Raw genomic sequence first — 222264 nt, 5'->3', positions numbered from 1 at the left:
GCGCAGCGGCACATCGCGGTGGTGCCGGAGATCGACGTGCCGGGGCACAGCCAGGCGGCCATCGCGGCGTACCCGGAGCTCGGCGCGTCCGGCGGCGGCGTGTGGACGGACTGGGGGATCAACCCGAACGTGCTGCGGGGCGACGAGTCCACAGTGGACTTCTACCGGCAGGTGTTCGACGAGCTGCTGGACGTGTTCCCGTCCGAGGTCGTCGGGCTGGGCGGTGACGAGGCCGAGGGCGGTGACGGCCGGTTCGTCCGGCGCATCGCCCAGCACCTGCACCAGCGCGGGCGGCGGCCGTTCGGGTGGGACGAGGTGCTCGGCGTCGGGCCCCTGCCGACCCGCACGATCGTGGCGTCGTGGCGCGGCGAGGACCCCGGACTGACCGCGCTGGACCGCGGCCACGACGTGGTGATGTGCCCGGAGGAGCACGTCTACCTGGACTACCGGCAGTCCGACCACCCCGACGAGCCGATCCCCGTCGGCACCGTCACCACGGTCGAGGACGTCTACCGGTACGAGCCGGCGGCGGCGGACCGGGTGCTCGGGGCGCAGGCGAACCTGTGGACCGAACACCTCGACTCGCCGCGGCGCCTCGACTACGCCGCGTTCCCCCGGTTGAGCGCGTTCGCCGAGGTCGTGTGGAGCCCCGCCGAGCGCGACGTGGCGGAGTTCCTGACCCGGCTGGCCGAGCACCACCTGCCGCGGCTCGACGCGCTCGGCGTCGAGTACCGCCCCCTCGACGGCCCCCGGCCGTGGCAGGTGCTGCCGGGCGTGCCCGGCTACCCGCGGTGATCAGTCCTCTTCGGGCATGAGGATCCAGCAGGCGAGGTAGAGGACGGCGCCCGCGCCGAACCCGAAGAGGGTGGCGGCGACCAGCAGGATGCGGACCAGCGCCGCGTCCACGCCGAGCAGCTTGGCGACGCCGCCGCACACGCCCGCGACCATCTTGTCGGTCCGGCTGCGGCGGAGCTTCTTGACCTTGTCGGTGGCTTGGTTGAGCACGTCGTTCGTCATGGCTCAAGAGTGCGCCGGGGAGGCCGTCCGGGGCATCGGGGACGCACCCTGACTTCACCCGGACCCCTGTTCTCAGGGTGTCACGAGGACCTTGCCCCTGAGGTCGCCCGCTTCGGCGCGGCGGTGCAGTTCGGGCAGGTAGGCGAGGCCGTGACGTTCGGACACGTCGACCACGACCACCCCCCGGTCGACCAAGGCGACCAACGCGGTCAGCTGCGCCGGGTCGAAGCGGGTGACGAAGTGGGAGCCGGGCGCGTCGCACGTGGTCGCGGAGACGACGACGCCGCCCAGCCGCGCGACTTCGGCGTCGGCGACGAGGTTGAGCACGACGTCGAACCGTCCCGTCGGCCCGTAGCCGGCGACCTCGTCCGCACCCAGCTCCCGCACGGTGCCCGCGCTGCGCGGAGAGGCGGTGGCGGTGACGTGCGCGCCCGCGTGCTTGGCCAACTGCACCGCGAACCCGCCGATGCCGCCGCCCGCGCCGTTGACCAGGACCCGGTGGCCCGGCTGGACGTTCCCGTGCTCGACCACCATCTGCCACGCGCTGAGGCCGGCCAGGGGCAGGGCGGCGGCGTCGGCCAACGGGATGGCGCGCGGCGCGGTGACGAGCCGGTCGGCGGTGGTGACGGCGTACTCGGCCGCCGCGCCGTCGATCCAGCCGACCACCGGTTCGCCGTCGACCGTGCCGGCCACGTCCCAGCCCAGCGCGTGCGGGAGGGCGAGGTCGAACACGCCCGCCCGCACCGCGACCTCGGTCGGGTTGAACGAGGTCGCGGCCACCCGCACCAGCACCTCGCCGGGACCGGGTTCGGGGATCGGGATGTCGTCGACCACGATCACGTCCGGGCCGCCGTGGGTGTGGATGCGTGCGCTCTTCACGGTGTCGAACGTAGGCCCGGCGTGGAAGACGACCCATGTCTGGAGGTCCTGCATTCATGTTTAATCGTCTTCGTGGACGTGCTCAGCGACGTGATCGCGGTGATGCGCACCGGACGGCCCGTCGCCGCGCGGGTGGCGTGGGAGGAGCCGTGGGGGCAGCGGTTCGCGCCGGTGCCGGGCGCGTCCGGGTTCCAGGTCGTGCTGGAGGGCACGTGCTGGCTCCTGCGCGATCGCGCCGACCCGGTCGAGCTGCGCGCGGGTGACGTCGTGTTCCTGCCCGACGGTCGGGGTCACGCGCTCGCGGACCGTCCCACGACCCCGGTGACCAGCGTGCCGTGCGACCCGAACGACCCGGACTTCGCCGCCGACCACCCCGTGCCCGCGAACCCGACCACCGTCACGTTGTGCGGCGCGTACGAGCTGGACCACGTCCACCCGCTGCTGCGGGACCTGCCGGACACCGTGCTCGTCTCCGGCCCTGAACTGCACGCCGCCGTCACCCTCCTCGCCGGCGAGCTCGAACGCCCGCGCCTGGGCTCCGACGCCCTCGTCCCGGCACTGCTCGACACGCTCCTGCTCTACCTGCTGCGCACCTGGTTCACCGGGAACCCGCAGACCACCGGCTGGGCGGCGGCGCTCAACGACCCCGTCATCGCCACCGCGCTGCACCAAGTCCACCGCGATCCCGCGCACCCGTGGACGGTGGCGGGCCTCGCCGCGACCGCCGGCCTGTCCCGCGCGCCGTTCGCCAAGCGCTTCACCGCGCTGGTCGGCCAACCACCGCTGACCTACCTGACGTGGTGGCGCATGACCACCGCCGCCCGCCTGCTACGCGACACGGACGCGCCGCTGGCGACCATCGCCGGCCAGGTCGGCTACACGTCGGAGTTCGCCTTCGCCGCCGCGTTCAAGCGGGCTCACGGCACAGCACCGGGCCGCTACCGCCGCTTACCCTCGACCCCGTGACGCCAGACGAGCTCGCCGCCGAACTGGACCGCGTCGGCTACCTGCCCGGCCAGGGCATCGCGACCGCCGCCTACCTGGCGTTGCGCATGCACCGGCCGCTGTTCTGCGAGGGCGAGCCGGGCACCGGCAAGACCTCCCTGGCCGTGGCGCTCGCCCAAGCGCTCGCCCTGCCCCTGATCCGGCTCCAGTGCCACGAGGGCATCGACGCCACCCAGGCCCTCTACGACTGGGACTTCCCCCGCCAGCTCCTGCACCTGCGCGCCCTCGAAGCCGCCGGACCCGTCGACGCCGAGCGGGCCGAAGCCTCCCTCTACACCCGCCGCTTCCTCCTCGCCCGACCGCTCCTGCAAGCGCTCGAAGACGCGCCGTGCGTCCTGCTCGTGGACGAGGTGGACCGGGCCGACGACGAGTTCGAGGCGTTCCTCCTCGAAGTGCTCGGCGAGAACTCGGTGACGATCCCCGAACTGGGCCGCATCACCGCGAAGACCCCACCACTGGTCGTCCTCACGTCCAACCGCACGCGCGAGGTGCACGACGCCCTCAAGCGCCGCTGCCTCTACCACTGGCTGGAACACCCCGACCTGGCCCGGGAGATCGCCATCCTCCGCCGCCGGCTGCCGGGCGTCACCGAACGCCTCGCGCACCAGGTGGCGTCAGCCGTGCGGCGGTTGCGCGAACTGGATCTTCTCAAGCCGCCGGGCGTCGCCGAGTCCCTCGACTGGGCGGAAGCCCTGCTCACCCTGGGTCGGACCGAACTGGACGCGGAATCGGCGGCGACCACGCTGGGTGCCGTCCTCAAGTACCGGGAGGACGCCCAGCGCGCCCTTTCAGCCGGTGTGCTGGGCGGCGTGACCGGGAGCACAATCGGGGGATGACGGGAGCCGGGGCGTCGGTCGGGCTCGTGGGGTTCGCCCGCGCGCTCCGGCACGGTGGCGTCGCGTGCGGGCCCGAGCGGGTGCAGGCGTTCGTCGCGGCGGTCGACCTGCTCGACGTGGCACGGCGCGAGGACGTCTACTGGGCGGGTCGGGTGACGTTGTGCGGCGAGCCCGACGACCTGCCCCGGTACGACGCGGCGTTCGCGGCCTGGTTCGGGGGGATGCCGCCCGCTCCGCCGGGCAGGCGCGCCCGGCAGACCAGTCACCTGGCCGCCCTCGGCAACGGCACGGCGAGGCACAGCCGGGCGGCGCCCGCGGTCAAGGTGGCCGCCAGTGACGTGGAAGTGCTGCGGCGCAAGGACATCGCCACGCTCAGCCCCGCCGAGAAACGACACCTGGACGAACTGCTGGCCGTCCTCGAACCCGTCCCGCCGAGGAGGCGCGCGCTGCGCCGGACACCGGCACGGCGAGGCGCGATCGACCCACGCCGCACCCTCAAGGACATGCTCGCCACCGGCGAGACGGCCCGGCCGCGACACCGCCGCCGCGCCACCCGGCCCCGCAAGGTCGTGCTGCTGATCGACGTCTCCGGCTCGATGAAGCCCTACGCCGACGCCCTCCTCCGCTTCGCGCACGTCGTCGCCCGCCGCATGCCCGTCGAGGTCTGCACGCTGGGCACCCGCCTGACCCGCGTCACCCGCCACCTGCGCCACCGCGACCCGGAGCAGGCGCTCGGAGCCGCCGCGCGCGCCGTGCCCGACTACGAGGGCGGCACCCGGCTCGGCGAGACGCTCAAGGCCTTCCTCGACCGCTGGGGCCAGCGCGGAGCCGCACGGCGCGCCGTCGTGGTCATCTGCTCGGACGGCTGGGAACGCGGCGACGCGGCCCTGCTCGCCGACCAGGTCCGACGGCTCAGCCGGCTCGCGCACAAGGTCGTCTGGGTCAACCCGCACGCCGGCCACGACGGGTACCGGCCGGTGCAGTCCGGCATCGTCGCCGCCCTCCCGCACCTGGACCGGCTGCTCGCCGGGCACAGCCTCGACACCCTGCACGCCCTGCTGGAGGAGGTTCGACTTGCGTGATGTCCTCGCCGAACTGGCCGAGCGCGTCGACCGGGGCGAGACGGTCGGCGTCGGCACGGTGGTCGCCACGTTCAGCTCCGCGCCCCGCCCACCCGGCGCGGCGATGCTGGTCGGCGCGGACGGCGCCGTCGTCGGCAGCGTCTCCGGCGGCTGCGTCGAAGGCGCGGTCTACGAACTGGCCCAAGAGGTGGTGCGCGAGGACCGGCCGGTCCTCCAGCGGTACGGCGTGAGCGACGACGACGCGTTCGCGGTGGGCCTGACCTGCGGCGGGATCATCGACGTCTACGTCGAGCCGGTCAACCGGCGGAGCTTCCCCGAACTGCCCGAGGTCCTGGAGGCGGTCCGGGCGCAGGAACCGGTGGCCATCGCCACGATCGTGGAACACCCGGAGTGGGTCGGCCGGCGGGTGGTCGTCTGGCCCGACCGCGCCACCGGCGACATCCCCTCGGCCCGAGCCCGCGACGCCATCACCGACGACGCCCGCGGCCTGCTCGCCACCGGCCGCAGCGGCACCCTGCACTACGGGCCCGACGGGCAGCGGCGCGGCGAGGGCATGGCGGTGTTCGTGAACTCGTTCGAGCCGCCGCCCCGGATGCTGGTGTTCGGCGCGATCGACTTCGCCGCCGCCGTGGCCAGGCTGGGCGCGTTCCTCGGCTACCGCGTCACGGTGTGCGACGCGCGCCCGGTGTTCGCCACGAAGAGCCGGTTCCCCGAAGCCGACGAGGTCGTCGTCGACTGGCCGCACCGCTACCTCGCCGGGCAGGCCGACGCCGGGAAGGTCGACGAGCGCACGGTGGTCGCCGTCCTGACCCACGACCCGAAGTTCGACGTGCCGCTGCTGGAGGTCGCGCTCCGCCTCAAGCTCGGCTACGTCGGCGCGATGGGCTCCCGCCGCACGCACGACGACCGGCTGCGCCGGCTGCGCGAGGCGGGCCTGGCCGAGGGCGAACTGGCCAAGCTCGCGTCCCCGATCGGCCTCGACCTCGGCGCGCGCACGCCCGAGGAGACGGCGGTGTCGATCGCCGCGGAGATCATCGCGCTGCGCTGGGGCGGGGGAGGTGAGCGACTGGCCAGGACGGACGGCTCCATCCACAAGTGAGGGGGTTGTTTGACGAGGCAACAAAGAGCAGGCTCGGCTGTGACCCCCATCACCACCACTCTTGGAGGGTTCATGCGGATAACGGTCACCGTCGACGGCGTCGATTACCGCGACGACGTCGAACCGCGCACGCTGCTGGTCCACTACCTGCGCGAACGACTCGGCAAGACCGGCACGGTCGTGGGCTGTGACACCAGCAACTGCGGCGCGTGCACGGTCCACCTCGACGGCCACAGCGTGAAGTCGTGCGCCGTGCTCGCGGTGCAGGCGAACGGCCGCGAGGTCACCACCGTCGAGGGACTCGCCCGCGACGGGCAGCTGCACCCCGTCCAGCAGGCGTTCCACCGCAACCACGCGTTGCAGTGCGGGTTCTGCACCCCCGGGATGATCATGCAGGCCATCGACCTGCTCGCGGACAACCCCGACCCCGACGAGGACGAGGTGCGGCACGGCCTGGAGGGCAACCTCTGCCGCTGCACCGGCTACCAGAACATCGTGCGCGCCGTCCGCGACGCCGCGCGGACGATGAGCCCCGGCTCCGGCCCCGAAGCGGAGCGCGTGGACGAGACGGCGCTGGTCGACCGCGCCCCGATGCACGCCGGCGGTGGTGAATGACCGCCACCGCCGAACCGGAAGCCGGAGCACGGGAGGTCGGCCGGGCCCGACGCCGCAAGGAGGACGCCCGGCTGATCACCGGCGCGACCCGGTGGACCGACAACATCCAGCTCGCCGGGATGCTGCACATGGCCGTGCTGCGCAGCCCCGTGGCGCACGCCCGGATCACCTCGGTCGACGTCACCGAGGCCGTGCGGATGCCCGGCGTGCTGGTCGCGCTCACCGGCCAGGACCTGGCCGCCGAGCAGGGCAGCCTGCCGTGCGCGTGGCCGATCACCGAGGACATGCTGGCGCCGCCCGCCCCGTCGCTGGCCGTCGACCGGGTGAACTTCGCGGGCGAGGCCGTCGCCCTGGTCGTGGCCCGGAGCGCCGCCGAGGCGCACGACGCGCTGTCCCTGATCGACGTCGACTACGAGGACCTGCCGGTCGTGCTGGACATGGAACGCGCGATCGCGGACGACGCCGACCTCGTCCACCCCGACCTGGGCTCGAACAAGAGCGCGACCTGGGTGTTCGACTCGGCCGAGGCGGGCACCGGGTCCGACGTCGACCAGGCCATCGCCGACGCGGAGGTGGTCGTCGAGCGCACGTTCCGCCAGCAGCGGCTGATCCCGGCGTTCATGGAACCCCGCTCGGTCGTGGTCGACCCGTCGCCGGACTCGGTGACGATGTGGTCGGCCACCCAGGTGCCGCACATCCTGCGCTGGATGCTGGCGGCCGTGCTCGGCATCCCCGAGCAGCAGATCCGGGTCATCGCGCCCGACGTCGGCGGCGGTTTCGGCGGCAAGCTCCAGGTCACGCCGGAGGAGGTGCTGACCCTGCTGGTCGCGCGCCGCCTCGGCAAGCCCGTCAAGTGGACCGAGTCGCGCACCGAGTCGATGCTGTCCGCCCACCACGGCCGCGACCAGCTGCAGCGCATCACGATCTCGGCCCGCCGCGACGGCACGGTCACCGGCCTGAAGGTGGACCTGCTCGCCGACATGGGCGCCTACCTGCGGCTGGTCTCGCCCGGGGTGCCGATCCTGGGCGCGTTCATGTTCAACGCCATCTACAAGTTCCCGGCCTACCGGTTCACCTGCACGAACGTGTTCACGAACAAGGTGCCGACCGACGCGTACCGCGGCGCGGGACGGCCCGAGGCCACGTTCGCCATCGAGCGGATCATGGACGAGTTGGCCGCCGAGCTGGGCGTCGACCCGCTGGAGCTGCGCGAGCGGAACTGGATCAAGCACGAGGAGTTCCCGTTCACCACGGTCGCGGGCCTCACCTACGACTCGGGCGACTACGAGGCCGCCACCGCCCGCGCGAAGGAGCTGTTCGGGTACGACGCGCTGCGCGCCGAGCAGGCCGAACGCCGCGCCGACGGCGACCCGGTGCAGCTGGGCATCGGCATCTCCACCTACACCGAGATGTGCGGGCTCGCGCCGTCACGCGTGCTCGGCGCGCTGCGGTACGCGGCGGGCGGCTGGGAGCACGCGGCGATCCGGATGCTGCCCACCGGCAAGGTCGAGCTGATCACCGGCACCTCGCCGCACGGCCAGGGCCACGTGACGGCGTGGAGCCAGATCGTGGCCGACCGGCTCGGCGTGCCGTTCGAGGACGTCGAGGTGCTCCACGGCGACACGCGCGTCTCGCACCGCGGCATGGACAGCTACGGCTCGCGGTCGCTGGCCGTCGGCGGCGTGGCCGTGGTGCTGGCCGCGGACAAGGTGCTGGCCAAGGCGCGCACGGTCGCCGCGCACCTGATGGAGGTCGCCGAGGACGACGTCGACTTCACGGCCGGCACGTTCTCCGTGCGCGGCACGTCCACGACCATGGCCCTCGGCGACGTGGCGGTGGCCGCGCACGTCGCGCACAACCTGCCCGACGGCGTGGAGCCCGGCCTGGACGCCGAGGCCACGTTCGACCCGGAGAACTTCTCCTACCCGCACGGCACGCACCTGTGCGCCACCGAGGTCGACACGCAGACCGGCGCGGTGAAGATCCGCTCCTACGTGTGCGTGGACGACGTCGGCAAGGTGGTCAACCCGATGATCGTGGAGGGCCAGGTGCACGGCGGCCTGGCGCAGGGCATCGCGCAGGCCCTGTACGAGGAGGCGGTGCACGACGAGAGCGGCACGCTCACCACGGCCACCTTCGCCGACTACCTGCTGCCGTCCGCGGTCGACCTGCCGCACTTCACCACCGACCGCACCGAGACGCCCGCGACCAGCAACCCGCTGGGCGTGAAGGGCGTCGGCGAGGCGGGCACCATCGCGTCCACGCCCGCCGTGGTCAACTCGATCGTCGACGCCGTGCGGCACATGGGCGTCACCGAGGTGGAGATGCCGTGCACCCCGATGCGGGTGTGGAAGGCGATCCACGGCCGCGGTGACGGCGTGCCGACCACACCCGGCGCGGGTGGCGGCCTCGGCTCCATCGACTCGCGCGCCGCCGACGAGCGGGGAGGCGCGGAATGATCCCGGCCGAGTTCGACTACGTCGCGCCCGCCACGGTGGACGAGGCGGTGCGCGCGCTGGCCGCCGGCGGCGAGGACGCCAAGGTGATGGCCGGCGGGCAGAGCCTCATCCCGGTGCTGCGGATGCGGCTGGCCGTGCCGACCGTGGTGGTCGACCTGTCCGGGCTGACCGAGCTGACCGGCGTGCACGACGACGGCGACTCGCTGCGCATCGGCGCCATGACCACGCACTACGAGGTGCAGCGCGACCCGTTGGTGCGCGAGCACGCGGAGCTGCTGCGGCTGGCCACGGACACCGTCGCCGACCCGCAGGTGCGGCACCGGGGCACGTTCGGCGGCTCGCTCGCCCACGCCGACCCGGCGGGCGACCTGCTCGCGCCCGCGTTGGCGCTGGACGCCGTGATGGTGTGCGCCGGGCCCGGCGGCACGCGCGAGGTGCCCGCGGCGGAGTTCTTCGTCGACTACTTCACCACCGCGCTGGCGCCCGACGAGCTGCTCACCCACGTCAAGGTGCCCAAGCTGACCGGCTGGGGCGCGCACTACGAGAAGTTCAACCGCGTCGCGCAGGCGTGGTCGATCGTGGGCGTGGCCGCCGCGGTGCGGGTGTCCGAAGGCCGGATCGCCGCCGCGCGCGTCGGCCTGACCAACATGGGTCCGACCCCGGTGCGGGCCCGCGGCGTGGAGGAAGCGCTGGTCGGGCAGCCCGCGACGGCCGAGGCGATCACGGCGGCGGCCACCCGCGCCGCCGAGGGGGCCGACCCGCCGAACGACGGCAACGCCGACGCCGAGTACCGGTCGCACCTGGCCCGCGTGCTCACCGAGCGGGCGGTGACGGCCGCGGTGAGCGCATGAAGCTCGAGCACCGGTTCGCCGTCCCCGCGCCCGTGCCGGACGTGTGGGCGGCGCTGCTCGACCCGGAGAAGGTGGCGCCGTGCATGCCGGGCGCCACCCTCACCGGGGTCGAGGGGCGGAAGTTCACCGGCACGGTCAAGGTCAAGCTCGGGCCCGTCACGCTGGTGTACAAGGGGACCGGCGAGTTCACCTCCGTGGACGAGCGGGTGCACGCGGCCGTGCTGAAGGCGTCCGGCAAGGACACCAGGGGCAACGGCACCGCGTCCGCCTCGGTGTCCGTGGCGCTGGTGTCGGCCTCGGACGGCACCGAGGTGTCCGTGGTCACGGACCTGAACGTCACCGGCCGTCCCGCCCAGCTCGGCCGGGGTCTGATCAGCGAGGTCAGCGGCAGGATCATCGGCGAGTTCGCGGAATGCCTGGCGACGCGGCTCGCGCCGGCGGAAGCTGAGGAGGTGACTGGAACCGAGACCGCCGCCAAGCCGCACCTGCGCGCCGTGCCCGACGAGCCGATCGACCTGGTCGACACGGCGGGTGCGCCCGTGCTCAAGCGGGTGCTGCCGGTCGTGGCCGGGCTGCTGGTGGTGGCGCTGCTGGTGCGCAGGCTCCGCGGGCGGCACCGCTGAACGCGCGCGGCGGGCGATCGGTCCTCGGGCTGGTCGCCTGCCTCTGCCTGCTCGCGGCGTGCACCGGGTCGCCGGTGGTGATCACGACCGCGCGGCCCGCGCCCGCGACGTCGTCGGTCGCGCCCGAGCCGCCGTCGTTCACCCTGGCCGCGGGCGGCGACATCCTGATCCACCCGGCGCTGACGGAGCAGGCCGACGCCGACGGGGCGCGCAACTTCGTGCCGCTGCTGGAGGGGCTGCGCGAGGCGATCGACGCCGACGTGTCGATCTGCCACCTCGAGACGCCGCTGTCCGCGCCCGGCGCGCCGACCTACGGCTACCCGGCGTTCAGCGCGCCGCCGGAGGTCGCGTCGGCGTTGAAGGAGATCGGCTACGACAGTTGCTCCACCTCGTCCAACCACACCCTCGACCGGGGCGCGCCGGCGATCAGGACGACGCTGGACGTGATGGACGCGGCGGGGCTGAAGCACACCGGCTCGTTCCGCTCGCCGGAGGAGTCCGCGACCCCGTTGCTGCTGGACGTGGGCGGGGTGAAGGTCGGGCACATCGCGTTCACGTACGGGTTCAACGGCATCCCGCTGCCGCAGCCGTGGATGGCGAACCAGCTGTCCACGGAGGGCGTGCTGGCGGCGGCGCGCGCGGCGAAGGCGGCCGGCGCGGAGGTCGTGGTGGCGAGCCTGCACTGGGGCAACGAGTACCAGCACGAGGCCACGCCGCAGCAGCGGGAGATGGCGCGGGCCGTCCTCGCCGACCCGGCGGTGGACCTGATCATCGGCACGCACGTGCACGCCGTGCAGCCGATCGAGCAGATCGGCGGCAAGTGGGTCGTCTACGGCATGGGCAACGAGGTGGCCCGCCACTCCGAGCCGCGCGGCATCACGGAGGAGGGCATCGTCACCCGCTTCAAGTTCGTGAAGGGCCCGTCCGGCTGGGCGGTCCAGGAGGCGTCCTACATCCCGACCCTGGTCGAGTTCGGCCCGCCGATCCGCGTGGTCGACCTGACCCGGGTCCCCGCCACCCCCCGCCGCACCGAAGCGCTGAACCGCACCGACGGCATCGTGCGCAGCCTGGGCTCCGCCATCGCCCGCCCGTGACCGGACCCGGCGAGTCGTAACGCTCCGAAACCGTTGGGGCGAAACGGAAAACCACTTGTCACCCACTCGGTTATTACCGGTCGGGATCGGCAGACGGGCACAGACGGACGCGCCCGTCTGTGCTCCACTCGGTGGGCGAACATTCACGGGCAGCCACTGCGACGAACGTCGTGACGCCCACTGTGGAGGGAGGCTCCAATGTCTGTTCACACCTTGACCCTGCCGGTCGCCGCGCCCGGCGACCTGGCGCGGCTGAGCACGCTGGTGGCGGAGCCGGAGTCCGCGTTGGCCGACCCGCCGCTGCCCGTTCCGAACGCGGCCGGCGTGCTCCTGCTCGGCCTGCTGCTGGCGCTCTCGCCCGGCACGCCGAAGGAACCGTCGAAGTAGGCGCCGACCGTCCGAGCCCGAACGAAGTGTGACGGGAGTGCTGTGGACGCGTCGTCGTGTGCGCGTGACGCTGCGGACCTGGCCGGTCGGGTGCTCGGCGCACTGCGGGGCAGCGGTGGGGTGAACCTGGCCGCCTTCCTCGAGTCGTGCGCCGACCCGACCGCCGGGCTCGGCGCGGTCCGGCTGGTCGGTGCGGACGTCTTCCTGCCTCACGTGGTGCTCAACCGCCCGCTGGACGCCCAGGACGTCGAGGTCGTCACCGCGTCACTCGCGGTCTTCCCGCCGGTGACGGAGCCGGCCGCGCCGGAGCAGCGGGTGATGGCCTGGCACGACTGGTCCACCGCCCGCCTGCTCGCCCGCGTCACGGGCGACACGGCCCTCGCGACGCCCGACGACCCGGCCGGCGTGCTGGGTCCGCCGGGGGAGTGGGCGCGGTGGTCGGTCGCGGTGGCCCAGCTGTCGTCGTTGGCCCACCCCGGCGCGACCGGTCCCGTGGTGGACGCGGTCGTGGCGCAGCCGTTGGCCCTGTGCCGGGGCGTGCTGCGAACCGTGCTGCGGCGCGACTTCGCCACCGCCGGCCGCCTGACCCGCTGGGTCGCGTTCGTGCACGCCGCGGGCGTCCGACTGCCGTTCAGCCCGCCGATGCTGGTCGAGCACGTCGCGATGCGGGTCGGCTCGGAGCCCCGGCGGCTGCTCGACCTGGCGGTCGCCCGCCACCTGGTGGGTGAGCCATGACCACCGTGGTCCACATCGCCCACGACGTCACGGCGGGAGCCCTCGGCTGGTTGCACGCCCACCGCGAGCTGGGCGCGTTCGAGGACGACGCCACCGCGGACCTCAACGACCCGAACGGGGTCTACAAGTCGTTGTGCGAGCTGGCGCTGGTGTCGTCGCTCGTGCTGCGCGAGGGCGTGGCCGGCACGGCGGAGCAGGCGGCGGCGCGCGAGCTGCTGGAGTTCTCCTGGGGGCAGTTGCGCGACGGCGACCTGCTCTACGAACGCCAACTGCGGCACGCCCTGCTCACCGACCCGGTGGAGACCTACGTCCACCACGCCCGCAGCGGCTTCCGCCACGAGCCGCTGGAGCAGGTGCTCAGGGAGGGCTCGGCCGCGGACTCCCTGACCGAGGTGCTGCCCAACCGGAGGCTGGGCGTGGCCAACGCCCACCGCGTGGTGGGCATCCACCGCGACGACGACCTCCTGGCGATGCTCCGGCAGACGTGGCTGGGTCGCACGCCGCAGCCCTGGGCGCTGGACTGGTACACCGCCTACCACCTGACGCACGCCGTCTTCCACTTCACCGACTGGGGCGGGATGCCGGACGCCCTGCCGCCCGACGTGGTCGAGTACCTGGAGAACTGGCTCCCGGTGTGGGTCGACGTGTGGGCGGAAGCGGGGCAGTGGGACCTGCTCGGCGAGCTGCTGATCGTGAGCGCGTGCCTGCCCGAGCCGCGCTGCGACCTGGCCGAGTGGCGGCTGTTCGCGAAGGCCCAGCACCCCGACGGGTTCGTGCCGCGCGACACCGACCCGGTCGTCGACGACCCGCGCAAGCGGTTCCACGACCACCAGCACACCGCCGTGGTGGCCGCCGTCGCGGGCACGCTGGCCATGTCCCGGCTGCTCGGCAGCCGCACGTGAGGGACCTGGTCGAGCACCTGCCGGCCGCCGCGCCCGACGCCACGGGCGTGGCGGTCGCGCTGCGCCAGGGCGATCAGGAGCTGGTGCTGGTCGGCGGCACGACCGGTCGGCAGGCGTGCTCGCCCGTCACCGCCCACACCCGCTTCGAGCTGGGCTCGCTGACCAAGACGTTCACCGGCCTGCTGCTCGCCGAGATGGCCGACCGGGGCGAGGTGGACCTCGTCGACCCCGTCCGACGTCACCTGCCGCCCGGCTCGGCGCCCTTCCTGCGCCCCGACGTCACCCTGGAGCGCCTGGCCACCCACACGTCCGGCCTGCCCCGCCTCCCGCCCGGCCTGCTGCGGCGGGCGGCGCCGCGCTGGCGCACCAACCCCTACCGCGACTTCGACGCCGCCGACTTCGCCGCCGCGCTGCGCCGCACCCGCTCCCGGGCGCCCGGCCGTTACCGCTACTCGAACTTCGGCGGCGCGCTGCTCGGTGAGGCCCTGTCCCGCGCGGCGGGCCGGCCCTACGCCGAACTGCTGGCCGAACGCGTGCTGCGCCCGCTGCGCCTGACCGACACGGACTGCTCCACGTCCGCGCAGGTCACCGGGTACCTGCGCGGACGTCCCAGGCCACCGTGGGAGATACCCGGCATGCCCGCCGCCGGGGCCCTGCGCTCGTCGGCGCTCGACCTGCTGCGCTACCTGACCGCCCACCTGCCGCCGTTCACCGGGCCGCTGGGCCACGCCGTCGCCGAAGCCGGCAGGCCGCGGGCATCGGCCGGTGACCACGACGTGTGCCTGGTGTGGAACCTGCGCCGCCGATCGGGCCGCGAACTGCTGTTCCACTCCGGCGCCACGCGCGGCTGCACGGCGTTCGCCGCCTTCAGCCCCACCACGTCGACCGCTCTCGCCGCCGTGGCCAACGCCGGCCCGACCACGGGCGGCACGTTCGTGCAACGCGCCTACGAGGCAGCCTGGTCACTGGTCGAGCGCGCCGCGTGTCGAACCTCCAGGCCCCTCGTGTCGAACACCCAGGACCCCTGAACCCACCACTCAGGACAAAGCCCGGACCCGGTCGAGCCGGGCCAGCCACCGGGCGGCGGTCTCGTCGTCGGCGGCGAACTCGCCGAAGCGGTCCGGTTCCGGGGCGTTCGCGGGCACGGGCAGGAAGCCGTTCACCGGCCGCGAGGAGTCTCCGGTCACGTCACCGTCCATCAGCGACAACGTGGCCAGGCCGCACGCGAAGTCCAACTCCGGCAACGCGCCCGCCAACGCCAACCCGGCCGCCATCCCGACGGACGTCTCCACCGCCGACGACACCACGCACGGCAGCCCGCACGCCTCCGCCACGGCCAACGCCCGCCGCACACCGCCCAGCGGCGCGACCTTGATCACCGCGACGTCCGCCGCACCGGCCACCGCCACCTTCAACGGGTCCTCCGCCCGCCGGATCGACTCGTCCGCCGCGATCCGCACGTCGACCCGCCGCCGCACCGCCGCCAACTCCTCGATCGACGGGCACGGCTGCTCGACGTACTCCAAGCCCCGGGCCGCCCGTTCCAGCTCGCGGATCGCGCGCACGGCCGTCTCCACGTCCCACGCCATGTTCGCGTCCACCCGGACGGCTCCGGACGGCCCGAGCGCGTCCCGCACCGCCTCGACGCGCGCCAGGTCGTCGGCGAGCGGCGTGCCCGGATCGGCCACCTTCACCTTCGCCGTGGCGCAGCCCGAACGGGCGACGATCTCGTGCGCGCGCTCCGGGGAGACGACGGGAACCGTGCAGTTGACCGGGATCTCGGAGCGGACCGGCGCGGGCCAGCCCCGCTCGGCGGCCTCCAGCGCGCACGCCAACCACGGCGCGCACTCGTCGTCGGAGTAGTCGAGGAACGCGCAGAACTCACCCCACCCGGCGGGCCCCTCCAGCAGCACGCCCTCGCGCACCGTGATGCCGCGGAACCGGTTGCGCATCGGGATCGAGTAGACCAGCACCGGACGAGCTTAGAGCGGGTCCAGCGCGGCGACCCGGCGCAGTGCGGAGCCCGTGAGCTCCGGGTCCAGTTCCTCCACGACGATCCGCAACGCCGACTCGAACTGGTCGAGGCGACGGTCCAGTTCGGCCAGCTCACGGGTCGGCTCGGCGATCGCGGCGGCCAGGCCCGGCCGGTTCTCCGTCCGCCGCAACGCCTCCCGCACGGGTTGGCTGTCCCGCAACGCCAGCAACGCCCGCCACAGCAGCCGTTCCACCTGCGCGACCCACCGTGCGTCCAGGTCGCGCATGGCGTCGAAGTGGGCGCACAAGCGGCCGGCGCGGCGGCGTTGGCCGGGATCGGTGAACTGCTCGCAGTGCACGACGTCCCGCGCGCCGGCCGCCAGCACGACGTCCCACCCGGTCGGCCGCGCCCAGACCCGTTTCCCCCTCGCGGCACGGCGGATCGCGTCGAGGTCGGCCCCGGGCCGCCACATCCACCACCGGGGTAACGGCGCCACGCGGGTCACGTCAGCGGACCGCGGGGGAGGTGGAGCCGCAGGCGCGGCCGTGCGTGGACTCGCAGCCGGACGACGCGCGCCGCGGGAACTTCATCGGGATCACGAGTCCTTCATAGCGTTCCTCGCCCGGCCCGCAAAATCCCCGGGCTGCCCCGCCCCGACCCGGTCAGGTGGAGATCGAAGTCCGCTCAGCCGACCTCGGGCAGCTTCGGGCCGAGCAGGTCGTCCGCGTCCACGATCTTGTACGCGTAACCCTGCTCCGCCAGGAACCGCTGCCGGTGCGCCGCGTAGTCGGTGTCCAACGTGTCCCGCGACACGACCGAGTAGAAGTGCGCCTGCCGCCCGTCGCCCTTGGGCCGCAACAACCGGCCCAGCCGCTGCGCCTCCTCCTGCCGCGACCCGAACGTCCCCGACACCTGCACGGCCACCGACGCCTCGGGCAGGTCGATGGAGAAGTTCGCCACCTTCGACACCACCAACGTCCGCAGCTCGCCGCGCCGGAACCGGTCGAACAGCTCCTCGCGCTCCTTGTTCTTCGTCGAACCCTGGATGATCGGCGCGTCCAGCGCCTCGCCGAGCGACTCCAGCTGGTCCAGGTACGCCCCGATCACCAACGTCGGCTCGTCGGGGTGCCGCTCCAGGATCGCCTTCACCACCGGCAGCTTCGTCCGGGCCGTGGAGCACAGCTTGTAGCGCTCCTCCGCCTCGGCCGTCGCGTACTCCAGCCGCTCGTTGTCGGTCAGCGTCACCCGCACCTCGACGCACTCGGCGGGCGCGATCCAGCCCTGCGCCTCGATGTCCCGCCACGGCACGTCGTACCGCTTCGGCCCGATCAGCGAGAACACGTCGCCCTCCTGGCCGTCCTCGCGCACGAGCGTCGCGGTCAGGCCGAGCCGGCGGCGCGACTGGAGGTCGGCCGTCATCCGGAACACCGGCGCGGGCAGCAGGTGCACCTCGTCGTAGACGATCAGGCCCCAGTCCCGCGAGTCGAACAGCTCCAGGTGCTTGTACTCGCCCTTCGACTTGCGGGTGATCACCTGGTAGGTCGCGATCGTGACCGGCCGGATCTCCTTGCGCTCGCCGGAGTACTCGCCGATCTCGTCCTCGGTCAACGACGTCCGGGCGACCAGCTCCCGCTTCCACTGCCGACCGGCCACGGTGTTGGTGACCAGGATCAACGTGGTCGCGCCCGCCTCGGCCATCGCCGCCGCGCCGACCAGCGTCTTGCCCGCGCCGCACGGCAGCACGACCACGCCCGAACCGCCCGCCCAGAACGCCTGCGCGGCCCGGCGCTGGTAGTCGCGCAGCTCCCAGCCGTCCTCGACCAGGTCGATCGGGTGGGCCTCGCCGTCGACGTACCCGGCCAGGTCCTCCGCCGGCCAGCCGATCTTGAGCAGCAGCTGCTTGAGCCGGCCGCGTTCGCTCGGGTGCACGACCACCGTGTCGTCGTCGACCCGCGCGCCCAACATCGGCTTGACCTTCTTGTGCCGGAGGACCTCCTCCAGCACGGCGCGGTCCAGCGAGTTCAGCACCAGGCCGTGCGCGGGGTGGTTGGCCAGCTGGAGCCGGCCGAACCGGCCCATCGTGTCGACCACGTCCACCAGCAACGGCTGCGGCACGGGGTAGCGGGAGAACCGGACCAGCGCGTCGACCACCTGCTCGGCGTCGTGCCCGGCGGCACGCGCGTTCCACAGCGCCAGCGGCGTGATGCGGTAGGTGTGGACGTGCTCGGGGGCGCGTTCGAGCTCGGCGAACGGCGCGATGGCGGTGCGCGCGTCGTCCGACAGCGGGTGCTCGACCTCCAGCAGCAAGGTCTTGTCCGACTGGACGATCAAAGGGCCGTCGGTCACGGGTGCGCGCTCCTGTCGCTTGGTGTCCTTCAAGTGTGCATACCGCGTGCAAGTCGAAAGCGGACAGTACGCGCACGTGCACGCAACGCTTACGGACTCGGTTCGGTAAAGCCGTGTACGCCCTTGTGACGCAGCCGATAGCGTCCCTCCGCCCCACCACGCCCCCTTCGGCGTGGACGTAAGGGGCCCTCCCCGGATGAACGAAGGTTTTCATGAGCACGGACATGCCCGCGTCCGCACCGCAGTACCAGGGCGGCCCCCAGCAGGGCGCTCCGCAGTACCAGAACGCTCCGCAGCCGCAGCAGATTCCGCCGGCGCCGAAGAAGAAGGGCATCGTCGCCAGGGTCCTCACCGCGATCATCGGTCTCGCGGTGGCCGGCGGCGTCTACTACGGCATCAACTACCTCACCAGCGACGCGGCCCAGTCCAAGGCGGGTGACTGCGCCAGCGTGACCGGCCCGCGCACCAGCCCGGAGTTCAAGACCGTCGACTGCGGCTCGTCCGAGGCGAACTACACCATCGGCAAGGCGCTGGAACTCAACCAGTCGTGCGGCAGCGACTCCTACGAGGAGTACACCGAGACCGCCAGCCGCGGCCCGGACACGAAGCTCTGCCTGGTGCCCATCCTGGTCGAGGGCACCTGCTACGACATGGAGACCGCCACGCAGGCGGACTACAAGGCCGTCGACTGCGGCGCGCCCGGAGCGGTCAAGCTGGTCAAGCTCGTGAAGGGCAGCGACGACGAGAGCGTCTGCGCCGACAGCACGCCGTTCACCGTCCCCGAGCCGAAGACGACGTTCTGCCTGGCGGCCGCCGAGAACGCCTGATCCACCTCGCGGGTGCGCGTGGCGCTACCTTCTGGGGCGTCACGCGCACCCGTCCAGCGAGGATGATCATGAGCAACGAGCCGAGTCGACCCGCCGACGACGACGCGCCGACCGGGGCCGCCGGCGATCCCGCCGCCCATCCCGACGTGCCGCCCGCCGACGCCGAGCGCATCGCGGCCTCGCGGGACGCCGCCGCGTCGGCCGACGACCGGGAGCTCGCCGAGCCCGCCTCCCGGGCGGACGGGACCGGCGAGCCCGGCGGCGGTGGCCGGAAGATCCTCATCGGCGTGCTGGTCGTGCTGCTGATCGGCATCGTCGTCTACGGCGTGCGCTACCTCACCAGCGATCCCGCCAACGCCGAGGTCGGCGACTGCGTCAGCGTGGCCGCCGAGGCCGACAACCGGGCCGAGGTCGACACCCTGGACTGCTCGGCCGACGAGGCCTCGTACAAGGTGGGCAAGGTCCTCGAGGCGACCGACGCCACCTGCCCCGAGGACGGTCTCTACACCGAGATCGTCCCGGCCGCCCGCGTCGGCGACGGCTACAAGCTGTGCCTGCTGCCCAACATGGCCGAGGGCGCCTGCTACAAGCCCGACGAGGGCACCGGGTTCGTCAAGACCGGGTGCACCGGCCCCGAGACCATCAAGGTGATCAAGGTCATCGAGGGCTCCGCGGACCTGGAGGCCTGCCCCGACGGCGCGGGCATGGCCTACCCGGAGCCGCCCGTCACGTACTGCCTGGCGCCTGCCGAGATGTGACGGCCGCCGAGAGGTGACGCCGTCCGGGACCCGGCCACTGGCGGGTGAACCCGCTCAACCCGGCGCGCGACCGTGCCGATGCCCTGTTCCATGCGGAAGATCGGGTTGGGCATCGGGGTGGTCGCGGTCGTGGTGGCGGGCGCGTTCGCGTTCACGCTGCTCACCGGCGGGCCCGAGGGCGCCCGGCCGGGTGTCTGCGCGCACATCGAGAAGGCCGAGAAGGGCGCCAGGTACCGGCCTCTCGACTGCGCGGCCCACGACGCCAACGTGCGGGTCGCCAAGGTCGTCGACGAGGCCTCGCAGTGCCCCACGGGCGGCGCGCCGTACACGGTCCTCACCCTCGCGGAGACGTTGTGCCTGATCCCCAACTTCGTGCAGGGCTCCTGCTACCAGGGCGACCGCGAGTCGGGGATGAAGAAGGTCGACTGCACGACCGCCCAGTCGATCCGGGTGGCGAGCGTGGCCCGTGAGCCGGTGGAGTGCCCGAACGGCCAGAAGTTGACCTACGTGGAGCCCGTCGTCACGTTCTGCCTGGTCCGCGCCTCCGACAAGGGCTGAAATCGCTGCGCCCACGCGACGCGCGAGGGTACGTTCCGCTCGTTGTACGTCGAGAGGAACGCCAGGTGACCACGCCACCCGACCAGCCGCCCCACGGCTTCCCACCACCCCAGCAGCCCGGCTGGGGCCCGCCGTCGTCGCCGCAGGGCTTCCCGGCCCCACCGCCCGGCGGGCAGCCGTACCAGCCGCAGCCCCACCCGCAGCCGGGTTACCCGCAGGACCCCGGTCACCCGCAGTCGGGCCCCGCCTACCAGCCGATGCCCGGCTACCAGGACCAGCCGCCCCAGTACGCGCAGCCCCAGCACCCCGACCAGGCCCAGTACCCGGGTCAGGCCCCCTACGCGGGCCAGGCCGGCCGACCAGGCCAGTTCGGGCAGCAGCCGGGTCAGTTCGGGCAGCCGGGTCAGCCCGGTTACCCGCAGCAGTTCCCGCCCCCATCCGCCAAGGGCACGTCCCGCGGTGCGAAAGCGCTGGTCGCGGTGGTGGTGCTGGGCATCGTGGGCGTCGTCGTCGCGGGCATCATCGCGAACGTCACCGGCCCGTCGGGCGCCGAGGCGGGCGACTGCATCAAGGTCATCTCCGCCTCCGTCACGGACGCCGACGTCGAGAAGATCGAGTGCTCGTCGCCCGAGGCGGCCTTCAAGGTCGCCGCCAACCTGGACAGCAGCGCCGACTCCTGCCCCGACGGCGACTACGCCGAGTACTCCGACAGTGGCGGTCGGCGCAGCAACGGCTTCAAGTTGTGCCTGATGCTCAACGCCGCCGAGGGCGACTGCTTCAAGGAGGAGAGCTCGATTGTCGCGGCCAAAACCACCAAGGTGACCTGCGATTCGAGCGCTTCGTACAAGGTGGGCAAGGTCGTTCAGGGTCGCGCGGACGAGAACGAGTGCGAGAGTGGCGACACCGTGACCGTTTACTCACAGCCCGCTACGACGATCTGCTTGACGGAAGCCTGATCCGACCACGCGTCGTGACGCGTTCGCCACCGGACCGAGTTCCAACCGACGCGGAAAATCGAAAAAAGGGGGCCTTCCCGCAATGGGAAGGCCCCCTATCGCACCGGTTTCGCTGACAGCGAGTCAGTTGGTGGTTCCAGGCGGCAACAACCCGCCGACGTCCAACCGCTCCTGCAGCACCTCTTCGGTGTCCATCATGTCGGCGACGCGCTGCAACCGGACCGGGTTGAGCGACAGCGGGAACGTGCCGACGGACACCAGCGCCGCGGTCTGCTGGTCGACGTCCATGTAGCCGGTCAGCGCGTTCTGCACGGACAGCTTGTCGTTCGACGCCGCCTCCTGCGCGTCCCGCAGGACCTGCCGGAACAGGGCCAGCGTGCGCGGGTTGCCCTCGGCGAACTTCTTGCTCGACGCGTACCCGGACATGGGGAAGTCCTTGGTCGGGCCGACCGCGGTGTCGGTGAGGATGCGCGCGCCGGCGCCCGCCTGGGCCTGCGTGATGTACGGCTCGGTCATCCACGCCGCGTCGACCTGCTTGGCCTGCATCGCGGTGACCATCTGCTCGAACGGCATCTCGGACGGCCTGATCCGCTGCTTCTCCACGCCCGCCGTCTTCAGCACGGCCTTCGTGGTCAGCGCGCCGACGTCACCGGCCGACGGCACGGCGATGCGCGGGTTGGGCAGCTTGCCGGGGCTGTCGTAGCTCGGGTCGAGCGTGACCAGCGCCATGGTGTTCGCGCCCGCCTGGTAGGCCTCGCCCTGCAGCTGCAGCTGGATGCCGTCGGCGTAGCTGCGGAACAGCGTGACGTGCGTCGCCCAGGTCAGGTCCAGCGTGGTGTCGAGCTGCTCGACGCCCTCGAGCTCGTTGTTCAGCGGCACCAGCTGCACCTGCAGCCCGGCCTTCTCGAACAGCTTGTTGTTGAACGCGAGCCGCAGCGGCGCCACGTCCACCACCGGCAGCACGCCGATGCGCAGTGTGTTGCGTTCCACGTCGGGGCGGCTGTTCCCGTCGGTGCCGGGGATCAGTCCGCACGCCGTCAAGGTGGCGGCACAAGCGAACAACGCTGCCGCACGTCGCAGAACACGCGCTGGGGTAGGCATGGCACCTCTCGCCGGGATGACCTCGAGAGCGGGGTCTTTTGATCAACGAATTTGTCGACGCACTTGTCGATGCCCGGGATGGTAACCACCCAGAGGTATGAAACGACAGCCCTGCTCCGATACGGTGAGTGCTTCCGGAGGCTTCCCCGGAGCTGGGGTCGAGCACTACGCTCCCCGGCTGGTGGCACAGGTCGTCGCAGACCGTCGTGTCCCCGCGCGGGGTGGGGGTGACTAGCCGGCACCACCGCTCCTGTGCTGCAATTCGGCCCGAATTCGAGTCCATGCTTCGGTCCGCGGGGGAGAGGCCGGAACCACTGCTGCCGGAAGAGGAAGCCCAGGGTGGCCCGTCGAGAGAGAGGTCCCAGCCAGTCAGGCGTGGGGATTACACCGCGCTCCGAAAGGCCCGGAACGGGTGACGGACTGGCTGCGCTGAGTGATGGAACTGTGACCGAGCAAACGGGGCCGACGACGACGGGTTCGACCGCGGCCGGACGGGTCCAGCCGACCCGCACGGCCGGCTGGCGCCTGCGCAACTGGCGGCTGCCCACCAAGCTGACGGCCGTCCTGCTGATCCCGACCATCGCCGCGGTCGCGCTCGGCGGCCTGCGCGTGAACTCGGACCTCGCCGACGCGGCCGACCTCAACCGGCTCGCGAACCAGATCCAGCTGGAGTCGGCGGTCGCCGACCTGGTGCAGCAGTTGCAGCGCGAGCGCGACCTGAGCGCGAGCCACGTGGCGTCGGGCAAGCAGCTCGACCGCGTGGTCCTCGACCGCCAGCTGCGCCGCGTCGAGGACACCGTCCAGGCCCTCAACGCCAAGATCGTGGACCTCAGCGCCGACCTCGACGACGACGTGGTGACCAGGTTCCGCCGGGCGTCCAGCCAGCTCAACCGGCTCAACAGCCTCCGCAACGCGGTCCGCGAGACGCAGTACCCGTCCGACGCCGTGATGCGCACCTACTCCGAGTCCGTGGAGAGCCTCCTCGACCTCGGCGAGCAGGCCATCGCGGGCATCAACGAGCCCGAGCTCGTGCGGCTGCACCTGGCGACCAACGCGATCGCCCGCATCAAGGAGCAGGAGTCGCGCAAGCGCGGCATCATGCTCGACGTCTTCCAGCGCGGCCAGTTCGGCCCGGGCCAGGAACGCCAGCTGCTGGCCGCGAACGCCGAGCTGGACGCGGCCCGCAACGACTTCCGCAAGTCCGCCACGGCCGACCAGGCGAAGATCTACGACGACACCGTCACGGGTCTGATCGTCGACACCGCGAACGACATGCAGGAGACGGCGCTGAACCTGGCCGCCGCCGACAAGCCGATGACGTCGCTGCGCCCGGAGAAGTGGGACATCGCGTCCACGCTGACCGTGAACCTCACCCGGGACGTGGAGAACCTGCTGCTGGAGCAGCTGCAGAACCGCACCGACGAGCTGACCGGCGTGGCCCGCGCCGCGGCGTTCCGCGACTCCGGCATCGTGCTGGGCGCGTTGCTGCTGGCCCTGGTCATGGCGCTGTTCGTGGCCCGCTCGATCCTCAACCCGCTGCGCACGCTGCGCCGCACCGCGCTCGCGGTGGCCGACCACGGCCTGCCCGAGGCGGTCAACCGGATCCTGGCCGACCCGAACCCGCAGGAAGCGGCGAAGACGGCCATCGCGCCGGTGCCGATCACCACCCGCGAAGAGGTCGGCCAGGTGGCCCGGGCGTTCGACGCGGTGCACGGCGAGGCCGTGCGGCTGGCCGCCGAGCAGGCCCTGCTGCGCGACAACGTCAACTCGATGTTCGTCAACCTGTCCCGCCGCTCGCAGGCCCTGGTCGAGCGCCAGCTGAACCTGATCGACCGGCTCGAGCAGGACGAGCAGGACCCCGACCAGCTGGCCAGCCTGTTCGAGCTGGACCACCTCGCCACCCGCATGCGGCGCAACAGCGAGAACCTGCTGGTCCTGTCCGGCACGGACCTGTCCCGGCGGCTGACCCGCCCGGTCCCGGCGGCCGAGGTGCTCGGCGCCGCGGTGTCCGAGGTCGAGCAGTACGCCCGCGTGCAGGTCGGCCAGACCCCCGAGCTCACCGTCCAGGGCCGCGCGGTCAACGACCTCGTGCACCTGATCGCGGAGCTGCTGGACAACGCCACCGCGTTCTCCGACCCGGTGACGAAGGTCACCGTGCGCACCGCCCGCACCCGCAAGGGCGAGCTGGCGATCGAGATCCAGGACCGCGGCGTCGGCATGGGCGAGCAGGAGATCAACGACGCCAACGTGCGGCTGGCCGACCCGCCGGACGTGGACGTCGCGGTGTCCCGCCGGATGGGCCTGTACGTGGTCGCGCGGCTGGCCAAGCGGCACGACATCAAGGTGCGGCTGCGGTCGAACGAGGACATCGAGGGCGGCACCACCGCGCTCGTGCTCGTGCCCGACACGCTGGTCGCCTCGCCCGGCTCGATGGGCTCCCCGATGGGCGCCGAGCCCGCCTCGGCGTTCGGCGACTCCGGTTACGCGGACTCCGGGTTCGGAGACTCCGCCGGCTTCGGAGACTCCGGGTTCGGCACGACGGCGCAGCGCGCGTCCGGCATCGCCGGCGCGTTCGGCACCGGCACGGTGTCCCGCCTGGACGACGACGCGAGCTTCCCGAGCATGCCGCGCGTCGAGGACGAGCCGGCGTTCCCGGTGAGCTTCGTGCAGGGCCAGGGCGAGCAGGACCCGGCCCGCGTGCCCGCCTTCGGCGAGGCGCCGGCGTTCGGGCAGGCGCCCGAGGAGACCCCCGCCGAGGTGTCGCAGTCGTGGATGCGGCCCGCGGACGAGCGCGACGTGGAGCGGGAGCCGGAGGGCTCGTTCGGCGAGCCGACCCTGTTCACCGCCTACGAGGACCGCTCCGAGCACGACGCTGACTACGAGCACGGCTTCGAGACCACCCAGTTCGCGCCGCTGGACAGCGGCTTCCTCATCGAGCCCGAGCCCGCACCGGAGCCCGAGCCCGCGCACCGCAACGGCTCGGCCCCGCAGGCCGCGCCCGCGGCCAGGGAGATCGATCGCGACTTGGACGCGCCGACCGAGCGGCTGCCGATCTACGAGGCGGTCCTCTCCCAGTGGTTCCAGGCCGTGGGCAGCGAGACGTCGGCGGCGACCGCGCAGGCGGTGCCACCGGCGCCGGCCGCCGAGCCGGAGCAGGCCGCGCCCGCCGAGTCGGCGCTGCCGACCCGCAGGCCGCGCCCGATCCCGCCGGTCGCGCCGACCACGTCCGCCGACCCGCTGCCGTCGCGCGGCCTGCTCGATTCGGGCCAGAACGCCCAGCCCAAGCGCGAGCCGGAGGGCGGTGCGCTGCCCCGGCGGGGCGAAGCGACGACCGATCGCGCCGAGGGCACTAGTCTGACCGAGGGCGGGCTGCCCAAGCGGCGGCCCGGATCGCCCAACAACCTGCCCAAGCGCGCCGCGGAGGTGTCCCGCGTGACCGAGCCCGAACCGGTCGCCGAACCCGAGCCGGCCGCACCCGCCGCCGAGGCGGTGTGGGAGTCCCCCGCCGACGAGGGTTGGCAGGCGGCACAGGCCTTGCTGAACAAGGCGCCCGAGACCACGACACAAGCGGGTTTGCCCAAGCGGGTGCCCAAGGCTCAACTTGTGCCGGGATCCGCCGCACCGAAGCCGACGGCCTCGGAGCGGCAACCGCAGCGGCCCCCGCTGCCACCACGATCGGCTGACGCGATCCGTGGACGCATGTCGAGTCTTCAGCAGGGCGTCCGTCGAGGGCGACACGCTTTGATCGACGCTTACGCTGGTGACATGTCGAGCCGGCAAGACGAGGAGCAGGAGTGACGACCGCAGCTCAGCCAGGCAGCTTTGGTTGGCTTATCACCGACTTCGTGCGCCGGGTTCCCGGTGTGGCACATTCCGTGGTCGTGTCGGCGGACGGGCTGTTGCTCGCCGGCTCGCAGGGCCTGCCCCGCGACCGCGCGGAACAGCTGTCCGCCGTGGCATCCGGGCTCGTCAGCCTCACGGCGGGCGCGGCGCGGTGCTTCGAGGCGGGCACGGTCAACCAGACCGTGGTCGAGATGGAACGGGGCTACCTGTTCCTGATGTCGATCAGCGACGGGTCGTGCCTCGCGGTGCTCGCGGCCCCGAACTGCGACATCGGCCTCGTCGCGTACGAGATGACGTTGCTGGTCGAGCGCGTCGGCCAGCAGCTCACCCCGGAGCTGCGCGCGCAGCTCCAGGGCGTGGTTCGGCGGTAGATCCTCATGAGATCGTGGGGGTGAAGGTAAATGGCTGAACGATCTGGCGCCGGCGGCCGACGCTTCGGTAGGAACTTCAACTACCAGGAGTGGGCGGTCGGCGGCTTCCAATTCGCTGAGCCGGATGCCGACCCCGCACAGGACGAGGAAGCCGAGGACGCACCCAACTCGTGGCGAGGCCGCCGGGCGGAGCAGGCGCAGCGGTCACGGGTCGAAGGCACAGGGCAGGGGCAAGGCGATATGTCTCAGCGTGAGGTTGACGACTCGTCGTACGACTACGACGACGTTCCCAACCGGTTCGACATCGACGGGTACGGCAGCGGCCTGTTCGGTGGTCCGGGAGCCGATCTCTTCGGCGCGCACGGCCTGCCGGACAGCGTGCCGGAACAGGTGCCCTACACGACGGGCCCTCAGCCGGTCGTGCGGCGCGAGGAGAACCCGGCGGCGGAGTCCGGGTCGCTGGTCCGCCCGTACACCCGGACCGGTGGCCGGACCCGGCCCGACTACGACCTCGCGATCGAGGCGCTGGTGTCGACCAGCGAGCGAGGTCTCGAACGCGACGCGGCGGTGCTCCCCGAGCACCGGTCGATCTGCGGGCTGTGCACCGACACCAGGTCGGTGGCCGAGGTCGCCGCCCACCTCCGGCTCCCGCTCGGCGTGGCCAGGGTGTTGATCGGCGACATGGCGAGCATGGGTTTGGTTTTGATTCATCAGGGTGGCTTGATCACGGGGGACAAGCCGTCCATTGATTTCCTTGAGAGGGTGCTCAGTGGGCTTCGCAGGCTCTAGCCCCAACGCGGCCGATGGCGAACGGAAGCCGACGACCTCCGCGAAGATCGTGGTGGCCGGTGGCTTCGGCGTGGGCAAGACTACGTTCGTCGGTTCCGTGTCGGAGATCGTTCCGCTGACCACCGAAGCGGTGATGACCGAGGCCAGTGCCGGGGTGGACGACCTCTCGGCCACGCCGAACAAGGTCACCACGACGGTGGCCATGGACTTCGGCCGGGTGTCGCTGGACCAGGATCTGATCCTGTACCTGTTCGGCACACCGGGCCAGCACCGGTTCTGGTTCATGTGGGACGACCTGGTGAAGGGCGCGATCGGCGCGATCGTGCTGGTGGACACGCGCCGGTTGGCGGACGCGTTCGCCTCGATCGACTTCTTCGACGACCGGCAGCTGCCGTACGTGGTCGGGGTCAACTGCTTCGACGGCCTGCTGCACCACCGCATCGAGGACGTCCGCGAGGCGCTCACCATCGACCAGTCCGTGCCCATAGTGACGTGCGACGCGCGTAACCGGCAGTCGACCAAGCAGACGCTCATCACGCTGGTCGAGCACGCCATGCGCCAGTGGATGTCGGTCCGCGCGGGCTGATCGGCCTCGCGGTCGACCGGTGCGCGTGGTGATCTGACGGCTTCGCGCCGAAGGGCGGTCTCCTCGTAGGAGGCCGCCCTTCGGCGTGCCCGAGCAGGCGGGGGTGGCCCGGCCGTTCGGCGCACGGTGGTGGGTGGCGCGAGCGCCGCGACTCGACGCTAGGGCGTCGCGGGTTCACCGATCAGGTGATCATCAGTGCCGAACGGGGGATTACGCGCCGTCACCCTCGACCAGGGCGGCGGACGTGATGCGGTGCAGGGGGAACCGGCGCACCTCGCCGTAGCTGACGTCGACGCCCTCCAGCACGCCACCGCCCACGACCTGCGGTGTGATCACGCGACGGGCGGCGGTGCCGTGGCCGTCCACGAAGTCGACCAGCACGCTGCGACCCTCCCGCGCCGCCCGTTGCAGCAACGCGAGCGTGGCCGAAGGTCCCGCGCCCAGGTGACCCGGCACCGAGACCCGCGCACCGCCGGTGGTCGTCGCCGCACGGTCGCCCGCCCGCACCAGCCGCACCAGCTCGTCCAACTGCTCGTCCGACGGCGCGCCCGGCTGCACCGGCCGCCGCCGCCCCTTGCCCGCGATCCGCCGGCCACCGGCCCGCAGGTCCAGCACGTGACCGTCCGGGCCCTCGGCGGCGGGCGCGAAACCGGCGCCGCGCAACCCGTCCAGCACCTCGGCCAGCGGCAACGGGCTGACCAGCACGGTCGGCGCGATCTTGCGCAGGGCCAACCGCTCCGCCTCCGCGTGCGACATCACCTCGGTGATCAGCACGGGGTCGTCGCAGCGCAGGAACGACCCGGCCGCACCGCCCCGCAACCGGCCGTGCTTGCGCGCCGCGTCGTCGATCAGGTACGTCAACGACTGCGGCACCGGCGTGCGCGACCGGGTCTTGAACAGCTCGTGCAGGTCGGCGGCGCTGCGCCCGGCGTCGAACGCCCGCCGCACCGAGCCCTCGCGCACCCGGTAGACCGTGGCGCTGCCGGCCGACTCGACGTCCGCGACCAGCGCGATCTCGTCGGCCAGCTCCGGGTCCAACCGCCCGGGCGCGACGACGGTCAGGTCGGCCTGCACCAGCACGTGGTCGACCGGCGCGGGCAACGCGTCGCCCAGCCGCTTCGCCGCCGCGCCGGGCCCCTCGGACAGCAGCGTGCGGCCCTGCGCCGTGACGGCGTTGTGCGCGAGGACGCCGACCTGCGTGCCCTCGTCCACGGTCCACCGCACCAGCTCGTCACGCAGCCGCCCGCCACGCCGGGGCGCCCGCCACGCCAGCACGGCGGCCAGCTCGTCCGGCTCGATCACGGCGGTGCCCGGCTCCAACGCGGCCAGCGCTTCGAGGATGCGCTTGCGGTCGCGGGGCGCGCCCGGCCGGTTCAGCTCCGGCGCCAGCGGGTTGAGCAGCCGGTCCCGGTCGTCGCGCCGCCCGATCAGACCGGGCAGGCGGGGCAGGTCGAGCCACGCCTGGGCCAGCGTCGCCCAGCGGTGCTCGGGCGCCGCGACCAGCCACGCGTCGGTCTGCGTGGTCGGCACCCACTCGGGCTCGACGCCCTCGGTGTCGGCGACCAGGCCCGCGTTGACGACCAGCTCGACCAGCAGCGCGGCCCGGCGCTCGTCCACGTCGAGGTCCTTGGCGAGCTTGCGCAGCTCCCGCACGCCGACGCCGCCCGACCTCAGCACCGCCGGCGGGTCCTCCGACCAGCTCTTGAGCAGCGTCTCGACGTGCCGGCAGAGCTCCAACGCCTCCCCGCCGCCGGTGTGGTCGACGTCGGACGGGTCGCGGCGGAACGTGGTGAGCGGCGGTTCGGTGGTCTGGATCGCGCCGAGCGGTCGGTCGCCCCGGACCTTCAGGCCGACCTCGCGGGGCAGCTCGACGGTCTGCGCGTCCCGCCGGACCAGCAGCCCGCGGGCGAGCAGCTTCTGGATCGGCGTGCGGGCGTTGGCGAGGGAGACGACCTGCGCGGCGTCCTTGGTCTGGCCGACCGGCGGACCGGCGGCGAGGGTCTGCAGGACGCGGTGCTCGTCGGGGTCGAGGGCGGTGAGGTCGGCGGTGGCGAGGCGGGGAACCGAGCGGCCCAGGCCGCAGGGGAACGGGTTGACCGCGTCACGGGTGGCGGGCGGGGTGCTGAGCGCGTGGTCGCCGCCCCAGAGCAGGGCGCGGACGCGGAGCGTGTCGAGGGGCGCGCTGATGTCGGTCGGGCCGAACAGCTCCTGCACGGCGCTCCTGCCGACCGGCGTGAGGTCGGCGTCCAGCACGAGCAGCGCTTCGAGGACCGTCAACGTCAGCGTGTCGAGGTCCTCACAGGCCCGCGCCACGGACGCCCGCGACCCGATGCGGGTGGCGAGCACGGTCGTGTCCGCCGGCGGGGGCGTGGCCAGGTCCGGCCGGGCGCGCAGCAGAGCCACGAGCGCGGAGTCGTCCTGCGCCCGCAGCCACTCGGCGAGGGTCGTGCCGGACATCCTCACCACGGTATATGCCGACCGCCCGCACCGGGCCGCCCAGCCCCCGTAACCCCGCCGCTCGCGGTCGGTCGGCCGGAATTGTCGGACCCCGCCGGTAGAATTCGAAACAGGGTTCCCCTAGGCGGGGACCCTTGCGCAGCAACGGCTTCGGTGCCGCTGGCGTGGTGGGGCCGTGGTGGTGGGGTTGGTCGGGTGTTGGCGTAGAAGCTTGAAAGCATGTCCTCGCCGGACGGGCAGATCAGCAGGATGACCCGGGGTTGGGTGGTTCTGCGCCGGGTTCGTCGTTGGCCTGGGTTTCGTGTCATCCCACCGATCTCCACAAGGGCTACCACACGTATCAAGGGGGCGCTCACAGTCGGAGCCGTGGGTATCGCTGACCAGCGCCCCCTTTGACACGCGATAGGGCTGCGCCAGGTCGGCGGGATGACACGAAGCCCTCCTGGTGGGGGAAGGGCGTGCCGGTGGACGGTCCGGGGGTCGCGAGTCGGGCCCGGGGTCGGACGGGCCCGGCGGTGCGGCCGCTGATGCTCTTCCTCCCCAGAGGGATGACACGAAACCCGACCCACAGCGGACCCGCGGCATCCAGCGGCAGTCGGGGTCATCCTGCTGATCTGCCCGTCCGGCGAGGACATGCTTCTCAAGCTTTTGATCTTTGAAGCTCTTGATCTCTGAAGCTGTGAAGCACCCCTACCGGTAGTCCTCGGGTCCGGTGGTCGGGTCGGCCGGCCAGGCGTCGCGCCCGGTCAGGTGCAGGACCAGGGCGGCGATGTTCCACGCGTCGTCCGCGCCGGAGTGGTGCCTGCCCTCCAGCGGCAGGTCGGCGATCTTCAGGGCCTGCGCCATCCCGGGACGCTTGCGCAGTCCGTGCGCCCGGGCGAACACCAGCTTCGCGTTCCAGTGCCGTCGCCCGAACGGGTACGGCACGCCTGTCGCCTGGCACTGCCGCGTGAACTGCTTGCGGTCGTAGTCGCCCCAGCTCGCCCACGGCCGCGAACCGGCCCGGTGTTCGACGGCCAGCTGCCGGCACGCCTCGGCGAAGTCCACGCCGGTGTCCACCTCCGCCTGCGTCAGGCCGGTCAGCTCGGTGCAGAACGGGCTGACCGCGGAACGCCGCGGCCTGACCAGGATCCGGTGCTTGCCGACCCGTTCGCCCGACGCCGGGTCGACCGCGGTCAGGCCGATCTCGATGATCTCGCTCACCTGCCCGGGCGGCGGGTTGCCCGCCCAACAGGTGGCCTCGATGTCGACCACGTTGAGCAGTGCCGTCGTGTCGCTCACGGGCACGAGGGTAGGGATCACACCCGTGACGTGGCTCTCGCTTTTCGCCGTCGGGCACCGCGCGTCGTCACCAGGACGGATGAGGCACACTTGTCCCGACGAAGGCACGACCGAGGAGGAACCGTGGCCAAGGCCCGCCCCGAGCGCATCGACCCGCACTGGCCGGAGCCGCCCGCCGACGGCAAGTACGCGGTGTCCGAGCTGGCCAGCGACGTGCAGGGCGCGTTGTCGCCGTTCGGCAAGGTCACCTTCCCGCTGCCGGTCGAAGAGCTCGGCTACCACCACCCCGTGACGGAGATCAACCGCTAGCCCGGATGCGCGCGGCCGTCGAGCCGCGCGCGTTCCGTATATCTGCGCGGACTACGCTCGACCCCCTCTTGAGCTGTGCTGTTCTGGGAGGTTCGATGCCGGTCCCCGGCCCTGGTTACTCGATCACCGTCAGGCTGGAGGCCCCGCCATCGGCGTCGGCCGCCGGCGACCTCACCTCGGCCGTCGGCCGGGCGGGCGGCGTGATCACCGCGTTCGACGTCGTCGAGTCGCACACGGACCGGGTGATCATCGACCTCACCTGCAACGCGCTGTCGGCCAACCACGCCAAGGACATCACCGACACCCTGGAGCTGCTGCCCGGGATCGTGGTCCGCAAGGTGTCCGACCGGACGTTCCTGGTCCACCTCGGCGGCAAGATCGAGATCTCGTCCAAGGTGCCGCTGCGCAACCGCGACGACCTCTCCCGCGCCTACACTCCCGGCGTCGCCCGCGTCTGCATGGCCATCGCGGAGAACCCGGACGACGCCCGCCGGCTCACCATCAAGCGCAACACGGTCGCCGTGGTCACCGACGGCTCGGCAGTGCTCGGCCTCGGCAACATCGGCCCGGCCGCCGCGCTGCCCGTGATGGAGGGCAAGGCCGCGCTGTTCAAGAAGTTCGCCGGCGTCGACGCCTGGCCGGTCTGCCTGGACACCCAGGACACCGAGGAGATCATCCGCGCGGTCGAGCTGATCGCGCCGGTCTACGGCGGCATCAACCTGGAGGACATCGCCGCGCCCCGCTGCTTCGAGATCGAGGCGCGGTTGCGGGAGAAGCTGGACATCCCGGTCTTCCACGACGACCAGCACGGCACCGCGATCGTCGTGGTCGGCGCGCTGCGCAACGCCCTGCGCGTGGTCGGCAAGAAGATCACCGACTGCAAGGTCGTGGTGTGCGGCGTCGGCGCGGCGGGCAGCGCGATCATCCGGCTGCTGCTCAAGCAGGAGCCCGGCGACGTGGTGGCGGTCGACGTGGACGGCATCGTGCACCGCGACCGGCCGGGGCTGGACGACAACCTGAAGTCCGTCGCCGCGTCGACCAACAAGGAGAACGTCAGCGGCCGGCTGCACGACGCGCTGGTCGGCGCGGACGTGTTCATCGGCGTGTCGGCCCCGAACCTGTTCGGCGCCGAGCAGGTCGCCACGATGAACAGCGACGCGATCGTGTTCGCGCTGGCGAACCCGGACCCGGAGATCGACCCGATGGAGGCGCAGAAGCACGCCGCCGTCGTGGCCACCGGGCGCAGCGACTTCCCGAACCAGATCAACAACGTGCTGGCGTTCCCGGGCGTGTTCCGCGGCCTGCTCGACGCCCACGCCCGCACGATCACGGACTCGATGCTGATCGCGGCGGCCAACGCCATCGCCGACGTGGTCGACGGCGAACGCCTCAACGCGTCGTTCATCGTGCCCAGCGTGTTCGACACCTCGGTCGCGCCCGCGGTCGCCGAGGCGGTCCGGAAGGCCGCCACCGAATCCGCCTAGCATCGCGGGTATGAGCAACCAGTTCACCCACCTGGACGCCGCCGGCGCGGCACGCATGGTCGACGTGTCCGAGAAGGAGCCGACCACGCGCACGGCGGTGGCGTCCGGTGTCCTGCGCACGACGGACGAGGTGGTGGCGTTGCTGGGCAGCGACGGCCTGCCGAAGGGCGACGCCCTGGCCACGGCCCGCATCGCCGGGATCATGGCGGCCAAGCGGACCTGGGAGCTGGTGCCGCTGTGTCACCCGATCGCGTTGTCCGGGGTCAAGGTGGACCTCGTGCTCGGTGACGCCGAGGTGCGCATCACCGCGACCGTCCGCACGACGGACCGCACGGGCGTGGAGATGGAGGCGTTGACGGCCGTGTCGGTGGCCGGGCTGACGCTGCACGACATGGTGAAGGCGGTCGACCCGGCGGCGTCGCTCGACGCGGTGCGGGTCGAGCGCAAGGAAGGCGGCAAGACCGGCCTGTGGGAGCGCCCGTGACGACCGCGCCCCGGACCGCGCGGGTGATCACGGCGTCGAACCGGGCGTCCGCCGGCGTGTACGCCGACCGCGGCGGGCCGATCATCGTGGCGTGGCTGCGGGAGCGGTCCTACGACGTGCCCGACCCGGTGGTCGTGCCGGACGGCGAGCCGGTGGCCGAGGCGCTGCGGGCGGCCGTGGCGGACGGCGTCGCGGTCGTCATCACGACCGGTGGCACGGGCGTCAGCCCCACCGACCGCACGCCGGAGGCGACGAGGTCGGTGCTGGACTTCGAGGTGCCGGGTGTGGCCGACGCCATCCGCATGTCAGGCTGGCCACGCGTGCCGACGTCCGTGCTGTCGCGCGGGGTGGCCGGTGTGGCGGGCCGCACGCTCGTGGTGAACCTGCCCGGTTCGACCGGCGGGGTGCGCGACGGGCTGGACGTGCTCGCGACCGTGCTGGAGCACGCCGTCGACCAGGTGTCCGGAGGTGACCACGCATGACCGAGGTCCTGCGCGCGACCGTCAGCGATCAGCCGCTGTCCGTGGACGAGCACGCCAAGCTCGTGGAGCACGCGGCGGCGGGCGCGGTGGTGACGTTCGCCGGGGTGGTGCGCGACCACGACCACGGGCGTTCGGTGCGCGAGTTGGAGTACGTCGGGCACCCGACGGCCGGCGCGGTGGTGGCCGAGGTGGCGGCGGACGTGGTGGCGCGGTTCGAGGGCGTGCGCGCCGTCGCCGTGTCGCACCGGGTCGGTCCGCTGGCGATCGGGGACGTGGCGCTGGCCTGCGCCGTGTCGGCCGACCACCGGGGTGAGGCGTTCGCGGTCTGCTCGGAGCTCGTCGACGAGGTGAAGCGGCGGCTGCCGGTGTGGAAGCGCCAGGTCTTCACCGACGGCACCGACGAGTGGGTCAACATGCCCTGACCAGGGGCGACGACAACCCGGTGCGACCAGGGTGACGACGACTCAGCCCGGAAACGGGTTGGGGACCCCGGATCGCCGAGGGGGGCGGTCCGGGGTCCCTGTTCCGTCGTGCACCGACTCGCGCCGGCCACAGATCACTTGGTGGCGATCTTGTGACCCGGCAGGATGAGGTCGGCGTTCGGGATGAACTGCTTGTTCAGCTCGTGCAGCTTGGCCCAGCCGCCTTCGACCTTCAGCTCCTCCGCGATCTTCGACAGGCTGTCGCCCGCCTTGATCTCGTAGTCGCCGTTCGGGTTGGAGGACGGCAGCGCCACGGTCACGGGAGCGGGGGCCTCCTGGACCGGCGCGGCCTGCTGGACCGGCGCGGGGGCGGCCTGGCGCGGCTGCGCCGGGGCCGGGGCGGTCCTGGCGGGCGCGGGGGCGCCGCCGAGGCCCTTGGGCCCGCAGACGGGCCATGCGCCGATGCCCTGGGTCTTCATCACGTTCTCGGCGACGCGGATCTGCTCCTCGCGGGAAGCCTGGTGGGGCATTCCGGAACCACCGTGCGCGGTCCACGTGGACGGCAGGAACTGCAGGCCGCCGTAGTAGCCGTTGCCGGTGTTGATGCTCCAGTTGCCGCCACTCTCACACGCGGCGACCGTGTCCCAGTTGACGCCGGACTGCGCGTTCGCGGTGCCGGCGGCCATGGCCAGCGGCGCGCCGACGATGACGCCGGCGACGGCGACCTTCGCGATGCTCCGGGCGGTGGAACTGGTGGTCGGACGGTGCTTGCCTCGGTAAGAAGCCATTTCCCTCTCGTCCACCCGCACCTGCGCGTCCGGCTCGGGTTCGGGCCCGGTGCGCCGTTCGGCTTGATCCCTGTCCGGTGGTTGTCTCTCGCTCGGGGGTGTTCCGGGACACCGTTGGACAGGTTCGGTGCGAGGCGTCCCGGTCTAGCTCTGGTCGGTCGGGGCCAACCGAGAAGCGACGGTACGTAACCGGGAGGCTCGCGCCAAATGATCTGCCATGTGATGCACATCACTGTAACGCGACAGAGTGACTCCCCGAGTGCCCTGTTTAGCCAGCTCAGGGCACCGTTACCGGTCTGTTTCCGTTCCGAGATTCACCGAGATCAATCACCGTAAGTGAGGTTTAGCTCACGTGTTAAGCCGCAAGAGTGGAGAAGCGTCATCCGCCGGCGAAGGGTGGCAACACGTCGAGTTGCGCCCCGGAACACACGGCCGTGTCATGATCGCGAACGGCCACACCGTCCAACAGGTAGCTGCACGCGGGCAGCACGCGGGCCGCTTTCGCGCCGTGCCGGCTCCGGACCGCCTCGATCGCGGCCTCCACCGTGGCCGCGTCGCCGGGCAGCTCGAAGCTCTCCTCCGACACGCCCACCGCGGCCCGCGCGCCCGCGAAGTACCGCACCGTCAGCCGCACCTCACCCTCCGATCGCGCTCATGGGCCGGTCAGGCTGGCTGAACCCGGCCGAGTTGATGCCGTGCCCGGCGGCCTTGGCCCACGAGTTGCCGCGCCACGCGTGCGCGATGTCCTCGTCCGACGCGCCACCGCGCAGCAACGCCCGCAGATCCGTCTCCGACCGGCTGAACAGGCAGTTCCGCACCTGGCCGTCGGCGGTGAGCCTGGTCCGGTCGCACGCCGCGCAGAACGGCCGCGTGACCGACGCGATCACGCCGACCACGGCCGGGCCGCCGTCCACCAGCCACCGCTCGGCGGGCGCGCCGCCCCGCTCGCCCGGCTCGGGCGTCAGCGTGAACCCGGTGCTCAGGGACGCGAGGATCTCCTCGGCGGTGACCATCTCGTCGCGGTTCCAGCCGTGCTGCGGGTCCAGCGGCATCTGCTCGATGAACCGCAGCTGGTAGCCGTGCTCAAGGCAGTGGCGCAGCAGTGGCACGGCCTCGTCCTCGTTCACGCCGCGCATCAGCACGGTGTTCACCTTGACCGGCGCCAACCCGGCGTCGCGCGCGGCGGCCAGGCCCGCGAACACGTCCGCCAGCCGGTCGCGGCGGGTGAGCCGGTGGAAGCGCACGGGGTCGAGGGTGTCGAGCGAGACGTTCACCCGGTCGAGTCCCGCGGCGACCAACCCGGCGGCGCGCTTGGCCAAGGTCAACCCGTTCGTGGTCATCGAGATCCGCGGCCGGGGGTCGAGCGCCGCGGTCGCCGCGATCACGCCGTCCAGGCCGGGCCGCAGCAGCGGCTCGCCGCCGGTGAACCGGATGTCGGTCACGCCGAGCCGGGTCACCGCGATGCCGATGAGGCGGGTGAGCTCGTCGTCGGAGAGCAGGTCCGGCTTCGGCAGCCAGTCCAGGCCCTCGGCGGGCATGCAGTAGGTGCACCGCAGGTTGCAGCGGTCGGTCAACGACACGCGCAGGTCGGTGGCGATCCGGCCGAACCGGTCCACCAGCAGCGGTGAGTCCGGTCGTTCGGAGGTGTCCGGGTTGCCGCGCACGGCGGGTAGCCCCAACTCGACAGCTGTCACCCCTGCCAGGGTAATCGGCTGACACTTGTGGGTGCTGGTGGAAATGGGGGACGGCGGCGCGTCGTGAGTTGGGCGAAGATGCCGGACACGTTCGCCGGAACCCCGGGCCGGAACGCTAAGTTGCCTGACATGAGCAGTGAGCACGAGGTGCCCGCGGACGTGCTGGAGCGGTTCAGCGTCTACGCGCGGGAGACCAGCGCGCTCACCGTCCTGTTCCACACCCGGGTGGCCGAGCGGATGGGCCTGTCGCCGACCGACGAGAAGTGCCTCGACCTGGCCCTGCGGGCGCGGGGACCGATCACCGCGGGCAAGATCGCCGAGCTGTCCGGGCTGTCCACCGGCGCGGTGACCGGCGTGATCGACCGGCTGGAGCGCGCCGGGTACGTGCGGCGGATCCGCGACCCGCACGACCGGCGCAAGGTGCTGGTCGAGGTCACCGCGGCGGACGAGGGCAAGTTCGACCACCTCTTCGTCGGCGCGCGGGAGACGCTGCGCGAGGTGCTGTCGCGCTTCACACCGGAGGAGCGGGACGTGCTGGAGCGCTACAACCAGGCGCTCATCGAAACGTTCCGGCGACGCGTGATCGAGGCCTGAGCCGGCAGCATGTCCGCCATGGCCGCTCAGTGGAACTACCTGATGGACATGGACGGCGTGCTCGTGCACGAGGAGCACCCGATCCCGGGGTCGAGCGAGTTCGTCGCCGAGCTGACCGCGAACGGCATCCCGTTCATGGTGCTCACGAACAACTCCATCTACACCCAGCGCGACCTGCGGGCCCGTCTGGCCCGCACGGGCCTGGAGGTGCCGGAGGCCGCGATCTGGACCTCCGCGCTGGCCACCGCGAAGTTCCTCGACTCGCAGCGGCCGGGCGGCTCGGCGTACGTGATCGGCGAGGCCGGCCTGACCACGGCGCTGCACGAGATCGGGTACGTGCTGACCGACCGCGACCCGGACTACGTGGTGCTCGGCGAGACCCGCACGTACAGCTTCACCGCGATCACCAAGGCGATCCGGCTGGTGGAGGAGGGCGCGCGGTTCATCGCGACGAACCCGGACGCCACCGGGCCGTCCCGCGAGGGCTCGCTGCCCGCGACCGGCTCGATCGCCGCGCTGATCGAGCGCGCGTCCGGCCGTGCGCCCTATTACGTCGGCAAGCCGAACCCGCTGATGATGCGGTCGGCGCTGCGGGCGCTGGGCGCCCATTCGGAGAGCACGCTGATGATCGGCGACCGGATGGACACCGACGTGCGGTCCGGCCTGGAGGCCGGGTTGCGCACGATCCTGGTGCTCACGGGGATCTCGACGGAGTCGACGGCCGAGCTGTACCCGTACCGGCCGACCCGGGTGGTCAAGTCGATCGCGGACCTGGTCGGCAACTCGGGCAACCCGTTCCCGGACGGGCTCGCGGACGCCGGCTGAGTTCGTGGGCGCCGGCCGGGCCCGGTGGGCGCCGGCTGGGCCCGGTGGCTTCCGTGGCCGGCGGTTGAGCCCTCGTGCCGTCGCCGACCTGCGGTTACGTCGGAATTGTCGGTGGTCGCGGCTAGCGTGACCGGCCATGGGCATCAATCACCTGGCGGTCGTCGAGGAGTACAGCGAGTCCTTCACCGAGGCGGTGGCGGGCAACCTCGGCGCGCCGGTGCCGAGCTGCCCGGGCTGGACGGTCGACGACCTGGTGGCGCACCTGGCGGAGGTGCAGGCCTGGTGGACCGCGGTCGTGCTGGCGAAGGGCGCGTACCCGGACGAGGAGGCGGCGCGGCGGGCCGCCGACACCGGACCGGACCGGGTCGAGGGGTGGCGGGAGATCAGCGCGCGGTACGTCGCCGTGCAGGAGGACTACCTGCGCGTCGCCGGGCCGGACGCGCCGGTGTGGGTGTGGTGGAACGACGAGGAGCGCGACACCGCGGCGGCGCTGGTGTCGCGGCAGGCGCACGAGGCGGTCGTGCACTGCTGGGACGCGCAGCGGGCGGTGGGCGCGGTCAAGTCGATCCCGGCCGAGGTGGCGGTGGACGGGGTCGACGAGTTCTTCGAGCGCTTCCTCACCGGCAAGGCGTGGGAGGGCGGGCCCGTGGTGCTGGAGTTGGCGGCGACCGACGCCGGCGCGACGTGGCTGCTCGGCACGGACGGGTCGGCGAGGCCGGCGCGGCTGGCCGAGGGCTCGGCGGACGTCCGGGTCAGCGGCACGGCCGAGCAGCTGTACCTACTGCTGTGGCGGCGGCTCGTGGTGGAGGACGTGACCGTGACGGGCGACCGCGCGAAGGTGGACGCGTTGCTCGGGTGGCCCGAGCTGACGTGAGGGGAAGGCGCCCTCCGCGGAGGGCATGCCGTTGATCCGGTCGGCCATGCGCTCCGCCCGGTCGCGCAGCAGTTCGGCGCGGCACGAGCCGGGGCCGCCGAACGCCGCGCCCAGGCGGTCCAGCAGGTCCGCCTGGAGGCGCAGCCACTCGATGTGCTGCCACGGGTGCCAGCTCGTGCCGGCTCGCGCGGCCACCGCGACCATCGCCTCGTCCAGTTCGCCCGCGACCTGCTCCAGTAGCTCTCTCATGGTCGGTGAGAGCCCGCCGGTCGGCTTTCGTCACGGCGAATCACCCCGATCTCACCCTGACGGGTGAGGTTCGCGGTGGTGCGGCCGAAGCGTCCGGGCCGAGCGCTGATCGACTTTTGCGCACCACGCCCCCGCGTCGCTTATCGTCGCAGGTGTGGAACGACCGCTCTTCGTGGTTGGCGACGTGCACGGGCACCTCGCCGAGCTGACCCGCGCCCTGCACGCCTCGGGCCTGGTCGACGCCGACGGTGACTGGTGCGGCGGTGACGCGGAGCTGTGGTTCCTCGGCGACTTCGTCGATCGCGGCCCCGACGGGATCGGGGTGATCGAGTTCGTGATGCGGCTGGCCGAGCAGAGCGGCGGCCAGGTCGACGCGCTCATCGGCAACCACGAGGTGCTGCTCCTGGGCATGCACCGGTTCGGCGACCGCAACGTGCCCGGCGCGCCGACACCGCGCAGCTTCGCCCGCAGCTGGCTGCTCAACGGCGGCCTGCGCAGCGACCAGGACCGGCTCACCGACACCCACATCGACTGGCTGACCTCCCGCCGCGTGCTCACCGAGGTCGACGGGCACCTGCTGATGCACTCCGACACCCTCGCCTACCTCGAGTGGGGCGACACGATCGACGAGGTCAACGAGGCGGTGTGGGACGTGCTGAAGAGCGACGACCTGGACCACTGGTGGGAGTGCTGGCGCAAGATGACCACCCGCTACGCGTTCCGCGGCCCGGACGGCGCGGTGGTGGCGGGCGAGTTGCTCGAGGTCCTCGGCGGCCACGAGGTGGTGCACGGGCACAGCGTCATCGCCGACCAGCTCGGCGTGCCGCCGGAGGAGATCGACGGTCCGCTGCGGTACGCCGACGACAAGGTGCTGGCGGTGGACGCGGGTCTCTACAGCGGAGGTCCGTGCCTGGTCGTCCAACTGGTTGCGGACCAGGCGGAGTAGGCGCAGCATTGCCCCACCCGCAATGCAAGAGTCCCCACCTCAGAGGGCTCCACCCGCAAGGAGGGAGCGCCATGCTCACCGCGACGCGGACCACGACGATCCTGCCCGTGACCGACTCGGACCGGGCGTCCCACTTCTACGCCGACCAGCTCGGCCTCACGCCGATGGGCGGTGGTGACGACGGCACCCGCCTGTTCGAGCTCGGCCGCGGCGACGTGCTCGGCCTGATGCCCGCCGAGGAGGGCGCGCAGACCGGGCACACCGTGCTCAGCTTCGAGGTCGACGACCTGGACGCCGAGATGGGCGAGCTGGAACGGCGCGGCGTGCGGTTCGAGGACTACGACCTGCCCGAGCTGAAGACGGTCAACCACGTCGCCGTGCTCGGGTCGGAGAAGGCGGCGTGGTTCCACGACAGCGAGGGCAACGTGCTGTGCCTGCACGAGGTGATCGGCTGAGCCGCTGATCCGGTCTGGTCGGCTGATCCGGTCGAGTCGGCCGGGACCGCGGGTCAGGGGACGGCGACGATCTCCTTGCCCAGCGGCATCAGCGAGACCGGCACCATCTTGAAGTTCGCCACGCCGAGCGGGATGCCGATGATCGTCACGCACAGCAGCACACCGGTCACCACGTGGCCGATGGCCAGCCAGATCCCCGCGACGATGATCCACACGACGTTGCCGATCAGGGACGGCGCGCCGGCGCCGGGCCGGTCGACGACCGTGCGCCCGAACGGCCACAGCGCGTAGTTCGCGATGCGGAACGACGCCAGCCCCCACGGGATGGTGATGATCAGCACGCAGCACACCACGCCGGCGACCACGTACCCGACGGCCAGCCAGAAGCCGCTCAGGACCAGCCAGATCAGGTTCAGGATGAGCCTCACACGCCCATCTTGCCCGATTAAGCTCCCGTCCCGTGCCGAACAAACTCCGCTGGGGTGTCGTGGCGACCGGCGGCATCGCCGACGTCGTCACCGGTGACCTCCGCCTGCTGCCCGACGTCGAGGTGCTCGCGGTGTCGTCGCGCGCGCTGCCCAAGGCCGAGTCCTTCGCGGCCAAGCACGGGATTCCGCGCGCGTACGGCGACTACGCCGACCTGCTGGCCGACCCGGACGTGGAGGTCGTCTACGTGGCGACGCCGCACGTCCAGCACCACGAGGTGACCCGCGCGGCGTTGGAGGCGGGCAAGCACGTGCTGTGCGAGAAGCCCGCCACGCTGACCCTGCGCGAGCTGCGGGACGTCGTGGACCTGGCGCGCGAGCGCGGCCTGTTCTTCATGGAGGCCATCTGGACCAGGTTCAACCCGCTGATCGTGCGGATGGCGGAGCTGGTCGCGAACGGCGAGATCGGCGAGGTCCGGTCGATCCGGGCGGATTTCGGCTTCACGCTGGAGCACGACCCGGCGCACCGGCTGTGGAACAAGGCGCTGGGCGGCGGGTCGTTGTTCGACCTGGGGATCTACCCGGTGTCGTTCGCGCACCTGCTGCTGGGCGAGCCGGAGACGGTCCAGGCGCACGGGCGGATGGTCGACGGCGTGGACGCCGAGATCGGGATGCTGCTCGGCTACGAGGGCGGCGCGCACGCGTTGCTGGGGTCGTCGTTGGTCAGCCCGCTGAAGTCCGGCGCGGTCGTGTACGGGACGCGCGGTCTGGTCGAGCTGCCGGAGGCGTTGTTCAACCCGAGCCGGATCGTGGTCAACGGGGTGGAGCACCGGCACGAGCAGGAGGGCGCCGGGTACGTTCCACAGCTGCGCGAGGTCGTGAACCGGGTGCGGGCGGGTGAGACGGAGAGCCCGTCCATGCGGCCCGACGAGTCGTTGGCGATCCTGCGCACCCTCACCAGGGCCGCCGAGCGGGTGGGCCTGGACTACGACGACGTGGCGGTGGGTTGATCATGGGCAAGAAGTGGGTGCTCGCGGCGGTGGCCGGGCTCGTGGGCGCGGTGGGGCTGGTCGTGTTCTCGCGCCGGGGCGCGGGGGGTGACGAGCCGGTGCGGACCGTGGCGGCGCGCAGGCGTGAGGCGCCGCGACGGGCGGACGCGCGGCGGATCGTCGTGCCGCGGCAGGTCGGTGCGGGGAAGGGCGTCGGGAAGGCCGGCGCGGGGAAGGGCGGTGCGCGGAGGGTCGGGTCCGCGGCACGTCGGTGACGGTCAGCCGGGCAGCAGCGCTTCGATCACCTGGACCACCGATTCGACGCGGCGGCTGCCGGGCGTGAGCAGGTGGCTCAACGCGACCCGCACGATCGTGTCCGCGACCAGGTGCACGCGCGCGTCCGGCATCGCCGGCCAGTGCTTGCGGATGTGCTGCGCGAACACCGAGGTGGCGAACGTCAGGACCGGTCGTCCCTTGGTGGTCAGCAGGGGCAGCATGTCCTCGGCGTTCGCACCGCCCAGCACCGACTTGGCCAGCGCGTCCCGGGTGGCCAGGTCGAACGCGAACCTGACGCCGCGCCGCAGGCCCTCCAAGGGGTCGGACGTGCTCGCCAGCTCAGCCCGCACGCCGTCGAGGAACTCGGCGGTCTTGTGCAGAGCCACGGCCTGCACGAGCCGTTCCTTGTTGCCGAACTCGTTGTAGACGGTCTGCCTGCTCACGCCCACCTTGGCGGCGACCTCCGCCATGCGCAGGCCACGCGAGCCGTGCGCCGCGATCAGCTCCACCGCCGCGTCGAGCAGCGCCCGGGTGAGTTCCGTCACGGCGCAAAGCTTCGCACAGCGCATAGGGTGCGAACCGTGCCTTTGACCGTGGGCTTCGACCTGGACATGACGTTGATCGACCCCAGGCCGGGCATGGCCGCCGTGATGGACGCGGTCGCGGCGGAGAGCGGCTACCCGCTGGACGGGGCCCACTTCGCGGCCAACCTCGGCCCGCCCCTGGACATGATCTACCGCGACTTCGGCGTGGTCGAAGAGGACATCCCGGGGTTGATCGCCCGGTTCCGCGAGCTGTACCCGGAGGTCGTCATCCCGGCCACGGTCGCCCTGCCGGGCGCGGCGCAAGCGCTTGCGGCGGTGCGTGAGCTGGGCGGGACGACGATCGTGGTCACCGGCAAGTATCGGGCCAACGCGGCGCTGCACCTGGCGGCGCTGGACTGGGAAGTGGACCACCTGTTCGGCGAGCTGTGGGCGGCCGGCAAGGCCGAGGCGTTGAAGGCGCACGGCGCGGCTGCGTACGTGGGCGACCACGTGGGTGACGTGCGCGGTGCGAAGGCGGCCGGAGCGGTGGCGGTCGGGGTGGTGAGCGGGCCGTGCGACGCCGAGGAGCTGACGGCCGAGGGCGCGGACGTGGTGCTGGCGGACTTGACGGAGTTCCCCGGGTGGCTCCGGGCGAACGTCGACCGGCTCAGCGCCGGGGCCGGGCGTTCCGCACCGCGCTGAACACGCCCAGCGCGAGACCCGCGGGGGCGAGCAGCCAACCCGCGGCGAACACCCAGGCCGGCAGGCCGCGTTCGCCGGCGATGAACATCGCGACGATGGCCGCCACACCGAGCGCGAACAACGCCACTGCCGGCGGCATCAGCTTCGAGGTCGACATGGCTGAAGCGTAGTCGCGGGTCCGGGCGGGGTGGCGGGGCGGCGGGGCGGCGCAGTCGCGCGATCGGAGGTGCCCCGGCGGCGGTGTTCTGGATAGTCTGGTGAGACGCGCCTTGGGCACGCCCGGGGCGCGTTCGTCGTGTGATCGCAAAAGGATTGGTGAGAACGGTGCCGACCGGCAAGGTCAAGTGGTACGACTCGGAGAAGGGCTTCGGCTTCGTCACACAGGACGGTGGCGAAGACGTCTACGTGCGGAAATCCGCGCTGCCTCCGGGTGTCGAGGGCTTGAAGGCCGGTCAGCGGATCGAGTTCGGCATGGCCGAGGGCAGGCGCGGTCCGCAGGCGTTGTCGGTCCGGCTGGTCGACCCCGCGCCGTCGGTGGCGGAGGCCCGTCGTCGGCCCGCCGAGGAGCTGCACGGCCTGATCGAGGACATGATCAAGCTGCTGGAGAACAAGGTGCAGCCCGAGTTGCGGCGGGGGCGGTACCCGGAGCGGAAGAACACGAAGCTGATCGCCGAGGTGGTTCGGGCGGTGGCGCGGGAGTTGGATCCGTAAAGCCGGTGGTGCCGTCCGTTCGGCACGTACACGGACGCCCTGGCCCCCAGGCTCGTCGCCTGGGGGTCAGGGCGCCCCTACCGCAGCGGGAGGTCGGTCGGAGGTCACCGGAGGTCGATGGGCTCGGTCACCGCCAGCTTGTCGAGTCGTCTCGCGACTTCGACGGCCAGTTTCTTGAAGTCCAGGTAGCACCTTTGAACATATGACTGCATGCTGCCTATCGCACCGTCTGCGGAACGCAAGTCGAACATGGGCTTGCGCGCGTCGTGGGGTCAGGTCGAGGTCGTCAAGCGTCGTGCCGTGCACAGTTCGAGTGTCGAACGGGCCTTCGTTCGACCGGCGACGCTCGCTGAGCACTCTCTCGGCGTCGCGGGTGGCGCGACGAGTCGTCGGCCCAGGCCTCACCCAAGCGATGCCGTCAAGGCGGACTGGTGGTGTCGATGAAGCCGTCACCCTGATGTGGACCACGTCCTTGCCCTGGAACTTCGCTCGGTCGACGACGACCGAAGGTCGGTCGATGATCTTCCCGTTGTCGCGCATGTCCGTGAAGGCGAGGAGCGCGCGGTCCGAGACGTCGGTACCGTCCACCGCGTTGCCGTACTTGTCGACGCCGATCAGCAGGTCTCCGCCACCCCTGTTCGGCAGGTCGTTCGACAGTGCGCAGATCGCGCGTAGAATAACGCTGTTATCGGTCGCGGACTGCTTGAACTCCAGGCAGGGGTTTCTTCCGTCCCCGGCAAGTCCGCGAGATCGTCACTCATGGTGCCATCTCGACAGACCGCTCGGCGGAGCGGCCGGACGAACGGAGCACCGCTCCGCTACCTGAACAGGCAGGTCAGCCTCGGTCGTCGACCGAGAGGACCCAGGTGCCCCGGGCGACGAAGTCGAACGCGCCGGTGGCGCCTGCCTCGATGCGTGCGCCGTACTGCTGGACCTCGACGCTCTCCAGCTGGTCGTCGGGGTTCGGGAGCACGAGGGTGTAGGCGTACCTCGGGTCGCGTTCGGTGAAGAGCCTGCTGCGCAGTGGTTCCTGGGGTTCGCCCCGCGCGTTGCGGTAGGTGAACTTCACCGACCAGGCCGTGTCGGCCAGGTCGCCCGGCACGGAGATCTGGACCGGCTTGCCCGGGCGGACGCGCAGCACGCCGACGGCGTCCGGGGCCACGTCGCAGTTCTCCGATTGCAGGTCGCAGTACTGGGTCGGCTGGACGTTGATCGTCTTGCCGTCGGCGTAGAACGTCACCTCGGGGTCGGTGGGTGCCGCCGCGCAACCGGCTAGGACCAGGAGCGACGCGGGGATCAGGACTCGGCGCACGGCGGTCGAGCCTACGTGCCCGGCCTGGGCACGACGGGCGCGGGCCGCAGTGGGCGGTCGCCGCCCAGGCCCGGGATGAGGGTCGTGCCGCGCTTGGTCTGGATGGTCTGCGCCAGGCCCGCCGCGAGCAGGACGGCCAGGACGGTGAAGCCGATCCAGTACTCGGTGGGCAGCAGGACGCCGAGGGCGCCGCCGAAGACCCAGCCGAGCTGGAGGATGGTTTCCGAGCGGCCGAAGGCGGAGGCGCGGGATTCGTCGGGGACGTCGTCCTGGATGACCGCGTCGAGGGACACCTTGGCCAGCGAGCTGGCGGTGGCGCCGACGAGGCCGACGGCGGCGGCGGTGACCAGGCCGGGGAAGACGGCGGCCAGGACGACCGCGGCCAGCGCGGTGGTGAGGCACCCGATGACCACCTGGTCCGGTGCGCCGAAGTGCAGTCGTGCGCCGACGGCGTTGCCGAGGAAGCTGCCGACGCCGGCCGCGGCGGCGATGACGCCCAGCAGGAGGACCTGCATGAGCGCGTCGCCCTCGGTCTGGGCGCGGACGACGAAGGCGGCGAAGAGCATGAGGAAACCGGTCAGCATGCGGATCGAGCCGTTGGCCCAGAGGGCGACCACGACCGTGCGGCCGAGTGGTTGGCGCTTGGGCTTCTGCGGCTTGGCGCGCAGCGAGGTGGGGACCTCGCCCTCGGTGACCTCGACCCACGACGGGATGCGCAGGCAGTAGTAGGCGTTGGTCAGGCAGAGTGCGGCGGTGAACCAGAGGGCGCCCGGCGAGCCGAAGAGGTTCGCGAAGCCGGCCGCGACCGCGCCGAAGACGCCGCCGGCGGCGAGGCCGAACACGGTCATCCGGGCGTTGGTCTTGGACAGCGTGATCTCACGGGGCAGCACGCGGGGTGTTATCGCGGCCTTGAGGACCGTGAACGACTTGGAGAGCACCATGCTGCCCAGCGCCGCCGGGTAGAGGCCCCAGTTGTCGAAGTTCAGCGCCATCGCGATGGACAGGAAGACGCGGATCACGCAGGACGCCGCGAGCGCCACCCGCCTGCCGTGCTGGATGCGGTCCAGGGCGGGGCCGATGACGGGTGCCACCAGGGCGAACGGCGCGACGGTGATCAGCAGGTAGAGCGCGACCTTGCCCCGGCTCTCGCCCGCCGCGGCGGAGAAGAACAAGGTGTTGGCCAGGGCGACCGCCATCGCCGCGTCGGCCGCGTAGTTCAGCATCACCGCGTAGGTGAGGGAGGACAGGCCGGACTGCTTGGCGCCGTCGGCGTGCGCGGCCTTGCGGAACGTGGCCAGCGCCTTGCTGCTGAGCTGCCGGGTGCGGAACCACGCCACGCGGGTGACGGTCAGCTTCTTCGGCAGCGTCGGGACGGTCGGTTTGTCGGCGTCCGGGGGCGGAGCCGGCGGTGGGGTGAAGCCGGCCGATTCGCGGTTGCCACGCGGGTCGCGGTGGGCGCGCTGGTCCTGCCGGGGTGGGTCGGGTGGTGGGGGCGAGCCCGGAGTCGGGTACGGCCGGGTCCGCGGCTTGTACTCGTCGTCCTCCCACGGGTACCGCCGCGACTGGTCTTCCGGCCGAGGGGGTGTCACGTGTCAATCCTGCCTCACCCGGTGCGGGCTGTCTCACACATTGCCGCCGGTGAGCACGGTGGCGATCGTCTCGCCCGGGAGGTCGGCCACGGCGATCGCGGCCAGGCCGACGGCTCCCGCCGGTTCGAGCACGAGGCCGAGCGTGCGCTGGGCCAGCGCCATCGCGTCTCGGATGGCGTCGTCGGGCACCAGGAGCATGTCGTCGACGAGGGCTCGCAGGCGGGGGATGGCGGCGGGCACGGGGACGCGGACGGCGATTCCGTCCGCGATGGTGTCGATGGGCGTGTCGGCCACCGGACGCCCCGCCCAGGCGCGGGCCACGGCAGGCGCACCCTCGGCGCAGACGCCGACGACGCGGGTGTCCGGGGAGTGCTCCTTGATCCACCGGGCCATGCCGGTGATCAGGGCGCCGTCGCCGACGGGGACCACCGCCGTGTCGAACCGGCAGGCTCGAAGGAGTTCGACGGCGATGCTGCCCGCGCCCTCGGTGATGGCGACGTCACGGCCGTCCTCGACGAAGATCGCGCCGACGCGCTGGGCGTGGTCGCGGGCAGCGTCCTTGGCGGCGGTGAAGTCGCCCGGGACCTCGATCACGGAGGCTCCCAGGGACTTCATCCGGCGGACCTTGTCGCGGACGGCGGCACGGGAGACGAAGACCTCGACCGGGAAGCCGCGGTTGCGGCCGACGTAGGCCACGGCCTGGCCGAAGTTCCCCGCCGACGCGCACACGACCGGGCGTCCCGGCGGCAGGGTCGCGCCCATGAAGTCCGCGCCGCGGCCCTTGAAGCTGCGCAGCGGGTTGACCGTCTCGACCTTGATCAGCACCCGGCGGCCCAGGGCCGTGCCGAGCTGCTCGTCGACGTACTGCGGTGTGCCGCGGAAGACGGGGTCGATGGTCTCGGCGGCGCGGGCGATGTTGTCGAGGTCGATGTCCACGTGCGAGACCGTAGGTCACTACCGGGTGAACCGGACCCGGAAGATCGTCGGCCAGTTCTTGCCGGTGACGAGGAACTCGTCGGTGCCCGGCACCGCGGCGATGCCGTTGAGCACGTCGGTCTTCGGCACGTCGGCCGGCCGCAGGCCGCTGAGGTCGACGGTGGCCGTGACCTGGCCGTTCGCCGGGTCGATGCGCACCACCTCGTCGGTCTGCCACACGTTGGCCCACACCTGGCCGTCGACGCACTCCAGCTCGTTGAGCAACGGGAGCGGCTGCCCGTCGCGGCGGACGGCGACCGCGCCGGTCTCGGCGAAGGAGGTCGGGTCGCGGAACGCCAGCTCGTCGGTGCCGTCGCTCATCACCAGCCGGCCGCCGTCGCGGCACAGCCCCCAGCCCTCGCCCTCGTACGTGACGCGTCTCACTTCCTCGAGCGTGTTCCGGTCCCGCTCGATGGCCACGCCGTCCCGCCACGTGAGCTGCCAGATCCGGTCCCCGACGACCGTGATGCCCTCGCCGAAGAGGGGTTCGGGCAGGTCGACGCGCCGTTCCACCTCGCCGGTGGAGGGGTCGAGCCGGCGCAGCGAGGACTGCCCCTCCAGGCCGGTGCCCTCGTAGAGGACGCCGTCCACGAGTTCCAGCCCCTGCGTGAACGCCCCGGTGTCGTGGGGCACCGTGCCCAGCACTTCGACCCGGGTCGGACCGCCCGTTGGACCGCTCGGCGGGGTGGTGCACGCCGCCGACAAGACGAAGACCGCCGCCATCAGGAGCCACCGCACGTCCGAAAGGGTGGCACGTGTGCACGGGGCCGCGCGGACGTGCGGCACAATTCAACCCGTGACCGCCACGCCGACCCGCCAGCCCGATCCAGCGCTCGCCGACCCAGCGGCAGTCCGGCTCGCCCGAGCCGCCGCGCAAGAGGAGGCGGGCGCGGAACGCGTCGGCGACCACGTGGGCGCAGTCGCCGAGGACGCGGTGTCCGCGACGCACCTGTTCGAGGCCGACCACGCGGGCTACCAGGGCTGGAACTGGGCCGTCACGGTCGCGTTCGCGGGCCCCGGCACGCCGCTGTCGGTCAGCGAGGTCGTGCTGCTGCCCGGCGAGGACGCCCTGGTCGCGCCCGAGTGGGTGCCGTGGCACGAGCGGGTGCGGGCCGGTGACCTCGGTGTCGGCGACCTGCTGCCCGCGCCCGAGGACGACCCGCGCCTCGCGCCGGGGTACGTCGGCTCGGACGACCCGGCGGTCGAAGAGGTCGCCCTGGAGGTCGGGCTCGGTCGCGTGCGGGTGCTGTCGCGGGAGGGCGTGCTCGACGCCGCCCAGCGCTGGCACGCCGGTGACTTCGGGCCGCGCAGCGAGATGGCCCGCAGCGCGCCCGCCACCTGCGGCACGTGCGGCTTCTACACCCGGATCGCCGGGTCGCTCGGCGCCGCCTACGGGGTGTGCGCGAACGAGATGACGCCGGCCGACGGGCACGTCGTGCACGTGGAGTACGGGTGCGGCGCGCACTCGGAGGTCGAGGTCGAGGGCGGTCCGCTCGTGCCGGTCGCCGAGGTCGTCTACGACGACGCGGTGCTCGACGTCGAGGCCAACTCCGAGAGCGGGAAGTGAGCGCGGACCCGTTCGGCACCGAGGCGCTGCGCGAGTCGGTGCTGGCGGCGTGGCACGGCTCGCCCACGCGGTTCCGGGAGGACGCCAACGCCGAGGAGGACCTGCGGCTCGGCGGGTACCGCGACCGGCTGCTGGTCGAGTTGGCGCAGAACGCGTCCGACGCGGCCGGCGACGCGCCCGGCGTGCTGCGACTGTCCGTTGTGGACGGTGAGCTGCGCGCGGCGAACACCGGTGCGCCGCTGGACGCGGCGGGCGTGGCGGCGCTGGCGTCGTTGCGCGCGTCGTCGAAGGCCGCGGACACGGTCGGGCAGTTCGGCGTCGGTTTCGCGGCCGTGCTGGCGGTGACCGACGAGCCGCGGGTGGTGTCGCGGACCGGCGCGGTGGCGTTCTCGGCCTCCCGCACGCGTGAAGCGGCGCCGTCGCTGGCGTCCGCGCGCGGCGGTGACGTGCCGGTGCTGCGGTTGGTGTGGCCGTCGGACGAGACGGACGTGCCGGACGGGTTCGACACCGAGGTGCGGTTGCCGTTGAAGGTCGACGGTGGTGCGCTGCTCGCGGAGTTCGCGGTGCAGGTGCCGGACCTGTTGCTGGCGTTGCCGGGGTTGCGGCGGGTCGAGGTCGGCGCGGAGGCGTGGGAGCGGTCCGAGGCCGACGGCGTCGTGGTGCTGACCGGGCCGGGCGGGGCGCAGCGGTGGCTGGTGCACCGGGTCGGTGGCGAGCTGCCGGCGGCGCTGGTCGCGGGGGTCGAGTCGCGGCCGCAGTGGTCCGCGTGCTGGGCGTGGCCGATGGACGAGCCGCTGCCCGGGGACGTGCTGCACGCGCCGACGCCGACCGACGAGAAGCTGTCGCTGCCCGCGCGGTTGATCGCGACGTTGCCGGTGGAGCCGTCGCGGCGGCGGGTGCTGGCGGGCGCGGCGGCGTCGTTCGTGCTGGAGCGGGCCGCGTCGGCGTACCCGGAGCTGGTGGCGAAGCTGCCGGCGGTCGAGCGGACGTCGCTGGTGCCGCTGCCCGGGTTCCCGTTGTCCGAAGTGGACGATCGGTTGCGGACCGGTGTGCTGGCGGCGTTGCGGTCGGCGTCGTGGCTGCCGCTGGCGGACGGCGAGTGGGCCGCGCCGTCGGCGGCGAAGGTGCTGGACCTGGCGTCGTTCGAGCTGGTCGAGCTGCTGGAAGACGTCGTACCCGGCCTGCTCGACTACGAGCTGACGCTGCCGCCGCACGCGAAGGCCTTGGCAGCGCTGGAAGTGCCGCGGCTCGGTGTGTCCGAAGTGGTCTCCGCGCTGGCCGGCGTCGGCGGCGACCCGTCGTGGTGGCGCCAGGTGTACGACGCGCTGTCGCCGGTCGCGGACGTCGACTCGACCGCGCGCGAGGCGATGGGCGGGCTGCCCGTGCCGCTGGTGGACGGGCGGCTGGTGAGCAGCCCGCGCGGGGTGCTGGTCGGCACGGACACGGAGCTGTTCTCGGTGCCCGGGTTGCGGATCGCGCACCCCGAGGCGGCGCACCCGTTGCTGGTGAGGTTGGGCGCGACCGAGGCCGGTCCGGCGGAGCTGCTGGACTCCGACGCGGTGCGCGAGGCCGTGCACCGGAGCCTGGACGACCCCGCGCTGGACGGTCCGGAGCTGGTGCGGACCGTGCTGCGGCTGGTGTCCCGGGCCGGCGGGCGGCCGTGGCTGTCGGAGCTGGCGTTGCCGTCGGCGGACGGTGAGTGGCGGCGCGCGGACGAACTCGTGCTGCCGGACTCGGCGCTGCTGGCCGTGCTGGAGCCCGACGCGCCGTTCGGCGTGCTGGACGCCGCGGTGGCGGCCGAGTGGCCCCGGTCGGTGCTGACGGACGTCGGCGTGATCGACGGGTTCACCGTGGTGGAGGACGATTCGCCCACCGAGCCCGACCACGACCTGGCCGACGAGGGGTACTGGTGGGACGCGTTCGACGTGCCGCCGGCGCGGGTGCTCGGCATCCGCGACCTGGACCTGGTGGCGCGGGACAAGTGGCCGCAGGCGTTGGCGATGATGGCCGCCGACCCGGTGGCGTGGCGTGCGGTGAGCGAGCCGGACGGTTACACGGGCTGGTGGCTGGCGCGCTACGCGACGCTCGACGGCGTGCCGCTCGGGTCCTGGCGGCTGCCGGACGCGGACGGGCTGGAGGGCCTGTACGACGTGGTGCCGTCGATCGGGCTGCCGCCGCACGTGCTGGCCGCTGCCGGGGTGCGCACGTCGTTGAGCGTGGTGGACTCCGACGACGTCACGGATCTGATCGCACGGCTGGGTGATCCTGCGCGCAAGCTGTCCGATGCTCTCGTGCTGCGCGTGCACGCTTCGCTGGCCGAGGTGGCGGAGTCGGTGAGCGTCGAGCCGCCGGACCGGGTGCGGGTGCTGACCGGCGCCGCCGAGGAGGCGGACGACGTGCTGGTGCTGGACCTGCCGTGGCTGCTGGGCGTGCTGCCGCCGGGCCAGGTGCTGGCGTCGTCCGGCGCGGCGGCGGAACTGGCGGAGCTGCTGGCGCTGCCGTTGGCGTCGGAGGAGGTGTCCGGTGCGGTGGTCGGCGAGGGCGACGAGGTGATCTGGTCGGAGCTCGGTGCCGTGCGGCTGGCGTGCGACCTGCTCGGCGTCGACCTGCCGGACGGTTCGCTGGTCGTGCACGACGATCTCGTGGTGGCGGCCGAGGGTGCGGAGCACTCGGTGTCGTGGTGGGTGGACGACGCGGTCGTGCATGCCGCCGACACGCCCGAGGGCTTAGCGCGTGCGTTGGCGTGGACGACGGGCCGCTGGGATGATCGGCACACGTTCGCCGCGCTGATCGCCGACCCGACGCCTGCCGTGCTGCTGGGCTGACCGGCCGGGGCTGACCGGCCGGGCTGCCAAGATCACCCGATCGTGGCAGCCGCTCCGGGGATGAATGGAAATCCCGGATTTGTTGCCGGAAAAGAGGGAGGCGCGGCGCCCCGGCCCCCAGTGTCAGTCGGGGTCCGTCGAGCGCCGGCCGTCCGCCGGTCTCGGCCGATGCGAGCGGTGGTCGGCGGGCAGCCGTGGTCGGGGCACGGAGCAGCGGTGGTCGGCGGCGGGCGTTGGGCGGCGTTGGTCGGCGAGCGGCGGCGGGCGTTGGTCGGCCGATGCGGCTGGTGCGGCCGAGCGCGAGCCGCCTGCGGTGTCAGCCTGAGAGCCGCGTGTGCGGTATCAGCCCGGGCAGCCGATGGCTGCCGGGTGTCCGATGGTGCGGTGGCAGCCGGTGGCCGGCGTCAGCCGGAGGCCGCCTGGGCGCCGCTCACTCCAGGCCCTGGCCTTGCTGGGCGGTGCGGCTGCCGCGGCGCGCGGCGGACCGTTGCCAGGTGAAGATGCCGTAGCCGATGATCCCCAGCAAGCCGCCGGACAGGCACGTCCAGACCAGGACGGTCTGGTCGCGGGCGAACAGCAGCACCCCGACCAGCGCCAGCAGCCACAGGGCGGTTCCGGCCACGATCGCGGGCACGGGATCGGCCAGCTTCGGTGGAAGCGGCGGCGGGGGTGGGAGGGGTGTTGCGTCCTGTTCGGCCACGTCGGGCAGGCTACTCGCCCGAAACACGAGTAGGGCACGCTCTGCCTGCTCCGCACGCACGAGCAGGGCACGCACGAGCAGGGCACGCACTGCCCGCTCCGCACCACCGATCGAGGAGATGAGATGGCCACCGCCGGGACACCCGCCGCTCAGACGCCGCCGCCGACGCCGCCCAAGTCGCCGGCCCGGTCCAAGCTGGACGGGTTCTTCAAGATCTCCGAACGCGGCTCCTCGGTCGGGCGGGAGGTGCGCGGTGGGCTCGTCACGTTCGTGACCATGGCCTACATCGTCGTGCTGAACCCGCTGATCCTGGGCAGCTTCGCCGCCGACGACCCCTCCGCGAAGGTCGACGTGCTCGGCAACATCCTCACCATCCCGCAGGTCGCGGCGGTGACGGCGCTGGTCGCGGGCGTCATGACGATCCTCTTCGGACTCGTCGCCAACTACCCGTTCGCGCTGGCCACGGGCCTGGGCATCAACTCGTTCGTGGCCGTCACGATCGTGCCGCAGATGTCCTGGCCCGAGGCGATGGGCCTGGTCGTGGTCAACGGCCTGGTGGTGCTGCTGCTGGTCGTCACGGGTGTCCGCACGGCCGTGTTCAACGCGGTGCCGGCGGAGCTCAAGGCGGCCATCGCGGTCGGCATCGGGTTGTTCATCTGCTTCATCGGCCTGGTCGACGCCGGGTTCGTGCGCCGGCTGCCGGACGCGGCGGGCACCACCGTGCCGGTCGGGCTCGGCATCAACGGGTCCATCGCGTCGTGGCCGACGTTCGTGTTCGTGGTCGGCCTGGTGGTCACCGGCATCCTGGTCGCCCGCAAGGTCAAGGGCGCGATCCTGATCGGCGTGCTGGCGGCGACCGTGCTGTCCATCGTGATCGAGGCGATCGTCAAGGCCGGCCCCTCGCAGGGCACCAACCCGACCGGCTGGAACCTCGGCTACCCCGGCCTGCCGGAGCAGGTCTTCGGGCTGCCCGACCTCTCGCTGCTGGGCGACGTCTCGTTCGGCGCGTGGACGCGGGTGCCCGCGCTGACCGCCGCGCTGCTGGTGTTCACGCTGGTGCTCACGGACTTCTTCGACACCGTCGGCACGATGACCGGCCTCGGCAAGGAAGCCGGCGTCATCGGCAAGGACGGCCAGCTGCCGGGCGTGTCCAAGGCGTTGTTCGTGGACGGCCTGGGCGCGGTCGCGGGCGGTGCGGCGTCCTCGTCGTCCAACACGGTCTTCATCGAATCGGCGTCCGGCATCGCGGAGGGCGCGCGGACCGGCCTGGCGAACATCGTCACCGGCCTGCTGTTCCTCGGCGCCATGTTCCTCACCCCGCTGTACGCGGTGGTGCCGATCGAGGCGGCGGCGCCCGCGCTGGTCGTCGTCGGCGCACTGATGATCATGCAGATCAAGGAGATCGACTTCGCCGACTTCTCCGTCGGCCTGCCCGCGTTCCTCACCATCGTGATCATGCCGTTCACGTACTCGATCGCGAACGGCATCGGCGCGGGCTTCGTCAGCTACGTGGTGTTGCGGGCGCTCACCGGGCGTGCGCGCAGCGTGCACCCGCTGATGTGGGTCGTGGCGGCAGCGTTCGTCGTCTACTTCGCGATCGGACCGATCCAGGCCGCGCTCGCGGGCTGAGGTGGGCAACTTCTCTTCGACGGGCGACGAGATCGTGAGGTATGCTAACTACGTGGAGACCGAGGCTGAAGCGGGACTGGCGAGCCGGCTGCGACTGGCCGTCGTCCGGCTCAACCGGAGGCTCCGCGCGCAGCGGGTGAACTCCGCGATCTCGCTCACCCAGGTGTCCGCGCTGTCGACGCTGCACAAGTGCGGACCCCTGACGCCGGGCGAGCTGGCCGCCAAGGAAGGCGTCCAGCCACCGTCCATGACCAGGGTGATAGCCGCCCTGGAGGAGTACGGGTTCGCCACGCGCCGCCCCCACCCCACCGACGGCCGGCAGGCCATCGTGGAGCTGAGCGAGGCGGGGCTGAGCTACATCAACGAAGAGGTCTCCGCGCGGGAAGCCTGGCTGGACAAGCGGTTGGCCGAGCTGACACCGGAGGACCGGGGCACGCTGTCGCGTGCCGCCGAGATCATCGACAGGATGGCGGGGCAGTAACGAAGTGCCGGCGTACGCGGGTGGGGCAGAGACGGACCAGGTCGAACGCAACCCAGCCGCACCCCCGCCGCGCAAGCGCATGTTCGGCTCGCTCCGCGTGCGCAACTACCGCCTCTACGCCTCCGGTCAGGTCGTCTCGCTCGTCGGGCTGTGGATGCAGCGCGTCGCGCAGGACTGGCTGGTGCTGGAGCTGTCCGACGGCTCGCCGGTCGCCCTCGGCATCGCGGCGGCGCTGCAGTTCGCGCCCACGTTGTTCCTGTCGCTGTGGGCGGGCGTGCTCGCCGACCGGATGGACAAGCGCAAGCTCCTGCTGGTGCTGGAGACCGGTCTCGGGCTCTGCGCGCTGACGCTCGGCCTGCTCGACGTCACGGGCGTGGTCGAGCTGTGGCACGTCTACCTGCTGTGCCTGCTGCTCGGCGCGGTGTCCGCGGTGGAAACGCCGGTGCGGCAGAGCTTCGTGGTCGAGATGGTCGGCCGCGACCAGCTCACCAACGCGGTGGCGTTGAACGCCATGACGTTCAACCTGGCCCGGATGGTCGGCCCGGCCGTCGCCGGCGTGATGATCATCTTCGTGGGCACGGGCTGGGTGTTCCTGATCAACGCGATCAGCTTCCTCGGCGTGCTGGGCGGGCTGCTGCTGATGCGTGCCGCCGAACTGCACCGCGGCGACCCCGTGCCCCGGGAGAAGGGCCAGCTGCGGGAAGGGCTGCGGTACGTGCGCAAGCGCGCCGACCTGGTGATCCTGCTGTGCCTGGTGTTCTTCATCAGCACGTTCGGGCTCAACTTCTACGTCACGCTGGCCGTGCTGGCGCGCAACACGTTCGGCGGCGACGCCTCCGCCTACGGCCTGCTCTCGACGCTGCTCGCGGTCGGCACGCTGGCCGGCGCGACGCTGGCGGCCAAGCGCAGCGCGCGCGGCAAGCCGCGGTTGAGGCTGCTGATCCTGGGCGCGCTGGCGTTCGGCGTGCTGGAGGTCGTGGTCGGCCTGATGCCCACGATGTGGCTGGCCGGGCTGGCGCTGATCCCCGTCGGCATCGCCATGATGACGTTCACGACGACCGCCAACGCGACCGTGCAGCTGGCCGTGTCGCCCGCGATGCGCGGCCGGGTCATGGGCCTGTACATGCTGGTGTTCCTGGGCGGCAACCCGGTGGGCGGCCCGGTGATGGGCTGGCTGGCCGAGCACTTCACCGCGCGGGCGCCGCTGGTCGTCGGCGGTGTGGTGTCGATCCTGGCGGCCGTGGTCGGCGGCGTCGTGCTGGCCCGACGGGGTGGCATGAGGCTGCCGACGCACCGCCTGGGCCTGCGCCGCCGCGCCCGCGTCTGACAATGGTCCGGTGGTCATCGCAACGGACTGGGTCCGGCTGCTCGTCGTCTGTCTGATCTTCACCGCCGTCGCGGGCGCCGTGGTGTGGTGGGCGCGGTTGGCGTCGCCTCGGCCCGTGGTCCGGGCGGCCGTGCGGGCGACGGCGCAGTTGGCCGCCGTGTCGGCGGTGATCACGGTGGTGCTGGCGTCGCTGCCGCTGACGGCGGCGTTCCTGGTGGTGATGGCGGGCGTGGCGACGGGGACGTCGGCTGCCCGCACGAAGACCGGACGGCGTGGCGTGTGGGTGGGTGTGGCGATCCTCGCGGGGACGGCGCCTGCGCTGGTGGCGCTGGTGGCGAGCGGCCTGGTGCCGTTGCGGGGGATCGCGCTGGTGCCGGTCGGGGGGATCCTGATCGGTGGGGCGATGACCGCCACCACGTTGTCCGTGCGGCGGACGTTGGACACGTTGCGGGACCGGCACGGCGAGTTCGAGGCGGCGTTGGCGCTGGGGTTCACCGAGCCGGTGGCGGTGCGGGAGTTGGTGCGGGGGCCGGCGGCGGAGGCGTTGATCCCGGCTTTGGACCAGACCCGGACGGTCGGCCTGGTGACGTTGCCCGGCGCGTTCGTCGGGATGCTGCTCGGCGGCGCTCCGGTGTGGCAGGCGGGCGCGTTGCAGCTCGTCGTGCTGCTGGCGCTGCTGGCGGTCGAGGCGGTGGCGATCGCGGTGGTCGTCGAACTCGTCGCCCGCGGCCTCGTGCGCAGGACTGGTGCGGTCGGTGAAGTTAGGCTAACCTAAGGCTCGTCGCTTCGTGGTGGGAGCGGCAGTCAGTTCGGGAACAGACGAGGCCCCGCCTCCCGGTCGTACCACCGGGCGGCGGGGCCTCGTCGTGCCGGCCCGCCGCGGGCGCCGACGGCTGGGGGCGAGTGACGAGCCGACCGGCCCCCCGACGTGGCGGCCATCGAGCAGTCGGGGCAGGCGCTGGAGGGGTGCGGGGGCACGCTGCTGCTCGTCGCCCACGACCGGAGGACGGCGTCGGCTGTGGGGGTTGACCACACCTTGGACGTGCGGACCCTGGCAAGATGGGCGCATGGGCACCGAGGAGGACTGGCCGGTCGAGCAGACGTGGTCACTGCGCAACACGCACTGGCACGCCTATGTGGAGCACACGTCCCTCGACCACGCCTCCCCGCGCGCCGAGCGGCTGGAGCGCACGCCGGAGGAGGTCCTGACCACGCCCGCCGAGGTGGCCGCGTGGTTGGAGGTCAACCTGCGCAGCGCGACCAAGCCCGAGGAGGCCGGGAAGAAGCGCACGAAGGACGAGCGGGACTTCTCCGACTCGAACCGGGTGCACACGTCGCTGGCGTCGGCGGGCGAGAGCATCTACACGGGGGTGAAGGGCATGCTGACCCTCGCGGTCGAGGCGGTGACCCCCGACGAGTGCCGCAGCTCCCACGACGGCGCCGACGTCGCTCCGCTGAAGGCCGGTCGGCGGCGTTGAGTCGGCGGTGGGGTCGCTGACCTGTGGTTTTGGGTCGACGCGGTTCTCGTGGTCGGGACGCGAAGATCACCCGAACGCGCGAATCGAGCGGGTTCGGGGATCAAGGGAAACGCCGAAAGCGTCGCCGGAGGAATGAAGGTGTGGCACCCGGCCCGGACCAGGCATCGCGCTCTGGACGGGAACGGCGCACGTGCGGCACGTGCGGGCGCGCGCCGGCACGGTGGCGCACGCGAGCCAGACCGGGTTCGAGCGTGAACGAGACCGGGGTCGAGCGTGAAGCGGGTTACCCGGCGCCCGCCGCGCCCCTGGACGCTGCGGGCGCTGGGCGTCGCATGCCCGAGTGCGGCGGGCACCGAGCGCGGCGGGGGTTACAGGCCCACGGGCCAGGTGTGGACCGGTTCGCCGGCGTGTGACAGTTCGACGTACCGGCCCAGCATGGCGGTGAGGGCGGTGTCGCGGTCGGCGCCGCGTTCCTCCAGCAGGGCCACCGTCTCGCGTTGCCACTGGGAGCCCGTGCGCCGCGCCAGGCACCTGGCCTCGATCACGCCCAGGTAGCGCTCGCACGCCTCGTCGGACACGCCGCACGCCCGCAGCCCCTCGTGGGCCAGTGGCAACAGGCGGCGCAGGACGAGCTCATCCGGCGGCACCCAGCCGATGCCCGGCCAGTACAGCTGCGAGCCCATCCCGTGCCGAGACCCGGCGTACAGGTTCTCCTCCGCCGCGTGGAACGACATTTGGGTCCACAAAGGACGCTCCAAAGTGGTCAGTGCTCGTTGCGCGCCGTAGAAGAACGCCGCGTTCGCCATCGTGTCGAGCACCGTCGGCCCGGCCGGCAGGACGCGGTTCTCCACGCGCAGGTGCGGCACGCCGTCCACCACGTCGTACACCGGCCGGTTCCAGCGCCACACGGTCCCGTTGTGCAGCCGCAACTCCGTCAACGACGGCGTCCCGCCCGCCCCGAGCACGTCCAACGGGTCCTCGTCGCCGGTCTCCGGCAGCAACGCCGGGAAGTAGCGCACGTTCTCCTCGAACAAGTCGAAGATCGACGTGATCCACCGCTCGCCGAACCACACCCGCGGCCGGACGCCCTGGTTCTTCAGCTCCTCCGAACGCGTGTCCGTGGCCTGCAGGAACAGCGGTATCCGGGTCTCGTGCCACAACGCCCGCCCGAGCAGGAACGGCGAGTTCGCCGCGATCGCCACCTGCACCCCGGCCAACGCCTGCGCCGCGTTCCAGTGCGCCGCGAAATCATCCGGCGCCACCTGCAAGTGCAGCTGCACGGACGTGCAAGCCGCCTCCGGCATGATCGACTCGGCGTAGCTGGACAACCGCTCGCCCGCCCGCCCCGGCAGGGGCGCGCCCTCCATCGACAGCACGACCTCCTCACCTCGCGCGGCGAGGATCTGGTCGTTCAACGTCGTGTACCGCGCCTGCTGCGACAGCCACCGCCGGTCGAAGTGCTCGTGCCGCAACGTCGGCAGCACCCCGATCATCACGATCGACGTGCCGGCGTCGTGCGCCTTCACGTCCGCTGCCGCGAGCGTGGAGACCAGCTCCCGCTCCAGGTCCAGCGTCTCGTCACCGGCCAGCTCGCGCGGCGGGACGTTGACCTCCAGGTTGTGCTGGCCCAGCTCCAGCGTGAACGACGGGTCGTCGATCTTCTCCAGCACCTCGGAGTTGGCCATCGCGGGCCGACCCGCGCCGTCGACCAGGTTCAGCTCGATCTCCAGCCCCATCTGCTGTCTCGGGAAGGAGAAGCTCTCCTCCGCCAGCATGGTTCCCAGCGCGTCCATGCACCGCTGCATGCGCTCGCGGTAGCGCTGGCGGTCCTCTCTGGTGAACGTCCGACTGGACACATCCGTACCCATGCCGCCTCCCAATCGGTAGGGCTGCTCCGGCGGGCTTAGCGGAGGCCAACCGTGACACAGCAAGCATCTGCCCGCCAGCGCCCAAATCGGTGCTCTCTGTCACATAGCAGTAACAATCAGCGAGAAGGTGCTGGTTGGCGGCTTGCGGCTGCGACATCCGATCCACGAGGGGTGTTCACCTGTCGACAAATGGGACACTCCTCGGTGTGATCGAGATCGACGACCCGGCGGACCCGCGGCTGGACGACTTCCGGGACCTGTCGACGGCCGACCGGCGGCCCGACCGGCCCGGTGGGCGGGGACTGGTCATCGCCGAGGGCGTCGTGGTCGTCGAACGGCTCCTGGACTCGCCCTACCCGGTGCGCGGGCTGCTCGGCGTGCGGCGGAGGGTGGAGGCGCTCGGCGACCTGCCGGCCCCCGCCTACGTCACGTCCGCCGAGGTCATGGCCGAGGTGGTGGGGTTCCACCTCAACCGGGGCGTGCTGGCCGCCGCCGACCGGGCGCCCCAGCCGGACGTGGCCGAGCTCGTCGCCTCGTCACGGCGGCTCGCGGTGCTGGAAGGCGTCGGCGACCACGAGAACCTGGGCTCGCTGTTCCGCAACGCCGCCGCGCTCGGCATCGACGGCGTGCTGCTCGGCCCGGGGTGCAGCGACCCGCTGTACCGGCGCAGCGTCCGCGTCTCGATGGGTCACGTGCTGCGCGTGCCGTTCGCGTCGATGCCGAACCTGACCGAAGGCTTCGAGCTGCTGCGCCACAACGGTTTCACGGTCGCCGCGCTCACGCCGCGGGCCGGTTCGGAGAACCTCGCCGACGCGGGGCTGCGCGGTCGCAAGGTCGCTGTCCTGCTCGGATCGGAGGGCCCGGGCCTGACCGACGAGGCCATCGCGGCGGCCGATGTCGCGGTCCGGATCCCCATGGCGGACGGCGTCGACTCTCTGAACGTGGCAACCGCGGGCGCGATCGCCTTCTACGCGATCGCCTGAACGCGCTACGTTCTCATCCCGAGCAGAGGAGGACGTAGGTGGAACTGCGGGTGCAGGACGGCCGGGCCGTGCTCGCGGGCCGCGACGACGCGGGCGAGCGGGAAGTCGACCCGCACAGCCTCCCGCTGGGCGCCGGGCTCGCCGACGCGTTGCACGAGTGGGCGAAGGTGGCCGACGCGGTGACGCGGGCCGACCCGCCCTCCGACGGCGCCGCGAACGCCCTCGTGACCAGGCGGGGGCGACAACTGGCGAGAAGGTTGGCGGCAGACATGGGCACACCGGTGGAGTACACCGATCCCGTGACCGGTGAGCTCGTGGTCGTGGACGTCCCGTCGGTCGAGGCCGACGAGCCCGAGGAGGACGAAGGGGTCGAGGCCGACGAGCCCGAACCCCAGGAGGAAACCCCCTGGGGCACCGGGCTCACGGTCAGCTTCATCGTCGCCGCCGTGGTGACGTTCACCGTGTACACGCTGTCGGTCGGGCTGGGCGAGACCAGCCAGTGGCTCGCGCTGCTGGCGAACGTCCTGGTGGTCGGCGGCATCACCCCGTCCGTGTGGCTGGCGCGGAAGGTGCCGGTGTGGCGGTGGGTCGCGTACGGCGTGGTGGCGGGCGTGCTGGCGGCGTGGTTGTCGTTGTTGCTGACGACCCTCCTGTGACGGTCGGCTAGGCCAAGGAGTCCCGCCACGCGGTGTGCAGCGCGGCGAACCGGCCGCGCCCGCCGATCAGCTCCTCCGGCGTGCCGTCCTCCACCACCCGGCCGCCGTCGAGCACCAGGACCCGGTCGGCGATCAGCACGGTGGAGAGGCGGTGGGCGATGATGAACGCCGTCCGCTCGGCCAGGACGGTCTCCAGCGCGTCCTGCACCGCGCGCTCGGTGGGCACGTCCAGGCTGGACGTCGCCTCGTCGAGCACGAGCACCGCCGGGTCGGCCAGGAACGCCCGCGCGAACGCCACCATCTGCCGCTGCCCGGCCGAGAGCCGCCCGCCGCGCTTGCGCACGTCGGTGTCGTAGCCCTCGGGCAGCGCCCGGATGAACTCCTCCGCGCCGACCGCCCGGGCCGCCGCCTCGACCTCCTCGCGGGTCGCGGACGGGCGGCCCAGCGCGATGTTGTCCAGCACGGACCCGTCGAACAGGAAGTTCTCCTGCGTCACCATGACCACCGCGCGGCGCAGCTCGGCGTCCGCGACGGACCGGAGGTCGACCCCGTCGAGCCGCACCGAGCCCTCGGTCGGGTCGTAGAACCGGGCCACGAGCTTGGCCAGCGTGGACTTGCCCGCGCCGGTCGCGCCGACCAGCGCCACGGTCTGCCCGGCGGGCACGGTCAGGTCGAACGGCGGCAGCACGACGGGGGCGGAGGCCGAGTAGCGGAACTCGACACCGTCGAACCGGACCGCGCCCCGTACGTCGCCCAGCGGTGTCGGTTCCTCGGGTTCGCGAACCTGCGGTCGCTCCTCGAGCAGGCCCGAGATCTTCTCCAGCGCGGCGGTGGCCGAGGCGTACGCGTTGGCGAACATCGCGAGCTGGTCGAACGGGTCGTAGAACCGCCGCACGTACAGCGTGAACGCGGCCAGCACGCCCAGTTCGAGCTGCCCGTTCGCCACCCGGAACGCGCCCCAGGCGAGGATCACCGCCAGGGAGATGTTGCCGATCACTCGGACGAGTGACGTGAACGCGGCCATCACGCCCATCGCGTCGGTGTTGGCGTCGCGGAACCGGGCGTTCAGCTCGCCCATGATCTTCTCGTTGCGCCGCTCGCGCCGGAACGCCTGCACCGCGCGGATGCCGTTCATGGTCTCCACGAACTGCACGATGATCTTCGCGATCGCGCCGCGCGTGTGGCGGTAGGCCCGGCCGGAACGGCGGCGGAACCACTGGGTGAGCATGATCAGCGGCAGGAAGCCGGACAGCACGACGAGCGCGAGCGGGAGGTCCAGGTAGAGCAGGACGACCGAGATGCCCAGCAGGGACAGCATCGAGGTGAAGAAGCCGTCCAAGCCCTCCTCGACCAGGTCCTGGAGGGAGTCGACGTCGCTGGTCAGGCGCGAGATGACCTTGCCGGACGTGTACTTCTCGTGGAACGAGACCGACAGGCGCTGCGCGTGCCGGAAGATGCGTTCGCGCAGGACGAGCAGCACGTCCTGGCCGATCCGGCCGGTCAGGCGGACGAACGACCAGCGCAGCAGCGTGGCGGAGATCGCGGCGGTGACGTAGCCGCCGACGCACCAGGCCAGGGCGTCGGGACGGCCGTCGAGCGCCGCCGGGATGCCGGTGTCGATGGCCGCGGCGATGAGGAGCGGGCCGGCCAGGTTGACCACGTTCTCCGCGATCACGATCACCAGGGCCAGGATCGCGGCCCTGGTGTGCGGGCGGATCAGCTCGCCGAGGAGGCGGCGGGAGCGGGCCTGGAGCTTGACGCCGGTGGCGTAGTCGACGTCTTCGACGTCCTCGGCCCCCACGCCCCGCCAGGCTTCGTCGTCCGAGGCGTCGTGGGGTTGGGGTTGGGGTTGCGCCACGCTCGTCACGCCGCCACCTCCTCGTCCTCCATAGTGGACAAGAGGTTGCGGTAGTCCTCGTTGTCCGCCAGCAGTTGCGCGTGCGTTCCGGTGGCCGCGATCCGGCCGTCGACCAGCATCGCCACCCGGTCGGCCAGCTGCACGGTGCTCGGCCGGTGGGCGACGACGAGCGCCGTGACGCCCTTGAGCACGCGGCGCAGCGCGGCCTCGACGTCGGCCTCGGTGTGCACGTCCAGCGCGGAGAGCGGGTCGTCGAGGACCAGCACGGCCGGGTGGCCGGCGACCGCGCGCGCGAGGGCGAGGCGTTGGCGCTGACCGCCGGACAGGGACAGGCCCTGCTCGCCGATCCGGGTGTCGAGGCCCCACGGGAGGGCGTTGACGAAGTCCTCGGCCCGGGCGACCTTCAGGGCTTCGCGGACCCGTTCCTCGCTGACGTCCTTGGAGCCGAGGGCCACGTTCTCGGTGACGCTCGCGGAGAACAGGATCGGCTCCTCGAACGCCGTGCCGACGACCCGGCGGAGCTCGGCGAGGTCGAGGTCGCGCACGTCGACGCCGTCGAGCGTGATCCGGCCGGCCGTGACGTCGGCCAGTCGGGGCACGAGCGCGGTGACGGTGGTCTTGCCGGAGCCGGTGGCGCCGACGAGGGCGACGGTCTCACCCGGTCGGATGTCCAGGTCGACGCCGCGCAGCACCTCGTTGTCGGAACCGGGGTGGTGGTAGCGGACGCCCTCCAGGCGGACGTGCCCGAGGACGGGCGCGGCCAACGGCTTCGGGTCGACGGGGGTGGTCACGGTGACCGCGGTGTCGGTCACCTCGAAGTACCGCTCCAGGGCGGAGGCGGTCGAGTTCGTCTCCGCCAGCAACCACCCGATCGAGTCGACCGGCCAGCGCAGGTAAGCGCTCACCGTGATGGCGGCGACGAGCGTGCCGACCGTGACGGTGCCGTCGGCGATGCCGATCGAGCCGAACGCCAGCTGACCGGCGATGCCCAGCTCGGGCAGCACGATCAGCACGGCCCACAGCGCGGCGAAGATCCGCACCTTCGAGATCTCGGTGTCGCGCAGCTCACGCGCCTGGCGGATGAACCGCTTGGTCAGGTGCGGGCCGCGGCCGAAGGCCTTGAGCACGCGGATGCCGAGCACCGACTCCTCGACCACGGTCGTGAGGTCGCCGGCCTGGTCCTGCGCGCGGCGGGCGACGACCTTGAACTTCGTCTCGAACAGGTAGGACAGCGCGACCAGCGGCAACGTGCTCGCGAGCACGATCAGGCCGAGGACGGGCGAGAGCCAGAACAGCACGCCCAGGCCCGTGGCCACGACCAGGGTGTTGACCACCAGGAAGATCACGGCGAAGCCGACGAACCGCCGCACCTGGGTCAGGTCGGTGGTGGCGCGGGACAGCAGCTGCCCCGACTGGTAGCGGTCGTGGAAGGCCACCTGCAGGTCTTGCAGGTGGTGGTACAGCTCGGCCCGCATCCGCGCCTCGACGTCCGACGCCGGTCCGGCGATCAGCTTGCGGCGGGCGTAGAACAGCGCGGCTTCGGCGCAGCCGAGCAGCACGATGACGCCGATGAGCAGCGGCAACGCATCCAGGTCGCGGCCGGCGATCGGGCCGTCCACGATTCGTTGGGTGATCAGCGGGATACCCAGGCCGCACGTCATCGCGAGCATGGTGGCGGCCATCGCCAGCACGACGGGTGTGCGAACGGGCTTGAGGTACGGCCACAGCCTGCGCAGAGTCGCGGCTGTGGAAGTACGGTCTTCCGACACGAGTCCCCCTCCGGTCCACCATGACGTTACGAAGGTGGACCGACGATCGGCATCCGGTTTTCGTGCCTCCGACCCTGCAAGCTCGAGTTGGGTGGAGGTCAAGGAGCGGGGAAGGTCCGGGAGTACGGGGAGGTCAAGGTGGATGTGCGGTATCTCCGGGCGGAGCCGACGATGGCGTTCCCGCGCGGTCGGTTGTTGGCGGTGAGCGGGGGCAGGCTGTACGTGCTCGCGCCGGACGGGTGGGACGTCGTGGGCGGGCCGCGGCCGGAAGGCGCGCGGCCGATCAGCCGGGAGGAGGCGGAGGACTGGTGCCGGTTCGAGGCGGTCGGGGTCGAGGTGCTCGACGCGGTGCCGGCGCCGTGGTGATCCGGATCGACCTGATCCGGTTCGGCGGGGTGGCTACTTCTTGCGGCGGCGGAGGATCGCCGGTGCGGTGAGCAGGCCCGCGAGGCCGTAGCTCGCCCCGGCGAGGAGGACGAGGACCGTCCAGCGGTCGCCGAGGGACGAGAGCCGGTCCGGCACGGCGAAGTAGTGGGCGAGGCCCAGGATGACCGGGCCGATCAGGATGATCGGCCACACCGGGCGGATCTTCAGCAGCCACAGGACCGGTCCGGCGAGCAGCGCGCTGAACACCAGCGCGATCGGCAGGCCGACCACGACGAGCAGGATGAACTCGCCCAGGGTCGTCTCGTTCACCACCCGGTCGAGGACGCCGCTGCGGTAGGCCCAGATCCACGCGATGAGCAGCGCGGAACCGGTGACGGCCGACACCACGACGCGCAAGAGCACCTTGAACGCGAAGCCGCCCGCGGTGAGGCGCGTGGGGTGCGGCGTGTCAGTCACGCGCAGAAGTGTGGCTGACCGGGTGCCGTGCTGTCACCGGGGCGGCCAGGACGAACCCGATCACGCCGGCGGCGACGGAGCCGGCGGGGATCGAGACCCAGACGGTGAGCAGGGTGAGGACGGCGGTGAACGTGACGCCGACGGCGGCGTAGCCGAGCGGGCGGTCCTGGTGGGCGGCCTTGAGGACGGCCCAGGCGATGAGCGCGCCGAGGACCAGGCTGATCGGCATGGCGAACAGGCCCATGGCCAGGCAGTCCCAGTCCTCGGTCGAGCAGACGGCTCCCGACGCGATGAGTTCGCGCAGGCCCCACCAGGCCGCGCCCAAACCGGCGCCCAGCGCGGCGCCCGCCACCAGTCGTCCCAGCATGGCGGGTGGTTACCCGGATGAGGTGGTGGTCAAGCAGGTCCGCGAGCGGCGGTCAGGGCGTGGTCGTCGTCGAGGCCCGCCGCGCTCGTCGCCCGTCCCCGGTCGACTCGGCGTGCGCCTTGACCGCGACCAGGGTGTGCTTGATCGACTCGACGTTGTAGCCGGGCCGGTCCTCGCGCCCGGTGACGCGGGGACCCAGGAACCGGCGGACGAACCAGTTGCCCACCCGGTACCAGTTCTCCGTCAGCACGCACCCCCGCGGGGTCGGCGTGATCACGTACGACCACCGCGCCACCCGGACCGTCAACGGCGACCGCACGTCGAAGGTCAGCAGCCGTCCCGGCTCGCAGGCCACGATCCGGGACGTGGTCCACCAGAGCTTGGCGCCGTTGCGGTTGAAGCCGCGGAACTCGACGCCGACCGCGGGCCCGGTGGCCCCGTGCAGCCACCGGCCGCCGAGGTTCTCCGGGCTGAACCGGCCCATCCGGGGCAGGTCGCTCACCAGCGCCCACACCACTCCCGGGTCCGCGGCCACGTCGATGCTGTGCGAGATCGTCGGTTCCACCAGATCCAAGGTAGGAGCGATCGACGCCGATGACGACCCGCGATCGGGTGGACACGCTGAGTGAGTGCGTTTCACCGTCTGCCCGACCGGACATGAGCAGGCCCCCGCGCAGCACCGCTGCGCGGGGGCCTGCTCATGTCCGGTCGGTTCAGCCCCGGGTGGAGCGGACGCCGAGGAGGACGTCCTCCCAGGAGGGCACGATCGGGTGGTTCTTCTTGCCCCGCTTGGGCGGTGGGTCCTTGCGGGGCGGTTGCTGCTTGGCGCCCGCCGCCGGTTGTTGCGGCGCCGGGGTCGTCGGCGCCGGTTCCTCGGCCACCGGGGCGGGCTCCGGTGTCGGCTGGGGCTCCTGGACCGGGGGCGGGGGAGGCGGTGGCGCCGGCTCCTCGCGGACGAGGATCTCCGGTTCCTCCTGCTTCTCCAGCTCCAGGGCCTGGCGCGCCAGCTGGGTCACCGGTCGGACCGTGCGCAGGGTGCGGTTGGGGTTCGGGTCCATGAGCTCCATGGCCCCGTCGTCCAGCGCGGTCACCGTGCCGCCCTGGGCGCCCGGGTGGAAGGCCCAGTGCGCCAGGTTGTCGGACCTGCCGGCGGTCCAGTGCAGCTGCACGACCCAGCGGCCGTCCTCGCCCCGCCACGAGTCCCAGCTGACGTCGGCGTACTCCTGGCCGCGGAGGCCGAAGGAGTGCGCGACGACCTCGCCGAGGGTCTGCACGTCCGGGCCGTCCTCGCGGACGGGGTGGGCGCGTTGGGCCAGGTCGGCGGTGCGGGAGCGCTCGAGGAGGACGGGGTAGGCGTAGCGCTCGACCCGGTGCGCGGGCAGGCCGGCCGCCGCCGCCACCTGGGCGACGGACTCACCGGCGCGGATGCGCGCCTGGATCTCGCGGGGCCGCATCTGGCTCTCGACCTCGATCTCGATCTGACCGAGTCGGGTGAGGTCGCCGCGTGCCGCCGCGCGCAGCCGTTCGTCGGCGGGGAGCACGAAGCGCTCGCCGCGATCCGGGTCCTCGAGGATGACGGACTTGCCGTCGTCTTCGAGCCCGATGACTCGCAACGCTCGCATCATGGCCTCCCGGATGGCTCACCTCGCCGAGTACTCACGTTAATGCGGCGCGCCGCCTTGACGGGGGAGACTCGCCGTGTTCGCCGATATCTTCGTGTGATCTTGCCGTATGTCGGCGGCCCGCGCACCTCCGTTAGCACAAGGTTCACCTCGCCCGCGATGGGTGCGGGTTCCCGAAGTGCCTGGTCATGACTGTGGGGGCCGTCCCGGCAAGGACGACCCCCACAGGTGCGGCCCGGGTCAGAGCTGGGAGACGACCCAGTCGACGGCCTTCGTCAGCGTGCTCACGTCGGTCGGCTCGACGGCCGGGAACATGGCGACGCGGAGCTGGTTGCGGCCCAGCTTGCGGTACGGCTCGACGTCCACGATGCCGTTCGCGCGCAGGACCTTGGCCACCACGGAGGCGTCCACCGAGTCGTCGAAGTCGACCGTGCCGACGACCTGGGACCGGTGGGCCGGGTCGGCCACGTACGGGGTCGTGTAGGAGGTCGACTCGGCCCAGGTGTACAGCCGCGAGGACGAGTCGGCGGTCCGGTCGACGGCCCACTTGAGGCCGCCGTTGGCCAGGATCCACTCGACCTGGTCGTTGAGCAGGAACAACGTGGCCAGGGACGGCGTGTTGTAGGTCTGGTCCTTGGTGGAGTTGTCCAGCGCCGTGGTGAGGGAGAGGAACTCCGGCACCCAGCGGCCCGACTTGCCGATCTCGGCGACGCGCTCCAGGGCGGCCGGCGACATCAGGGAGATCCACAGGCCGCCGTCGGAGGCGAAGCACTTCTGCGGCGCGAAGTAGTAGACGTCGAAGTCCGACGGGTCGACCGGCAGGCCGCCCGCGCCGGAGGTGGCGTCGATGGCGATCAGCGCGCCGTCCGAGCCCGCGGGGCGGGAGACGGGCACCGCGACGCCGGTCGACGTCTCGTTGTGCGCCCAGCCGACGAGGTCGGCGCCCTCGGCGTAGGCGATCTCGGGCGCGCTGCCCGGGTCGGCCTTGACCACGATCGAGTCGCCCAGGAACGGCGCGTCGCTGGTGACCTTGGCGAACTTCGAGGAGAACTCGCCGTAGGTGAAGTGCTGAGCCCTCTCGCGCACCAGGCCGAACGCGGCGGCGTCCCAGAACGCGGTGGTGCCGCCGTTGCCGAGGACGACCTCGTAGCCCTCGGGCAGCGAGAACAGCTCCCGCAGGCCGGCGCGGACCGAGCCGACCAGGGACTTCACCGGCTTCTGCCGGTGGGAGGTGCCCATCAGCGCGGCGCCCTCGGCCGCGAGCGCCGCCAGGGCCTCGGGACGGACCTTGGAGGGCCCGCACCCGAACCGACCGTCGGACGGCAGCAGGTCGGAGGGCAGGACCAACGAGGTCGGGTCGGCGGTCTGGGTCATCGCGAAGCCTCCGGTTACGGGGAGGGGGTCGGCACGACCGGCGCCGTTGCCGGGAGCCCTAAGTGTTGCAGCCGGGTGGCCGGGCGGTGACAGCCGGGTGTCCCGGGTCACGCCACGCGGGGTGGAAACCCCCAGTTCCGGTGGGTCGGGTCAGGCGATCTCGGCCCAGCCCTCGACCTCGGACGGCTTGCGGGGGCCGGGGCCCACGTACTTGGCGGACGGGCGGACGAGGCGGCCCGTCCGCTTCTGCTCCAGGATGTGCGCCGACCAGCCGGCGGTGCGGGCGCAGGTGAACATCGCGGGCATCATGTGCGGCGGGACCTGGGCGAAGTCGAGGATCACCGCCGCCCAGAACTCGACGTTGGTCTCGATGGCGCGGTCCGGGCGGCGTTCGCGCAGCTCGGCCAGGGCGGCCTGCTCCAGGGCGTTGGCGGCCTCGTAGCGGGTGGCGCCGAGTTCCCGGCACGTCCGCCGCAGCACGCGGGCGCGGGGGTCTTCCGCGCGGTAGACGCGGTGGCCGAAGCCCATCAGGCGCTCGCCCCGGTCGAGGACGCCCTTGACGAAGCCCTCGGCGTCGCCGGTGCGCTCGACCTCTTCGATCATGGGCAGCACGCGGGCGGGCGCGCCGCCGTGCAGGGGGCCGGACATGGCGCCGATCGCGCCGGACATGGACGCGGCGACGTCCGCGCCGGTGGAGGCGATGACGCGGGCGGTGAAGGTGGAGGCGTTCAGGCCGTGCTCGGCGGCCGACACCCAGTAGGCGTCCAGCGCCTTGACGTGCGCGGGGTCGGGCTCGCCGCGCCAGCGGGTGAGGAAGCGCTCGGTGATCGTCGTGCACTCGTCGATGCGGTGCTGCGGCACGGCGGGCCGGCCGATGCCCCGCGCGGACTGCGCCGCGTACGACAGGGCCATGACCGAGGCTCGGGCCAGCTGCTCGCGGGCCTGCTCGTCGGTGATGTCCAGCAGCGGCTGGTAGCCCCAGATGGGTGCGACCATGGCCAGCGCGGCCTGCACGTCCACCCGCACGTCACCGGTGTGCACCGGGATCGGGAACGGCTCGGCGGGCGGCAGGCCGGGGCCGAAGCGGCCGTCGACCAGCAGCGCCCACACGTTGCCGAAGGTCACGTGACCGGCCAGGTCCTCGATGTCCACGCCGCGGTAGCGCAGCGCGCCACCGTCGCGATCCGGTTCGGCGATCTCGGTGCGGAAGGCGACCACGCCCTCGAGACCCGGCCGGAAACCGTCGTCCTCGGTCTGCACCACGCTGTGCGCTCCTTCTCGGCGGAAGTAAAGAGTTGGAGAAACCTTGCTCCCCTTCAGACGTGCGGGCAATCGCGGGTGCGCGTGTCGTCGGTCACGATCAAGGAACCGATTCAGAAGACCGGCGGATCGTTAAGGCCTTGTTTCGGTTCGGCGGTGGGCCGTGTTTCCCGTGGTAGACCACCGGCCATGCACCTGACACCGCACGAGCGGGACAAGCTGCTGGTCCACGTGGCGGCCGACGTCGCGCGCAGGCGGCTCGAGCGCGGGGTGGTCCTGAACTACCCGGAAGCGGTCGCGCTCATCACCGACCACGTGCTCGAAGGCGCCCGCGACGGCCGGACGGTCAGCGAGCTGATGGACAGCGGCAGGCACGTGCTGAGCCGGGACCAGGTGCTCGAAGGCGTCCCGGAGATGATCGAGTCCGTGCAGGTCGAGGCGACCTTCCCGGACGGCACCAAGCTCGTGACCGTGCATGACCCGATCGTGTGAGGAGCAGCCCGTGGTCCCTGGCGAGATCGTCACCGGCGACGAGCCGGTCGAGCTGAACCCCGGCCGGCCGCGCACCACGCTCGTCGTGGTCAACGCGGCGGACCGCCCGGTGCAGGTCGGGTCGCACTACCACTTCGCGGCGGTCAACCCCGGGCTGGAGTTCGACCGGGAGGCCGCGTGGGGCAAGCGGCTGGACGTGCCGGCGGGCACGGCGGTGCGGTTCGAGCCGGGTGTCGAGCGCGAGGTGACGCTGGTGCCGCTGGCCGGGGCGCGGCGCGTGCCGGGGCTGCGGCCGGAGATGGCCGGGGAGTTGGACCGGTGACCGGGATCAGCCGCCGCCGCTACGCGGACCTGCTGGGGCCGACGGTCGGCGACCGGATCCGGCTCGCCGACACCGACATCCTGATCGAGGTGACCGAGGACCGGTCGATGGGCCCGCACGGCTCGGGCGACGAGGTGATCTTCGGCGGCGGGAAGGTGATCCGCGAGTCGATGGGCCAGGGCGTGGCCACCCGCGCGGAGGGCGCGCCGGACCTCGTGATCACGGGCGCGGTCGTGCTCGACCACTGGGGCGTGGTGAAGGCCGACGTGGGCGTCAGGGACGGCCGGATCGTCGGCATCGGCAAGGCGGGCAACCCCGACACCATGGACGGCGTGGACCCGGCGCTGGTCATCGGGCCGTCCACCGAGGTGCTCTCGGGCAACGGGAAGGTGCTCACCGCCGGCGGCATCGACTGCCACGTCCACTTCATCACGCCGGGGATCGTGGACGTGGCGATCGCCTCGGGGCTGACCACGTTGATCGGCGGCGGCACGGGGCCGGCGGAGGGCACGAAGGCCACGACGGTGACGCCCGGCGCGTGGAACCTGGGCCGGATGCTCGTCTCGATGGACCACATGCCGGTGAACGTGCTGCTGCTCGGCAAGGGCAACACGACCCGCGAGGACGCGCTGCGCGAGCAGCTGGCCGGTGGCGCGGGCGGGTTCAAGCTGCACGAGGACTGGGGCACGACGCCGGCGGCGATCGACGCCTGCCTGAGGATCGCCGACGAGTCCGGGGTGCAGGTGGCGATCCACACGGACACGTTGAACGAGGCCGGGTTCGTGGAGTCGACGCTGGCCGCCATCGCGGGCCGGTCGATCAACGCCTACCACTCCGAGGGCGCGGGCGGCGGGCACGCGCCGGACATCATCCAGGTGGTGTCCGAGCCGAACGTGCTGCCGTCCTCGACCAACCCCACCCGCCCGCACACGGTGAACACGCTGGAAGAGCACCTGGACATGCTGATGGTGTGCCACCACCTCAACCCGTCCGTGCCCGAGGACCTGGCGTTCGCGGAGAGCCGCATCCGGCCCACCACGATCGCGGCCGAGGACGTCCTGCACGACCTCGGCGCGATCTCGATGATCAGCTCGGACTCGCAGGCGATGGGCCGGGTCGGCGAGGTCATCATCCGGACGTGGCAGACCGCGCACGTCATGCAGCGGCGGCTCGGTGAGATGGCGGACAACCTGCGCGCCCGCCGGTACGTGGCCAAGTACACGATCAACCCGGCCATCGCGCACGGCATCGACCACGAGGTCGGGTCGGTGGAGGTCGGCAAGATGGCCGACCTGGTGCTGTGGGAGCCGAAGTTCTTCGGCGTGCGGCCGGCGGTGGTGCTCAAGGGCGGGTTCATCGCGCACGCGGCGATGGGCGACGCGAACGCGTCCATCCCGACCCCGCAGCCGGTCTTCGCGCGGCCGATGTTCGGCGCACATTCGGCGGCGCGCAGCAGCGTGCACTTCGTGTCGCAGCAGGCGCTCGACGCGGATCTGGCGGACGTGCTGCGCTTGGCGCGGCCGTTGGTGGCGGTGGGGGACACGCGTGGCGTCACCAAGGCCGACATGGTGCTCAACGACGCGATGCCGTCGGTGAAGGTGGACCCGGACAGCTTCGCGGTGCGGATCGACGGCGAGCTGGTGGAGCCGGCGCCGGTGGCGGAGCTGCCGATGGCCCAGCGCTACTTCCTGTTCTGATGAACCTCGCGGCGCTGATGATCGCGGACTCCCGGTTCCCGGGCGGCGGCCACGTGCACTCGGGCGGGCTGGAGGAGGCCGTCGCGCGGCGGTTGGTGACCGACGAGGCGACGTTGGCGTCGTTCCTGATCGGTCGGCTGCGGACGGCGGGCGCGTTGGGCGCGGTGTTCGCGTCCGCCGCGTGCCGCGGGCGTTACGCGGAGTTGGACGCCGAGCTCGACGCGCGCACGCCGTCGCCCGCCCAGCGCAACGCGTCACGCGTGCAGGGGCGCGGCATCGCGCGGGCGGCTCGGAAGGCGTGGCCGACCGCGGCGTTGGCCGAGCTGGTGCGGGTGACGCCGAGGCCGCACCACCCCGTCATCGTCGGCGTGCTGGTCGGCGAGCCGTTCGAGGCGGCGCAGACCGCGGCCTACCACGCGGTGACGGGTCCGGCGACGGGCGCGATCCGGCTGCTCGGCCTCGACCCGTTCGGGGTGAACGCGGTGCTGGCCCGGTTGGCGCCCGAGATCGACGAGATCGCCGCGATGGCCGCGGGCCACGCCGACACCCCGCCCGAGGACCTGCCCGCCCCGAGCGCGCCCGGCCTGGACCTGCTGGCCGAATCCCATGACCGCCACCACACGGAAGAGGTGCGTCTCTTTGTCAGCTGACCACGTGCACCCGGTGAACTTCGACCCCACCGACGCGGGCCACGACCCGCACCACCCGCACGACCACGAGCACCGGGCCGTGCGCATCGGCATCGGCGGACCGGTCGGCAGCGGCAAGACCGCGTTGACCGCGGCGCTGTGCCGGGCGTTGGGCGGGAGCGTGAACCTCGCCGTCGTGACGAACGACATCTACACGACCGAGGACGCCGACTTCCTGCGCGCGGCCGGGGTGCTGGACGTCGAGCGGATCGAGGCCGTGCAGACGGGCGCGTGCCCGCACACGGCGATCCGCGACGACATCACGGCCAACCTGGACGCCGTGGAGCTGCTGGAGCACCGGATCCACGGCCTGGAGCTGGTGATCATCGAGAGCGGCGGCGACAACCTGACCGCGGTGTTCAGCCGCGGCCTGGTGGACCGGCAGATCTTCGTGGTGGACGTGGCGGGCGGCGACAAGGTGCCGCGCAAGGGCGGCCCCGGCGTGACCACCGCGGACCTGCTGGTGATCAACAAGACGGACCTCGCGCCGCTGGTGGGCGCCGACCTCGGTGTCATGACGGCCGACGCCCACCGGATGCGCGGCGAGCTACCGGTGATCAGCCAGTCCCTTGTGGACACACCCGACGCCCCCGCGGTGGCCGACTGGGTGCGCGCTCAGCTCCGCACGCTCGCGGCGGTCAGTTGATTCCCGAACGGGCTGACGTCGCCCGCGCAGCCGTGCTGGTCGGTCATCGGCAGGTAGAGCGGCACGGTCTCGTCCGGCGGGAACACGCGGATGCCCCACACGGGCGTCTTGCGGCACACGTCCGGGTCGAAGTTGTCGACCTGGGCGAAGCCGACGTCCGAGCGGACCGCCGTGCCGTGCAGCAGGGTGAGCAGCGGACCGCGGTCGCCGACGCGTTCGGCGGCGGCGCCGACCCGCGTGCCGTTACCGTCCACATAGGACACGCCTGGGAAGCCCCGCAGCACGCACGTGTGCAGACCCCGGTTGGTGAACACGACCTCGCGGTACACCGTGCCCGCCGCGCCTCCCTCGCGGCCGAAACCGATGGTCAGGTCCGCCGAGCGGCACGTGGAGACCTCGGCCCGCTGCGCGACCGCGGTTCCCCCGGTGACCGCCACCGCCGCGATGGCGGCTGTGGCGATGGCGGCGGCTGTTGCGACAAATCTCCTCATCACGATCTCCCCCGGGAATCTCGGGTGGGAGTTCCACCCGACCTGATGACGTGTCGGGGGTCACAGGGGTTGCTCCGGTGAGGGCGCGGGCTCACCTGGTCGTGGCACGCGACCCGAACGGACGAACCGTCGTGCGCGAGATGCGGTCGATGGCGCCGCTGCGCCTGGTGCCGCGCCGCGGCGCGGACGAGGTGGCGCTCGTGCACCTGGTCAGCGCGGTCACGGCCCCGTTGGGCGGCGACGACCTGGAATTGCGGGTGACGGTCGAGGCGGGCGCGTCGCTGGAGTTGCGCGGTGTGGCCGCGACGCTGGCGCTGCCCGGTCAGCACGCGGGCGGCAGTCGTGCCCTGGTCGACGTGGAACTGGCCGACGGCGCTTCGTTGGCGTACCTGCCGGAACCCACGGTCGTCACCGCGCGTGCGTGCCACGAGTCCGTGTTCCGCGCGCGGATGGGGGAAGGCGCCCGACTGCGGGTGCGGGACGTCGTCGTGCTGGGTCGGTCGAACGAACGGCCGGGCTCGCTCACCACGACGCTCGACGTGCGGCGGAACGGGCCGCTGGTCAAGCAGACGTCTCGTTTGGGAATGCCCGAAGTGGACGCGAGCCCGGCCGGCCTGGCGGGGCGGCGGGTGTTCGGGACCGAGTTGCTGTGCTGGGGCGACGACCTGCCGGGAGCGGTTTCAGAGCAGTGGTGGTCACTCGTTCCGCTGGCCCGCGGCGGAAGCCTGAGCACCGCCCTGGCCGACGACGCCGTGACCGTCGAACGCGCGCTCGACGAGGCGCGGGCCAGGCACCCCGGATCGAACGACCCTCTGACTCGATCTCGTACTCGATTCCGAGGCGGGGGTCACACTGAAAGTCACGGATCGGGTGGCGGTCATCACCGTGCGGGCGGTTTCGCCTTGGGCGGGAAACCCGTACGGTCGCTGGATCGCTAGGTGCCACAAGTGCCTTGGCCAGGACGAATTACGCTCCGGGAGGTCGGGATGTCGGAGACGACGAACATCGCGTTGCCGTCGATGCGGGTGTCCTACGAACAAGGCTCGCTCACGGAGAGCGACCTCGCGGCCAGTTGGCACGAGCAGTTGCAGCTGTGGCTGGACCAGGCGGCGGGCGCGGGCCTGCCTGAGCCGAACGCGATGGTCCTCGCGACCTCGGACACCGACGGACGCCCGTCCTCGCGGACCGTGCTGGCCAAGGGCCTGGACGAGCGCGGCCTGGTGTTCTTCACCAACTACACGTCGACGAAGAGCCACGACCTGATGGCCACCCGGTACGCCTCGGCCACCTTCCCGTGGTTCGCGATGCAGCGGCAGGCGCACGTGCGCGGCACCGTCGAGAAGGTCGGGCCCGCCGAGACCGCGAGCTACTGGGAGAGCCGCCCGCGCGGTTCGCAGTTGGGCGCCTGGGCCTCGCCGCAGTCCCGCGTCGTCAGCGGACGCTCCACTCTGGAGAGCGCGCTGAACAAGGTCGAGCGGCAGTTCGCCGACGCCGACCGGGTACCCGTGCCGCCGCACTGGGGCGGCTGGCGCATCCGGCCCGAGGAGGTCGAGTTCTGGCAGGGCCGCCGCGACCGGATGCACGACCGCCTCCGCTTCCGCCTCGGTCGTGACGGCTGGGAAGTGCAGCGCATCGCCCCCTAGCGGCGACGCAACAAGATGACGTGATCGGCCTCCGCCACCACTCGATGGGTGGCGGAGGCCTTTTTCACGAGCCGGGCCTCCTCGTCGGGTGTGGTCGGCCAGTGCGACGGGCGGGACACGACCAGCCACTCGGCGTCGGCCGGGAACAAGGACACCCGGCACCGGCCGGTGAGGTGCGGCGCGAGGCGGTTGGACGCGGCGACGTGGGCGTCGTCCGGGATCATCGCCAGGACTTCGGCCGTCGTCGCGCGCCTGCCCTCGTCCCACGTCGGCTGGGGCGGGGGTCGGAGGAGCAGGGCGAGCGTGAACGCGGCCGTGACCGTCGCGCAGATCCAGACCCGGCGCGGGTTCGCGGTCAGGAACGCGAGGAAGACCACGGGCATCAGCACGGCGCTGTAGTGGTGCTCGATGCCCCAGTACGCCGGGTTGCCGGAGGCGAACCGCCACGCCAGCGTGGGCAGCGCGACCACGAGCAGCGGCGACCGCGCGGCGAGGAAGCCGGTCGGCGCGAGCAGCGCGACCACGGTGAGCAGGCGCAGCCAACCCTGGCCGCCGGTCTCCGCCGTCTGCACCCAGTACGGGTAACCGCCCGCCGGGTTCACCGCCGGCAGCACCGCGAACACGACCACGGCGGACGCCGCCACCCCGAACGCCGCCACCGCCCAGCCGCGCCGGACCCCGCGCCACACCAGGTAGAGGCCGATCGCCGCGACCGTCAGGCCGAGGTCCTCCTTGACCAGGACGAGCGGCAGGGCCCAGGCGAGGGCCGGGCGCCACCGCTCGCGGGCCAGGGCCTCCAACGAGAACGCCAGCAGCGGCACGGCGAAGGCCACCTCGTGGAAGTCGAACGCCACGGTGTTGTGCAGGCCCCACGACAGCCCGTAGGCCACGCCGACGACGACGCCGCGCCGACCGAGCCGGTCCACCGCGAACCTCGTCACCGGGATCGCCGACACGGCCAGCAGCACGGCCTGCGCGACCAGCAACGTCTCCGCGCGCGGCACTGCGGCGTAGATCGGGGCGAGCAGGGCGATGACGGGGTGGAAGTGGTCGCCGAGGAGCGGGAAGCCCGGACCTTTGAGGGCGGCCGTCGGCCACCGCCCGGCGGCGTAGGAGCGCACCGCCTGCTCGAAGATGCCCAGGTCGAACCCGGTCGTCTGGAACGAGCGGTGCCGCAGGACCGCGTACGAGGCGTAGAGGACGGCCAGGCCGAGCGCGACGGCGTGCGCCGGGCGGACGGTGGTCCGTGGTCGGGTGTCGAGCACGGCCGCAGCGTCGGCCGGTCACGCTGAACCGGACCTGAAGCCGCCTGAAGAAGCCTTCAGGCCAGCGGCAGCCGGACCGCCACCACCGTGCCCCGGTCGCCGTCCTCGATGGCGACGGTGCCGCCGTGGGCCCGCACGCCCTCGCGCACGATCGCCAACCCGAGCCCCGCGCCGCCCTCGTCCCGCGCACGGCCCTCGTCCAGCCGCACGAACGGCTCGAAGACCCGTTCGCGGTCGGCCTCCGTGATGCCCGGCCCGTCGTCCGCGACGCGCAGCACCGCCGTGCCGCCCTCGACCGCCACGGTCACGGTGACCTGTGCCGACGCGTGCCGTTCGGCGTTGTCGAGCAGGTTGCGCAGCACCCGTTCGAGGTGGGCCCGGTCGCCGAGGACCTCGACCGGTCCCGGCACGCCGGCCAGTTCGGCGAGGTCGACGCGAGCGGTGGCGCGGTGCTCGGCGGCGCGGTGTTCGAGGCGGGCGAGGAGCAGCAGGTCGGTGACGACGGCCTGCATCCGGTCGAGGTCCAGCACGGTGTTCTCGGCGGTGCGCCGCCAGTCGACCCGGTCCGGGTGGGCGAGCAGCACTTCGAGCTGGGTGCGGGCCGAGGCGAGCGGGGTGCGCAGCTCGTGCGAGGCGTCGGAGGTGAACCGCCGCTGCCGGTCGAGCGCGGAGCCCAGCCGGACGAACGTGTCGCTGGTGGTGGTCGCGAGCCAGGCCAGCACGCCGATCAGCAGCGCGGCGGCCGGGACCAAGGTCTGGAACAGCTCCCGGACGCCGTCCACGGCGGTCCGCTCGGCGTTGCCGATCGGCGCGGCCACGCGGACGTCGTACCGCTCGGTGGCGACCGTGGCGACCCGGACCTCCAGCACGCCGCCGTCGCGCCACAGGCTGGGCATGACGCAGTCGTGCCGGTCGGGGTCCACGTGGATCTGGGTGGTGTACCCCCTCAGCACCCGCGACGGGCCTGACAGGCTGCCGAGGGTGACGGGGGACTCCGTCGGCGGGCAGCTCGCGACCACGTCGTGCTCCCGGTCGACCACCTCGTACGGCCCGATGGCGGCGCCCGTCGACCGCACCGCCGCGAGGTCGCCGGTGGTCACGAGCAGCCTCGCCAGCCGGTGGGCGCCCTCGTTCGCGCGCGCGTCGGCGTCGGCGACGATCTGCCGTTCGACCTGCAGCTCCATCTGCTCGACCAGCCACGACGCGCCGGCCGCCAGCAACGCGCCGGAGACCACGGCGGCGGCCACCGCGATCCGGACCCTATCCACCGGCCACCACGTACCCCGCGCCGCGGACCGTGCGGATGACGTCACGGCCCAGCTTGCGCCTGATCGAGCTGACGTAGACCTCGACCAGGTTCGGGTCCGGTGTGGCCGCGAAGTCCCACAACCCCTCCAGCAGCTCGGCCTTGCTCACCACCTCGCCCGGCCGGGACAGCAGGAACGACAGGACGCTGAACTCCTTGACCGACAACGACACCAGCGCGCCGCCCGACCGGCACTCCCGCCTGCCCAGGTCCAGCTCGACGTCCCCGACGCGCAGCACGCTCGGCCGGGACGAGCCGCCGCGCCGGATCAGCGCCCGCAACCGGGCCAGGAAGACGACGTAGGAGAACGGCTTGGAGAGGAAGTCGTCGGCGCCGGTGTCCAGTGCCTCGGCCTCGTCCAGCTCACCGTCCTTGGCCGTGAGCATGAGGATGGGCGTCGCGTTGCCCGCCGCGCGTAATCGGCGGCAGACGCGGTAGCCGTTCAGACCGGGCAGCAGGATGTCCAGCACGATCGCCGCGTAGGGGTGCCGGGACGCCATCCACAACCCGTCCGTCCCGCTGAACGCGAGGTCGACCGCGTACCCCTCGGCCTCCAGCCCGGCCTTCAGGGACTCGGCCAACCGGACCTCGTCCTCGACCACGAGCAGTCGCACACCCAGCACCTTACGGACGGTGCGCGCCGAGGGGGTTCGATTCGCGGAGCCTGGGATCGGCGTTCCCCGGTTCGCCGGACCCGTCCACTCGACGGTGGTCGCGTTGAGCAGAGGCCGCCCGGTCGCCCGTCACCAGCCGTGTTCCACGTCTCGGTGAAGAAGTTGTTAGTTGCCGTACGCTAACGACCGTGCGGAGAGTGCTGGGGAAGATCGCCATCGACACCCGACCGCTGAAGGTCGTGGCGTTCCGGCGGTTGTGGCTCTCGACCGTCGTCACGGCTGTCGGCAGCCAGTTGACCGCGGTGGCGGTGCCCAAGCAGGTGTACGACCTCACCGGGTCGTCGGGCTGGGTGGGCGTGGCGGCCGGTGTGGCTTTGGTGCCGTTGTTGGTCTTCGGGCTGTACGGCGGCGCGATCGCGGACGTCGTCGACCGGCGCAAGCTGCTGGTCGTCACCAACACCGGCATCGCGGTGACGTCCGTGCTGCTGTGGGTGCAGGCCGCGCTGCACGTGGACTCCGTCTGGCTCGTGATCGCCCTCCTCGGGCTGCAACAGGTGTTCTTCGCCGCCAACGCCCCCGCCCGCACCGCCTCCGTCGCCCGGCTGGTGCCCGCCGACCAGATCCCGGCCGCCACGGCGCTGAGTTCGACGGTGATGATGTTCGGCGGCGTGTTCGGCCCCATGCTGGCGGGCGCGTTGATGCCGGTCGTCGGCCTGTCGACGTTGTACCTGGTCGACGCCATCGCGCTGACGCTGACGATCTGGGCGGTCTGGAAGCTGCCGCCACTGCCGCCGCTGAGCGGGACGTCGCGCCGCGCTGGGCTGCGTGACGTGGTCGACGGGTTCCGGTACCTGGCCGTGCAGAAGATCCTGCTCGCGAGCTTCCTGCTGGACATCATCGCGATGGTGTTCGGCATGCCGCGGGCGTTGTTCCCGGAGATGGCGGAGCAGACGTTCGGCGACCCGGTGGGCGGTGGGTTGGCGCTCGGGCTGCTGTTCGCGGCCATTCCGCTGGGCGCGATGCTGTGCGGCCTCACGTCCGGCTGGACGTCGCGCGTGACGCGGCACGGGATGGGTGTCGTGCTCGCGGTGGTGGCGTGGGGCGTGGCGATGATCGGGTTCGGGCTGTCGAACGCGCTGTGGCTCGCGGTGGTGTTCCTGGCGATCGGCGGCGCGGCGGACATGATCAGCATGGTGTTCCGCAGCGCGATCCTGCAGTCGGCGGCGACGGACGAGATGCGCGGGCGGATGCAGGGGGTGTTCATCGTGGTGGTGGCTGGTGGTCCCCGGTTGGCGGACTTGTTGCACGGGACCACGGGTGCGGTGATCGGTGCTGGGAGCGCGACGGCGTTGGGTGGTGTTCTGGTGGTGGTCGCGACCGGGGCGGCGGTGTTGGCCATTCCGGCGATCAGGCGGTACCGGTTCGCTCCCGCGGAGGTCGCTTCCGGGGACACCGCCAAGTGAACCGCTGACCGCGGTCAGACGGGGGTTCGCGGAGCCTGGCCCGGGTCACCGTGCCGAACCCTCGCCGCGCGCTCCCTCAGGCGGTCCAGCAGCAGTATGGCCGGGGTCGCCGTGATGCCGTGCAGGACGATGGAGCCGATCACCACCAGGCCGACAACCCGCCAGATCGCGTCCTGGTCGGCGAAGTCCCCGGCCTGCAGCGCGTAGGCGACGTAGAAGAGCGATCCGACGCCCCGCACCCCGAAGAACGAGATGACGGCCCGCTCACGGGGACCCGTCTTGCCCCGCGCCAGCCCGACCAGGCCGGTCACCGGCCGCACCACCAGCAGGAAGGTCAGCGCCACCAGCACCTCACGCCACCCGGTGCCGGCCAGCAGGCCGGTGACCGCCGCGCCGCCCAGCAGGAAGATGATCAGCACGGTGAGCATCCGCTCGACCTGCTCGACGTACTGGTGCAGGACGCGGTGGTAGCCGTGGGACCGCTCGCCCGCCCTGATCGTGCAGGCGCAGACGAAGACCGCGACGAAGCCGTACCCCTCGGCCAGTTCGGTGAGGCCGTAGGCCAGGAACGTGGCGGCGAGCGCGACGAAGCCCTCCGCGTGCTCCGCCAGCCGGAAGTCCTTCGACGGCGCGGCGAAGAACAGCTTGCGCAACGCCCACCCGGTGAGCAGACCGACGAGCAGCCCGCACGCCGGCCGCCACAGCAGGTCCACGGCGAACCACTGCGGCAGCCAGGCGTCCGGCGCCGCGCCGACGACGCTGATGGCCACGGCGGCGTACGTGAACGGGAACGCCAGCCCGTCGTTCAGCCCGGCCTCGGACGTCAGCGCGAACCGCGCCTCGTCCTCCTCCTCACCCGGGTCGTCGGGGTTCTCCGCGGGTTCGGCGACCTGCACCTCGCCGGCGAGCACCGGGTCGGTGGGCGCCAGCACCGCCGCGAGCAGCACCGACGAGGCCAGGCCCAGGCCGAGCGCGCCCCACCCCAGCGCGCCGACGGCCAGCATCGACAGGGGCATGGTGATGCCGAGCAGCCGCCAGGTCGTCGACCAGCGACGCAGGCCGACCGGCCGGTTCAGCGCGAGGCCCGCGCCCATCAGCGAGATGATCACGCACAGCTCGGTCAGGTGGAGGGTGAGCGTGCCGTGCTCGGTCGGATCGGGGTCGGGCAGCGGGTCGATGACCGTGAACGCGACGGCGCCGGCGGCCAGGAAGACCATCGGCATGGAGACGGGCGCCCGTCCCAGGACCCGCGGCAGCACCGCGGCCAAGAGGGTCGCGACACCGACACTGGCGTAGGCCACGGCAGTCGCACCCAACGGCCGAGTTCCTCTCGTCGGTTCGTGGTCGAGCGTGTGCCCCGGTCGAGCGGATCGGGTACTCAGCCAGTTACCCGGATCGGGTGGCGCCAACCCCGCGCGCTGCTCGGGTGCGCCGTCGCGCCTGCGTCCACAGCCTCGGGGGACATCCCTAGGTGATGCCCCTGACCTGCGGGAACACTGAGAGGGTCTTCAGTTCCCCCACGTTAGCGTCCCCCGGCATGAGAGCAGCCGTGCACACCAGGTTCGGCCCGCCGGACGTGGTCCGGGTCGTCGAGTCGGCCGTCCCCGTTCCCGGCGAGGACGAAGTGCTGATCAAGGTGCACGCGACGACGGTGACGTCGGCGGAGTGCGCGATGCGTCGCGGCGAGCCGCTGTGGGGACGCGTCGTCATCGGGCTGCGCCGACCGCGCCGGAAGCTGCGGACCCTGGGGATGGAGGTCGCCGGGGTCGTCACGGCGGTCGGTGCGGACGTGCGGCGGTTCGCGCCGGGTGACGAGGTCTTCGGGTTCACCGGCTTCGGCGCGGGCGGGCACGCGGAGTACGTGCGGATGCCGGCCGACGGGTCGCTGGCGCTCAAGCCGGTCGGCCGGACGTTCGCCGAGGCCGCCGCCGCCGTGGACGGGGCCACGACGGCGTTGTTCTTCCTGCGCGACAAGGTCGGCGTGCGCGCGGGGCAGCGGGTGCTGGTCAACGGCGCGTCCGGCAGCATCGGCACGTACGCGGTGCAGCTGGCGAAGCTGTTCGGGGCGGAGGTCGTGGGGGTCTGCGGGCCGGGCAACGTCGAGCTGGTGAGGTCCCTCGGGGCCGACGAGGTCATCGACTACACGAAACGCGACTTCACGGCCGACGTGGACGCTTACGACGTCGTGTTCGACACGGTCGGCAAGAGCTCGTTCGCGCGGTCGCGGCGGGCGTTGCGGGCCGGCGGGAAGTACGTGCCGACCACCGGTCTCGGCAACGTGCCGTTGGGGTTGTGGACGTCGGCGCGCGGCGGCAAGAAGGTCGTGTTCGGCATGTCGGTGCGCAAGAACGCCGGGTTGCTGGTCGTGAAGGACGTGCTGGAGGACGGCCGGCTGCGCGTCGTCGTGGACCGGACCTACCCGCTGGAGCGCATCGCCGAGGCCCACCGGTACGTGGATTCGGGGCACAAGCGGGGCAACGTCGTGATCAGCGTGGTGGACTAGGCGGGTGATCACCTACGACCGCCGGGCGTTCGTGCAGGCGTTCCTCGACGCCCACCCGGACGCCAAGCGCGGTTACTACTACAGCCAGGCGTACAACACGGCTCTGCGCGAGCACCGGCAGCGGGTGCTGGAGGGCTTGCAGATGCTGTTCGGCCTCACGCTCGACTTCGAGGGCGTCGCCGAGTACAAGGCGCTGTTCATGCTGTTCCGGACCACGGCGTCGTCGTACGTCAAAATCACCGGACCGGGCGAGGGGTTCGGAGAAGCCGGGTTGATCCTCAAGCAACTCGCCCAGGCCGGGGTGGAGCAGCAAGTCCACGACGCGCTGAACCGGATCACCGCGTGCAACGACCAGTCGCGTGACGCCCACCTCGACGTCATGGAGACGTTGATGGAGGTCTTCCTGGGCGACCGGGCCGGCGCGACGGTCACGTCGGCGGACCTGGCCGCCATCGGCGTGGACGACACCGCCGGCCCGAACAGCTCGGACTACGACCTGTGGGAGGACTACTGAGCCCGCAGGAACCGCGCCCATGAGGAGGCGGGGAAGGTGATGGTGGGCGTCGGGTTCTTCGAGTCCCGTGCCGCCACCCGGGTCGACAGGTGCGCCACCTCGACGCAGTTCGCGGTGCTGGCGCTGCGGGAACTCTTCCGCCACAGGGTCATGTCTTCATCGTGTCACGCGAGGCCCTTCAAGTAATCCAGCGTCTCCTCCGGGGTGTAGGCCAAACGCCGGAGCGCGGCCCAGGTCGCCTCGAACACCTCGATCCGGTCGTCCTCGTCGATGAACAGGCTCGCGACCTTGTTCTCCAGCAACACCAGGCTCGGGTCCTCGTCGTACCTCAGGATCACGAACGGCCCGCTGAGCCCGCCGTGCAACTCCGCGTCGGCCGGCACGACCCGCACCGTGATGTTGGGGCGTTCGCCGGCGTCGATGAGATGACGGATCTGGCGGCGCTGCGCCCCTTGATCGTGGAACGGACGCTCCAGGACGCCCTGTTCGATGATCACGCTCAGCTTGAGCGGTGGGTTGCGGCTGAGCAACCCTTGGCGCGCCATCCGACTCGCGACCAAGGCGTCCACCTGAGGGTTGGTCAGGCCGTGGCCGGTGGCCTTGATGATCGACCGGGCATATTCCGGGGTCTGGAGCAGACCGGGGATGACGAGAGGTTCGTAGAACAGGAGGGAGCTGGCCTCGTCCTCGAAGTCGGCCCAGGTCTGCCAGTCCTCGTGCAGCTTCTGGTTGTTCATGCGCAACAGGCCGCGTTGTTCGGCGTGCCGGGCGAGGTCCAGCAGTTCGACGCGTTGCTTGCGCGCGACTTTGTAGTAGTCGAGCAGCTTCTCCAGGTCGTCCAGGTAGATTCCCATCCCGGACGTCTCGATGCGGCTGATCTTGCTCCCGGACATGCCCACGGCCTCGCCGACGGCATCGGTGCTGATGCCCGCGGCGCTGCGGAGCTTTTTGAGGATGTACGCGAGTCGGCGTGAGCGGACCGACGTTCCGGCGCGGCGTGCCATGGGAGTGAACCTAGGGCCGCTGCAAATCCATTCGCAATGGCGCTCACTCGAACGTGTAATTGCGGCTAAAGCAGAAGCGCTGCGAATCTAGGGCGCATGGAGCCGATCATCAGGGTGACCTTGCCGAAGCGCGAGTGGTTGTTGCGGTGCTACTCCGAGCAGGAGGACGTGATGACGCTGGAGGTCCACGACGGCGGGATCGACGTGTTCCTGCCGTCAGGGGTGGACGGGGTCCGCCTGGAAGCGGCCCAGATCGCGGCGTTCCGGGAGGCGCTGGACGAGGCCATCGCGCAGGCCGAAGCCGACCTGAGGGCCGCCGCGCGAGGCTGAACATCAAGACTTGCCCAAGGTGTGCCGATTCGACTATCCCGTCCCAGTGTGATCCGGCACACTCACTCGGCATGGCGGAAGCGACGAGCGCACCGGCGCAACCGGAACTGAAACGGGCCATCGGCCCGAAGTTGCTGCTGTTCTTCGTGGTCGGTGACATCCTCGGCACCGGCATCTACGCCCTCACGGGCAACGTCGCGGGCAAGATCGGCGGCGCGCTGTGGCTGCCCTTCCTGATCGCGTTCGTGGTGGCGTTCCTGACCGCGTTCAGCTACCTCGAACTCGTCGGCAAGTACCCCAGGGCGGCCGGCGCGGCGCTGTACACCAACCGCGCGTTCAAGATCCAGTTCCTCACCTTCATGGTGGCGTTCGCGGTGATGAGCTCGGGCATCACGTCGGCGTCGTCGGCCGCGCTCGCGTTCGGCCGCACGTACCTCCAGTCCGTCATCAAGGAGTTCTTCTCCGACACGTTCACCGTGTCGGCCACGCTGGTCGCGATCCTGTTCATCATCGGCCTGGCGCTGATCAACTTCCGGGGCGTCTCGGAGTCGGTCAAGGCGAACGTCGTCCTGACCTGCATCGAGCTGTCCGGCCTGGTGATCATCATCGCGATCGGCCTCTACGCGGTGCTGGCGGGCGACGGCGACCCGAGCAGGCTGACCCAGGTCGACCCCGCGCCCGACCAGAGCGCGCTCGTCGCGATCACGTCCGCCACCGCGTTGGCGTTCTTCGCGATGGTCGGGTTCGAGGACTCGGTGAACATGGCCGAGGAGACGCAGAACCCGACCCGCATCTTCCCCCGCGCGATGCTGTGGGGCATGGTGGTCGCGGCGATCATCTACGTGCTGGTCGCGATCACCTCGTCGCTGCTCATCCCCGCCGACGAGCTGTCGAAGGCCGGCTCCTCGGCGCTGCTGCGGGTCGTGCAGGTCGGCGCGCCGGGCTTCCCGCTGTGGATCTTCGCGCTGATCGGCCTGTTCGCGGTCATCAACTCGGCGCTGATCAACATGCTGATGGCCAGCCGGTTGGTCTACGGCATGGCGAACGAGCGGATCATCCCGAAGGTGTTCGGCACCGTCCACCCGTTCCGCCGCACGCCGTGGATCTCCATCGTCTTCACGTCGGGTGTCGCGATCATCCTGGTGTCGACCACGGACATCGCCAAGCTCGGCGGCACGACGGCGTTGCTGCTGCTGGTCGTCTTCACCATCGTCAACATCGCGGTGCTGGTGCTGCGCAAGGAGAAGGTCGACCACGAGCACTTCCGCGCGCCGACGTGGGTGCCGGTCCTCGGCGCGATCACGTGCGCGTACCTGGCGAGCCCGCTGTCGGGCCGTGCGTCGGCGGACTACGAGATCGCGCTGTACCTGCTCGCGGCCGGCGTCGTCCTCTGGCTCATCAACCGCCTGGTGCACGGCAAGGTCACGTTCGACCCGGAGAAGCTGTCCAAGTGACCCCCTCGACGGTGGTGGGGCGCCCCACCACCGTCCGCACGGGCGGTCAGGCGTCGAGTTCCGCCAGCACGGCCAGGAGTCGTTCGCGGTCCTCGTCGTCCTGGCGGACCCGGCGGCCGTGGATGCCGCCGCCCGGCATCGCGGCGTCGCCCTCGGCCAACGCGCGCAGGCCGGGCAGCAGCGGGGCGGCGTCGGGGCCCAGTTCCCGCAGCGACTCGACCAGCCAGACGCCGGGGCCGACCCACTCCAGCCGCTGCCGGATGGCGTCGAGGAGGGGCTGGGCCTCGCCCGTCACGCGGCGGATCGCCAGGGCGGCGGAGTGGGTGTCGTGGCGGTCGGCGAGCAGTTCGCGCAGCCGTGGCACGAGGGCGGCGGCCGGTGGTCCGATCAGGCCCGCCAGCTCGGCGGCGTCCGCCACGTGCCGGGCGCTGTCCAGCGCGTCGGTGACGGCGTCGAGCGGGGCGGTGGTGTCGCCGGCGCGCAGCAGCAGCCGTACCGCCTCGATCCGCAGCCGGATGGTGGCCGGGCCGTCGCCCGCCGCGGTGGTGGCGATGGCGCGGAGCGCGGGCAGCATGTCGTCCAACGGGAGGCCGTGGCGCACCGCGGTCTGCGCGGCCGGCACGGGCGAGCCGGCGGCGGCCTCGGCCACGCAGGACCGCACGTGGTCGAGGTCGTCGGTGATGCCGGCGAGGGCCGAGGCGCAGTCGAGCCGGTGCCGCCAGGACGCCGCCGCGTCCTCGCGGACCTCCGTCAGCACGGGCACGGCCGCCGACGCCGCCGGACCCATCACGGCCAGCGCGCGGACCGCCCACCACTGGTCGTGCGGGACGAGCGCGACCAGCTCGGGCACGGCGTCGGCCGCGTCCGCGCCCCACCGGTGCAGCAGCCTGGTCAGGGTGTTCACCTCGTTGTGCCACCGCATCCGGCCGAGCACGGCGGCGTAGTCGGTCGACGGCTGCCACTGGGTCGGCAACGCCGCCAACCGCCGCCGCACCGCGTTCAGCAGCACGGGATCGCAGACCACGCCGGTGTCGATGAGCAGCTCGACGACGTCGTGCGCCACCGCGCCCGCCGCGAGCCCCGCCGTGAACGGCGAACGCCAGCGCGGGTCGCCGAGCGTGATCAAGACCTCCAGGCCCAACCCGAACAGGCGTCCCTCGAGCGAGTCCACATCGGTCGGCACGGGCTCGGCGACGAACGCCGCCAGCGACTCGGCGGCCAGGGGAACGGCGGCCCGCACGTCGCGCACCGCGGTCGCGGCGGACACCCGAACGCCCAGGTCGGGGTGGTCGACCGCGGCGGCGAGCAGGGGTGCGCTCTGCGCACGTGCCGCCCGCGACCCCACGCACCGCTCGTAGGCGGCGTCGACGACCCGGAGCGCGGCATCGGCCGACCCGCGCTCGAACAGCGTCCGGCACAGCTCGGCGAACGGCGCGCCGTCCATCCGTGCCACGACGTCCGCGAACGGGTACCCCGACCAGACCCAGTTCTTCACCGGCTCGCCGTCGAGCCAGCAGTCGACCACCGCGCCCGTCGCCGCCTCCGGCCACGGCAGCCCGGCGTCGGCGATCGCCCACAGCGCACCGGCCCGGACGGCGGCCGGACGGGCCGGCGCCAGCTCGGCGACCAGCCACTCGGCGCTCTCCGCCGGCGCCTGCCTGCCGGCCGCGGCCAGCAGGCCCGCCACCACGCGGGGCGACCGCTCGTGCCTGCGCCGCGCCCGCAACGCCGCCACCACCTCCGCGGCGGGCGGGAGGTTGCCCAGCAGGTACGTGGCGACGTGCCGGATCTCGACGTCCGGGTCCTCCAGCAACGGCAGCAGCCGCCCCGTCTCACGTCCCAACGCCGCGCTCACGTCCGCCAGCACGTCCGGCGGGGCGTCACCGGTCTCGGCGATCGCACCGAGCAGGTGCACCAGGCTCCCGCGCCGCGGCGTGGCCGGATCGGCGGCGAGCCGGGCGACGAACGGCACCGCCCACGGCGTCGCCGAGTACAGCGTGCCCTGGTGGTAGATGCTGCCGAACAGGTGCTCGAACGCCTCGCCGGCCACCGCGTCGTCCGTGCCGACCGCATCGCGCAACGTCCGCGGCACGTCCTCCGCCGAGCCGTACGCGTGGTCGAGTGACGCCCAGTCGACGTCGTCCACGCCGTCGAGCGCGGCGGCGGTCATCGGTCTGCTCCCATGAGCGGTGCAGCCTAGGCGGTCAGGCCGCCTCCACCCGGTACGGGTCGTGCTCGGCGAGCAGCTTCTCCAGCCGCGCCTGGTCGACCCGGCTCACCACGTAGGTCTCCTCCTGCCGGTCGCGGACGCACTTGGCCAGGGTGAACGCCGACGTGACGGTGAACAGCAGGCCGAGCGCCAGGAAGGCGCGCACCCAGCCGTCCACCGGCAGGTAGGCGACACCGAGTCCGACGGCGGCCAGCGAGATGGCGAAGGAGATCACCGCCTGCGCGTAGAAGGCGTTGGTGGTCGGCGAGTGCGGTTTCGCGGTCATGGCCGTAGCGTCCCTGCCGACCCGCGTCGGTGTCATGAGTACCGCTACTCAATCACGCGCGGACTTTCTGGAGGCGGCGCAGCTCGGTGGCGTCGTGCGCGCTGAAGACGTCGACCGAACCACGGTGGTCGCGCACCAGTTCGCGCAACCGGACCTGGTTTGCCACGCGCAGCTCCGGCAGCACCTGCATCCGCTTCTGCATGTAGGTCAACGCGGGCGGGCAGTGCCGTTCCGCCTCCATCTCGCCGTGGAAGAAGTACGCGTCGCCCGCGTGCAGCAGCCACCGGTCGTCGACGCGGACCGCCACGCCCGTGTGGCCGTGCGTGTGCCCGAACAACGGCACCAGCAGCACGTCCGGCCGCACCTCGCGCACGCCGTCGAAGCCGAACCACGTCTCGCCGGTCGCCTCGTGCGGCACCCACCGCGGGCCGTGGCTCCACTGGTTGTCCGGGTACCGCGACTTGTCGGTGCCCGTCTTGCCCGGACGCGTCGCCGCCGCCAGCTCCTCCGCCGACAGATGCACCCGCGCGTGCGGGAAGTCGCGCAGGCCGCCGCCGTGGTCGAGGTCGAGGTGGGTCAGCACGACGTCGCGCACGTCCGAAGCGCTGAACCCGAGCGCTTCCACCTGGCGCAGAGCGGTTTCCGCCTCGTCCAGCACGGGCCGGCTCATCAACCGGAACCGGCGCCCCACCGTCTCGCCCGGCCGGCGCACGTCGTCCACGCCGTAACCGCTGTCGACCAGCACCAGGCCGTCGTCGGTCTCCAGCAGCAGCACGTGGCAGACGAGCTCGGTCGTCTCGAAGTAGGAGCCCTTGCCGGTCACCAGCTTCCCGCCGAACGGTCGCATGGTGCCGCAGTTCAGGTGGTGCGCCTTCACGGTTTCGGCCTTCCCAGGAGTGCGCCCAGCCGGGCGGCGACGGCGTGCAGGGGGTCCAGCGAACGGCGGGTGCGGGCGAGCAGGAGCGCGCCCTCGATGGCGGCCAGCACGACCGTCGCCAGGTCGTCGTCGCCCACGTGCGCGGCGATGAGCCGCTGCCACGACGCGTAGACGTCCTCGCAGGCGACGCGGATCGGCTCGCTGTCCGACGCCGCGTCCAGCGCCACCGTGGCGACGGGGCACCCGTTGCGGAAGTCCGAAGCCAGCAGGTCCTGGCTGAGCAGCTCCAAGGCCCGGGGAAGCGCTTTCGAGGGATCGGTTTCGGCGGCCAGCACGGCGGCGAGCGCGTCGCACAAGTCGTTGCCCGCCAACGTCACCGCCTCGACCGCCAACTGCTCCTTGCCGCCCGGGAAGTGGAAGTAGAGGGAGCCCTTGGGCGCGCCGCCCTCGGCGAGCACCTGGTTGATCCCCGTCGCGTGGTAGCCCTGCGCCCGGAAGAGGTCGGCGGCGGTGCGCACCACGCGCTGTCGGGTGTCGGTCCGTCTCGGCATGGTTTTACTATAGAGACCGGTCTAGTAACTACGTCAAGGGGAGAGCAGCTCGGATACGCTCTTGACCCATGCTGGAGATCGCCCACGGCGCGGCACGCGCCGTCATCGCACCCGAGGGTGCGGGACTCAAGTCCTACGAGGTCGGCGGCGTGCCGTACGTGGAGACGTACGACGACGAACCGCCCATGGGCAGCGGCGCGGTGCTGGTGCCGTGGCCCAACCGCACGGCCGGTGGCAGATGGGTGCTCGACGGCGAGGAGCAGCAGCTGGAGATCGGCGAGCCCGCGAGGGGCAACGCCATCCACGGGTTGGTGCGCCGCGCGATCTGGGGCACCGTGGAGCACACCGGGTCGCTGATCTCGCTGGAGACGCCGGTCGCCGGCCTCGGCTGGCCGGTCGAGCTGCGCACCACCATCACGTACGCGCTCGACGACAACGGCCTGACCGTCTCGCACGGCGTCACCAACGTGGGTGACAAGCGGACCCCGTTCGGGGTGGGCACGCACCCGTACCCGCGGGCCGGCGCGTCCCTGACCGACGAGACCTCGCTGTCGCTGGCCGCCACGACCGTGCTGCCGGTGGACCCGCGGACCATGATCCCGAACGGCCCCGCCGTGCCGGTGTCGGGCGACTACGACTTCCGCGTGGCGCGGCTGCTGGAGGGCGTGCGGCTGGACACCGCGTTCGGCGGGTGCGAGCCGGTGGACGGGCTGGTGCGGCACGTGCTGAAGGGCCCGGCCGGCGGGGTCGAGGTCTGGGCGGACCCGGACTTCAAGTGGGTGCAGGTCTACACGCCGGACAACTTCCCCGGACGTGGCCGCGCGGTGGCGATCGAGCCGATGACGTGCCCGCCGGACGCGTTGAACAGCGGGATCGACCTGCTGTGGCTGGAGCCGGGTGACTCGTGGGCCGGGCGGTGGGGTTTGCGCCCGTTGTCGTAGGCCGTTAGCGTCGCTAACTATGAACGTCGCCATCACGGGTGGGTACGTCGTCCCGGTCGCCGGAGAGCCGATGGAGGGCGGCACGGTCCTGGTCCAGGACGGGAAGATCGTCGCGGTCGGCGTCGACGTCGAGGTGCCGGACGGCGTCCCGGTCGTCGACGCGGCGGGCGGTTGGGTGCTGCCCGGCTTCGTGGAGGCGCACGGCCACCTCGGCGTGCACGAGGAGGGCGAGGGCTGGGCCGGGCAGGACACCAACGAGATGACCGACCCCAACGGCGCCCGGCTGCGGGCGTTGGACGCGATCAACGCCGCCGACCAGGGCTTCGCCGACGCCCTGGCCGGCGGCGTCACGACCGCGGTGGTCAAGCCGGGGTCGGGCAACGTGATCGGCGGCCAGACCGTGGCGGTGAAGTGCTGGGGTCGCACGGCCGACGAGATGCTGGTGCGCAACCCGGTCAGCGTGAAGAGCGCGTTGGGGGAGAACCCGAAGCGGGTGTACGGGGAGCAGAAGAAGCTGCCGTCCACGCGTCAGGGTGTGGCGGCGGTGATCCGCGACGCGTTCACCAAGGCGCAGGACTACGTGGCCAAGCGGGACTCCGCCGAGGACGGTGTGTTCGAGCGGAACACCACGTCCGAGGTGCTGGCGCGCGTGCTGTCGGGCGAGCTGCCGTGGTGCCAGCACTGCCACCGCGCGGACGACATCGCGACGGCGTTGCGGCTGGCGGAGGAGTTCGGCTACCGGCTCATCGTCAACCACGGCACCGAGGGCCACCTGATCGCGGACGTGCTGGCGGAGCGCGGGATCCCGGTGATCATCGGGCCGCTGTTCACGTCCCGCTCGAAGGTCGAGGTCCGCAACCGCTCGCTGCGCAACCCGGGGATCCTGGCGCGTGCGGGCGTGCAGATCGCGATCACCACGGACCACCCGGTCGTGCCGATCCACTTCCTCGTGCACCAGGTGACGTTGGCCGTGAAGGAAGGCCTCGACCCGCGCGTGGGTCTGGAGTCGATCACCGTGAACCCGGCCCGGATCATGGGCCTGGACGACCGCGTCGGTTCACTGCGGCCGGGCCTGGACGGCGACGTCGTGATCTGGTCGGGCGACCCGCTGGACGTGATGAGCCGAGCCCTGAAGGTCTACGTGGAGGGCCGCGAGGTCTACCGCTACGAGAACGGCGAGGAAATCGTCACCAACCCCTTCTACCGCGAACCCTGACCCGCGTGTCGAACACTCAGGCCCCGCGTGTCGAACACTCAGGACCACCGTGTCCTACGTTCCGGCACCCCGAGTTCAACGCTCAGAACGACCGGCTTGTGTTCTGAGCGTTGAACTCGGGTGTTCTGAACGTAGGAGACGGTAGACGCGAGTGTTCGACACGCGGGACGCGAAGGTTCGACACGCCGGTCAGCGGAGGGAGCGGCCGATGACCAGGCGTTGGATCTGATTGGTGCCCTCGAAGATCTGGAGCACCTTGGCCTCGCGCATGTAGCGCTCCACCGGGAAGTCGCGGGTGTAGCCGGCGCCGCCCAGCACCTGCACGGCGTCCGTCGTCACCTTCATCGCGGTGTCGGTGCAGACCAGCTTCGCGATCGCGGCCTGGCGGCGGAACGGGAGGCCGCGGTCACGGCGGCGGGCCGCTTCCAGGTACGTGGCACGGGCGGATTCCACCGCGGCGGCCATGTCGGCCAGCAGGAACTCCAAGCCCTGGAAGTCGATGATCGCGCGGCCGAACTGCGTGCGCTGCTTGGCGTACGCCACGGCCTCGTCCAACGCCGCCTGCGCCAGACCCACGCCGCACGCGGCGATCCCGAGCCGGCCGGAGTCCAAAGCGGACAGTGCGATCTTCAGACCGTCGCCCTCCGCCCCGATCAGGCGGTCCGCGTCGAGCCGCACGCCGGAGAACGTCAGCTGCGCGGTGATGGAACCGGTCAGGCCCATCTTGCGCTCCGGCTTGGCGGCGACCAGGCCCTCGACGTGGCCGGGCGCGAAGAAGCAGCTCACGCCCTTGCCGCCCTCCTCGTCCGACGTGCGCGCCATCAACGTGTAGAAGTCGGCGACGCCCGCGTGCGTGATCCACGCCTTCGTCCCGTTCACGGTGTAGTGGTCGCCATCGCGCACGGCCCGCGTCGACAACGCGCCGGCGTCCGAGCCCGCGTGCGTCTCGGACAACGCGTACCCGCCCAGCTGGTCACCGGCCACCACGTCCGGCAGCCAGCGCGACTTCTGCGCGTCATCCCCGAACGTCGCCAACGCGTAGCTGGACATGACGTGCACCGACAGCCCGACCGCGACCGACATCCACGCCGACGCGACTTCCTCCAACGCCTGCAGGTACACCTCGTACGGCTGCTCACCCCCGCCGAACCGCTCCGGGTACGGCAGCCCGAGCAACCCGGTCTTGCCGAGCAGCCGGAACGCCTCGCGCGGGAACCGCGAGTGCTCCTCCGCCTCGGCGGCGTGCGGCGCGAGCTCGTCGCGCGCGATCTCGCGGACCAGGGCGAGCAGGTCCTCGGCCTCGGTGGTGGGCAGCAGGCGCTCGGCGGGCATCGTCGACCTCCGGATCACGGGGTACTGTCAACAGTACTGTAGGACGTACTCCAGTACTGAGGACAGGCTCTGTGACAGAGTTGCCGCCTATGACCTCGATCGCGCGCCGACCGTTGACGCCCAGGCAGGTGGAGCTGCTGGGCAGGCTGGAAGCGCTCGTGCTCGCCGAAGGTTTCGCGCACTTCACGCTGGACGACCTCGCCGCCCGCCTGCACTGCTCCAAGTCCACGCTCTACGCGCTGGCCTCGAGCAAGGAACAGCTGGCGGTGAAGGTGGTCGGCCGCTACTTCAAGGGCGCGGCCGAGCGGATCGAGCAGCGCATCGCCGACGTCAAGGACGTCCGCGCCCGCGTCGGCACGTACCTGGCGGGCGCGGCCGAGGAGCTGCGGCGGGCGTCGGCCCAGTTCATCACGGACGTGTCCGCGTTCGCGCCCACGCGCAGCACCTACGAGCGCAACGCCCGCGCCGCCGCCGAGCGGATCCGCGAGTTCATCCAGGAGGGCGTCCGCGACGGGGTGTTCCGGGACGTGCACGCGGCCCTGATCGCCGAGATGGCCGGTCTGCTCATCGAGGGCATCCAGACCGGTGTGCTGCCCCGGCGCGCGGGTGTCTCGGACGCCGAGGCGTTCACCGCCCTGGGTGAACTGCTGCTGGACGGGTTGCGGAGAGAACGGAGCCAGTCGTGATCGTCGTTGCAGGTGAGGCGCTCGTGGACCTGGTGCCCACGCCCGAGGGCACCCTCGCGCCCCGGCTGGGCGGGGGGCCGTACAACGTGGCCGTGGCCGCCGGACGCCTCGAAGCGCCGGTGAGCTTCCTGTCCCGGGTGTCGACCGACCTGTTCGGCGACCGGCTGATCGAGCGGCTGCACGCCTCGACCGTGCGCACCGACCTGGTCCAGCGCGGCGACCAGCCGACGACGCTGGCCGTGGTGGGGCTCGCCGACGACGGCTCGGCGCGCTACTCGTTCTACGTCGAGGGCACGGCGGACCGCCAGGTGACCGACCCGGGCCCGCTGCCCGCCGGCACGAGGGCGGTGTCCTTCGGCACGCTGTCGATGGTGCTGGAGCCGGGCGCGAGCACGTACGAGCGCGTGCTGTGGCGCGAGGCCGAACGCGGCGCGCTGACCGTGCTCGACCCGAACATCCGCGCGGGCCTCATCCGCGACCCGATGGCCTACCGCGACCGGTACGACTCGTGGCTGCCGCACGTCGGTCTCCTGAAGGTCTCCGTGGAGGACGCGCGGTGGCTGGCCGACCTGCCGCAGGACGCGCCCGAGGACGCCGTGCTGGAGGTCGTGCGCGACTGGCAGGGCGCGGGCCCGGCCGCCGTCGTGCTCACGCGCGGCGGCGACGGGCTGGCCGTGCTGACCGCCGCCGGCGACGTGATCCGCGTCCCACCCACGCCCGTGGACGTGGTCGACACCATCGGCGCGGGCGACACCGTGCAGGGCGCGCTGCTCGCCTGGCTGCACGCCCACGACGCGCTGTCCGCCGAGGCTGTCCGTGGTCTGGACGCCGCGCGGTGGGGCCGGGCGCTGGCCTACGCGGGCGCCGCGGCGGCCATCACGTGCTCCCGGGCGGGCGCCGAGCCCCCCTTCAAACGGGAGTTGGAGATGACCTAGCTCTCACCCCGCGTGAGATGGAGAAACAGCCCCGAAGGGCTACCGTGGTGGATGCACGCTAGCCACCCATGCATCCGGATGTGATGCCGGTCCCATCTCACAGAATCGGTTCACACCGCGACTGTGTGGAGGGTCGTCCTCTGACTAGCGTGGGAGAACTGACAGGACCCCAACGGGGTGGTGCTGCGGTGCGGGGCGATCCCACGCCCGCGCGCGTGCGTGCGAGACCCGCATGAGCCACCCCGCCCTAGCGTGAGAGGGACTCTGCATGCCCGACGCGACGACTGCGCCGAACGACACCCGTACCGTCGCGCTGCGCCATCCGGGCGGAGAGCACGAGATGAAGGTAGTGCCGGCCACCGAAGGTGCGCCCGGCATCGACCTCGGGAAGCTCCTGGCCACAACAGGTCTGGTCACACTGGACAGCGGGTTCGTCAACACCGCGTCCTGTTCCTCCGAGATCACCTACATCGACGGTGACGCCGGCATCCTGCGCTACCGCGGCTACCCGATCGAGCAGCTCGCCGAGAAGTCGAACTTCATCGAGGTCAGCTACCTGCTGATCTACGGCGAGCTGCCGACCCAGGCCCAGCTGGAGGAGTTCTCCTCCAAGATCAACCGGCACACGCTGCTGCACGAGGACCTGAAACGGTTCTTCGACGGCTTCCCGCGTGACGCCCACCCCATGCCCGTGCTGTCCTCGGCGGTGTCCGCGCTGTCGACGTTCTACCAGGACAGCCTCAGCCCCTTCGACGCCAACCAGGTCGAGATCTCCACGATCCGCCTGCTGGCCAAGGTGCCCACCATCGCGGCGTACGCCTACAAGAAGTCCGTGGGCCAGCCGTTCCTGTACCCGGACAACTCCCTGGGTCTGGTGGACAACTTCCTGCGCATGACGTTCGGCTTCCCGGCCGAGCCCTACGACGTCGACCCCGACCTGGTGCGGGCGCTCGACCTGCTGTTCGTGCTGCACGCCGACCACGAGCAGAACTGCTCCACGTCGACCGTCCGCCTGGTCGGCTCGTCGGAGGCGAACCTGTTCGCGTCCATCTCGGCCGGCATCAACGCGCTGTTCGGCCCGCTGCACGGCGGCGCGAACTCCGCGGTGCTGGAGATGCTGGAGAAGATCCGGCGCGAGGGCGGTGACGTCTCCGCGTTCGTGAAGAAGGTCAAGAACAAGGAGGACGGCGTCCGCCTGATGGGCTTCGGCCACCGGGTCTACAAGAACTACGACCCGCGCGCCGCGATCATCAAGAAGACGGCCGACGAGATCCTCGGCAAGCTCGGCGCGTCCGACGAGCTGCTGGACATCGCGAAGGCGCTCGAGGAGACCGCGCTCGCCGACGACTACTTCGTCGAGCGGAAGCTGTACCCGAACGTCGACTTCTACACCGGCCTGATCTACCGCGCGATGGGCTTCCCGACGAAGTTCTTCACCGTGCTGTTCGCACTCGGCCGGCTGCCCGGCTGGATCGCGCACTGGCGCGAGATGATCTCCGACCCGGCCACCAAGATCGGCCGCCCGCGGCAGGTCTACGTCGGCGCGCCGGAGCGCTCCTTCGTGCCGCTCGACCAGCGCTGACCGCGGTTCCCGCCACGCGTACGGCGAAGGCCCGCACCGGTGCCCGGTGCGGGCCTTTCCCGTTGCGGCGCAACGATCAGCCGCCCAGCTCGGCGATCAACGCGCGGTAGGGCCCGAACGCGGGCCCGGGGATGGAGTCGTCGGTGGTGAGGCGGGAGTCGTGGCACAGACGGGGATTCGCGCCGCGGGGTGGATGCCGAAGAGCACGGGATCAGTCCGCTCGGATGGGCCAGATCAGGGAACCGGCGCGGATGTCGTCCACGACCGTGTCGATCCAGGCGAGCTCGGCGCGGGCTTGGCCCAGCGCGTACTCGGTCTCGATGACGTGCAGCCGGGGCACGCCGCTCGCCAGCACGTCGGCCAGGGCGCGCTCGTCGGCCGCGATGCGGGCGGACAGCCGGTGCCCGCGTTCGGTCAGGGCTTCGACGGCGCCGATCGGGCCGAGCGCGCCGAGGTAGGCGACCGCGCCGAGGAACTGCGTGAACTCGCGCTGCGGCGTGCGGATCTGGCTGTCCAGCCGGCGCACCAGCTCGTCGTGCCCGGCATCGGTGAGGGCGTACACGGTCCGTTCGGGGCGGTTGCCGGTGCGCTCCGTGCCCTGCGGCGCGACCCACCCGGTGGTGACCAGTGCCTCGACGACGTCGTACAGCGTGCCCCGGTTGATCGCGGCGGCACGGTTGCCGCCGCGTGCCCGCAGGTCGGTGAGCATCTGGTACGGGTGTGCGGGGTGCTCCAGCAGAAGACCCAGCACCGCGAGCACCAGCGGGTTGTCGAGCGCGCGACGTGGCATGGCAGAAATCTATCAGTCGAAATCGACTATTAGTGAACCGGCTGGTCATGCGAGCCGTCGGGCGCGCTCCTAGGGTCGGTTCGTGGACTCCTCGACCGTGGTGTGGTTCCGACGCGACCTGCGGACCGCCGACCACCCGGCGCTCCTCGCGGCAGCCGGGCGGGCGTCCCGCGCGCTCGCGTTGTTCGTGCTCGACCCCGTGCTGCTGAAGGCCTCCGGCGAGCCGCGGGTCGAGTTCCTGCACCGGTGCCTGCGGTCGTTGGACGCCGAGCTCGACGGGCGGCTCGTCGTGGTCGAGGGCGATCCGGTCGAGGTCGTGCCGCGGGTGGCCGCCGAGGTCGGCGCGTCGTCCGTGCACGTCTCCGCGGACGCCGGCCCGTACGGGCGCACGCGTGACGCGGCGGTGGCGGAGCGGGTCGAGCTGGTGCGCGCCGGGTCGCCCTACGCGGTCACGCCGGGTCGGGTCGTCAAGGCCGACGGCACGCCGTACCGGGTGTTCTCGCCGTTCCTGAAGGCCTGGCTGGACCACGGCGTCCGCCCGCCCGCCGGGACCGACGCGTCGTCGGTGGAGTGGATCCGGTCGGACCTCGGGCGCGACCTGCCGCCGGGGGAGGCGCTGCCGGACGTCCGGGCGCTGTGGGAGGCGTTCCGCGACGAGAAGCTGCCCGACTACGCGGCCCGTCGCGACCGGCCGGACCTGGACGGCACCAGCAGGTTCTCCGCGTTCCTGAAGTGGGGCGTGGTGCACCCCCGGACGTTGCTGGCCGACCTCGGGCGCGGTGCGGGCGCGCAGGCGTTCCGCACCGAGCTCGCCTGGCGCGACTTCTACGCCGACGTGCTGTGGCACCGGCCGGATTCGGCGCGCCGCAACTACAACCGCGCGTTCGACCGGATGCCGCTGGACGACGACCGCGACCGGTTCCACGCGTGGTGCGAGGGGCGGACCGGCTACCCGTTCGTGGACGCCGGGATGCGCCAGCTGCGGCAGGAGGGCTGGATGCACAACCGGGTCCGCATGGTCGTGGCGAGCTTCCTCGTCAAGGACCTCCACCTGCCGTGGTGGTGGGGCGCCCGGCACTTCATGCGCCACCTGGTCGACGGCGACCTCGCGTCCAACCAGCACGGCTGGCAGTGGGCGGCCGGCACCGGCACGGACGCGGCCCCGTACTTCCGGGTGTTCAACCCCGTGACGCAGGGCGAGAAGTTCGACCCCGACGGGGACTACGTGCGCCGGTACGTGCCCGAGCTGCGCGACGTGGCGGGCAAGGCCGTGCACCGGCCGCGCGACCCGATCGTGGACCACGCGCACGAGCGCCTGGAAGCACTCGCGCGCTACGCGGCCGTCAAGGGATGAACACCGCGGAGGGCTACCGCAGCACGTCCCGCAGCCGCACGCGGGCGCCCGTGCGCAGGACGGCGTTCGAGTAGACCTTGCCGCCCAGCCACGTGATCGCCGCGATCGCGGCCAGCGCGAGCGCGATCGCCAGCAGCACCTGCCACGTCGGCGCGACGCCCATCGCCATCCGGCCCGGCATCAGGATCGGCGCGAACGGCGGCAGCACCGACAGCACCGCCACCGTCGTCCCGCTCGGGTCGGTGATCATGAAGTTGATCCCCAGCATGAACGCCACCACGATCGACATGCTGATCGGCATCAGCACCGACTGGAGCTCCTCCTGGCGCGACACCAACGACGCGGCGGCGGCGAAGACGGTGGCGTACAAGAAGAATCCGAGCACGTACCACAGCAGGCCGATGGCCAGCGCGCCGCCGGCCACGCCCGCGACGTCGAGCACCCCCGACAACGACGCCAGCGCCAGCCCGATGCCGCCGATCAGGAGCAGCTGCAGCAGGCCCACCGCGCCGAGCCCGACGACCTTGCCCAGCAGCAGCTGCCAAGGCCGCAGCGTGGCCAGCAGGATCTCCACCACGCGGCTGGACTTCTCCTCCACCACGCCCTGCGCCACCATCGCGCCGTAGACCAGCAGCGAGTAGTACAGCAGCCCGGCGATCACCAGGCCGATCGCCAGCCGCTGGCCGCGCTGCTCGTCCTCCTGCTCCAACGCCACCACGTCGACGCTCGCGCGTTCCAGGTTGCGCGCCACCTCGGCCGGGTCCACGCCCGCCTCGGCGAAGTGCGCGTCCAGGACCTGCTGCTTGACCAGCAGGTCGAGGGAGTTGCGCAGGGAGTTGCCCAGCGACTCCTTCACCACCACGCGCAGGTCGTCCGAAGCGCCGGTGATCAGCGCGTCCAGGTCGCCCGAGCGCACCTGCTCCTCGGCTGCCGCCAGGTCGGTCACGTCGACCGTCTCCACCTCGCGGCCGAACGACCGGGCGGTCTGCTTCAACGGCTCCGCGAGCACGGTGGCCTGCCCGCTCAGCGCGACCCGGTCGCGACCGGCGTCGTCGAACAGCAGGGCCTGCAGCAGCACGTACCCCGCCAGCAGGGCGACGATCAGCAGCGTGCCCCACAGGAACGACTTCGTGCGCACCTTGCCCAGGAACTCCCGGCGCGAGACCAGGAACACCGCCCGACGGGGGGTGAGGCTGCTCATGCGGCGGACTCCTCGGTCACCACGCTGCGGAACAACTCGGTCAGCGACGGCCGCTGCCGGGCGAACTCGTGCACCGGACCCGTGTCCAGGGCGGCGCGCAGCACGGCCTGGTCGTCCACGTCCGACGTGACCTCCAGGACCGTGCGGCCGGTCGACGTGTGCGCCGAACGCACGCCCGGCAGGTGGTCGGCCCAGCCCGCGGGCGCCAGCGGCGCGTCCACGACCAGCTTCGACTCACCGCCGGCGCGCAGCTCGTCCACCGAACCGGACGCCACGAGCGTGCCGCTGCGGACGATGCCCACCCGGTCGCACAACCGCTCGACCAGGTCCAGCTGGTGGCTGGAGAACACCACCGGCACGCCACTCGCCGCCTTCTCGCGCAGCACGTTGCTCATCACGTCCACCGCGACCGGGTCGAGGCCGGAGAACGGCTCGTCCAGCACGAGCACGTCCGGCTCGTGCACCAGCGCCGCGGCCAGCTGCACGCGTTGCTGGTTGCCGAGGCTCAGCTTCTGCACCTCGTCGTCGCGGCGGTCGCGCAGGCCGAGGCGGGCGATCCAGTCCTCCGCCGAGCGGTGCGCGGCGTTGGTGGACAGGCCGTGCAGCTCGGCCAGGTAGACGAGCTGGTCGAGCACCTTCATCTTGGGGTAGAGCCCGCGCTCCTCGGGCATGTAGCCGATCCGGCGGCGGGTCTCGAAGGTGATCGGCGCGCCGTTCCACCTGACCTCGCCCGAGTCCGCGGCCAGCACGCCGAGCGCGATGCGCATCGCGGTGGTCTTGCCCGCGCCGTTGCTGCCGACGAACCCGTACAGCTCGCCCGCGCGCACGTCGAAGGTCATCCTGTCGAGCGCCACGACCTCCCCGTAGCGCTTGGAGACGCGGTCGACCTCCAGCACTCCCTGTGCCACGTGCTCTCCTCCTGTCGTGACCGGTCGTGCCTAGCCGTAGACCTGCGTGGACAGCGGCGCGAACGGCGTGCGGCTGAACACCGCCTCGACCGGCAGTCCGAACACGTCGCAGATCCGCAGCGCCAGGTCGAGGCTCGGGTAGTGGTCGCCCCGCTCCAGCGCCCCGATCGTCTGGGGGTTGACCTCGACCGCCGCGGCCAACCCCGCCCTGGTCAAACCCCGTTCGACCCGAAGCACCCCGATCCGGTTGTGGATGGGTTGCCCGGGGCCTCGGCGCACCGGACTCATGCTACGAAGTGTTGCGAAAACCCAACAGAACGGCAAGTAAACAATTCACAGAATAGGCCGAACGGCGGTATCCGCGGGTCGTGCCGCTGAAAATCACGTTTCGGTGAAACGATACGTCGCCGGGAACCGAATCGAGTGTCGACGGGTCGAATTGCGCAGTAGGGCCGCAAGCCCCGTTGCCGTGAGGGGTGAACATGGAGCCGGACCAGTGGCTCGCGCAGTACGGAGAGAAGATCGAGCAGGCCAAGCGGAACGCCGCGCAGGCCGAGTCGCAGCTCGGTGGCGTCGGCGGTAGCGCGACGTCGCCGGACGGCCTGATCACCGTCACGGTCAACGCCTCGGGCGCGTTGACCGACCTGATCCTGCGCCCGCAGTTGCGCGGCGAGGACCCCGAGCGGATCTCCGGCGCGATCATGACCGCCGTCGCGCAGGCGCAGCGCGCCGCGGCGGGCAAGGTCGTCGAGATCATGACGGAGTTCGTCGGTGACAGCCCCGCGCTGGAGTTCGTGAAGGCGAAGATGCCCAACGGCTATTCGGGTGACGGCACGGACGCCGTGGAACCGGAGCCCGAACTCCAGCGTCGAGACACCAGGCCCGATGACGACTACTTCACCAACCCACCCGATGTCATGGCCTGAGCAGGGGGTAGATGACCATGTTCGACTCGTTCAACGTGAACCCGGAGGAGATCCGGGCGCACGCTGGCACGGTCGACCAGTTGACGCAGCGGATGCTCTCGGCCACCAGCACCGCTGACCCGTCGCTGTCGACCGACGCCTTCGGCGTGTTCGGCTCGTTCCTGGCGCAGTTCCTGCTCAAGACGGCCGGCTCGTCACAGGACATCCTCGGCCAGGCCACGGAAACCGTCGCCGACATGTGCCAGGGCCTCAAGGAGGTCGCCGACCTCTACGAGAACGTCGACCTCGACAACGCGTTCGGCTTCACCGGAAGGGCACGGGGATGAGCGGGCAAGCCACCACCCAGGGCCGTGACCCCTCGCACTTGATCAGCGACGTGCAGGGCACCGTCGCGGCGGTCGAGCGCGGCGACTGGGTCCAGGCCGGACTCGGCATGGCGAACACCGCCATGGGCATCGTCGGCATGGCCAGCAACCCGTTGTCGGGCTTCCTGTCCGCCGGGTTCAGCTGGGCCATGCAGCACGTCGACTTCCTGCGCGAGCCGTTCGACGCGCTGCTCGGCGACCCGCAGGCGATCCAGAAGATGTCCGACAGCTGGGCGTCCGCGGCCAAGCAGATCGAGGGCATCGTCGCGGACTACCGGCGCACGTCGGTGGAGGAGACCCGGACCTGGCGCGGCCGTTCGGCCGACGGGTACCGGGCGGCGAGCAAGCGGCACGCGGCCGGGCTGGAGACGCTGTCCAAGGCCACGCAGGGCATCTCGCGCGCCGCCAAGGGCGCGGGCGAGCTGGTGGCGACCGTGCGCAAGACCATCATGGACCTGATCAGCCAGGCCGTGTCCGAGATGGTCATGAAGATCATCCAGTGGTTGGCGGCGTCGTTCCTGACCTTCGGCGCGGCCATCGGCGCGGCGATCGCGGACATCGTGCAGATGGCGTGCAACTACGCCAAGAAGCTGGCCGACTTCCTGCAGAAGCTCGGCAACTCGCTCAAGAAGCTGATCGACCTGATCAAGTCGGTCGCGCAGATCGCCCAGACCGCCAAGCAGATCCTGCAGGCGATCACCGCGATGACGTCGTCCAACAAGGGCGGTGGCGGTGGCGGCTCGGGACCGCGGTTGTCGCAGGGTGGCCTCGGGCTCGACGAGCGGCAGCTCAACGAGATGGACCGGGGCGCGAACGACCGGTACACGAACAACCCCGGTGGTGGCGGCGGTGGGTCGACCATCCCGTCCGGCGGTCCGAGCCCGATCGGTCCCGTGGTGAGCCAGCCGCCGCGGGTGGGCACGGGCTACGGGCCGGGCATCGGTGGCGTGACGGAGCCAGGTCGTGCGTACCCGGGCGGTCCGAGCGGTCCCGTGGTGAGCCGTCCGCCTTCGGTCGGCACCGGTGGCGGCTCGGGTGGTTCCGGCGGTTCCGGTTCCGGTGGTTCCGGTAGCGGCGGTCACTGGGAGCCGGGTCGGTGGGTGCCGGGCGGTTCCGGTGCGGGCACCGGCCAGGTGCCCCCGCCGCCCACGTTCCGCGACACGACTTACGCGACGGGCAGCGGCAGCGGTACCGGCACGCCTTCCGTGCCGACCATGCCGACCGTGCCCCCGATCCGGACGACCGACCTGCCCACCGGCGGTGGCGCCGGTGGTGGTGCCGGCGGCGGCTTCGGCGGTGGTGGTGGCGGCGGCTTCGCCGGTGGCGGCGGTGGTGGTTTCGCGGGCGGTTCCGGTGGCGGTGGCGCCGGCGGTTCCACCCTCCAGGCCGGTGGCTCGTCCGGCGTGCTCGGCCAGTCGGGCGGTCCGGCGGGCGGCGCGGCTGCCGCCGGTGCGCCGGGCGCGGCCGGTGGACGTCCCGGTGGCGCGGGCGGCATGGGCATGATGGGCGCGCCGATGATGGGCGCACCGGGCCAGGGCGGCGACAGCAAGGACCACCAGCGCAAGGTGCGGCTGGAGGGCGAGCCCCTGATCGAGGAGCCGCCGAAGGCCGCGAAGCCGATCATCGGCGAGTGACCTGAACGCCAAGGGGGACCTCCACTCCGGAGGTCCCCTTTCGCGTGCCCGCTCACGTCCTGAGCGTTGAACTCGGGTGTTCCGAACGTAGGACTCTCGCACCCTGAACGCAGGACTCGCGCGCGTGTCCTGCGTTCAGGCACCCCGAGTGGAACGCTCAGGCGGGGGTTTGGGCGGCCAGTTCCTCGGCCACCTCGGCGGTGACGGCCGGTTCGGCGGCGGTGCGGTCGGTCGGGACCAGGCCGATTCGGGTGCGGCGGTCCAGGATGTCGTCGGCGGTCAGGGCTCCCTCGTGGCGCACGGCCCAGGCGACCTCGCCGACCTCGGCGACCTCGGGCGCTTCCGCGCCGTAGCGCGCGACCAGGTGCGGCGGGCCGGTGGTCGGGCCCGCGCCCACCAAGGGGATCCGCGCGGTGCGGGAGCGGATTGTGGTGAGGGCGGTGGCGTCGACGGCTTTGGCGGCCATGCTGCGGTAGGTGGTGAGCTTGCCGCCCACGACCGTGGTCACGCCGTCGTTCGTCAGCACGGCGTGACCACGCGACAGCTCGGCGCTGGGGCCGTCGCCCGTGTCGAGGAGGGGACGCAGTCCCGCGAAGGCCCCCAGGACGTCGGCACGGGTGAGTTCGCGCTCCAGGACCGAAGAGGCGACCTCCAGCAGGAAGTCCACATCGGACTGCGGCACGGTGGGGACGTCCGGGATCGGGCCGTCCACCGGCTCGTCGGTCAGACCCACGTACACCCGCCCGTCACGTTGCGGCAGCACGAGCGCGTAGCGGTTGCGGGCCCCCGGGACCGGGACGGTCAGCGCCGTGCTCGACAGGCCGACGGTCGACGCGGACACCACCAGGTGCGAACCCCGGGACGGGCGGAGCCTCACGTCCGGCGCCAGGTCGCCCGCCCACACGCCGGTGGCGTTGACCACCGCACGCGCCTCGATGTGCAGTGACGCCCCGGTGAGCGAGTCGACCACGTGCGCGCCGCGGCCGGAAAGGGAGGTGGCGCGGGCGCGGGTGACGATCCGGGCGCCGAAGCCGGCGGCGGTCCGGGCCAGGGCCACGACCAGGCGTGCGTCGTCGATCAGCTGCCCGTCGAAGCTCAGCAGACCGCCGCGCAGGTCCGCCCGCCGCAGACCGGGGGCCAGGGCCAACGCCTCCGCGGTCGGCACCCGCCGCGGACCCGGCAGCACGCGTGACGGTGTGCGCGCCATCCGGCGCAGCACGTCGCCCGCACGCAGACCGGCCATCACCACGGGGTCGTGCGCCTTGCCGTGCAACGGCACCAGCTGCGGCAGCGCCCGCACCAGGTGCGGCGCGGTGCGGGTCATCAGGATGCCCCGCTCCACCGCGCTCTCGTACGCCACCCCGACCTGCCCCTGGGCCAGGTAGCGCAGGCCCCCGTGGACCAGCTTGCTCGACCAGCGGGACGTGCCGAACGCCAGGTCGTGCGCCTCCACCAGGCACACCGACAGCCCGCGTGACGCCGCGTCCAGGGCGACACCCGCCCCGGTCACGCCACCGCCGACGACGAGCAGGTCGACGGGGGAGGACGCCAGGTGGTCGAGGTCCGCGCGCCGCCGCCCGGCGTTCAAAGAGGTGTTCACGACAGCGCCCCGTCCAGGTGGGCGGCCAGTTCGGCCAGCAGTTCCTCGAAGTCCAGGTCCGTGGTGGCCGGCCGGATCGAGAGCACCAGCGACTGCGTGGTCAGCAGCACGAGCCGGGCCTGGGCGGAGGTGGAGCCCGGCCGGATCGAGCCGTCCGCGTGACCCTCCTCGATCCGGCCGACCAGGAACGCCTCGACCAGCCGCTGCGTGCTCCCCAGCCGTTGCACGAGGTACGGCAGCATCAGCTCGGCGTCCAGGTCGAGCACCCGCCGCATCAACGGGTCGCCCGCCAGCAGCCGGATGCCCGCGATGGCCTGCGCCACGAGCCGTTGCCTGGCGTTGTCGCCGGTTGCCTCGACGCGGTGGAGCAGAGCGGTGAACTCCCTGGTCATGAGGGTCCTGACCAGCGTGCCGACATCCGGGAACCGGCGGTAGAGGGTCATCCGGCTCACGCCGGCGCGCTTGGCGATGTCCGTCAGCGTGGTGCGGCGGACCCCGACCTCGACCACGCAGTCGCGGGCCGCGTCGAGGAGCGCGTCATCACTGTGACGTTGAGACGTCATGTGTCACACTGTAGCGGTGACCGAGCACATCGACCACACCCTCCGGGGCAGGTGGACCACGACCGCGGGCTCGCTACCGCCGCACGCGCTGAAGTGGCTGCGGGAACGGACCGGGCTGGGCGACGTCCGCACGCCGGCCCGGCCGCCGAGGGCGCCGGAGTCCGCGTTGAGCACCGCCGCGCGGGCCGCGCTGGGCGAGGTCGTCGGCCCCGGCCACGTCCGGGTGGACCGCGACTCGCGGCTGGGGCGCGCCGGTGGCCTGTCCTACGTGGACCTGTTGCGGCAGCGCGGTGACGGCGAGCTGCCCGTGCCGGACGCGGTGGTGCTGCCCGCGTCGCCCGAGCAGGTCGTCGAGGTGCTGGAGGTGTGCGTCGAGCACGACGTGGCGGTGGTGCCGTTCGGCGGCGGCACGTCCGTGGTCGGCGGGGTGAACGCCCTGCGCGGGGACAAGGCGGCGGTGATCGCGCTGGACCTGAACCGGTTGGACAAGCTGGTCGAGGTCGACCCGGTGTCCCGGTTGGCGGTGTTCCAGGCGGGGTTGCCCGCGCCCCGGGCCGAACGGTTGCTGGCGGCGCACGGGCTGACCATCGGGCACGTGCCGCAGTCCTACGAGCGGGCCACCATCGGCGGGTTCGCCGCGACCAGGTCGGCCGGTCAGGCGTCGTCCGGCTACGGTCGGTTCGAGGACATGGTGGAAGGCGTCCGGCTGGCCACGCCGGTGGGCGAGTGGCGGTTGGGCGGTGCGCCGGCGTCGGCCGCCGGGCCGGACCTGAAGCAGTTGGTGGTCGGGAGCGAGGGCGCCTTCGGGGTCATCACGGAGGTCGCGCTGCGGGTGCGCCGCCGGCCGGAGGTCGAGCGGTACGAGGGTTTCGTGGTGGACGGGTGGGAGCGCGGGTCGGCTCTGGTGCGGGAGTTGGCGCAGCGGCGGGTGCCGGCGGACGTGACACGTCTGTCCGATGTGGACGAAACGGTGGTGTCGCTCGCGCTGGGCGGTGGGTGGAAGGTCAACGCGCTCAAGGGTTACCTGAAGGCGCGGGGCGTGCGGGAGCCGTGCATGCTCATCCTCGGGTGGCACGGCGCGTCGAAGCGGGAGGTCGCGCGGCGGAGGGCGGAGGCGCTGCGGGGCGTGAAGGCCTTGTCGCTGGGGAAGGTGCTCGGCGAGGCGTGGCGGCACGGGCGGTTCAACGGACCCCGTCAGCGGGACGCGTTGATGGAGGTCGGCGTGTGCGTCGAGACGTTGGAGACGGCCACGCACTGGTCGAAGGTGTCGGACCTGCGTGCCGCGGTGCGGGAGGCGTTGGTCGACGCGTTGGGCGCATGCGTGGTCATGTGCCACATCTCGCACGTGTACGAGACCGGCGCGTCGCTGTACTTCACGGCGTTGGCGGCCCGGGACGCCGCCGACCCGATCGGGCAGTGGCAGGTCGCGAAGGCCGCCGCGAGCGAGGCCATCACCGGGCTCGGCACGATCAGCCACCACCACGCGGTGGGCGCCGACCACGTCCCGTACCTGGAAGCCGAGATCGGCGGGCTCGGGCTGGACGTGCTGGCCTCGGTCAAGCGGACGCTCGACCCGACCGGCGTGCTCAACCCGGGCAAGCTCCTCGCTGGCGACATCGGTGTCTCGGGGCTAGCGTCGCCTGGTGACCGGTGACCTGCTGATCCGTTCCGTGCGGCCGTGGCCGAACGCCCCGGGCGCACCCCTGGTCGACGTGCTCTGCGAGGGCGGGCACGTCGCGGCGTTCGGCCGGGACGTCGACCCGCCGCCCGGGGTGCCGGTGGTCGACGGACGGGGCGGCGTGCTGCTGCCCGCGTTCACCGACGCGCACGCGCACCTCGACTCCACCCGGCTGGGGCTGCCGTTCCGCCCGCACAGCGCGGGTGACGGGCTCGCCGGGCTGATCGACAACGACCGGCGCAACTGGCGCTCGGCGGAGGCGTCCGTGGCCGAGCGCGCCACGCACACGCTCGGGCGGACGATCGCGTCCGGCGCCACGCACGTGCGCAGCCACGCCCAGGTGGACGTCGACTCGGGGCTGGAGAAGCTGGAAGGCGTGCTCGCGGCGCGGGAGGCGCACGCCGGGAGGGCGCACGTCGAGGTGGTGGCCTTCCCGCAGTGCGGCATCCTGCGCGAGAAGGGCACCGCCGAGCTGCTGGACGCGGCGCTGCGGGCGGGCGCGGACCTGGTCGGCGGGCTCGACCCGGCGGGGTACGACCGGGATCCGGTGCGGCACCTGGACGTCGTGTTCGGGTTGGCGGAGAAGCACCGGCGCGGGGTGGACGTGCACCTGCACGACGCCGGGACGTTGGGCGCGTTCCAGGTGGAGTTGATCTGCGAGCGGGTGAGCGCGCTCGGCATGCAGGGGCAGGTGACGATCAGCCACGCGTTCGCGCTGTCGAGCGTGGACGAGGAGCGGCGGGCGGAGCTGGTGGACCGGCTGGCCGAGCACGACGTCGCGGTGACGACCGTCGCGCCGGGCGTGCGGGAGCCGTTGCCGTTGCGGCAGTTGCGGTGGGCGGGCGTGCGGGTGGGGCTCGGGCAGGACGGGATCCGGGACTACTGGTCGCCCTACGGCAACGGCGACATGCTCGACCGGACGTGGCAGTTGGCTTATCGCAACGGGTTCCGGCGCGACGAGCTGGTCGAGATGTGCGTGGACGTGGCCACCCGGGGTGGCGCGGCGGTGATGGGGAAGGCGTTGGGGCTCACCGAGGGCGCGCGGGCGGACCTGGTGGTCGTGCCCGGCGACACGGTGACGGCCGCCGTGATGGATCGCGCGCCGCGCACGCTGGTCGTGCACGACGGGCGTGTGGTGGCGGCGGACGGCGAGCTCGTGTGACGCGGGGGAGCTGTCGGTGGTGGTCGGTAGCCTGCGCGCGTGACTGAGGACATCTGGGACGGCTTGGCGGCCACTCCGCTGGTCGAGGTGCGGCGGCGGGCGGCGATCGTCGGCGAGATCGCGGGGGTGGCGCCGGTGGTGGTGGACGGCGCGGAGCGGTTCGCGTGGAACGACTCGGGCGGGCAGTCGGCCGTCTGGTACTTCACGCCGGAGGGGCGCGCGTTGCTGCTGACGTTCGACCACGAGTCGGACCTCAACCTGTACGCGGAGGGCGATCACGCGCTCCAGGAGTCGCTCTACCGCGGTGTGCCCGAGGACCTGGTGCGCTTGGTGCGCGACCGTCCGGAGAACTACGAGTCGCTGAACCTCGTCGACGAGGCGACCGGGAGCACGATCCACTACGCGGGCGGGGTGTTCTGGTTCGACGGCGAGCGGTGGCGGGAGGCCGAGGGGTTGCTGGCGCACTGCGCGGCGGAGGGCTTGGAGCCGATGGTCGAGTCCGGGTTCGGGTACTGCCTGGAGTCGTACCTGTTCGGGCGGGAGTTCACGCCGGAGTCGGTGGTCGAGAGCCGGGCCGACTGGTACTGCGACGAAGCCGCGCGGGCCGCCGCGCTGGGCGAGGTCCGGGAGGTCTTCGCCCGGCACGGCGGTTGAGCCCGTCGCCTACAGGGTCACGAGCGCTTTGCCGAGGTTCTCGCCGCGGAGCATTCCGATGAACGCCTCCGGCGCCCGGTCGAGGCCCTCGGTCACGGTCTCGCGGTAGCGCAGCTCGCCCGAGGCGATCCAGCCGCCGACCTCCCGCACGAACGCCTCGCGCAGGTGCTCGTGGTCCCAGATGATGAACCCGCGCAGGGACAGGCGCTTGCCCACGGCCAGGCCGAGGTTGCGGGGGCCCGCGGGGGTGGTGGTGTTGTAGTTCGAGATCGAGCCGCAGATGGCCACGCGGCCGTACTGGTTGAACGAGGCGATCGCCGCCTCCAGGTGCTCGCCGCCGACGTTGTCGAAGTACACGTCGATGCCGTCCGGCGCGGCCTCGGCGAGCAGGTCGGCCACCGGGCCGTCCTTGTAGTTGAACGCCGCGTCGAAGCCCAGCTCGTCCACCAGGTACTCCACCTTCGCGTCGCTGCCCGCGCTGCCGATCACGCGCTTGGCGCCGCGCAACCGGGCCACCTGGCCCGCGACCTGGCCGACCGCGCCCGCCGCGCCGGACACGAACACCACGTCGCCCTCCTTGAACGCGGCGACGTCCAGCAGGCCCGCGTACGCCGTCATGCCGGGCATCCCCAGCACGCCGAGGTACGCGCCGACGGGCGCGGCCCCCGGGTCCACCTTGGTCGCGTCGGCGGCGTCCACCGCGGCGTACTCGCGCCAGCCGAGGCCGTGCAGCACCGTGTCGCCGACTCCGAAGCCGGGCGCGTTCGACGCCACGACCTCGCCGACCGCGCCGCCGGTCAGCGCCTCGCCGACCTCGTACGGCTCCACGTAGGACTTGCCCGGGTTCATCCGGCCGCGCATGTACGGGTCCACGCTCATCACGAGGTTGCGGACCAGCAGCTGCCCGTCGGCGATGTCCGGCAGGGGCACTTCGACCAGGTCGAAGTTCTCACGGGTCGGGAAGCCCTCGGGGCGGGAGGCGAGGTGGATCTCGCGCGCGGTGCTCGGCAAGGTCATATCGCGTGCAACAGCGCGGTGTCGCGGTGCTGTTCCGTCGTTCAGGTGTGACCTGGGTCGCGCAGCGCCGTCACGCTCCGGTAGGTGAAGCCGAGCCGTCGGTAAACGGTGATGGCGGCCTGGTTGGACTTGTCGACCATCAGCCCGCACGTGCCGCGCTCGGCCAGCAGCGCGCTCACGACGAACGAGCAGACCTTCGTGGACAACGACCTGCGGCGGTGGTCGGGGTGGGTCGCCACGCCCGCGACGAAGCCGACCCGGGGCGAGGGCCAGGCGTCCGCCGCGACCGCAACCAGCACGTCGTCGACGTGGATGCCCGCCCAGCGCGACGGTCCCGGCTCGCCGGGGCGCACCCAGGACTCGGGGTTCGCCTTGCGCAGCAGCGACTCGACGTCGTCCTCGTCCCGTTCGGTGAGCCAGCGGGCATCGACGCCGGCGTCGAGGGAGCCGGCGCGTTCCATCCAGCCGAACGTGCCGAGCACCGGTCGGCCGAGCTCTTCTGCCACTTCGGTCGTCACCAGGGGCCGCAGGCCGGGGCGCAGGTGGGCGCTGAGGAGCACCGAGACGCCCTCCGCGGGGCCGGTGAGCACGAGGCGGTCGAAGCGGTACAGCGCGGGCGCCAGGACGGCCACCGCGTCGCCGTGCGCCCAGGCCGCGCCGCCGCGGCCGGGGAGGAGGGACTGCGCGGCCCAGCGGGCGATGGGGTCGGGGGTGGCGGCGGACACGTCGGCGGGGGTGGGCAGAACGCGCATGACCGCATCATCACCCAAGAGCTACCCTCGCCCGCATGGACATCCGGCGGATCACGTCGTTGGCCGCGGTGATGGCCGCGGGGCACCTGTTCGACGACGTGCCGCGCGAGGACGCCACCCGCGCGTTCCTGGCCGATGACCGGCACCACCTGCTGATCGCCTACGTCGACGGCGCGCCGGCCGGGTTCGTGTCCGGGGTGGAGACCATCCACCCCGACAAGGGCGTGGAGATGTTCCTGTACGAGCTGGGAGTGGACGAGGCGTACCGGCGGCGCGGGATCGCGTCCGCGCTGATCCGACGACTGATCGAGTTGGCCGGGGAACGCGGCTGCACCGGGGTGTGGACCGGCACCGAGAAGGACAACGCCGCCGCCCTGGCCACCTACCGCCGTGCCGACGCCGAGCTCGACTTCGACACGGTCGCCGTCTCCTGGGGCTTCTAGGTTCCTAGCGGAACAGGGCGCGCTTCTGCAGCGACTCCTCCAACGCCCGGAACGCCAGGTCCAGCGCGGTGTTGTACTCGCGCTGGTCCCGCGGCGGGACCGACTCGTCCGGCGCGGGCACCGTGGTCATGGTGAACCACCGCTCGTCCCACAGCAGCCCGACCACGGCCTCCCAGTGCTCCGCGACGACCTGCTTGACCAGCTTCTCCTGGTCGATGACCTCGGCCATCCGGTCCTGCGACTCGGCCAGCCGCTCCAGCAGCTGCCGCACCCGGGCCCGGTCGGCGGCGCGCAGCCGCTCGGCCGACTCGCCGGCCAGCGCGACGACCTCCCGGTACCGCTCGATCGCCGAGACCGCCTCGACCTCCGGCACGGCGTGCCCGCTGGTGCGCTGCGCGGGCACGACTGAGGCGTGGCTGATCATGGTTCCTCCCCGGTGTCGAACGGGATGACGACCTGCGGCCGCGAGTGCTCGAACCGGTCGAAGAACAGGCCGCGCCGCGGTCGCGGTGACCACGCCATGACCTGCTCCGGTCCGAACGACAGCAGTTCCTTGCCCTGGATGTCGAACGCGATCCACGCGCCGATGTCGTCGTAGACGCCCGGCGACAGGCTGTTCTTCAGCCGCTGCGCGCCACGCCACCAGCCCAGCACGTGGGTGCGGTTCTCCGGCCCGTGCTTGAGCACGGTCCGCAGGCCGTCCACCCCGGAGGCCCGGGTCGTCGGGTTCTTCGCCTCCAAGAGGGTGTGCGCCGCGTCCACCGCGTAAACCACCAGATAGTGCGGTGGCAGCGGCGCGCCCGTCTCGCCGGTCATGCTCGCGGTGATCCGGGCCGCCGTGTCGTCGACCAGCGCCCGGATGCCGTCCAGGCCGACCAGCTCGACGGAGTGGCCCTCCTCGCCCAGTTGCTTGGCCAGCCGCTGCGCGTGCGGCCAGGCGTCCTCGGCCAGGCACGCGAGGGTGAACTGGGCGTCGCCCGGCCGGTGCTGACGGGCCAGCGACAGCGCCGCGCCGCCCAGCACGCCCGCCGCGTCGTCGGCCAGCGAGCCGAGCACCGCGATGTTGCGGCCCGGCGTGCGGGCGAACCGCACCTTCGCCGCGCTGCCCGCCACGTCGATCACCTGGCCCAGCAGCACGGTGGGGCTGCCGCCGTCGAACGGCCGCAACGCCCGGAAGTCCGGCAGCGCCCGCAACGCGGGCACCTTGCTGCCGTCGAACAGGATCGGCTCGGCCAGGTCCGGCGGGCGCAGCCCGTGCAGCTCGGCCTGCAAGACGTCGAACGTGCCCTTGGCGGTGGCGTCCGGGATGCGCGCGACCTCGTTGCCCGGCCGCACGCCCGACTCGTGGTTGACCACGGCGTGCCAGCGCGGCAGCTCCACCGCGGCGTCGTTCTGCGGCTCGGCCAGCACCCGCCGCGCCTTGGGCAGCGCGATGCGCACGGTGAACTGCTCGAAGATCGCCGACTTGCCCCAGAAGCCCTCGATGCCGGACACGTCCTGGCTGGACAGCACCAGGTGGATGCCCTGCGACCGGCCGCGCCGCGCCACGTCCTCCAGCAGCTGGGTCGCCTGCGCGGTGACCTGGTCGCGTTCGCCGAACAGGTACTGGAACTCGTCGATCACCGCCACGATCCGCGGCCAGTGGCCGAGCGGGTCCTCCTCGCGCAGCTGCTCCAGCTTGGTGACCTCGTGCCGCTTGGCCGCGTCCGCGCGCCTGCGCATCTCGTCGGCCAGGAACGCCAGCAGCGCCACGCCGAACTCGCGGTCGGTGTTGACGTTCACCCCGACCAGCCGCGCGTGCGGCAGCCACGTCGGGTCCTTGCGGCCCGGCGCGAACTGCGCGAACGACACGCCCTCCTTGAAGTCCAGCAGGTACAGCTCCAGCTCGTCCGGCGCGTACCGGGCGGCGAGGCTGCCGAGCATGGCGTAGAGGAAGTTCGTCTTGCCCGAGCCGCTGGGACCGCCGATCAACGCGTGCGGCGACGTGTCGCCCAGCCCCACGTGCACCGGCTCGCCCTCCAGGAACCCCACCGGGGCGAGCACGCCGGCGGACGAGTCCTCCCGCCAGAAGCGCTCCGGCAGCAGGTCGGCGAACGTGCTGAGCCGGTTGCGGCGCTCCTCCCGCTTGTCCGCGATCGCCGCGCACGCGCGGGGCACCTGCGCGCGGGGCAGCGGCGGGTCGAGCGCGACGGTCACGTGCTTGCCGGTCATCGTGCACGTCGCGGACTGGTCGGCGGCGATCGTGACGGTCTCGATCGGCGAGTTGACCGTGACCGGGATGTCGACGATGAACAGCTGGATGCCGGCCGCCAGTCCGTTGCGCGCCACCCGTTGCAGCTGCTGCTGGTGCTCTTCCCGCAACGGCTGCCGGTTGCCGAACAGCACCGCCACCCGCCACGGCTCGGTGCGCCGCCCGCCCGCCGCCCGCACCGACTGGTGGCCCTCGGTCAGCACGCCGGTGTGCACGCGTCGGATGTGGTCGGACAGCTCGTCGAGCAGCTCGTGCAGCCGCGCGGGATCGTGCACGGTCAGCAGGCCCGCCCTGGTCAACGGGTACAGGCCGGGCAACGCGCCGGTGAGCTGGCCGACGTCCCACACGTGCACGTGCACCAGGCCGGGCTGGAAGTGGCTCAGCACCCGCAGCAGCAGCGATTCCACCAGCGACTCGGCCGCGGCCCGGCTCTCGTGGGTGGAGGAGACGTGCAGGTGCGAGTGGTCCAGCAGCGGCACCGCCACCGGGAACCGCTGCGGCTCGGGCGCGCCGCGCACCACGCCGGTGCCGATGCGCCACAGCTCCGGCGCGCCGTCACCGCCGTCGGCCGTGCCCGGTGTGCCGAGCCACGTCTCGGGCGGCCACGACGCCGGGCCGCCGGCCGCCGCGTCGACCAGCGCGGTCAGCTGGTCCGGACCGCGTTCGGACCACTCGCGGAACGCCTCGACCCGGTCGATCAACGCCCTCGCCAGCTGCTGCTCGAACAGCGGGTTGGCCAGCGCGTCGGCCAGCAGCGGGTCGGCGAGCGCCCGGTCGACGCCGTCGCCGCGCAGGATCACCTCGAACATGTCGCGGGCGCGTTCGTCGGCGAGGAGGCGGTGTTCGCGCGAGGCGTTGCCCAGCGCGGCGGCGACCGCCTTGCGGAACTCCTCGAAGGAGCCCTCGATCCTCTTGCGGCGCTCGTCACGCCTGCTCACGTCACAGCTCCACGGCTAGGCGTTGGACCAGTTCCAGGCTGCCGACGATCAGCTCCAACTCGTCGGCGAACTTCTCTCCCGCCGCCACGAACCCGGCGGGCACCAGGGACTCGTGGTGGTCGGCGCTCGCCTCGACGAGGATCCCGACCGCCTCGTCCAACGCGTTCTGGGCCTCCCGAACGCTGCGGTAGGCGTCCCTGAGGAACTCGCAGCTCTGCTCGAGAGCGAGCTTGATCTCGCCTACCGAGGTCACGTCACAACCTGGAATTGATGCTCTCGGCCTGGGAGATCCCGGCGCCGAGGTGCTTCTGCAGGTCGGTGACGCCGCTGACCACCTCGGCGAAGCGCGCGTTCGCCTGCTCGACGTCGGCCTGGACGCTGCCCTGGGTGGCCGTGCTGAGCAGCGCCTGCGCGTCCTCGGCCAGGTCGGCGGCCTGTTGCAGGGCGTTCACGCTCTGGCCCGCCTTCTCGACGGCCTGTGCGATCGCGGCGCGGACCTCTTCGATGCTGGCCATGTCGGATCCCGACCCCTCCTGGCGAAACTGCTCGAGTTCCTATAGTTGAAAGTAGTACCTAAAGTTTCACGATTCACAAGCAAGATCGGCTGACCGGGTGGCATTCGAAATCCACTCGATCGGGTCAGCGATGTGGATCTCAGTCGGGCACCGTCCACACGAATGCCGAGTCCGGTGTCGCTGTCAGTTCCAACGCGGCGATCCCCGCCTGCGGCACCGGTGCGGCCGACCAGCGGATCGACCCGGAGCCGTCGGACCACGCGACCTCGGACCACCCCGAACGGCCCAGCGACGCCACCGCGTCGTGTAGCGCGACAGTGGGCGAATTAACGCTCGAGCCGAGGTCGATGTGCACGCTCAGTAGGTGCCCGTGGGGAGCCACTCGGGTGATCTTGCCACTGCGGGCGACCCGACTCGCTACTGCCCGCGCTTGCCATTCGGCGCCCGCGGACCGGTCGGTGGCCACGTCGACCCGCAACGACAGCCGCGAACCCGTCCGCGGCTCGGCCGCCTTCCCCCGTTCAGGCGCCGGCGCTTCGTCCGGTCGCACGTCGTCGACCAGGGGCTTGTTCTGCTGGGGGTCGCCACCGGCCCACGCCTCCACCAGCAACCGCTCCGCGCCCGGCAGCAGACCGTCGAGCAGCGCCGGGTCGTCGAGCACCGTCCACGCCGTCGGCGGCTCGCAGGCGACCCTCGGCGTGGGGAACTCGTCGCCGAGCTGCCGGACGAACGTGCGCACCGCGCGGGCCAGCGCGCCGGCCACGTTCTGCGTCGCGCGCTCGCCGCTGACCCGGCTGATCGTGACCGACCAGCAGCCCGGTTCCTCGTCGGAGCAGTCGGAGGCCCGCACGACCCGCCCGCCGACCTGGCGCAGCAGTGCGGAGCAGGCGGCCCGCGCCTGCTGCTCGTCGTCGGCCGCGACCACCGCGGTGATCAGCAGCTCCAGGTCTTCACCAACCATCTCGCCGCGAATTGTCCACGACACGCGTGTGGCGCGTGAGGGTGCCACTGATGTCACCCATAAGCAGGGACTTGCGCCCACCCCTCGTGATGTCCGCTGATCAGGCCGTTTTCGCCGCTCTAACCCCCGTTCACACGATGCGGTCGGCGATGACCGGTGGCGTGCCGTGCGAGGTAACGATGTGAGCGCATGGCCATCTACGCCAAGGAGGTTCCACCATGCGCAGCATCATCCGACTGGTCGCCGCAAGCGCCCTCGCCCTCCCGATCGTCATCGGCGCCTCGGGCATCGCGTCCGCCGACGTCGAGTTCGACCAGAACAACGCGTCCGCCACCGCGGACGGCGCCACCCTCCACGACTTGGCGTCCGGCGCCGACGGGGAAGGCGGCTCGTACTTCTACGAGGCCTACGAGGTCGCCGGCCCGTACGGCGCGGGTTCGTTCTACGTGCTGACGTACACGTGGGAGGGCAGCGCGGGCTACCACGACGGATATGCCTGGTCCAGCCCTGACGGCGCGTGGACGGGTTCGACATCGGCGCACGCCGAGGCCGACGCCTATGCCGGAGATGACGACGACTGAGCGTGGCGGGGTGGGGCGGCGCCCCGTTGGCCGCCCCACCCCTTCCGGTCGCTCGACCTGGAGCGCGCCCGGGTCTTCCGGGTGTGCTCAGCCCAGCCGGAGCACCCGGCGCACGAACGCCACCACGTCCGCCAGCACCTCGTCCGAGTTGATCTCGTTGAACACCTCGTGCCGCGCGCCGGGGTAGACGCGCTCCTCGAACAGCAGGCCGCGCAACCGGTCGGTGCCCGTGCGCGTGTCCGCCGCCGGCACCAACTCGTCGGCGTCGCCGTGCAGCCACAACGTCGGCAGCTGCTCCAGCGCGGGCCCGTAGTTCACCTCGTCGAGGGCGCGCTCCAACGCCTCCAAGGATTCCCGCCTGTACGGCCCGTGCCACACCAGCGGATCGGACGCGTACCGCTTGCCGACCTCCGGGTCGCGCGACAGCAGCTCCGGGTCCAGCGGCGCGCCGGTGTCCTCGGACCCGAGCCGGTCCAGCCCTTCCCACGTGCCGAGCACCGGCGCCGACAACACCAGCGCCGCCAACGGGTTCGACTGGGCGTACCGGGCCGCGACCAGCCCGCCCTCGCCGTGCCCGACCAGCACGGTGGGCAGGTCGGACGACGCCGAGCTCACCGTGGCGGCCAGGTCGGCCACCACGCCGTCGTAGTCGTCGATCAACGCCCGCTCGCCCTCGGACCGGCCGTGCCCGACCAGGTCGGACGCCACCACCAACGCGCCCGCGTCCACCAGCGCCTCGGCGACGTGCGCGTATCTGCCGCTGTGCTCGCCGTAGCCGTGCACGAGGACGGCGAGCCAGGCGGCGTCCAGGTTGGGCCAGGTGCGGACCGCGAGCTCGCCGGCGTGGCCGGGGACGTTGGACTCGATCACCTAGGCAGCGTAGAACGCGCTGATCTCGATCTTCCCCCCGGCGCACACCGGACCCAGGCCCCACTGCAGGCCCATCGGCTCGGTCTCGTCGGGCGGGATCGCCGCCGCCCGCGCCGCTTCCGCCTGGCACGGTCGGTCGACCGGCTCGTCACCGCTGGGCACCACGGTCCAGTGCAGGTTCGCCGCCGCCGCCTTGCCGGGCGTGAGCACCACCGGTGACGGAGCGGGGTCGGGCGTCCGCCGGAGGTCGGTGGGCACCGGGTTGCCCGCCGCGTCCAACAACTGCAACCCGCTGTACCCGTTGACCGTGCACGGCGAGGAGCCGTTGTTGGTCACCACGAGCTTCCCGTACCGGTTCCCCGCGCCCGCCTCGGTCGACTCCACGGCGCCCGCCAGCACGGCCGCCGTGCAGCGGCCGGAAGCGGGCGCGGGCGCCGCGGACGTCACCGGCGTCGAAGAGGGGGGAACGGGCGGCACCTCCGAGGACGTCGGCGGGTGCACCACGATGGTCGACTGCTGGGCCGCTTGCCGGGGAGTCCCGCACGCCGCAAGCGCGACCGCGAGGGCGCCGAGCGCCACGAGTCGCCTCATGTCCACCTCCTGGCTAGGGAACGGGTCCTCAACAGGAGGACGTACCCCACCGCCGGACGGTTGGGTGGATCGGCGAGGAATTCACTGGATCGGGCGCATCATTGACGCCTACCAACCCCGCGGCGGACCGGATCAGGCCGTCCCGGCCCCTTCGCCGCGAGCCGCCCACCCGCCGGGCAGCACCGGCATGTCGCCCACGCCGGCCGTCCACACGTACGTCCAGCACACCTGCCCGTCGGGCAACGTCACCCGCACCCGCCGGTACTCGTCGCCCTCGTACTCGTCCAGCACCGGCAGGGCGTCCTCCGGTCGTTCGAGCCGCAACACGTGCCCCGGCACACCCGGCCCGTCGCCGGGCCGCAACGCCGGATAACCCCGACCGGTGTCGTGCAGCGTCCCCGGCAACGACGCGGCCAGCGGGTCACCGCTCACGAACGGCTCCACGAGGCGCCACGCCCCCATCCCCGGCTGGAGCGTCCCGTACACGAACAGCCGGTCCGGCCAGTCGTCCGGCGACGGATCGCCGTGCACCGGCGTCACGTCCAGCCCGTCCCCGTCCGCCGGCCGACCCCCGAGCCTGCGCGCCGCCCGCTGGTCCACGTCGGCGCACCGCACCGCGCGGCCGTTGACCAGCAGCGGCATCCGCCTCGTCCCGGCCCCGGTGTAGGCGAGCACCGAATCCACCACACCACCGTTGAACAACGTCACCCGACCCGTGTGCACCCGCACCAGCCGGTACCGCAGCCCTCGTCCCTCGCAGCGGTCCAGCACGCGCAGCTGCTCCGCGGTGGCGAACCACACCGCGTGCTCCTCCTCGACCCCCGGCGCGGCGGCGAGGGTCGCCGGTCGCTGGGCGTCGGTCTTGCGCAGTCCCGCGGCCCACACGGCGGCGAGCCCGTCGCACCGGGCTCGGAGCACGACCGCCGGGCCGGCCAACCCGAGCTCCTCGCGCAGCCACGTCACCTTGGCCGGGTTGGCGTTGGAGCCGTACGCCAACACCGGCATCCGGCCCGCGAGCGGCGGTTCGCCGTGCGCCGCGAGCCAGTCGTCCAGGTCCTGCCCGTCCGGGGCGACCCGCCACCCGGAATCGGCGCCGGGATCGGGCGTGACCGGCCAGCCGGCGCCGTCGAGGTGCACGAAGCAGTGTCCCGGCCGAGCTCCCGGATAGGGCTTGGCCGGGTGACTATCGTCCGTGAAGGGCTGCGTCATGGTTCCCATTCTGGCAAACCACACCGGAAATTCACCGGTTGTTGGTTTCCGCCTGGTCTTAGACATCGGATCTCTGCGCGGGTCGCTCCCGTTGCGTTCGGCTGAGGTTCCGCTACTGGGCGGCGACAGGTCGGAGGTGTGGACGTGACCCGTCACACGTTCTCGGCCCGCCGCGCGTCGTATTCCTCCTGTGCCGCCAGGAAGTTCGGCAGGTTCTCCTCGATCCAGCCGAACAACTCGCTGATCTGCTTCGCCGCGTGGGCGCCCAGCGGCGTGAGGGAGTAGTCCACCCGGGGCGGGATCACGGGGTGGACCTCGCGGAGCACCAGCCCGTCGCGCTCCAGCGCCTGCAACGTCTGGGCGAGCATCTTCTCGCTGATCCCGGTCACCGCCCGGCGCAACTCGCTGAACCTCCTCGTGCCGCCGCCGTCGTCGAGGAGCTTGCCCAGCACCAGGCTGCCCCACCGCCCGGTGGCGTGGTTCGCGATCACCCGCGTCGGGCAGTTGTGGTCGTATACGTCACCACGCAGCTCCATGGCAAGCACTCTACCTGCACACTTTCTCATTCGTAAGTACCACACTTCAAGGTAGGTACTTACGAATAGTTAGCAGTGCGACCTAGCGTTGCCCCCATGACGACCTTGATCACCGGCGCGACCGGCCACCTCGGCTCCCTGATCCTCGAGCACACCCGCACCCGCCTCCCGGCCGACCGGCTCGCCGTCTCCGTCCGCGACCCGAAGAAGGCCGAGGGCCTCGGCGTCGAGGTCCGGCCGGGCGACTTCGACGGCCCCCTCGCCGACACGTTCGCGGGCGTGGAGACGCTGTTGCTGGTGTCGGTGGACGGGCCGGACGAGATCCGCGTCCAGCGGCACCTGAAGGCCGTCCGGGCCGCTGTCGACGCCGGCGTGCGGCACATCGTCTACACGTCCGTCACCGACGCGGACACCTCGCCGCTCGACCTGGCGAAGGTGCACAAGGCGACCGAAGAGGCGATCCGCGCGACCGGCATCCCGTTCACCTTCCTGCGCAACGGGATGTACCACGAGAACTACCTCCCCCAGGCGCCCGGGCCGATCGTCAGCGCCACGGGTGACGGCCGCATCGCCAGCGCGTCCAGGGACGACCTGGCGCTGGCCGCCGCCGTCGTGCTCAGCACGCCCGGTCACGAGAACGCGGTCTACGAGCTGACCGGCCCGCGGGCGTGGAGCTTCGACGAGCTGGCCGCCCTGGCGGGCACGACCCACGAGAAGGTGAGCGCGACCGACCGCACCGCCGGGCTGAAGGGCTACGGGCTGCCGGACTTCGTCGCCGAACTGCTGGCCGACATCGAGGTCAACATCAGCCGCGGCGCGCTCGCCGAGGTCCGCCCCGACCTTGAGAAGCTGATCGGCCGCACGCCCACCACCATCGAAGAAGCCGTCCGCGCCTGACCGATCCGGTCCGGCCGACCTGGCCCGGCCTAGCCGCCCGCCACCAGCGCCGCGTCGATCTCCCGGTGCGCCTCCGGGTGCTCCGCCCACCACTTCGCGTACCCGGGATTGCGGGGCAGCACCGCGCGGTACGCCCGGGCCGCGGCGGCGAACACGTCGTGGGCCAGGCCGGCGGCGGGACCGTCCCGGCGGGTGGCCAGCATCAGGTCCACCATCAGCGGCGCGCCGCGCAGCGGCCGGATCACGATCCCGTCCCCGCTGCGCGACTGGGGCAGCGCGAACGACACCGCCCCGTTGGCGACCAGGCCGCGCGCGGTGCCGGCCTCGTTCACGTGGTGGGTGAACCGGGGCGTGAAACCGGCCGCCGCGCACACCGTGAAGATCTGCAGCCGGTTGCCGACGAGCTCGTCCGGCGGCGCGACCCAGTCCCGGTCGGCCAGCTGCGCGAGGTCGACGTCGTCCTGCACGACCAGCGGGTCGGTCTCCGGCAGCGCCACGAACTGCGGCTCGCTCACCAACCGCCGCAGCTCCAGCCCGCGCAGCTCCCGCCGCTCCAGCCCTTCGAACCGGTCGATCACGCCCAGCTGCACCTGTCCCGACACCAGCAGTTCGAGCACGTCCGACGCGCCGGGCATGATCTCCGTGCGGACCTCCGAACAGGGGATCACCCGGCGCAGCTCCTCCACGAAGTGCCCGAAGAACAACGTGGGCACCCCGCCGACCACCAACGGGCCGGCCCTGCCTTCCCGGGTCCGCTCACGGGCGAGCGAGACCAGCTGCTCGACCTCGTCGAGCACCAGCCGGGCCGTGCCGACGACCTGCCTGCCGAGATCCGTGGGCGTGGAACCGCCGGGGGTCCGGTCGAACAGCCGACCGCCGACGATCCGTTCGACGGTCCGCAGCTGGGCGCTCATCGCGGGTTGCGTGAGCCCCAGGCGTGAGGCCGCCTTCGTGAGGCTGCCTTCTTCCGCTATCGCGCACACCGCGCGCAGGTGGCGTAGCTCGAGCTCGGGCATAACGCTCTTCTATCCCCCTTTCGCATGAGCCGCCAGCCCTTCCGCCGGTCATAGTTGGCGGGGGTTCCCTGCGATCGAGGAGATGCGGATGCGTCACGCGAGCCAGATCTACTGAAGCGGACTCGGCCCGTCCCGCCCCGCGCCACGGGCGCAGGTGACGGGCCAGGGGTGCGAGGCGGACGTCCCCACCCCGTTCGGGGCCGCCGGTCGCGACTGCGGAGTGAGCGACCGGCGGCCCCGTCGCGTGGTCGGGGGCGACACCCCGGACCGGAAACTCCCGGGGCCAGGGGTGACCGGGGTCAGGAGGTGACCGGGATCCGCACCGCCGCCCCGGTCACGGTGACCCGCGGGTCCTCGGGCGAGACCGCGATCTCCAACAGGCTGGGCCGACCCAGGTCCACGCCCTGGTGGATGGTGATCGACCGCGGCCGGTCGACCCGCCCGATGGCCCGCAGGTAGCCGCCGAACGCCGCCGCGGCCGACCCGGTCGCCGGGTCCTCCACCACACCGCCCACCGGGAACGGGTCGCGCGCGTCGAAGACGTCCTCGCTCCGCTGGTGCACCAACTGCGCGGTCACCGCGTCGTTGGCCCGCAACAGGTCGCCCAACGCGTCGAAGTCGTACTCCAACGCCGCCAACCGCTCCCGCGTGCGCACCGCCAGCACGAGGTGCCGCGACCCGCCGAGCGCCCAGTGCGCCGGGTACCGCGGGTCGAGGTCGTCGGCCGACCACCCCAGAGCGCGCAACGCCTCCGCCACGTCCTCCGCCGAAGCCTGCGTCGACGACGTCGGCACGCTGGTCAGGCTCGCCCTCCCCGGCGTCGCGGCGATCTCGACCAGGCCGGCCGGCGTGTGGAACCGCAGCGTCCCCGTCCGCTCCAGCGCGACCGCCGACGCCACGGTCGCGTGACCGCAGAACGGCACCTCCACCAACGGGCTGAAGTACCGCACGTCGAACTCCGCCCCGTCACCGCGCGGGAACAGGAACGCGGTCTCGGAGTAGCCGACCTCGGCGGCGATCTCCAACATCGACGCCTCGGCCAAGCCGGTAGCGTCGAGGACGACACCGGCCGGGTTGCCGCCGGCGGGGTCGGTGGTGAAAGCGCTGTAGCGGAGCACGTCCGGTTCCCGCACTGCCGTCTCATGCACGTCGTTCATGCGGACAGCGTCTCCCACCACCCACCATCGAGTCCAACGATTCCCTGCGATGGACCCGATCGGTATTGTCGATGCGGTGGACACCCGCCTCCTGCGCACCCTCCTGGTGCTCGCGCGCACGGGCAGCTTCACCGCCACCGCGGCGGAGCTGCACCTCGTGCAATCCACGGTGACGAGTCAGGTCAAAGCCCTGGAACGGCACCTCGGCGCCCGCCTGTTCGACCGGCTGCCCAGCGGCGCCCGGCTGACCGAGGCCGGCCGGCAGGCCGTCGAGCACGCCCGCGAGGTGCTCACCGCCGAGCAACGCCTGCGCGACGCCGTGCGCGGCAGCACGGCGGTGGAGGGCGACGTCCGGATAGCCGCACCCGAATCGGTCTGCGCCTACCGGCTGCCGCAACGCGTCGCGGACGTCGCGATGCGCTGGCCGGGCATCTCCGTGCACCTCTCGCCCGCCGGCACCCGCCAGGCCCTGGCCGGCGTCCGCAACGGCACCCTCGACCTGGCCCTGGTGCTGGAGGACTCGCTGGTCGCGCCGGGCCTGAAGGTCACCGCCATCGGCGTGGAGCAGATCGAGCTGGTGTCCGCGCCCGGCGTGGTGCTGGACGAGCGGTACTTCCTGCTGGAAGAGGGCTGCTCCTACAGCGACCGGTTCGTGCGCGACCTGCCCGCCACGCCGAGCATCACCCGGTTCGGCAGCATCGAGGCCGTGCGGTCGTGCGCGGTGGCCGGCCTGGGCTGGACCGTCCTGCCGCGCGTCGCCGTCGCCGAGCAGCTGGACGCGGGCACGCTCCAGCGCGTCCGCGAACTGCCCGACAGCACCTTGTTCCTGGTCACGGACCCGCGCCGCACGCCCTCCGCGGCCGTTCGCGCCGTCGCGGCGGCGCTCGGCTGAGGAACGCGCCGAGGCCTTCACGCGACCGGCTGCGCCAGCATCCCCTCGCAACTGCGCACGACCACCGCCGCCGCCCGCCGCTGCCCGTGGTCCAGCGCGGGGTCCACCGCGTGCACGCGCCACCGCCCCAACGCGTCCAGCACGGCGCGCCGCAACTCGCCCTCCGTCGGCTCGTGCTCCATCCCCAGCCGCACCACCGGGTTCGTGCCCAACCCGCCGACCAACCGCGACGCCTCGGCCTCCAGGTCGCCGGGCAGCCGCGTGCGCCCGCCCTGCAACGCGGCCAGCAACCTCAGCTCCCGGAAGTCGTGCGCCGAAGCCAGGATCCGCTCCACCGACGCCGCCAACCCGATCGACCCGGGCCGCGGTTCGGCGCGCAGCACCACGTCCAACCCCAGCAACGCCGCCCGCGCCTTGAGCACCTCCCGGCGCTCGGTGAAGTAGACGCCGATCGAGTCGCGCAGCTCGCCGAGCCCGCTGCGCTGCACCAACTGCCCGGTCAGCTTCACCTGCGTGTCGAAGCCCTGCCGGATCAACGTCGTCGTCAGCCGCACGCCGAAGATGCCGAACCGGTCCACCAGGCCGCGGCGCACCGCCGGGTCCAGCCGCACCGGGAAGTCCTCGCCGACGAACCGGTCCGCGGACAGCAGGTGGCCGTCCAACTCCGTGCGCGCCAACGCCGCCAGCGCCGCGAGCGCGGCGAACTCCTCCGGCCGCAGGGTGCGCGCGGCCACCGCGAGCAGCCCGGCCACCGCGACCACGTTCTGGCACAACGGGGTCACCGTCGCCTCGCGCCGGTACCGGCGGGCGATCTGCTTGGCCGACGACAGCGCGTCGATCCGGCCGCCGCCGATCTCGTCGGCCCGCGACAGCACCAGCACCGTGTTCACCGGCGCGACCCGCGCCACCGGGTGGTCGTGCGCGGTCTGGAGGAACCGCACGTCCGTGGTGTGCAGGTGCCTGGTCAGGTACAGCACCGCGTCGGCCTCGCCGTAGACGTGCTCGACCGGCGCGCCCGCCGGCGTGTCGATCAGGGTCAGGTCGCGCAACGACCGCGACGGCCACTCCACGGTCACGCGCTCGGCGTCCGGCGCGTCGACGAACGCCTTGCCGTCGCGGCGCAGCACCGGCGCCTCGTACTGGCCGACGTGCGCCCTGGGCCGCGGCCCGTCCTGGTACCACGTGGTGGCGCCGGTCGGCACGAACTCCTCGCCGATCAACGCGCTGACCACGGTCGACTTGCCCGAGCGCGGCGCGCCCGCCACGGCGACGCGCACCGGCTCGCCGAACCGCGCCTGGTGCCCGCGCAGCCACGCGACCGCGCGCGGGCTGTCCCGGTAGACCACCAGGGCGTCCTCGAGCAACGCCCAGACCTCGTCCTCCAGCGTCACGCCGGCCGCGGACTCGCCCGCAGGCGTCATGCGCTGATCCCCAGCGGCGGCGCCTGACCTCCCGCGAGGGCCTGGACCCGTTGGTAGAGCTGCACGAGGTCGTCCAGCTCCCGCTTGGCGTCCCGGTTGCGGCGCTCCCGCTCGGTGTTGTCGTCCTGCACCGCGCGGCGGGCGCTGCGGGCCGATTCGAGCAGCGTCTCCTGCAACTCCTCGGCCAGCGTGGCGAAGTGGTTGCGCAGGCTGCGCTGGATGTGCCGGGCCGCGTCGCGGCAGTCCTTGCTGAACTTGATGAAGAAGTCGTCCACGTGCCGCGCCGCGGCGGCCTTGGCGGCGGCCTGCCTGCGCCGCAGCCGCTGGTCGCTCTCGTCGATGATCGACTTGCCGCCGAACAGCGCGCCCGCGCCCAGCGAGATCGCGTTGATCAGCGGCATCCCGGCGAGGCTCGTCGCCAGGCCGAACATCAGCACGCCGCCGTAGGAGCCCTTCAGACCGGTGAACGCCTTCTGCATCACGCTGAACTTCTCGATCACCGGCTTGTCCATGGGCGCGACCCGGTCCAGCACGTCGTCCGGGAAGATCGACTCGGGCAGCAGGTCGTCGCGGACGACCGGGAAGCTCTTGGCGACCTTCTCGGCCACCCACTCCGAGCGGTCGAGCAGCCAGGCGAAGTTCGTGGTGGCGGCCTCGGTGAGGTTGTCCTCCAGCCAGGCCTCGAACTCGTCCCAGCCCAGCGCCGGGTCGGCGGTCTCGAACGTCTTGTCCACCTCGCGCATGATCTTGCGGGTGCGGTCGCGCAGGTCGTACTCGATGTCGGAGACCAGGTCTGCCATCTCGTCGGCCAGCACGGTCTGCCAGCGCGCGGACCGGCGGCGCAGCTCGTCGATGCGGCGCTGGGCCTCGTTGAGCGCGGCGATCGTCTTCTCCGGGCCCTGCGCGACGGCGGCGGTCAGCTCCTCGCGCACCGGCGCGACCAGCTGCTTGATCGCCGACGCGGCGGTGACCGCGACCGTGCGGCGGGCCAGGTGGTCGGCGGCGGCCACGATGTCCTGCCGCACGCAGGTGAGCAGCTCGGGGAAGCCGGACTCGGCGTTGAGCGCCTTGTCGCCGGTCTTGGCCGCGCGCAGGCGCAGCGCGGCGGACACCGGGACCAGCTTCGCGGCCACGCCGGCGCGGGCCAGGTGCGCCCGGTTGCGCTCGACCACCCGCCGCCACTGCGCCGCGATGTCGATCTTCGTGAGGACCACGATCACGTTGGGGCACGACGTCATGACCTGCTTGAGCAGCTCCAGCTCCGACCCGGTCAGCTCGGCCGTCGCGTCGGAGACCATGAGCACGGCGTCGGCCTGGAGCAGCGCGGCGAACGTGCTCGCCGTGTGCGCGGGCCGCAGGTCGCCGACCCCCGGCGTGTCGATCAGCACCAGGCCCGAGTCCAGCAGGGCGCGGGGGATGCCGACCTCGGCGCGCACGACGTCGCCGCCGTGGCGCCGGGTGGCGCTCACCTGGTTGGCGAGCTCGTCGAGGGGCACGGGTATGCGTTCGGTGGGTGTGTTCGCGATGGACGCGCCGCGCACGAGTGCCGCCGACGGGGTCTCCGCGTGCTGCACGAAAGTGGGGACGGTGGTGGTGACGTCGTCACCCACCGCGCACACCGGGGCGTTCACCATCGCGTTCACGAGCTGGCTCTTGCCCTGCTTCGGCTCGCCGATCACGAGCACGCGGAGCTTGGGGTCCAGCTGGCGGGCGCGCTTGTCGCGCAACCGTTCGGCCAGGTCGGGCCGGTTGTGCGCAGCGCAAGCCCGGATCGTGTCGTCGAGCACGTCGAGCCAAGGCGCGGACATCACCCGGCAGAGTGTGCCGGTAAAACCCGTCCGGGTGAAAGTCCGGGCACGTTCCGCGCACAAGGCGAGGGCCGGTCCCGTCGGGTGGACGGGACCGGCCCTCCGGTGGTGGATCAGTCTCAGAAGAGCAGGTTGTCCACGTCGAGCGAGTCGACGACCGGCAGGTCGAGGCTGTCGACCGTGCCGGTGACGTTGCTCACGACGCCGCCGACGCCGGCGGTGTCCGCCACGCCCGCGACCGCACCGGTGACGTCGGACAGGGGAGCGGCGCCATGGGTGTCGAACTCGGCCGAGCCGTGCGCGGAGCCGGACACGCCGAGCGTGTCGCCGAGGCCGGCCACGTTGCCGAGCCCCGCCACGTTGCCGAGGTCGCCGACGGGCAGCGAGCTGGTGAGGCCACCGGTCACGTTGCCGACCACGCCGTGCAGCGTGTCGAGCGTGCCGAACGCGGTGCTGGTCAGGCCGTCCGCGCCCGGCAGCGAGCCGGTGACCCCACCCGCGGTGGCGACGGCACCGTCCAGCGTGCCGGTCGCCGTGGCGGTCAGGTCCGAGACCTGACCGGTGGCGGTGTGCAGCGTGCCGTCCAGGGTGTCGGTCACGTCACCCACCGCGGAGAAGTCGCCCTCGACCGTCAGCTCCGCCGAGGCGGCGCCGTCGAGCAGGTCCCAGCTCGACACGCCGCCGAACACCGACAGGCCGTCGGCGTCCGCGCTGAGCGTGCCCGCCACGGCGGCCTTGACGTCGCCGGCGCCGGTGGCACCCGACACCGCGAGCTGGTCCGTGACGGCCTTGAGCTGGAAGATCGCGCCGGCCTGGCCTGCGTCGACCAGGTCGAGCGGCAGGTCCTCGAGCAGCGAGCCGTCGAGGGCGGGCAGGCCCCCGGTCGGCACGTAGTCGAGCACCAGCGGGATGACTTCCTGCACGTCCAGGGCGCTGATGTCGCTCAGGCCGGCCCTCGCCAGGGTGCCCTCGGCGTCGGCCTGGAAGTCGGCCAGCGCGGTCGGGTCGCTGAGCAGGTCGAGAACGAAGTCGTGCAGCGTGTTGGGGCTGGAGCCCATGATGGATGTCTCCTGGTCGAGTTGGACGCGGGTAGCCGGCCCGGCAGGGGTGGGGGTCCGGCCTGGTGATCAAGGTATGGGCGGGGGGATCACCAGCCATCGGGGATTACTCCCAGTAGATACCGCAACCACGATGGGGTGGTTCTCGTTCACTCCCTAGGGGATTAGGGGATCGCCTTGTGACCATCTCGTAACCCGTGTAGGTACTGCCGGTAGTTCGTTCAGGTGAGTGAGGGAGGCTCCGAGTTGCCGTACGTCCTCGGGGTCGACGTGGGCACCACGCGCACCGCCGCCGCCGTGTGCAGGCTGGGCGGGACCGGGCGGGCCGAGCCCGAGGTGGTCGGCCTCGGCGGTCCGGGCGGCGGGGTGGCGTCGACGCTGCAGCTCACCCCCGACGGCGCGTTCGCGGTCGGCGAGCCGGGCGACCCGAGGTGGACCGCGACCGGCTTCGCCCGCCGGGTCGGCGACGCGGTGCCGATCGTGCTGGGGCCCGACCCGCTGTCGCCCGATCTCCGGGACGCGGACGCCGAGCGGTGCCCGGCGGAGGAGCTGACCGCGCTCATGGTCATGTGGGTGGCCGACCAGGTCGCCGCGCGGGAAGGCGAACGGCCCGCGCACGTCGTGCTCGCGCACCCACCCGGCTGGGGCGCGCACGCCAAGGGCCTGATGCACCGGGCGCTGCGGTCGGTCGGCGTGGCGGCGTCGCTGGTGCCCGAGCCCGTCGCGGCGGCCGAGAACCACGCGTACAGCCGGTCGTTCGCCGGGTCGCTGGGCGTGTTCAGCCTCGGCAGCCACGGGTTCGGCGCGTCCGTCGTCGGCCGGGGGTTCGAGCTGCTCAAGACCGTCGACGGGGTCGACCAGGCCGCCGGCGTCGACTTCGACGACGCGGTGTTCTCGCATGTGCGGACCTCGCTCGGGCGGGAGCTGGCCGAACTGGACGCCGACGACCCCCGCACGCGCGGCCTGTTCGGCAGGCTGCGCCGCGACTGCGAGGCGGCCAAGCGGATGCTGTCGGGCACGGTGGAGACGTCGATCCCGGTGCACCTGCCGTCCGGGCCGGTGGACGTGCCGATCACCCGCGCGCAGTTCGAGGACCTGATCCGGCCGGACGTGGAGCAGGCCGTCGCGGTGTTCGACCGCGTCGTGTCCGGCGGCGTGGAGATGACCGTGCTCGTCGGCGGCAGCGCCCGCATCCCGCTGGTCGCGGCATCGGTGCCCGGCCGGGTGGTGCTGGAGGCCGCGCCCGAGACGTCGGTGGTGAAGGGCGCGGCGCTGGCCGCGCGCAGGCTCGTGGTCGGGCCCGACGCCGAACCCGAGCCGATCGAGACCTCGGTCATGGTGCGCGACGACGACCCGTCGCTGAGGTTCCCCGTGGGCGGCTTGGACGCGCCGGACGCGGAGTTCACCGCGCCGCCGCCCCGCCCGCCCGTCGACATCACACCGCTCGACCTGCCGGAACGGCGCACCGTGAAGCGCGTCGTGCGCGGGCTCGTGCCGACCGGTGGGCGCCGTGCCCGTGACAGCGAGGATGGCCGTTGAGCCCGAGCATGACCGCGCGCCCCGTGTTGTCCCAGCAGGTCACGCAGGTCCTGGCCGCCATCGCGGACGGCGCCGTGCTGCGGCTCGGGGTCGTCGCGCCCGGCGGGTACGGCAAGACCACGGTGCTGCGGGAGATCACGCGGGCGTTCGGGGACGCCGGCGTGCCGGCCTCGGTCGTGGACGACGCGCACCTGCTGCCGGACGCCGAGCTGCTGGCGCTGCGCTCCCTCGTCGAACGGGGGGACGAGAACGTCGTGGTGGCCTACCGCCCGTGGCCGCGGTCGGGTGCGCTGGCGGCGTTGGCCGAGTCGTTGGGGCGGGCGCGGCCGTCGTTGACGCTGGAGCCGTTCACGCGGGAGCAGGTGCGCGCGGTGCTGCCGGCGTCCGCCCGCGGCCTGGTGGACTTCGTGCACCAGCAGACCGGCGGTGTGCCGCGGTTCGTGCGGCGACTGGCCGGGTTGGCCGCGGCGGAGGTGACGCCCGAGGTGGTGGCGTCGTTCCGGGCCGACCTGGACTGGCTGGACGCCGACGTGCGGAAGTACCTGCTGGCCGCCGAGGCGGGCGCGGCGCTGCGGCTGGACCTGCTCGGCGGGCTGCTCGGGGTCGACGCCGACGCGGTCGGCGACGTGATCGAGGCGGGACGGGCCACCGGCCTGGTCGCGGCCGACGGGACGTTGCTGCCCGTCGCCCGGCTGGCGGTGGCGTCGCTGAGCCGGACCGACCGGCGGATCGCCGTGCGGCAGCGGCTGGCCGAGCTGCAGCTGGCGTCCGGCGGGCCGGTGCTCGACCTGGTGCGGCCGTTGATCGGCGTCGGCGGGGCGGGCAACCAGGCCGGTGTCGTCGGGCCGGGGATGGCGCAGGCGTTCCGGGCGGCGGCCGACGAGGCGTTGGCCACCGACCCGGCGTTGGCGGCACGGCTGCTGGCCGCCATCGGCACGGCGGGTGCCGACGTCGCCGTGCGGCGGGCGGTGGCCTCGGCCATGGCGGGCGACCTCGACTCGGCGATGCGGCTCGCGGACCGGGTGATCTCCGGCGGCGACGTCGCGCACCGGGGCGCGGCGGCGGAGGTGGCCGCGATCGCGTTGGCGCACCGGGGCCAGCTGGCCCGCAGCACGGAGCTGCACCGGTGGTCGCCGAGCTCGACGTCCTCGGCGTTCGCGGTCATCGGCCAGGTCGGCACGGGACGGTTGCCGACCGCGGCGCTGCCCGTCGCGCCGCCGACCATGCTCGACGGCGGCGCTTCCCTGATGGCGCAAGGCGTCGTGGAGTCGGTGACGTCGTCCGCGACCACGGCACTGTCCACTTTGGTGCGTGCGGCGGGGTTGCTCGAACCGGCCGGGCGAGCCGTGCTGCTGCCGGACACGCCCGCCGCGCTGGCCGCGCTGGTGGCGTTGCACAGCGGTGAGCCGGGCGTCGCGGAATCGGTGCTGGACCGGGCGATGGCGACGTCGTCGGGCGGCGCGCTGATGGTCGTGCGGCACCGGTTGCTGCGGGCGTGGATCGCGATGCAGCGCGGCAACCTCGCGCAGGCCAGGGAAGCGCTGGTGGCGCTGCGGAAGGTCGGTCGCCCGCTGGAACCGCGGGACTGGCTGTTCGCGGTGGCGCTGGAGATCGGCGTCGCGCGGCGCAACAGCGACCTGGCGACGTTGAAGCGGACGTGGGAGCAGGCGCACGAGGCGGTGCTGAGGCACCCCGTCGACCTGTTCACGTTCCTGCCGCTCGGCGAGTTCGCCACCGCCGCCGCACGGCTGCGCGACCAGCACCGGCTCGCGCCGCACCTCGCCGCCGCGCGGGACCTGTTGCGGGACTTGGGTGAGCCGGGCCTCTGGGCCGTGCCGCTGCACTGGAGCGCGCTGCACGCGGCGATCATCGCCGAGGAGACGTCCGTCGCCGAGGAGCACGCGGCGTCGCTGGCCGCGTGCCGGGACCGCAGCCGGTACGCCGGGATCGTGTCGACGGCGGCGGAGAGCTGGCTCGACGTGGTGGCCGGCAAGGTGGACGCCGACCAGGTCGAGGAGTCCGCGCGCGGCCTGCAGGCCGTCGGCCAGTGGTGGGACGCGGCCAGGCTCGCCGGCCAGGCCGCGATCAGGACGTCGGACCGCCAGGCGATGGTGCGGCTCCTGGACTGCGCGCGACTGCTCCAAGGACGCACCGCCGCGACCACGCGCAAGCAGCCCGAACCGGCGGTCGAGGCCGACGCGGGCAAGCTCAGCGACCGCGAGCGCGAGGTGGCCGAACTGGTCGTCGGCGGGCTGACCTACAAGCAGGTCGGCGACCGCCTGTTCATCTCGGCGAAGACGGTCGAGCACCACGTGGCCCGCATCCGGCAGCGGCTGGGCTGCACCAGCCGGGCGGAGCTGCTGGACCAGCTCCGCCAGATCGTCGGCTAAGTCGCACACCACTTGACCTGCGGTTCATCATCGACCACCCCTAGATCTTGCTCATCCGTGCTGACTGTTGCTCATGCGAGCAAAGTCCGTGACCGAGCAGGCACGACGGGCGCAGATCGTCGCCGCGGCGATCGAGGCGCTGGCCGAGCTCGGCTACGGGGCGACCTCGTTCAAGCAGATCGCCGCCCGCGCGGGCCTGAGCAGCACGGGCCTGATCTCGTACCACTTCAAGGGCAAGCAGGAGCTGGTGGACGAGGTCTACGCGCAGGTCAGGCGGGTGTTCGCCGCGTTCGTGCTGGAGCGGATGGACCACAGCCCCACCGCGGCGGGCGAACTGCGGGCGTTCCTGAGCGCCAACCTGCGGTTCATGCGCGCCCACCGGGCGCACATGGTCGCGTTGGCGCAGGTCCGCCCGCACGTGTCCGAGGTCGAGACCGCCGACGACGACCACCGCGGCATGGCCGACCTGCTCCGGGAGGGGCAGCGGCGCGGCGAGTTCCGCGACTTCGACGCGGACACCATGGCGATCCTCGTCCTGGCCCTGCGCAACGGGGTGCTGGCCAGGGCGGCCGATCACCCGGAGGTCGACCTCGACCTCTGCGAACGCGAGCTCGTCACCGCGGTGGAGCTCGCCACCACGAGGGGGTGACCCATGCGTCGGGGGACGCGAGCACTGATCACGGCGACAACCGCCCTGGTCGTGACGGCATGTGGGGGGAACGACGTGCGACAACGAGACATCGCGACGGTGGAGAACGGCGAGGTGCGCGGTGTCGCGCACGCCGACCACACCGTCTTCCAGGGCATCCCGTACGCCGCGCCGCCGAAGGGCGAGCTGCGCCGGCGGTCGCCGCGCCCGGCGGCGGACTGGGACGGGATCCGGGACGCCACCGAGCCGGGCAACCCGTGCCCGCAGGTCGGCTCGTCCTACTCGGACACCAGGGCGACCGACGAGGACTGCCTGTTCCTCAACGTCACCACCCCGTCCACCACGGGCCGCAGGCCGGTCATGGTCTGGGTGCACGGCGACGGCGCGATCGGCGCGGGCCACCACTTCGACGCCACCGCGTTGGCCACCAAGGGCGACGTGGTGGTCGTGACGTTCAACTACCGCCTCGGCGTGTTCGGCGGCTTCGGCCTGCCGGGCCTGGCCGGCTCCGGCGCGTTCGGCCTGCAGGACCAGCGCGCCGCGCTGGAGTGGGTGCGTCGCAACGCCGAGGGCTTCGGCGGCGACCCGGGCAACGTCACGCTGTTCGGCGTCTCCTACGGCGCGTCGGCCACCGCGGCGCACCTGATCTCGCCGAAGTCACGCGGCCTGTTCCACAAGGCGATCATGCACAGCGGGTTCGCGCTGGTCGACCTGCCGGCGGAGGCGTGGTACCCGGACCTGGGCGCGCTGCCGTGGCTCGCTTGGCGGGACACGGCCGAGGTCGAGGGCATCGGGCAGGGTGTCGCCGCCGAGCTCGGCTGCGCGGACGTCGACTGCCTGCGCGGCCTGCCCGCCGACGAGCTGCTGGACCACCCGCAGGTGATGAACATCTTCCAGCCCTTCGGACACGGCAACGAGGACCTGCCGGCGCTGCCCGTCGAGGCGTTCGCCACCGGCGAGATCGCGAAGGTGCCCGTGCTGGCCGGCAGCACCCGGCACGAGCACCGCGGCATCGTGGAGATCTTCCGCGGTCCGGTCGCGGTCGAGGACTACCCGCGGCTGCTCGCGGCGGCGTTCGGCGACCGCGCGGCCGAGGTGGGGCGGGAGTACCCGCTGAGCGCGTTCGAGAGCCCGAGCCGGGCGTGGGCGGCGGTGCTGACCGACCGGGTGTGGGCGCGGCCGACGTTCCGGCAGCACGAGCTGCTGTCCGCGCACACGCCCACGTTCGCGTTCGAGTTCGCCGACCCGGCGGCCTCCGCGAACGGCGCGAGCCACAGCACCGACACCGGCTACCTGTTCCCGGACGGCGAGTTGGCCGGCCGGCAGCGCGACCTGTCGGACGCGATGATCCGGTACTGGACCGACTTCGCCCGCACCGGCGACCCGAACGGCGACGGCGCGAACGGCCTGCCGCACTGGCCCGCGTTCGCCGAGGGGCGGCACGTGCAGTCGCTCGTGCCGGGCGCGATCACCGGCGTGGACTACCGGGCCGAGCACCGGTTGGACTTCTGGGAGGGCGAATAGGGAGGCCGGACCGGAGGCCGCCACGAGGGGAGGCGGCCTCCGGTCCGGTGCGGACAGGGGACGGTCAGTCGCGCTTGCCCGAGTGCAGCAGGACGAGGCCGAGCGCGGCGATCACGAAGTTCTGGAACGCGGCCGACAACCCGTTCCAGTCCTTGGACTGCCACATCACGAACCACTCGCCGCCGATCGCGATGAAACCGCCGCCGAACAGCAGCGCCTGCATCACCCAGCCCGTGGACGACAACCGGCGCGCCACCTCCTCGCGACGGCGCAGCCACGCCACCAGGCCGGCCAGCAGCACCAGCGCGGTGACCGCCTCCCAGATGATGATCAGCACGTACGCCACCGTCACGACGGTCGGATCGGTGATCGCGCGCCACGACGTCGTGGGCGAGCCGAACGTGGTGTCCATCGCGAACACGTGCTGGACGAACGCGTGGTTGGTCTCGTAGTCGGTGATGTTCCCGAACACCACGAGACCCATGTAGAGCGCGGTGATCCCGGTCAGCGCGGTGATCGCCGCCTTCAGGCTCCCCACCCTGGCAAGTAAACGCATGATCTGCAGAACGTAGTCAGGATCCACCGGAAGTCCACGAGCGGATTTCACCTCTGCCGGCCCGGACCCGTCCCGGGACACCTCGAACCGCAGGTCGGCGTGGGTGGTCGCCCGAGAGGGACGCTCACGTCCCGGATGCGGTCTGGACCACTCGGAGGTTCGGGGTGGGCGCCGCTCAGGGGCAGGGCGGCTCGTAGTCCAGCTGCGGCAGGTGCTCCTCCCACCGCTCCTCCGGCAGGACACCCTTGGTCTTGAGGCAGAGCCGCCCGATCACGTGCGGCAGGTCGAGGTCCCACACCCGGACCGTGCTGTCGGAGCTGGTGGACGCGAGCCGTCGGCCGTCCGGGCTGAACACGACTTCCCGCAACCCGCCGTCGTGCCCGGTCAGCACTTGGCCCAGGGGTGCGGGCCGCTGGAGGTCGTGCACGTCCCACAGCCGGATCGTGCGGTCCTCGGCGCCGCTGGCCAGCGTCCGGCCGTCCGGGCTGAACGCCACCGTCACGGCCGCCTCGACGTGACTGGTCAGCGGCTCGCCGATCGGCTTGACCCGGTTCGGCACGGTCAGGTCCCACAGCCGGATCGTCCCGTCGTCGCTCGCGGTGGCCAGGGTGCGGCCGTCCGGGCTGATGGCGCCCGCGCGGACCGCCAGGCTGTGCCCGCTCAGCGGGTGCCCGATCGGCTGGGCGGTGGCCGGGTCGGTCACGTCCCACAGCCGCACGGTCTTGTCCGCGCTCGCCGTGATCAGCGTCTTGCCGTCCGGCGTGAATTCGGTGTAGTGCACGTACTTGCCGTGGCCGACGAGCGCGCCTCCCAGCGGCTTCGGCTCCTCCGGGTCGCGGAGGTCCCACAGCTGCACGGAGTTGTCGTCGGAACCGGTGACCAGGACCTTCCCGTCGGGCCGGAACGCCACCGGCGAGCTGTAGCGGGTGCCCACCTCGATCGGCTCGCCGAGCGGTCTGGGGTCGTGCGGGTCGGTGAGGTCCCACAGCCGCACGGTCTTGTCGCTCACGCTGGCCAGCGTCCGGCCGTCCTCGCTCAACGCCAGCGACCACACGCCCGCGCCGTGCGAGAGCACGGTGGTCGACGTCGGCTTGCGCGGGTCGCTGGTGTCCCACACCCGGATCGTCCCGTCCTCGCTGGCCGACACCAGGTGGTGGTCGTCGGGGGTGAAGCGGGGCCCGATGGTGCGCGCCGAGTGCCCGATGAGCACGCTGTGCGGCAGCGACCACAGCCGCACCACCGAGTCGTGGCTGCCGGTGGCCAGGGTGCGGCCGTCCGGGCTGAACGACACCGCGTACACGATGCCGTTGCGGCCGGTCAGCGGCCGGCCGAGGGGGGTGGGGTGCGCCGGGTCGGTGATGTTCCACAGCCGCGTGGTGCCGTCCGCGCCGGACGCCGCGAGCACCCGGCCGTCCGGGCTGAACGCCACCGACCACACGCCCTCGACGTGGTCGATCAACGGCCGTCCGACCGGCCGCGGCGCCGCCGGGTCCGCCACGTCGAACAGCTGCACGCTGTGGTCGTCGCTACCACCCGCCAGCAGGCGGCTGTCCGGCCTGAACGCCAGCGAGTGCACGGTGTTGTCGAACCCGGTGATCGGCTCGCCGATCCGCCGGGGGTTGGCGGGGTCGCGCACGTCGAACAGCAGCACGGTCCGGTCGTCGCCGCCGGTGGCCAGCAGCGCGCCGTCCGGGCTGATCGCGACCGCGCGCACCTGCCCGACGTGCCCGCGCAGCGGTTCGCCCAGCCGCCGCGGCTCGGCCGGGTCGCTCACGTCCCACAGCCGCGCCGTGCGGTCGCCGTTGGCGGTGACCAGCGTCCGGGAGTCGGGCGTGAACGCCAGCAGGTAGACGGTGCCGTTGTCGCCGCGCAACGGCTCGCCGAGCGAGCGCGGGCGTTCCGGGTCGCTGACGTCCCACAGCCGCACGGTGGCGTCGTCGCCCGCGGTGGCCAGGGTCCTGCCGTCCGGGCTGAACACCGCCGAGGTCACCCAGCTGCGGTGCCCGGGCAGCGGTGAGCCGAGCGGCTTGGGGTCGTCCGGGTCGCGCAGGTCCCACAGCCGCACGGTCTGGTCGAAGCTCGCGGTGGCCAGGAACTTCCCGTCGGGCGAGTAGGAGGTGAGGTACACCGGGCCGGTGTGCCCGACCAGCGGCACCGCCAGCGGCGTCGACTGCGCGGACAGCAGCCGGGTCTGCACCTCCCGGTCGTCGGGCCGCATCCGGTGCGCCACCAGGGCCAGCTGCGCCGACAGCGACGGGTCGGACTCCTGCAACCGGTCCGCCTCGGCCACGACCTGCCGGAACACCGCGTCGTCGCGCTGCCGCACGGCCAGCACGGCGGCGGTCGCGGCGATGAGCGCGAGCACGGCCACGCAGGCCACGGCCGCCCGTCTGCCCCACGCGGCGCGCCTGCGGTACTGCATCGACACGGCGAGGAAGTCCTGGGCGGTCCCGGTCAGCCCCTCGGGACCCGCCGCGTCCGCCCAGTGCCGCGCGGTCTCCAGCCGCGCGCCCCGGTAGAGCAGCGACGAGTCGCGGTCCTGGCCCGCCCACGTCGCCGCGTCCTCCTCCAGCCGCTGCCGCAGCAGCTGGCCCTCCCGGTCCTGGTCGATCCAGCTGCGCAGCCGCGGCCACGCCTGCAACAGGGCCTCGTGCGTGATCTCCACGGAGCCCGCGTCGAGCGTGACCAGCCGGGCCCGGGCCAGCACCTCCAGCGCCTCCTCGCCCGCGGCCCGGTTCGCGGCCTGCCCGACCAGGTCGTGCCGGGTCGAGCGGCGGCGGGTGTCCTGGGTGTCCTCGCCGACGCGCACCAGCCGCAGCAACAACGGCCGCGCGGCCTGCTGCGCGTCCGGCGCGAGGTCGGCCCACGCCCGTTCCGCGGTGGCCGCGACCGCGCCCTGGATGCCGCCCGCCGAGCGGTAGCCCGCGATGGTCAGCTTGCCCGCGGCCCGGCGCTGCCACGTGGCCAGCAGGGCGTGCGACAGCAGCGGCAGCGCGCCCGCGTCGTACGCGCCCTGACCCGCCCGCGCCTGCGCGCGCCCGCTGCGCACGCCCAGGTCGCGCAGCATCAGCTCGATCAGCCCCGGCTCCAGCTGCAGGCCCGCGGCCTTCGCGGGCCGCGACACCGCCTCCCGCAGCTCCGCCGACGTCATCGGGCCCAGCACCATCTGCCGGTCCTGCAACGCGTCGGCCAGCTCGGGGAACGCCAGGCAGCGGCCGTAGAAGTCGGCCCGCACGCCGACCAGCACCAGCGCGGGCGGCGTGCCGCCGGGCGCCGCGGGCGTGCACGCCACGTGCAGCGCCTGGACGAACACCTGCAACCGGTTCTCGTCCGAGGACAGCGTGAACGCCTCCTCGAACTGGTCGACCACGACCACCACCCGGTCGCCGCCGTGCCGCGCCGCGTACGCCGCGAACGCCGCCCGGATCTGCGCGGCGAACCGCAGCACGCCCATCAGCGTCTGACCGAGGAACGTGTCCGGACCGTGCCCGGAGGCCACCAGGTCCTGGTCCATCCCGTCCAGGGTGAGCGCCATGTCCAGGATCTCGGTCAATTCCGGGACCTGCCGGATCAATTCCTTCACCGGGTCCGCGCCGGGCGTTATGACGACCGACGGCCAATTCGTCGAGCCCGCGTGCCCCAACGCGCCCTTGCGAATGGAGGGAATGACCCCCGCGCGCACCAACGATGATTTGCCGGCGCCCGAGGCGCCGACCAGCATCACGATTCCGCCGGTGTCCGCGGCATTGCCCAGGCGGGACACCAGCGCGGCCGTGCTGCGTTCCCTTCCGAAGAACCAACCGGAATCCTCGGGCTGGAACGCGGCCAATCCCCGATAAGGGCACACACCGATCTCGTCGGAACTCGGCGGGTCCTCGGCGTCGGGCGACGAGACCGGGCTGGCCAGCGCCTCCTCCCACAGCGCGCGCCACGCGTCCAGGTCGTACAACCCGGCCACCGGCGGCTGCGGCCGCGACTTCCTGGCCTCACCGATCAAAATTTCAAGTACTACCGAGAGTGCCGAGAACCGGGCGGGGACGTTGCGCCCCCGACGCCAGTCGCTGACCCGTTGCGCGGTCGCCCGGATCGGTCTGCCGCGCTCGTCGGCACGCCGCGCGCGGCCGACCGACTCGGTCACCTTCTTCAGAGGTGGATCGCCCGCCTCCGCGTAGAGCAGTGCGAACCGCTCCGCGAACACGGCACGGGGACCTGACCCCTGACCGGAACCAGCCATCCGCGGCGTGCCTCCTAGAGGTCCGGTGTTCCGGACCGGAAAACCGGGTGTGAGCGCGTGAACAGGTCGTTTGTCGACCGGTGGTGCTCTTCTCGGTCCACCCTAACGACTTGCGCTGACAAGCTGAGCGGGACGTTCCGGTGACGTCGACGAGTTGTGCGAAGGGACCGGTCAAAGTGGTTTCGCAGGCAACTACCGCGAGTGGCGGCTCGATCGTCGCTGAGGGGTCCTGGGGGTCTTCTCAGCGGTGTGCGCCGAACCGGCCCGCTCGGTGGAACGGCGCGGCGACGTGCCGGGCCGACCGGAGTTGACCCGATGCGGACCACCCGCCAGCCGGTCACGGCCCGTGAGGACCGGGGTGTCCCCGGTGAAGCACGGGTCTGCCCGATCCTGAGGACGGTGCTCGACGCGCACGGCCGCGACCGGGCCGAGGTGAGGCTGGACCTGCTGGCCCGGCTCGCCGCCCCGGCGCACAGCTAGTCGGTGTCCGGCCGAAGGACGTCGCCGCCCTCCGGGAGCGCCGCACAGCGCGGTGTGGCGCGACCGGCCCGGCGGCGTTTTCCGCCATGTCGCATTTCCGCCGGCCACGGGCCACCGCTTTGACCGATGCTGGTGTCGTGCACGAAGACGCGGAACGTTGTGTCCGGGCCGTGCGGTCGAAAGACGCCCGGTTCGACGGGTGGTTCTTCACCGCGGTCCTGACCACCCGGATCTATTGTCGGCCGAGTTGTCCGGTGGCGCCGCCCAAGGTCGAGAACATGCGGTTCTACCCGAGCGCCGCGGCGGCGCAACAAGCGGGATTCCGGGCGTGCAAGAGGTGTCGGCCCGACGCGTCGCCCGGTTCGCCGTTGTGGAACCACCGCGCCGACTCGGTGGCGAAGGCGATGCGGTTGATCGCCGACGGCGTGGTGGACCGGGAAGGCGTGCCGGGCCTCGCCGTCCGCCTCGGCTACAGCGTGCGGCAGGTCGAACGGCTGCTGCTGGCCGAGCTCGGCGCGGGGCCGTTGGCGCTGGCCAGGGCGCAACGCGCGCAGACCGCCCGGCTGCTCATCGAGACGACCGCGTTGCCGATGGCGGAGGTCGCGCCGGCAGCCGGGTTCGCGAGCGTCCGGGCGTTCAACGAGACGGTGCGCGAGGTGTTCGCGCTGTCGCCGACCGACCTGCGCACCCGCAGGCGGCCGCCCGCGCCCGACACGCCGGGCGTGCTGTCGCTGCGGCTGCCGTTCCGCGCGCCGCTGCGGCCGGACAACCTGTTCGGCCACCTCGTCGCGACCGGTGTGCCGGGGGTGGAGGAGTGGCGTGACGGCGCGTACCGGCGGACGTTGCGGCTGCCGCACGGGCACGGCGTGGTGTCGTTGACGCCGCAGGAGGACCACGTGGCGTGCAAGCTGGCGTTGAGCGACCTGCGCGACCTGTCGATCGCCATCGCCCGGTGCCGCCGGATGCTCGACCTCGACGCCGACCCGGTCGCGGTGGACGAGCAGCTGCGCTCCGACCCGGTGCTCGCGCCCGTGGTCGACGCCGGTCCGGGACGGCGCGTGCCGGGCACCGTGGACGCCGCAGAGTTCGCGGTGCGCGCGGTGCTCGGGCAGCAGGTGTCCACGGCCGCCGCCCGCACGCACGCCGGTCGGCTGGTGCGCGCGGCGGGCGACCCGATCGCGGACGGCGGGTTGACGCACCTGTTCCCGACGCCGGAGGCGCTGGCGGCGATGGACCCCGCCGTGCTGGCCGTGCCGCAGGCGCGCCGGACCGCGTTCCGCGCGCTGGTCGAGGCGCTGGCCGGCGGCACGCTCGACCTCGGCGTCGGCGCGGACTGGGCGAAGGCCCGCGCGGACCTGCTGGCGCTGCCCGGGTTCGGGCCGTGGACGGTCGAGGTGATCGCGATGCGGGCGCTCGGCGACCCGGACGCGTTCACCCCGACCGACCTCGGCATCCGCGTCGCCGCCCGTGCCCTCGGCCTGCCGGACACCCCCGCCGCCCTCGTGCGGCGAGCCCAGGCGTGGCGCCCCTGGCGGGCCTACGCCGTCCAGTACCTCTGGGCCACCGGTGACCACGCGGTCAACCGGCTGCCCGCCTGAAAGGACGTTTGCCGATGAGCCACACCACCGTCGACAGCCCCGTCGGACCACTCACGCTGGTCGCGCACGACGGCGTGCTGTCGGGCCTCTACATGACCGGGCAGCGGCACCGGCCGGCCGACGACTCGTTCGGCCCGGAGGACCCCTCGCCCTTCGGTGACGTGGTCGTGCAGCTGGCCGAGTACTTCGCCGGCACGCGCACGGCGTTCGACCTGCCGTTGGACCTGATCGGGACGCCGTTCCAGCGGACCGTGTGGCGGGCGCTGGCGGAGATCCCGTACGGCGAGACCGTGACGTACGGGGAACTGGCCCAGCGGCTCGGCCGGCCGTCGGCGGCGCGGGCGGTCGGGCTGGCCAACGGCCGCAACCCGATCGGGATCATCGTGCCGTGCCACCGGGTGGTCGGCGCGAACGGCGACCTCACCGGGTACGGCGGCGGGCTGGAGCGCAAGCGGCACCTGCTCGACTTCGAGCAGGGGTCAGACAGCTACCGGCTGCCGATCTGACCGGTCCGCGCGACGGGGGCGGCGCTTGCGGGCGTCGCCCCGTTCCAGCCACCACTCGGCCACCAGCAGCGGGATCACCCAGCCCAGCCACGCGGCCAGGCCGGAGATCGCCTGCAACAGGGCGACCTCGCTGCCGCCGAACGTGGTGTCGAGCTGCGGCGAGAGCGTGATCGTGGCGACGACACCCCAGATCCGGTTGGTCATGATCGACGCGGTGAGCGCGAAGCTGCGGATCATCCACCGGCGGTGGTCGACGAACCGGCGTTGCCGGGCCATCCGGAACCCCACCGCGGTGAACACCAGCCACAGCGAGCCCATCAGCACGTTGCCCGCCTGGTTGAGCGGCCCGAACGGCGACACCGCGCCGATGGCCAGCGCCGTCACCCCGGCCGGCAGCACCCCGCCGAGCACGTAGACCCGGCCGACCCGCCGGTGCGCCACCGGGAACCGCTGCCGGAACCAGGGCCAGACCTGCACCACGCAGGTCAGGATCGCCACGGACCCGAACACCACGTGCGCCACCAGCACCGGGAAGTGCCACGGGTGCGCGGGCGGCTCCGGCACCCGCGACAACGCCGGGTCCAACGTCAAGTACGGCGGCAACGAGAACGCCACGAACACCAGCACCAAGAACGCGAACGGCGCCACCCAAGGCCGCCGGAACCACTTCGTCTTCCCCATGCCCCCACCCTCCCCACCCCCACTGACCAATCCCGCACCAACCGCGCACCACCGCGTGTCGAACCCTCAGGTCCCGCGTGTCGAACGTTCGGGTCCCGCGTGTCGAACCTCCAAGACCCCCGAGTTCAACGTTCCGGATGTGGAACTCACGGGTCCTGAGCGTTCGACACGGTGGTCCTGAGCGTTCGACACGCGGGACTTGGAGGTTCGACACGCGGACGGAAAAGAAAGTTTGTCTTGACGGGGGAAGTTGTCGGTGAGAGGGTTGCGGCATGTTGGACGTGGCAGTGATCGAGGACCCGGCGGTGGCCGAGGTCTCGTTGGACCCGGTGCGGGCGAGGTTGTTGGCCGAGCTGGCCGAGCCGAGCTCGGCGACCATGCTGGCGGCCAGGATCGGCCTGCCCCGGCAGAAGGTCAACTACCACCTGCGCACCCTGGAGCAGCACGGACTGGTGGAGCTGGCCGAGGAACGCCGCAAGGGCAACATGACCGAACGGGTCATGCGCGCCACCGCCGCGTCCTACGTCATCTCGCCCACGGCGCTCGCCGCCGTCCAGCCCGACCCGGAACGCGCGCCCGACCGCCTGTCGGCCCGCTGGCTCCTGGCCGTCGCCGCACGGCTGGTCCGCGACGTCGGCAACCTCCTCACCGGCGCCGCCAAGGCCGACAAGAAGGTCGCCACCTTCGCCCTGGACGGCGAGGTCCGCTTCGCCACCGCCGCCGACCGCGCGGCGTTCGCCGAAGAGCTGGCCACCGCCGTCACGACCCTGGTCGCCAAGTACCACGACGAAGCCGCCCCCGGCGGACGCGCGCACCGCGTCGTCGTCGCGGTCCACCCCAGCATCCCGAAGGAGTGACGATGGGTCACGCGTTCGAAGGCGTCAACGAGGTCGAGCTGGACGGCGTGACGCCGGAGCAGGTGTGGGAGGCCATCGCCACCGGCCCCGGCATCGACTCCTGGTTCATGGGCGCCAACGAGGTCGAGCCGGGCGCGGTCGTCCGGCAGGCGTTCGGCGAGTACGAGCCGACCCACCGGATCACGGCGTGGGAACCCGGCAAGCACCTCGCCTACGGCGGCGACCGGGAGCCGGACGGCCGGTTCGTCGCCTACGAGTTCCTGGTCGAGGGCCGCGAGCGGGGCAGCACGGTCCTGCGCATGGTCGCGAGCGGCTTCCTGCCCGGCGACGACTGGGAGGACGAGTTCGAGGCCATGACGGCGGGCGGCGAGATGTTCTGGCAGACCCTCGTCACCTACCTCCGCCACTTCGCCGGCCGCACCGCCCGACCCGTCACCGTCGTGGGGCCGCCCGTCGCGGACTGGCCCGCGACGTGGCAGCGCCTCGGCCGCAAGCTCGGCCTCGACCGCGCGCCGAAGACCGGGGACCGCGTCGACCTGGACGACGGCGTCGTCTACTTCGCCAACTCCCAGACCGTCGGCATCCGCACGGAGCACGCGATGTACCGCTTCTTCCGCGGCCGTCCCGGCGCGCTGATCGCCATGCACCACGTGTTCACCGACGACCACCGCGACGAGCGGACGTGGTCGACCTGGATGGGAGACCTGGCATGACCACCCTGCTGCCCGACGACACCAGCACCAGCACCACCAAGCTCCTGCTCGGCTGCGGCGTCCTGGCCGGCCCGCTCTACCTCGTCACCGGCTTCGCCCAGGCGTTCACCCGCGAGGGCTTCGACCTGGCCCGCCACCCGTTCAGCTTCCTCTCCCTCGGCGACGGCGGGTGGCTCCAGATCGCGAACTTCGTCCTCACCGGACTGCTGTTCCTGGCCGCCGCGGTCGGCGCGCACCGCACCGACCGGGTCGGCCGCTGGGCGCCGGTCCTCCTCGGGATCTTCGCGGTCGGCATGGTCGGCGGCGGCGTGTTCGTGGCCGACCCGGCGTTCGGCTTCCCGGCCGGCGCGCCGGCCGGCCAAGCGCCGGAGCTCTCGTGGCACGGCGTGCTGCACGGCATGGCGTTCTTCGTCGCGTTCCCCGCCCTGGTCGCGTCGTTCTTCGTGCTGGCGCGGAAGCTGACCGGGCCGTGGGCGCGGGCGAGCGCGGCCGCGGGCGTGCTGTCGCTCGCGCCGATGCCCTTCCTGGGCTCGGAGTTCGGCACGGTGCTGCTGTACGGCGGCGCCGTCGTGGGTTGGTTGTGGGCGTCCGCCGTCGCGGCGAAGCTGCGCTCCGAGATCTGAAGGACCGGGCACATCATGGGACAGGTAGTTTCGAAGGACGGCACCGAGATCGCCTTCACGCGCATCGGGTCCGGACCGGCGTTGATCATCGTGGACGGCGCGCTGTGCTACCGGGCCTTCGGCCCCTCGGCGGCGTTGGCGGAGGCGTTGTCCGAGCACTTCACCGTCTACACCTACGACCGGCGCGGCCGGGGCGAGAGCGGCGGCGGCACCGCGCCGCACGACGTCGGGCGCGAGGTCGAGGACATCGCCGCGCTGATCGAGGACGCGGGCGGGTCGGCGCACCTGTTCGGCATGTCCTCCGGCGGCACGCTGGTCGCCGAGGCCGCGCACCGGGGCGTCGCCGCCGAGCGGATCGCGATCTACGAGTCGCCGATGATCGTCGACGGCACGCGCGAGCCGATGCCCGAAGACCTGCCGGCCCGCGTGGCGAACGCGGTCGCGGAGGGACGCCGGGGCGACGCGGTCAAGCTGTTCATGCGGTACGTCGGCACGCCGGGCATCCTCGTCGCCGTCCTGCGGGTCATGCCGCCGTGGCAGAAGCTCAAGAGCGTCGCGCACACGTTGCCGAACGACTTCGCGCTGGTCGGCGAGTTCCAGCGGGGCACGCCGCCGCCCGCCGACCGGTGGTCCGGCGCGCAGGCGCCCGCGCTGGTGATCGCCGGCGGCAAGAGCCCGGAGCACATGCGCAACGCGCAGCGGCACCTGGCGTCGGCGCTGCCGCACGGCGAGCTGACCGTCCTGCCCGGGCAGACCCACATGGTCAAGCCCAAGGCGACGGTCCCGGTCCTCGTCGACTTCTTCACGAGCTGAGCACGCAGGCGGAACCTGGTGGTGGGCGAGGACTTCCTCGTCCACCACCGTCGCGCGCGACGGCTTCAGGGCTTGCGGCCCACCGCGCCCGCGATGCAGTAGCTCACCGAGTCCAGCTCCTTGAGCCGCGGCCCGTCCGGCCACCAGTCCGCGCAGATCACCAGCCCCGGCTCGACCAGCTCCAAGCCGTGGAACAGCTCGTGCATCTCACGCCTGGTGATGAACCGCCCGCTGCCCATCGGCGAGTGCAGGAACGTCTCCTCCATGCGCCGCGCGATCGCGGAGTGCTCCTCGGTCTCCGGGTCGAGGAAGTGGGAGATCGCCACGTACGAGCCGGACGGCAGGGCGTCGATGTACTCGGCCATGATCTCGGCCGACGTCGGCGCGTCGCCGTTGTAGTGGTGCAGCGTGCCCATCTGGAACAGCGCGACCGGCTCGGTGAAGTCGATGTGCTTGCGCACGACCTCGTCGTTCAGGATCTCGCGCGGCTTGAAGATGTCGGCGGCCGAGAAGTGCGTCCGGTCGTTCTCCTCGAGCAGCGCGCGACCGTGCGCCAGTACCACCGGGTCGTTGTCGACGTACACGACTCGGGCATCCGGGTTGATCCGCTGGGCCACCTGGTGGGTGTTCTCCGCGGTGGGCAGACCGGACCCGCAGTCGAGGAACTGGTTGATGCCCGTCTGGCTCGCGACGAACCGGGTGGCGCGGATCAGGAAGCTGCGGTTGTCCACCGCGAGGGTGGTCGCTTCGGGCGCGATCTGCTGCACGCGACGCAGCACTTCGCGGTCGATCTCGTAGTTGTCCTTGCCGTTGAGGAAGGCGTCGTAGACCCTGGCGATGCTGGCCTTGGTGGTGTCGATGTAGACGGGGGCGGCGGCGTCCGAGGACGTACCCGGCATTGTGGTGACCTCGCATTACGGGGATGGGAGTGATGTTGTGTGCACCGCGTCACAGTCCGGTCAGCGTAAGGGTATGGGCTCAACGCGTGAGTGAGCCTCGTGCATCTGACCGGGCAAGATCATGGGTGTACGTTCAGTGACGATGCGAGTAGGCCCTCCTCGGGCGCAACCGCTGTTCGGGTGGGACGGGCACGACGGGCGGGAGGATCGGCGATGGCGGCGGACGAATCCACGCCGGAGAGGGACAGCGGTCCCACCGCGCTGCGCATCGTGCTCGGCGCCCAGCTGCGCCGCCTGCGCGAGGCCGCCGAGATCACCCGGGCGGACGCGGGCTACGCCATCCGCGGTTCGGAGTCGAAGATCAGCCGGATGGAGCTCGGGCGTGTCGGCCTGAAAGAACGCGACGTGAACGACCTGCTGACCATGTACGGGGTCGACGACGCGGGCGAGCGGGCGAAGTTCATCGAGATGGTCCGCCGGTCCAACTCGCCGGGCTGGTGGCACCGCTACACCGACCTGATGCCCGACTGGTTCCACGACTACGTCGGCCTGGAGGAGGCGGCGGCGCGGATCCTGATCTACGAGACGCAGTTCGTGCCCGGCCTGCTGCAGACCGAGGACTACGCGACGGCCATCGCGAGCCACGGCCGGTCGGAGCTGGTGACGCCCGACGTGCGGCGGCGGGTGTCGTTGCGGATGCAGCGGCAGAAGATCCTGGCCCGGCCGGGCGCCCCGAGAGTGTGGGCCGTGATCGACGAATCGGTGCTTTACCGCGCGATCGGCGGACGCGAAGTCCTGATCAATCAGATCGACCACTTGCTCAGCGTGACCAAGAGCGGGCCCGTCACCCTTCAGATAGTGCCATTCCCGTTGGCCGGTTACGCGGCGAAGGGTCCCTTCGCGATGCTGCGGTTCGGCGAGCCCGACCTGCCGGACATCGTGTACCTCGAACACCTCGCCGGTGCCCTCTACCTGGACAAACTCGAAGAGCTGGAGATCTACAGCCGGGTCTTCGACCGGCTCACGGTGGACGCCGAGACGCCGGATCGGAGCCGACAAATGCTCGCAAAACGGCGGGCTGAGCTCTAGTTGTCGTCCGACCGGGTGGGATTCACGCTCCGCATCTGCACGTGCATTTACCCGTGCACCAGCCGGTGCTACGGTCCGTGCACAACCGGATGCACGTGCAGATGCATCTCTGGCTTGGAAGGTGAGTCGATGGCCACCAAGGTTCACAACGGCATGTCCGCGGCCGACCTGAACGGCGTCACGTGGACCAAGAGCTCCTACAGCGACGCGATCGGCAACTGCGTCGAGTTCGCCGTGATCGACGGCGGCGAGATCGCGATGCGCAACTCCCGGTTCCCCGAAGGCCCGGCGCTCGTCTACACCCGAGCGGAGATGGCCGCGTTCGTGGCCGGGGCCCGGGACGGGGAGTTCGATGACCTCGTCGACTGACCACCCCTCGCGGACGACGTTCCAGCTTCGCGAGTTGATCGCGCGGGGGTTCCAGTTCCTGCACCCGCGCGATGCCAGGGGAGAGTTGGCGGCGGTGGTGGGGGTACGGGCGCACGATGCCGTGATCGACGTCGTGCGCCTGCACACCGAGGACGACGCGGTGGCGATGCGGATGCCCGCCGACGAGGTGAACGTCCTGTCGCCGAGCCGTTTCTCGTGGCGCCGTCGCGGTCCGGCCACGCACGTGCTCGAAGAACTGCTCGACCTTCCCGACGAGGACGAGCGGACCGTGTGAAGACTTCCCGTCCACATCCGCGGTGGTGGACGGGACGAGAGGGGAGAGCCCTCTCATCGGCGAACCTGACCTGGAGACGCAGCGGGAGTCGACTCCGCGCCGGAAAGGCGTCGACACCACGCTCGGAGCGCAACTCCGTGTTCGTCGCGATCGGTGCGGAGGCCGAGGTCGGCTTCGGCCTCCGCACCGACCACACCCGGCGGGCGTGGCGGTTCACGGGCGGCGCAGGCCGCTCAGCACCACGTCCAGGCCGCGGCGGAACTCGATGTCCGGCGGGATCGTCCGCGCGGTGGCGGCGGTCTCGGCCAGGAGCGGGTACTCCTCGCCCATCCGGGACATCGCGTCGGTGCCCAGGCCCGCCAGTGGGCTGCGGTGTTCGGTCTCGGTCGCGCCGATGAGGTAGCTCAGCAGCGCGCGCAGGGCGAAGACCCGCTGCTCGCCGGTGAACCCGGCCTCGGTCAGCACGCCCAGCACGGCCTCCGCCCAGCGCAGCAGGCTCGGGCACCGGTGCCGGTGCGCCATGGTGAGCGGCACGGCGTTGGGGTGCGCGGCGATCGCCGCGCGGACCCGTTCCACCAGGACCGCGAGCTGCTTGTCCCACAAGGCCTTCGGCGGCACGGTGTCCACTCCGGACACCACCTGCTCGACCGCGAGCGCTTCCAGCTCCTCCCGGTCGGCGACGTACCGGTACAGCGACATCGTGCCCATGCCCAGCTCGGCGGCGACGGCGCGCATCGACAACGCCGCCAGCCCGTCCCGGTCGAGGACGGCGAGCGTGGCGGCGGCGAGCGCGGAGCTGGTCAGCGACTTGGGTCGTGGCATGACCTTGACAGCGTACAAGTTACGCGCATAACTTGGATAGGCGTACAGTGCACGCTTACGTCGAGGGGGAGACGCCGTGAAGGTCAGCGCACGTGAGTGGGAAGCCGTGCTCGGTGGCACGGTGCGGGTCCCCGACCCGCGCAACCTGGTCCACCTGCAGTTCCGCCGCTTCGCCGGCTGCCCGGTGTGCAACCTGCACCTGCGGTCGATCGTCCAGCGGCACGACGAGATCACCGCGCACGGCGTCACCGAGGTGGTCGTGTTCCACTCCTCGGCGGCCGAGTTGCGCCCGCACGCCGCCGACCTGCCGTTCGCCGTGGTCGGTGATCCGGAGAAGCGGCTGTACGTGGAGTTCGGCGTCGAGTCCGCGCCGCGTTCGGTGCTCGACCCGCGCGCGTGGGGCGCGATCGTGCGCGGCGTCGTGCGCGACCTCGGCCCGGTGCTGCGCGGCCGGCGTCCGCTGCCCAAGCCGGAGGGCGGGCGGCTCGGCCTGCCCGCCGACTTCCTCATCGCGCCGGACGGCGAAGTCGTCGCGGAGAAGCGTGGACAACACGCCTACGACCAGTGGTCGGTGGACGAACTGCTTACCCGTGCACAGGCGCTGACCAGCAAGAACTGAGTTGTCCACAGGGTTGTCCCCAGCTGTGGACGGATCGAACACTCGTTCGATCGCTGACGCGGCCCCGCCCGTCAGCAGGGCGGGGCCGCGTCGACCAGGGGCTCAGCGAGACGGGTCGCGGTTGAACAGGACCCGGGCCCTGGCGTAACCGACGGCGCTGAGGACGAGGCACCAGCCGGCCGCCCAGTACCCGCTGTCGCCGATCGGCGTGCCGATGAGCAGCCCGCGCAGGGTGTCGGTGATCGGCGTGAACGGCTGGTGCTCGGCGAACCAGGCCAGCCCGCTCGACATCGAGTCGGTCGGCACGAACGCGCTGCTGACGAACGGCAGGAACTGCAGCGGCAGCGCGGAGCTGTTGGCGCCGGCCACCGTCTTCGCGCCCATGCCGAAGGCGATGCCCAGCCAGGTGAACGCGAACGCGATGAGCACCAGCAGCCCGGCCGCGGCGAGCCAGCCGGACAGGCCCGCCGACGGGCGGAACCCGTTGAGCAGGGCCACGCCGACCACCAGCGCCAGGCTGAGGACCGTGTTGAGCAGGCTGCTCAGCGCCTGCCCGGTCAGCACCGAGTAGCGGGAGATCGCCATGGTGCGGAACCGGGCGATGATGCCCTCGCCCATGTCGGTGTTGATGTTCACCGAGGTCCACGCGGCGCCGGCGCCGACGGCCATCACCAGGATGCCGGGCACCAGGTAGTCCACGTAGGACGGCCCGCCGGGGATCGTGGTGTCGAGCGAGCCGCCGAAGACGTGCACGAACAGCAGCATCATCACCACCGGCATGCCGATCGTGCCGATCGACATCATCGGGAAGCGCTGCATGTGCCGCAGGTTGCGGCGGAGCATGGTGGTGGTGTCGCGGATGGCCATGGTGCTCATCGCCGCACGGTCCTCTCGGTGGTCAGGGCGAAGAAGACGTCGTCGAGGTCCGGCGTGTGCACGGACAGGTCCTGCACGTCGACCGCGGCGTCGTCCAGCCGGTCGAGCAGGGCCCGCAACTGGTGCACGCCACCGTCGCCCGGCACGTCGAGGGTCAGGCCCTCGTCGTCGCGGGTGGAGTCGCCGATCGCCTTGGCGGCGAGGTCGAGCGTGTGGGCGTCGGCGAACCGCAGCCGCACGTGCCCGCCCGGGATGAGCCGCTTCAGCTCGGCCGCGGTGCCCTCGGCGACCAGCCGGCCGCCGTTGAGCACGGCGATCCGGTCCGCGAGCTGGTCGGCCTCCTCCAGGTACTGGGTGGTGAGGAAGATCGTGACGCCGTCGGCGACCAGGCCGCGGATGACCTGCCACATCGCGTGCCTGCTGCGCGGGTCCAGGCCGGTGGTCGGCTCGTCCAGGAAGATCAGCTCCGGTTCGCCGACCAGCGTCATCGCCAGGTCGAGCCGCCGGCGCATGCCGCCGGAGTAGGTGGAGACGGGCTTCTTCGCCGCCTCGAGGAGGTCGAACTGCTCCAGCAACCGCGCGGTGCGGCGTCGTCCGTCCCGGCGGTCCAGGTGGGCGAGGTCCGCCATGAGCCGGAGGTTCTCCTCGCCGGTGAGCAGGTTGTCCACGGCGGAGAACTGGCCGGTGACGCCGATGGCCTCGCGGACGCGGGCCGGGTCGCTGGCGACGTCGTGGCCCGCGACCTCCGCCCGGCCGCCGTCGGCGGTGATGAGGGTGGACAGGATCTGCACGGTCGTGGTCTTGCCCGCGCCGTTGGGGCCGAGCAGGGCGAACACCGTGCCGGGCTCGACCCGCAGGTCGAGGCCGTCGAGCACGACGTGGTCCCCGTAGGACTTGCGCAGACCGGTGGCGGTGATCGCCATGGTCGTCTCCTTCTAGTCGGTGAGCAGCGGCAGGGACCGCACGCCGGTGAGGTTCGGCGAGGGCATGAACGTCGGCCGCCGGTCGGGGTCCGTGCGCAGCCGGGGGAAGCGGTCGAGCAGGACGTCCAGCGCGAGCCGGCCCTCCAGCCGAGCCAGCGGCGCGCCGAGGCAGAAGTGCACGCCGCGGCCGAAGCCCAGGTGGGGGTTGGGGTCGCGGGTGACGTCGAGGACGTCGGGGTTCGCGAACTGGCGCGCGTCCCGGTTGGCCGCGCCGACCCACAGCATCAGCAGCTGGTCGGCGGGGATCTCGACGCCGCCGAGCGTCTCGGGCTTGTTCGTGACCCGGGCGAGGACCGCGAACGGGGTAAGGAACCTCAGCGACTCCTCGATGGCGGCCGGGATCAGGGCGCGGTCGCGGCGGACCGCCTCGAACTGGTCCGGGTGCGCGTCCAGGGCCAGCACGGTGTTGCCGAGCAGCATGGTGGTGGTGATGTGGCCCGCCACCAGCAGGACGGCGGCGAAGTTCACCACCTGGGCGTCGGTCAGCCGCTCACCGTCCACTTCGGCCTGGACGAGGTCGTTGAGCAGGCCGGGTCGCGGCGTGCGGCGGCACTGCGCGGCGTGCTCGCCCAGGTAGTCCATCAGCGGCCGGATGGCCTCGAGGCTGTCGCGCAGCTCTTCCCGCTGCTTGGCCTGGTCGTCCTTGAGCGAGAACTGGTTGGTGCTCTCGAACATCTTGTCGACCCACACCTTGAACAGGTCGCGGTCGCTGCTCGGCACGCCGAGCAGTTCGGCGATCACGATCACCGGCAGCGGGTAGGCGAGGTCGCGGACCAGCTCGAAGTCGTCGCCGCTGACGTCGTCGAGCAGTTCGCCGGTGAGCTCGGTGATGCGGGTTTCGAGGTCGGCGACGACCTTCGGCGTGAACGCGTGGCTGACCAGGCGGCGCAGCTTGCGGTGCTCCGGCGGGTCGATCTGGATGATGTTGCCCTCGGTCAGCGACGCGTCGTCCACCGGGAACAGCCGCGTGGTGTCGGACGAGAACCGGGCCCAGTCGCCGAGGACCTCGACCGACTCGGGGTAGCCGTAGACGTTCCAGAAGCCGAGCTGCTCGTCGTACTCGACCGCGTGCTCGGGTCGTTCTCCGCGCAGCCAGAACTGCTGCGGGTTGGTGTCCCACATTGTCGTTGTCCCCCAATGGTGTTGTGTTTTACGCGCGGTGGATGACGATGTCCCCCAGGGAGGTGCGAGCGCGCACCTCGACCCGCTCCTCGGCTTCGCCCGGCGCGTCCGCGCTGGTCAGCTCGTTGCGCACGCGGCCGGTGACCGCGCGCACGTCGAGCCAGGCGGCCGTGCCCTCGCGGATGCCGACCTCCAGCTCACCGGCCGAGGTCTCCATGACCACCGTGCCGCGCACGACCTCGTCGAGGCGGATGCGGCCGTTGGCGGTCTTGGCGTGCACGTCCGCGGCGGCGTGGCCGACGAAGATGTCGCCGTTGGCGGCGCCGATCCTCACGTCGCCGGTGACCTCGCCGATCCGGGTCGAGCCGTTCGAGTTCTTCACGGCGCCGGAGCCGTCGAGCCGGTCGACGCGCAGCTCGCCGGAGCCGGTCGACAGCTCGGCGCGGCCGGCGATCGACTCGACCGCCACGTCACCGTGGGAGGTGGAGGCCTTGAGCGCGGCCGTGTCCTGGAGCCTGATGTGGCCCGCGGAGGTCTTGAAGCGGCACTCGCCCAACGCGCCCTCGGCGCGGAAGTCGGCGAGCGAGCCGTGCGCGACGACGTGCGAGCCGGTGGGCAGCCGCACCACCACGTCGACGGTGCCGGTTTTGCCGAAGATGCTGCGGGCCCTGGGTGTCTTGACGGTGAGGCGGCCGGCGGCGAAGTCGACCGAGGTGCCCTCGGCGGCCGTGACGTCCTTGGTGTTGTCCGCGTCGGCGGGTTCGACCTCGACCACGGTGTCGTCCCGGTCGGAGGCGGTGATGAGGACGCTGCCGGCGACGATGTCGAGGTCGAGCGTGATGGTCTCGGGCGTGGCGAAAGAAGGCATGGCTGTCCCCTCGGAGTGGGTCTGGTCGGTGTTTGCGCTGGTGGCGGGCCTGTGCCGGTGCGGCTAGCGGACCCAGCCGGTGTAGCTCTGGCGCGCCGCGGAGCGGCCGGCCGGTCGACCGCCGTGCCCGAGCCCGGCCGCGGCGGCCCGCACCAGCCAGGCGTTGACGGAGACGCCTTCGCGGTTCGCGGCCTCCTCGACCCGGAGCTTCAGGTGCTCCGGCAGCCGCAGGTTGATCCGCGCGACCGCGCCCTCCTCGGAAACCACCGGTGGCAGCTCCGTGGCGTCATCTTGGCTCGGTGTGGCATCATCCGGCACCGAGACGACGAACTCGGGGTCACGGCCGCGCAACCGCAGGTCGACCGATCCGGGCGCGAGGTCACGGGTGATCTCGTCCATGGCCGTGGAAAGGGCTTCCAGCAGCGTCAACCGCACCGCTGACTCCAGCGGGGCGACGAGTCGTTCGGCCAGTGCCCGTGCCTCCGCGCCGCCCGCCTCGGCGGCGGTGGCGAGCTCCCGGCGGAGGTTGTCGACGTACGGCGTCAAGTCCATGGCACCACTATGGCACCACAGCGGTGCCAATGCAAGTCAGGATGGTGCCACGGCGGTGCGTGGTCGCTCCGGACGCAGCGACACCCGATTGGGTGAAATCGCGGTTCAATGAGACCGGTGGTCCATTTCGGAACGTGAGCACGATGCCGTGATCGTTTTCCGGCGTGATCGCGTCGAGTGGAATAGCGCAGCTCGCGGCCGAAGGGGTGGAATCGCCGACGGTCGTGATCGAATGGTGCCAGTGTGGGGTCTGAACTGCATAGATGTGCTGATCTCCGATGGTGATCCGAAATTTTGCGGACCTCTGCCAAAGTAGTGACTCGAACGGCCTAATAGAGCTATCAAGATGGATGTGTAGTGAAGGGCAGGAGGGCTTCACATCCACCTGAGAATGCCTTGCCAAGGCATCGGCCGTCGTGCAAGTCTTCCGCCCATGGATTTCCGCCCCCTGCCTGACGGGCAGTGGTCGCCGGTGCCCCACCTGCCCGGCATCCCCGAAGAACTCCGGCGCGAAGGCGCCTACCTGCCACCGCCGCTGCCCTCCGACCTGGCGCTGCCGGTGTCGACCTACCGCCGGTGCGCCGAGGCCGAGCACGCGCTCGGGCGGCTGGACGAGGCGGCCGACCGGTTGGGCGTGCGGCCCGCGCTCGTCCGGGCGACGCAGGTCCGCGACGCGAACAGCTCGGCCGGGCTGTCCGGTGTCGCCGTCGGTCTGCGCGAGACGTTCGCGGCGGACCTGCAGGCGTCGCAGGACGGGGCGCCGCCGACGGACAGCGCCGCGCCGTCGCAGCTGGTGGCGCCGTTCCTGCGGGCGTACGACCACGGCCTGGCGCGGGTCCGCGACGGCGCCGCGGTCGACGCCGAGGTGGTCGGCGAGGTCGCCGCGATCATGACCGGCGGCACGCCCGGACGCCGCCTGTCGGACGTGCTGCGCGACGCGCCCGGCCGGTTGGGCGTCAGCGACGCGCGGGCCTACCTGCTGACCGCGACCGGCGCGCACCTCGTGGCGTTGCTGGAGCAGTGGTCGACGTGGGTGCGCGAGGAGGACGAGCAGCCGCGGATCGCCAAGGTCGCGCTCGCGCACTACCAGCTGGAGGTGCTGCAACCGTTCCCCACGGCCAACGGGCACGTCGCGCGCACGTTCTCGACGTTGGAGATGGTGCGGTGCGGGCTGGTGCGCGACCAGGTGCTGCCGCTGTCCGTGTGGCTGGACACCGCGCTCGCCGAGTACCAGCGGCAGATCCGCGCCGTGGTCGACACCGGCCGGGTGGACCGCTGGGTCGAGTTCTTCGCCACCGCCGTCCGCGACCAGGCGTTGGCGCAGCTGCGGCTGATCGGCCACCTGGGGGCGTTGGCCGCCGACTACGCCGTCCGGTTGCCGCGCAAGGGGAAGCTGCCCCTGGTCGCGGCGGAGCTGATCGGCTTCCCCGTGGTGGACAACCGGTCGCTGCGCACGCGGTACGGCGTTTCCGCGAAGGCCGCCACCGACCTCACCGCCCGCCTGGTCGAGCTGGGCGTGCTCGTCCCGTGGGAGTTCCTCGGCTACCGCCGGGTGTTCCTGTGCCGGGACGTGCTGCGCCTGCTGGCCGACCACCCCGAGACCACCGCTTGACCACCGTTCGACCACCCGGAAAGAGACGCGACGACGCCGATGAGCGCACCCCCCGACGAACCGTCCCCCCGATGCCGCCGCGCCGGCTGCCGCAGGCGGCACTGCCGCCGCCGACGTCACCGCTCACGGAGCCTGCCGCGGGTCCGGCTCGTGGTCGGCCTGCTGATCCAGATCGGCGTCGCCCTGCTGCACTGGTTCCGCGACTGACTCCAGCCCGGCCACCAGGTCGCGCACGCGTTGCGCCGCGTCGTCGTCGGTCCCGATGAGCAGCGCGAGCGCGCGGTTGAACCGCCGGTGGGCGACGGCGCGGTCGCCGGACAGCCACAGCGCCCGGCCGAGCGAGGTCAGGGTCCTCGCGCGCGCGGCGGTGTCGGCGAGGTCCTCGAAGAGCTTGTCCGCCCGGGACAGGTACTTGATCGCGGAGTCGGGCCGGCCGACCTCGATCATCAACTCGCCGAGGTGGGCCAGCGCCCGCGCGGCGCCGGGCCGGTCGTCGTGCAGCAGGTAGAGCTCCAGCGCCTCGTCGGCGCACCCGATGACCTTGTGCAGCCGGCCCTCGGCGCGGTACGTGGCGGCCAGGTCGTGCAACGCGCCGGCGGCGGCGTCCGGGTCGTCGTCGCGGAGGCGGTGGATCGCCAGTTCGCGCATGCCCGCGACGGCGGCGAGGCGGAGCGCTCCCCGCCCGCGTAAGTGCGCGGCGGCGCGGCGGAAGCCGGTGGCCAGCAACAGGGACGTGGGCAGCGCGGCGGCGAGCTCGGCGCCGACGTCGAGCAGGTCGCGCGACCACGTCTCGTCCACGTCGGCGGGCAGCGCCGGCCACGCGTCGGCGAACAGCGCGACGGCGGCCTCCGGTTCGGCCAGCGCGGCGCGCAGCGTCGCCGGCAGTTCGTCCCGGTGCGCGTCGAACCAGTCGTGCCCGGCGGTCCGCAGTTCCTGGCGCAACCGCGCGACCTCGTGCCGTGGCTCGTCGCTCACCTCGTGCCATCCTTCCGCGTCCCCGTGTCGGACCGACCCCTGGTCTCATCGCCCCGCGCCGTCACTTGATCACGAGTGTCAACCAAACGGGTGAGACCGCACACCGCTGGAAGTGGCCGACTGTCGGCGTACCGGGTCACCCGTGCGCACCACGCACCGTCATCACCGCTGGGTGGGGACGATCTCGAAGAGGTCGTCGAACTGCATCGGGGCGAGTGCCGTCAGCGCGCCGCCGATGAACGCCGCCCCGGGCTGGAGGTCGCCGGCGAGGACGCGCGCGACGGTGGAGCGGTTGACGTCCATCGCCTTGGCCAGCGCGTAGTCCGAGCGGAACCCGGCGAGCCGTGCGGCTTTCGTGAAGACATCGGTGCGGAGCTTGATCGTGTACGGCATGGCCTGCCTCGTGTTGTGCACGCCCAACGCATGTTGTGGTGGCACAACGCTAGGCAGTTCGGTTTGTATGCGCAACTGATGTTGTGTGAAGACAACGTGCAGGTCAGCGGCTACCTGGGGGGAGTGCCCAACCAACGTTGCGTGCGCGCACGTACCATGTCGGCGTGACCAAAGCCGAGAGTGCGGACTCGTCCTGGTCGGACTTCGTCCAGAAGCAGATGGACGACCGCGGGATGAGCACCGGAGAACTGACCGACAAGACCGGCTTCGACCGGAGCCGGCTGACGGCGTGGCGGAAGGGCGAGCGCCCGAACCTGGACACCGCCCGCGTCGTCGCCAAGGCGTTCGGCATGAGCCCGCTGGAAGTCATGGTGGCCGCGAAGCTGATCACCGCTGAGGAGGCGGAGCTGAAGGGTGTGTCCAGCCCTGATCCGGGCGCCCTGACCGATCAGCAGCTGGTGGCCGAACTGGGCCGCCGGCTCAAGAACCGGTCCTGACCCCGGTCAGCCGGCTGACGACCGGCCCGGAGCGACCTCCGGGCCGGTCGCGGTGTCCGGTGCGGCCGGTTCGGGCAGCGTGCGGATCACGAGCCAGCCGAGGGCGGGCAGCGCGATCAGCGGGGTGAGCGCCGTTCGCAGGGAGGTGTGGTCGGCGAGCGTGCCGATGAGGGGGCTGGTGATGCCGCCGATGCTGACGGTCAGGCCGAGGATGACGCCACTGGCCGTGCCGACCCGGCTGGGCAGGTAGTCCTGGGCGAGGGTGATCTGCAGGGAGAACGGGAGGTAGAGGCCGGCGGACGCCAGTGCGACGCAGAGGTAGAGGGCGGGGCCGGGGACGAACACGACACCCGCGACGGCGCCGACCGTGATCAGGTACGACCAGCGCACGACGGCGATCCGGTCCCAGCGGTTGGCGAGCCTGCTGCCCACGACGGTGCCGACGGCCCCGCCGAGGTAGAGGAGGAACAGCGCGGCAGTGCCCGCCGTCGTGCCGCCGGTGGTTCGCTGCTGGGTGTGGAGCGCGATGAACGCGCTGAGACCGACGAACACGACGGACCGGAAGACGACGGCCAGGGACAGCTTCAGGAACGAGGCCTTGTCGTCGCCGGCGCGGGGGCTTGCCGCGGTCGGGGTGGTGAGGACGGGGTCGGCGAGGGCGCGCAGGACGGGCAGGCACAGCACGCTGCCGGCGAGGGCCGGGACGACCAGCAGCGGGGACGATCGCAGCCCGCCGACGGCCACGACCGCGGCGACCAGGACGGGTGCGGTGGCGAGCCCGAGGTTGCCGCCCAGGGAGAACCAGCCCATCGCGGTGTGGCTGCCGCCGCTGACGGCTCGCGCGACGCGGGCGGCCTCGGGGTGGTAGGCGGCGACGCCGATCCCGGCCACCGCCACGAACGCCAGCGTCAGCGCGTAGGAACCGCTGATGCCGCTGAGCGCGATGCCGAGCCCGGCGAGCACGGTGCTCACGGGCAGCAGCCACGGCATCGCCCACCTGTCGGTCAGCGCGCCGAACAGCGGTTGCGCCACCGAGGACAGCAGCGACGCCGCGAGCACGATGCCGGAGACCGCCGCGTAGCCGTAGGCGCGTTCGGCGACGAAGAACGGCACGAGCGAGGCCACCGCGCCCTGGTAGACGTCGACGCAGGCGTGCCCGACGGACAGCAGGGTGATCGATCTGGTGCGTGACACGACGCCATGCTCGCGACCGGGGGAGGTGTCGCGCTTCCGATAACCTGCCGTTCGATGACGGAAATCCGCCACAACCCGAGAGCGCCGACCCAGGCGCGGACCCTCGCCCCCGGCACGGGGATCGACGCCCACCGGCATGACGACCACCAGCTCGTCTACGCCGCTCGGGGCGTGCTGGCGATCACGACCGACCGGGGTTCGTGGGTCGCGCCGGCCAACCGCGCCGTCTGGGTGCCTGCCGGGACCGTGCACGCCCACCACGCGCACGGTGAACTCGAACTCCACCTCGTGGGCCTGCCCGCGACGGACAACCCGCTGGGGCTGGCGGAACCGAGCGTGCTGTCCGTCGCCCCGTTGCTGCGCGAGCTGATCCTCGCCTACACCGGTGCGCCGCACGACGACTCGCCGGAGCGGCAACGGTTGCGCGCCGTCCTGCTGGACCGGCTCCGGGTCGCGCCGCAGCAACCCGTCCACCTGCCCGTGCCGACCGATCCCCGGCTCACGGCGTTGTGCGCGATCCTGCGCGCCGACCCGGCCGACAACCGCACGCTGGCGGCACTCGGCGCGGTCGTCGGCGCCAGTGACCGCACGCTGACCCGTCTCTTCAAAGCCGACCTGGGCATGACGTTCCCGCAGTGGCGCACCCAGTTGCGGCTCTACCACGCCCTCGTCCTGCTGGCCGACCGCACTCCGGTGACCACCGTGGCCCACACCTGCGGCTGGTCGTCCACCAGCGCGTTCATCGACGTCTTCCGCCGCGCCTTCGGCCACACCCCGGGAACCCACCACCACCGCTGAACCCGCGCGCGCCGGTACCCTGGCTCCGGCTGCGATCCCGGTGCTGCGAAGACGGGCGATCGGACGGCGGCCAGCGGGACTTCCCGCCGTTCGCGCCCGTACCAAGCCCGCGAAGGTCCTCGGTCACCTGACCGAGGACCTTCCGCTCGATAACCCGTCGGCGCTCAACGGTCGGTCGCGAATCCCTCGACGAAGTAGCTCACCCCGGGGGCCGGCGGTCCGCACTGGAGCAAGGCTCGGACGTGAGGCCAGACGTCCGGCGAGACCGGGTAGCAGTGGGCGAACCAGAGATCGTCCGCCACGTCGAAGAACGGCCGAAGCCGGATCAGCTGCTCGCGCGTGACGGCGTACTCGCTGACCACCTCCTCCGTCCGGTCCGAGTAGCCGACCAGCGCCCATCTCGTGTTGTCGCCGTTCGCGTACCTGTGCGGGTCGTCTCTCACCCGTCCAGTCTGTCCGGCACGACAGCCGGAGCCAACCGGGTTCGCTGAGGGCGGGCTCCGCCTGGCGGCGACTGCCGGAAAAGATCAGGCCCCGAGCGCGTTGCCGCTGCTCAGGGCCTGATTCACCCGGCGAAAGGTGAGTGCCCCCGGCAGGATTCGAACCTGCGACACACGGTTTAGGAAGGCGCGTGGCCCAGCTCTGCGGTCACGTCTCCTGACCTGCGCCAAAGCGGCACCCCGTCGCCCACGTCCGCGTGCCCGTTTCGCAGTGGCTTCGCGTTTCGCGCTGCGGGCTCTCAGGCGGCCCGACCCTGCTCGATGGCAAGACGGCGAAGCCGTCGCGGCAGCCGATCGCCGTGCCCAGCCCACCCTAGCCGCGTGACCGCGCGATCGTCCCGAGCGGCGAACCTCGCAGCTCTTCGGCCTCCAGCTCACCATCACCTCGCGCGCCGCCTCCGGACCACGTGCACCGACTCCGCGCACGGCCGACGGGCGGAGCGAAGCGGGAGCCCGGCGTGCCGGGATGCGGGGAGTCGGTGCCAACGTGCGTTCCGCCTAGCCGCGCGCAGCCGCAGGCGGCGCGCGCCTTGATCCTGTAGAGCCGATTTCGGCAATGCACGCTTGTATCAGTTGACGGGCCGGAGCAATTTGGTGCCAGGTGGCTGTGAGATGAGCCGGTGTGGAAGGCTGTCAAGCATCTCCCGCAGCGAATCTTCTTCTTCGCTAGTTGCGAAGATGATCTGAGCACCCTTGGTGCCGTCAACTGCGGCTCGTCTCAGTAGAGCGGCGAAGCTGAGTCGACGCGTATCCTGCTGTCGCGGCTCATCGAAGATCAACAGTCGCGCATGGTTGGTTTCGAAATTCATGCCCACTTCGAGAAACGCCAATAGGTAGGACCAAATCATGCGAATCATGTCGCTAGCAGAGAGGTCGAAGCCTAGGTCGAACCCTTCGTGCGTTGGTCGAAAGGTATCGTGCGAGATCTCAATGCTGTCCGGATCCAAGGAGTCGAAGTGGTACAGGTGTAGTTGCTCGACTAGTGCGCTTCGGAGGTATTGCAATTTGCGAGCGTCCGAGCCGGACTGGGGGCTATCTGATATTTCTTTCAGCATTCGACGATTGTCACGCCACTGCTCGGCCCGATCGCGAAGGTTTTCCACGGCTTGTGATATCTCGTCCTCCGTTCGAGAAAGTAGGTCGCGTTTTTCGATGAGACGCGCTTGTTCCATAAGTTGTGAAACCGACGGCGTCGAGGAAGGGGATGTCAGGGCGTCTTTGAGCGAACGGATTTGTCGTCGCAAGTCTGCCGACTCGACCCGAAGTCGACTAAGTTTCCCTTGTTCGATATCGACCAGTCGTGAAAAGTCGGCTGCCATAGCGCGGAATGTTCGCAGCTCTTGCTCTATGTAGGCGACGCTCACTTCGGGCGACATCGGGTTTGTCGTGATCTCAAACCCGTCGGGCAAATTTTGCTGACAAGTCGGACAGAAGCTGTCGTCACCTGCTATAAGTAGATTGGTTGACCCGAGCTGACGGAGCAGGTTTGCATCTTTGTGTCGCTGGAGGTCCTCTTCCAGCGCTTCAACACGCAGACTAACGCTGCTAAACCGGTCTTGCGTTTCTTTGACGGCGCGCGCTTGATCATTAAGTAGCGCATTTGTCGCGATCAGCGTTGTTTGAGTGGCACTCAACTCCGCGTCGAGAGCTTCGGCGACATCGCCCACTGGCCTCACGTCGTCTGGCCGCAGCTCCTCGATCAACTGCTCCAGTCGATTGATCTCGGCGGATACAGTGGACCAGCCACTTCCTGTGGCGATCAACGTCTCGCCGACAACCTCCCTGCTGTCTGTGACCGGCCGAGATGGGATCTGTTGAACCACGATTGAAGCAGCTTGAGCCGTGCCAGCGATACGACCAGCAAGTTGACGCCACTCGCTATCCATTATCGTGGCTGCGGCTTCGAGCCGTTGTCGTCGCTGAATTTGCGCGTATTCGTCAAGCGCGAGTACATATTCCGCTGCCCGTCGATTTACATCACGGATGCCGAAGTACGTAGGAATGCGTGCCTGCAGTCCTGACCAGCCGTGTTTCTGCTCGACGAAAAAATATGGGAATAGACACTCGAGATACAGGGGTACTTCAGCGCCATCGACCTTAGTGACTCGCGGCAGAGACCACCCGAGGAAATTTTCGAGGTAGCGGTGAAATCCGAGGTCTCTCTGGGCAGCGCCAGGCCTGCGGACAAAGAAGTCTTGTGCAGTCCGTTTGTCGGCTGGCGACGACAGAGCTGCGCCATGGGTTACCTCAATCAGAGTGCGGTCTTTTACGCTGCTTTTGACAAAACGCTTCACCGTTATTGTGTCGCTGCGTGCGTTCGAGACTTCTAGTGAGACCCAAGATTCAAGTACGCCGTACTCGTGTCCGTTGATTTCGATCGAATCGGTCATCGCATGCGGAAGCGGCACGTCACGTTTAGCGCTGAGCATGCCTTCTAGTCCAAGTGCGTAGACTATCGACTGCAGCGTGGTGGACTTTCCGCTAGAGTTATCAGCTCGTATAACGTTAAGCCCGTCTGTGAATCGAATGTCAGTCCCGCACTCGGGGCCTGTGGTCTTGATTCGAATCTGCAAGTGGCGGAGGTTAAGCATGATCAGCGCCTGTCCATGAGTTCACGAATGGCCTTTTGCGAGATTTTCCTCGGCAATTTCTCGAGGAACTGTTTTTCTCGGATCATCAGGTCGCTCATCCGCCATACTCGTGAGGCTAGTTCGACGCCCTCCCCGGTTAGTGATATGGTCAAGTTGTCGTTCCTTGTAATGATTCCGGCCGCGTCGGCAATAAGTAGTGTTCTTGTAAGTGAAGGGTCATACCGGACCGCTGCATCACCAGGCAGGCGTTCACCGCGGAACCACCTTTCTAGCACTTCGCGGGACCGCGGTGACCTTAGTGCCCATATTAGGAGGTGTATTTGTTCAAGATTTGCAGTGCGCCCACGGCAGCGCTCCAGAACTAGCGCAATCGACGCCAAACGCCAGTTGATTCTGAGGTCCCCTGGTATCTGGTCGGGGCGTCGGGTGAACCTCAGCTGTGTTCCTAGGTTGGCAAAGATCCCCTCTAGGTCTTCAGGGTTCATGTCCACCCGCCGTGAGGGAAGTCAAGTGGACAACGCAATATCCAGTCAGCTATCGACTGCCATGAGAGGGTTACCCGAAGACGATTATCTAGAGCCGGAACCTCCGTTTCAAGCTCCTTTGCAATATCCTTTGCCATGCCTGTCAGCGTTTGCATCTTGCCGTCGAACGTGGGATACTCAAGAGCCAAAAGTGATTCTTTGGTGTTCTGGTAGCGCGTAGTGCTTTCCCAGTTCTCGGGGTACTTTTCGCGCATCCTATCGAGAGCGTTCGTGCCGTTGATGTACTGCGTTATGAGGCCTTCTATAGTTTTGTTCCTGGCACCTTGATCGGTTAGTAGCGCTGTGAGCTTCGTATCGGCCTTTTGTACTGCATCAGCGTTTGCAGTCATCCAAGTACGGATGTCATCTTGTGACGAGTTGTACGCATCGATAAGCGTGCGTGGTCTTCGAAGTAGTTCGTCGATATACTCGGCGTAAGCTTTGTCCGTGGCCACTACGATTCGGAAGTTGTCATGCAGGTGCGGTAGAGCCTTTGCCCGATACTCCTCGGCCTTCGTGGATGCATGCTGTACCAGCTCTTGTGAATCGAAGGTTGGCACTAGAAACATGTACCGCTCAATTTTAACTCGACCGAGAAGTTTCTTGAACTCATCCTTCTTGACTTCAAGCTTCTTCAAGTCCCGAGTAAGCTTATCCCGCTGCTTCTCGAAACGCTCCTTCACGGAAATCGGTTCTTCTGCTGCGTAACATTGGAAAGCGCAGCCGTCGTGAGTGAAGGCTTCGATGCCTAGGTCGCCTCGATGCTTCGCCGGCACAGTCTGGACTTGATCAGCGCCGTAGCGGCGCTGGATGAGAAGAAGACACCACTCTTCCCACTCGTTGCCATCCCAGTACTTGTCCATAGTTACCATGGCTTTTCGTCAAGTTGGTAGCCCAGAGTAGCGTCAGGACTCCTGCCAGTTCGTATGCAGAGGCGCGACCGAAGCGGCGATGTCATGACGATCACTGTACGAGTTCGGTGGCCAAGTTCAAGTGGCCCGGATCGAAGACATGCTTGTCAATACCCTAAATGGATGACGTCGGGATTGTTGTAAAGGTGCGTTCTTGGGTTCGTATACGCCAGCGTCAGCGGCTCAGCACCGATCTTTAGACTGGCGTCATGCCGGACCTCACCGTACGCGTAGCGTACAGATGTAGTCGTAAGTGGCTGGCCGACGCCCTTCCGCAGAGATGGCTCCACGTGCGCGCGGTGGCGAGACGCGCAAGTGGAGCGGCCTTTCTGCCCGGAGGGGAGCGCCAGCTCCTTATCTGTGCTGCCCTGCTGCACGATATCGGCTACTCGCCTCTTCTGGCGGATCACGGTTTCCATCCACTTGATGGAGCGCTGTACCTTCGGCACATAGGTGCATCTGAACGGCTCTGTGCTCTGGTGGCCCGTCACTCATGTGCTTATTCAGAGGCGGAACTAAGGGGACTGACGTTGGAGTTGGCGCAATGGCCCGATGAGCAGACTTCGACTAGAGATGCGCTATGGTGGGCGGACATGACGACAGGACCGGATGGCGAGTCGGTCAGTGTTCATCAACGGATCGCCGAAATACAGGCGCGGTACGGACCGAATGACCTTGTAACGGTCTTCATCCGCCAGGCGGAGCCTGAGTTAGTGGCGGCGGTGGAGCGTACGGAGGCTCGGTTGCGAGCCGCTGGGGTTGAGGTCAGGTGAAGTAGGGCTCGGGGCGGTTGCTGAGGCCGTGTTCGATGCGTAGGCGGATTGATGGGTGGATGTCGAGGTCGGGTAGGCGGTCGGGTTCTACCCAGTGGACTTCCTTGGATTCGCTGCTTGTGCGCAGCTCGCCTCCGATGGGTTGAGCACGGAAGCAGATGGAGAACTCTTGGCGGACTTCGCCGTTGTCGTAGGCGATGACGTGGTTCGGGTTGGAGTAGAGGCCGACCAGGCCGGTGACTTCGACGTGGATGCCGGTTTCCTCTTCGACCTCGCGGACGACGGCTTGGGTGAGGGTCTCGCCGACGTCTTGGCCGCCGCCGGGGATGGCGTACTTGTCGTTGTCGGTGCGCCGGATCATCAGGAGGCGGCCGGTCGAGTCCTGAACGATGGCGCTGACGGCTACACGGATGCTGTTGGGCTTCGGGGCGTTGGGGTCGTTGAGGTAGTCGGTCCGGGTCATGGTTCGACCTTGTCAGAAGGTGGCGCCCTTCGCGCTGGCCCAGACGCTCTCCAGGCTTTCGGAGTAGGTCTCGAAGAGGTCGCCTGCGGAGAGTCGGCGTAGGTGGAGGGCTGGGGCGTGGGCTCCGGGGAAGCCGTAGACGTGGGTGTTGACGATCATCTCGTCGTCGAAGCGGAAGACGGAGTTGTAGAGGGTCGTCTTGTGGAGGCGGACTTCGATGCCGGGGACGTCGACCAGTGGGCGGACGAACGCTAGGGCGTTGCGGATGCGGGCGGCGACCGTACCTTTGCCTAGCTGCTCTTCCTCGCTGCGGCGGGCGGCTTCGCGGCCTGCTGGGTCACCGAAGAGGAGGCGAATCTTGGCGCCCTGTTCGGCCTTGAGGCGCAGCTCCTTGGCGAAGGTTGGGCGTTCGACCAGGAAGAGGGCGGCCAGGGACAGGACCTCGATGTGCTTGGTGGCGTCGTTGAGGAGTCGATCCCAGAGGTCCGCGGGGATGTTGTTGCGGTGGGGGTAGACCTTGACCACTTCGGACTCGGCGATCTCGGCCTTGCGGTCTGCGGCTACGGCGTCTGGCCAGAGGTAGTTCTCGGTCTCGCGGACCATCGAGGCGATGGTGTGGCGGTGGCGGGGGTAGGGGACTCGGCCTTTGGTGATCCAGCGTTCGACGGTCTTGGGGTCGACGCCGGTGGCTCGGGCTACGTGGTCGAGGTCCAGGCCGTTGCGGAGTAGGGCTTCTCGTAGGCGTTCGTTGGCCATGTGTACCCCCGTGGTGACGACTTGGGACGTCTTCAAGCTAGCAGGGACGTCCTGAGAAGTCCCGCTATGCGGTGCTTGCGTCCCGCTGAACAGCCGAAAGTGGTTGGTGTCAAGGTGCTGGACCAAGGGTCCAGCCGACGCTGATGACAGGAGATCGGCTGTGGCGATCAGTGGTGGGAGCAGGCTCCCGACGACGCACGACTTCGTCTTCCCCCGTGGCGCGCTGGTGATGGGTGTCGAGCCGGTGCTCCGGTTCCAGTCGGCCGATGAGCGGGCGAAGGGGTTGCCGGTTCAGCAGGAGACGGACAAGGAGACCGGGCTGTTGGTGTGGTCGGTCCTGGTGATCGACCAGGCGGCGGAGCGCAAGACGGACGCCGTGGTGACGGTGAAGATCGCGGCCCCGCACCAGCCGGTTCCGCCGGAGGCGATTCCGGGGACGGATGTGCGGCCGGTGGTGTTCGAAGGGCTGACGGTGACGCCCTGGATTGACGACAAGGCGTGCCGGGGGAGCCATGGCGGTGAGCGGCACAGGTGCCGGGCGAAGCTCGGGTACAGCCTGCGGGCCTCGGGCATGAAGCCGGTCGTCGTCAAGTCCGCTGCCAAGGCGGCGTGACCGATGAGCAACGACATGGTTCGGCTTCACGTGACCGATGACCTGCCCATCCGGGCTTACCCGCAGACGTTCGCGGACCGGGTGGAGATTCGTTTCGGCAAGGCGTTCCCGGTCGTCCTGGTGGTCGAGAAGGACTCGATCAACCGGCTGCGCTCGGCGTTGCAGGACGGAGGCGTTGCCCTGGGCGTCGAGGGGGACGAGTGGGAGTGACGTCGCTGGAGGAGTTGTGGTCGGCCGTGCAGTCGGCGGCGACGCTTCGGCAGGCCCATGACGCTCTGCTTGAGGTGGTGCCCTCACGGGAGGCCACGCGGGTGGAGTGGCGGGACTTCCACCAGCGGGCGGCCGAGGTGTATCGGCGGGTCGCGGAGACCGATCGGGGGAGGCAGAGGGAGGCTCTGTTCCTCGCGGAGCAGCAGCGGGAGAAGGCGGAGAAGATCGCCCAGGCCCTCGCTGCTGACGCGGGCGCTCGCAGGCGGCGGCGGAGGATCGAGCCGGATGGGTCAGAGGGCACGGCGGCGCAGGCGGCTCGTGTGCCCCACCGGATCGGTGATGCGAGGTACGCGGTGAGGCTTCGTGATGACGCGTTCACCAAGGCCGTGCGGTTGGCGGGGTTCCACTCGGACTACGCGTTGGCCAAGGCGATGGGGCTCAACCGGTCGACGGTGAAGCGTGCGCGTGACGGTGAGCTGCGGCCCGGTGCGCGGTTCATCAGCGGGGCGTTGAAGGCGCTCGCGCCGTTCGAGTTCGAGGACCTGTTCGAGGTCGAGACGAGCGAGTGACCGTGCGGGCGGTCTCGTACGGCAAGTGATCTGAATTGCTGGTTGGTGGGGTCGCGGGGAAACAGGTTCGAGTCTTGGCGGGCTGAAGCTGTTTCCCGGCGACACACCGACCGGAACTTTCGCGTGCTTTCGTTACCACACAAGGGATTCCGGTCATGTCGAGGCTAACGGTACGTGGGGTGCGCGCGTCAAGTCGACGCGGTGCTCCGACAGTGTGGAAGTTGTCCAACGGCCGCCCCTGTGGGGCGTGCAAGCGGTTCGGTGTCTACGCCCCGAACCAGCTTGTTTGTTGTGGCTGCCTGGGATGGTTGCCGCTGATTTTCGCCCCCGTGGGGCGTGCGCGATGAACGGCGGAAAGTGGGTCGACCCGGCTCCGTTCGAGGGTGTCCGACCTCGGGTGCCGTGGTGGGTGCTCGTCCCCGGCAAGGCCAAGTGGATCGCGGCACTGGTGGCGCTGGTGTGGATGCTGGTCGTCGGGGTCGTGCGCCTGGTGCTCGTTGTCGTGCGGTATCCGGTGGTCGCGGTGGTGCCGGTGTCAGCGGCCTGGTGCTGGTGGCGGTTCGGGCTCTCGCCGTTGGTGCTGGCGTTGTTGTCGCTGGTCGCGGCTCTGAGCATCTGGGCAGGTCTGGATCGTCGGTCGTTCCTGCGCCATGGCTGGTACCGGCTGGTGACCGAGTGGCGGCGGGCGACGGTGTACGTGCCGAAGTGGCGCTCGGTGATGCGGCTGGCTGACCTGGCCAAGCGGGACCGTGGACGCGAGTACCGGCCGAAGCTGCGTCGGGTCCGGTCGGAGGGCTGGCGGGATCGGGTCCGGGTGCGGATGGTGCCTGCCCAGTCGCCTGAGGCGTGGGAGCTGCGGCGCGATGGGTTGGCGCACTCCTTCGGGGCTCGGTCGTGTCGGGTGCGAGTGTTGCGGCCTCGGGTGATCGAGCTGGACTTCGTCCACCGTGACCCGCTGCTGCGCCCCCTGACCGTCCCGGCGCTGACGGATGCCGAGGTGGATCTCAAGCGGGTGGTCGTCGGCCGGACCGAGACCGGCAAGCCGTGGCGGCTGCGGCTGCTCGGGTCTCAGGTGCTCGTGGTCGGCGTGCCTGGTGCGGGCAAGGGCTCGGTGTTGTGGTCGCTGGTGTGGCAGCTCGCCCCGGCCGTCCGGGCGGGCCTGGTGCGGCTGGTGGGGATCGACCCGAAGGGCGGGATGGAACTTGGGCAGTGTCCGGACGCCTTCGATCGGGTTGTGTACGACAACGGGCCGGAAGCCGTTGCGCTGCTTGAGGAAATCGCCGCTGAGGTCAAGGAGCGGGCGACGCGGTACAGGGGTGTGCGGCGGCTGTGGGCGCGGTCGACGGGGGAGCCGTTCACGGTCCTGGTGGTGGACGAGTTGGCGGACCTGATCGCCTACCAGCCGGACAAGCAACTGCGTGAACGTGCGGTGCGGGCTATCCAGACGATCACCTCACAGGGGCGTGCGCCTGGGTACGCGGTCGTGGGCTTGGTCCAGGACCCACGCAAGGAGGTCGTGTCCTTCCGGCACCTGTTCAGCACCCGTGTGGCGCTGCGCCTGGACGAGCCACAGCAGGTGGACATGGTGCTTGGCGACAGTGTCCGGCAGCGCGGTGCGGCGGCGCACGAGATCAGCGAGAACACGCCCGGTGTCGCCTGGGTGAAGCAGGACGGGCAGCGGGAGCCGGAACGGGCTCGGGCCTTCCACGTCACCGATGCCGACTTGGTCGAGCTGGGCCTGTTCCTAGCCGATGCGAAGGTGCACGACTTCCCGACTCGGCCGGATGGCTCGGGGGAGGTTGCGGCGTGAGCGAGTACCTGACTCGTGCGGACCGGATGAAGCAGCCGGCGGCGCTCGACGTGGCTCGGGCCGTGGCTGAAGAGCACGGCGTATGCGTCCGGCCGCTGGCCAAGGAGCGGATCGACCTGGACACCGGGCGGGTCGAGATCGTGCCCGTGGCGTGCGGCTCAACCGTGGCGAGCGTGTGCCCCACCTGCGCGGAGAAGAACCGGCGGCTACGCATGGCGCAGTGCCGTGAGGGATGGCACCTGACCGAGGAACCCGACTTCACCCCGGACCCGCCCAGTGACGATCAGCGGGCGCTGACCGCCTATCGGGCCGACTTGGTGAAGGTGTACCGGCAGGCGGTTGAAGAGGGCGACGAGATCGGCGCCGAGGAGGTGCGAGAAGAGGTCGCGGGGGTCGACGCCGAACTTCGACAGCTCGGAATCCGCGGTTCACTCCCCGCCCTGGAGGCGCGTCCACGGATCACCCGGAGGCGGTCGACCAGGCGTCGGCAGGATGCGCCGAACCTGCCTCGGCGGCCGGTCGCCAGGCGCACGGTCGGACGGGTGTTCGGCGGCAAGTACCAGCCCTCGACCTTCCTCACGCTGACGCTCGACAGCTACGGCAAGGTGCGCTCGGATGGCACGCCGGTCGACCCGGACACCTACGACTACCGGCGGGCGGCTCGGGACGCGGTGCACTTCGCGGCCCTGCTGGACCGGTTCGTACAGAACCTGCGGCGGTGCGTCGGCTGGGACGTCCAGTATTTCTCGACCGTCGAACCTCAGCGGCGACTGGCGCCACACTGGCACGCCGCTATCAGGGGTTCGATCTCGCGGGCGGAGCTGCGAGCGGTCGTGGAGGCCACCTACCACCAGGTCTGGTGGCCCAATCACGACGAGATCAAGTACAGCGGCGACAACCGGCCGGTGTGGGACTCGCGGGCGAAGGGGTTCGTTGACCCGACCACGCGTGAACCGCTGCCGACCTGGGATGAAGCACTGGACCATGTGGAGCGTCCGGCGCATGTCGCCCGATTCGGTGTTCAGGTGCACTCCAAGGGCATCCTCGGCGGCACTGAGGAGGCCGGTCGGCACATCGGCTACCTGACGAAGTACCTGACCAAGAGCATCGGTGAGTGCTTCGACGCCCAGACCAGCCGCCAGGAGGACCACGCCGAACGGCTGTGCGCGGAGCTGGCCGTGACGCCCTGCTCGCCGCAGTGCCCGGTGTGGCTGCTCTACGGCGTCCAACCCAAGGGCGCTCGCCTGTCAATGGAACCGGGCAAGTGCAAGGGCAGGGCGCACAAGCGCTCAACGCTAGGCGTCGCCGGTCGGCGGGTGCTCGTGTCGCGGAAGTGGTCCGGGAAGTCGCTCGCCGACCACAAGCACGACCGCAAGGAATTCGTTCGGCAACTGCTCGCCGACGTGGGGATCACCGGGGACGACCAGCCAAAACGGGTCGTCTGGAACAACGTGCAGCCCGGTGACCCGAACGTGCCCCCAAGACCACACCTGCTGCTACGGGCGGTCGCGGAGCGGCGTCGATGGAAGGCCGAGTACACGGCGGCGCTGCTCGCCTCGGCCAGTCCGCCAGACCGTTCGGCAACGTCTCAAGCTGCGTAAACGGGGGTTCGGGGATGAGTGGCAAGGTGCGTGAGCTGGCTAAGTTGATGTCTGTTCCGGAGATGCTGGAGGCCCTGGGTGGGGAGGTCTCGCGGGACACGTTCTACAAGTGGCGGCAGACGGGGAAGGGGCCTCGGTGCTTCTCGCTGCCCAACGGTGAGCTGCGGTGCAAGCGGGTGGACTTCCTCGCTTGGCTCGATGACCTGTACCGGGCGGCGGCATGACCACCACGTTCAAGGTCCGGTTCTGGGAGATCGCGGACTGGTCGAAGAAGAAGGGCAAGGACGGGAAGCGGAAGGCTCGGCCCTACGGCGTGCGGTGGGTGACCGACACCAAATCGCACTCGGAGTGGTTCGGGACCAAGGCCCTGGCCAACAGTCGGCGGTCGGAGCTGATGCAGGCTGCTCGGCGGGGTGAGGAGTTCGACGTCGAGACGGGCCTTCCGGGCTCGGAGCTTAAGCGGCGAAACTCGCTGTCCTTCGTGGAGTTCGCGCAGTCCTACATGGACATGAAGTGGCCGGACGCTGCCGCAACCACGCGGGGCAGCACGGTGGAGGCGCTGGCTACGGCTGGGGCGGCGTTCGTCCGGAATGGAGCTGGGCGGCCGGAGGTGAACGAGCTGCGGGGGGTGCTCACGCGCAACCTGCTGCCTCCGGCTACCCGAGACGACGAGTTGTCACGTGAAGAGCGGGAGGTCGTTGACTGGCTGGTCCGGAACTCGCGTCCGCTGTTCGAGCTGACGGACGCTGTGGCGGTTCGTGAGGTGCTGGACGCGTTGGCGGTGAAGCTCGACGGCAAGGCGGCGGCTGCGACGGTCTACCAGCGGAAACGGGCGGTGTTGTTCAACCTGCTGTCCTACGCGGTGGAGCTGGGCCTGATCCCGGACAACCCGCTGACCAGGGTGAAGCGCAAGGTCGCGAAGGTGGTCGAGCAGGTCGACCCGCGTGTCGTCGCCAACCCCGGCCAGGTGGAGCGGCTGTTGACCGCAGTGACGTACGTCGGGCGGCGCAACCAGGACCGGGGCGCGCACCTGGCGGCGTTCTTCGCGACCGGCTACTACGCGGCTGCTCGGCCCGCTGAGGGCCTCGGCCTCCGTGAGGACGACTGCACCCTGCCGGAGGAGGGCTGGGGCCTGCTCATGCTCGGTGAGTCGCGTCCGGCGGCTGGGAAGCGGTGGACGGACTCCGGGGAGGTCCACGACCGGCGAGGCCTGAAGCACCGTGGGGTGAAGGACGTGCGGCCGGTGCCGATTCCGCCGGTGCTCGTCCGCATCCTGCGGTCTCACCTCGACCGGTTCGGGACCGGGCCGGACGGGCGGCTGTTCCGCTCACCCGGTGGAGGGGTCGTGTCCTCATCCACCTACTACCGAGTGTGGGAGGAGGCTCGCCAGTACGCCCTGACGCCTGCTCAGGCGGCCTCTCCGCTGGCAGGGCGACCGTACGACCTTCGGCACGCCGCAGTCTCGCTGATGCTCAACGGCGGTGTTCCGGCTACCGAGGTGGCGGAACGGGCGGGGCACTCGGTGGACGTGCTGCTCAAGGTGTACGCGAAGTGCATCGACGGGCAGCGGGAGAAGGTCAACAAGCTGGTTGAAGCACTTTTCGGCGACGACTAAGGGCTGTCACATACGCACTGCTCGGCTGCGGGCACAGACAGAAGTAGGATGTCGCGCGGGTGTGTGATCAAGATCACTTTTGCCGCTTTTTGGTCACCATGGATGGCGTCTTAATGTGCTGACCTGCGTAAACTGCGCCTCGCGCGCGTGCGCGCGACCGGTATTCGCCAGAGCGACAACGTCCACATGAGACAGTCGTACGTCGTTGACCAGCGCTAGCGTCGTCGATATGTCCAACCATGCCGACATGGCACCCGAATCCTCGTCCGCCGACCTGCTGTCGCACGATGAGGTCGCCGAGTTAGTGCCCGCGCTCCTGAGCGACATCCACGCGGTGACGCGCCAGGTGGTGCGGCTGCGTCAGCGCGTGGACGCGATCGAGGCAGCGAGCGTCACGGCCGCCTCGTCCCCGGCTCAGTGAAGTCGGCACTGCGGGGAACCCGACCCAGGGGGTCGAGGCCGTTTCGCGATGGTTTCGCGGAGGGCGGCAGACGGGGGCAGAGTCCGGCTGACGGCGACTGACGGTAAAGATCAGGCCCCGAGCGCGTTGCCGCTGCTCAGGGCCTGATTCACCCGGCGAAAGGTGAGTGCCCCCGGCAGGATTCGAACCTGCGACACACGGTTTAGGAAACCGATGCTCTATCCCCTGAGCTACGAGGGCGCGGTGGTGAGCGTACCCGGTCGGGGATCCGGCTTCCGGTGGTGGGGTTGTCACTCGGTGGGCCTAGGAACGTGCACCTTGGGTTAGGGGGTGGGCCTCGCCGGGTCGGCTGTACGGGGGATGTGGGCGACCGCACCTGTTCCGCATCGGTCCGGTGAGGTACAGAGGGGCCATATCCCCCTCCGACGAAAGCCATCCCATGAGCAGCCGACCCTGGCCTGACTTCCGTCCCGGCCCCCTGGGCTCCGTCGGCGCGTGGTGGCGGCGCCTCCGTGCCCGCCCCAACGCCGAGCAGTACACCTTCGTCCCGGCCTCGACCTCCCACCAACACCCGTTCGAGTCGCCGCTGCCCAGCGCCGTCTACGGGCTCGACTTCCACGCCAAGATGACGATCCACTGGCGCGTGGACCTGACGACGGGCGCACGGCACAACGCGCCGCGCAGCGCCGCCGTCAACGACGTCATCCACCGGGCCAAGGCCCTCACCGAACGGGCGATGCTCGTCCACCACGCCCCGCTCCAGCACCAGCTCGGCGCGGAACTGGCGGCTGAACGCCAGGTCGAGGGCACGCACGTGTGGGCCCGCGCGGACGGGGTCGAGCTGACCGTGGACGAGCACGACCTGGCGATGGCGCGCAAGCACATCGAGCTGCTCCAGACCACCACGATGCGCCAGGCCGAACGGGACGCCGAACGCGCCGAGATCAAGTACCTGCGCGACGAGGTGCTGACCGACCTGTCCACCGCGACCATCTGGTGGCTCGTCCGCAACGGCTACGAGGTCGAGCAGGCGGTGGCGCTGAGCCGGCACCTGGCCGAACTCGTCGGCATCGCCTCGCAGCGCCGCGACCAGCACTGGGCCGACACGCTCGTCACGTCCTTCGAGAGCGCCCTGCCCCGCCTGGACGACGGGCACCGCGTCGACGTCCGCCTCCACCTGGCCAAAGCGCTCGGCATCTACGGCGGCTCGACGGTCGCCGCGGAGTTCGCCGAGCAGGTCGGCCTGCCCGCCCAGCTGCAGCAGAACCAGAACGGCGCCAAGCCCCTGACGTGATTCCCTAATCTGGTGACCGTGACCCACAACCTGACCGAGGTGCGCGGCGCGGCCGTGGCTGGCGCGTTGCGCGTCCTCGCCCGGCTCACGCCGTTCGTCGAACCCGAGTTGATCGGCCTGCGCGAGGTGGTGCGGCCCGGAGACGTGTGCGTCGACATCGGCGCCGCGCTCGGCCTCTACACCGTCTCGCTGTCCCGCCTCGTCGGTCCACAAGGGACAGTCCACAGCATCGAGCCGCTGGTGTTCGCGCACCCCGCGCTGTCCTACCTGCTGCGCCCGCGCGAGGGCCGCAACATCGTCCGGCACTCCGTCGCGTTGGGAGTGAGCGAGGGCCGTCAGGTCATGAGCGTCCCGGTCCGGCACGGCACGCCGGTCACCGGCCGCTCGTTCCTCACCGCGGGCGCGGACGGCCTCGGTTCCAACGCCGAGTTCGCCGAGCACCTCGAAGTGCTGGTCCGCACGGACACCCTGGACCGGTTCCGCGCGGCCAACGCCATCGACCGGGTGGACTTCGTCAAGGCCGACGTGGAAGGCGCGGAACTGCGCGTGCTGCAAGGCGGTGAGGAGACCATCGAGAGGTTTCGACCGAAACTTCTCCTGGAGATCGAGGAACGGCACGTGTCGCGATTCGGTTACCGCGCGCGCGACGTGCAGGACTGGCTGGCCGAACGCGGCTACCGCATGCACGCGTGGCACCGCGACACCTGGCGGCAGGTCGACCGGATCGACGATCGCGTGCGCAACTACCTGTTCGTCGCACGGTGACGGCGCCGGTGACGTGACCGGTGATGTGCCGGTGACGTGGCCGTCGCAGTGGCGCGGCGGCGATAGCTAGGCGCTGGCCAGGCCCGGAACAGCGGAAGACCCCGGTCCCTGGGGGTGGACCGGGGTCTTCCTGTGGGCCGGTCTACGAGACGTAGACCTCAAGTTCGTAAATCGAGTATCCGTATCCGGTGGCCCGTTGGATACCCGTCATTCGTACGAATCGTGCCGCATCAGGGGCGAACGACGCAAGATCCCGGCCACCATCTCCTGCGGAAGTCGTGTAAGCGGTCCGCCACGTGCTGCCGTCAGTGGACAGTTCTATGCGATATGCCTTGGCATAAGCCGCTTCCCACGACAGCACGACCCGGCCGACGGTGCGCGTCGCGCCGAGGTCGACCTGCACCCACTGCTGGTCCGACCAGTCACTGGCCCAGCGGGTGTCCGGCTTGCCGTCCACGACGTGCGCCGGCGGCGAGGCGTACCAGCCGCGTTCGTGGCTGCTGGCGGTGGCCGTGGCGCCGGCGGCGAGGTTCGCCAGGTTCGTGCCGCGACGGGACGGGAACTGCACGACCTGCTGGTAGGTGGGCCGGTTCTGCCAGTGCACCTTGTCGTGCGTGATGCCGCCCATGGCGCGGTGGATGATGGTGTCGGCGCACCACTGGTCGCCGGCGGCGCACGAGTCGTCGCCGGGGTAGACGGTGGGCGGTGGGGTCGCGGCGGCGGCGTTCAGGGTGTCGAGCAGCGTCTGGCGGCAGGCCGCCACGTTCCCGTTGCCGCAGTAGCGGGCGCCCAGAGGCCCGTCCACGCGATCGCCGAGCACGGCGCGCAGGTCCTTGTCCACGTAGCTCCACCAGCCGTTCTGGAACGACGAGCCCTTGTGCGGGGCCGCGCCGTGGGTGTCCGACGGCGGTTCGTCGATCTGGAGGGCGCTGGTGAGCCGGCCGTAGAGCGCGTCGCCCAGGCCCGGCTTGAACTGCGCCTCGACGAGGCGGGGCCACCACGCGTCGAGCAACCGGATGGCGTCGGCGTGCGCGTAGGTCTTGCTGCCGCGTGAAGTCTCCTTGCGGAGCGAGCCGGACCGGTGCCAGTCGCGGAGCTTGGTCACCGCGGCGGCGAGGCCGGGATCGGTGATCGGCGTCGTGTCGATCACGCGGAGGAGGTCGGGCAGGACCTGTTCGGCGCGGAGGTCGGCGACGCCCGCTTCGGCCATGGCTTGGGTGAGGGAGGCCCGGGTGACCTTGCCGCGGGTGATGAGGGCGCGCACCCGGTCGTCGAGCAGGTCGCCGCGGTGCACCGAGCCCATGCCGTAGCCGGACGCGGAGTAGTCGAGCGCCTGCTTGTTGTTCCAGCTGATGTAGTAGTCCTGGTTGACGGAGTTCGGGTGCTGCGCGAACGGCGTGTACGCGGCCGTGTTGCGGTCGGCGTTCCAGCCCTCCCACTCGTACGCGGGCTCGGCCTTCACCGGGAGGTGCGGGTCGACGGACGCCTTGCGCACGGGGTTCGCGCCGGAGTTGAAGTACGCGGTGTCGCGGGAGTCCACGTAGAACCAGTTGAAGGCGTAGCCGATGTGCTCGGCGGCGCGCTGGAAGTCGGCGGCCGACTTGATCGCGTCGGGGTCGTTGAACTCCTGGAAGCCGATGATCGAGTCGACCTCGTGCAGGTAGGTGGAGCGCAGCGACGTGTACGCGACGAACTTGCCGTCGACCTGGGCGCGGCTCTGCACGAGGCCGTACTTGGTGCGGTGCATGACGAGCGTGTACGAGCCGGCGGGGGTCGGGTCGGCGACGGTCGGCTTCCACGCGTTCTTGCGCTCCAGGCGTTCCATCGGCAGGCACTGGCCGTGGTAGCGGTAGTGCAGGGACGCCGCGGTGGGCGTGCCGTTGCCGGGCTCGCAGAGTTCGACGGCGTAGGTGTCGGTGATGTCCTGGCCGGCCGAGGTCGCGCTCCACGAGTAGTCGGTGCCGCGTCCGAGCTGCACGTACATCGACACGCCGGCGAACGACACGCCGCGTGCGCGCAGGCCGGGGCCGTGCAGTTCCTGCAGCATCAGGAGTTGCGGTGCGAAGTAGCCGGTCTGCGGGCCCCACACGGCGATCGGGTTGCCGGTGTCGGTGTGCCGGCCGGACACGGCCAGCGCGTTGGACATGCCCTGCTTCTCGGTGAGGAGGTCGGGCGGCAGGACGCCGTCGGCGAAGAGGCCTTCGAGCGGCTTGAGGTTCGGCGGTACGTCCACTGTGGAGTCGGTGGTGGTGGTCTGGTCGTGCACCATGGGTTCCGGGGTCACGACGCCGTTGTCGGGCAGTGCCACGCCCTGGGGCGACGTGGGGGTCGTGCCGTACGGGAAGCGCCGGCCGTCGTGCAGGGTGAGCACGGCCTCGGGGTCGTTCTGCTCGCGGAACGACCGCCACACCCGGTCGCCGACGGTGGCGCCGTACTTGTTCCGGGCGGCCAGCTTGACCAGGGCGTTCTGCACCTCGCCGCCACCGCCCGCGCCGAACAGCCCGCCCACGACGGCGGCGATCGCGACCAGGTCGGTCGGCTGGAACGGCTTGATGTCGTTCCAGTTGGTGATCGCGTCGGCGTGCCCGGTCAGGACGTACTCGCCCGGGAACGTCCGGTTGGCGACGGACCTGGCGATGTAGGCGTTGATGCCCGCGATGTAGTCCTTGACGTCCTGCAACGCCTGCGCGCCACGCGGGCCCTGCGCGGCCACCTGGTCGATCTGCGCCTGGAGGTCGGCCTCGGTGTAGGGGATCTGGTTGTAGAAGCTCTGCTCCAACGCCCGGTTGCCCTCGGCGCCGCCCGCGAACCCGGACAACTGGCCGCGACCGAGGTGGCGGAACAGGTCCATCAGCCAGAGCCGGTCCTGCGCGGCGGCGTAGCCGGCGCCGAACTCCGTGCCGGAGCGGGTCGTCCCGTAGATGTGCGGCATGCCGAGGGTCTTGTCGCGGACGATCGTGACGTCCGCGCGCGGCTTGATCGTGCTCTCGACCTGGTCAGCCGCGACGCCGAAGGAGGCGTCGTTGAAGAACGCGCCCAGCTGCTCGTTGGTGAGGCCGCCGTAGCCGGAGACGAGGGAGTCGTAGCGGCCCAGCTGGTCGGCGGAGTGCGCCGGACGGGTGCCGAGCGCGCGGTGGGCCAGGATCTCGGCGAGGGTGGCGTTGCCGTTCTGGCCGGGCGGCAGCACGTCGTGGCACTGGCCGAGGCAGTGGTCGTCCGGGGTGAAGGCGCTGGTCCTGACCTCGGCGGCGGCGGCGACGGCGGGGGTGGTGGGGACGGTGGTGGCCGCGGCGGCGAGGAGTGCGACCACGGCTAGCGATCGGGCGGCTCTCCGCATGACGCGAAGCTCCTTCCAGGCAGGGATCGTGTGACGCACGTTACTGGCTGGTCGCATATTCGCGAAAGACCTTCGCGTTTTGGTGGGTGCACGCCTGTCGGCTTCGCCCGTCCGAGTGTGGAGTCTTGACCTATTGGCTTGACATTGGGAAAAAGGTCAACATGATGCGACGTCGATCGCTGCTCACCGGCCTCACCGGCCTCGCCGGCGCGGGGGTGCTCGTCGGTCTGGGCTCCTGGCCGGCGCTCGGCTCGCCCGTCCTGCCCATCCGCAGTTGCGCCGACTGGGGCGCGAGGCCGCCGGCGCAGCCGACGAGCGTTGTGAACGAGCGGCCGGTGCGGATCCTCATCCACCACACCGCGTCGGCGAACGTGACCGACTACTCGCAGGCGGCGGCGTACGCCAACGCCAGGTGGATCCAGAACCTCCACATGGACACCAACGGCTGGATCGACTCCGGCCAGCACTTCACCAACAGCCGCGGCGGGTTCCTCATGGAGGGCAGGCACGGCAGCCTGGCGGCGTTGCGGGCCGGTGATCGGGTCGTGGTGGGCGCGCACTGCCCCGGCCAGAACACCGCGGCCATCGGGATCGAGAACGAAGGCCTCTACATGGACGTGGAGCCGCCGAAGTCGCAGTGGGACTCGCTCGTGTCGTTCTGCGTGTACACGTGCGAGCAGTACGGCATCCCGCCGTCGTCGATCCAGGGCCACCGGGACTACCGCGACACCCTCTGCCCGGGCGACAAGCTCTACGCCCTGCTGCCGCGCCTGCGCCAGGAAGTTGCGCAGGTCCTGAGCTGACCTCGGTTATTTCCTGGCAACTGTGAACAGGCTGAACCCGCGTCTTTCCGTGGTGAGATAACGGGGACTTAACGTCAGCTTGCGTGTTCGTGCACGAGGCTTGGCGGGCACGAACACGAAACGCCAACGCGGGGAGGCGTCGTGATCAAGGTGATGCTGGCCGATGACGAAGACCTCGTCCGGTCCGGCCTTCGCATGATCCTCAGCAGCGCAGGCGACATGGAGGTCGTGGCCGAGTGTGACGACGGGCACCTGGTGGCCGACCTGGCACGCCGGCACCGCCCGCACGTCGTGCTGCTGGACATCCGGATGCGGTCGTCCGACGGGTTGATGGCGCTGCGCAGGCTGCGCGCCATTCCCGACCCGCCGAAGATCGCCATGCTGACCACGTTCGACGTGGACGAGTACGTCTCGGAGGCGCTGCGGTTGGGCGCCTCGGGGTTCCTGCTCAAGGACACCGAGCCCGAGCAGCTGGTCCGGGCCGTGCGCGACCTCGCGCTGGGCGGGGCGGTGCTCGACCCCGGCGTGGCGGCGCGGGTGCTGGCGGCGGTCGCCGACGGCGAACGGGCGGCCGAGCCCGCTCGGCGGTTGCTGGCCTCGTTGTCCGAACGGGAGCGCGAGGTGTTGGTCCTCATCGGACAGGGGATGTCCAACGCCGAGATCGGTGGGACGTTGCACCTGTCGGAGGCGACGGTCAAGGGGTACGTGTCGTCGGTGTTGGGCAAGATCGGTGCGGTGAACCGGGTGCAGGCGGCGTTGGTGGCGTTCCGGGGCGGGTTGATCGCCTGAGTCCTGCGTCGCGGTGCGAGAGTCCTGCGTTCGCGGCGTGTGAGTTCAACGCTCAGGGCCCTGAGTTCAACGTTCAGCCGGGCAGGCCTGGCGGACGCTTTCCGCCAGGCCTGCCCGGCTTCGACCAGCTGGACTTGTCGCGGGTGGCGTTGTTCAGGGCTAGCGGCGGCCGCTGAGTGTGCGGCTGCCGGCGTATTCGGCCTGTGCGCCCAGTTCCTGCTCGATGCGGATCAGCTGGTTGTACTTGGCGGTGCGGTCGGAGCGGGAGAGGGAGCCGGTCTTGATCTGGCCGCAGTTCACCGCCACGGCGAGGTCGGCGATGGTGGAGTCCTCGGTCTCGCCGGAGCGGTGCGACATGACGACCGAGTAGCCGGCGCGGAAGGCCGTGTTCACGGTCAGCAGTGTTTCCGTGAGGGTGCCGATCTGGTTCACCTTGACCAGGATCGAGTTGGTGATGCCGAGGTCGATGCCCTTGCGCAGCAGGTCGACGTTGGTGCAGAAGACGTCGTCGCCGACCAGTTGGCAGCGGTCGCCGATGGCGTCCGTGATCTGCTTCCAGCCGTCGAAGTCGTCCTGTGCCATGGCGTCCTCGATCGAGACGATCGGGAACTTGTCGACCAGTTCGGCCAGGTAGGCGACGTGCTCCTCGACCGACCGCTTGCGACCCTCGCCCCGGTAGTCGTAGACGCCGTCGGCGTAGAACTCCGAAGCCGCGGGGTCGAGCAGCAGCGCGACGTCCTCGCCGGGGGTGTAGCCGGACTTCTCGATCGCGTCGACCACGAAGGACAGCGCCTCGTCCGCGGAGTTCAGGTTCGGCGCGAAACCGCCCTCGTCCCCGACGTTGGTGTTGTGGCCGGCCTCGTGCAGGCTCTTGCGCAGGGTGTGGAAGACCTCCGAGCCGATCCGCACGGCCTCCTCGAAGTTCTCCGCGCCGATCGGCGCGATCATGAACTCCTGGAAGTCGATGGCGTTGTCGGCGTGCGCGCCGCCGTTGATGATGTTCATCATCGGCATCGGCAGCACGTGCGCGAACACGCCGCCGACGTAGCGGTAGAGCGGCTGGCGGTGCGCGGCGGCGGCGGCCTTGGCCACGGCGAGCGAGACGCCGAGGGTGGCGTTGGCGCCGAGCCTCGCCTTGTTCGGGGTGCCGTCCAGCTCGATCATCGTCTGGTCGATGACGGACTGCTCCTCGGCGGCCAGGCCCTTGACCGCGTCGGCGATCTCGCCGTTCACCGCGGCGACGGCCTTGCGCACGCCCTTGCCGTGGTACCGGGACCGGTCGCCGTCGCGCAGTTCGACCGCCTCGTTGGTGCCGGTCGACGCGCCCGACGGCACCGCGGCGCGGCCGAGCGAGCCGTCCGCCAGTTCCACGTCGACCTCGACGGTCGGGTTGCCGCGGCTGTCCAGGACCTGTCGTCCGACGACGCGCACAATCGCGGTCATTTCGCTCCTCAAGCCAGGTGTATCGGTCAAGAAACATAGTGCCCCGACGCGGCCCGGTCGAGCCACCTGGTCTAGTTGCCGGAGACGGCTTCCGGGACGACCGGCCGGGGTTCGACCTCGACGCGGTTGCGGCCCTGGCGCTTGGCGCGGTACAGGGCCATGTCGGCGGCGGCGAAGAGCTGGTCCAGCTTGGCCGGGCCGGCGGCGACGCCGATGCTCACCGTGGGGTGGCAGGCGGCGCCGAGCACGACGGTCCAGTCGTGGCCGTCCACGGCGGCGCGGATCCGTTCGGCGACGGTGGGGCCCACTTCGAGGGTGTTGCCGTCGGCGTCGCCGAGCAGGACCACGAACTCGTCGCCTGCCCACCGGGCCACGAGGTCGGCGGCGCGGCACTCGCGGCGCAGCAGTTGGGCGATCTCGCGCAGGGTGGCGTCGCCCGCGGCGTGGCCGGCGTCGTCGTTGACGCCCTTGAAGCGGTCGACGTCGACGAGGACGAGCCACGGCACCCGGCCGCGCGCCGCGGTGCTCTCCAGGAGTCCTGCGGCGGCGCGTTCCAGGCCGAGGCGGTTGGCCAGGCCGGTGAGGGGGTCGCGGGCGGCGGCTTCCTGGGCGGCGACGGCCAGGCGTTGGGCCTGGACGGCGACGCGGCGTTGTTCCAGCGCTTGGCCGAGTCCTTCCTGGAGGGTCTCGGTGGCGGTGCGGCTCGCCGCCACGGAGCAGCGCAGCGCGGTGGCCTCGCCGACGTGGTCGCCCATCTCGGCGCAGATGTCGGCCAGGTCGAGGGAGAACCGCAGGAGCAGGGACGGGTCGTTGATGGACTCCGAGGCGGCGACCGCGCGGCTGGCGAGGGTGCGGGCGCTGACCAGGTCGCCCTGTTCGCGGCGGACCACCGCGAGGACCCAGCCGGCCACGGCCGACGCCCACTTGTCGCCGGCGTCCTGGGCCTGGCGCAGTGCCTCTCGGGCGTTCTCCTCGGCCTGGTCCAGCTCTCCGACGCCGGCCAGCGAGCGGCTGTACGCGGCGAGCAGGGCGCGGCGCATCTGCTCCTCCTCAGCCAGGTCGAGGCCCTCCTTGAGGTAGCCGCGGGCCTCTTCGAAGATCGCGCGGGCGCGTTCGGGGGGTGAGGAGATCGCGCGGAAGTTCAACGTGCCGCCCAGCCCTTGCAGGCAGTGGCCCAGGATCTCGACGGCGGACGGCGAGTGCTCGGCGGCGCGGCGGGCCACCTGGACGGACAGGCGGAGCATGTCCACCGCGGCACGGCGGTTGCCGATGCCCTCCAGGAGGTAGGCCAGGGCGTGCATCGCCTGGGCGGCGGCCGGGTTGTCGCTGTGCTCGCCGTCGAGGTCGGTCCAGCCCTCGGCGGCCAGTTCCAGCGCGAGCGGGATGCGACCCAGGCGCCAGGCGAGCTTGGCGCGGTTGACCAGGACGGCGGAGCGCTGCCAGCGGTCGGCGCCCGGCGGGACGCGGCTCACCACCTGGTCGAACAGGGTGTTGGCCTCCGGCAGGCGGCCAGCGTTCAGCAACGCCTTGACCTCGAGGTCGAGTTGCGGAACCTGTCCGGCTACCAGCCGATCTCGCTGCTCCACTCGTGCTGACACTCCATTCCGACTCGGCGATGCGGTACGCGAGGACCGCTCGCCGCCGGCACGGCTACCACAGGCTACCGGCCCGAACGCCGGGTGTACCGCTCCTCGTGGAGCACGGCCTCCAAGGGCAGCCGGTTGCGCCAGCCGTGCCGCTCCAGGTCGGGGGTGTCCGGCAGGCACTCGACGGGCCCGACGCACAGCCAGGCCACCGGGCGCAGGGGTTGCGGGATGTCCAGCATCCGGCGGAGCACGTCCTCGCGGTAGAAGCTGACCCAGCCGACGCCGAGGCCCTCGGCGGTGGCGGCCAGCCACAGGTTCTGGATGGCCAGGCACACCGAGTACAGGCCGGCGTCGGCGATGGCGTGCCTGCCGAGCACGGCGGGAGAGCCGCGGTCGGGGTCGTAGGTGACGACGACGCCGACCGTGGACTCCAGGATGCCCTCGACCTTGATCCGGGCGAACAGCTCGGCCTGCCCGGCGTCCAGTTCTGAGGCGAAGACGCTGCGCTCGGCGTGGACGTGGTCGCGGAACGCGCGGCGGGTGTGCTCGTCGCGCACGACGATGAAGTCCCACGGCTGGGACAGGCCGACGCTGGGCGCCGCGTGCGCCGCGGTGAGCACCCGGCGCAGCACGTCGGGCGGGATCGGGGCGCCGGTGAACTCACCCCTGGTGTCCCTCCGGCGGTGCAGGACGTCGTAGAAGCTCATTCGGACGATCGTGCCTCACGCGTTCCGGTGAACCTGACCGCGAGAGGGTGGCGTGCGTCTCAGCTCGGCGTTGAATGGCCGGTCATGGTCGGAACGGTGCACGGGTCCGCGCTGGGTTTCGCGGGCGGAGTGGCGGTGACCGCGCTGGCGGGGAGCTGGCCGGTGTTCGCCCTGCTCCTGCTGGTGGTGGTCGTGGTGGTCGTCTCGTGGTGGACGACCGTGTTCGGCGCGGCGCTGACCGCGGTGCAGTGCTGGGGCCTGTACGGGAGCTTCGTCGTCGGTGACGAGGGGCGCCTGGTGGCGGACTGGCCGGCGTTGGCGGTGCTGGCGGTGGCGGGCACGGTGTCGCTGAGCGGACTGGTGCGGGACCGCTCCTCCGCGGTGGACCCCGCGGTCGGTTGACCTTCACCCTGGGTGAAGCCGCACGGTGGTCCCGGCCGGGCCGCGCGGGTTCGGCTGGGGGAGGGGTCGTGGAGCTGCTGACGATCGGTGCGTTCGCGCGGGCCGCCCGCCTGTCGCCGAAGGCGTTGCGCCTCTACGACGAGCTGGGCCTGCTGACGCCGGCCCGGGTGGACCCGCTGTCGGGCTACCGGCTGTACTCGCCGGACCAGCTCGACCGGGCCCGGCTGGTGGCGTGGTTGCGCCGGCTCGGGATGCCGCTGGCCCGCATCCGAGGGGTGTGCGAGCTGGCGCCGGCGGACGCCGCGGCCGAGGTGCGCGCCTACTGGGCGCGGGTCGAGGCCGACACCGCGGCACGGCGGGGCCTCGCCTCCTTCCTCGTGGAACAACTGTCCGGGAAGGACTCCACCATGACCGTCACGCTCAGGTACGCGGTTCGGACCGATCAAGGGCTGGTGCGGGACTCGAACCAGGACGTCGGCTACGCGGGCGAACGGCTGCTGGCCGTGGCCGACGGGTTCGGCGCCCGCGGCGAGCCGCTCAGCACCATGGCCATCGACGCGCTCACCCGGCTGGACACCGTCATCCCGGCGGGGGAGCTGCTCAACGCGCTGGCGGACGCCGTGCACCGGGCCGGCGCGGCCGTCGGCGAGTACCTGTCGGCCAACCCCGGCGACGAGTGCAGCGGCACGACGTTGACCGCGTTGGTGCTGTCCGGCTCACGGCTCGGCCTGGTGCACGTCGGCGACGCGCGGGTGTACCTGCTGCGCGGCGGCCGGCTGTTCCGCATCACGCACGACCACACGGTGGTGCAGTCGCTGATCGCCGAAGGCCGGCTGACGGAGGAGGAGGCGGTCAGCCACCCGCAGCGGTCGATGCTGGTGCGTGCCCTGCACGGCAAGGCGGTGGAGCCGGACCTGGCGCTGCACGACGCCCTGCCCGGTGACCGGTACCTGCTGTGCTCGGACGGCCTGCACACCGTCGTGCCCGAAGCCGACCTGCGGGAGGTGCTGGCGTCGGAGGGCGAGCCGGAGGAGGCGACGCGGCGGCTGGTCGAGCTGGCCAACGCCGGTGGCGGGCCGGACAACGTGGTGTGCGTGGTCGCGGACGTGGTGCCGGGCTAGCCGATCGGTCCCTGGGTCTCGCCGTCCGGTGACTCCCGCCACTGGTCGAACGGCCGGTCGAGGCGCCACGCCCCGCCGTCGTGGGTGAGGACCCGGTCCTCGCACGTCTCCAGGTTCGACAAGGACTCGAACAGCTCGATGCTCCACCCGAACAGGCGGCGGCACAGCAGCCGGATGGTGAGGCCGTGCGAGACGACCAGGACCGTGCCCGGGTGCGCCGGGTCCCGCATCCGGGTCTCCAGGTCGGTCAGGAACGCGGCCAGGCGGTCGTCCACGTCCGCGCCGGACTCGCCGTTGGGCAGCCGGAAGAAGAAGTGCCCGAACGCGTGCCGCTGGTGCTTGAGCACCTCCTGCTGCACCGGATCTTGGAGGTTGCCCCAGTCCTGTTCGCGCAACCTCGGCTCGGCGACCGTGCGCTCCAGCTGGTCGCCCAGGTCGAGGTTGCGCAGGGTGGTCCTGGTCCGCACGTAAGGGCTGACGTAGCCGGCCGCCGGGTCGCCGTCGAGGAGCTCCTTGATCCGCGGCCCGGCGTCCCGGGCCTGTCGTTCGCCCAGCTCGGTCAACGGCAGGGCGTGGTCGGGGATGCGGCAGTACGCCAGCTCGTCGACGTTGCCCAGGCTCTGCCCGTGGCGCAGCAGGATGATCCGCACCGGTCCATGGTGCCGGTGTTACATTCGCAGGCGAAACGGGACGGAAGGTGTCACATGGTCAAGTACGTCGCCCTGTACCGGAAACCGGCCGACGTCGAGGCGTTCGACGAGGCCTACTTCGCGTCCCACCTGCCGTTGGTCGAGCAGACGCCGGGCCTGCTGCGCGCCGAGGTGGCGAAGGTCTCGCGCGTCTTCGTGCCCGGTTTCCTCGGCGAGCACGAGCCGCACGTCGTGGCCGAGATGTACTTCGAGTCCGCCGAGGCCATGAAGAACGCCTTCCGGTCGCCCGAGTGGCAGGCCGCGGGCGCGAACCTGGCCGAGATCGGCGGCGTCGAGCTGGTGGCGATGTTCGCGGCGGAGGTCGTGGACCGATGATCACGGTGGTGATCGGCGGCGGCACGATGGGCGCCGGTGTCGCCCACCTGTTCCTGGCCGGCGGGCACGAGGTGGTGCTGGTGGAGGCGGGCGCCGATCGGGCGTCGGCCGCGCGGCGCGCGGTGGAGGCGTCGCTGGCCAAGGCCGCCGACCGGGGCAAGTTGGCCGCCGTGCCGCACGAGCTGGTGAAGCGCCTGACCGTGGTCGAACGGCTCGACACGCAGGTCGGGCGGGGTGCCGCGCTCGTGGTCGAGGCCGTGCCGGAGGACCTCGGGTTGAAGCGGCAGGTGCTCGGCGACGCGGCGCGGGCCTGCCCGGACGCGGTGCTGGCGTCGAACACGTCGTCGTTGTCGATCTCGGCGTTGGCCGAGGGCCTGCCGGGCGAGCGGGTGCTGGGGATGCACTTCTTCAACCCCGTGCCCGTGCAGCAGCTGGTCGAGCTCGTGCACCACTCCGGGGTCGCCGCCGACGTGGTGGCGCGGGTCCGCGGTTGGGCCGAGGAGCTGGGCAAGACCGTGATCGAGGTGCGGGACGCGCCGGGGTTCGCCACGTCGCGGCTCGGGGTGGCGGTCGGCATGGAGGCGATCCGGATGCTCGAGGAGGGCGTCGCCTCCGCCGAGGACATCGACACCGGCATGCGGCTCGGGTACGGGTGGCCGATGGGTCCGCTGCGGCTGACCGACCTGGTCGGGCTGGACGTCCGGCTGGCCATCGCCGAGCACCTGGCCGCCGAGCTGGGGCCGCGCTTCGAGCCGCCGCCGTTGCTGCGGGAGAAGGTCGCGGCGGGTCAGCTGGGCCGCAAGACCGGCCACGGCTTCTTCGCCTGGTAGGGAGGACGGGTGCGGATCCGTGAGCTGACCCCCGACGACGTCGGCGAGGCCGACCGGCTGCGCCGGGTGGCGTTCGGCGGCATCGGTGAGCCGTCGTTGCGGCCCGGTCGGCGAGGGCTGCTCGCCGAGGTGGACGGGCACGTGGCGGGCCTGCTCACGATCAAGGACTTCCACCAGTTCTGGGGCGGCACGACGGTGCCGATGGGCGGTGTCGGCGGCGTGGCCGTCGAGTCCTGGGCACGGGGGCGCGGGGTGGCCGGCGCGCTGCTCGAAGCGGCGTTGCGGGACATGCGCGAAAGCGGGCAGGTGCTGTCCGCGCTGTACGCGACCGTGCCCGCGGTGTACCGGTCGCGCGGGTGGGAGCGGTCCGGCGTGTTCGAGTGGCTGGAGTTCCCGCTGGACCGGATGCCCGCCGGCGCGCGGGCCGCCACCCGGCCCCTGGTCGAGGGCGACCTCGCGGCGGTGCAGGCGTGCTACCTCGACGTCGCGTCCACCGTGGACGGGCTCGTGGACCGCAGCCCGCCGACCATCGCGGTGGACGACCTGCTCACGGAGTCCGTGGTGTCGGTGGTGCCCGGCCACGACGGCGAGGTGCGCGGGTACCTGGCGGCCGAGCGCGACGCCGACGGGCTGCGGGTGCACGACCTCGTCGGCCGGGACGTGACGACCCAGCTCGGGCTGTTGCGGGAGCTGGGCGGCTGGGCCGGCGTGCTCGACAGGGCCCGGCTGCTGGTCACCGACCCGGCGGTGACCGGCCTGCTGACGAACCAGGCGATCGAGCACACCGTGACCACGTCCACGTGGCTGCTGCGCGTGGTCGACCTGCCGGCGGCGGTGGCCGCGCGCGGCTGGCCGTCGGCGGCGTGGCTGAAGCCCGCCGCGGTGGACCTCGACGTGGTCGACGAGCACGCGCCGTGGCACGCGGGGCGGTGTCGCCTGGTGGTCGAGGACAGCTCGGTGCGCGTCGAGGCGGGTGGCAGCGGCGCCGTGCGGCTGCACGCGCGTGCCCTGGGGCCGTGGTTCAGCGGGATGCAGAACAGCCACGCGCTGCGCCGCGCCGGGCTGCTCGACGGTGACGGCGCGCTGCTCGACCGGCTGGTCGGCGCACCTGGCGTCCCGCGCCTGGCGGATTACTTCTAACCTGACCAGCCGTGCTGCTCGCCGCGTTGGAACTGGTCGGTATCGCCGCGTTCGCCGCCTCCGGGGCGGTCGCGGCGGTGCGCGCGCGGCTCGACGTGTTCGGGGTCATCGTGCTGGCGCTGACCACGGCGCTCGGCGGCGGGATCGTCCGGGACGTGCTGCTGGGCGTGCACCCGCCGGCGGCGCTGGTGAGCTGGCCGTACCTGGCGGTGGCCGGTGTCACCGGATTGGTGGTCTTCTGGTTTCACCCGACGGTGGCGAAGCTGTGGCGGGCGGTCCTGCTGCTGGACGCGATCGGGCTCGGCCTGTTCGTCACCGCGGGCACCACGACGGCGCTCGCGCTCGGCGCACCGCCGTACGCGGCGTGCCTGGTCGGGATGACCACCGGCATCGGCGGCGGCGCGCTGCGCGACGTGCTGCTGCGGGAGATCCCGCTGGTCCTGCGCCGGGAGATCTACGCGGTGGCGGCGTTGTGCGGCGCGGTCGTGGTGGCGTTCGGCGACTACCTCGGCCTGCCCGCCGTGCCGGTGACGCTGGTCGGGTCGGCGGTCATCGTGGGGCTGCGCCTGCTGGCGCTGTGGCGTCGCTGGAACGCCCCGGTGGCCCGCAAACTTGACGGGTAGCTCACACCGGCTTCTCAGGCGGCTCTCAGGACCAGGGGCAAGACTGACCGCATGCGCATCCTCGTTGTCGACGACGACCGGGCCGTGCGTGAGTCGCTTCGTCGCTCACTGCAGTTCAACGGCTACCAGGTCGACCTTGCCGGCGACGGCCAGCAGGCCCTCGAGTCCGTCGTCTCCCAGCGCCCCGACGCCATGGTGCTGGACGTGATGATGCCCCGACTCGACGGGTTGGAGGTGTGCCGCCGGCTGCGCAGCACCGGCGACGACCTGCCGATCCTCGTGCTCACCGCCCGTGACGCGGTGTCCGACCGGGTGTCCGGGCTCGACGCGGGCGCCGACGACTACCTGCCCAAGCCGTTCGCGCTGGAGGAGCTGCTGGCCCGGCTGCGCGCGTTGCTGCGGCGGGCGGCGTCGGACGCCGAGGAGCCCGCGGGCGCGGTGCTGCGGTTCGCGGACCTGGAGCTCGACCCGAGCACCCGGGACGTGCGGCGCGGCGAGCGCCCGATCAGCCTCACCCGGACCGAGTTCGCCCTGCTGGAGCTGTTCCTGGCGCACCCGAAGCAGGTGCTGACCCGCGGCCGGATCCTCGAGGACGTCTGGGGCTACGACTTCCCCACCTCGGGCAACGCGCTGGAGGTCTACGTCGGCTACCTGCGCCGCAAGACCGAGGCGGAGGGCGAGACCAGGCTGCTGCACACCGTGCGCGGTGTCGGCTACGTGCTGCGGGAGACCCCTCCGTGATCGGTGCCGCCAACGGGCGGCTCCAGCGGGTGTCGCTGCGGGCCCGGGTGACCCTGCTGGCCGCGTTCTGCGTGGCCGGAGCCGTGGCCGTCGTGTCGCTCGGCGCGTACATGACGGTGAGCCAGAACCTGCACGACTCGATGGACTCCAACCTGCGGCAGCGCGCCCAGGCCGCGGTGAACGCGCCGAAGGTCAACAACGACGTCACCGAGATCCCCGGCGCGTTCCTGGCCGCGGGCGACATCCGGATCGGCGTGCTGGACGTGACGGGGCAGATCCTGTACCCGAAGGGCACGATCGCGCCGCCGACCCAGCCCGCGGACCTGGACGTGGCGCGGGGGTCGCGGCTGGAGAACATCTGGACCGACCTGCGCACCGACTTCCGGGTGATCGCGGTGCCGTACGGCGACGGCCAGGCGATGCTGATCGCGCAGTCCACCAAGCCGTTGAACGTCACATTGGGCAAGCTGTCCGTGGTGCTGTTCGTGATCAGCGGGCTCGGCGTGCTGGTCGCGGCGGCGGCGGGGACGGCGGTGGCGCGGACCGGGCTGCGGCCCGTGCAGCGGTTGACGGAGGCCACCGAGCGGGTGGCGTTGACCGGCGACCTGCGGCCGATCCCGGTGTCGGGTGACGACGAGCTGGCGTTGTTGTCGCAGCGGTTCAACGCGATGCTGGGCGCGGTGGCGGACTCGCAGGAGCGGCAGCGGCGGCTGGTGGCGGACGCGGGGCACGAGCTGCGGACGCCGTTGACGTCCATGCGCACGAACCTGGAGCTGCTGCTGGCCTCGGAGCGGCCGGACGCGCCGACGTTGTCCGACGAGGACAAGGCGGAGATCAACGCCGACGTGCGGGCGCAGCTGGACGAGCTGACCACGTTGATCGGGGACTTGGTGGAGCTGGCGCGTGAGGACGCGCCGCAGGTCGTGCACGAGCCGGTGGACCTGGTCGAGGTGGTGGAGCGCGCGCTGGACCGGGCGAAGCGCCGTGCGATGGACGTGGACTTCGTGGTGGAAGTGCAGCCGTGGTCTCTGCTGGGCGACTCCAGCGCCCTGGAACGTGCCGTCCTCAACCTCTTGGACAACGCGGTCAAGTTCAGCCCGGCACGCGGCGTGGTCCGCCTCTCCCTGAAGCAACTGGGCGACGGCAGCGCGGTCGTCGAGGTGGCCGACTCCGGCCCGGGCATCGCCGACGCCGACCTGCCGCACGTCTTCGAACGCTTCTACCGCTCCTCCGAAGCCCGCACCCTCCCGGGCTCGGGCCTGGGCCTGGCCATCGTCAAGCAGGTGGCGGAACGCCACGGCGGCCTCGCCTACGTGGGCCGCGCCCCCGAGGGCGGCGCCATGTTCACCATCCGCCTCCCCGGCCGCCCCGCCCCCGTCCCCCACCACTAACCGGCGTGTCGAACACTCAGGACCACCGTGTCGAACACTCAGGACCACCGTGTCGAACGTTCAGGTCCCGCGTGTCGAACGCTCAGGACCCGCGTGTCGAACGCTCAGGACCACCGTGTCGAACGTTCAGGACCCCTGAGTTCCACATCCGGAACGTTGAACTCGGGGGTCCTGGAGGTTCGACACGCGGGCGCTGAGCGTTCGACACGCCGGTTAGCCCTTGGTGGAGCCCAGGGTCAGGCCGCCGATGAACTGGCGTTGCAGGGTGAAGAAGACGACCAGGGTGGGGAGGGCGACGAGGAGGGAGCCCGCGGCGACCAGGTTGTTGTCCACGAAGAAGGTGCCCTTCAGGTTCTGCAACGCCGACGTGATCGGCATCTTGTCGCCGGTTTGGATCAGGACGAGGGCCCAGAGGAAGTCGTTGTAGACCCAGGTGAACTCGAGGGTCGCCAGAGCCGCCAGAGCGGGACGGCACAGAGGCAGGATCACCTGCCAGTACTGCCGGAACACGCCGGCTCCGTCCACGCGTGCCGCCTCACCCAGCTCCGCCGGGATCGTCTTCATGTAGTTGCTCAGCACGAACACGCAGAACCCCGACTGGAACGCCACGTGGATCAGCACCAGCCCGAGCTGCGAGTCCAGCAGCAACCCGCTGTCGCTCAACCACGACGGCAACGGCGTCAGCAGGTAAAGCCGGTACAACGGCGTCACGATCACCTGCTGCGGCAACAGGTTCCCCGCCGTGAACAGCACCAGCAGCGCCAGGTTGAACCGGAAGCTGTACCGCGACACCCCGTACGCCACCATCGAGCTGAGCAGCAGCACGAGCACCACCGCCGGCAACGTCACGATCAACGTGTTCAGGTAGTAGTGCGGCAGGTCCGCCTGCGTCCACGCCGACGCGAAGTTGTCGAACGTCAGGCTCTCCGCGATCGAGAAGTACCCGTTGCGCGCCGTGTCGTCGTACGTCCGCAGCGACGCGTACAACGCCCACAGCAGCGGCGCGAGCGTGGCCAGGCACGTCAGGACCAGGAACACGTGCAGGGCGATGCGCGCCGGTCGGAAAGCGAACGTCACGTCCGGTCCTCCTCGCGGAACACCTGGATCAGGTAGGTGATGATGAACCCGAGCGAGATCAGCAGCAGGACCACGGCCAGCGCCGAACCCCACCCGATCCGGCTCGACTCGCCGATGATGTTGTCCGTCACCAGCACGGACAGCAGCTCCAGCCCGTTGCGCCCCTTGTTGATCACGTACACGATGTCGAACGCCCGCAGGCCCTCGATCACGGTGACCACGAGCACGACCACGTTCACCGGCCGGAGCACCGGGAACGTCACCCGGAAGAACGTCTGCCACGCATTCGCGCCGTCCAGCGCCGCGGCCTCCTTCAACGCCGGGTCGACCGACTTCAACCCCGCCAGGTACAGCAGCATGATGTACCCGGTGTGCCGCCACCCGGCCGCCACGAGCACCGCGTACAGGTTGATGTCCGGATCACCCAGCCAGTTCACCGGGTCCGTCGAGGCGGTGCCGAGCACGTTGTTCAGCAACCCCTGCTCGGGCTGGTAGATCAGCTGCCAGATGAACCCGACCAACGCCAGCGACAGCACCATCGGCAGGTACAGCGCGCTCTGGTAGATCCGCCCGAAGCGCAGCTGACGGTCCAGCAGCACGGCCAGCAGCAGCCCCGCCACGGTGGGGACCACGAGCAGGAACAGCAGCCAGATCAGGTTGTGCCGCAACGCGGGCCAGAACCGCGGGTACCGGGTGAAGATGTCGACGTAGTTCTGGAAGCCGACCCACTCGATGTCGGCGAACCCGCCGATCCCGTCCCAGGAGCTGAACGACAGCCCGACCGAGCCGAGCGCGGGCGCCCACACCAGCGCGACGTGCACCAGCGACGGGATGCCGAGCATCAGCCCGAGCAGGAGCTTGTCGCGCGGGGCCAACGCGGTGGCGCGGCGACGCCTGCCGCGCCGGGACGTCGGGGAGGGGGCCGACGTCCCGGCTGGCTCCGGTGGGGACTGCAAGGCGGTCACGGCGTCACCCCGTGAAGATCGTCTTGGCCTGGTCGGCCATGCCCTTGAGGATCGAGTCGAGGTCGTCGGGGTTCTGGATGAACGCGTTGAGCCCGTTGGTCGCCGCGTCGCTGGCGAAGCGCGGGTCGGTGTCCCGGTCGAGGAACTGCGTGATGTGCGCGGCTTCCTTGATCACCTGCGCCGACTTCTTCTGCAACGCGTTGTAGCCGGTGGTCTCGGCCTTGTTCGACGCGGCGACCTGGCTCGGGTCGGCCTTGACGTAGGCCAGCTGCGCGGCGGGCGTGGACAGGTGCTCCAGCAGCTTGCGCGCGCCCTCGGGGTTGGCGGGCTTGCGGGACATCATGAAGCCGTCGATCGGCGCCTCCACGGTGTCCTGGCCGTGCTCGGGGTTGATCTCCGGGTACGGGAAGAAGTCCAGGTCGTCCACCTCGGCGCCCTTGAACTGCTGCGCCACGAACGAGCCGAGCAGGTACATGCCCGCCTTGCCCTGCTGCAACGCCTGCGCGGCCTCCTGCCACTCCCGGCCCAGCGCGTTCTCCTGGTGGAACGGCAGCAGCCGTTTCCAGGTGTCGAACACCTCCCGCACCTTCGGCCCCTGCCAGTCCTCCTTGCCCGCCATGAGGTCGACGTGGAACTGGTAGCCGTTGAGCCGGAAGTTCAGCTGGTCGAACGTGCCCATGCCGGGCCAGCCCTGCTTCTGCGCGAACGCGATCGGCACGAGCCCGTCGGCCTGCATCCTGGTGGACAGCGCGACGAGCTCGTCCAACGTCTTCGGCTGCTCGTACCCGCGCTGCTGCCAGACGCTCTTGCGGTAGAACACGCCCCACGGGTACTGCACGAACGGGATCAGGTACTGCTTGCCGTCCGAGGCGGTGGACGCCTCCTTCAACGCGGGCTCGTAACCGGCGGAGACCTTCGACCACACGTCGCTGAGGTCGCCGGTCAGGCCCTTCTCGGCGAAGAACCGCATCCGGTAGCCCGCGAACCACGACAGCACGTCGTCCGGCTTGCCCTGGAGGTAGTTGTTGATCTGCTCCTGGTACTGCTCGTGCTGCTTGGTGTTGATCGCGACCTTGAGGCCCGACTCGCCCTCGAACGCCTTCAGCACGGCCGTGATCGCGTCCTTCGGCACCTGGTCGGACTGGTTGTTGCCGAACGACACCGTGTCGGTGGCGGCGGCTCCGCCGTCGGAGCCGCACGCGGCCAGGCCGGGCACGGCCGCGACGCCCGCGCCCGCGACGATCGCCCTCAACAGCGCGCGGCGGCCCAGCAGGGGGTGGGTGTTGGGGGAGAACCTCGTCATCGTCGCTCCTCCGGGTGACACTCAGCTGTAGCCAAGTGAACAAAGAGTCAACAAGAGGCCTCACAATGTGGGCTGCGCCACACGGAATGTCAAGCTATCCGACGGTTCTTGTTGGACTGTGTTGACGTTTTCGCGGCAAATCGACCACTCTTGTGCCATGACGACTTGGCCCACCCGTGTGCGCGGCCTGGCCTGGGGCGCCGACTACAACCCCGAGCAGTGGCCGGAGGACGTCTGGGACGACGACGTCGCGCTGATGCGCCGGGCCGGCGTGAACCTGGTGAGCGTGGCGATCTTCTCCTGGGCGTTGCTGGAAGTGGAAGAGGGCCGCTACGAGTTCGGCTGGTTGGACCGCGTGCTCGACCGTTTGCACGCGGGCGGCATCCGGGTCGACCTGGCCACCGCGACCGCCGCGCCGCCGCCGTGGCTGACCACCGCGCACCCCGACATGCTGCCCGAGACCGCCGACGGCGTCCGGCTCGCGCACGGCTCGCGCCAGTCCTACTGCCCGAGCTCGCCGGTCTACCGGACCAAGGCCGTCGCGCTGGCCCGCGCGCTGGCCGAGCGGTACCGCGACCACCCGGCGCTGTCCGCGTGGCACGTCAACAACGAGTACGGCTGCCACGTCTCCCGCTGCTACTGCGACCGGTGCGCGGTGGCGTTCCGGGCCTGGCTGCGCGCCCGCCACGGGACGCTGGACGCGCTGAACGAGGCGTGGGGCACGGCGTTCTGGAGCCAGCACTACACCTCGTGGGACCAGGTGCTGCCGCCGCGGGCCACGCCGGCGACGCACAACCCGGGCCAGCTGCTCGACTTCGACCGGTTCTCCTCCGACGCGCTGCTCGAGCTGTACAAGGCCGAGCGGGACGTGCTGCGCGAGGTCACCCCGGACGTGCCGGTGACCACGAACTTCATGGCCGCCGCGTTCTCCGGGCTCGACTACTGGAAGTGGGCCGCCGAGGTCGACTTCGTCTCCAACGACCACTACACGTTCGGCGAGGACCCCGACCGGCACGTCCACCTCGCGTACTCCGCCGACCTGGTGCGCGGCCTCGCGGGCGGGCGGCCGTGGCTGCTCATGGAGCACTCCACGTCGGCGGTGAACTGGCAGCCGCGCAACATCGCCAAGCTGCCCGGCGAGCTGCGCCGCAACTCCTACGCGCACATGGCCCGCGGCGCGGACGGCACGCTGTTCTTCCAGTGGCGGCAGTCGCGGGCGGGCGCGGAGCGCTACCACTCGGCGATGGTGCCCCACGCCGGGCCGGACACCAAGGTGTACCGCGAGGTGGAGCAGGTCGGGGCCGAGTACCAGCGGATCGCCGAGGTCGTCGGCTCCACGGTGGACGCGCCGGTCGCCGTCGTCTTCGACTGGGAGTCGTGGTGGGCGCTCGGCCAGTCCGGCCACCCGACCAGTGACTTCTCCTACCCCGAGCACGTGTTCGGGTACTACCGGGCGTTGTGGCGGGCGGGGGTGACGGTCGACTTCGTGCCGCCGGGCGCCGACCTGTCCCCCTACCGGCTGGTCGTGCTGCCGGCGTTGTACGCGGTGGACGACGCGACGCCGTACGAGGAGCACGTCGCGGCGGGCGGCCACGTGCTGGTCACGTACCTGTCCGGCGTCACGGACACCCGCGGCCACGTGCACCTCGGCGGCTACCCCGGCGCGTTCCGCGAGCTGCTCGGCGTGCGGACCGAGGAGTTCCACCCGTTGCGCGCGGGGCAGACCGCGGCGCTGGACGACGGCTCGTCGGCCGTCGTCTGGACCGAGCACCTGCACGTCGACGGCGCGGAGGTCGTCGCCTCCTACGCGGACGGCCCGCTGCCCGGCGTGCCCGCCGTGACCCGCAACGAGCACGGCGGGGGCGTCGCCTGGTACGCGGCGTGCGGCCTGGTCGGCGACGGGCTGGAGCGGCTGGTGCGGACCGCGCTCGACCGGGCGGGCGTGCCGGTCGGCCCGGGCGGTGACGTCGAGGTGGTGCGTCGGCGCGGTGAGGTGGCCGGCTCCGCCGTATCGTGGCTGGTCGCGGTCAACCACTCCGACGGCGACGCCGAGCTGCCCGCGGTGGGCGTCGAGCTGCTGTCCGGCGCGCGCGCGTCGGGCAGCGTGGTCGTGCCCGCCGGCGGCGTGGTCGTGCTCAGGGAAGAAGAGGTGTGACGTGCTGGCACGCCAGCGACAAGCGGTGATCCTGGAAGAGGTCCGCCGCACCGGCGCGGTGCGGGTGAGCGACCTGGTCGTCCGGCTGGGCGTCTCGGACATGACCGTGCGCCGCGACCTGGACGTGCTGGCCGCCCGCGGCCTGGTGGAGAAGGTGTACGGCGGCGCCACGTCCGTGGTCGGCCGCAGCACCGACGAGCCCGGTTTCGAGGCCAAGTCGGTGCGCCAGCTACCGGAGAAGGAGGCCATCGCCGCCTTCGCCGCGGGCCTGGTGCGGCCCGGCACCGCGATCGGCCTGTCGGCGGGCACCACCACGTGGACGCTGGCCCGGTTCCTGGACGACATCCCGGACCTGACCGTGGTGACGAACTCGATCCGGATCGCCGACGTGCTGCAGCAGAGCGGGCGCACCGATCGCACGGTGGTGCTCACCGGCGGGGTGCGCACGCCGTCGGACGCGCTGGTCGGGCCGGTGGCCGTGCAGGCGCTGCGGTCGCTGCACCTGGACGTGGTGTTCCTCGGCGTGCACGGCATGGCCGAGCGCTCCGGCTTCACCACGCCCAACCTGAACGAGAGCGAGACCGACCGCGCGCTGGTCGACGCGGCCGGGCGGGTCGTCGTGGTCGCCGACCACACCAAGTGGGGCACCGTCGGCATCTCCACCATCGCCGCGCTGGACGAGGCGGACGTGCTGGTGACCGACGAGGGATTGGCCGAGCCCGCGCGGACGGTGCTCGGCGAGCAGGTCGGCGAACTGGTCCTGGCGCACGTGCCGGGCCGCGGAGAGGAACTGGCGTGAGGCGCACGGCGGGGAAGCTTGCCGATGGTCGCGAGATCATCTACTTCGACGACACCCCGGACGCGCCGCCGCGCGACGCGGTCGACACCCGCGACCTGCCGCGCGCGCAGCCGCTGTCGGAGGTGCGGCGCGACCCGTTGACCGGCGAGTGGGTGGCGATGGCCGCGCACCGGCAGACCCGCACGTACAAGCCGCCGGCCGACCTGTGCCCGCTGTGCCCGTCGACGCCCGGCAAGCCGACCGAGGTGCCCGAGTCGTCGTACGACGTGGTCGTGTTCGAGAACCGGTTCCCGTCGTTCGCGCAGGGCGTGCCGGAGCTGCCGTCCACTGTGGACGGGATGCCGATGGTGCCGCGGGCGGCCGGGCTCGGCCGGTGCGAGGTCATGTGCTTCACGTCCGACCACGACACGTCGTTCGGCTCGCTGCCCGCCTCGCGGGTGCGCACGGTCGTGGACGCGTGGGCGGACCGCACGGCGGCGTTGAACGCGACACCGGGTGTCGAGCAGGTCTTCCCGTTCGAGAACCGGGGCGAAGAGATCGGCGTGACGCTGTCCCACCCGCACGGGCAGATCTACGGCTACCCCTTCGTGACCCCGAAGACGGAACGGATGCTCGCCGTCGCGGCGGACTACCAGGCGTCACACGGTCGTCCACTGATGGGTGACATCCTGGCCGCTGAACGCGCGGCTGGCACCCGTGTCATCGCCGAGAGTGAGCACTGGACGGCGTTCGTGCCCGCCGCGGCCCGGTGGCCGGTCGAGGTGCACCTGGTCCCGCACCGCCAAGTGCCGGACCTGCCCGCGCTGGCGGACGCCGAGCGGGACGACTTCGCGGACCTCTACCTGACCGTGCTGCACCGCCTCGACGCCCTCTACGACCGCCCGCTGCCCTACATCGCGGCGTGGCACCAGGCACCCGTCCGCACCGGCCGTGACCTGGCCTGGCTGCACCTGGAGGTGTTCTCGGTGCTGCGCGCCGCGGACAAGCTCAAGTACCTCGCCGGCTCCGAGTCGGGCATGGGCGTGTGGGTGAACGACGCCACGCCGGAGCAGATCGCCGAGAGGCTGCGCGGCTGAACCGCGGGGCGGAATCCCGGACCGACTCACAAGGGATGCCCAGTTTCGTTTAAGGCTGCTCTCAGGCGGGCACCGCAGAGTGGTGGACATGACCGAAGACGAGCAGCCGAAGCAGCCACCGCAGTCTCAGCCGGCTCAGCCGCGGAGCCCGTGGGCGCGTGGGGACGCCGGGCTCGGTCATGAGGACGCCGGCTCCCAGCAGCAGGGTGCTGGTCGGCCGGACAGGGGCGACACCGGCGCCGTGCAGGGCGGCGCCGGTGCTTCGCCGGAGTCCACCGGCGCGGGAGGTGCCTGGCAGGGGGCCTCGGCGCGGCCGGAGGACGTGACCGACGGGTCGGCTGTGGGGGCCGACTCGTCGGAGGCGGGATCGGCGGGTGTTCCGCGGGGGAACACCGGCCACCCGGCCGACCTGTACCCGGACAGCGTGACGACGACCGCTGCCACCTCGAACCCCGGCTCGCCGGCCGCTCCGCACGCGAGCGGCGCCGAGCCTGTGCCCGGGTCGCCGGACGCGTGGTCGCGTTCCGGTCACCCGGATGACTTCGGCTCGCCGGCCGCCTCGCAGGGTGCCGCCGGCCAGTCGGGAACCGGTCAGGCGGGCGCTGTGCAGGGCGGCGCCGGCCCGACCGGAGCAGGTGTGGCAGGCGCTGTGCAGGGCGGCGCCGGCCATCCCGGAACCGGTGGTCCCGGCGCCGTGCAGGGCGGTGCCGGGCTGCCGGGATCCGGGCCGGACGCCTGGCATGGCGGCTTCCGACGCCCGGAGCACACCGGTCCGTACGGCGCTCCCCAGGACCACCAGGGCCCGCCGGCCCACTCCCCTTCGGGGCCGGCGCAGCCCGGTGTGTCGGGCCCCTACTACGCGCCGCCCGGTTCGGTCACCGGCGCACCGCGCCCGCAACGGGGCCGCGGCAAGGTCGTGGCGGGGATCGCCGCTCTCGTGCTCGCCGTCGGCGGCGTCGCGGGCGGTGTCGGCGGGTACGTCGGCTTCCAGGCCGCCGACCAGGCCGGGCCCGTGACCAACGCGCTCAACCAGACCCCGCCCGCCCAGCAGAGCTCCGACGCCCCGGAGGGCTCGATCGAGCAGGTGGCGCAGAAGGTGCTGCCGACCGTGGTGCAGGTGCAGGTCAACGGCGGCGCCGGGTCCGGCTTCACGCTCAGCTCCGACGGCTTGGTGCTGACCAACAACCACGTGGTCGAGAGCGCCGCGAACGGCGGCCCGATCGCGGTCCAGCTCCAGGACGGCCGCTCGTTCGACGCGAAGATCGTCGGCCGCGACCCGACGTCCGACCTGGCCGTGCTGAAGATGGAGGACGTCTCCGGCCTGCCCACGGCCGAGCTCGGCAACTCCGGCGACCTGCGCATCGGCCAGGACGTCGTGGCCGTCGGCTCGCCGTTCGACCTCAACGGCACGGTCACGTCCGGCATCGTCAGCTCGCTGAACCGCCCGGTGCGCGCCGGCGGCCAGCAGGGCGGGGTGGACACCGTGCTCAACGCCATCCAGACCGACGCCGCGATCAACCCCGGCAACTCGGGCGGCCCGCTGGTGAACATGCGCGGCCAGGTCGTCGGCATCAACTCGGCCATCTACAGCCCGAACTCCAGCCAGTCCGCGCAGGGCGGCTCGGTCGGCATCGGCTTCGCCATCCCGATCGACCAGGCCCGCCGCACGGCCAAGGAGCTGTCGGAGACCGGCAAGGCGACCCAGACCGTGCTCGGCGTCCAGGTGGGCGACTCGCCGCAGGGCGGCGCGGTGGTCCGCGACGTGACCGCCGGCGGCGCGGCCGAGGCGGCGGGCATCAAGTCCGGCGACGTGATCACCAGGTTCGGCGACCGGCCCATCGAGGCCTCGGACTCCCTGGTCGCGGCGGTCCGGTCCCGCGCGCCGGGCGAGAAGGTGCAGCTCACCATCGGCGAGGACCGCACGGTCGAGGTGACGCTCGGCAGCCAGCCCGTCGAGGTCCGCTAGCACCCGCGAGCCACCGGCTCCCGTGCCCCGAGCCGGTCGTGGAGGCCGCACGCCGACACAGGTGACCGCCCCTCACCTGTCGGCGTGCGGCCTCTTGTGCCGTCGCACGAGGGTGGTCGCGAGGACGCCCAGCCAGGTCACGCCGACCGCCACCAGCAACCCGACCGGGTAGTCCCGGTCGACCAGGCCGGGGTTGGGCCCACCCGCGAACGGACGCCAGAGCAGCGGGACGGCGAGCAGCACCAGCACGCCGGTGACCGTGCCGCCGACCCGCGCCGCCGCCCGCCACGGCTTCGGCACCCACCGGGCGATCAGCAGGCCGAAGCCGGCGAAGAGGGGCGCGAGCAGGGCGTCGTGCGCGACCGGGCCCGCGACGAACCACAGCGCCAGCTCCACCGAGACCAGCGGCAGCACGAGGACGGCGCCCCACAGGCCCATGACGACACCCAGCGCGCCGATCACCCACCTCATCGGAGGACCTCCAGCCGGGTGACCCACTTGGTCTGCGTCACGCCCGGTCGGCTCGGTGCGATCAGCCGGCACGGGTAGCCGTGGTCGAGGGGCAGGATCTCGCCGTCGAGCCGCAGCGCGAGCAGCGTCAACGGGTCGCGGGCGTGGGCGGCGGGCAGCGTGCTCGCGCGGTAGAGGCCGTCGCGTTCCAACGACTCCACCCGGACGTCACCGGGTTCGAGGTTCGCCGGCGCCAGCAGGTCGCGCACGGGCACGCCGGTCCACCGCGCCGACGCGCTCCAGCCCTCGACGCACGCGATCGGCAGCTCGGCCGTGGTCTGGGGCAGCGCTTCGAGCTCCCGGCGGGAGAACCGGCGCCCGCCGACGATCAGCCGCCAGTCGTCGCCCACGGCGGACACCCCGGCGGCGGTGGCCGTGCGGTTGACGGGCAGCGCCGCCGACCGCGTGCCCAGGACGGAGACGGTCCGCAGCCACGGCACCGTGCCGCCCGCCGTGGCCAGCACCGCGACCGCCGCCGCGCCGCCCGTGGTGAGCAGGAACCCGCGTCGGCTGAGCGTGCCTCGGCGGACTTCCTCGGCGGGCGTGCGCATCAGCGGCAGCTTGACCGCGACGTGCACGAGCAGCGCGCCGACCGCGATCCAGGCCACGGCGTGGTGCGCGGTCGGGAAGAAGAACTGCCAGGGGTAGTTCTGCGCCGCGTTGAACAGGCCGGTGACCAGCTCGAAGAACGACGCGCCGACCAGTGCGAAGATCGAGCCGCGTTCCAGCGCGTGGGGCAGGGACTTCACCACCGGCCGTTCGAACAGCTTCGGGTAGACCGTCCACAGCTTCGCCAGGAGCAACGGGATCGCGGCGACGCCCGAGGTGACGTGCACGCCCTGGGTGAACCGGTAGAGCCACACCGGGCGGGTGGGCCAGGCGAACCACCCCGGCGGGTGCTGGAGGTAGTGGCTGAGCAGCCCGGTGACGAAGCAGAGGCCGAACGCGATGCCCAGCCACAGGCCGATCCGGGTGGCGGTGTGCGGGCTGGACGTGCGCTTCACGGCCGCACCAACTCGGCGAACCAGCGCCCGTCGCGCTCGACCACCCACCGCGACACCAGACCGGCCCGTGCGGCGGTCGGCGTGACGGCCCGCGCGTCGACCCGTGCCCAGTCGAACCACGCCCCACCGGCGACGCGGGCGCGTTCGCGGCGCAGCCCGCAACCGGGCGGCTCGACCTCGACCAGCACGCTGCCGTGCCGGCGCAGGAGGTGGCGGGCGCGGCGGAGGAGCGCGACGGGGTCGCCGCCGATGCCGATGTTGCCGTCGGCGAGCAGCACGTGCGCCCACCGGTTCGCGCCGGGCAGCCGGCCGAACAGGTCGCGGCGCAGCGCCGGCCCGCCTCTCGCCCGGGTGAGGTCGACGGCGAGCGGGGAGTGGTCGATGCCCAACGCCACCACCCCGCGCCGGACGAGCGCGGCGACCATCCGCCCGGGGCCGCAGCCGAGGTCGACGGTCGGGCCGTGGCAGGCGTCGAGGAGGACGTGGTCGGCCCCGTCGGCGTCTTCGTGCCACCGGTCGACGCGCAGGGGCAGGTGGTCGCCGCCGGCGAACTCGAGCCGGCACTCCGCGCCGCCGAGGCCGAGGTCGAACGCGGTCACGGCGGTCATCGCAGCGCTCCCGAACGCGCGAGGGCGGCGGCGAACCGCGTGTTCGGCACGGCGGCGGCCACCTCGCGCGCGGTGGCCACGTCGTCCACATCGGACAGCACGGGCAGCAGGCCGATGTCCCGGCCGCCCAACGCCCGCAGCGTCGACGCGCCAGTGTCCGATCGGGACATCGGCACGGCGCGGAGGTTCGCGGCCACCGCCGGGTCGTCGAGCCCGAGCGCCCACCAACCGCCGTCCGCCGCCGGACCCAGCACGGCGTCGTGCCCGGCCAGCCGGTCGACCGACTCGGCCAGCAGCGCGGGCGTGAGCTGGGGCGTGTCCATGCCGATCTGGAACACCGGCAGGCCGTGCGCGCGGTGCGCGTCGGCGTGCGCGTTGGCCAGCCGGTCGGCGAACGACCCACCCCGCTGCGGCAGCACGGTGAACTGCCGCAGCACCGCGCGGATCTCGGCCGACCGCCGCGCGTCACCGAGCGACCCGGTCAACGCCACCACCGGCCGGACGCCCGGTGTGCCGAGCACGGCGTCGAGGGTGTCCAGCAGCGCGGCGGCGGCGATGTCGGCCGCCTCCGCCGGCGTCGCGGGAGGGCACAGCCGGGTTTTCGCCAGGCCCGGCGCCGGCGCCTTGGCCACCACCAGCAGGCTCGCCGAGTACGCCGTCACCGCGCGCTCCTCCGGACGACCGCCGTCATGTCCCGCACCGCCCGCACGGTCCCGCGCACCGAGCCGGACACCTTCGACCTCGTGCCCGCCGCGCGCGGCCCGTACCGCACGTCCCGCTCGACCACCCGCCACCCGGCCGCCGCCGCGCGCAGCAGCAGCTCCAACGGGTAGCCGAACGCCCGGTCCTCGACCCCCAGGCCCAGCAGGTCCCGCCGGCGGAACGCGCGCATCGGCGCGATGTCCCGCACCGGCAGCCCCTTGCGCCGCAGCAACCCGGCCAGCACCGCGTTGCCCGCCCGCGCGTGCCACGGCCAACTGCCCGCCCCCGGCACCCGCCGCCCCACGGCCAGCTCCGCCCGCGCGAGCAACGCCACCAGCTCCGGCAGCTCGCCCGGGTCGAGCGAGCCGTCCGCGTCGAGCACGCAGACCACTTCGGAGCGCGCGCGTTCGATGCCCGTGTGCACGGCCGCGCCGTACCCGGGCCGCGGCTCGTGCACCACCTCCGCGCCCAACGAGCGGGCGATCTCCGGTGAGCCGTCACGCGATCCGTTGTCCACCACCAGAGGCCGGTAGCCGGCGGGCATGGCCCGCAGCACGCCCGGCAACGCCGCCGCCTCGTCCAGGCAGGGGAGCACCACGTCGATTTCGTCCACGCACCACAGCATGGGCCGTCGCGGACGACCGGAAACCGTTGTGGCGCTTACCGAATCATGACGTGCGCGCCAGTTCTTACGGACCGCTGACGGATCCCGCCGCCGGGCCTCCGCCGGCCTTACGGTGGGCGTGTGCTCCGTGTCCTGGCCGCCGCGGCCCTGGTCGCCTCGGCCGTCGTGGTCGGCGCGCTCCTGCCTGACGACCGCGTTCACGCGCCCGCCCCGCCGCTGTTCGCCCACTGGCTCCCGCACGTCGGCATCGGCACGCCACTGGCCGTGCTGGTGGCGTTGTCGGTCGTCGTGTGGGGTCCGGCGCTGGCCGGTCGGCTGTCGTGGCGCCGCGCGCTCGGCGCGGGTTACGCGACCGCAGTGGCGTGGACGTTCTCGCTGGCCCTGGTGGACGGCTGGGAACGCGGCTTCGCCGGCCGGCTGACCACGGAGCACGAGTACCTGCACGAAGTCCCGGGCGTGACGGACGTGGGCGCGATGCTGCGCGAGTTCTCCTCCCGCATCCTGGACTTCCAGCCCGACTCGTGGACCACGCACGTCTCCGGGCACCCGCCGGGCGCGTTCCTGGTGTTCATCGGGCTCGACCGGGTGGGCCTGTCCGGCGGCGCGTGGGCCTCGGCGTTCGTGGTGCTGGTCGGCGCGCTGACGGCGGTCGCGGTGCCGGTGACGGTGCGCGCGTTCGTCTCCGAGGAGCACGCGCGGGCCGTGCTGCCGTTCGTGGCGCTGTTCCCCGGCGCGGTGTGGGTCGGCGTGTCGGCGGACGGGCTGTTCGCGGGCGTCACGGCGTGCGGCATCGCGTTGCTGGCCACCCGACGTGCGTTGGCCGGCGGTGTGGTGCTGGGCTTCGGCGTGTTCCTGTCGTACGGGCTGGTGCTGATGGGCGTGCTCGCGCCGGCGGTGCTGCTCCTCGACCCTCGCGGGCGGGACTGGCGGCGGGTCGGCGTGGCCGTGCTGGGCGCGTCGGCGGTGGTGGCGGTGTTCGCGGCGCTCGGGTTCTGGTGGCTGGACGGCTACCACCTGGTCGTCGAGCGGTACTACCAGGGCATCGCGACGCCCCGCTCCTACGCGTACTGGGTCTGGGCGGACCTGGCCGCCGCCGTGGTCGCCTGCGGTTTCGCGCCGTTCGCCGCCCGGTGGCGCGGCACGGCCACAATGGCCAGGGGTGCGGTCACACTGGCCGTGGCGGCGGCGGCAGCCATCCTGGTCGCCACCGCGTCGGGCTTGAGCAAGGCCGAGGTGGAACGGATCTGGCTGCCGTTCACGGTGTGGCTGGTCGTGCTCGTGCCGGACCGGCGGCGGCTGTGGCTGGCGGCGCAAGCGGTGACCGCGCTCGCGGTCAACCACCTCCTGCTGACCAACTGGTGAGGCGCGGACATGGGTGAGACGACCGGGCGGGTGCTCGTCGTGGACGACGACGTGACCGTGCGCGACGTGGTGCGCCGGTACCTGGAGCTGGCCGGCCACGAGGTCGAGCTGGTCGGTGACGGTGAGAGCGCGCTGCGCCGGTTCGCCGAACGCGAGCCGGACCTGGTGGTGCTCGACCTGATGCTGCCGGGCGTCGACGGGCTCGAGGTGTGCCGCCGGCTGCGGGTGCGCAGCGCCGTGCCGGTGGTGATGCTGACCGCGTTGGGCGAGGAGGAGGACCGGATCGCCGGGCTCCAGCTCGGCGCGGACGACTACGTGACCAAGCCGTTCAGCCCGCGTGAGCTGGCGTTGCGGGTGACGTCGGTGCTGCGCCGGTCGCGGGTGGCGGCGTCGCGGTCGGCGTCGGTGCTGACCGACGGCGGGCTGCGGGTGGACGTGGGCGCGCGGTCGGTGTCGCTCGACGGGCGTGAGCTGTCGCTGACCACGCGCGAGTTCGACCTGCTGGTGTTCTTCCTGACCAACCGGGGCGCCGCGTTCAGCCGCGGCGAGCTGCTGTCGCGGGTGTGGGGCTGGGAGTTCGGCGACCAGTCCACCGTGACCGTCCACGTGCGACGGTTGCGGGAGAAGGTGGAGGTCGACTCGGCCCGGCCGGTGCGGATCGCCACCGTGTGGGGCGTGGGCTACCGGTACGACGGCGGTGCGTGATGCTGGTCGAGATCTACCACATCCTCCCGTACGCGGTGCTGTTCTCGCTGCCGTTGGCGCTGCTCGGCGCGGTGCTGCTGCGGCGGTTGCGGAACGGGTCGCTGGCCACGGCGCTGACCGTGCTGGCGATCGTGCCGGTGGTGGCGACCATCGGCGGCGTGCTGGCGGTGAGCGGGTTCATGTTCACCCCGATCCTCACCACGACCGTGCTGGTGTGCCTGCTGGTGGCGTTGGTGACGGTGCCGACGGCCGTGCTGCTGGGTCGGGCGCTGGCGCGGCGCAGCGTGTGGGAGAGCGAGGCGCGGGAGCGGGAACGCGCGGCCGAGGCGTCCCGGCGTGAGCTGGTGGCGTGGATCAGCCACGACCTGCGCACGCCGTTGGCCGGGATCCGGGCGATGGCCGAGGCGCTGGCCGACGGCGTGGTGTCGCGGCGCGGCGAGGTCGCCGAGTACGCCGGGCGGATCTCGACCGAGGCGGAGGCGTTGTCCGGGATGGTGGACGACCTGTTCGAGCTGTCCCGCATCACGGCGGGCGCGCTGCGGCTGACGTTGTCCGAGGTGCCCCTGGCCGACGTGGTCAGCGAGGTGGTGGCGGCGGAGAGCCCGGTGGCCTCGCGCAAGGGCGTGCGGCTGCGCGCGGACGCGGCGACGTGGCCGGTGGTGCTGGGCAGCGACCCCGAGCTGGCCCGGGTGGTGCGCAACCTGCTGTCCAACGCGATCCGCCACACCCCGCCGGACGGCACGGTGGCCGTTCAGGTGGACGTGGACGGCCCGTCGGCGCTGCTGCGCGTGGACGACGGCTGCGGCGGCATCCCGGAGGCGGACCTGCCCAGGGTGTTCGACGTGGCGTTCCGCGGCGCGCCGCACCGGCAGCCCGTCGGCGGCGGGTTGGGGCTGGCGATCGCGCGCGGCCTGGTGGAGGCGCACCAGGGCACGATCGACGCCCGCAACCACGGTCGCGGCTGCCGGTTCGAGGTGCGGTTGCCGCTCAGCGGAGGCGGTCCGCTGCGAACTGCCTGACCCCGGCCGCGAAGGTCGTCGCCGCGCGGAAGCCGAGGAGGTCGAGGGCTCGGGCGGGGTCGGCGACGACGTGCCGGACGTCCGCCGGGCGCGCGCCGCCGACGACGCGCGGCCTAGGGCCGCCGCACGCCTCGGCCAGGTGGGTGGCGAGGTCGCCGACGGTGCGCGGCTCGCCGGAGCAGATGTTGAGCGGGGTGAACGTGCCGGGCTCGCCCGGTCGGCGCAGGGCCAGGACGTTGGCCCGTGCCACGTCCGTGACGTGCACGAAGTCGCGGCGCTGGCGGCCGTCTTCGAGGACGGTGGGCGCCTCGCCGCGTTCGAGCGCGCTGCGGAACAGGCTCGCCACGCCCGCGTACGGGGTGTCCTTGGGCATCATCGGGCCGTACACGTTGTGGTAGCGCAGCGCCCACACCGCGCCGCCCGTCTGCCGTGCCCACGCCGCCGCGTAGTGCTCCTGGGCGAGCTTGCTCGCGGCGTAGGTGCTGCGGGGGTCCAGCGGGGCGTCCTCGGGGACCAGGCGCGGCTCCAGGGGGCTGCCGCAGTGCGGGCACGGCGGTTCGTAGCGGCCCTGGTCGAGCTCGGCCTGGCGGCGTGGCGCGGCCCGGACGACGCCGTGCTCGGCGCACTCGTACCGGCCCTCGCCGTAGACGACCATCGACGACGCCAGGACCAGGTGCTTCACGCCCCGCTCGTGCATCGCGGCGAGCAGCACGGCGGTGCCGAGGTCGTTGTTGCGCGCGTAGAGCGGCGCGTCGGACGGGTCGAGGCCGTGGCCGACGACGGCGGCTTGGTGGCAGACCGCGTTCACTCCGTCGAGGAGCTTTTTCACCGTGTCGAGATCGGTGACGTCCTCGGCCGCCGGTGGACGGTCCCGGTGGGCCTGGGGCAGGTAGGCGTCGAGCACGACGACGTCGTGGTCCTGGGCGGTCAGGTGGTCGGCGACGTGCGAGCCGATGAACCCGGCCCCGCCGGTGAGGAGAACGCGCACGTCACCGAAGTTAGGGGTCCTTCGGCGGGAGCGGGCGGTGCGACAGCGTGACGTCACGGAACCGTCAGATCCTCCGATTGGCTACGGTGGCGCTCATGGAACGCAGCGCGCAGCGACTGGGACGCGCCCTTGTCGTGATCGTGGACGACCGGGTGGCGCACGGTGAGCACGACGACAGCACAGGACCGCTGGTCACCGAGTTGCTGGAGGAAGCAGGGTTCATCGTCGACGGCACGGTCGCGGTGGAGGGTGAGGTCGTGGGCATCCGCGCCGCACTGAACACCGCGGTGATCGGCGGTGTCGACCTCGTCGTCACCGTCGGCGGCACAGGTGTGTCGCCGCGCGACGTGACGCCGGACGCCACACAGGGCGTGCTCGACCGGCCGATCAGCGGCATCGCCGAGGCGCTCCGGGCTTCGGGGCTGGCGGCGGGAGCCGTCGACGCGGGCATCTCGCGGGGGCTGGTCGGCGTGTCCGGCAGCACCCTCGTGGTGAACCTGGCCGGGTCGCGGTCGGCGGTGCGCGACGGCATGGCGACGTTGTCGGCACTGGTGCCGTACGTGATCGAGCAGCTCTCGGGGTTGGACGAGGCATGACCGAGCCGGCTGACGACGCCGACGCCGCTGCCGCCACCGCTTCGGCCGCGGCGGAGGCGGCGCGGCGTCGTCGGCTGGCCGAGGTGTTCGGCGACGTGCTGCCGGAGGGCTCGTCGGACGAACCGCGCCCGACCGGGCGTGACGACCGGTGGTACGAGGAGAACCGGCCGCCGCACCACGGCGGGTAGGACGGCCTTCGCGGGACCGCGGCTGACCGGGCGATGCCGGCCACGCCCGGTCAGGTCCCGTACCGCTCTTCCACTCGCTCTTCCACCGCCGGCCGCTTCCACCGCCGGCCGCGTGCCCCTTGGCTGCCGGTCCCGGTCCCGGCGCCGGTGCCGTGGCACGGCCGCGTCGGGTCCTGTCACCAGTCGGTCCTGGCGCGCCGCCCGTTGGGACCGTCCGATGGCGCTGTCCGTTCAGGACGTCTGTTCGGGCCGTCCGTTCGCGACGCCCACTTGTTCATCCGCGTCCGTCAGTCCTGGCGCTGGCGCTGCGAGGCGAGGAGGTCGCGGATCTCCTTGAGCAGCTCAACGTCGGTCGGCTCCGAGGGGCCGGGCTCCTGGCCGCGCTTGCGCCGCTCCTTCAACTTGTTCATCGGCAGCACGAAGATGAAGTAGACGATCGCGGCCACGATCAGGAAGTTGATCATCGCGGTGATGATCGCGCCGAAGTCGATGATCGTCTTGTCGCTCGTGCCCAGCTGCACTGCCAGGCCGTTGACGTTGTTGCCGCCGAACAACGCGATGATCGGGTTGATCAGGTTCGTGGTGAACGCGGTGACGATCGAGGTGAACGCGGCGCCGATGACCACCGCCACGGCGAGGTCGATCACGTTGCCGCGCATGAGGAAGTCCTTGAAGCCCTTGATCACGGTTGGCTCCTCCGTTCGGGGGTATGGGTGAGGTCAGCGGAGGGTAACGGGTCAGGGCCTCAGCGGTGACGCTCCGGGTACGTGTGTCGCGGGGAGGCCGAGCCGCTCGAACGTCGAGGGCCCGAACGTGGTGATCTCGGCGATGAGGTCGTCCTCGACGCGCAGGACGTCCACCTTGCACGCCCGGAACACCGTGTCGCCGTGTCGGCGCAGGTAGCTCGCGGCGGTCGGCATCCGGTTGGCCCAGGTCGGCACGAGCAGCCAGTCGCCCTCCCGGTCGGGGCCGAGCGCGCGTTGCACCAGCGTCGCGACCTGGTCGAGGCCGTCGAAGCACAGCGGCGCGGGCGGCATCGTGACCCGCAGGTCCTCGGCGGCGATCGCCACGGCCGCCGCCGCGTCACACCGCTGGTGGGCGTCGATGAACCGGCTCAGCAGCTCGCGCTCCCGCGGGTTCGGCTCCCGGGCCGTCCAGTCGTTGCGGTGGGAGGGCAGGTGCTGCCGCATCGTGGCGCGGGCGCGCTGGAGCGCGCTGTTGGCGGCGGCCACGCTGATGTCGAGCAGCCCGGCCGTCTCCTGCGCCGTCATGCCCAACACCTCCCTCGCGAGCAACGCAGCCCGCTGGCGTGCGGGGAGGAGCTGGAGGGCGGCCAGGAAGGCGAGCTCGACGGTCTCCCGTGCGACCGCGACCACGTCCGGCTCGTCATCGGTCGGGGCGACCTGGTCGAGCAGGCGGTCCGGGTAGGGCGTGAGCCAGCTGATCTCCGGCTGGGTCCTGGGCGTGCGCGCCTCGGCCCGGATCAGGTCGACGCACGTGTTGGTGGCGATCTTGTAGAGCCAGGCGCGGACGTTGCCGCCGTCGAAGGTGTCCCACGCCCGCCAGGCGCGCAGGAACACCTCCTGCACGGCGTCCTCGGCTTCTTCGTAGGAGGCGAGCATCCGGTAGCAGTGGACGTGCAGTTCGCGGCGGTGCTGCCGGGTGGCCTGCTCGAACATCAGCGGAGGGACTTCCCGACCTGCTGGACGGCCCAGGTGTTGCCGTCGGGGTCGTCGAAGAAGATGAAGGAGTTGTAGTCCGCGCCGGCCGGGTCCGGTCCGGGCGTCATCGCGCCGTTCTCGAAGTGCTGCGGTCCGGAGTTCGCCACGCCCTTCGCTTCGAGGTGCGCGTGCGCCTCCTGGATGTCGGAGACGACCAGCTGGCAGCCCTTGAGCGAGCCGGGCGTGCCGCTGTCGCCGAGGCCCTTGCCGAAGACGAGGGAGCACGCCGAGCCGGGCGGGGTGACCTGGACGACGCGGAAGGCGTCGCCGGAGCGGTGGTCGGTGTCGAGCGTGAAGCCCAACGTGTCGGCGTAGAAGGTCTTGGCGCGATCGACGTCGGACACGGGGACGATGACGACTTCCAGCTTCCAGTCCACGGTGCTCTCTCCTCGGTAAGGGGCCGAAGCCCACCCTGCAATGCCCTGCACCGGGTGGAACGACAGGCGCGCCGAAAACTCATCGGTCACCCGATGAGAACTTCATCCACCCAGCTCACCCCCCGCCCCCACCCCTCCGCCGCTCGAACCCGCCCCACCCCACCTGACCCGCAGGCCACCCCACCTGACCTGCCGGCCACCACCACGGCAGAACCGACGAGACCGGGCGGCGTGGCGAGACCGGTGGTTGTGTCGGGGCGCAGGTGGGCGCGGGCAGGCGCACTCCCAGTTCAGGCGGTGCGCGTGGGTGCCCGGTTGGTGGGTTGAGGTGTTGGCGGGTTCAGCGCAAGATCACGGCGACTGGGCCGGCCAGGGTCGCGGCGGCCAGGCGGTGGGCTGTGGCACGGTCCGCGGAGATCACGACAACCTCGCCCTCGCGCACCGCGACCACCGAGGCGTCGGCGGCCAGCACGTCCGACTCGGCGCCGACGACGTCCACCCGGCTACCCGGCCGGAGCAGCCCGACCACCCCGGCGTCGCCCAGGCGCACGGCTACCGACGACACGCCCGGGTCGGCCGTCGTCAGGCGGGCATCGGTCAGCGGTTCGCCGGAACGGGCCGCGCTCACCAGGCTGCGGCCTGACGCGTCGCCCGGCGAGATCGCACCGACCGGCGCCAAGGACGGTGGGACGGCGACCACACGCACGTCGTCGGCGCCGAGCGGCACGCCGGGGGCGAGATCGCGCGCCGTCACCAGGACGTCGACCGTCGAGCCGGCCGGCAAGACGGCCACACCCACGGCTACCAGGGCCAACAGGCCCGCCAGGATCCTTCTGAGGTGGAGGAGCACGGTTCCGACGCTAGGGACGGAACGGGGCTCAGGACAGCGTCGACCCCCGAGCTGTGGACAACTCGGGGGCCTGTGGACAACTTCCGCTCAGGACGCGGCGGCGGCCGAAGCGGAGGTCGTCGAGGAAGCGGAAGACGAAGACGACGACGAAGACTCGGACTTGGCGGCAGCCGGAGCGGACGAGGCCGCGGGAGCCGCGGAAGACGACGAACGGCTGTCGGTCCGGTAGAAACCGCTGCCCTTGAACACGACGCCGACCGCGCCGTAGAGCTTGCGCAGCCTGCCGGAGCACTGAGGGCACTCGGTCAACGCGGAGTCCGAGAAGGACTGGACCGCGTCGAACCGGTGGTCGCACTCGGTGCAGGCGTACTGGTAGGTCGGCACGGTGAGCCCTCCACGAGTCCGGGTTGGCACTCCTCCGTGACGAGTGCCAACACCGATGATGCGCCACCCGGCATATGTGGCGCAAACATCACAGGTCAACGTCACAGGCCGAGTCACCGCGACGGCAGCCGGACCACACCCCGCCCCGGCGTGAGCACGGCGTCCACCCGCACGTCGTGCGGTTCCGCCGGCAACGACGGCACGAACTCCTCGTCCCGCACCACCGCCACCACCGGCCCCGTGGCCAACCCCAACGCCCGGTCGTAGAAGCCGCCACCCTTGCCCAACCGCACCCCGGAGTGATCCACCGCCAACGCCGGCACCAGCACCAACGCCGCCGACCCCACCGCCTCCGCGCCCAGCAACGCCCCCACCGGCTCCCGCAGCCCGAACGCCCCCACGCGCAACCGCCCGTCGAAACGGGCCCAGTCCAACCCGTCCCCGACCACCACCGGCAGCAACACCCGCAACCCGTGCGACCGCAACGCCTCCACCATCGCCAACGACCCCGGCTCCGCCGCCGAAGCGACATAAGCGCACACAGTCTCACCAGCGGAAACACCGAACGCCGCGACGGCGGACAGCACCTCGTCCACCATCGGGGGCATCACGGCGCCGCGCCGCCCGGCCCGCAGCCGTGTGCGCAGAGTCGCCTTCCGATCACGTTCACCGGACGTCATGGCAGGTCACCCTAAGCGCGCCGTTACGCTCGCAGCTCATGAGCGCCTTCCAGACAGCAATCGTGCCGGCGGCAGGCCTGGGCACGCGCTTCCTCCCCACCACCAAAGCGGTGCCCAAGGAGTTGCTGCCGGTCGTCGACACCCCCGGCATCGAACTCGTCGCCACCGAGGCAGCCGAAGCCGGCGCGACGAAGCTCGTCATCGTGACCTCGCCCGGCAAGGACGCCGTCGCGGAGTACTTCCGCCCGCAACCGGAGCTGGAGGCGACGCTCGAGGAACGCGGCAAGACCGAGCTGCTCGCCAAGGTCCGCCGCGCGTCGAACCTGCTCGCCGTGGAGACCGCGATCCAGGACAAGGCCCTCGGCCTCGGCCACGCGGTCGCCTGCGCCGAGGGCAACCTGACCGGCGCGGACGAGGCCGTCGCCGTCCTGCTGCCGGACGACCTCGTGCTGCCCACGGGCGCGCTGACGAAGATGGCCGCCGTCCGCGAGAAGCTCGGCGGCAGCGTGCTGTGCGCGTTCGACATCCCCAAGGAGCAGATCTCCGCCTACGGCGTCTTCGACGTCAGGGACACCGGTGACGACGACGTCAAGCAGGTCGTCGGCATGGTCGAGAAGCCCAAGGCCGAAGACGCGCCGTCCACGTTCGCGGCAGCCGGCCGCTACCTGCTCGACCGGGCGATCTTCGACGCCCTCAAGCGCATCACGCCCGGCGCGGGAGGCGAGCTCCAGCTCACCGACGCCATCGCGCTGCTGATCAACGAGGGCCACCCGGTGCACGTCGTGGTCCACCGCGGTGGGCGACACGACCTGGGCAATCCGGGGGGATTCCTCAAAGCTGCGGTTGACTTCGCACTGGAGCACCCCGACTACGGGCCCGAGCTGGGGGAGTGGTTGCGGGCACGCCTCGCCAACTCCTAAAACGAGGTCAACTTATGAGGTCAGTGGACGAGCAGCTCGCCAGGGTGGTCGCCGCCGCCGTGCGGCCCGCCCCCGTGCGGGTGGCGATCTCCGAGTCGCAGGGACTGCTCTGCGCCGAGGAGGTCGTCGCCGAGCGCGCGTTGCCCGGTTTCGACCAGTCGGCGGTCGACGGCTACGCCGTGCGCAGCGTCGACGTGCAGGCCGCCAACGACGAACCGGTCACGCTCCCGGTGGTCGGCGAGATCCCCGCCGGGTCCCGCCAGCCCAGACGGCTGCAACCCGGCCAGGCGGTCCGGGTCGCGACCGGCGCGCCGCTGCCGACCCTGGCCGACGCCGTGGTGCCCGTCGGCTACACCGACGGGCACGCGGCGAAGGTCACCGTGCACCGCTCGGTGCCGTCCGCGGCGTTCGTGCGGCGCACCGGCGAGGACGTGCAGACCGGTGACGTCGCGGTGCGCCGCGGCGCGTCCATCGGCGCCGCCCAGGTCGGCCTGCTCGCCGCGGTCGGCCGCAACAAGGTGCTGGTCCACCCCCGGCCGCGGGTGTCGGTGATCTCGATCGGCGAGGAGCTGGTCGACGTCGACCGCACCCCCGGCCAGGGCCAGGTCTACGACGTCAACTCCTACGCGCTGGCCGCCGCCGCGCGGGACGCGGGCGCCGAGGTCAGCCGGGTCGGCATCCAGTCGTCCGACCCGCGTCGGCTGCGCGAGGTCGTCGAGGGCAGGTTGCTGCTGTCGGAGATCGTGGTCGTCGCGGGTGGCGTCGGGGGCGTCATCGGCGACGAGGTGCGCGCCGCGCTGGCCGACCTCGGCGACGTGGACGTGACCCGGGTGGCCATGCACCCCGGTTCGGTGCAGGGCTTCGGCCGGCTCGGACCGGACGCGGTGCCGACGTTCCTGCTGCCCGCGAACCCGATGAGCGCCCTGGTCGTTTTCGAAGTGCTGGTGCGTCCGCTGATCCGGGCCGCGCTGGGCAAGCGCAACCCGTACCGGCGGGCGGTCAGCGCGCGGCTGCTGTCGCCGCTGACGTCCACGAAAGGCCGGCGCGGCTACCTGCGCGGCCAGCTGCTGCGCGACGCGGACAACGGCGAGTACCTGGTGCAGCCGCTGGGTACCTCCGGGTCGCACCTGCTGGCGTCGTTGGCCGAGGCGAACTGCCTCGTCATGGTCGACGAGGACGTGACGGACGTGGCGGTCGGCGAAGAGGTCGTGGTCAGCTTCCTCGCCCAGCGGGGATGAGGCCCCGACGGGCACGAGACACAGTGGGGATGGATGAGTTTCGCGGGTGACGGCGGTCGGCACCCCGGCTGGCCCGCGCGGCTCGGACCGCTGAGGGTTCCCGCGGGCCTGGTGGAGCTGCGCCCGCCGAAGCTGTTCGACGCCTCGGCGTGGTCGCGGGCCAGGCTCCGCGACCGGGCGTACCTGGAGGACTGGGAACCCACCGCGGCCGAGGGGTGGCACGAGCGCAACGCGCCGCTGGCGTGGCCGCCGCAGTGGTCGTCGCTGAAGTCGCTGGCCCGGCGCGGCCAGGCGCTGCCGTTCGTGATCACCGTGGACGGCGTGCTCGCCGGGCAGATCACCGTGGGCAACATCGTGCGCGGCTCGCTGCGCTCGGCGTGGGTCGGCTACTGGGTGGCGGCCGACCGGGCGCGCGGCGGCGTGGCCACGGCGGCGCTGGCGCTCGTGGTCGACCACTGCTTCGGCGAGGGCGGCCTGCACCGGCTGGAGGCGACCGTCCGGCCGGAGAACCGGGCCAGCCTCCGGGTGCTCGCCAAGGCGGGCTTCCGGGAGGAGGGCCTGTTCCTGCGGTACCTCGACGTGGCGGGCGACTGGCGTGACCACCTGTGCTTCGCGATGACCGCCGAAGAGGCGTCGCCCGAGGGCCTCGTACGCCGATTGGTCGCACAGGGATACGCCCGAACTGCCTGATCTGCAGGCCATGCGGCTTATTCGGATCACCCGAAAGTGGGTGATACACCACACTTTGGTACGTACGCCGGTCGGCGTGCCTCCGACACAGGTGTGACTGTTGTGACTAGCGTGGCATGCGCACCACCGAGCGCGCCGCGGGGTAGGGGGAGGTGACGGGGATGCCGAGCTCGCTGATCGTCGTGGGACTGGTCGTGGCCTGGTTGGTCGTCCTCGTGCCGATGGTCGCGCGCAAGCGCGCCGACGCGTCGCGCGGCGGCGTGGAGGAGGAGTACGACGCCATGCCCGAGGCAGACACGGACTTCGACGAGTACGACGACTACGACGAGCCGGACGCCGACTTCGGCGGACACCGGCCGTTCCGCCCGGGTCGTGGGGGCTACGACCCGGAGACGGCGGCGATCGTGGCGCAGGCCAAGTACGCCTTCCGTCGCCGCGTCGTCGGCACGTTGCTGCTGCTCGCCCTGGTCACGGGTGTCGTCGCGGGCGTGCTCTACCCGCTCGTGTGGTGGGGCCACGCCGCCGTGGACGTGACGCTGGTCTCCTACCTCGGTTACCTGCGCCGGCAGGTGCGGATCGAGGAGGAGATCCGCGCGCGCCGCCTGGCCAGGCACTCCCACCCCCGCCGCCGCACCACCGCGCGGCAGGCTCCGGACGTCCAGCCGCACACCGCCGCCACGCCCTCCGTCGAGGCCGAGACGTCCCGTGACCAGCAGGGCCTGTCTCCGCAACCGAGGTTCCAGCACCAGCCCCGCCCCGGCACCGTCGTGGTGGACCTGGACGACGAGGACCCGCTGTTCGTCGAGCTGGACGGCCCCGAGGCCCTCCCGTACCGACGGGCGTCGGGCGAGTAGAGGGGGGTGGCAAAACCACCCCCCGACTACTGATATGCTTCCTCCCGCACGACAACAGAACACGGGGCTGTAGCGCAGTTGGTAGCGCGACTCGTTCGCATCGAGTAGGTCAGGGGTTCGATTCCCCTCAGCTCCACCATTGCGGTCCTACTTGAACCCTTGTCCGCGAGGACAAGCGCAAGTAGCTCCGCATCGGTAGCCCGCTCGAAGGCGGCTTCCTCCACCGGGAGGGAGCCGCCTTCGGCGTTTCCGGGCTGTTCGACCTGCTGCCTGGCATGGGCATGTGCCCCAATCTCGACAAGCCCAGCGATGCCCGGTGCCAGGCTGTCGCTCCCACGACGCCTTGCGCGCCGGGTTCGGCGTCGAGGTGCAGCTTCTCGAACACCACCTTGATCACGCCACGCTTCACCGCGCCGCCCCCGCGGCCGTAGAAGCCCTGCGGGTCAGCGAGCAGTCGGAGCGGTGCACCGGAGAACTCCCGACCGACATCGAGCTTGCTCGATGTGTCGGCGAGTTGTTCATCGATCTCGCGGCGCTCGCCGGCGATCTCAGCGAGCTTCGACTTGATCTCCGCTTTCGGCCAGTCGGCGTCACCCAGCAAGTCGAGCAAGCGGTCTTCCTTGACGTCCAACTCGGCAAACCTGCCCAGCAGTCGCTTCTTCAGTCCGCTGAGCGCTGCTTGTTCGCCCAGCAGCGCCTCGTCGAGTTGTCGTCGCACTGCTGCCTGGAACGCGTCGGTGAGGCGGACTGTGCACGAGGTGCCGTTCCACGGCCGCCTCCACCTTCGCGACCGGTAGATACGGCAAGTCGCACAGGTGCTGCTGCCTGCCGCGGCGGAAGAAGTAGAAGTACACGCCACCGTTGCCTTTGCCACGCATGATGACCAACTGGTGACCGCAGCGATGACACCACAGCAGACCCTTGAGCAACGTGGTGGTGGACGCGCTTGCCACGGACTCGCCGCTTCCGCGCGGCGGCAAGGTGGAGCGTCCTTGGCGATGCGGCCGAGCTGGTAGTTGCCGCCGAGCTGCTGCTTCCACTCCGCGGCGAGGCGGTACCGGGCCTGGATGTCGCCGGCGCCCTGTGGGAGCGAGGCCATGGCCGAGCTGTGCCCGAACGCACGGTGTCCATGGCGCCCTTCACCGCCTCGGGCACCCGACGCAGGCGGGCGTTGTCCGTGGCACCGGCCTGCTTGAGGTCGCCGTCGAACAACACCCGTGGTCGCGGCGCTCGATGTGGAGAAGACCAACACCCGCAGGGCCGGAACACACCGCCGTGCGCGTGGCGATGGACTCGACGGCAGCCATGCGCTCCGCGGTGATGGTGTCCGCGTTGCTGGAGCCGGTGCCGTCGATCTCCACCAGTGCGGCGGGCGGCCTGGCCGGGGCGCAGGTGGCCAGGAGTTGCTGGTTGGCGGCGAGGTCGCTGTGGGATGAGGGAACGCCGCCGCAGGAAATAGTCAAGCTGGCGACGACTGCCAAGAGGACGGTCAGACAACGCATGTGATCGGAAGCAGGGCACTGAAGGTTGCCGTAACTAGCCGCCTACAGTGCCCAGCTCCTGTTAGTTGCTGCCCTTGCTCTGAGGGTCGGCATCTTGTGACGCGAGGGTGCGGTGCCATTGTGCGGCACCAGGAGATGATCTCATTGAGCGTATCTGCTCATTGAGTTCGTACTGGAGGCGTGCCTGTCGTCGCGAACGAGCGCTCAAGAGCTGTGCCGTCCACGATCCTCCGCACAACACTCCGAGTGTGAATATCAGTAAAGCCAATAGTGCCCAACCGCCTATGAGTGGCATAATGGCCTGTTCCTGAGAGAGGTCATCGGTGTCGCCCTGACCTGGGGCACCGGGTACCCCGCAGAGACTTAGACGGCGGGGTACCCGGCGCAGGTGTACTGTGTCAGGGCGTCAGATGAGGCTGATCAGCAGCAGGGCCAGCGTGATCCAGTGAGACTGCATGGCGCTCCTCCTTCCCGATCGGCTATGGATTGCCGGACGGAAAGGAGCAAATCAAGGAGATGGCGCACTCATGGCGTGCGCCGTAGGTGCGCCATAAGACCTGCCTGAGTGGGTCTACCTACCACTCCCACCTGAAGCCCAAGACCGCCTGCTGGGCGTAGGCCACGAACCGGTGTGCCGCCCCCGAAGCATCGAGGGAGAGAGGTTCGCTCAGGACGGGGTCTCCGAGGTAGTGGTCAGGCCAGGCGCAGAACCACACGTGCTGCGGTGTGTACCCCGCGACGAACCGGATCGCAAAGTCCAGGTTCTCCACACGGGCTCTCACGGGGCGACGTACCTCAGTTGGCTGGTGGACACCGGGATCAAAGAAGGTCTCGTATTCGATAGCGATGCGCTGGCCAGCCTGAAGCGTCCGGCCGAACATGATGTCGTCACTGACGAGACCACCGCCGTACTCATAGTGCTCCCCGACGTGGCCTCCGTAGAGTACGTCTATGCGAGAAGCGAACGGCTCATGGTTGAATAGGTAGCTGTCGACGCCATCTTCAATGGCTTGGACCACTTGCATAGTGCGGCGCTGAATGTAGGATCGGTCACTTCCGAAGAAGTACCTCTCGAACAAGGTCATTGTACGGTGCCACTGGCGCTTGCCCATCGGGCGTGGCACGGGCACCGTATCAATTATGGCGTCAAGCGGCCCAACGGTGTCGCCGGAGAACGTTGCCCACAACCTCTGCGCGTCCTGATCACTCATTTCGAATGCCGTAATGAACCATGTAAGCGTCTCTCCGGTTAGATGCTCGCCGAGTAGGGCGCGTCGGATGCGGTCGCGAAGGCTGCGAGGGAGGTCGGTGTCCGTGTCAGGATGTTCTCCGGTGTCCCACAAATAGAGGGCAATCACCTGGGACACGGCGGCTGGTGCAACCCCCGAGCCACGGAGCCGGCGTGCAGCTGCTCGCCAGCGCCGGGTGTATCGAGGGTTCGTTTGAAGTAACTCCGTAAGCAGTTCACCGGTGGTCTTCATCGCACGTTTCTTGCTGGCATCCACGTTGATCGATCTTCCTGTTCGCTCTCGCTAGCGCCGCGGCCTACCACTTTGTCTTCGCATCGGACACAAGGAACGATACGCGACGAACCGTCATGTTTCAGGCCCTGTATGGCGTTGATCATCCAAGGGACATGGTGCAGTGACCGGACTAGTGCCAAGTAAGGGACACATCGGCCGCTGGTATGCCAACCGGCCTACAGTGTGTGCACTCTGCTTCATGATGGAACGACGGCTCGAGGAGAGGGCGTGCGTGCAACTGAGATCATCGCGGAGCTCAACGAGCTTCGACGGGGGCGCGGACTGCAAGTAGATGATCTTCATGCAGTGGAGTTGCCCAACCTTCGGCGTGCCTGCGGCGTTGCTGAAGGGGATCGTCCGGCTGTAGTGCGAGAGAAGCTCGTATTACGGCTTACTGAGGCATGTGGATGTCTCCCCGGTCATCTTCAGACAGCTGCGCTCGCAGCGCTCGCGTTGCATGAAGAGGCTCACCATCGCTTCCTGCACGAACGAATGGCCTGGTTCAGGGCGCAGATCGACCGAGACTCGCTCCGCACCGCGAGACGTTGGGTAGACAGCGCATTCAAACGATTGGCCGACGAACTCGACAGCGTCGAGAATGAGTCGAATCCACGATCCAGCGAACCCGGGCCAAACGGCTGGTACACCGAGAGCCTTCTGTCAGTTCTCGATATGGAAGCTGATCCGCCAGAATTGACCGAAACTCGAACGATTGTAGCTACGGCAGACGAGCTCGACGAGATCGTCCTCATGGTCAGCGCGCCCAAGGGAATCCATCTGACTGACGAAGAACGAGTTACCGCTGACATGAAGTTCGGGGGCCGAATTGTCGAGGCTGAACATGATCCTTCAGGGCACAGTCAGTTCGTGGTGCGCTTGCCGAAACCTCTGAGCCTGGGGGAACGCCACAGCTACAGTGTTCGGTTCAAATCGTACCGTCGTATGTGGATGAGGCCGTACTACGTACTCTTGCCGCTCCGTCACGTCGAGCATTTCAAGATGCATCTCAAGTTCCCGGCAGGTGGCCCTGAACGTGCCTGGAAACTGTCCGGCGTTCCGCCCGTTGTTCTAGAGAGTGGACGACCCAACGATCACCGCGTGCAATTCGACGAGTCGGGAGAGGCTCAACTTGAATTTTTCGGGCTGCGAGCGGGTTTGGCTTACGGCATTGGGTGGTCTCTTGAGGCGAAGTGACCGCCCCTGATTCGTCCATCTGAGTAGGAAGCGAATTCCATGCCTGATTCCGATGGGTTCGAGGTAGACGTCGAAGCCCTGTACGCGGCTAGCCTCGGCTTGCGAAATCTAGTGTCAGAGTTCGATGAAAAACCGGTTCGCGACATCGACGCTGGAGCGAATTTCGGCCATGCGGAGCTTTCCGCTGCTGTTGAGGGATTCAGTAATCGATGGCAGCGGGGAGCCAAAAATCTGATCGTCGATGTCGAAGCTATCGACG

General features: G+C 71.4%; 231 protein-coding genes, 2 tRNA genes and 2 pseudogenes (2 of these 235 running past the window's edge). 129 read left to right on the top strand and 106 right to left on the bottom strand.

Translation table 11 applies throughout. The features are described 5' to 3' along the window. On the top strand, positions 1 to 795 hold the 3' portion of the coding sequence (locus AB0H12_RS09900; protein ID WP_499622220.1) for a beta-N-acetylhexosaminidase. It extends 555 nt beyond the left edge of the window; only the last 795 of its 1350 coding nucleotides appear in the window; the start codon falls outside the window, past its left edge; the stop codon is at positions 793 to 795. Here AB0H12_RS09900 and AB0H12_RS09895 read toward each other — a convergent pair whose 3' ends face one another. Together AB0H12_RS09895 and AB0H12_RS09890 are read right to left on the bottom strand one after the other, a co-directional pair. After that, complete coding sequence (locus AB0H12_RS09895) at positions 796 to 1017, bottom strand: PspC domain-containing protein (RefSeq protein WP_499622219.1); 222 nt, start codon at positions 1015 to 1017, stop codon at positions 796 to 798. Between the two features lie 72 nt (positions 1018 to 1089). Further along, a complete protein-coding gene (locus AB0H12_RS09890) occupies positions 1090 to 1896 on the bottom strand; it encodes an NADP-dependent oxidoreductase (RefSeq protein WP_499622217.1) in 807 nt (268 codons plus the stop codon). A gap of 72 nt (positions 1897 to 1968) precedes the next feature. Here AB0H12_RS09890 and AB0H12_RS09885 point away from each other — a divergent pair, with 72 nt between their 5' ends. From AB0H12_RS09885 to AB0H12_RS09825, 13 genes are all read left to right on the top strand, one after another. Beyond that, entirely contained in the window at positions 1969 to 2862 is an 894-nt protein-coding gene (locus AB0H12_RS09885) for an AraC family transcriptional regulator (RefSeq protein ID WP_499622215.1), read from the top strand. Continuing rightward, entirely contained in the window at positions 2859 to 3737 is an 879-nt protein-coding gene (locus AB0H12_RS09880) for an AAA family ATPase (RefSeq protein WP_499622213.1), read from the top strand. Before AB0H12_RS09885 ends, AB0H12_RS09880 begins: the two co-directional genes overlap by 4 nt. Continuing rightward, a complete protein-coding gene (locus AB0H12_RS09875) occupies positions 3734 to 4819 on the top strand; it encodes a vWA domain-containing protein (RefSeq protein ID WP_499622212.1) in 1086 nt (361 codons plus the stop codon). The genes AB0H12_RS09880 and AB0H12_RS09875 overlap by 4 nt, the downstream gene beginning before the upstream one ends. Further along, positions 4812 to 5918 carry an XdhC family protein gene (locus AB0H12_RS09870; protein ID WP_499622210.1) on the top strand — a complete coding sequence of 369 codons (1107 nt, stop codon included), beginning with the start codon at positions 4812 to 4814 and terminating at the stop codon, positions 5916 to 5918. Before AB0H12_RS09875 ends, AB0H12_RS09870 begins: the two co-directional genes overlap by 8 nt. Before the next feature lie 72 nt (positions 5919 to 5990). Continuing rightward, the gene (locus tag AB0H12_RS09865; RefSeq protein ID WP_499622208.1) at positions 5991 to 6533 is read left to right on the top strand and encodes a (2Fe-2S)-binding protein; all 543 of its coding nucleotides are present in this window, start codon (positions 5991 to 5993) and stop codon (positions 6531 to 6533) included. Next, the gene (locus AB0H12_RS09860; protein WP_499622207.1) at positions 6530 to 8992 is read left to right on the top strand and encodes a xanthine dehydrogenase family protein molybdopterin-binding subunit; all 2463 of its coding nucleotides are present in this window, start codon (positions 6530 to 6532) and stop codon (positions 8990 to 8992) included. Before AB0H12_RS09865 ends, AB0H12_RS09860 begins: the two co-directional genes overlap by 4 nt. Beyond that, positions 8989 to 9843, top strand: a complete 855-nt coding sequence (locus AB0H12_RS09855) for an FAD binding domain-containing protein (protein ID WP_499622206.1) — start codon at positions 8989 to 8991, stop codon at positions 9841 to 9843. Before AB0H12_RS09860 ends, AB0H12_RS09855 begins: the two co-directional genes overlap by 4 nt. Continuing rightward, complete coding sequence (locus tag AB0H12_RS09850; protein WP_499622204.1) at positions 9840 to 10466, top strand: SRPBCC family protein; 627 nt, start codon at positions 9840 to 9842, stop codon at positions 10464 to 10466. The genes AB0H12_RS09855 and AB0H12_RS09850 overlap by 4 nt, the downstream gene beginning before the upstream one ends. A gap of 74 nt (positions 10467 to 10540) precedes the next feature. After that, positions 10541 to 11560 (top strand): CapA family protein, encoded by a 1020-nt coding sequence (locus AB0H12_RS09845; RefSeq protein ID WP_499622202.1) that lies wholly within the window; start codon positions 10541 to 10543, stop codon positions 11558 to 11560. 198 nt (positions 11561 to 11758) lie between these two features. Next, positions 11759 to 11947, top strand: coding sequence for a hypothetical protein (locus tag AB0H12_RS09840; protein ID WP_499622201.1), 189 nt, complete (start codon positions 11759 to 11761; stop codon positions 11945 to 11947). Between the two features lie 42 nt (positions 11948 to 11989). Then, on the top strand, positions 11990 to 12682 hold the full coding sequence (locus AB0H12_RS09835) for a hypothetical protein (protein WP_499622200.1): 693 nt from the start codon (positions 11990 to 11992) through the stop codon (positions 12680 to 12682). Further along, entirely contained in the window at positions 12679 to 13584 is a 906-nt protein-coding gene (locus AB0H12_RS09830; protein WP_499622198.1) for a DUF6895 family protein, read from the top strand. Before AB0H12_RS09835 ends, AB0H12_RS09830 begins: the two co-directional genes overlap by 4 nt. Further along, on the top strand, positions 13581 to 14612 hold the full coding sequence (locus tag AB0H12_RS09825; RefSeq protein WP_499622197.1) for a serine hydrolase domain-containing protein: 1032 nt from the start codon (positions 13581 to 13583) through the stop codon (positions 14610 to 14612). Before AB0H12_RS09830 ends, AB0H12_RS09825 begins: the two co-directional genes overlap by 4 nt. A 9-nt stretch (positions 14613 to 14621) precedes the next feature. Here the strand turns inward: AB0H12_RS09825 and AB0H12_RS09820 are convergent, their stop codons facing one another. The 3 genes from AB0H12_RS09820 to AB0H12_RS09810 all read right to left on the bottom strand — a co-directional run bounded on the left by AB0H12_RS09820 (position 14622) and on the right by AB0H12_RS09810 (position 17905). After that, entirely contained in the window at positions 14622 to 15557 is a 936-nt protein-coding gene (locus AB0H12_RS09820; RefSeq protein WP_499622196.1) for an o-succinylbenzoate synthase, read from the bottom strand. A 9-nt stretch (positions 15558 to 15566) separates the two neighbouring features. Further along, positions 15567 to 16055, bottom strand: a complete 489-nt coding sequence (locus AB0H12_RS09815; RefSeq protein WP_499622195.1) for a hypothetical protein — start codon at positions 16053 to 16055, stop codon at positions 15567 to 15569. A gap of 188 nt (positions 16056 to 16243) precedes the next feature. Beyond that, complete coding sequence (locus AB0H12_RS09810) at positions 16244 to 17905, bottom strand: DNA repair helicase XPB (RefSeq protein WP_499622194.1); 1662 nt, start codon at positions 17903 to 17905, stop codon at positions 16244 to 16246. A 212-nt stretch (positions 17906 to 18117) separates the two neighbouring features. Between AB0H12_RS09810 and AB0H12_RS09805 the strand changes: the two genes are divergently transcribed. The 4 genes from AB0H12_RS09805 to AB0H12_RS09790 all read left to right on the top strand — a co-directional run bounded on the left by AB0H12_RS09805 (position 18118) and on the right by AB0H12_RS09790 (position 21004). Beyond that, entirely contained in the window at positions 18118 to 18732 is a 615-nt protein-coding gene (locus tag AB0H12_RS09805; RefSeq protein ID WP_499622193.1) for an LppU/SCO3897 family protein, read from the top strand. 68 nt (positions 18733 to 18800) lie between these two features. Beyond that, a complete protein-coding gene (locus AB0H12_RS09800; protein WP_499622192.1) occupies positions 18801 to 19490 on the top strand; it encodes an LppU/SCO3897 family protein in 690 nt (229 codons plus the stop codon). A gap of 90 nt (positions 19491 to 19580) precedes the next feature. Continuing rightward, complete coding sequence (locus tag AB0H12_RS09795; RefSeq protein WP_499622191.1) at positions 19581 to 20048, top strand: LppU/SCO3897 family protein; 468 nt, start codon at positions 19581 to 19583, stop codon at positions 20046 to 20048. A 65-nt stretch (positions 20049 to 20113) separates the two neighbouring features. Then, the gene (locus AB0H12_RS09790; protein WP_499622190.1) at positions 20114 to 21004 is read left to right on the top strand and encodes an LppU/SCO3897 family protein; all 891 of its coding nucleotides are present in this window, start codon (positions 20114 to 20116) and stop codon (positions 21002 to 21004) included. 123 nt (positions 21005 to 21127) lie between these two features. Here the strand turns inward: AB0H12_RS09790 and AB0H12_RS09785 are convergent, their stop codons facing one another. After that, a complete protein-coding gene (locus AB0H12_RS09785) occupies positions 21128 to 21994 on the bottom strand; it encodes an ABC transporter substrate-binding protein (RefSeq protein ID WP_499622189.1) in 867 nt (288 codons plus the stop codon). A gap of 555 nt (positions 21995 to 22549) precedes the next feature. Here AB0H12_RS09785 and AB0H12_RS09780 point away from each other — a divergent pair. From AB0H12_RS09780 to AB0H12_RS09765, 4 genes are read left to right on the top strand one after another with little or no spacing between them, the layout of a single operon-like run. Then, positions 22550 to 25903 carry a sensor histidine kinase gene (locus tag AB0H12_RS09780; protein WP_499622187.1) on the top strand — a complete coding sequence of 1118 codons (3354 nt, stop codon included), beginning with the start codon at positions 22550 to 22552 and terminating at the stop codon, positions 25901 to 25903. After that, positions 25900 to 26319, top strand: a complete 420-nt coding sequence (locus tag AB0H12_RS09775; RefSeq protein ID WP_033442969.1) for a roadblock/LC7 domain-containing protein — start codon at positions 25900 to 25902, stop codon at positions 26317 to 26319. Before AB0H12_RS09780 ends, AB0H12_RS09775 begins: the two co-directional genes overlap by 4 nt. A 30-nt stretch (positions 26320 to 26349) precedes the next feature. Continuing rightward, on the top strand, positions 26350 to 27108 hold the full coding sequence (locus AB0H12_RS09770) for a DUF742 domain-containing protein (RefSeq protein WP_230569778.1): 759 nt from the start codon (positions 26350 to 26352) through the stop codon (positions 27106 to 27108). Then, entirely contained in the window at positions 27089 to 27694 is a 606-nt protein-coding gene (locus tag AB0H12_RS09765; RefSeq protein ID WP_230569779.1) for a GTP-binding protein, read from the top strand. Before AB0H12_RS09770 ends, AB0H12_RS09765 begins: the two co-directional genes overlap by 20 nt. Before the next feature lie 210 nt (positions 27695 to 27904). On the opposite strand, the gene AB0H12_RS09760 is transcribed toward AB0H12_RS09765, so the two are convergent. Beyond that, entirely contained in the window at positions 27905 to 30151 is a 2247-nt protein-coding gene (locus AB0H12_RS09760) for a helicase-associated domain-containing protein (protein WP_499622186.1), read from the bottom strand. Between the two features lie 690 nt (positions 30152 to 30841). After that, positions 30842 to 31432 (bottom strand): 3'-5' exonuclease, encoded by a 591-nt coding sequence (locus AB0H12_RS09755; protein ID WP_499622185.1) that lies wholly within the window; start codon positions 31430 to 31432, stop codon positions 30842 to 30844. 123 nt (positions 31433 to 31555) lie between these two features. Here AB0H12_RS09755 and AB0H12_RS09750 point away from each other — a divergent pair, with 123 nt between their 5' ends. The 4 genes and pseudogenes from AB0H12_RS09750 (at position 31556) to AB0H12_RS09735 (ending at position 34613) form a co-directional block, all read left to right on the top strand. Continuing rightward, positions 31556 to 31741, top strand: a complete 186-nt coding sequence (locus AB0H12_RS09750; RefSeq protein ID WP_077005610.1) for a hypothetical protein — start codon at positions 31556 to 31558, stop codon at positions 31739 to 31741. Between the two features lie 95 nt (positions 31742 to 31836). Further along, positions 31837 to 33225 carry an NAD-dependent malic enzyme gene (locus tag AB0H12_RS09745; RefSeq protein ID WP_230569782.1) on the top strand — a complete coding sequence of 463 codons (1389 nt, stop codon included), beginning with the start codon at positions 31837 to 31839 and terminating at the stop codon, positions 33223 to 33225. A gap of 10 nt (positions 33226 to 33235) precedes the next feature. Continuing rightward, positions 33236 to 33709 (top strand): cyclic pyranopterin monophosphate synthase MoaC, encoded by a 474-nt coding sequence (moaC, locus tag AB0H12_RS09740; protein WP_230569783.1) that lies wholly within the window; start codon positions 33236 to 33238, stop codon positions 33707 to 33709. Then, positions 33706 to 34613, top strand: a pseudogene (locus AB0H12_RS09735) (molybdenum cofactor biosynthesis protein MoaE). The gene moaC and the pseudogene AB0H12_RS09735 overlap by 4 nt, the downstream one beginning before the upstream one ends. Positions 34614 to 34747: 134 nt before the next feature. On the opposite strand, the gene AB0H12_RS09730 reads toward AB0H12_RS09735, so the two are convergent. The 3 genes from AB0H12_RS09730 to moaA form a co-directional block, all read right to left on the bottom strand. Then, the gene (locus tag AB0H12_RS09730) at positions 34748 to 35401 is read right to left on the bottom strand and encodes a transglycosylase family protein (RefSeq protein WP_499622184.1); all 654 of its coding nucleotides are present in this window, start codon (positions 35399 to 35401) and stop codon (positions 34748 to 34750) included. 379 nt (positions 35402 to 35780) lie between these two features. After that, on the bottom strand, positions 35781 to 36035 hold the full coding sequence (locus tag AB0H12_RS09725) for a MoaD/ThiS family protein (RefSeq protein ID WP_499622183.1): 255 nt from the start codon (positions 36033 to 36035) through the stop codon (positions 35781 to 35783). A gap of 1 nt (position 36036) precedes the next feature. Beyond that, complete coding sequence (gene moaA / locus AB0H12_RS09720; protein ID WP_499622182.1) at positions 36037 to 37095, bottom strand: GTP 3',8-cyclase MoaA; 1059 nt, start codon at positions 37093 to 37095, stop codon at positions 36037 to 36039. Positions 37096 to 37224: 129 nt separating this feature from the next. On the opposite strand from moaA, the gene AB0H12_RS09715 reads away from it, so the two are divergent. The 3 genes from AB0H12_RS09715 (at position 37225) to AB0H12_RS09705 (ending at position 39388) form a co-directional block, all read left to right on the top strand. Further along, the gene (locus AB0H12_RS09715) at positions 37225 to 37689 is read left to right on the top strand and encodes a MarR family winged helix-turn-helix transcriptional regulator (RefSeq protein WP_499622181.1); all 465 of its coding nucleotides are present in this window, start codon (positions 37225 to 37227) and stop codon (positions 37687 to 37689) included. 18 nt (positions 37690 to 37707) lie between these two features. After that, positions 37708 to 38514, top strand: a complete 807-nt coding sequence (locus AB0H12_RS09710) for an HAD-IIA family hydrolase (protein ID WP_499622179.1) — start codon at positions 37708 to 37710, stop codon at positions 38512 to 38514. A 136-nt stretch (positions 38515 to 38650) separates the two neighbouring features. Further along, positions 38651 to 39388 (top strand): maleylpyruvate isomerase family mycothiol-dependent enzyme, encoded by a 738-nt coding sequence (locus AB0H12_RS09705; protein ID WP_499622178.1) that lies wholly within the window; start codon positions 38651 to 38653, stop codon positions 39386 to 39388. Here the strand turns inward: AB0H12_RS09705 and AB0H12_RS09700 are convergent. Then, the gene (locus AB0H12_RS09700) at positions 39293 to 39637 is read right to left on the bottom strand and encodes a hypothetical protein (RefSeq protein WP_499622176.1); all 345 of its coding nucleotides are present in this window, start codon (positions 39635 to 39637) and stop codon (positions 39293 to 39295) included. The genes AB0H12_RS09705 and AB0H12_RS09700 overlap by 96 nt on opposite strands. 154 nt (positions 39638 to 39791) lie before the next feature. Here AB0H12_RS09700 and AB0H12_RS09695 point away from each other — a divergent pair, with 154 nt between their 5' ends. Together AB0H12_RS09695 and AB0H12_RS09690 are read left to right on the top strand one after the other, a co-directional pair. Next, the gene (locus tag AB0H12_RS09695) at positions 39792 to 40583 is read left to right on the top strand and encodes a metallophosphoesterase (RefSeq protein ID WP_499622175.1); all 792 of its coding nucleotides are present in this window, start codon (positions 39792 to 39794) and stop codon (positions 40581 to 40583) included. A gap of 71 nt (positions 40584 to 40654) precedes the next feature. Further along, entirely contained in the window at positions 40655 to 41038 is a 384-nt protein-coding gene (locus AB0H12_RS09690; protein WP_230569794.1) for a VOC family protein, read from the top strand. A gap of 53 nt (positions 41039 to 41091) precedes the next feature. On the opposite strand, the gene AB0H12_RS09685 is transcribed toward AB0H12_RS09690, so the two are convergent. Further along, positions 41092 to 41466, bottom strand: a complete 375-nt coding sequence (locus tag AB0H12_RS09685) for a YccF domain-containing protein (protein ID WP_499622173.1) — start codon at positions 41464 to 41466, stop codon at positions 41092 to 41094. Positions 41467 to 41498: 32 nt separating this feature from the next. Here AB0H12_RS09685 and AB0H12_RS09680 point away from each other — a divergent pair, with 32 nt between their 5' ends. Both AB0H12_RS09680 and AB0H12_RS09675 read left to right on the top strand, forming a co-directional pair. Further along, positions 41499 to 42473: a Gfo/Idh/MocA family protein gene (locus tag AB0H12_RS09680; RefSeq protein WP_499622172.1), complete on the top strand. Its 975-nt coding sequence runs from the start codon at positions 41499 to 41501 to the stop codon at positions 42471 to 42473. Positions 42474 to 42475: 2 nt separating this feature from the next. Next, a complete protein-coding gene (locus tag AB0H12_RS09675) occupies positions 42476 to 42727 on the top strand; it encodes a hypothetical protein (protein ID WP_499622170.1) in 252 nt (83 codons plus the stop codon). 3 nt (positions 42728 to 42730) lie between these two features. On the opposite strand, the gene AB0H12_RS09670 is transcribed toward AB0H12_RS09675, so the two are convergent. Continuing rightward, positions 42731 to 43273 (bottom strand): TetR/AcrR family transcriptional regulator, encoded by a 543-nt coding sequence (locus tag AB0H12_RS09670; protein ID WP_499622168.1) that lies wholly within the window; start codon positions 43271 to 43273, stop codon positions 42731 to 42733. Positions 43274 to 43309: 36 nt separating this feature from the next. Here AB0H12_RS09670 and AB0H12_RS09665 point away from each other — a divergent pair, with 36 nt between their 5' ends. After that, positions 43310 to 43954 (top strand): HAD family hydrolase, encoded by a 645-nt coding sequence (locus tag AB0H12_RS09665; protein WP_499622166.1) that lies wholly within the window; start codon positions 43310 to 43312, stop codon positions 43952 to 43954. Here AB0H12_RS09665 and AB0H12_RS09660 read toward each other — a convergent pair. Further along, the gene (locus AB0H12_RS09660) at positions 43920 to 44111 is read right to left on the bottom strand and encodes a hypothetical protein (RefSeq protein ID WP_499622164.1); all 192 of its coding nucleotides are present in this window, start codon (positions 44109 to 44111) and stop codon (positions 43920 to 43922) included. The two genes, AB0H12_RS09665 and AB0H12_RS09660, sit on opposite strands and share 35 nt — an antisense overlap. Positions 44112 to 44278: 167 nt before the next feature. Here AB0H12_RS09660 and AB0H12_RS09655 point away from each other — a divergent pair, with 167 nt between their 5' ends. Beyond that, positions 44279 to 44665: a cold-shock protein gene (locus AB0H12_RS09655; RefSeq protein ID WP_123744351.1), complete on the top strand. Its 387-nt coding sequence runs from the start codon at positions 44279 to 44281 to the stop codon at positions 44663 to 44665. A 66-nt stretch (positions 44666 to 44731) separates the two neighbouring features. On the opposite strand, the gene AB0H12_RS09650 is transcribed toward AB0H12_RS09655, so the two are convergent. From AB0H12_RS09650 to AB0H12_RS09630, 5 genes are all read right to left on the bottom strand, one after another. Beyond that, on the bottom strand, positions 44732 to 45379 hold the full coding sequence (locus AB0H12_RS09650; RefSeq protein WP_499622526.1) for an AlbA family DNA-binding domain-containing protein: 648 nt from the start codon (positions 45377 to 45379) through the stop codon (positions 44732 to 44734). A gap of 121 nt (positions 45380 to 45500) precedes the next feature. After that, positions 45501 to 45977: a DUF2771 family protein gene (locus AB0H12_RS09645; protein ID WP_499622162.1), complete on the bottom strand. Its 477-nt coding sequence runs from the start codon at positions 45975 to 45977 to the stop codon at positions 45501 to 45503. Between the two features lie 11 nt (positions 45978 to 45988). Then, positions 45989 to 47566, bottom strand: coding sequence for an MFS transporter (locus AB0H12_RS09640; protein WP_499622161.1), 1578 nt, complete (start codon positions 47564 to 47566; stop codon positions 45989 to 45991). 33 nt (positions 47567 to 47599) lie between these two features. Next, on the bottom strand, positions 47600 to 48502 hold the full coding sequence (locus tag AB0H12_RS09635) for a threonine ammonia-lyase (protein ID WP_499622160.1): 903 nt from the start codon (positions 48500 to 48502) through the stop codon (positions 47600 to 47602). A gap of 18 nt (positions 48503 to 48520) precedes the next feature. Beyond that, the gene (locus AB0H12_RS09630; RefSeq protein WP_499622524.1) at positions 48521 to 49264 is read right to left on the bottom strand and encodes a glutaminyl-peptide cyclotransferase; all 744 of its coding nucleotides are present in this window, start codon (positions 49262 to 49264) and stop codon (positions 48521 to 48523) included. Between the two features lie 73 nt (positions 49265 to 49337). Between AB0H12_RS09630 and AB0H12_RS09625 the strand changes: the two genes are divergently transcribed. Next, positions 49338 to 50108 carry a DUF3027 domain-containing protein gene (locus AB0H12_RS09625; protein WP_499622159.1) on the top strand — a complete coding sequence of 257 codons (771 nt, stop codon included), beginning with the start codon at positions 49338 to 49340 and terminating at the stop codon, positions 50106 to 50108. Next, complete coding sequence (locus AB0H12_RS09620) at positions 50105 to 52933, top strand: sacsin N-terminal ATP-binding-like domain-containing protein (protein WP_499622157.1); 2829 nt, start codon at positions 50105 to 50107, stop codon at positions 52931 to 52933. Before AB0H12_RS09625 ends, AB0H12_RS09620 begins: the two co-directional genes overlap by 4 nt. A 430-nt stretch (positions 52934 to 53363) precedes the next feature. On the opposite strand, the gene AB0H12_RS09615 is transcribed toward AB0H12_RS09620, so the two are convergent. Further along, a complete protein-coding gene (locus AB0H12_RS09615) occupies positions 53364 to 53633 on the bottom strand; it encodes a DUF2530 domain-containing protein (protein WP_499622156.1) in 270 nt (89 codons plus the stop codon). A 123-nt stretch (positions 53634 to 53756) separates the two neighbouring features. Here AB0H12_RS09615 and AB0H12_RS09610 point away from each other — a divergent pair, with 123 nt between their 5' ends. From AB0H12_RS09610 to AB0H12_RS09590, 5 genes are all read left to right on the top strand, one after another. Beyond that, positions 53757 to 55262, top strand: a complete 1506-nt coding sequence (locus tag AB0H12_RS09610; RefSeq protein WP_499622154.1) for an NCS2 family permease — start codon at positions 53757 to 53759, stop codon at positions 55260 to 55262. Positions 55263 to 55314: 52 nt separating this feature from the next. Then, positions 55315 to 55743 (top strand): MarR family winged helix-turn-helix transcriptional regulator, encoded by a 429-nt coding sequence (locus tag AB0H12_RS09605; protein WP_230569809.1) that lies wholly within the window; start codon positions 55315 to 55317, stop codon positions 55741 to 55743. 4 nt (positions 55744 to 55747) lie between these two features. Beyond that, the gene (locus AB0H12_RS09600) at positions 55748 to 57070 is read left to right on the top strand and encodes an MFS transporter (protein WP_499622153.1); all 1323 of its coding nucleotides are present in this window, start codon (positions 55748 to 55750) and stop codon (positions 57068 to 57070) included. A 10-nt stretch (positions 57071 to 57080) separates the two neighbouring features. Next, positions 57081 to 57845 carry an ABC transporter permease gene (locus AB0H12_RS09595; protein WP_499622152.1) on the top strand — a complete coding sequence of 255 codons (765 nt, stop codon included), beginning with the start codon at positions 57081 to 57083 and terminating at the stop codon, positions 57843 to 57845. Between the two features lie 292 nt (positions 57846 to 58137). Beyond that, positions 58138 to 58548, top strand: a complete 411-nt coding sequence (locus AB0H12_RS09590) for a hypothetical protein (RefSeq protein ID WP_230569812.1) — start codon at positions 58138 to 58140, stop codon at positions 58546 to 58548. 368 nt (positions 58549 to 58916) lie between these two features. Here AB0H12_RS09590 and AB0H12_RS09585 read toward each other — a convergent pair whose 3' ends face one another. Continuing rightward, positions 58917 to 60416 carry a glutamate-cysteine ligase family protein gene (locus tag AB0H12_RS09585; RefSeq protein ID WP_499622150.1) on the bottom strand — a complete coding sequence of 500 codons (1500 nt, stop codon included), beginning with the start codon at positions 60414 to 60416 and terminating at the stop codon, positions 58917 to 58919. 206 nt (positions 60417 to 60622) lie between these two features. Here AB0H12_RS09585 and AB0H12_RS09580 point away from each other — a divergent pair, with 206 nt between their 5' ends. Together AB0H12_RS09580 and AB0H12_RS09575 are read left to right on the top strand one after the other, a co-directional pair. Beyond that, positions 60623 to 61399: a TrmH family RNA methyltransferase gene (locus AB0H12_RS09580; RefSeq protein WP_499622148.1), complete on the top strand. Its 777-nt coding sequence runs from the start codon at positions 60623 to 60625 to the stop codon at positions 61397 to 61399. A 38-nt stretch (positions 61400 to 61437) separates the two neighbouring features. After that, positions 61438 to 62055: a DUF2537 domain-containing protein gene (locus AB0H12_RS09575; protein WP_499622147.1), complete on the top strand. Its 618-nt coding sequence runs from the start codon at positions 61438 to 61440 to the stop codon at positions 62053 to 62055. A gap of 7 nt (positions 62056 to 62062) precedes the next feature. Here AB0H12_RS09575 and AB0H12_RS09570 read toward each other — a convergent pair whose 3' ends face one another. Next, positions 62063 to 63922: an ABC transporter ATP-binding protein gene (locus AB0H12_RS09570; RefSeq protein ID WP_499622146.1), complete on the bottom strand. Its 1860-nt coding sequence runs from the start codon at positions 63920 to 63922 to the stop codon at positions 62063 to 62065. Beyond that, positions 63919 to 65682 (bottom strand): ABC transporter ATP-binding protein, encoded by a 1764-nt coding sequence (locus AB0H12_RS09565; protein WP_499622144.1) that lies wholly within the window; start codon positions 65680 to 65682, stop codon positions 63919 to 63921. The genes AB0H12_RS09570 and AB0H12_RS09565 overlap by 4 nt, the downstream gene beginning before the upstream one ends. A 138-nt stretch (positions 65683 to 65820) precedes the next feature. Between AB0H12_RS09565 and AB0H12_RS09560 the strand changes: the two genes are divergently transcribed. Continuing rightward, positions 65821 to 66048: a hypothetical protein gene (locus tag AB0H12_RS09560; RefSeq protein ID WP_499622143.1), complete on the top strand. Its 228-nt coding sequence runs from the start codon at positions 65821 to 65823 to the stop codon at positions 66046 to 66048. 33 nt (positions 66049 to 66081) lie between these two features. On the opposite strand, the gene AB0H12_RS09555 is transcribed toward AB0H12_RS09560, so the two are convergent. From AB0H12_RS09555 to AB0H12_RS09530, 6 genes are all read right to left on the bottom strand, one after another. Beyond that, positions 66082 to 66525 carry a hypothetical protein gene (locus tag AB0H12_RS09555; RefSeq protein ID WP_499622141.1) on the bottom strand — a complete coding sequence of 148 codons (444 nt, stop codon included), beginning with the start codon at positions 66523 to 66525 and terminating at the stop codon, positions 66082 to 66084. Then, on the bottom strand, positions 66518 to 66892 hold the full coding sequence (locus tag AB0H12_RS09550; protein ID WP_499622139.1) for a hypothetical protein: 375 nt from the start codon (positions 66890 to 66892) through the stop codon (positions 66518 to 66520). Before AB0H12_RS09550 ends, AB0H12_RS09555 begins: the two co-directional genes overlap by 8 nt. A gap of 52 nt (positions 66893 to 66944) precedes the next feature. Then, entirely contained in the window at positions 66945 to 67457 is a 513-nt protein-coding gene (locus AB0H12_RS09545; RefSeq protein ID WP_499622138.1) for an SRPBCC family protein, read from the bottom strand. A 148-nt stretch (positions 67458 to 67605) separates the two neighbouring features. Then, positions 67606 to 68514 (bottom strand): septation protein SepH, encoded by a 909-nt coding sequence (gene sepH, locus AB0H12_RS09540; RefSeq protein ID WP_499622134.1) that lies wholly within the window; start codon positions 68512 to 68514, stop codon positions 67606 to 67608. 240 nt (positions 68515 to 68754) lie between these two features. Next, positions 68755 to 69888, bottom strand: a complete 1134-nt coding sequence (serC, locus tag AB0H12_RS09535) for a phosphoserine transaminase (RefSeq protein WP_499622131.1) — start codon at positions 69886 to 69888, stop codon at positions 68755 to 68757. Between the two features lie 150 nt (positions 69889 to 70038). Continuing rightward, positions 70039 to 71151 carry a citrate synthase 2 gene (locus tag AB0H12_RS09530; protein WP_499622128.1) on the bottom strand — a complete coding sequence of 371 codons (1113 nt, stop codon included), beginning with the start codon at positions 71149 to 71151 and terminating at the stop codon, positions 70039 to 70041. A gap of 186 nt (positions 71152 to 71337) precedes the next feature. On the opposite strand from AB0H12_RS09530, the gene AB0H12_RS09525 reads away from it, so the two are divergent. Genes AB0H12_RS09525 through ureG form a run of 5 tightly spaced genes read left to right on the top strand, consistent with a single transcriptional unit; the run spans position 71338 to position 74994 of the window. Then, the gene (locus AB0H12_RS09525) at positions 71338 to 71640 is read left to right on the top strand and encodes an urease subunit gamma (RefSeq protein ID WP_499622125.1); all 303 of its coding nucleotides are present in this window, start codon (positions 71338 to 71340) and stop codon (positions 71638 to 71640) included. A 10-nt stretch (positions 71641 to 71650) separates the two neighbouring features. After that, positions 71651 to 71962, top strand: coding sequence for an urease subunit beta (locus tag AB0H12_RS09520; RefSeq protein WP_499622122.1), 312 nt, complete (start codon positions 71651 to 71653; stop codon positions 71960 to 71962). Then, a complete protein-coding gene (locus AB0H12_RS09515) occupies positions 71959 to 73659 on the top strand; it encodes an urease subunit alpha (RefSeq protein WP_499622119.1) in 1701 nt (566 codons plus the stop codon). Before AB0H12_RS09520 ends, AB0H12_RS09515 begins: the two co-directional genes overlap by 4 nt. Continuing rightward, positions 73659 to 74309, top strand: a complete 651-nt coding sequence (locus tag AB0H12_RS09510; protein WP_499622117.1) for an urease accessory protein UreF — start codon at positions 73659 to 73661, stop codon at positions 74307 to 74309. Before AB0H12_RS09515 ends, AB0H12_RS09510 begins: the two co-directional genes overlap by 1 nt. 4 nt (positions 74310 to 74313) lie before the next feature. After that, positions 74314 to 74994 carry an urease accessory protein UreG gene (gene ureG, locus AB0H12_RS09505; RefSeq protein WP_499622522.1) on the top strand — a complete coding sequence of 227 codons (681 nt, stop codon included), beginning with the start codon at positions 74314 to 74316 and terminating at the stop codon, positions 74992 to 74994. On the opposite strand, the gene AB0H12_RS09500 is transcribed toward ureG, so the two are convergent. Next, positions 74964 to 75485 carry a DUF4232 domain-containing protein gene (locus AB0H12_RS09500; RefSeq protein WP_499622114.1) on the bottom strand — a complete coding sequence of 174 codons (522 nt, stop codon included), beginning with the start codon at positions 75483 to 75485 and terminating at the stop codon, positions 74964 to 74966. The two genes, ureG and AB0H12_RS09500, sit on opposite strands and share 31 nt — an antisense overlap. A 77-nt stretch (positions 75486 to 75562) precedes the next feature. Between AB0H12_RS09500 and AB0H12_RS09495 the strand changes: the two genes are divergently transcribed. Both AB0H12_RS09495 and pdxH read left to right on the top strand, forming a co-directional pair. Beyond that, positions 75563 to 76423 carry an urease accessory protein UreD gene (locus tag AB0H12_RS09495; protein ID WP_499622111.1) on the top strand — a complete coding sequence of 287 codons (861 nt, stop codon included), beginning with the start codon at positions 75563 to 75565 and terminating at the stop codon, positions 76421 to 76423. 48 nt (positions 76424 to 76471) lie between these two features. Next, the gene (pdxH, locus tag AB0H12_RS09490; RefSeq protein ID WP_230569831.1) at positions 76472 to 77128 is read left to right on the top strand and encodes a pyridoxamine 5'-phosphate oxidase; all 657 of its coding nucleotides are present in this window, start codon (positions 76472 to 76474) and stop codon (positions 77126 to 77128) included. Here the strand turns inward: pdxH and AB0H12_RS09485 are convergent. From AB0H12_RS09485 to AB0H12_RS09475, 3 genes are read right to left on the bottom strand one after another with little or no spacing between them, the layout of a single operon-like run. Continuing rightward, a complete protein-coding gene (locus AB0H12_RS09485) occupies positions 77125 to 78393 on the bottom strand; it encodes a DUF2079 domain-containing protein (protein ID WP_499622108.1) in 1269 nt (422 codons plus the stop codon). The genes pdxH and AB0H12_RS09485 overlap by 4 nt on opposite strands. Positions 78394 to 78449: 56 nt before the next feature. Beyond that, positions 78450 to 79661: a sensor histidine kinase gene (locus tag AB0H12_RS09480; protein WP_499622105.1), complete on the bottom strand. Its 1212-nt coding sequence runs from the start codon at positions 79659 to 79661 to the stop codon at positions 78450 to 78452. After that, a complete protein-coding gene (locus AB0H12_RS09475) occupies positions 79654 to 80313 on the bottom strand; it encodes a response regulator transcription factor (protein ID WP_499622520.1) in 660 nt (219 codons plus the stop codon). The genes AB0H12_RS09480 and AB0H12_RS09475 overlap by 8 nt, the downstream gene beginning before the upstream one ends. A 188-nt stretch (positions 80314 to 80501) precedes the next feature. Between AB0H12_RS09475 and AB0H12_RS09470 the strand changes: the two genes are divergently transcribed. After that, positions 80502 to 81776 (top strand): MFS transporter, encoded by a 1275-nt coding sequence (locus AB0H12_RS09470; protein ID WP_499622103.1) that lies wholly within the window; start codon positions 80502 to 80504, stop codon positions 81774 to 81776. A 14-nt stretch (positions 81777 to 81790) separates the two neighbouring features. Here the strand turns inward: AB0H12_RS09470 and AB0H12_RS09465 are convergent, their stop codons facing one another. Further along, positions 81791 to 83077 (bottom strand): cation:proton antiporter, encoded by a 1287-nt coding sequence (locus AB0H12_RS09465; RefSeq protein ID WP_499622100.1) that lies wholly within the window; start codon positions 83075 to 83077, stop codon positions 81791 to 81793. 236 nt (positions 83078 to 83313) lie between these two features. On the opposite strand from AB0H12_RS09465, the gene AB0H12_RS09460 reads away from it, so the two are divergent. Together AB0H12_RS09460 and AB0H12_RS09455 are read left to right on the top strand one after the other, a co-directional pair. Beyond that, the gene (locus tag AB0H12_RS09460; RefSeq protein ID WP_499622098.1) at positions 83314 to 84279 is read left to right on the top strand and encodes an NAD(P)-dependent alcohol dehydrogenase; all 966 of its coding nucleotides are present in this window, start codon (positions 83314 to 83316) and stop codon (positions 84277 to 84279) included. A 4-nt stretch (positions 84280 to 84283) separates the two neighbouring features. After that, entirely contained in the window at positions 84284 to 84793 is a 510-nt protein-coding gene (locus AB0H12_RS09455; RefSeq protein WP_499622096.1) for a hypothetical protein, read from the top strand. On the opposite strand, the gene AB0H12_RS09450 is transcribed toward AB0H12_RS09455, so the two are convergent. Beyond that, positions 84787 to 84945, bottom strand: coding sequence for a DUF397 domain-containing protein (locus AB0H12_RS09450; RefSeq protein WP_499622093.1), 159 nt, complete (start codon positions 84943 to 84945; stop codon positions 84787 to 84789). The two genes, AB0H12_RS09455 and AB0H12_RS09450, sit on opposite strands and share 7 nt — an antisense overlap. A 12-nt stretch (positions 84946 to 84957) precedes the next feature. After that, positions 84958 to 85797, bottom strand: coding sequence for a helix-turn-helix domain-containing protein (locus AB0H12_RS09445; protein ID WP_499622092.1), 840 nt, complete (start codon positions 85795 to 85797; stop codon positions 84958 to 84960). A 96-nt stretch (positions 85798 to 85893) separates the two neighbouring features. Here AB0H12_RS09445 and AB0H12_RS09440 point away from each other — a divergent pair, with 96 nt between their 5' ends. Further along, positions 85894 to 86127 (top strand): hypothetical protein, encoded by a 234-nt coding sequence (locus tag AB0H12_RS09440; RefSeq protein WP_499622089.1) that lies wholly within the window; start codon positions 85894 to 85896, stop codon positions 86125 to 86127. Positions 86128 to 86198: 71 nt separating this feature from the next. Next, entirely contained in the window at positions 86199 to 87581 is a 1383-nt protein-coding gene (locus tag AB0H12_RS09435; RefSeq protein ID WP_499622087.1) for an APC family permease, read from the top strand. A gap of 46 nt (positions 87582 to 87627) precedes the next feature. Here AB0H12_RS09435 and AB0H12_RS09430 read toward each other — a convergent pair whose 3' ends face one another. Genes AB0H12_RS09430 through AB0H12_RS09415 form a run of 4 tightly spaced genes read right to left on the bottom strand, consistent with a single transcriptional unit; the run spans position 87628 to position 91504 of the window. Further along, on the bottom strand, positions 87628 to 89751 hold the full coding sequence (locus tag AB0H12_RS09430; RefSeq protein ID WP_499622084.1) for a hypothetical protein: 2124 nt from the start codon (positions 89749 to 89751) through the stop codon (positions 87628 to 87630). Positions 89752 to 89785: 34 nt separating this feature from the next. Beyond that, complete coding sequence (locus AB0H12_RS09425) at positions 89786 to 90076, bottom strand: YiaA/YiaB family inner membrane protein (protein ID WP_367132781.1); 291 nt, start codon at positions 90074 to 90076, stop codon at positions 89786 to 89788. Positions 90077 to 90128: 52 nt separating this feature from the next. Next, positions 90129 to 90953: an MBL fold metallo-hydrolase gene (locus AB0H12_RS09420; RefSeq protein ID WP_499622081.1), complete on the bottom strand. Its 825-nt coding sequence runs from the start codon at positions 90951 to 90953 to the stop codon at positions 90129 to 90131. Continuing rightward, on the bottom strand, positions 90950 to 91504 hold the full coding sequence (locus tag AB0H12_RS09415) for a TetR/AcrR family transcriptional regulator (RefSeq protein WP_499622078.1): 555 nt from the start codon (positions 91502 to 91504) through the stop codon (positions 90950 to 90952). Before AB0H12_RS09415 ends, AB0H12_RS09420 begins: the two co-directional genes overlap by 4 nt. 68 nt (positions 91505 to 91572) lie before the next feature. Here AB0H12_RS09415 and AB0H12_RS09410 point away from each other — a divergent pair, with 68 nt between their 5' ends. Both AB0H12_RS09410 and AB0H12_RS09405 read left to right on the top strand, forming a co-directional pair. Beyond that, on the top strand, positions 91573 to 92445 hold the full coding sequence (locus AB0H12_RS09410) for an aldose 1-epimerase family protein (protein WP_499622075.1): 873 nt from the start codon (positions 91573 to 91575) through the stop codon (positions 92443 to 92445). A 19-nt stretch (positions 92446 to 92464) separates the two neighbouring features. After that, positions 92465 to 93661 (top strand): amidohydrolase, encoded by a 1197-nt coding sequence (locus AB0H12_RS09405; protein ID WP_499622072.1) that lies wholly within the window; start codon positions 92465 to 92467, stop codon positions 93659 to 93661. A gap of 189 nt (positions 93662 to 93850) precedes the next feature. On the opposite strand, the gene AB0H12_RS09400 is transcribed toward AB0H12_RS09405, so the two are convergent. Next, on the bottom strand, positions 93851 to 94993 hold the full coding sequence (locus tag AB0H12_RS09400) for an acyl-CoA dehydrogenase family protein (RefSeq protein WP_499622069.1): 1143 nt from the start codon (positions 94991 to 94993) through the stop codon (positions 93851 to 93853). Positions 94994 to 95082: 89 nt separating this feature from the next. Here AB0H12_RS09400 and AB0H12_RS09395 point away from each other — a divergent pair, with 89 nt between their 5' ends. The 3 genes from AB0H12_RS09395 (at position 95083) to AB0H12_RS09385 (ending at position 98196) form a co-directional block, all read left to right on the top strand. Further along, on the top strand, positions 95083 to 95679 hold the full coding sequence (locus AB0H12_RS09395; protein ID WP_499622066.1) for a TetR/AcrR family transcriptional regulator: 597 nt from the start codon (positions 95083 to 95085) through the stop codon (positions 95677 to 95679). Further along, a complete protein-coding gene (locus AB0H12_RS09390) occupies positions 95676 to 96614 on the top strand; it encodes a carbohydrate kinase family protein (RefSeq protein WP_499622064.1) in 939 nt (312 codons plus the stop codon). Before AB0H12_RS09395 ends, AB0H12_RS09390 begins: the two co-directional genes overlap by 4 nt. A gap of 268 nt (positions 96615 to 96882) precedes the next feature. Beyond that, complete coding sequence (locus AB0H12_RS09385) at positions 96883 to 98196, top strand: citrate synthase (protein ID WP_230569850.1); 1314 nt, start codon at positions 96883 to 96885, stop codon at positions 98194 to 98196. Between the two features lie 211 nt (positions 98197 to 98407). On the opposite strand, the gene AB0H12_RS09380 is transcribed toward AB0H12_RS09385, so the two are convergent. Next, positions 98408 to 98986 (bottom strand): PadR family transcriptional regulator, encoded by a 579-nt coding sequence (locus tag AB0H12_RS09380; protein ID WP_499622061.1) that lies wholly within the window; start codon positions 98984 to 98986, stop codon positions 98408 to 98410. 82 nt (positions 98987 to 99068) lie between these two features. On the opposite strand from AB0H12_RS09380, the gene AB0H12_RS09375 reads away from it, so the two are divergent. After that, positions 99069 to 100340 (top strand): cryptochrome/photolyase family protein, encoded by a 1272-nt coding sequence (locus tag AB0H12_RS09375; RefSeq protein WP_499622059.1) that lies wholly within the window; start codon positions 99069 to 99071, stop codon positions 100338 to 100340. Between the two features lie 13 nt (positions 100341 to 100353). Here the strand turns inward: AB0H12_RS09375 and AB0H12_RS09370 are convergent, their stop codons facing one another. From AB0H12_RS09370 to AB0H12_RS09360, 3 genes are read right to left on the bottom strand one after another with little or no spacing between them, the layout of a single operon-like run. Then, positions 100354 to 101541, bottom strand: a complete 1188-nt coding sequence (locus AB0H12_RS09370; protein WP_499622057.1) for an ABC transporter permease — start codon at positions 101539 to 101541, stop codon at positions 100354 to 100356. Further along, a complete protein-coding gene (locus AB0H12_RS09365; RefSeq protein WP_499622055.1) occupies positions 101538 to 102449 on the bottom strand; it encodes an ABC transporter ATP-binding protein in 912 nt (303 codons plus the stop codon). Before AB0H12_RS09365 ends, AB0H12_RS09370 begins: the two co-directional genes overlap by 4 nt. A 30-nt stretch (positions 102450 to 102479) precedes the next feature. Continuing rightward, positions 102480 to 102737 (bottom strand): helix-turn-helix transcriptional regulator, encoded by a 258-nt coding sequence (locus AB0H12_RS09360; RefSeq protein ID WP_499622052.1) that lies wholly within the window; start codon positions 102735 to 102737, stop codon positions 102480 to 102482. 194 nt (positions 102738 to 102931) lie between these two features. Here AB0H12_RS09360 and AB0H12_RS09355 point away from each other — a divergent pair, with 194 nt between their 5' ends. The 3 genes from AB0H12_RS09355 to AB0H12_RS09345 are packed head-to-tail and all read left to right on the top strand — an operon-like array spanning position 102932 to position 105374. Continuing rightward, the gene (locus AB0H12_RS09355; RefSeq protein WP_499622050.1) at positions 102932 to 103375 is read left to right on the top strand and encodes a YbaB/EbfC family nucleoid-associated protein; all 444 of its coding nucleotides are present in this window, start codon (positions 102932 to 102934) and stop codon (positions 103373 to 103375) included. A gap of 11 nt (positions 103376 to 103386) precedes the next feature. Further along, complete coding sequence (locus AB0H12_RS09350) at positions 103387 to 103701, top strand: type VII secretion target (RefSeq protein ID WP_499622047.1); 315 nt, start codon at positions 103387 to 103389, stop codon at positions 103699 to 103701. Then, on the top strand, positions 103698 to 105374 hold the full coding sequence (locus tag AB0H12_RS09345) for a WXG100 family type VII secretion target (RefSeq protein ID WP_499622045.1): 1677 nt from the start codon (positions 103698 to 103700) through the stop codon (positions 105372 to 105374). The genes AB0H12_RS09350 and AB0H12_RS09345 overlap by 4 nt, the downstream gene beginning before the upstream one ends. A 157-nt stretch (positions 105375 to 105531) precedes the next feature. On the opposite strand, the gene AB0H12_RS09340 is transcribed toward AB0H12_RS09345, so the two are convergent. Together AB0H12_RS09340 and AB0H12_RS09335 are read right to left on the bottom strand one after the other, a co-directional pair. After that, complete coding sequence (locus AB0H12_RS09340) at positions 105532 to 106974, bottom strand: glycerol-3-phosphate dehydrogenase/oxidase (protein ID WP_499622043.1); 1443 nt, start codon at positions 106972 to 106974, stop codon at positions 105532 to 105534. Further along, positions 106971 to 107537 (bottom strand): TetR/AcrR family transcriptional regulator, encoded by a 567-nt coding sequence (locus tag AB0H12_RS09335; RefSeq protein ID WP_499622040.1) that lies wholly within the window; start codon positions 107535 to 107537, stop codon positions 106971 to 106973. The genes AB0H12_RS09340 and AB0H12_RS09335 overlap by 4 nt, the downstream gene beginning before the upstream one ends. A 16-nt stretch (positions 107538 to 107553) precedes the next feature. On the opposite strand from AB0H12_RS09335, the gene AB0H12_RS09330 reads away from it, so the two are divergent. Genes AB0H12_RS09330 through AB0H12_RS09320 form a run of 3 tightly spaced genes read left to right on the top strand, consistent with a single transcriptional unit; the run spans position 107554 to position 111031 of the window. After that, on the top strand, positions 107554 to 109191 hold the full coding sequence (locus tag AB0H12_RS09330) for an FAD-binding oxidoreductase (RefSeq protein ID WP_499622038.1): 1638 nt from the start codon (positions 107554 to 107556) through the stop codon (positions 109189 to 109191). Beyond that, positions 109181 to 110377 (top strand): amidohydrolase, encoded by a 1197-nt coding sequence (locus tag AB0H12_RS09325; protein WP_499622036.1) that lies wholly within the window; start codon positions 109181 to 109183, stop codon positions 110375 to 110377. The genes AB0H12_RS09330 and AB0H12_RS09325 overlap by 11 nt, the downstream gene beginning before the upstream one ends. Positions 110378 to 110416: 39 nt before the next feature. Beyond that, entirely contained in the window at positions 110417 to 111031 is a 615-nt protein-coding gene (locus AB0H12_RS09320) for a hypothetical protein (RefSeq protein WP_499622035.1), read from the top strand. Between the two features lie 9 nt (positions 111032 to 111040). Here the strand turns inward: AB0H12_RS09320 and AB0H12_RS09315 are convergent, their stop codons facing one another. Continuing rightward, on the bottom strand, positions 111041 to 112048 hold the full coding sequence (locus AB0H12_RS09315; protein ID WP_499622032.1) for an NADP-dependent oxidoreductase: 1008 nt from the start codon (positions 112046 to 112048) through the stop codon (positions 111041 to 111043). Positions 112049 to 112089: 41 nt separating this feature from the next. Next, positions 112090 to 112800, bottom strand: coding sequence for a GNAT family N-acetyltransferase (locus tag AB0H12_RS09310; protein WP_499622030.1), 711 nt, complete (start codon positions 112798 to 112800; stop codon positions 112090 to 112092). Positions 112801 to 112835: 35 nt separating this feature from the next. Here AB0H12_RS09310 and AB0H12_RS09305 point away from each other — a divergent pair, with 35 nt between their 5' ends. Continuing rightward, on the top strand, positions 112836 to 113243 hold the full coding sequence (locus AB0H12_RS09305) for a GNAT family N-acetyltransferase (RefSeq protein ID WP_499622029.1): 408 nt from the start codon (positions 112836 to 112838) through the stop codon (positions 113241 to 113243). A 4-nt stretch (positions 113244 to 113247) separates the two neighbouring features. On the opposite strand, the gene AB0H12_RS09300 is transcribed toward AB0H12_RS09305, so the two are convergent. The 5 genes from AB0H12_RS09300 to AB0H12_RS09280 form a co-directional block, all read right to left on the bottom strand. Beyond that, the gene (locus AB0H12_RS09300) at positions 113248 to 113667 is read right to left on the bottom strand and encodes a hypothetical protein (RefSeq protein WP_499622026.1); all 420 of its coding nucleotides are present in this window, start codon (positions 113665 to 113667) and stop codon (positions 113248 to 113250) included. After that, positions 113664 to 116432, bottom strand: a complete 2769-nt coding sequence (locus tag AB0H12_RS09295) for an FtsK/SpoIIIE domain-containing protein (RefSeq protein ID WP_499622024.1) — start codon at positions 116430 to 116432, stop codon at positions 113664 to 113666. The genes AB0H12_RS09300 and AB0H12_RS09295 overlap by 4 nt, the downstream gene beginning before the upstream one ends. 1 nt (position 116433) lies before the next feature. Next, positions 116434 to 116685, bottom strand: a complete 252-nt coding sequence (locus tag AB0H12_RS09290) for a hypothetical protein (RefSeq protein ID WP_230569867.1) — start codon at positions 116683 to 116685, stop codon at positions 116434 to 116436. Position 116686: 1 nt separating this feature from the next. After that, a complete protein-coding gene (locus AB0H12_RS09285; RefSeq protein WP_141979330.1) occupies positions 116687 to 116947 on the bottom strand; it encodes a hypothetical protein in 261 nt (86 codons plus the stop codon). A 139-nt stretch (positions 116948 to 117086) separates the two neighbouring features. After that, complete coding sequence (locus AB0H12_RS09280; RefSeq protein WP_499622022.1) at positions 117087 to 117908, bottom strand: hypothetical protein; 822 nt, start codon at positions 117906 to 117908, stop codon at positions 117087 to 117089. A gap of 218 nt (positions 117909 to 118126) precedes the next feature. On the opposite strand from AB0H12_RS09280, the gene AB0H12_RS09275 reads away from it, so the two are divergent. Further along, the gene (locus AB0H12_RS09275) at positions 118127 to 118489 is read left to right on the top strand and encodes a hypothetical protein (RefSeq protein WP_499622019.1); all 363 of its coding nucleotides are present in this window, start codon (positions 118127 to 118129) and stop codon (positions 118487 to 118489) included. Between the two features lie 87 nt (positions 118490 to 118576). On the opposite strand, the gene AB0H12_RS09270 is transcribed toward AB0H12_RS09275, so the two are convergent. The 4 genes from AB0H12_RS09270 to AB0H12_RS09255 all read right to left on the bottom strand — a co-directional run bounded on the left by AB0H12_RS09270 (position 118577) and on the right by AB0H12_RS09255 (position 121695). Next, complete coding sequence (locus AB0H12_RS09270; RefSeq protein ID WP_499622018.1) at positions 118577 to 119359, bottom strand: alpha/beta fold hydrolase; 783 nt, start codon at positions 119357 to 119359, stop codon at positions 118577 to 118579. Continuing rightward, the gene (locus tag AB0H12_RS09265; RefSeq protein ID WP_499622017.1) at positions 119360 to 119950 is read right to left on the bottom strand and encodes a DUF4232 domain-containing protein; all 591 of its coding nucleotides are present in this window, start codon (positions 119948 to 119950) and stop codon (positions 119360 to 119362) included. It lies immediately after the preceding gene. Between the two features lie 132 nt (positions 119951 to 120082). Further along, complete coding sequence (locus AB0H12_RS09260; RefSeq protein WP_499622014.1) at positions 120083 to 121087, bottom strand: gamma-glutamylcyclotransferase; 1005 nt, start codon at positions 121085 to 121087, stop codon at positions 120083 to 120085. Between the two features lie 224 nt (positions 121088 to 121311). Beyond that, positions 121312 to 121695 (bottom strand): winged helix-turn-helix transcriptional regulator, encoded by a 384-nt coding sequence (locus AB0H12_RS09255; RefSeq protein ID WP_499622013.1) that lies wholly within the window; start codon positions 121693 to 121695, stop codon positions 121312 to 121314. Between the two features lie 96 nt (positions 121696 to 121791). Here AB0H12_RS09255 and AB0H12_RS09250 point away from each other — a divergent pair, with 96 nt between their 5' ends. Beyond that, positions 121792 to 122592 (top strand): SDR family oxidoreductase, encoded by an 801-nt coding sequence (locus tag AB0H12_RS09250; RefSeq protein WP_499622011.1) that lies wholly within the window; start codon positions 121792 to 121794, stop codon positions 122590 to 122592. Positions 122593 to 122621: 29 nt separating this feature from the next. Here AB0H12_RS09250 and AB0H12_RS09245 read toward each other — a convergent pair whose 3' ends face one another. After that, complete coding sequence (locus tag AB0H12_RS09245; protein WP_499622010.1) at positions 122622 to 123608, bottom strand: LysR family transcriptional regulator; 987 nt, start codon at positions 123606 to 123608, stop codon at positions 122622 to 122624. Between the two features lie 299 nt (positions 123609 to 123907). Then, the gene (locus tag AB0H12_RS09240) at positions 123908 to 124765 is read right to left on the bottom strand and encodes a PhzF family phenazine biosynthesis protein (RefSeq protein WP_499622008.1); all 858 of its coding nucleotides are present in this window, start codon (positions 124763 to 124765) and stop codon (positions 123908 to 123910) included. A 76-nt stretch (positions 124766 to 124841) separates the two neighbouring features. Here AB0H12_RS09240 and AB0H12_RS09235 point away from each other — a divergent pair, with 76 nt between their 5' ends. Beyond that, the gene (locus tag AB0H12_RS09235) at positions 124842 to 125657 is read left to right on the top strand and encodes a LysR family transcriptional regulator (RefSeq protein WP_499622005.1); all 816 of its coding nucleotides are present in this window, start codon (positions 124842 to 124844) and stop codon (positions 125655 to 125657) included. 17 nt (positions 125658 to 125674) lie between these two features. Here AB0H12_RS09235 and AB0H12_RS09230 read toward each other — a convergent pair whose 3' ends face one another. From AB0H12_RS09230 to AB0H12_RS09220, 3 genes are all read right to left on the bottom strand, one after another. Then, positions 125675 to 127078 carry a P-loop NTPase family protein gene (locus AB0H12_RS09230; RefSeq protein ID WP_499622004.1) on the bottom strand — a complete coding sequence of 468 codons (1404 nt, stop codon included), beginning with the start codon at positions 127076 to 127078 and terminating at the stop codon, positions 125675 to 125677. Further along, positions 127075 to 128886 carry a dynamin family protein gene (locus tag AB0H12_RS09225; RefSeq protein ID WP_499622003.1) on the bottom strand — a complete coding sequence of 604 codons (1812 nt, stop codon included), beginning with the start codon at positions 128884 to 128886 and terminating at the stop codon, positions 127075 to 127077. The genes AB0H12_RS09230 and AB0H12_RS09225 overlap by 4 nt, the downstream gene beginning before the upstream one ends. A 119-nt stretch (positions 128887 to 129005) precedes the next feature. Then, on the bottom strand, positions 129006 to 129944 hold the full coding sequence (locus tag AB0H12_RS09220) for an IniB N-terminal domain-containing protein (protein ID WP_499622001.1): 939 nt from the start codon (positions 129942 to 129944) through the stop codon (positions 129006 to 129008). A gap of 225 nt (positions 129945 to 130169) precedes the next feature. On the opposite strand from AB0H12_RS09220, the gene AB0H12_RS09215 reads away from it, so the two are divergent. The 4 genes from AB0H12_RS09215 (at position 130170) to AB0H12_RS09200 (ending at position 136046) form a co-directional block, all read left to right on the top strand. After that, positions 130170 to 131483 carry an Hsp70 family protein gene (locus tag AB0H12_RS09215; RefSeq protein ID WP_499621999.1) on the top strand — a complete coding sequence of 438 codons (1314 nt, stop codon included), beginning with the start codon at positions 130170 to 130172 and terminating at the stop codon, positions 131481 to 131483. Positions 131484 to 131491: 8 nt separating this feature from the next. Beyond that, the gene (locus AB0H12_RS09210; protein ID WP_499621996.1) at positions 131492 to 133873 is read left to right on the top strand and encodes a helix-turn-helix transcriptional regulator; all 2382 of its coding nucleotides are present in this window, start codon (positions 131492 to 131494) and stop codon (positions 133871 to 133873) included. A 73-nt stretch (positions 133874 to 133946) separates the two neighbouring features. Beyond that, positions 133947 to 134522 carry a TetR/AcrR family transcriptional regulator gene (locus AB0H12_RS09205; RefSeq protein WP_499621995.1) on the top strand — a complete coding sequence of 192 codons (576 nt, stop codon included), beginning with the start codon at positions 133947 to 133949 and terminating at the stop codon, positions 134520 to 134522. A 75-nt stretch (positions 134523 to 134597) separates the two neighbouring features. Beyond that, a complete protein-coding gene (locus tag AB0H12_RS09200) occupies positions 134598 to 136046 on the top strand; it encodes a carboxylesterase/lipase family protein (protein ID WP_499621993.1) in 1449 nt (482 codons plus the stop codon). 64 nt (positions 136047 to 136110) lie between these two features. Here the strand turns inward: AB0H12_RS09200 and AB0H12_RS09195 are convergent, their stop codons facing one another. Together AB0H12_RS09195 and AB0H12_RS09190 are read right to left on the bottom strand one after the other, a co-directional pair. Next, positions 136111 to 136584 carry a DUF2165 domain-containing protein gene (locus AB0H12_RS09195; RefSeq protein WP_499621991.1) on the bottom strand — a complete coding sequence of 158 codons (474 nt, stop codon included), beginning with the start codon at positions 136582 to 136584 and terminating at the stop codon, positions 136111 to 136113. A gap of 193 nt (positions 136585 to 136777) precedes the next feature. Next, a complete protein-coding gene (locus tag AB0H12_RS09190) occupies positions 136778 to 140836 on the bottom strand; it encodes an nSTAND1 domain-containing NTPase (RefSeq protein WP_499621989.1) in 4059 nt (1352 codons plus the stop codon). Positions 140837 to 141151: 315 nt separating this feature from the next. Between AB0H12_RS09190 and AB0H12_RS09185 the strand changes: the two genes are divergently transcribed. The 3 genes from AB0H12_RS09185 to AB0H12_RS09175 all read left to right on the top strand — a co-directional run bounded on the left by AB0H12_RS09185 (position 141152) and on the right by AB0H12_RS09175 (position 143420). Next, complete coding sequence (locus AB0H12_RS09185) at positions 141152 to 141316, top strand: hypothetical protein (protein ID WP_499621987.1); 165 nt, start codon at positions 141152 to 141154, stop codon at positions 141314 to 141316. A gap of 137 nt (positions 141317 to 141453) precedes the next feature. Then, positions 141454 to 142914 (top strand): AlkA N-terminal domain-containing protein, encoded by a 1461-nt coding sequence (locus tag AB0H12_RS09180; RefSeq protein ID WP_499621986.1) that lies wholly within the window; start codon positions 141454 to 141456, stop codon positions 142912 to 142914. A 14-nt stretch (positions 142915 to 142928) separates the two neighbouring features. Then, the gene (locus AB0H12_RS09175; RefSeq protein WP_499621985.1) at positions 142929 to 143420 is read left to right on the top strand and encodes a methylated-DNA--[protein]-cysteine S-methyltransferase; all 492 of its coding nucleotides are present in this window, start codon (positions 142929 to 142931) and stop codon (positions 143418 to 143420) included. On the opposite strand, the gene AB0H12_RS09170 is transcribed toward AB0H12_RS09175, so the two are convergent. Next, positions 143394 to 144101: a DUF2306 domain-containing protein gene (locus AB0H12_RS09170; RefSeq protein ID WP_499621984.1), complete on the bottom strand. Its 708-nt coding sequence runs from the start codon at positions 144099 to 144101 to the stop codon at positions 143394 to 143396. The genes AB0H12_RS09175 and AB0H12_RS09170 overlap by 27 nt on opposite strands. Positions 144102 to 144373: 272 nt before the next feature. Between AB0H12_RS09170 and AB0H12_RS09165 the strand changes: the two genes are divergently transcribed. The 4 genes from AB0H12_RS09165 to AB0H12_RS09150 are packed head-to-tail and all read left to right on the top strand — an operon-like array spanning position 144374 to position 147107. Next, positions 144374 to 144958: an ArsR/SmtB family transcription factor gene (locus tag AB0H12_RS09165; RefSeq protein ID WP_499621983.1), complete on the top strand. Its 585-nt coding sequence runs from the start codon at positions 144374 to 144376 to the stop codon at positions 144956 to 144958. A gap of 2 nt (positions 144959 to 144960) precedes the next feature. Next, a complete protein-coding gene (locus AB0H12_RS09160) occupies positions 144961 to 145671 on the top strand; it encodes an SRPBCC family protein (RefSeq protein WP_499621980.1) in 711 nt (236 codons plus the stop codon). Continuing rightward, positions 145668 to 146294, top strand: a complete 627-nt coding sequence (locus AB0H12_RS09155) for a DUF998 domain-containing protein (protein ID WP_499621979.1) — start codon at positions 145668 to 145670, stop codon at positions 146292 to 146294. The genes AB0H12_RS09160 and AB0H12_RS09155 overlap by 4 nt, the downstream gene beginning before the upstream one ends. 15 nt (positions 146295 to 146309) lie before the next feature. Beyond that, positions 146310 to 147107 carry an alpha/beta fold hydrolase gene (locus AB0H12_RS09150; RefSeq protein WP_499621977.1) on the top strand — a complete coding sequence of 266 codons (798 nt, stop codon included), beginning with the start codon at positions 146310 to 146312 and terminating at the stop codon, positions 147105 to 147107. Between the two features lie 65 nt (positions 147108 to 147172). Here the strand turns inward: AB0H12_RS09150 and AB0H12_RS09145 are convergent, their stop codons facing one another. Beyond that, positions 147173 to 148006, bottom strand: a complete 834-nt coding sequence (locus AB0H12_RS09145) for an SAM-dependent methyltransferase (protein ID WP_499621975.1) — start codon at positions 148004 to 148006, stop codon at positions 147173 to 147175. A gap of 213 nt (positions 148007 to 148219) precedes the next feature. On the opposite strand from AB0H12_RS09145, the gene AB0H12_RS09140 reads away from it, so the two are divergent. The 3 genes from AB0H12_RS09140 to AB0H12_RS09130 all read left to right on the top strand — a co-directional run bounded on the left by AB0H12_RS09140 (position 148220) and on the right by AB0H12_RS09130 (position 149759). Further along, positions 148220 to 149095 (top strand): Sco1979 family transcriptional regulator, encoded by an 876-nt coding sequence (locus AB0H12_RS09140; protein ID WP_499621974.1) that lies wholly within the window; start codon positions 148220 to 148222, stop codon positions 149093 to 149095. A 129-nt stretch (positions 149096 to 149224) separates the two neighbouring features. Further along, positions 149225 to 149464, top strand: coding sequence for a DUF397 domain-containing protein (locus AB0H12_RS09135; RefSeq protein ID WP_230569897.1), 240 nt, complete (start codon positions 149225 to 149227; stop codon positions 149462 to 149464). Beyond that, positions 149448 to 149759, top strand: coding sequence for a hypothetical protein (locus tag AB0H12_RS09130; protein WP_499621973.1), 312 nt, complete (start codon positions 149448 to 149450; stop codon positions 149757 to 149759). Before AB0H12_RS09135 ends, AB0H12_RS09130 begins: the two co-directional genes overlap by 17 nt. A gap of 213 nt (positions 149760 to 149972) precedes the next feature. Here the strand turns inward: AB0H12_RS09130 and AB0H12_RS09125 are convergent, their stop codons facing one another. Then, positions 149973 to 150581: a TetR/AcrR family transcriptional regulator C-terminal domain-containing protein gene (locus AB0H12_RS09125; RefSeq protein ID WP_499621971.1), complete on the bottom strand. Its 609-nt coding sequence runs from the start codon at positions 150579 to 150581 to the stop codon at positions 149973 to 149975. 76 nt (positions 150582 to 150657) lie between these two features. On the opposite strand from AB0H12_RS09125, the gene AB0H12_RS09120 reads away from it, so the two are divergent. Beyond that, positions 150658 to 151200, top strand: coding sequence for a peroxiredoxin-like family protein (locus tag AB0H12_RS09120; protein WP_230569900.1), 543 nt, complete (start codon positions 150658 to 150660; stop codon positions 151198 to 151200). 102 nt (positions 151201 to 151302) lie between these two features. On the opposite strand, the gene AB0H12_RS09115 is transcribed toward AB0H12_RS09120, so the two are convergent. From AB0H12_RS09115 to AB0H12_RS09095, 5 genes are all read right to left on the bottom strand, one after another. Then, complete coding sequence (locus AB0H12_RS09115) at positions 151303 to 152076, bottom strand: ABC transporter permease (protein ID WP_499621968.1); 774 nt, start codon at positions 152074 to 152076, stop codon at positions 151303 to 151305. Beyond that, positions 152073 to 152999 (bottom strand): ATP-binding cassette domain-containing protein, encoded by a 927-nt coding sequence (locus AB0H12_RS09110; RefSeq protein ID WP_499621967.1) that lies wholly within the window; start codon positions 152997 to 152999, stop codon positions 152073 to 152075. The genes AB0H12_RS09115 and AB0H12_RS09110 overlap by 4 nt, the downstream gene beginning before the upstream one ends. Before the next feature lie 12 nt (positions 153000 to 153011). After that, the gene (locus AB0H12_RS09105) at positions 153012 to 154181 is read right to left on the bottom strand and encodes a cytochrome P450 (RefSeq protein WP_499621965.1); all 1170 of its coding nucleotides are present in this window, start codon (positions 154179 to 154181) and stop codon (positions 153012 to 153014) included. Between the two features lie 28 nt (positions 154182 to 154209). Then, positions 154210 to 155049 carry a DUF4097 family beta strand repeat-containing protein gene (locus tag AB0H12_RS09100; RefSeq protein ID WP_499621963.1) on the bottom strand — a complete coding sequence of 280 codons (840 nt, stop codon included), beginning with the start codon at positions 155047 to 155049 and terminating at the stop codon, positions 154210 to 154212. 63 nt (positions 155050 to 155112) lie between these two features. Continuing rightward, positions 155113 to 155601 (bottom strand): toxin-antitoxin system HicB family antitoxin, encoded by a 489-nt coding sequence (locus AB0H12_RS09095; protein ID WP_499621961.1) that lies wholly within the window; start codon positions 155599 to 155601, stop codon positions 155113 to 155115. 433 nt (positions 155602 to 156034) lie between these two features. On the opposite strand from AB0H12_RS09095, the gene AB0H12_RS09090 reads away from it, so the two are divergent. Further along, entirely contained in the window at positions 156035 to 157213 is a 1179-nt protein-coding gene (locus tag AB0H12_RS09090; RefSeq protein ID WP_499621960.1) for a Fic family protein, read from the top strand. A gap of 123 nt (positions 157214 to 157336) precedes the next feature. Here the strand turns inward: AB0H12_RS09090 and AB0H12_RS09085 are convergent, their stop codons facing one another. Together AB0H12_RS09085 and AB0H12_RS09080 are read right to left on the bottom strand one after the other, a co-directional pair. Then, entirely contained in the window at positions 157337 to 158188 is an 852-nt protein-coding gene (locus AB0H12_RS09085; protein ID WP_499621959.1) for a tetratricopeptide repeat protein, read from the bottom strand. 162 nt (positions 158189 to 158350) lie between these two features. Next, positions 158351 to 158581: a transcriptional regulator gene (locus tag AB0H12_RS09080; protein ID WP_499622518.1), complete on the bottom strand. Its 231-nt coding sequence runs from the start codon at positions 158579 to 158581 to the stop codon at positions 158351 to 158353. Positions 158582 to 158745: 164 nt separating this feature from the next. Here AB0H12_RS09080 and AB0H12_RS09075 point away from each other — a divergent pair, with 164 nt between their 5' ends. Continuing rightward, complete coding sequence (locus tag AB0H12_RS09075; protein WP_499621958.1) at positions 158746 to 159078, top strand: helix-turn-helix domain-containing protein; 333 nt, start codon at positions 158746 to 158748, stop codon at positions 159076 to 159078. A 6-nt stretch (positions 159079 to 159084) separates the two neighbouring features. Here the strand turns inward: AB0H12_RS09075 and AB0H12_RS09070 are convergent, their stop codons facing one another. Continuing rightward, positions 159085 to 160272 carry an MFS transporter gene (locus tag AB0H12_RS09070; protein ID WP_499621957.1) on the bottom strand — a complete coding sequence of 396 codons (1188 nt, stop codon included), beginning with the start codon at positions 160270 to 160272 and terminating at the stop codon, positions 159085 to 159087. Between the two features lie 54 nt (positions 160273 to 160326). Here AB0H12_RS09070 and AB0H12_RS09065 point away from each other — a divergent pair, with 54 nt between their 5' ends. Further along, positions 160327 to 161070, top strand: coding sequence for an AraC family transcriptional regulator (locus AB0H12_RS09065; protein WP_499621956.1), 744 nt, complete (start codon positions 160327 to 160329; stop codon positions 161068 to 161070). Between the two features lie 164 nt (positions 161071 to 161234). Here the strand turns inward: AB0H12_RS09065 and AB0H12_RS09060 are convergent, their stop codons facing one another. The 3 genes from AB0H12_RS09060 to AB0H12_RS09050 form a co-directional block, all read right to left on the bottom strand. Next, complete coding sequence (locus tag AB0H12_RS09060) at positions 161235 to 161513, bottom strand: hypothetical protein (protein WP_499621955.1); 279 nt, start codon at positions 161511 to 161513, stop codon at positions 161235 to 161237. A gap of 626 nt (positions 161514 to 162139) precedes the next feature. After that, a complete protein-coding gene (locus AB0H12_RS09055; RefSeq protein WP_499621953.1) occupies positions 162140 to 164161 on the bottom strand; it encodes an AAA family ATPase in 2022 nt (673 codons plus the stop codon). Between the two features lie 481 nt (positions 164162 to 164642). Next, positions 164643 to 165548 carry a hypothetical protein gene (locus tag AB0H12_RS09050; protein WP_499621952.1) on the bottom strand — a complete coding sequence of 302 codons (906 nt, stop codon included), beginning with the start codon at positions 165546 to 165548 and terminating at the stop codon, positions 164643 to 164645. A 257-nt stretch (positions 165549 to 165805) separates the two neighbouring features. On the opposite strand from AB0H12_RS09050, the gene AB0H12_RS09045 reads away from it, so the two are divergent. Further along, positions 165806 to 166369 carry an HD domain-containing protein gene (locus tag AB0H12_RS09045; protein ID WP_499621951.1) on the top strand — a complete coding sequence of 188 codons (564 nt, stop codon included), beginning with the start codon at positions 165806 to 165808 and terminating at the stop codon, positions 166367 to 166369. On the opposite strand, the gene AB0H12_RS09040 is transcribed toward AB0H12_RS09045, so the two are convergent. Together AB0H12_RS09040 and AB0H12_RS09035 are read right to left on the bottom strand one after the other, a co-directional pair. After that, positions 166362 to 166832 carry an NUDIX hydrolase gene (locus AB0H12_RS09040; protein WP_499621950.1) on the bottom strand — a complete coding sequence of 157 codons (471 nt, stop codon included), beginning with the start codon at positions 166830 to 166832 and terminating at the stop codon, positions 166362 to 166364. The two genes, AB0H12_RS09045 and AB0H12_RS09040, sit on opposite strands and share 8 nt — an antisense overlap. Positions 166833 to 166844: 12 nt before the next feature. Continuing rightward, positions 166845 to 167588 (bottom strand): DUF5919 domain-containing protein, encoded by a 744-nt coding sequence (locus AB0H12_RS09035; protein ID WP_499621949.1) that lies wholly within the window; start codon positions 167586 to 167588, stop codon positions 166845 to 166847. A gap of 229 nt (positions 167589 to 167817) precedes the next feature. On the opposite strand from AB0H12_RS09035, the gene AB0H12_RS09030 reads away from it, so the two are divergent. The 8 genes from AB0H12_RS09030 to AB0H12_RS08995 all read left to right on the top strand — a co-directional run bounded on the left by AB0H12_RS09030 (position 167818) and on the right by AB0H12_RS08995 (position 174427). Then, entirely contained in the window at positions 167818 to 168201 is a 384-nt protein-coding gene (locus AB0H12_RS09030; RefSeq protein ID WP_499621947.1) for a plasmid replication, integration and excision activator, read from the top strand. 30 nt (positions 168202 to 168231) lie between these two features. Continuing rightward, complete coding sequence (locus tag AB0H12_RS09025; protein WP_246037686.1) at positions 168232 to 168411, top strand: hypothetical protein; 180 nt, start codon at positions 168232 to 168234, stop codon at positions 168409 to 168411. Then, positions 168408 to 168980 (top strand): AMED_5909 family protein, encoded by a 573-nt coding sequence (locus AB0H12_RS09020; protein WP_499621945.1) that lies wholly within the window; start codon positions 168408 to 168410, stop codon positions 168978 to 168980. The genes AB0H12_RS09025 and AB0H12_RS09020 overlap by 4 nt, the downstream gene beginning before the upstream one ends. 343 nt (positions 168981 to 169323) lie before the next feature. Next, positions 169324 to 170790, top strand: coding sequence for an FtsK/SpoIIIE domain-containing protein (locus AB0H12_RS09015; RefSeq protein ID WP_499622517.1), 1467 nt, complete (start codon positions 169324 to 169326; stop codon positions 170788 to 170790). 26 nt (positions 170791 to 170816) lie between these two features. Beyond that, positions 170817 to 172391 (top strand): replication initiator, encoded by a 1575-nt coding sequence (locus AB0H12_RS09010; RefSeq protein WP_499622516.1) that lies wholly within the window; start codon positions 170817 to 170819, stop codon positions 172389 to 172391. 47 nt (positions 172392 to 172438) lie between these two features. Then, on the top strand, positions 172439 to 172615 hold the full coding sequence (locus AB0H12_RS09005; protein WP_198932912.1) for a MerR family transcriptional regulator: 177 nt from the start codon (positions 172439 to 172441) through the stop codon (positions 172613 to 172615). Further along, positions 172612 to 174006: a tyrosine-type recombinase/integrase gene (locus AB0H12_RS09000; protein WP_499621944.1), complete on the top strand. Its 1395-nt coding sequence runs from the start codon at positions 172612 to 172614 to the stop codon at positions 174004 to 174006. Before AB0H12_RS09005 ends, AB0H12_RS09000 begins: the two co-directional genes overlap by 4 nt. Positions 174007 to 174235: 229 nt before the next feature. Beyond that, the gene (locus AB0H12_RS08995; RefSeq protein ID WP_499621943.1) at positions 174236 to 174427 is read left to right on the top strand and encodes a hypothetical protein; all 192 of its coding nucleotides are present in this window, start codon (positions 174236 to 174238) and stop codon (positions 174425 to 174427) included. 167 nt (positions 174428 to 174594) lie between these two features. On the opposite strand, the gene AB0H12_RS08990 is transcribed toward AB0H12_RS08995, so the two are convergent. Continuing rightward, a tRNA-Arg gene (locus tag AB0H12_RS08990) sits at positions 174595 to 174667 on the bottom strand. A 199-nt stretch (positions 174668 to 174866) separates the two neighbouring features. On the opposite strand from AB0H12_RS08990, the gene AB0H12_RS08985 reads away from it, so the two are divergent. Then, a complete protein-coding gene (locus AB0H12_RS08985) occupies positions 174867 to 175721 on the top strand; it encodes a hypothetical protein (protein ID WP_499621942.1) in 855 nt (284 codons plus the stop codon). 18 nt (positions 175722 to 175739) lie between these two features. Next, positions 175740 to 176486 carry an FkbM family methyltransferase gene (locus AB0H12_RS08980; protein ID WP_499621941.1) on the top strand — a complete coding sequence of 249 codons (747 nt, stop codon included), beginning with the start codon at positions 175740 to 175742 and terminating at the stop codon, positions 176484 to 176486. A 142-nt stretch (positions 176487 to 176628) separates the two neighbouring features. Here the strand turns inward: AB0H12_RS08980 and AB0H12_RS08975 are convergent, their stop codons facing one another. After that, the gene (locus AB0H12_RS08975; RefSeq protein WP_499621940.1) at positions 176629 to 179823 is read right to left on the bottom strand and encodes a penicillin acylase family protein; all 3195 of its coding nucleotides are present in this window, start codon (positions 179821 to 179823) and stop codon (positions 176629 to 176631) included. A 164-nt stretch (positions 179824 to 179987) separates the two neighbouring features. On the opposite strand from AB0H12_RS08975, the gene AB0H12_RS08970 reads away from it, so the two are divergent. Continuing rightward, entirely contained in the window at positions 179988 to 180626 is a 639-nt protein-coding gene (locus tag AB0H12_RS08970) for a peptidoglycan recognition protein family protein (protein WP_499621939.1), read from the top strand. Positions 180627 to 180767: 141 nt separating this feature from the next. Then, positions 180768 to 181415, top strand: a complete 648-nt coding sequence (locus tag AB0H12_RS08965; protein WP_230572793.1) for a response regulator — start codon at positions 180768 to 180770, stop codon at positions 181413 to 181415. Positions 181416 to 181574: 159 nt separating this feature from the next. Here the strand turns inward: AB0H12_RS08965 and eno are convergent, their stop codons facing one another. From eno to bluB, 3 genes are all read right to left on the bottom strand, one after another. Further along, positions 181575 to 182858, bottom strand: coding sequence for a phosphopyruvate hydratase (gene eno / locus AB0H12_RS08960; RefSeq protein WP_499621938.1), 1284 nt, complete (start codon positions 182856 to 182858; stop codon positions 181575 to 181577). A gap of 71 nt (positions 182859 to 182929) precedes the next feature. After that, on the bottom strand, positions 182930 to 184444 hold the full coding sequence (locus AB0H12_RS08955) for a GGDEF domain-containing protein (protein ID WP_499621937.1): 1515 nt from the start codon (positions 184442 to 184444) through the stop codon (positions 182930 to 182932). 74 nt (positions 184445 to 184518) lie between these two features. Then, a complete protein-coding gene (gene bluB, locus AB0H12_RS08950) occupies positions 184519 to 185151 on the bottom strand; it encodes a 5,6-dimethylbenzimidazole synthase (RefSeq protein ID WP_230572790.1) in 633 nt (210 codons plus the stop codon). Between the two features lie 84 nt (positions 185152 to 185235). On the opposite strand from bluB, the gene AB0H12_RS08945 reads away from it, so the two are divergent. Both AB0H12_RS08945 and AB0H12_RS08940 read left to right on the top strand, forming a co-directional pair. Further along, positions 185236 to 185553 (top strand): hypothetical protein, encoded by a 318-nt coding sequence (locus AB0H12_RS08945; RefSeq protein WP_499621936.1) that lies wholly within the window; start codon positions 185236 to 185238, stop codon positions 185551 to 185553. Positions 185554 to 185621: 68 nt separating this feature from the next. Beyond that, positions 185622 to 186674 carry a MerR family transcriptional regulator gene (locus AB0H12_RS08940; protein ID WP_499621935.1) on the top strand — a complete coding sequence of 351 codons (1053 nt, stop codon included), beginning with the start codon at positions 185622 to 185624 and terminating at the stop codon, positions 186672 to 186674. Here the strand turns inward: AB0H12_RS08940 and AB0H12_RS08935 are convergent. Further along, positions 186671 to 187324 (bottom strand): histidine phosphatase family protein, encoded by a 654-nt coding sequence (locus AB0H12_RS08935; RefSeq protein ID WP_499621934.1) that lies wholly within the window; start codon positions 187322 to 187324, stop codon positions 186671 to 186673. The genes AB0H12_RS08940 and AB0H12_RS08935 overlap by 4 nt on opposite strands. Before the next feature lie 54 nt (positions 187325 to 187378). Here AB0H12_RS08935 and AB0H12_RS08930 point away from each other — a divergent pair, with 54 nt between their 5' ends. From AB0H12_RS08930 to AB0H12_RS08905, 6 genes are read left to right on the top strand one after another with little or no spacing between them, the layout of a single operon-like run. Continuing rightward, a complete protein-coding gene (locus tag AB0H12_RS08930) occupies positions 187379 to 187699 on the top strand; it encodes an EthD family reductase (RefSeq protein WP_499621933.1) in 321 nt (106 codons plus the stop codon). After that, entirely contained in the window at positions 187696 to 188529 is an 834-nt protein-coding gene (locus AB0H12_RS08925; protein WP_499621932.1) for a 3-hydroxyacyl-CoA dehydrogenase family protein, read from the top strand. Before AB0H12_RS08930 ends, AB0H12_RS08925 begins: the two co-directional genes overlap by 4 nt. Positions 188530 to 188538: 9 nt before the next feature. Next, positions 188539 to 189669 carry a GNAT family N-acetyltransferase gene (locus AB0H12_RS08920; protein WP_499621930.1) on the top strand — a complete coding sequence of 377 codons (1131 nt, stop codon included), beginning with the start codon at positions 188539 to 188541 and terminating at the stop codon, positions 189667 to 189669. An 11-nt stretch (positions 189670 to 189680) separates the two neighbouring features. Further along, a complete protein-coding gene (locus AB0H12_RS08915; protein WP_499621929.1) occupies positions 189681 to 190292 on the top strand; it encodes a trimeric intracellular cation channel family protein in 612 nt (203 codons plus the stop codon). 51 nt (positions 190293 to 190343) lie between these two features. Next, positions 190344 to 191033, top strand: a complete 690-nt coding sequence (locus tag AB0H12_RS08910; protein ID WP_230572782.1) for a response regulator transcription factor — start codon at positions 190344 to 190346, stop codon at positions 191031 to 191033. Continuing rightward, positions 191030 to 192424 (top strand): sensor histidine kinase, encoded by a 1395-nt coding sequence (locus AB0H12_RS08905; protein WP_499621927.1) that lies wholly within the window; start codon positions 191030 to 191032, stop codon positions 192422 to 192424. The genes AB0H12_RS08910 and AB0H12_RS08905 overlap by 4 nt, the downstream gene beginning before the upstream one ends. 213 nt (positions 192425 to 192637) lie before the next feature. Here AB0H12_RS08905 and AB0H12_RS08900 read toward each other — a convergent pair whose 3' ends face one another. From AB0H12_RS08900 to AB0H12_RS08890, 3 genes are read right to left on the bottom strand one after another with little or no spacing between them, the layout of a single operon-like run. Further along, a complete protein-coding gene (locus AB0H12_RS08900; RefSeq protein ID WP_499621926.1) occupies positions 192638 to 193501 on the bottom strand; it encodes a carbohydrate ABC transporter permease in 864 nt (287 codons plus the stop codon). Next, positions 193498 to 194466: a carbohydrate ABC transporter permease gene (locus AB0H12_RS08895; RefSeq protein WP_499621924.1), complete on the bottom strand. Its 969-nt coding sequence runs from the start codon at positions 194464 to 194466 to the stop codon at positions 193498 to 193500. The genes AB0H12_RS08900 and AB0H12_RS08895 overlap by 4 nt, the downstream gene beginning before the upstream one ends. Before the next feature lie 4 nt (positions 194467 to 194470). Continuing rightward, positions 194471 to 195769: an ABC transporter substrate-binding protein gene (locus AB0H12_RS08890; RefSeq protein WP_499621923.1), complete on the bottom strand. Its 1299-nt coding sequence runs from the start codon at positions 195767 to 195769 to the stop codon at positions 194471 to 194473. 157 nt (positions 195770 to 195926) lie between these two features. Here AB0H12_RS08890 and AB0H12_RS08885 point away from each other — a divergent pair, with 157 nt between their 5' ends. The 4 genes from AB0H12_RS08885 (at position 195927) to AB0H12_RS08870 (ending at position 201765) form a co-directional block, all read left to right on the top strand. Continuing rightward, positions 195927 to 197924 (top strand): beta-galactosidase, encoded by a 1998-nt coding sequence (locus AB0H12_RS08885; RefSeq protein WP_499621921.1) that lies wholly within the window; start codon positions 195927 to 195929, stop codon positions 197922 to 197924. Between the two features lies 1 nt (position 197925). Then, on the top strand, positions 197926 to 198723 hold the full coding sequence (locus AB0H12_RS08880; protein ID WP_053719283.1) for a DeoR/GlpR family DNA-binding transcription regulator: 798 nt from the start codon (positions 197926 to 197928) through the stop codon (positions 198721 to 198723). Then, the gene (gene galT / locus AB0H12_RS08875; RefSeq protein WP_499621919.1) at positions 198720 to 199799 is read left to right on the top strand and encodes a galactose-1-phosphate uridylyltransferase; all 1080 of its coding nucleotides are present in this window, start codon (positions 198720 to 198722) and stop codon (positions 199797 to 199799) included. Before AB0H12_RS08880 ends, galT begins: the two co-directional genes overlap by 4 nt. Positions 199800 to 200436: 637 nt before the next feature. Further along, a complete protein-coding gene (locus tag AB0H12_RS08870) occupies positions 200437 to 201765 on the top strand; it encodes a S1C family serine protease (RefSeq protein WP_499621918.1) in 1329 nt (442 codons plus the stop codon). A 72-nt stretch (positions 201766 to 201837) separates the two neighbouring features. Here AB0H12_RS08870 and AB0H12_RS08865 read toward each other — a convergent pair whose 3' ends face one another. Genes AB0H12_RS08865 through AB0H12_RS08845 form a run of 5 tightly spaced genes read right to left on the bottom strand, consistent with a single transcriptional unit; the run spans position 201838 to position 205193 of the window. After that, positions 201838 to 202236 (bottom strand): hypothetical protein, encoded by a 399-nt coding sequence (locus AB0H12_RS08865; RefSeq protein WP_499621916.1) that lies wholly within the window; start codon positions 202234 to 202236, stop codon positions 201838 to 201840. Then, the gene (locus tag AB0H12_RS08860) at positions 202233 to 203279 is read right to left on the bottom strand and encodes a molybdopterin-dependent oxidoreductase (protein WP_499621914.1); all 1047 of its coding nucleotides are present in this window, start codon (positions 203277 to 203279) and stop codon (positions 202233 to 202235) included. Before AB0H12_RS08860 ends, AB0H12_RS08865 begins: the two co-directional genes overlap by 4 nt. Then, the gene (locus AB0H12_RS08855; RefSeq protein WP_499621913.1) at positions 203276 to 203887 is read right to left on the bottom strand and encodes an SAM-dependent methyltransferase; all 612 of its coding nucleotides are present in this window, start codon (positions 203885 to 203887) and stop codon (positions 203276 to 203278) included. The genes AB0H12_RS08860 and AB0H12_RS08855 overlap by 4 nt, the downstream gene beginning before the upstream one ends. Then, positions 203884 to 204549 carry a TIGR04282 family arsenosugar biosynthesis glycosyltransferase gene (locus tag AB0H12_RS08850; protein WP_499621911.1) on the bottom strand — a complete coding sequence of 222 codons (666 nt, stop codon included), beginning with the start codon at positions 204547 to 204549 and terminating at the stop codon, positions 203884 to 203886. Before AB0H12_RS08850 ends, AB0H12_RS08855 begins: the two co-directional genes overlap by 4 nt. Beyond that, positions 204546 to 205193: a glycosyltransferase family 2 protein gene (locus tag AB0H12_RS08845; RefSeq protein WP_499622515.1), complete on the bottom strand. Its 648-nt coding sequence runs from the start codon at positions 205191 to 205193 to the stop codon at positions 204546 to 204548. The genes AB0H12_RS08850 and AB0H12_RS08845 overlap by 4 nt, the downstream gene beginning before the upstream one ends. Positions 205194 to 205334: 141 nt before the next feature. Here AB0H12_RS08845 and AB0H12_RS08840 point away from each other — a divergent pair, with 141 nt between their 5' ends. The 3 genes from AB0H12_RS08840 to AB0H12_RS08830 are packed head-to-tail and all read left to right on the top strand — an operon-like array spanning position 205335 to position 208300. Then, on the top strand, positions 205335 to 206576 hold the full coding sequence (locus tag AB0H12_RS08840) for a hypothetical protein (protein WP_499621910.1): 1242 nt from the start codon (positions 205335 to 205337) through the stop codon (positions 206574 to 206576). Positions 206577 to 206585: 9 nt separating this feature from the next. Next, positions 206586 to 207281 (top strand): response regulator transcription factor, encoded by a 696-nt coding sequence (locus AB0H12_RS08835; RefSeq protein ID WP_499621909.1) that lies wholly within the window; start codon positions 206586 to 206588, stop codon positions 207279 to 207281. Next, positions 207281 to 208300, top strand: a complete 1020-nt coding sequence (locus AB0H12_RS08830) for a sensor histidine kinase (RefSeq protein WP_499621907.1) — start codon at positions 207281 to 207283, stop codon at positions 208298 to 208300. Before AB0H12_RS08835 ends, AB0H12_RS08830 begins: the two co-directional genes overlap by 1 nt. Here the strand turns inward: AB0H12_RS08830 and AB0H12_RS08825 are convergent. Further along, complete coding sequence (locus AB0H12_RS08825) at positions 208269 to 209288, bottom strand: NAD-dependent epimerase/dehydratase family protein (RefSeq protein WP_499621906.1); 1020 nt, start codon at positions 209286 to 209288, stop codon at positions 208269 to 208271. The genes AB0H12_RS08830 and AB0H12_RS08825 overlap by 32 nt on opposite strands. Before the next feature lie 95 nt (positions 209289 to 209383). On the opposite strand from AB0H12_RS08825, the gene AB0H12_RS08820 reads away from it, so the two are divergent. Both AB0H12_RS08820 and AB0H12_RS08815 read left to right on the top strand, forming a co-directional pair. After that, positions 209384 to 209884, top strand: coding sequence for a MogA/MoaB family molybdenum cofactor biosynthesis protein (locus tag AB0H12_RS08820; RefSeq protein ID WP_123748144.1), 501 nt, complete (start codon positions 209384 to 209386; stop codon positions 209882 to 209884). Next, positions 209881 to 210072: a hypothetical protein gene (locus AB0H12_RS08815; RefSeq protein WP_499621905.1), complete on the top strand. Its 192-nt coding sequence runs from the start codon at positions 209881 to 209883 to the stop codon at positions 210070 to 210072. The genes AB0H12_RS08820 and AB0H12_RS08815 overlap by 4 nt, the downstream gene beginning before the upstream one ends. A gap of 287 nt (positions 210073 to 210359) precedes the next feature. On the opposite strand, the gene mscL is transcribed toward AB0H12_RS08815, so the two are convergent. From mscL to AB0H12_RS08785, 6 genes are all read right to left on the bottom strand, one after another. Further along, positions 210360 to 210758 (bottom strand): large-conductance mechanosensitive channel protein MscL, encoded by a 399-nt coding sequence (mscL, locus tag AB0H12_RS08810; RefSeq protein ID WP_499621904.1) that lies wholly within the window; start codon positions 210756 to 210758, stop codon positions 210360 to 210362. A 51-nt stretch (positions 210759 to 210809) separates the two neighbouring features. After that, entirely contained in the window at positions 210810 to 211751 is a 942-nt protein-coding gene (locus tag AB0H12_RS08805; RefSeq protein ID WP_499621903.1) for an RNA polymerase subunit sigma-70, read from the bottom strand. Next, positions 211751 to 212170 carry a glyoxalase superfamily protein gene (locus AB0H12_RS08800; RefSeq protein ID WP_499621902.1) on the bottom strand — a complete coding sequence of 140 codons (420 nt, stop codon included), beginning with the start codon at positions 212168 to 212170 and terminating at the stop codon, positions 211751 to 211753. Before AB0H12_RS08800 ends, AB0H12_RS08805 begins: the two co-directional genes overlap by 1 nt. Positions 212171 to 212510: 340 nt before the next feature. Further along, entirely contained in the window at positions 212511 to 213020 is a 510-nt protein-coding gene (locus AB0H12_RS08795) for an SAF domain-containing protein (RefSeq protein WP_499621900.1), read from the bottom strand. Positions 213021 to 213107: 87 nt separating this feature from the next. Continuing rightward, complete coding sequence (locus tag AB0H12_RS08790; RefSeq protein WP_499621899.1) at positions 213108 to 213404, bottom strand: FmdB family zinc ribbon protein; 297 nt, start codon at positions 213402 to 213404, stop codon at positions 213108 to 213110. Between the two features lie 113 nt (positions 213405 to 213517). Further along, positions 213518 to 214084 carry a 5-formyltetrahydrofolate cyclo-ligase gene (locus AB0H12_RS08785; RefSeq protein WP_499621897.1) on the bottom strand — a complete coding sequence of 189 codons (567 nt, stop codon included), beginning with the start codon at positions 214082 to 214084 and terminating at the stop codon, positions 213518 to 213520. 38 nt (positions 214085 to 214122) lie between these two features. On the opposite strand from AB0H12_RS08785, the gene AB0H12_RS08780 reads away from it, so the two are divergent. From AB0H12_RS08780 to AB0H12_RS08760, 5 genes are all read left to right on the top strand, one after another. After that, positions 214123 to 215004 (top strand): UTP--glucose-1-phosphate uridylyltransferase, encoded by an 882-nt coding sequence (locus AB0H12_RS08780; RefSeq protein ID WP_499621896.1) that lies wholly within the window; start codon positions 214123 to 214125, stop codon positions 215002 to 215004. A gap of 14 nt (positions 215005 to 215018) precedes the next feature. Then, the gene (glp, locus tag AB0H12_RS08775; RefSeq protein ID WP_499621895.1) at positions 215019 to 216242 is read left to right on the top strand and encodes a molybdotransferase-like divisome protein Glp; all 1224 of its coding nucleotides are present in this window, start codon (positions 215019 to 215021) and stop codon (positions 216240 to 216242) included. A gap of 33 nt (positions 216243 to 216275) precedes the next feature. Continuing rightward, the gene (locus tag AB0H12_RS08770; RefSeq protein ID WP_498781317.1) at positions 216276 to 216932 is read left to right on the top strand and encodes a GNAT family N-acetyltransferase; all 657 of its coding nucleotides are present in this window, start codon (positions 216276 to 216278) and stop codon (positions 216930 to 216932) included. Between the two features lie 161 nt (positions 216933 to 217093). Further along, on the top strand, positions 217094 to 217786 hold the full coding sequence (gene sepX, locus AB0H12_RS08765; protein ID WP_499621894.1) for a divisome protein SepX/GlpR: 693 nt from the start codon (positions 217094 to 217096) through the stop codon (positions 217784 to 217786). A 63-nt stretch (positions 217787 to 217849) separates the two neighbouring features. Further along, a tRNA-Ala gene (locus AB0H12_RS08760) sits at positions 217850 to 217925 on the top strand. Here the strand turns inward: AB0H12_RS08760 and AB0H12_RS08755 are convergent. After that, on the bottom strand, positions 217914 to 218504 hold the full coding sequence (locus AB0H12_RS08755; protein WP_499622541.1) for a hypothetical protein: 591 nt from the start codon (positions 218502 to 218504) through the stop codon (positions 217914 to 217916). The genes AB0H12_RS08760 and AB0H12_RS08755 overlap by 12 nt on opposite strands. Positions 218505 to 218553: 49 nt before the next feature. Beyond that, positions 218554 to 218739: pseudogene (locus AB0H12_RS08750) on the bottom strand (recombinase zinc ribbon domain-containing protein); the annotation flags it as partial. Positions 218740 to 219067: 328 nt separating this feature from the next. On the opposite strand from AB0H12_RS08750, the gene AB0H12_RS08745 reads away from it, so the two are divergent. Continuing rightward, complete coding sequence (locus AB0H12_RS08745; protein ID WP_499621892.1) at positions 219068 to 219292, top strand: hypothetical protein; 225 nt, start codon at positions 219068 to 219070, stop codon at positions 219290 to 219292. A 571-nt stretch (positions 219293 to 219863) separates the two neighbouring features. Here AB0H12_RS08745 and AB0H12_RS08740 read toward each other — a convergent pair. Continuing rightward, on the bottom strand, positions 219864 to 220793 hold the full coding sequence (locus AB0H12_RS08740; RefSeq protein WP_499621889.1) for a hypothetical protein: 930 nt from the start codon (positions 220791 to 220793) through the stop codon (positions 219864 to 219866). A gap of 246 nt (positions 220794 to 221039) precedes the next feature. Between AB0H12_RS08740 and AB0H12_RS08735 the strand changes: the two genes are divergently transcribed. After that, complete coding sequence (locus AB0H12_RS08735; protein ID WP_499621887.1) at positions 221040 to 222005, top strand: hypothetical protein; 966 nt, start codon at positions 221040 to 221042, stop codon at positions 222003 to 222005. Positions 222006 to 222044: 39 nt separating this feature from the next. Next, positions 222045 to 222264, top strand: partial view of a hypothetical protein gene (locus tag AB0H12_RS08730; protein WP_499621886.1) — the 5' portion only. The gene runs 110 nt beyond the window's last position; only the first 220 of its 330 coding nucleotides appear in the window; it begins with the start codon at positions 222045 to 222047; the stop codon falls past the right edge of the window.

Source organism: Actinosynnema sp. NPDC023794 (assembly GCF_040639675.1).
GTDB classification, from domain to species: Bacteria; Actinomycetota; Actinomycetes; order Mycobacteriales; family Pseudonocardiaceae; genus Actinosynnema; species Actinosynnema luteola.
This window is presented reverse-complemented; position numbering and strand designations above follow the sequence as displayed.

Excerpts from the sequence above, each read along its gene's own strand:
- AB0H12_RS09285 (WP_141979330.1), bottom strand. The coding sequence starts at position 116,947 with ATGGCCAGCATCGAAGAGGTCCGCGCCGCGATCGCACAGGCCGTCGAG.
- AB0H12_RS09080 (WP_499622518.1), bottom strand. The coding sequence starts at position 158,581 with ATGCCGTACACGATCAAGCTCCGCACCGATGTCTTCACGAAAGCCGCA.
- AB0H12_RS09840 (WP_499622201.1), top strand. The coding sequence starts at position 11,759 with ATGTCTGTTCACACCTTGACCCTGCCGGTCGCCGCGCCCGGCGACCTG.
- AB0H12_RS09745 (WP_230569782.1), top strand. The coding sequence starts at position 31,837 with ATGCCGGTCCCCGGCCCTGGTTACTCGATCACCGTCAGGCTGGAGGCC.
- serC (WP_499622131.1), bottom strand. The coding sequence starts at position 69,888 with ATGACCCAGACCGCCGACCCGACCTCGTTGGTCCTGCCCTCCGACCTG.
- AB0H12_RS09240 (WP_499622008.1), bottom strand. The coding sequence starts at position 124,765 with ATGAACGACGTGCATGAGACGGCAGTGCGGGAACCGGACGTGCTCCGC.
- AB0H12_RS09105 (WP_499621965.1), bottom strand. The coding sequence starts at position 154,181 with ATGTGGGACACCAACCCGCAGCAGTTCTGGCTGCGCGGAGAACGACCC.
- AB0H12_RS09350 (WP_499622047.1), top strand. The coding sequence starts at position 103,387 with ATGACCATGTTCGACTCGTTCAACGTGAACCCGGAGGAGATCCGGGCG.
- AB0H12_RS09205 (WP_499621995.1), top strand. The coding sequence starts at position 133,947 with ATGCGAGCAAAGTCCGTGACCGAGCAGGCACGACGGGCGCAGATCGTC.
- sepX (WP_499621894.1), top strand. The coding sequence starts at position 217,094 with ATGCCGAGCTCGCTGATCGTCGTGGGACTGGTCGTGGCCTGGTTGGTC.
- AB0H12_RS09730 (WP_499622184.1), bottom strand. The coding sequence starts at position 35,401 with ATGGCTTCTTACCGAGGCAAGCACCGTCCGACCACCAGTTCCACCGCC.
- AB0H12_RS09700 (WP_499622176.1), bottom strand. The coding sequence starts at position 39,637 with ATGAGAGAGCTACTGGAGCAGGTCGCGGGCGAACTGGACGAGGCGATG.
- AB0H12_RS09630 (WP_499622524.1), bottom strand. The coding sequence starts at position 49,264 with ATGGCGGCGGTCTTCGTCTTGTCGGCGGCGTGCACCACCCCGCCGAGC.
- AB0H12_RS09705 (WP_499622178.1), top strand. The coding sequence starts at position 38,651 with ATGGGCATCAATCACCTGGCGGTCGTCGAGGAGTACAGCGAGTCCTTC.
- AB0H12_RS09280 (WP_499622022.1), bottom strand. The coding sequence starts at position 117,908 with ATGGTTGGTGAAGACCTGGAGCTGCTGATCACCGCGGTGGTCGCGGCC.
- bluB (WP_230572790.1), bottom strand. The coding sequence starts at position 185,151 with ATGAGCTTCTACGACGTCCTGCACCGCCGGAGGGACACCAGGGGTGAG.
- AB0H12_RS08995 (WP_499621943.1), top strand. The coding sequence starts at position 174,236 with ATGTCCAACCATGCCGACATGGCACCCGAATCCTCGTCCGCCGACCTG.
- AB0H12_RS09250 (WP_499622011.1), top strand. The coding sequence starts at position 121,792 with ATGACGACCTTGATCACCGGCGCGACCGGCCACCTCGGCTCCCTGATC.
- AB0H12_RS09140 (WP_499621974.1), top strand. The coding sequence starts at position 148,220 with ATGGCGGCGGACGAATCCACGCCGGAGAGGGACAGCGGTCCCACCGCG.
- AB0H12_RS09190 (WP_499621989.1), bottom strand. The coding sequence starts at position 140,836 with ATGGCTGGTTCCGGTCAGGGGTCAGGTCCCCGTGCCGTGTTCGCGGAG.
- AB0H12_RS09090 (WP_499621960.1), top strand. The coding sequence starts at position 156,035 with ATGGATTTCCGCCCCCTGCCTGACGGGCAGTGGTCGCCGGTGCCCCAC.
- AB0H12_RS09185 (WP_499621987.1), top strand. The coding sequence starts at position 141,152 with ATGCGGACCACCCGCCAGCCGGTCACGGCCCGTGAGGACCGGGGTGTC.
- AB0H12_RS09125 (WP_499621971.1), bottom strand. The coding sequence starts at position 150,581 with ATGCCACGACCCAAGTCGCTGACCAGCTCCGCGCTCGCCGCCGCCACG.
- AB0H12_RS09510 (WP_499622117.1), top strand. The coding sequence starts at position 73,659 with ATGAACCTCGCGGCGCTGATGATCGCGGACTCCCGGTTCCCGGGCGGC.
- AB0H12_RS08930 (WP_499621933.1), top strand. The coding sequence starts at position 187,379 with ATGGTCAAGTACGTCGCCCTGTACCGGAAACCGGCCGACGTCGAGGCG.
- AB0H12_RS09435 (WP_499622087.1), top strand. The coding sequence starts at position 86,199 with ATGGCGGAAGCGACGAGCGCACCGGCGCAACCGGAACTGAAACGGGCC.
- AB0H12_RS09035 (WP_499621949.1), bottom strand. The coding sequence starts at position 167,588 with ATGGCCAACGAACGCCTACGAGAAGCCCTACTCCGCAACGGCCTGGAC.
- AB0H12_RS08890 (WP_499621923.1), bottom strand. The coding sequence starts at position 195,769 with ATGACGAGGTTCTCCCCCAACACCCACCCCCTGCTGGGCCGCCGCGCG.
- AB0H12_RS09675 (WP_499622170.1), top strand. The coding sequence starts at position 42,476 with ATGGGCAAGAAGTGGGTGCTCGCGGCGGTGGCCGGGCTCGTGGGCGCG.
- AB0H12_RS09805 (WP_499622193.1), top strand. The coding sequence starts at position 18,118 with ATGAGCACGGACATGCCCGCGTCCGCACCGCAGTACCAGGGCGGCCCC.
- AB0H12_RS09220 (WP_499622001.1), bottom strand. The coding sequence starts at position 129,944 with ATGGGCTCCAGCCCCAACACGCTGCACGACTTCGTTCTCGACCTGCTC.
- AB0H12_RS09690 (WP_230569794.1), top strand. The coding sequence starts at position 40,655 with ATGCTCACCGCGACGCGGACCACGACGATCCTGCCCGTGACCGACTCG.
- AB0H12_RS08785 (WP_499621897.1), bottom strand. The coding sequence starts at position 214,084 with ATGACGTCCGGTGAACGTGATCGGAAGGCGACTCTGCGCACACGGCTG.
- AB0H12_RS09585 (WP_499622150.1), bottom strand. The coding sequence starts at position 60,416 with ATGGGTACGGATGTGTCCAGTCGGACGTTCACCAGAGAGGACCGCCAG.
- AB0H12_RS09855 (WP_499622206.1), top strand. The coding sequence starts at position 8,989 with ATGATCCCGGCCGAGTTCGACTACGTCGCGCCCGCCACGGTGGACGAG.
- AB0H12_RS08815 (WP_499621905.1), top strand. The coding sequence starts at position 209,881 with ATGACCGAGCCGGCTGACGACGCCGACGCCGCTGCCGCCACCGCTTCG.
- AB0H12_RS09760 (WP_499622186.1), bottom strand. The coding sequence starts at position 30,151 with ATGTCCGGCACGACCCTCGCCGAGTGGCTGCGGGCGCAGGACGACTCC.
- AB0H12_RS09225 (WP_499622003.1), bottom strand. The coding sequence starts at position 128,886 with ATGTCCGCGCCTTGGCTCGACGTGCTCGACGACACGATCCGGGCTTGC.
- AB0H12_RS09265 (WP_499622017.1), bottom strand. The coding sequence starts at position 119,950 with ATGAGGCGACTCGTGGCGCTCGGCGCCCTCGCGGTCGCGCTTGCGGCG.
- AB0H12_RS09345 (WP_499622045.1), top strand. The coding sequence starts at position 103,698 with ATGAGCGGGCAAGCCACCACCCAGGGCCGTGACCCCTCGCACTTGATC.
- AB0H12_RS08910 (WP_230572782.1), top strand. The coding sequence starts at position 190,344 with ATGCGCATCCTCGTTGTCGACGACGACCGGGCCGTGCGTGAGTCGCTT.
- AB0H12_RS09115 (WP_499621968.1), bottom strand. The coding sequence starts at position 152,076 with ATGAGCACCATGGCCATCCGCGACACCACCACCATGCTCCGCCGCAAC.
- AB0H12_RS09165 (WP_499621983.1), top strand. The coding sequence starts at position 144,374 with ATGTTGGACGTGGCAGTGATCGAGGACCCGGCGGTGGCCGAGGTCTCG.
- AB0H12_RS08770 (WP_498781317.1), top strand. The coding sequence starts at position 216,276 with ATGAGTTTCGCGGGTGACGGCGGTCGGCACCCCGGCTGGCCCGCGCGG.
- AB0H12_RS09130 (WP_499621973.1), top strand. The coding sequence starts at position 149,448 with ATGACCTCGTCGACTGACCACCCCTCGCGGACGACGTTCCAGCTTCGC.
- AB0H12_RS09850 (WP_499622204.1), top strand. The coding sequence starts at position 9,840 with ATGAAGCTCGAGCACCGGTTCGCCGTCCCCGCGCCCGTGCCGGACGTG.
- AB0H12_RS08820 (WP_123748144.1), top strand. The coding sequence starts at position 209,384 with ATGGAACGCAGCGCGCAGCGACTGGGACGCGCCCTTGTCGTGATCGTG.
- AB0H12_RS09030 (WP_499621947.1), top strand. The coding sequence starts at position 167,818 with ATGGGTGTCGAGCCGGTGCTCCGGTTCCAGTCGGCCGATGAGCGGGCG.
- AB0H12_RS09155 (WP_499621979.1), top strand. The coding sequence starts at position 145,668 with ATGACCACCCTGCTGCCCGACGACACCAGCACCAGCACCACCAAGCTC.
- AB0H12_RS08925 (WP_499621932.1), top strand. The coding sequence starts at position 187,696 with ATGATCACGGTGGTGATCGGCGGCGGCACGATGGGCGCCGGTGTCGCC.
- AB0H12_RS09410 (WP_499622075.1), top strand. The coding sequence starts at position 91,573 with ATGCTGGAGATCGCCCACGGCGCGGCACGCGCCGTCATCGCACCCGAG.
- AB0H12_RS09145 (WP_499621975.1), bottom strand. The coding sequence starts at position 148,006 with ATGCCGGGTACGTCCTCGGACGCCGCCGCCCCCGTCTACATCGACACC.
- AB0H12_RS09385 (WP_230569850.1), top strand. The coding sequence starts at position 96,883 with ATGCCCGACGCGACGACTGCGCCGAACGACACCCGTACCGTCGCGCTG.
- AB0H12_RS09045 (WP_499621951.1), top strand. The coding sequence starts at position 165,806 with ATGCCGGACCTCACCGTACGCGTAGCGTACAGATGTAGTCGTAAGTGG.
- AB0H12_RS09335 (WP_499622040.1), bottom strand. The coding sequence starts at position 107,537 with ATGACGTCTCAACGTCACAGTGATGACGCGCTCCTCGACGCGGCCCGC.
- AB0H12_RS09275 (WP_499622019.1), top strand. The coding sequence starts at position 118,127 with ATGCGCAGCATCATCCGACTGGTCGCCGCAAGCGCCCTCGCCCTCCCG.
- AB0H12_RS09300 (WP_499622026.1), bottom strand. The coding sequence starts at position 113,667 with ATGATCAGCCACGCCTCAGTCGTGCCCGCGCAGCGCACCAGCGGGCAC.
- AB0H12_RS09400 (WP_499622069.1), bottom strand. The coding sequence starts at position 94,993 with ATGCCCGCCGAGCGCCTGCTGCCCACCACCGAGGCCGAGGACCTGCTC.
- AB0H12_RS09000 (WP_499621944.1), top strand. The coding sequence starts at position 172,612 with ATGACCACCACGTTCAAGGTCCGGTTCTGGGAGATCGCGGACTGGTCG.
- AB0H12_RS08830 (WP_499621907.1), top strand. The coding sequence starts at position 207,281 with ATGCTGGTCGAGATCTACCACATCCTCCCGTACGCGGTGCTGTTCTCG.
- AB0H12_RS09415 (WP_499622078.1), bottom strand. The coding sequence starts at position 91,504 with ATGCCGAGACGGACCGACACCCGACAGCGCGTGGTGCGCACCGCCGCC.
- AB0H12_RS09040 (WP_499621950.1), bottom strand. The coding sequence starts at position 166,832 with ATGACCCGGACCGACTACCTCAACGACCCCAACGCCCCGAAGCCCAAC.
- AB0H12_RS09175 (WP_499621985.1), top strand. The coding sequence starts at position 142,929 with ATGAGCCACACCACCGTCGACAGCCCCGTCGGACCACTCACGCTGGTC.
- AB0H12_RS09255 (WP_499622013.1), bottom strand. The coding sequence starts at position 121,695 with ATGGAGCTGCGTGGTGACGTATACGACCACAACTGCCCGACGCGGGTG.
- AB0H12_RS09590 (WP_230569812.1), top strand. The coding sequence starts at position 58,138 with ATGGGCACCGAGGAGGACTGGCCGGTCGAGCAGACGTGGTCACTGCGC.
- AB0H12_RS09440 (WP_499622089.1), top strand. The coding sequence starts at position 85,894 with ATGGAGCCGATCATCAGGGTGACCTTGCCGAAGCGCGAGTGGTTGTTG.
- eno (WP_499621938.1), bottom strand. The coding sequence starts at position 182,858 with ATGACCGCGATTGTGCGCGTCGTCGGACGACAGGTCCTGGACAGCCGC.
- AB0H12_RS08970 (WP_499621939.1), top strand. The coding sequence starts at position 179,988 with ATGCGACGTCGATCGCTGCTCACCGGCCTCACCGGCCTCGCCGGCGCG.
- AB0H12_RS09610 (WP_499622154.1), top strand. The coding sequence starts at position 53,757 with ATGGCCACCGCCGGGACACCCGCCGCTCAGACGCCGCCGCCGACGCCG.
- AB0H12_RS09015 (WP_499622517.1), top strand. The coding sequence starts at position 169,324 with ATGAACGGCGGAAAGTGGGTCGACCCGGCTCCGTTCGAGGGTGTCCGA.
- AB0H12_RS09305 (WP_499622029.1), top strand. The coding sequence starts at position 112,836 with ATGGACATCCGGCGGATCACGTCGTTGGCCGCGGTGATGGCCGCGGGG.
- AB0H12_RS09550 (WP_499622139.1), bottom strand. The coding sequence starts at position 66,892 with ATGCTGGGACGACTGGTGGCGGGCGCCGCGCTGGGCGCCGGTTTGGGC.
- sepH (WP_499622134.1), bottom strand. The coding sequence starts at position 68,514 with ATGCGAGCGTTGCGAGTCATCGGGCTCGAAGACGACGGCAAGTCCGTC.
- glp (WP_499621895.1), top strand. The coding sequence starts at position 215,019 with ATGAGGTCAGTGGACGAGCAGCTCGCCAGGGTGGTCGCCGCCGCCGTG.
- AB0H12_RS09310 (WP_499622030.1), bottom strand. The coding sequence starts at position 112,800 with ATGCGCGTTCTGCCCACCCCCGCCGACGTGTCCGCCGCCACCCCCGAC.
- AB0H12_RS08835 (WP_499621909.1), top strand. The coding sequence starts at position 206,586 with ATGGGTGAGACGACCGGGCGGGTGCTCGTCGTGGACGACGACGTGACC.
- pdxH (WP_230569831.1), top strand. The coding sequence starts at position 76,472 with ATGTCGGAGACGACGAACATCGCGTTGCCGTCGATGCGGGTGTCCTAC.
- AB0H12_RS08865 (WP_499621916.1), bottom strand. The coding sequence starts at position 202,236 with ATGAGGTGGGTGATCGGCGCGCTGGGTGTCGTCATGGGCCTGTGGGGC.
- AB0H12_RS09710 (WP_499622179.1), top strand. The coding sequence starts at position 37,708 with ATGGCCGCTCAGTGGAACTACCTGATGGACATGGACGGCGTGCTCGTG.
- AB0H12_RS09005 (WP_198932912.1), top strand. The coding sequence starts at position 172,439 with ATGTCTGTTCCGGAGATGCTGGAGGCCCTGGGTGGGGAGGTCTCGCGG.
- AB0H12_RS09360 (WP_499622052.1), bottom strand. The coding sequence starts at position 102,737 with ATGAGTCCGGTGCGCCGAGGCCCCGGGCAACCCATCCACAACCGGATC.
- AB0H12_RS08780 (WP_499621896.1), top strand. The coding sequence starts at position 214,123 with ATGAGCGCCTTCCAGACAGCAATCGTGCCGGCGGCAGGCCTGGGCACG.
- AB0H12_RS08985 (WP_499621942.1), top strand. The coding sequence starts at position 174,867 with ATGAGCAGCCGACCCTGGCCTGACTTCCGTCCCGGCCCCCTGGGCTCC.
- AB0H12_RS08885 (WP_499621921.1), top strand. The coding sequence starts at position 195,927 with ATGACGACTTGGCCCACCCGTGTGCGCGGCCTGGCCTGGGGCGCCGAC.
- AB0H12_RS09460 (WP_499622098.1), top strand. The coding sequence starts at position 83,314 with ATGAGAGCAGCCGTGCACACCAGGTTCGGCCCGCCGGACGTGGTCCGG.
- AB0H12_RS09795 (WP_499622191.1), top strand. The coding sequence starts at position 19,581 with ATGCGGAAGATCGGGTTGGGCATCGGGGTGGTCGCGGTCGTGGTGGCG.
- AB0H12_RS09500 (WP_499622114.1), bottom strand. The coding sequence starts at position 75,485 with ATGAGGAGATTTGTCGCAACAGCCGCCGCCATCGCCACAGCCGCCATC.
- AB0H12_RS09370 (WP_499622057.1), bottom strand. The coding sequence starts at position 101,541 with ATGAGCAGCCTCACCCCCCGTCGGGCGGTGTTCCTGGTCTCGCGCCGG.
- AB0H12_RS09245 (WP_499622010.1), bottom strand. The coding sequence starts at position 123,608 with ATGCCCGAGCTCGAGCTACGCCACCTGCGCGCGGTGTGCGCGATAGCG.
- AB0H12_RS09355 (WP_499622050.1), top strand. The coding sequence starts at position 102,932 with ATGGAGCCGGACCAGTGGCTCGCGCAGTACGGAGAGAAGATCGAGCAG.
- AB0H12_RS09830 (WP_499622198.1), top strand. The coding sequence starts at position 12,679 with ATGACCACCGTGGTCCACATCGCCCACGACGTCACGGCGGGAGCCCTC.
- AB0H12_RS09380 (WP_499622061.1), bottom strand. The coding sequence starts at position 98,986 with ATGCCACGTCGCGCGCTCGACAACCCGCTGGTGCTCGCGGTGCTGGGT.
- AB0H12_RS09425 (WP_367132781.1), bottom strand. The coding sequence starts at position 90,076 with ATGACCGCGAAACCGCACTCGCCGACCACCAACGCCTTCTACGCGCAG.
- AB0H12_RS09170 (WP_499621984.1), bottom strand. The coding sequence starts at position 144,101 with ATGGGGAAGACGAAGTGGTTCCGGCGGCCTTGGGTGGCGCCGTTCGCG.
- AB0H12_RS09525 (WP_499622125.1), top strand. The coding sequence starts at position 71,338 with ATGCACCTGACACCGCACGAGCGGGACAAGCTGCTGGTCCACGTGGCG.
- AB0H12_RS09395 (WP_499622066.1), top strand. The coding sequence starts at position 95,083 with ATGACCTCGATCGCGCGCCGACCGTTGACGCCCAGGCAGGTGGAGCTG.
- AB0H12_RS09450 (WP_499622093.1), bottom strand. The coding sequence starts at position 84,945 with ATGACCCTGTGGCGGAAGAGTTCCCGCAGCGCCAGCACCGCGAACTGC.
- AB0H12_RS09050 (WP_499621952.1), bottom strand. The coding sequence starts at position 165,548 with ATGGACAAGTACTGGGATGGCAACGAGTGGGAAGAGTGGTGTCTTCTT.
- AB0H12_RS08945 (WP_499621936.1), top strand. The coding sequence starts at position 185,236 with ATGGTCGGAACGGTGCACGGGTCCGCGCTGGGTTTCGCGGGCGGAGTG.
- AB0H12_RS09065 (WP_499621956.1), top strand. The coding sequence starts at position 160,327 with ATGACGGAAATCCGCCACAACCCGAGAGCGCCGACCCAGGCGCGGACC.
- AB0H12_RS09715 (WP_499622181.1), top strand. The coding sequence starts at position 37,225 with ATGAGCAGTGAGCACGAGGTGCCCGCGGACGTGCTGGAGCGGTTCAGC.
- AB0H12_RS09095 (WP_499621961.1), bottom strand. The coding sequence starts at position 155,601 with ATGGACTTGACGCCGTACGTCGACAACCTCCGCCGGGAGCTCGCCACC.
- AB0H12_RS09010 (WP_499622516.1), top strand. The coding sequence starts at position 170,817 with ATGAAGCAGCCGGCGGCGCTCGACGTGGCTCGGGCCGTGGCTGAAGAG.
- AB0H12_RS09800 (WP_499622192.1), top strand. The coding sequence starts at position 18,801 with ATGAGCAACGAGCCGAGTCGACCCGCCGACGACGACGCGCCGACCGGG.
- AB0H12_RS09100 (WP_499621963.1), bottom strand. The coding sequence starts at position 155,049 with ATGCCTTCTTTCGCCACGCCCGAGACCATCACGCTCGACCTCGACATC.
- AB0H12_RS09445 (WP_499622092.1), bottom strand. The coding sequence starts at position 85,797 with ATGGCACGCCGCGCCGGAACGTCGGTCCGCTCACGCCGACTCGCGTAC.
- AB0H12_RS09860 (WP_499622207.1), top strand. The coding sequence starts at position 6,530 with ATGACCGCCACCGCCGAACCGGAAGCCGGAGCACGGGAGGTCGGCCGG.
- AB0H12_RS09430 (WP_499622084.1), bottom strand. The coding sequence starts at position 89,751 with ATGACCGCCGCCGCGCTCGACGGCGTGGACGACGTCGACTGGGCGTCA.
- AB0H12_RS09230 (WP_499622004.1), bottom strand. The coding sequence starts at position 127,078 with ATGACGCCTGCGGGCGAGTCCGCGGCCGGCGTGACGCTGGAGGACGAG.
- AB0H12_RS09660 (WP_499622164.1), bottom strand. The coding sequence starts at position 44,111 with ATGTCGACCTCGAAGCTGATGCCGCCGGCAGTGGCGTTGTTCGCGCTC.
- AB0H12_RS09315 (WP_499622032.1), bottom strand. The coding sequence starts at position 112,048 with ATGACCTTGCCGAGCACCGCGCGCGAGATCCACCTCGCCTCCCGCCCC.
- AB0H12_RS09405 (WP_499622072.1), top strand. The coding sequence starts at position 92,465 with ATGAACGTCGCCATCACGGGTGGGTACGTCGTCCCGGTCGCCGGAGAG.
- AB0H12_RS09110 (WP_499621967.1), bottom strand. The coding sequence starts at position 152,999 with ATGGCGATCACCGCCACCGGTCTGCGCAAGTCCTACGGGGACCACGTC.
- AB0H12_RS09055 (WP_499621953.1), bottom strand. The coding sequence starts at position 164,161 with ATGCTTAACCTCCGCCACTTGCAGATTCGAATCAAGACCACAGGCCCC.
- AB0H12_RS08975 (WP_499621940.1), bottom strand. The coding sequence starts at position 179,823 with ATGCGGAGAGCCGCCCGATCGCTAGCCGTGGTCGCACTCCTCGCCGCC.
- AB0H12_RS08855 (WP_499621913.1), bottom strand. The coding sequence starts at position 203,887 with ATGACCGCCGTGACCGCGTTCGACCTCGGCCTCGGCGGCGCGGAGTGC.
- AB0H12_RS09210 (WP_499621996.1), top strand. The coding sequence starts at position 131,492 with ATGACCGCGCGCCCCGTGTTGTCCCAGCAGGTCACGCAGGTCCTGGCC.
- AB0H12_RS09770 (WP_230569778.1), top strand. The coding sequence starts at position 26,350 with ATGGCTGAACGATCTGGCGCCGGCGGCCGACGCTTCGGTAGGAACTTC.
- AB0H12_RS09135 (WP_230569897.1), top strand. The coding sequence starts at position 149,225 with ATGGCCACCAAGGTTCACAACGGCATGTCCGCGGCCGACCTGAACGGC.
- AB0H12_RS09865 (WP_499622208.1), top strand. The coding sequence starts at position 5,991 with ATGCGGATAACGGTCACCGTCGACGGCGTCGATTACCGCGACGACGTC.
- AB0H12_RS09160 (WP_499621980.1), top strand. The coding sequence starts at position 144,961 with ATGGGTCACGCGTTCGAAGGCGTCAACGAGGTCGAGCTGGACGGCGTG.
- AB0H12_RS09895 (WP_499622219.1), bottom strand. The coding sequence starts at position 1,017 with ATGACGAACGACGTGCTCAACCAAGCCACCGACAAGGTCAAGAAGCTC.
- AB0H12_RS09875 (WP_499622212.1), top strand. The coding sequence starts at position 3,734 with ATGACGGGAGCCGGGGCGTCGGTCGGGCTCGTGGGGTTCGCCCGCGCG.
- moaC (WP_230569783.1), top strand. The coding sequence starts at position 33,236 with ATGAGCAACCAGTTCACCCACCTGGACGCCGCCGGCGCGGCACGCATG.
- AB0H12_RS09150 (WP_499621977.1), top strand. The coding sequence starts at position 146,310 with ATGGGACAGGTAGTTTCGAAGGACGGCACCGAGATCGCCTTCACGCGC.
- AB0H12_RS08805 (WP_499621903.1), bottom strand. The coding sequence starts at position 211,751 with ATGTTCGAGCAGGCCACCCGGCAGCACCGCCGCGAACTGCACGTCCAC.